Source organism: Microbacterium sp. F1-18 (genome assembly GCF_052921305.1).
In genome coordinates this window covers 111,839-298,625 of record NZ_JBREVD010000005.1, presented here as the reverse complement: position 1 = coordinate 298,625, position 186,787 = coordinate 111,839, and the positions used below count along the sequence as shown (strand labels likewise).

The 186,787-nt window shown below is 69.7% G+C and carries 192 protein-coding genes and 1 tRNA gene (1 of these 193 only partly in view); 62 read left to right on the top strand and 131 right to left on the bottom strand.

Annotation, left to right across the window (positions count from 1 at the left end):
- The coding region (locus ACU6RU_RS15070) for a class II aldolase/adducin family protein (RefSeq protein ID WP_446726948.1) at positions 1–255 on the bottom strand (255 nt) is incomplete at its 3' end.
- Between the two features lie 85 nt (positions 256–340).
- On the opposite strand from ACU6RU_RS15070, the gene ACU6RU_RS15065 reads away from it, so the two are divergent.
- Genes ACU6RU_RS15065 through ACU6RU_RS15050 form a run of 4 tightly spaced genes read left to right on the top strand, consistent with a single transcriptional unit; the run spans position 341 to position 3,142 of the window.
- Positions 341–1,477 (top strand): VanZ family protein, encoded by a 1,137-nt coding sequence (locus ACU6RU_RS15065; RefSeq protein WP_446726947.1) that lies wholly within the window; start codon positions 341–343, stop codon positions 1,475–1,477.
- A gap of 19 nt (positions 1,478–1,496) precedes the next feature.
- The gene (locus ACU6RU_RS15060; protein ID WP_183045356.1) at positions 1,497–1,673 is read left to right on the top strand and encodes a hypothetical protein; all 177 of its coding nucleotides are present in this window, start codon (positions 1,497–1,499) and stop codon (positions 1,671–1,673) included.
- Between the two features lie 60 nt (positions 1,674–1,733).
- Positions 1,734–2,270, top strand: coding sequence for a VOC family protein (locus ACU6RU_RS15055; protein WP_446726946.1), 537 nt, complete (start codon positions 1,734–1,736; stop codon positions 2,268–2,270).
- Positions 2,267–3,142, top strand: a complete 876-nt coding sequence (locus tag ACU6RU_RS15050; RefSeq protein WP_446726945.1) for a MerR family transcriptional regulator — start codon at positions 2,267–2,269, stop codon at positions 3,140–3,142. Before ACU6RU_RS15055 ends, ACU6RU_RS15050 begins: the two co-directional genes overlap by 4 nt.
- 18 nt (positions 3,143–3,160) lie before the next feature.
- Here ACU6RU_RS15050 and ACU6RU_RS15045 read toward each other — a convergent pair whose 3' ends face one another.
- Complete coding sequence (locus tag ACU6RU_RS15045) at positions 3,161–4,123, bottom strand: alpha/beta fold hydrolase (RefSeq protein ID WP_446726944.1); 963 nt, start codon at positions 4,121–4,123, stop codon at positions 3,161–3,163.
- Positions 4,124–4,200: 77 nt separating this feature from the next.
- Between ACU6RU_RS15045 and ACU6RU_RS15040 the strand changes: the two genes are divergently transcribed.
- From ACU6RU_RS15040 to ACU6RU_RS15010, 7 genes are all read left to right on the top strand, one after another.
- The gene (locus tag ACU6RU_RS15040; RefSeq protein WP_446726943.1) at positions 4,201–5,316 is read left to right on the top strand and encodes a Gfo/Idh/MocA family oxidoreductase; all 1,116 of its coding nucleotides are present in this window, start codon (positions 4,201–4,203) and stop codon (positions 5,314–5,316) included.
- A 9-nt stretch (positions 5,317–5,325) separates the two neighbouring features.
- Complete coding sequence (locus ACU6RU_RS15035) at positions 5,326–6,267, top strand: metal ABC transporter substrate-binding protein (RefSeq protein WP_446726942.1); 942 nt, start codon at positions 5,326–5,328, stop codon at positions 6,265–6,267.
- Positions 6,264–7,040, top strand: coding sequence for a metal ABC transporter ATP-binding protein (locus ACU6RU_RS15030; protein WP_446726941.1), 777 nt, complete (start codon positions 6,264–6,266; stop codon positions 7,038–7,040). The genes ACU6RU_RS15035 and ACU6RU_RS15030 overlap by 4 nt, the downstream gene beginning before the upstream one ends.
- Positions 7,041–7,045: 5 nt before the next feature.
- Positions 7,046–7,912, top strand: coding sequence for a metal ABC transporter permease (locus ACU6RU_RS15025; protein WP_446726951.1), 867 nt, complete (start codon positions 7,046–7,048; stop codon positions 7,910–7,912).
- Positions 7,913–7,921: 9 nt separating this feature from the next.
- A complete protein-coding gene (locus ACU6RU_RS15020) occupies positions 7,922–8,170 on the top strand; it encodes a hypothetical protein (protein ID WP_120264255.1) in 249 nt (82 codons plus the stop codon).
- Between the two features lie 14 nt (positions 8,171–8,184).
- Positions 8,185–9,258 (top strand): spore photoproduct lyase family protein, encoded by a 1,074-nt coding sequence (locus tag ACU6RU_RS15015; RefSeq protein WP_446726940.1) that lies wholly within the window; start codon positions 8,185–8,187, stop codon positions 9,256–9,258.
- Positions 9,259–9,321: 63 nt separating this feature from the next.
- Positions 9,322–9,714 (top strand): PLD nuclease N-terminal domain-containing protein, encoded by a 393-nt coding sequence (locus ACU6RU_RS15010; protein WP_446726939.1) that lies wholly within the window; start codon positions 9,322–9,324, stop codon positions 9,712–9,714.
- On the opposite strand, the gene ACU6RU_RS15005 is transcribed toward ACU6RU_RS15010, so the two are convergent.
- Complete coding sequence (locus ACU6RU_RS15005; RefSeq protein WP_446726938.1) at positions 9,693–10,112, bottom strand: VanZ family protein; 420 nt, start codon at positions 10,110–10,112, stop codon at positions 9,693–9,695. The two genes, ACU6RU_RS15010 and ACU6RU_RS15005, sit on opposite strands and share 22 nt — an antisense overlap.
- Positions 10,109–10,810: a universal stress protein gene (locus ACU6RU_RS15000; protein ID WP_120264254.1), complete on the bottom strand. Its 702-nt coding sequence runs from the start codon at positions 10,808–10,810 to the stop codon at positions 10,109–10,111. The genes ACU6RU_RS15005 and ACU6RU_RS15000 overlap by 4 nt, the downstream gene beginning before the upstream one ends.
- Before the next feature lie 72 nt (positions 10,811–10,882).
- On the opposite strand from ACU6RU_RS15000, the gene ACU6RU_RS14995 reads away from it, so the two are divergent.
- Together ACU6RU_RS14995 and ACU6RU_RS14990 are read left to right on the top strand one after the other, a co-directional pair.
- A complete protein-coding gene (locus ACU6RU_RS14995) occupies positions 10,883–12,037 on the top strand; it encodes a glycoside hydrolase family 6 protein (RefSeq protein WP_446726937.1) in 1,155 nt (384 codons plus the stop codon).
- Between the two features lie 79 nt (positions 12,038–12,116).
- Entirely contained in the window at positions 12,117–13,196 is a 1,080-nt protein-coding gene (locus tag ACU6RU_RS14990; protein ID WP_446726936.1) for a response regulator transcription factor, read from the top strand.
- A gap of 29 nt (positions 13,197–13,225) precedes the next feature.
- On the opposite strand, the gene ACU6RU_RS14985 is transcribed toward ACU6RU_RS14990, so the two are convergent.
- The 3 genes from ACU6RU_RS14985 to ACU6RU_RS14975 form a co-directional block, all read right to left on the bottom strand.
- Positions 13,226–14,722, bottom strand: coding sequence for a glycosyltransferase family 2 protein (locus tag ACU6RU_RS14985; RefSeq protein ID WP_120264253.1), 1,497 nt, complete (start codon positions 14,720–14,722; stop codon positions 13,226–13,228).
- 127 nt (positions 14,723–14,849) lie between these two features.
- Positions 14,850–15,596 (bottom strand): fructose 1,6-bisphosphatase, encoded by a 747-nt coding sequence (locus ACU6RU_RS14980; protein ID WP_446726935.1) that lies wholly within the window; start codon positions 15,594–15,596, stop codon positions 14,850–14,852.
- 128 nt (positions 15,597–15,724) lie between these two features.
- Complete coding sequence (locus ACU6RU_RS14975) at positions 15,725–16,351, bottom strand: hypothetical protein (RefSeq protein ID WP_120264251.1); 627 nt, start codon at positions 16,349–16,351, stop codon at positions 15,725–15,727.
- A gap of 58 nt (positions 16,352–16,409) precedes the next feature.
- On the opposite strand from ACU6RU_RS14975, the gene ACU6RU_RS14970 reads away from it, so the two are divergent.
- From ACU6RU_RS14970 to ACU6RU_RS14960, 3 genes are all read left to right on the top strand, one after another.
- On the top strand, positions 16,410–18,203 hold the full coding sequence (locus tag ACU6RU_RS14970; protein ID WP_289330263.1) for a DUF4012 domain-containing protein: 1,794 nt from the start codon (positions 16,410–16,412) through the stop codon (positions 18,201–18,203).
- An 11-nt stretch (positions 18,204–18,214) separates the two neighbouring features.
- Positions 18,215–18,766 (top strand): cell wall protein, encoded by a 552-nt coding sequence (locus tag ACU6RU_RS14965; protein ID WP_120264250.1) that lies wholly within the window; start codon positions 18,215–18,217, stop codon positions 18,764–18,766.
- A gap of 220 nt (positions 18,767–18,986) precedes the next feature.
- A complete protein-coding gene (locus ACU6RU_RS14960; protein ID WP_289330264.1) occupies positions 18,987–19,541 on the top strand; it encodes an LPXTG cell wall anchor domain-containing protein in 555 nt (184 codons plus the stop codon).
- Positions 19,542–19,600: 59 nt separating this feature from the next.
- Here ACU6RU_RS14960 and ACU6RU_RS14955 read toward each other — a convergent pair whose 3' ends face one another.
- Genes ACU6RU_RS14955 through ACU6RU_RS14945 form a run of 3 tightly spaced genes read right to left on the bottom strand, consistent with a single transcriptional unit; the run spans position 19,601 to position 22,024 of the window.
- Positions 19,601–20,269 carry an endonuclease/exonuclease/phosphatase family protein gene (locus ACU6RU_RS14955; protein WP_120264248.1) on the bottom strand — a complete coding sequence of 223 codons (669 nt, stop codon included), beginning with the start codon at positions 20,267–20,269 and terminating at the stop codon, positions 19,601–19,603.
- Positions 20,270–20,301: 32 nt separating this feature from the next.
- Positions 20,302–21,135: a tRNA pseudouridine(38-40) synthase TruA gene (gene truA, locus ACU6RU_RS14950; RefSeq protein ID WP_446726934.1), complete on the bottom strand. Its 834-nt coding sequence runs from the start codon at positions 21,133–21,135 to the stop codon at positions 20,302–20,304.
- A 4-nt stretch (positions 21,136–21,139) separates the two neighbouring features.
- Positions 21,140–22,024, bottom strand: a complete 885-nt coding sequence (locus tag ACU6RU_RS14945) for a PfkB family carbohydrate kinase (protein WP_446726933.1) — start codon at positions 22,022–22,024, stop codon at positions 21,140–21,142.
- A gap of 134 nt (positions 22,025–22,158) precedes the next feature.
- Here ACU6RU_RS14945 and ACU6RU_RS14940 point away from each other — a divergent pair, with 134 nt between their 5' ends.
- Positions 22,159–24,033, top strand: a complete 1,875-nt coding sequence (locus ACU6RU_RS14940; RefSeq protein WP_446726932.1) for an acyltransferase family protein — start codon at positions 22,159–22,161, stop codon at positions 24,031–24,033.
- Here the strand turns inward: ACU6RU_RS14940 and ACU6RU_RS14935 are convergent.
- The 41 genes from ACU6RU_RS14935 to ACU6RU_RS14735 all read right to left on the bottom strand — a co-directional run bounded on the left by ACU6RU_RS14935 (position 24,027) and on the right by ACU6RU_RS14735 (position 52,114).
- Positions 24,027–25,028 carry a GNAT family N-acetyltransferase gene (locus ACU6RU_RS14935; protein ID WP_446726931.1) on the bottom strand — a complete coding sequence of 334 codons (1,002 nt, stop codon included), beginning with the start codon at positions 25,026–25,028 and terminating at the stop codon, positions 24,027–24,029. The genes ACU6RU_RS14940 and ACU6RU_RS14935 overlap by 7 nt on opposite strands.
- 103 nt (positions 25,029–25,131) lie before the next feature.
- Positions 25,132–25,701: a 50S ribosomal protein L17 gene (gene rplQ, locus ACU6RU_RS14930; RefSeq protein WP_446726930.1), complete on the bottom strand. Its 570-nt coding sequence runs from the start codon at positions 25,699–25,701 to the stop codon at positions 25,132–25,134.
- Between the two features lie 29 nt (positions 25,702–25,730).
- Positions 25,731–26,720 carry a DNA-directed RNA polymerase subunit alpha gene (locus ACU6RU_RS14925; protein ID WP_023954080.1) on the bottom strand — a complete coding sequence of 330 codons (990 nt, stop codon included), beginning with the start codon at positions 26,718–26,720 and terminating at the stop codon, positions 25,731–25,733.
- Between the two features lie 122 nt (positions 26,721–26,842).
- Positions 26,843–27,241 (bottom strand): 30S ribosomal protein S11, encoded by a 399-nt coding sequence (gene rpsK, locus ACU6RU_RS14920; RefSeq protein WP_023954078.1) that lies wholly within the window; start codon positions 27,239–27,241, stop codon positions 26,843–26,845.
- 34 nt (positions 27,242–27,275) lie between these two features.
- Positions 27,276–27,650, bottom strand: a complete 375-nt coding sequence (rpsM, locus tag ACU6RU_RS14915) for a 30S ribosomal protein S13 (protein ID WP_056371363.1) — start codon at positions 27,648–27,650, stop codon at positions 27,276–27,278.
- A gap of 156 nt (positions 27,651–27,806) precedes the next feature.
- Positions 27,807–27,923, bottom strand: coding sequence for a 50S ribosomal protein L36 (rpmJ, locus tag ACU6RU_RS14910; RefSeq protein ID WP_005050492.1), 117 nt, complete (start codon positions 27,921–27,923; stop codon positions 27,807–27,809).
- Positions 27,924–27,999: 76 nt separating this feature from the next.
- The gene (infA, locus tag ACU6RU_RS14905; RefSeq protein WP_017201569.1) at positions 28,000–28,221 is read right to left on the bottom strand and encodes a translation initiation factor IF-1; all 222 of its coding nucleotides are present in this window, start codon (positions 28,219–28,221) and stop codon (positions 28,000–28,002) included.
- 156 nt (positions 28,222–28,377) lie between these two features.
- Entirely contained in the window at positions 28,378–29,064 is a 687-nt protein-coding gene (locus ACU6RU_RS14900) for a DsbA family protein (RefSeq protein WP_120264242.1), read from the bottom strand.
- Positions 29,065–29,075: 11 nt separating this feature from the next.
- Positions 29,076–29,909, bottom strand: coding sequence for a type I methionyl aminopeptidase (map, locus tag ACU6RU_RS14895; RefSeq protein WP_289330271.1), 834 nt, complete (start codon positions 29,907–29,909; stop codon positions 29,076–29,078).
- Positions 29,906–30,493 (bottom strand): adenylate kinase, encoded by a 588-nt coding sequence (locus ACU6RU_RS14890; RefSeq protein ID WP_446726929.1) that lies wholly within the window; start codon positions 30,491–30,493, stop codon positions 29,906–29,908. The genes map and ACU6RU_RS14890 overlap by 4 nt, the downstream gene beginning before the upstream one ends.
- Positions 30,490–31,815, bottom strand: coding sequence for a preprotein translocase subunit SecY (secY, locus tag ACU6RU_RS14885; protein WP_120264240.1), 1,326 nt, complete (start codon positions 31,813–31,815; stop codon positions 30,490–30,492). The genes ACU6RU_RS14890 and secY overlap by 4 nt, the downstream gene beginning before the upstream one ends.
- Positions 31,816–31,946: 131 nt before the next feature.
- Positions 31,947–32,438, bottom strand: a complete 492-nt coding sequence (rplO, locus tag ACU6RU_RS14880) for a 50S ribosomal protein L15 (RefSeq protein WP_183045353.1) — start codon at positions 32,436–32,438, stop codon at positions 31,947–31,949.
- Positions 32,438–32,623, bottom strand: coding sequence for a 50S ribosomal protein L30 (gene rpmD, locus ACU6RU_RS14875; protein WP_023954062.1), 186 nt, complete (start codon positions 32,621–32,623; stop codon positions 32,438–32,440). Before rpmD ends, rplO begins: the two co-directional genes overlap by 1 nt.
- Positions 32,623–33,321, bottom strand: a complete 699-nt coding sequence (gene rpsE / locus ACU6RU_RS14870) for a 30S ribosomal protein S5 (RefSeq protein ID WP_370877338.1) — start codon at positions 33,319–33,321, stop codon at positions 32,623–32,625. Before rpsE ends, rpmD begins: the two co-directional genes overlap by 1 nt.
- Positions 33,318–33,677, bottom strand: coding sequence for a 50S ribosomal protein L18 (rplR, locus tag ACU6RU_RS14865; protein WP_120264239.1), 360 nt, complete (start codon positions 33,675–33,677; stop codon positions 33,318–33,320). The genes rpsE and rplR overlap by 4 nt, the downstream gene beginning before the upstream one ends.
- A gap of 2 nt (positions 33,678–33,679) precedes the next feature.
- Complete coding sequence (gene rplF, locus ACU6RU_RS14860; RefSeq protein WP_064955469.1) at positions 33,680–34,216, bottom strand: 50S ribosomal protein L6; 537 nt, start codon at positions 34,214–34,216, stop codon at positions 33,680–33,682.
- A 4-nt stretch (positions 34,217–34,220) separates the two neighbouring features.
- Positions 34,221–34,619 carry a 30S ribosomal protein S8 gene (rpsH, locus tag ACU6RU_RS14855; RefSeq protein ID WP_120264238.1) on the bottom strand — a complete coding sequence of 133 codons (399 nt, stop codon included), beginning with the start codon at positions 34,617–34,619 and terminating at the stop codon, positions 34,221–34,223.
- Between the two features lie 133 nt (positions 34,620–34,752).
- Positions 34,753–35,343 carry a 50S ribosomal protein L5 gene (gene rplE / locus ACU6RU_RS14850; RefSeq protein WP_120264237.1) on the bottom strand — a complete coding sequence of 197 codons (591 nt, stop codon included), beginning with the start codon at positions 35,341–35,343 and terminating at the stop codon, positions 34,753–34,755.
- 2 nt (positions 35,344–35,345) lie between these two features.
- Complete coding sequence (gene rplX / locus ACU6RU_RS14845) at positions 35,346–35,705, bottom strand: 50S ribosomal protein L24 (RefSeq protein WP_120264236.1); 360 nt, start codon at positions 35,703–35,705, stop codon at positions 35,346–35,348.
- Positions 35,706–35,707: 2 nt separating this feature from the next.
- Positions 35,708–36,076, bottom strand: a complete 369-nt coding sequence (gene rplN / locus ACU6RU_RS14840; RefSeq protein ID WP_091500775.1) for a 50S ribosomal protein L14 — start codon at positions 36,074–36,076, stop codon at positions 35,708–35,710.
- Between the two features lie 4 nt (positions 36,077–36,080).
- A complete protein-coding gene (gene rpsQ / locus ACU6RU_RS14835; protein ID WP_120264235.1) occupies positions 36,081–36,413 on the bottom strand; it encodes a 30S ribosomal protein S17 in 333 nt (110 codons plus the stop codon).
- Positions 36,413–36,721 carry a 50S ribosomal protein L29 gene (rpmC, locus tag ACU6RU_RS14830; protein WP_023954048.1) on the bottom strand — a complete coding sequence of 103 codons (309 nt, stop codon included), beginning with the start codon at positions 36,719–36,721 and terminating at the stop codon, positions 36,413–36,415. The genes rpsQ and rpmC overlap by 1 nt, the downstream gene beginning before the upstream one ends.
- A complete protein-coding gene (rplP, locus tag ACU6RU_RS14825) occupies positions 36,721–37,140 on the bottom strand; it encodes a 50S ribosomal protein L16 (RefSeq protein ID WP_023954047.1) in 420 nt (139 codons plus the stop codon). Before rplP ends, rpmC begins: the two co-directional genes overlap by 1 nt.
- Positions 37,140–37,898 (bottom strand): 30S ribosomal protein S3, encoded by a 759-nt coding sequence (gene rpsC, locus ACU6RU_RS14820; RefSeq protein WP_023954045.1) that lies wholly within the window; start codon positions 37,896–37,898, stop codon positions 37,140–37,142. The genes rplP and rpsC overlap by 1 nt, the downstream gene beginning before the upstream one ends.
- A complete protein-coding gene (gene rplV, locus ACU6RU_RS14815; protein WP_036304774.1) occupies positions 37,898–38,296 on the bottom strand; it encodes a 50S ribosomal protein L22 in 399 nt (132 codons plus the stop codon). The genes rpsC and rplV overlap by 1 nt, the downstream gene beginning before the upstream one ends.
- A gap of 38 nt (positions 38,297–38,334) precedes the next feature.
- Positions 38,335–38,616, bottom strand: a complete 282-nt coding sequence (rpsS, locus tag ACU6RU_RS14810) for a 30S ribosomal protein S19 (protein ID WP_023954043.1) — start codon at positions 38,614–38,616, stop codon at positions 38,335–38,337.
- Positions 38,617–38,628: 12 nt separating this feature from the next.
- A complete protein-coding gene (gene rplB / locus ACU6RU_RS14805; RefSeq protein WP_023954042.1) occupies positions 38,629–39,468 on the bottom strand; it encodes a 50S ribosomal protein L2 in 840 nt (279 codons plus the stop codon).
- Between the two features lie 24 nt (positions 39,469–39,492).
- Positions 39,493–39,792, bottom strand: coding sequence for a 50S ribosomal protein L23 (gene rplW, locus ACU6RU_RS14800; RefSeq protein ID WP_023954040.1), 300 nt, complete (start codon positions 39,790–39,792; stop codon positions 39,493–39,495).
- Positions 39,789–40,451 (bottom strand): 50S ribosomal protein L4, encoded by a 663-nt coding sequence (gene rplD, locus ACU6RU_RS14795; RefSeq protein ID WP_120264234.1) that lies wholly within the window; start codon positions 40,449–40,451, stop codon positions 39,789–39,791. The genes rplW and rplD overlap by 4 nt, the downstream gene beginning before the upstream one ends.
- A 2-nt stretch (positions 40,452–40,453) precedes the next feature.
- Positions 40,454–41,113: a 50S ribosomal protein L3 gene (rplC, locus tag ACU6RU_RS14790; protein ID WP_023954036.1), complete on the bottom strand. Its 660-nt coding sequence runs from the start codon at positions 41,111–41,113 to the stop codon at positions 40,454–40,456.
- Positions 41,114–41,121: 8 nt separating this feature from the next.
- Entirely contained in the window at positions 41,122–41,430 is a 309-nt protein-coding gene (gene rpsJ / locus ACU6RU_RS14785; protein ID WP_017201594.1) for a 30S ribosomal protein S10, read from the bottom strand.
- 527 nt (positions 41,431–41,957) lie between these two features.
- Positions 41,958–42,914, bottom strand: a complete 957-nt coding sequence (locus tag ACU6RU_RS14780) for a hypothetical protein (RefSeq protein ID WP_446726928.1) — start codon at positions 42,912–42,914, stop codon at positions 41,958–41,960.
- 180 nt (positions 42,915–43,094) lie between these two features.
- Positions 43,095–43,310 carry an Rv0909 family putative TA system antitoxin gene (locus ACU6RU_RS14775; RefSeq protein ID WP_120264232.1) on the bottom strand — a complete coding sequence of 72 codons (216 nt, stop codon included), beginning with the start codon at positions 43,308–43,310 and terminating at the stop codon, positions 43,095–43,097.
- Positions 43,311–43,439: 129 nt separating this feature from the next.
- Positions 43,440–44,633 (bottom strand): elongation factor Tu, encoded by a 1,194-nt coding sequence (tuf, locus tag ACU6RU_RS14770; RefSeq protein ID WP_023954029.1) that lies wholly within the window; start codon positions 44,631–44,633, stop codon positions 43,440–43,442.
- A 144-nt stretch (positions 44,634–44,777) separates the two neighbouring features.
- Complete coding sequence (gene fusA, locus ACU6RU_RS14765) at positions 44,778–46,892, bottom strand: elongation factor G (RefSeq protein ID WP_412936650.1); 2,115 nt, start codon at positions 46,890–46,892, stop codon at positions 44,778–44,780.
- Between the two features lie 69 nt (positions 46,893–46,961).
- Positions 46,962–47,432 (bottom strand): 30S ribosomal protein S7, encoded by a 471-nt coding sequence (gene rpsG / locus ACU6RU_RS14760; RefSeq protein ID WP_023954027.1) that lies wholly within the window; start codon positions 47,430–47,432, stop codon positions 46,962–46,964.
- A gap of 5 nt (positions 47,433–47,437) precedes the next feature.
- Positions 47,438–47,806: a 30S ribosomal protein S12 gene (gene rpsL, locus ACU6RU_RS14755; protein WP_018187369.1), complete on the bottom strand. Its 369-nt coding sequence runs from the start codon at positions 47,804–47,806 to the stop codon at positions 47,438–47,440.
- A 261-nt stretch (positions 47,807–48,067) separates the two neighbouring features.
- A complete protein-coding gene (locus tag ACU6RU_RS14750; RefSeq protein WP_446726927.1) occupies positions 48,068–49,792 on the bottom strand; it encodes a DUF5684 domain-containing protein in 1,725 nt (574 codons plus the stop codon).
- A 40-nt stretch (positions 49,793–49,832) separates the two neighbouring features.
- On the bottom strand, positions 49,833–50,495 hold the full coding sequence (locus ACU6RU_RS14745) for a spermidine/putrescine ABC transporter substrate-binding protein (protein WP_446726926.1): 663 nt from the start codon (positions 50,493–50,495) through the stop codon (positions 49,833–49,835).
- 45 nt (positions 50,496–50,540) lie between these two features.
- Positions 50,541–51,014: a hypothetical protein gene (locus ACU6RU_RS14740; protein WP_289330276.1), complete on the bottom strand. Its 474-nt coding sequence runs from the start codon at positions 51,012–51,014 to the stop codon at positions 50,541–50,543.
- Complete coding sequence (locus tag ACU6RU_RS14735; protein ID WP_446726925.1) at positions 51,014–52,114, bottom strand: ABC transporter; 1,101 nt, start codon at positions 52,112–52,114, stop codon at positions 51,014–51,016. The genes ACU6RU_RS14740 and ACU6RU_RS14735 overlap by 1 nt, the downstream gene beginning before the upstream one ends.
- A 129-nt stretch (positions 52,115–52,243) precedes the next feature.
- On the opposite strand from ACU6RU_RS14735, the gene ACU6RU_RS14730 reads away from it, so the two are divergent.
- A complete protein-coding gene (locus ACU6RU_RS14730; protein WP_120264510.1) occupies positions 52,244–52,891 on the top strand; it encodes a hypothetical protein in 648 nt (215 codons plus the stop codon).
- On the opposite strand, the gene ACU6RU_RS14725 is transcribed toward ACU6RU_RS14730, so the two are convergent.
- From ACU6RU_RS14725 to pxpA, 7 genes are all read right to left on the bottom strand, one after another.
- Positions 52,892–53,476, bottom strand: a complete 585-nt coding sequence (locus ACU6RU_RS14725; protein WP_446726924.1) for a hypothetical protein — start codon at positions 53,474–53,476, stop codon at positions 52,892–52,894.
- 95 nt (positions 53,477–53,571) lie between these two features.
- Positions 53,572–57,444 carry a DNA-directed RNA polymerase subunit beta' gene (locus tag ACU6RU_RS14720; protein ID WP_120264225.1) on the bottom strand — a complete coding sequence of 1,291 codons (3,873 nt, stop codon included), beginning with the start codon at positions 57,442–57,444 and terminating at the stop codon, positions 53,572–53,574.
- Between the two features lie 41 nt (positions 57,445–57,485).
- Positions 57,486–60,980: a DNA-directed RNA polymerase subunit beta gene (gene rpoB, locus ACU6RU_RS14715; RefSeq protein WP_120264224.1), complete on the bottom strand. Its 3,495-nt coding sequence runs from the start codon at positions 60,978–60,980 to the stop codon at positions 57,486–57,488.
- Between the two features lie 248 nt (positions 60,981–61,228).
- Entirely contained in the window at positions 61,229–61,834 is a 606-nt protein-coding gene (locus ACU6RU_RS14710; RefSeq protein WP_446726923.1) for a hypothetical protein, read from the bottom strand.
- A gap of 100 nt (positions 61,835–61,934) precedes the next feature.
- On the bottom strand, positions 61,935–62,576 hold the full coding sequence (locus ACU6RU_RS14705; protein WP_289330279.1) for a hypothetical protein: 642 nt from the start codon (positions 62,574–62,576) through the stop codon (positions 61,935–61,937).
- A 70-nt stretch (positions 62,577–62,646) separates the two neighbouring features.
- Complete coding sequence (locus ACU6RU_RS14700) at positions 62,647–64,380, bottom strand: carboxyltransferase domain-containing protein (protein WP_446726922.1); 1,734 nt, start codon at positions 64,378–64,380, stop codon at positions 62,647–62,649.
- Positions 64,381–64,453: 73 nt separating this feature from the next.
- Positions 64,454–65,200, bottom strand: coding sequence for a 5-oxoprolinase subunit PxpA (pxpA, locus tag ACU6RU_RS14695; RefSeq protein ID WP_289330281.1), 747 nt, complete (start codon positions 65,198–65,200; stop codon positions 64,454–64,456).
- Between the two features lie 465 nt (positions 65,201–65,665).
- Between pxpA and ACU6RU_RS14690 the strand changes: the two genes are divergently transcribed.
- Positions 65,666–67,357 carry an ABC transporter ATP-binding protein gene (locus ACU6RU_RS14690; protein ID WP_446726921.1) on the top strand — a complete coding sequence of 564 codons (1,692 nt, stop codon included), beginning with the start codon at positions 65,666–65,668 and terminating at the stop codon, positions 67,355–67,357.
- A 16-nt stretch (positions 67,358–67,373) separates the two neighbouring features.
- On the opposite strand, the gene ACU6RU_RS14685 is transcribed toward ACU6RU_RS14690, so the two are convergent.
- The 3 genes from ACU6RU_RS14685 to ACU6RU_RS14675 all read right to left on the bottom strand — a co-directional run bounded on the left by ACU6RU_RS14685 (position 67,374) and on the right by ACU6RU_RS14675 (position 71,083).
- Entirely contained in the window at positions 67,374–68,327 is a 954-nt protein-coding gene (locus ACU6RU_RS14685) for an ABC transporter permease (protein ID WP_120264218.1), read from the bottom strand.
- A complete protein-coding gene (locus ACU6RU_RS14680) occupies positions 68,324–69,328 on the bottom strand; it encodes an ABC transporter permease (protein ID WP_289330283.1) in 1,005 nt (334 codons plus the stop codon). Before ACU6RU_RS14680 ends, ACU6RU_RS14685 begins: the two co-directional genes overlap by 4 nt.
- A gap of 81 nt (positions 69,329–69,409) precedes the next feature.
- Positions 69,410–71,083 carry an ABC transporter substrate-binding protein gene (locus tag ACU6RU_RS14675; protein ID WP_446726920.1) on the bottom strand — a complete coding sequence of 558 codons (1,674 nt, stop codon included), beginning with the start codon at positions 71,081–71,083 and terminating at the stop codon, positions 69,410–69,412.
- 173 nt (positions 71,084–71,256) lie between these two features.
- Between ACU6RU_RS14675 and ACU6RU_RS14670 the strand changes: the two genes are divergently transcribed.
- From ACU6RU_RS14670 to ACU6RU_RS14660, 3 genes are all read left to right on the top strand, one after another.
- The gene (locus ACU6RU_RS14670) at positions 71,257–72,120 is read left to right on the top strand and encodes a spermidine synthase (protein WP_446726919.1); all 864 of its coding nucleotides are present in this window, start codon (positions 71,257–71,259) and stop codon (positions 72,118–72,120) included.
- Between the two features lie 79 nt (positions 72,121–72,199).
- Positions 72,200–72,727, top strand: coding sequence for a hypothetical protein (locus ACU6RU_RS14665; RefSeq protein ID WP_120264509.1), 528 nt, complete (start codon positions 72,200–72,202; stop codon positions 72,725–72,727).
- 43 nt (positions 72,728–72,770) lie between these two features.
- Positions 72,771–73,259, top strand: coding sequence for a SprT-like domain-containing protein (locus ACU6RU_RS14660; RefSeq protein ID WP_120264214.1), 489 nt, complete (start codon positions 72,771–72,773; stop codon positions 73,257–73,259).
- A gap of 57 nt (positions 73,260–73,316) precedes the next feature.
- Here ACU6RU_RS14660 and ACU6RU_RS14655 read toward each other — a convergent pair whose 3' ends face one another.
- Complete coding sequence (locus ACU6RU_RS14655; protein WP_446726918.1) at positions 73,317–73,964, bottom strand: 2-phosphosulfolactate phosphatase; 648 nt, start codon at positions 73,962–73,964, stop codon at positions 73,317–73,319.
- A gap of 32 nt (positions 73,965–73,996) precedes the next feature.
- On the opposite strand from ACU6RU_RS14655, the gene ACU6RU_RS14650 reads away from it, so the two are divergent.
- Both ACU6RU_RS14650 and ACU6RU_RS14645 read left to right on the top strand, forming a co-directional pair.
- Positions 73,997–74,527: a hypothetical protein gene (locus tag ACU6RU_RS14650; protein WP_446726917.1), complete on the top strand. Its 531-nt coding sequence runs from the start codon at positions 73,997–73,999 to the stop codon at positions 74,525–74,527.
- Positions 74,524–75,069 carry a GNAT family N-acetyltransferase gene (locus tag ACU6RU_RS14645; protein ID WP_120264212.1) on the top strand — a complete coding sequence of 182 codons (546 nt, stop codon included), beginning with the start codon at positions 74,524–74,526 and terminating at the stop codon, positions 75,067–75,069. The genes ACU6RU_RS14650 and ACU6RU_RS14645 overlap by 4 nt, the downstream gene beginning before the upstream one ends.
- Positions 75,070–75,103: 34 nt before the next feature.
- Here the strand turns inward: ACU6RU_RS14645 and ACU6RU_RS14640 are convergent, their stop codons facing one another.
- From ACU6RU_RS14640 to ACU6RU_RS14620, 5 genes are all read right to left on the bottom strand, one after another.
- Positions 75,104–76,594: an ABC transporter permease gene (locus tag ACU6RU_RS14640; RefSeq protein WP_289330287.1), complete on the bottom strand. Its 1,491-nt coding sequence runs from the start codon at positions 76,592–76,594 to the stop codon at positions 75,104–75,106.
- Positions 76,591–77,352 carry an ABC transporter ATP-binding protein gene (locus tag ACU6RU_RS14635; protein WP_120264210.1) on the bottom strand — a complete coding sequence of 254 codons (762 nt, stop codon included), beginning with the start codon at positions 77,350–77,352 and terminating at the stop codon, positions 76,591–76,593. The genes ACU6RU_RS14640 and ACU6RU_RS14635 overlap by 4 nt, the downstream gene beginning before the upstream one ends.
- A 94-nt stretch (positions 77,353–77,446) precedes the next feature.
- Positions 77,447–78,103 (bottom strand): response regulator, encoded by a 657-nt coding sequence (locus ACU6RU_RS14630; RefSeq protein ID WP_120264209.1) that lies wholly within the window; start codon positions 78,101–78,103, stop codon positions 77,447–77,449.
- Positions 78,100–79,296 (bottom strand): sensor histidine kinase, encoded by a 1,197-nt coding sequence (locus tag ACU6RU_RS14625; protein WP_446726916.1) that lies wholly within the window; start codon positions 79,294–79,296, stop codon positions 78,100–78,102. The genes ACU6RU_RS14630 and ACU6RU_RS14625 overlap by 4 nt, the downstream gene beginning before the upstream one ends.
- Before the next feature lie 72 nt (positions 79,297–79,368).
- A complete protein-coding gene (locus ACU6RU_RS14620) occupies positions 79,369–80,370 on the bottom strand; it encodes a diacylglycerol/lipid kinase family protein (RefSeq protein WP_446726915.1) in 1,002 nt (333 codons plus the stop codon).
- 189 nt (positions 80,371–80,559) lie between these two features.
- Between ACU6RU_RS14620 and soxR the strand changes: the two genes are divergently transcribed.
- Positions 80,560–81,042, top strand: coding sequence for a redox-sensitive transcriptional activator SoxR (gene soxR, locus ACU6RU_RS14615; protein ID WP_120264206.1), 483 nt, complete (start codon positions 80,560–80,562; stop codon positions 81,040–81,042).
- On the opposite strand, the gene ACU6RU_RS14610 is transcribed toward soxR, so the two are convergent.
- Both ACU6RU_RS14610 and ACU6RU_RS14605 read right to left on the bottom strand, forming a co-directional pair.
- On the bottom strand, positions 81,037–81,909 hold the full coding sequence (locus ACU6RU_RS14610) for a transketolase family protein (RefSeq protein WP_446726914.1): 873 nt from the start codon (positions 81,907–81,909) through the stop codon (positions 81,037–81,039). The genes soxR and ACU6RU_RS14610 overlap by 6 nt on opposite strands.
- A complete protein-coding gene (locus tag ACU6RU_RS14605; protein ID WP_446726913.1) occupies positions 81,909–82,604 on the bottom strand; it encodes a transketolase in 696 nt (231 codons plus the stop codon). The genes ACU6RU_RS14610 and ACU6RU_RS14605 overlap by 1 nt, the downstream gene beginning before the upstream one ends.
- A 150-nt stretch (positions 82,605–82,754) precedes the next feature.
- Between ACU6RU_RS14605 and ACU6RU_RS14600 the strand changes: the two genes are divergently transcribed.
- Both ACU6RU_RS14600 and ACU6RU_RS14595 read left to right on the top strand, forming a co-directional pair.
- Positions 82,755–84,242 (top strand): DUF6421 family protein, encoded by a 1,488-nt coding sequence (locus ACU6RU_RS14600; protein ID WP_446726912.1) that lies wholly within the window; start codon positions 82,755–82,757, stop codon positions 84,240–84,242.
- Positions 84,243–84,323: 81 nt separating this feature from the next.
- Positions 84,324–85,391, top strand: coding sequence for a threonine aldolase family protein (locus tag ACU6RU_RS14595; RefSeq protein WP_446726911.1), 1,068 nt, complete (start codon positions 84,324–84,326; stop codon positions 85,389–85,391).
- Positions 85,392–85,465: 74 nt separating this feature from the next.
- On the opposite strand, the gene ACU6RU_RS14590 is transcribed toward ACU6RU_RS14595, so the two are convergent.
- Complete coding sequence (locus ACU6RU_RS14590) at positions 85,466–85,921, bottom strand: VOC family protein (RefSeq protein ID WP_289330293.1); 456 nt, start codon at positions 85,919–85,921, stop codon at positions 85,466–85,468.
- 99 nt (positions 85,922–86,020) lie between these two features.
- On the opposite strand from ACU6RU_RS14590, the gene ACU6RU_RS14585 reads away from it, so the two are divergent.
- Positions 86,021–86,995, top strand: a complete 975-nt coding sequence (locus tag ACU6RU_RS14585; RefSeq protein ID WP_446726910.1) for a helix-turn-helix transcriptional regulator — start codon at positions 86,021–86,023, stop codon at positions 86,993–86,995.
- Positions 86,996–87,012: 17 nt separating this feature from the next.
- On the opposite strand, the gene ACU6RU_RS14580 is transcribed toward ACU6RU_RS14585, so the two are convergent.
- Together ACU6RU_RS14580 and ACU6RU_RS14575 are read right to left on the bottom strand one after the other, a co-directional pair.
- On the bottom strand, positions 87,013–88,932 hold the full coding sequence (locus ACU6RU_RS14580) for a M3 family metallopeptidase (RefSeq protein WP_446726909.1): 1,920 nt from the start codon (positions 88,930–88,932) through the stop codon (positions 87,013–87,015).
- 26 nt (positions 88,933–88,958) lie between these two features.
- Positions 88,959–89,570: an NUDIX hydrolase family protein gene (locus tag ACU6RU_RS14575; protein ID WP_446726908.1), complete on the bottom strand. Its 612-nt coding sequence runs from the start codon at positions 89,568–89,570 to the stop codon at positions 88,959–88,961.
- Positions 89,571–89,627: 57 nt separating this feature from the next.
- Here ACU6RU_RS14575 and ACU6RU_RS14570 point away from each other — a divergent pair, with 57 nt between their 5' ends.
- From ACU6RU_RS14570 to ACU6RU_RS14555, 4 genes are all read left to right on the top strand, one after another.
- Positions 89,628–90,281 (top strand): alpha/beta hydrolase, encoded by a 654-nt coding sequence (locus ACU6RU_RS14570; protein WP_120264197.1) that lies wholly within the window; start codon positions 89,628–89,630, stop codon positions 90,279–90,281.
- A gap of 215 nt (positions 90,282–90,496) precedes the next feature.
- Positions 90,497–92,164: an ATP-binding cassette domain-containing protein gene (locus tag ACU6RU_RS14565; protein ID WP_446726907.1), complete on the top strand. Its 1,668-nt coding sequence runs from the start codon at positions 90,497–90,499 to the stop codon at positions 92,162–92,164.
- Between the two features lie 212 nt (positions 92,165–92,376).
- Entirely contained in the window at positions 92,377–97,188 is a 4,812-nt protein-coding gene (locus tag ACU6RU_RS14560; protein WP_446726906.1) for an Lhr family ATP-dependent helicase, read from the top strand.
- Positions 97,181–97,954, top strand: coding sequence for a DNA-formamidopyrimidine glycosylase family protein (locus tag ACU6RU_RS14555; protein ID WP_120264194.1), 774 nt, complete (start codon positions 97,181–97,183; stop codon positions 97,952–97,954). Before ACU6RU_RS14560 ends, ACU6RU_RS14555 begins: the two co-directional genes overlap by 8 nt.
- A gap of 34 nt (positions 97,955–97,988) precedes the next feature.
- Here the strand turns inward: ACU6RU_RS14555 and ACU6RU_RS14550 are convergent, their stop codons facing one another.
- Positions 97,989–98,636, bottom strand: coding sequence for a YitT family protein (locus ACU6RU_RS14550; protein WP_120264193.1), 648 nt, complete (start codon positions 98,634–98,636; stop codon positions 97,989–97,991).
- A 230-nt stretch (positions 98,637–98,866) separates the two neighbouring features.
- Between ACU6RU_RS14550 and ACU6RU_RS14545 the strand changes: the two genes are divergently transcribed.
- Positions 98,867–99,274, top strand: coding sequence for a transferase (locus ACU6RU_RS14545; protein ID WP_120264192.1), 408 nt, complete (start codon positions 98,867–98,869; stop codon positions 99,272–99,274).
- A 75-nt stretch (positions 99,275–99,349) separates the two neighbouring features.
- Positions 99,350–100,114, top strand: a complete 765-nt coding sequence (locus ACU6RU_RS14540; RefSeq protein WP_446726905.1) for a LysR substrate-binding domain-containing protein — start codon at positions 99,350–99,352, stop codon at positions 100,112–100,114.
- 52 nt (positions 100,115–100,166) lie between these two features.
- On the opposite strand, the gene ACU6RU_RS14535 is transcribed toward ACU6RU_RS14540, so the two are convergent.
- Positions 100,167–100,466, bottom strand: coding sequence for a hypothetical protein (locus ACU6RU_RS14535; protein ID WP_120264190.1), 300 nt, complete (start codon positions 100,464–100,466; stop codon positions 100,167–100,169).
- A gap of 75 nt (positions 100,467–100,541) precedes the next feature.
- Here ACU6RU_RS14535 and ACU6RU_RS14530 point away from each other — a divergent pair, with 75 nt between their 5' ends.
- A complete protein-coding gene (locus ACU6RU_RS14530) occupies positions 100,542–101,267 on the top strand; it encodes a glutamine amidotransferase-related protein (RefSeq protein WP_120264189.1) in 726 nt (241 codons plus the stop codon).
- A 179-nt stretch (positions 101,268–101,446) separates the two neighbouring features.
- The gene (locus tag ACU6RU_RS14525; RefSeq protein ID WP_446726904.1) at positions 101,447–102,058 is read left to right on the top strand and encodes a hypothetical protein; all 612 of its coding nucleotides are present in this window, start codon (positions 101,447–101,449) and stop codon (positions 102,056–102,058) included.
- 21 nt (positions 102,059–102,079) lie between these two features.
- On the opposite strand, the gene ACU6RU_RS14520 is transcribed toward ACU6RU_RS14525, so the two are convergent.
- From ACU6RU_RS14520 to ACU6RU_RS14465, 12 genes are all read right to left on the bottom strand, one after another.
- Positions 102,080–102,931 (bottom strand): tryptophan-rich sensory protein, encoded by an 852-nt coding sequence (locus ACU6RU_RS14520; RefSeq protein WP_120264187.1) that lies wholly within the window; start codon positions 102,929–102,931, stop codon positions 102,080–102,082.
- A gap of 31 nt (positions 102,932–102,962) precedes the next feature.
- Positions 102,963–104,699, bottom strand: coding sequence for a malto-oligosyltrehalose trehalohydrolase (gene treZ / locus ACU6RU_RS14515; protein WP_446726903.1), 1,737 nt, complete (start codon positions 104,697–104,699; stop codon positions 102,963–102,965).
- Positions 104,696–107,131, bottom strand: coding sequence for a malto-oligosyltrehalose synthase (gene treY / locus ACU6RU_RS14510; RefSeq protein ID WP_446726902.1), 2,436 nt, complete (start codon positions 107,129–107,131; stop codon positions 104,696–104,698). Before treY ends, treZ begins: the two co-directional genes overlap by 4 nt.
- Entirely contained in the window at positions 107,128–109,341 is a 2,214-nt protein-coding gene (glgX, locus tag ACU6RU_RS14505) for a glycogen debranching protein GlgX (protein WP_120264184.1), read from the bottom strand. Before glgX ends, treY begins: the two co-directional genes overlap by 4 nt.
- Before the next feature lie 157 nt (positions 109,342–109,498).
- Positions 109,499–110,065: a hypothetical protein gene (locus ACU6RU_RS14500; protein ID WP_446726901.1), complete on the bottom strand. Its 567-nt coding sequence runs from the start codon at positions 110,063–110,065 to the stop codon at positions 109,499–109,501.
- A gap of 162 nt (positions 110,066–110,227) precedes the next feature.
- On the bottom strand, positions 110,228–110,515 hold the full coding sequence (locus ACU6RU_RS14495; RefSeq protein ID WP_112617469.1) for a WXG100 family type VII secretion target: 288 nt from the start codon (positions 110,513–110,515) through the stop codon (positions 110,228–110,230).
- Between the two features lie 177 nt (positions 110,516–110,692).
- Positions 110,693–111,457, bottom strand: coding sequence for a hypothetical protein (locus ACU6RU_RS14490; protein WP_446726900.1), 765 nt, complete (start codon positions 111,455–111,457; stop codon positions 110,693–110,695).
- Positions 111,454–112,083, bottom strand: coding sequence for a hypothetical protein (locus ACU6RU_RS14485; RefSeq protein WP_289330305.1), 630 nt, complete (start codon positions 112,081–112,083; stop codon positions 111,454–111,456). The genes ACU6RU_RS14490 and ACU6RU_RS14485 overlap by 4 nt, the downstream gene beginning before the upstream one ends.
- Positions 112,080–112,697, bottom strand: a complete 618-nt coding sequence (locus ACU6RU_RS14480) for a hypothetical protein (protein WP_120264180.1) — start codon at positions 112,695–112,697, stop codon at positions 112,080–112,082. Before ACU6RU_RS14480 ends, ACU6RU_RS14485 begins: the two co-directional genes overlap by 4 nt.
- Before the next feature lie 43 nt (positions 112,698–112,740).
- On the bottom strand, positions 112,741–113,985 hold the full coding sequence (locus tag ACU6RU_RS14475; RefSeq protein ID WP_120264179.1) for a hypothetical protein: 1,245 nt from the start codon (positions 113,983–113,985) through the stop codon (positions 112,741–112,743).
- A gap of 9 nt (positions 113,986–113,994) precedes the next feature.
- On the bottom strand, positions 113,995–114,303 hold the full coding sequence (locus ACU6RU_RS14470) for a flagellar protein FlgN (RefSeq protein WP_120264178.1): 309 nt from the start codon (positions 114,301–114,303) through the stop codon (positions 113,995–113,997).
- Between the two features lie 7 nt (positions 114,304–114,310).
- The gene (locus ACU6RU_RS14465) at positions 114,311–114,598 is read right to left on the bottom strand and encodes a WXG100 family type VII secretion target (protein WP_112617469.1); all 288 of its coding nucleotides are present in this window, start codon (positions 114,596–114,598) and stop codon (positions 114,311–114,313) included.
- 215 nt (positions 114,599–114,813) lie between these two features.
- Between ACU6RU_RS14465 and ACU6RU_RS14460 the strand changes: the two genes are divergently transcribed.
- The 5 genes from ACU6RU_RS14460 (at position 114,814) to ACU6RU_RS14440 (ending at position 119,775) form a co-directional block, all read left to right on the top strand.
- Positions 114,814–116,319, top strand: a complete 1,506-nt coding sequence (locus ACU6RU_RS14460; RefSeq protein ID WP_446726899.1) for a DUF222 domain-containing protein — start codon at positions 114,814–114,816, stop codon at positions 116,317–116,319.
- 462 nt (positions 116,320–116,781) lie between these two features.
- A complete protein-coding gene (locus ACU6RU_RS14455; protein ID WP_446726898.1) occupies positions 116,782–117,615 on the top strand; it encodes a hypothetical protein in 834 nt (277 codons plus the stop codon).
- Entirely contained in the window at positions 117,605–118,021 is a 417-nt protein-coding gene (locus ACU6RU_RS14450; RefSeq protein WP_120264175.1) for a phage holin family protein, read from the top strand. Before ACU6RU_RS14455 ends, ACU6RU_RS14450 begins: the two co-directional genes overlap by 11 nt.
- Positions 118,018–118,593, top strand: a complete 576-nt coding sequence (locus tag ACU6RU_RS14445) for a DUF3618 domain-containing protein (RefSeq protein WP_446726897.1) — start codon at positions 118,018–118,020, stop codon at positions 118,591–118,593. The genes ACU6RU_RS14450 and ACU6RU_RS14445 overlap by 4 nt, the downstream gene beginning before the upstream one ends.
- A gap of 138 nt (positions 118,594–118,731) precedes the next feature.
- Positions 118,732–119,775 (top strand): YihY/virulence factor BrkB family protein, encoded by a 1,044-nt coding sequence (locus ACU6RU_RS14440; protein WP_446726896.1) that lies wholly within the window; start codon positions 118,732–118,734, stop codon positions 119,773–119,775.
- 34 nt (positions 119,776–119,809) lie between these two features.
- On the opposite strand, the gene ACU6RU_RS14435 is transcribed toward ACU6RU_RS14440, so the two are convergent.
- Genes ACU6RU_RS14435 through ACU6RU_RS14425 form a run of 3 tightly spaced genes read right to left on the bottom strand, consistent with a single transcriptional unit; the run spans position 119,810 to position 121,328 of the window.
- A complete protein-coding gene (locus tag ACU6RU_RS14435) occupies positions 119,810–120,283 on the bottom strand; it encodes a glutaminase (RefSeq protein WP_446726895.1) in 474 nt (157 codons plus the stop codon).
- Positions 120,284–120,292: 9 nt separating this feature from the next.
- On the bottom strand, positions 120,293–121,177 hold the full coding sequence (locus ACU6RU_RS14430; protein WP_446726894.1) for a transposase: 885 nt from the start codon (positions 121,175–121,177) through the stop codon (positions 120,293–120,295).
- Positions 121,178–121,187: 10 nt separating this feature from the next.
- Positions 121,188–121,328 (bottom strand): hypothetical protein, encoded by a 141-nt coding sequence (locus ACU6RU_RS14425; protein ID WP_183045352.1) that lies wholly within the window; start codon positions 121,326–121,328, stop codon positions 121,188–121,190.
- An 89-nt stretch (positions 121,329–121,417) separates the two neighbouring features.
- Between ACU6RU_RS14425 and ACU6RU_RS14420 the strand changes: the two genes are divergently transcribed.
- Complete coding sequence (locus ACU6RU_RS14420; protein WP_120264507.1) at positions 121,418–121,762, top strand: DUF7882 family protein; 345 nt, start codon at positions 121,418–121,420, stop codon at positions 121,760–121,762.
- 31 nt (positions 121,763–121,793) lie between these two features.
- Here the strand turns inward: ACU6RU_RS14420 and ACU6RU_RS14415 are convergent, their stop codons facing one another.
- The 6 genes from ACU6RU_RS14415 to ACU6RU_RS14390 form a co-directional block, all read right to left on the bottom strand.
- Positions 121,794–122,111 (bottom strand): DUF7882 family protein, encoded by a 318-nt coding sequence (locus ACU6RU_RS14415; RefSeq protein WP_120264170.1) that lies wholly within the window; start codon positions 122,109–122,111, stop codon positions 121,794–121,796.
- A 61-nt stretch (positions 122,112–122,172) separates the two neighbouring features.
- Complete coding sequence (locus tag ACU6RU_RS14410) at positions 122,173–122,424, bottom strand: hypothetical protein (RefSeq protein WP_147374392.1); 252 nt, start codon at positions 122,422–122,424, stop codon at positions 122,173–122,175.
- A 74-nt stretch (positions 122,425–122,498) separates the two neighbouring features.
- Positions 122,499–123,041, bottom strand: a complete 543-nt coding sequence (locus ACU6RU_RS14405; protein ID WP_289330313.1) for a MarR family winged helix-turn-helix transcriptional regulator — start codon at positions 123,039–123,041, stop codon at positions 122,499–122,501.
- 113 nt (positions 123,042–123,154) lie between these two features.
- Positions 123,155–124,423, bottom strand: a complete 1,269-nt coding sequence (gene nhaA, locus ACU6RU_RS14400) for a Na+/H+ antiporter NhaA (protein ID WP_446726893.1) — start codon at positions 124,421–124,423, stop codon at positions 123,155–123,157.
- Between the two features lie 78 nt (positions 124,424–124,501).
- Positions 124,502–125,812, bottom strand: coding sequence for a hemolysin family protein (locus ACU6RU_RS14395; protein WP_120264167.1), 1,311 nt, complete (start codon positions 125,810–125,812; stop codon positions 124,502–124,504).
- A gap of 190 nt (positions 125,813–126,002) precedes the next feature.
- Positions 126,003–128,519, bottom strand: a complete 2,517-nt coding sequence (locus ACU6RU_RS14390; protein ID WP_446726892.1) for a DUF7507 domain-containing protein — start codon at positions 128,517–128,519, stop codon at positions 126,003–126,005.
- A gap of 242 nt (positions 128,520–128,761) precedes the next feature.
- On the opposite strand from ACU6RU_RS14390, the gene ACU6RU_RS14385 reads away from it, so the two are divergent.
- Positions 128,762–129,946 carry an MFS transporter gene (locus ACU6RU_RS14385; RefSeq protein WP_446726891.1) on the top strand — a complete coding sequence of 395 codons (1,185 nt, stop codon included), beginning with the start codon at positions 128,762–128,764 and terminating at the stop codon, positions 129,944–129,946.
- Here ACU6RU_RS14385 and ACU6RU_RS14380 read toward each other — a convergent pair.
- On the bottom strand, positions 129,853–132,195 hold the full coding sequence (locus ACU6RU_RS14380; protein WP_446726890.1) for a response regulator transcription factor: 2,343 nt from the start codon (positions 132,193–132,195) through the stop codon (positions 129,853–129,855). The two genes, ACU6RU_RS14385 and ACU6RU_RS14380, sit on opposite strands and share 94 nt — an antisense overlap.
- Positions 132,196–132,288: 93 nt before the next feature.
- Here ACU6RU_RS14380 and ACU6RU_RS14375 point away from each other — a divergent pair, with 93 nt between their 5' ends.
- The gene (locus tag ACU6RU_RS14375) at positions 132,289–133,164 is read left to right on the top strand and encodes a hypothetical protein (RefSeq protein ID WP_446726889.1); all 876 of its coding nucleotides are present in this window, start codon (positions 132,289–132,291) and stop codon (positions 133,162–133,164) included.
- Here the strand turns inward: ACU6RU_RS14375 and ACU6RU_RS14370 are convergent.
- Entirely contained in the window at positions 133,149–133,688 is a 540-nt protein-coding gene (locus ACU6RU_RS14370) for a YaeQ family protein (protein ID WP_120264162.1), read from the bottom strand. The two genes, ACU6RU_RS14375 and ACU6RU_RS14370, sit on opposite strands and share 16 nt — an antisense overlap.
- Positions 133,689–133,741: 53 nt before the next feature.
- Here ACU6RU_RS14370 and ACU6RU_RS14365 point away from each other — a divergent pair, with 53 nt between their 5' ends.
- Positions 133,742–134,587: an NAD-dependent epimerase/dehydratase family protein gene (locus ACU6RU_RS14365; protein ID WP_446726888.1), complete on the top strand. Its 846-nt coding sequence runs from the start codon at positions 133,742–133,744 to the stop codon at positions 134,585–134,587.
- A 6-nt stretch (positions 134,588–134,593) separates the two neighbouring features.
- Here ACU6RU_RS14365 and xylB read toward each other — a convergent pair whose 3' ends face one another.
- Both xylB and xylA read right to left on the bottom strand, forming a co-directional pair.
- Positions 134,594–135,928, bottom strand: coding sequence for a xylulokinase (gene xylB / locus ACU6RU_RS14360; RefSeq protein ID WP_446726887.1), 1,335 nt, complete (start codon positions 135,926–135,928; stop codon positions 134,594–134,596).
- Between the two features lie 47 nt (positions 135,929–135,975).
- Positions 135,976–137,163 (bottom strand): xylose isomerase, encoded by a 1,188-nt coding sequence (gene xylA, locus ACU6RU_RS14355; RefSeq protein ID WP_120264161.1) that lies wholly within the window; start codon positions 137,161–137,163, stop codon positions 135,976–135,978.
- Between the two features lie 88 nt (positions 137,164–137,251).
- Here xylA and ACU6RU_RS14350 point away from each other — a divergent pair, with 88 nt between their 5' ends.
- The 4 genes from ACU6RU_RS14350 to ACU6RU_RS14335 are packed head-to-tail and all read left to right on the top strand — an operon-like array spanning position 137,252 to position 139,639.
- A complete protein-coding gene (locus ACU6RU_RS14350) occupies positions 137,252–138,481 on the top strand; it encodes an ROK family transcriptional regulator (RefSeq protein ID WP_446726886.1) in 1,230 nt (409 codons plus the stop codon).
- A 59-nt stretch (positions 138,482–138,540) separates the two neighbouring features.
- Positions 138,541–138,897, top strand: a complete 357-nt coding sequence (locus ACU6RU_RS14345) for a DUF6804 family protein (protein ID WP_446726885.1) — start codon at positions 138,541–138,543, stop codon at positions 138,895–138,897.
- Positions 138,894–139,160: a hypothetical protein gene (locus ACU6RU_RS14340; RefSeq protein WP_446726884.1), complete on the top strand. Its 267-nt coding sequence runs from the start codon at positions 138,894–138,896 to the stop codon at positions 139,158–139,160. Before ACU6RU_RS14345 ends, ACU6RU_RS14340 begins: the two co-directional genes overlap by 4 nt.
- Positions 139,157–139,639, top strand: a complete 483-nt coding sequence (locus ACU6RU_RS14335; protein ID WP_446726883.1) for a BLUF domain-containing protein — start codon at positions 139,157–139,159, stop codon at positions 139,637–139,639. Before ACU6RU_RS14340 ends, ACU6RU_RS14335 begins: the two co-directional genes overlap by 4 nt.
- On the opposite strand, the gene ACU6RU_RS14330 is transcribed toward ACU6RU_RS14335, so the two are convergent.
- From ACU6RU_RS14330 to ACU6RU_RS14320, 3 genes are all read right to left on the bottom strand, one after another.
- On the bottom strand, positions 139,640–139,849 hold the full coding sequence (locus ACU6RU_RS14330; RefSeq protein ID WP_259455361.1) for a DUF3072 domain-containing protein: 210 nt from the start codon (positions 139,847–139,849) through the stop codon (positions 139,640–139,642).
- A gap of 352 nt (positions 139,850–140,201) precedes the next feature.
- On the bottom strand, positions 140,202–141,098 hold the full coding sequence (locus ACU6RU_RS14325) for an NAD(P)-dependent oxidoreductase (protein WP_446726882.1): 897 nt from the start codon (positions 141,096–141,098) through the stop codon (positions 140,202–140,204).
- Positions 141,099–141,119: 21 nt separating this feature from the next.
- Positions 141,120–142,550: a four-carbon acid sugar kinase family protein gene (locus tag ACU6RU_RS14320; protein WP_446726881.1), complete on the bottom strand. Its 1,431-nt coding sequence runs from the start codon at positions 142,548–142,550 to the stop codon at positions 141,120–141,122.
- Positions 142,551–142,727: 177 nt separating this feature from the next.
- On the opposite strand from ACU6RU_RS14320, the gene ACU6RU_RS14315 reads away from it, so the two are divergent.
- Positions 142,728–142,919 carry a hypothetical protein gene (locus ACU6RU_RS14315; RefSeq protein ID WP_120264155.1) on the top strand — a complete coding sequence of 64 codons (192 nt, stop codon included), beginning with the start codon at positions 142,728–142,730 and terminating at the stop codon, positions 142,917–142,919.
- A gap of 7 nt (positions 142,920–142,926) precedes the next feature.
- On the opposite strand, the gene ACU6RU_RS14310 is transcribed toward ACU6RU_RS14315, so the two are convergent.
- On the bottom strand, positions 142,927–143,628 hold the full coding sequence (locus ACU6RU_RS14310; RefSeq protein ID WP_289330323.1) for a FadR/GntR family transcriptional regulator: 702 nt from the start codon (positions 143,626–143,628) through the stop codon (positions 142,927–142,929).
- Entirely contained in the window at positions 143,625–144,233 is a 609-nt protein-coding gene (locus tag ACU6RU_RS14305) for a TetR/AcrR family transcriptional regulator (protein ID WP_446726880.1), read from the bottom strand. Before ACU6RU_RS14305 ends, ACU6RU_RS14310 begins: the two co-directional genes overlap by 4 nt.
- Before the next feature lie 70 nt (positions 144,234–144,303).
- Here ACU6RU_RS14305 and ACU6RU_RS14300 point away from each other — a divergent pair, with 70 nt between their 5' ends.
- On the top strand, positions 144,304–145,602 hold the full coding sequence (locus ACU6RU_RS14300) for an MFS transporter (RefSeq protein WP_446726879.1): 1,299 nt from the start codon (positions 144,304–144,306) through the stop codon (positions 145,600–145,602).
- Here the strand turns inward: ACU6RU_RS14300 and ACU6RU_RS14295 are convergent.
- The gene (locus ACU6RU_RS14295) at positions 145,599–145,841 is read right to left on the bottom strand and encodes a hypothetical protein (protein ID WP_120264152.1); all 243 of its coding nucleotides are present in this window, start codon (positions 145,839–145,841) and stop codon (positions 145,599–145,601) included. The two genes, ACU6RU_RS14300 and ACU6RU_RS14295, sit on opposite strands and share 4 nt — an antisense overlap.
- Before the next feature lie 161 nt (positions 145,842–146,002).
- Between ACU6RU_RS14295 and ACU6RU_RS14290 the strand changes: the two genes are divergently transcribed.
- Positions 146,003–147,244: a maltokinase N-terminal cap-like domain-containing protein gene (locus ACU6RU_RS14290; RefSeq protein ID WP_446726878.1), complete on the top strand. Its 1,242-nt coding sequence runs from the start codon at positions 146,003–146,005 to the stop codon at positions 147,242–147,244.
- Between the two features lie 97 nt (positions 147,245–147,341).
- Here ACU6RU_RS14290 and treS read toward each other — a convergent pair whose 3' ends face one another.
- Entirely contained in the window at positions 147,342–149,639 is a 2,298-nt protein-coding gene (gene treS / locus ACU6RU_RS14285) for a maltose alpha-D-glucosyltransferase (RefSeq protein WP_446726877.1), read from the bottom strand.
- A 62-nt stretch (positions 149,640–149,701) separates the two neighbouring features.
- Positions 149,702–150,361: a YoaK family protein gene (locus ACU6RU_RS14280; protein WP_446726876.1), complete on the bottom strand. Its 660-nt coding sequence runs from the start codon at positions 150,359–150,361 to the stop codon at positions 149,702–149,704.
- 107 nt (positions 150,362–150,468) lie between these two features.
- Between ACU6RU_RS14280 and ACU6RU_RS14275 the strand changes: the two genes are divergently transcribed.
- The gene (locus tag ACU6RU_RS14275; protein WP_446726875.1) at positions 150,469–151,347 is read left to right on the top strand and encodes a hypothetical protein; all 879 of its coding nucleotides are present in this window, start codon (positions 150,469–150,471) and stop codon (positions 151,345–151,347) included.
- Positions 151,348–151,403: 56 nt separating this feature from the next.
- Positions 151,404–152,213 carry a hypothetical protein gene (locus tag ACU6RU_RS14270; protein WP_289330330.1) on the top strand — a complete coding sequence of 270 codons (810 nt, stop codon included), beginning with the start codon at positions 151,404–151,406 and terminating at the stop codon, positions 152,211–152,213.
- A 24-nt stretch (positions 152,214–152,237) separates the two neighbouring features.
- Here ACU6RU_RS14270 and ACU6RU_RS14265 read toward each other — a convergent pair whose 3' ends face one another.
- The 4 genes from ACU6RU_RS14265 to ACU6RU_RS14250 form a co-directional block, all read right to left on the bottom strand.
- Positions 152,238–152,414 carry a hypothetical protein gene (locus ACU6RU_RS14265; RefSeq protein WP_183045346.1) on the bottom strand — a complete coding sequence of 59 codons (177 nt, stop codon included), beginning with the start codon at positions 152,412–152,414 and terminating at the stop codon, positions 152,238–152,240.
- 84 nt (positions 152,415–152,498) lie between these two features.
- Positions 152,499–154,247: a sigma-70 family RNA polymerase sigma factor gene (locus tag ACU6RU_RS14260; RefSeq protein WP_446726874.1), complete on the bottom strand. Its 1,749-nt coding sequence runs from the start codon at positions 154,245–154,247 to the stop codon at positions 152,499–152,501.
- A 92-nt stretch (positions 154,248–154,339) separates the two neighbouring features.
- Positions 154,340–159,964 (bottom strand): DUF7927 domain-containing protein, encoded by a 5,625-nt coding sequence (locus tag ACU6RU_RS14255; protein WP_446726873.1) that lies wholly within the window; start codon positions 159,962–159,964, stop codon positions 154,340–154,342.
- 174 nt (positions 159,965–160,138) lie between these two features.
- The gene (locus tag ACU6RU_RS14250) at positions 160,139–161,065 is read right to left on the bottom strand and encodes a helix-turn-helix domain-containing protein (protein ID WP_289330333.1); all 927 of its coding nucleotides are present in this window, start codon (positions 161,063–161,065) and stop codon (positions 160,139–160,141) included.
- Between the two features lie 318 nt (positions 161,066–161,383).
- Between ACU6RU_RS14250 and ACU6RU_RS14245 the strand changes: the two genes are divergently transcribed.
- Complete coding sequence (locus tag ACU6RU_RS14245; RefSeq protein WP_289330334.1) at positions 161,384–162,220, top strand: helix-turn-helix domain-containing protein; 837 nt, start codon at positions 161,384–161,386, stop codon at positions 162,218–162,220.
- Positions 162,221–162,363: 143 nt separating this feature from the next.
- The gene (locus ACU6RU_RS14240; RefSeq protein ID WP_446726872.1) at positions 162,364–163,290 is read left to right on the top strand and encodes an SDR family oxidoreductase; all 927 of its coding nucleotides are present in this window, start codon (positions 162,364–162,366) and stop codon (positions 163,288–163,290) included.
- 50 nt (positions 163,291–163,340) lie between these two features.
- On the opposite strand, the gene ACU6RU_RS14235 is transcribed toward ACU6RU_RS14240, so the two are convergent.
- From ACU6RU_RS14235 to ACU6RU_RS14190, 10 genes are all read right to left on the bottom strand, one after another.
- Positions 163,341–164,237, bottom strand: coding sequence for an oxidoreductase (locus tag ACU6RU_RS14235; protein ID WP_446726871.1), 897 nt, complete (start codon positions 164,235–164,237; stop codon positions 163,341–163,343).
- A 9-nt stretch (positions 164,238–164,246) separates the two neighbouring features.
- Complete coding sequence (locus ACU6RU_RS14230; protein ID WP_446726870.1) at positions 164,247–164,705, bottom strand: hypothetical protein; 459 nt, start codon at positions 164,703–164,705, stop codon at positions 164,247–164,249.
- Positions 164,706–164,884: 179 nt separating this feature from the next.
- On the bottom strand, positions 164,885–165,064 hold the full coding sequence (locus tag ACU6RU_RS14225; RefSeq protein ID WP_289330338.1) for a hypothetical protein: 180 nt from the start codon (positions 165,062–165,064) through the stop codon (positions 164,885–164,887).
- Between the two features lie 38 nt (positions 165,065–165,102).
- Complete coding sequence (locus ACU6RU_RS14220; protein WP_446726869.1) at positions 165,103–165,627, bottom strand: hypothetical protein; 525 nt, start codon at positions 165,625–165,627, stop codon at positions 165,103–165,105.
- The gene (locus tag ACU6RU_RS14215; protein WP_289330340.1) at positions 165,624–166,103 is read right to left on the bottom strand and encodes a hypothetical protein; all 480 of its coding nucleotides are present in this window, start codon (positions 166,101–166,103) and stop codon (positions 165,624–165,626) included. The genes ACU6RU_RS14220 and ACU6RU_RS14215 overlap by 4 nt, the downstream gene beginning before the upstream one ends.
- 13 nt (positions 166,104–166,116) lie before the next feature.
- Positions 166,117–166,581, bottom strand: coding sequence for a hypothetical protein (locus tag ACU6RU_RS14210; protein WP_446726868.1), 465 nt, complete (start codon positions 166,579–166,581; stop codon positions 166,117–166,119).
- Positions 166,582–166,585: 4 nt separating this feature from the next.
- Positions 166,586–166,936 (bottom strand): hypothetical protein, encoded by a 351-nt coding sequence (locus ACU6RU_RS14205; protein WP_446726867.1) that lies wholly within the window; start codon positions 166,934–166,936, stop codon positions 166,586–166,588.
- A gap of 116 nt (positions 166,937–167,052) precedes the next feature.
- The gene (locus tag ACU6RU_RS14200) at positions 167,053–168,603 is read right to left on the bottom strand and encodes a hypothetical protein (RefSeq protein ID WP_446726866.1); all 1,551 of its coding nucleotides are present in this window, start codon (positions 168,601–168,603) and stop codon (positions 167,053–167,055) included.
- A 203-nt stretch (positions 168,604–168,806) separates the two neighbouring features.
- A complete protein-coding gene (locus ACU6RU_RS14195) occupies positions 168,807–169,076 on the bottom strand; it encodes a hypothetical protein (protein ID WP_446726865.1) in 270 nt (89 codons plus the stop codon).
- Between the two features lie 497 nt (positions 169,077–169,573).
- Positions 169,574–169,717, bottom strand: a complete 144-nt coding sequence (locus tag ACU6RU_RS14190) for a hypothetical protein (RefSeq protein WP_446726864.1) — start codon at positions 169,715–169,717, stop codon at positions 169,574–169,576.
- 485 nt (positions 169,718–170,202) lie between these two features.
- On the opposite strand from ACU6RU_RS14190, the gene ACU6RU_RS14185 reads away from it, so the two are divergent.
- Positions 170,203–171,135: a hypothetical protein gene (locus tag ACU6RU_RS14185; RefSeq protein ID WP_446726863.1), complete on the top strand. Its 933-nt coding sequence runs from the start codon at positions 170,203–170,205 to the stop codon at positions 171,133–171,135.
- Between the two features lie 459 nt (positions 171,136–171,594).
- Here the strand turns inward: ACU6RU_RS14185 and ACU6RU_RS14180 are convergent, their stop codons facing one another.
- The 3 genes from ACU6RU_RS14180 to ACU6RU_RS14170 all read right to left on the bottom strand — a co-directional run bounded on the left by ACU6RU_RS14180 (position 171,595) and on the right by ACU6RU_RS14170 (position 174,573).
- A complete protein-coding gene (locus tag ACU6RU_RS14180; RefSeq protein WP_446726862.1) occupies positions 171,595–173,103 on the bottom strand; it encodes a hypothetical protein in 1,509 nt (502 codons plus the stop codon).
- Positions 173,103–173,708, bottom strand: a complete 606-nt coding sequence (locus ACU6RU_RS14175; RefSeq protein WP_446726861.1) for a hypothetical protein — start codon at positions 173,706–173,708, stop codon at positions 173,103–173,105. Before ACU6RU_RS14175 ends, ACU6RU_RS14180 begins: the two co-directional genes overlap by 1 nt.
- A 244-nt stretch (positions 173,709–173,952) precedes the next feature.
- Positions 173,953–174,573 (bottom strand): hypothetical protein, encoded by a 621-nt coding sequence (locus tag ACU6RU_RS14170; protein ID WP_446726860.1) that lies wholly within the window; start codon positions 174,571–174,573, stop codon positions 173,953–173,955.
- Positions 174,574–174,610: 37 nt separating this feature from the next.
- On the opposite strand from ACU6RU_RS14170, the gene ACU6RU_RS14165 reads away from it, so the two are divergent.
- On the top strand, positions 174,611–175,153 hold the full coding sequence (locus ACU6RU_RS14165; RefSeq protein ID WP_446726859.1) for a hypothetical protein: 543 nt from the start codon (positions 174,611–174,613) through the stop codon (positions 175,151–175,153).
- 602 nt (positions 175,154–175,755) lie between these two features.
- On the opposite strand, the gene ACU6RU_RS14160 is transcribed toward ACU6RU_RS14165, so the two are convergent.
- The 4 genes from ACU6RU_RS14160 to ACU6RU_RS14145 form a co-directional block, all read right to left on the bottom strand.
- The gene (locus ACU6RU_RS14160) at positions 175,756–175,956 is read right to left on the bottom strand and encodes a hypothetical protein (protein ID WP_446726858.1); all 201 of its coding nucleotides are present in this window, start codon (positions 175,954–175,956) and stop codon (positions 175,756–175,758) included.
- A 464-nt stretch (positions 175,957–176,420) separates the two neighbouring features.
- On the bottom strand, positions 176,421–176,837 hold the full coding sequence (locus ACU6RU_RS14155) for a hypothetical protein (protein WP_446726950.1): 417 nt from the start codon (positions 176,835–176,837) through the stop codon (positions 176,421–176,423).
- A 225-nt stretch (positions 176,838–177,062) separates the two neighbouring features.
- Positions 177,063–178,541, bottom strand: coding sequence for a PIN-like domain-containing protein (locus ACU6RU_RS14150; protein ID WP_446726857.1), 1,479 nt, complete (start codon positions 178,539–178,541; stop codon positions 177,063–177,065).
- 764 nt (positions 178,542–179,305) lie between these two features.
- A tRNA-Ser gene (locus tag ACU6RU_RS14145) sits at positions 179,306–179,396 on the bottom strand.
- 71 nt (positions 179,397–179,467) lie between these two features.
- On the opposite strand from ACU6RU_RS14145, the gene ACU6RU_RS14140 reads away from it, so the two are divergent.
- Positions 179,468–180,853: an MFS transporter gene (locus ACU6RU_RS14140; protein WP_446726856.1), complete on the top strand. Its 1,386-nt coding sequence runs from the start codon at positions 179,468–179,470 to the stop codon at positions 180,851–180,853.
- A gap of 3 nt (positions 180,854–180,856) precedes the next feature.
- Here the strand turns inward: ACU6RU_RS14140 and ACU6RU_RS14135 are convergent, their stop codons facing one another.
- Positions 180,857–181,708: a helix-turn-helix transcriptional regulator gene (locus tag ACU6RU_RS14135; protein WP_289330350.1), complete on the bottom strand. Its 852-nt coding sequence runs from the start codon at positions 181,706–181,708 to the stop codon at positions 180,857–180,859.
- A 100-nt stretch (positions 181,709–181,808) separates the two neighbouring features.
- On the opposite strand from ACU6RU_RS14135, the gene ACU6RU_RS14130 reads away from it, so the two are divergent.
- The 3 genes from ACU6RU_RS14130 to radA all read left to right on the top strand — a co-directional run bounded on the left by ACU6RU_RS14130 (position 181,809) and on the right by radA (position 185,123).
- Complete coding sequence (locus tag ACU6RU_RS14130) at positions 181,809–182,588, top strand: SDR family oxidoreductase (RefSeq protein WP_446726855.1); 780 nt, start codon at positions 181,809–181,811, stop codon at positions 182,586–182,588.
- Positions 182,589–182,620: 32 nt separating this feature from the next.
- Positions 182,621–183,577, top strand: coding sequence for an L-lactate dehydrogenase (locus ACU6RU_RS14125; protein WP_289330352.1), 957 nt, complete (start codon positions 182,621–182,623; stop codon positions 183,575–183,577).
- A 181-nt stretch (positions 183,578–183,758) separates the two neighbouring features.
- A complete protein-coding gene (radA, locus tag ACU6RU_RS14120; protein WP_120264115.1) occupies positions 183,759–185,123 on the top strand; it encodes a DNA repair protein RadA in 1,365 nt (454 codons plus the stop codon).
- A gap of 414 nt (positions 185,124–185,537) precedes the next feature.
- On the opposite strand, the gene ACU6RU_RS14115 is transcribed toward radA, so the two are convergent.
- Both ACU6RU_RS14115 and ACU6RU_RS14110 read right to left on the bottom strand, forming a co-directional pair.
- Positions 185,538–185,945 carry a dehydrogenase gene (locus ACU6RU_RS14115; protein ID WP_120264114.1) on the bottom strand — a complete coding sequence of 136 codons (408 nt, stop codon included), beginning with the start codon at positions 185,943–185,945 and terminating at the stop codon, positions 185,538–185,540.
- A gap of 253 nt (positions 185,946–186,198) precedes the next feature.
- Positions 186,199–186,787, bottom strand: partial view of a hypothetical protein gene (locus ACU6RU_RS14110; RefSeq protein WP_446726854.1) — the 3' portion only. The gene runs 89 nt beyond the window's last position; the window shows 589 of its 678 coding nt (coding positions 90–678); the start codon falls outside the window, past its right edge; it ends in the stop codon at positions 186,199–186,201.

Below are 186,787 nucleotides of genomic sequence, written 5' to 3'. Positions count from 1 at the left end.
CGGCGACCGATCAGCACCCGGCGTACCCGGCACCACACGGCCATCCAGATCACACACGATCATGTTCTCCGGAGCCAACTCGTCATACGACACCCCCGACGGCTTGATCACCATGAGGTCATCGGCGGGATCTCCACCCAGGCGCACCCGGCCCGACACGTTCCCGCCGGTCCACACGACCAGCCCGTAACGCACCAGCTCCGCGTGCAACGACGCCACCTCGGCCCGAACCCGCACCACCGCTTCGTGTTCCATCGGACTCCTTCGACTCTCGGGATCATGTTACCGGTAACACCTGTCAGGTCCAGGAAACCGCGCCTCATCTGCGAGAGTTGTCCGAATGGGCGACAACGTGTTCCTCGGCGCGGTGGCGATCGGTACCGGCGCGCTCGTCGGCGTCGTGCTCTTCGTGCCGTTCGTCGCGATCCAGTACCGGCGCACGGGCCACCTCACCGCGGGACAGCTCCTGCTGTGGGGCGCGGCGCTGGTCTACTTCTTCGCGATCTGGACGTACACGCTCCTGCCGCTTCCCGACCCCGCAAGCATGCGCTGCGCGGGCGTCAACCTCAACCCGTTCGAGTTCGTCGACGACATCCGCGGGGCCGTCCGCCGCGCCGGGGGCAGCCCCCGCGCATTCCTCTCCGATTCCGTCTTCCTGCAGCTCGCCCTCAATGTGCTGCTCTTCCTGCCGCTCGGCTTCTTCGTCCGGGTGCTCGCCCGCCGCGGCATCCTCGTCGCCGTCGCCGCCGGCCTGGGCATCTCGCTCATCGTCGAGCTCACGCAGCTGACCGGGGTCTGGGGCGTCTACCCGTGCGCCTACCGCGTCTTCGACGTCGACGACCTGCTCACCAACACCGTCGGCGCGGTCGTCGGCTCGGTCCTCGCCCTCCTCGTGCCGCGCCGTCCGCTCTCGGATGAGCCCGACGCCCCACGGCCCGTGACCCGGGGCCGCCGGATCCTGGCGATGGTGTGCGACCTGCTGTCCTACTCGCTCGTCGGCATCGTCGTCAGCGTCGGCATCCAAGCGGCCCTGGTGTTCACGGGCAATCGTGACGTCGCGGTCGAGACCAACGTCGGCGGCGACATCGGCGCCCTCGCCGCACTCGTGGTGGTGGGCGGATGCGTCCTGCTGTCGGGCCGCACGATCGGCGACCTGACCGTTCGCCTCCGCTACGCCGGCGGCCCGGCCCCGGCCGCGGTGACACGGCTGACCCGTCTCATCGGCGGGATCGGCGGGTACGCCCTGATCGACCAGCTGCCGGGAGGCGGCGGCCTGTTCTCCTTCGCCTTCGTCGCGACGGCGGCCGTCCTGACGCTCACGACCCGCACCGGCCGCGGGCTTCCCGGACTCCTCGGCCGTCAGGAGCTGCGCGACAGCCGCGAGCCTGGCAGTGCACACAGCCGTGAACATCGCCGCCGGGGTGGTCCCGCAGGACGAGGCGATATCACCCGCACGGGGGACGCGCGCCCGCGCTGAGATCCGTACCGTCGAGAGCATGGACGTCGAAGCACTCGCCCACACCGCCACCGGCGCTCTCGTCGGCATCGCCCTCGGATTCGTCGTCGGGCTGCTCACCCTCAACCCCATGCTCGGTGTCGTCGTCGGAGGCGTCGCGATGATCGTCCTCGCGATCGCGGCCGCCATGCTGCTCCCCCGCGGAACCTATCGCTGACCCGAACCGGGCCAGCACCCCGCTTGACCCTCACGCGGCGTGAGGCGGGACAGTCGTCGTATGACCGACCACGACACCCCCTACTACGACGCTTTCGAGATCAGCCCCGTTCCCGCGCCCGGACCGGATGCCGTCGCCCCCGAGCCTTACCGCGGCATCTACGGGATGCCGGCGTTCGTCACGATCCCCACGCCCGACCTCGCGGCCTCGACGCGATTCTGGACTGCGGGCCTCGGATTCTTCGAGCTCTTCACGATCCCGGGGACTCTCGTTCACCTGCGCCGCTGGGCGTTCCAGGACGTCCTCCTCGTCGCCGCCGATCCGACGTCGCGGCGGGCATCCGAACCGCCCGCGCTGGCCTACAGCTACGCCTGCGTCCTCAGCGAGCTCGAGGGCATCGCCGACGATTGCCGAACCCTGGCGCCCGGCGCGGTCGGCGAGCTGCACGACACCGCGTGGAACAGCCGTGAGGTCGAGATCATCACCCCGGAGAACGCGCGTATCGTCGTCACCGCGGCGAAGCCCTACGAGGCCGACAGCGCGGCCGCGCGCTCCCTCGCCGCCATCGGCATCACGCCCCCGCAGGAGCAGCCATGAGCCACGGCATGAACAACACCCGCGACATCGACACCAGGACCGAGAACAACAACAACACAACCGACACCACCAACATCAAAGACCGCAAGAACGGTGTGACGGTGGGGCGTGCGGCATCCGATCTCGGGATCACGGTGCGCACCCTGCATCATTGGGACGAGACCGGCCTCGCGTCGCCGACGCTGCGCACCGATGCGGGTTACCGGCTGTACACCGCCGACGACATCGCTCGTCTGCAGCGGATCGTGGTGTACCGGGAGGTCGGGCTGGGTCTCGACCGGATCCGCGAGATCCTCGACGAGCCCGGACGCGACACATCCGCGTCGCTGCGCGAGCAACGCGAGGAGGTGTCGCGCTCGCTCGCGCGACTCGAGGTGCTCCGCTCCGGCCTCGACCGCATGATCGAAGCGCACGAGCGCGGCGTGCTGCTCACTGCCGACGAGCAGCTGTCGATCTTCGGCCCGGACTGGAATCCCGACTGGCCCGCCCTCGCCCGGCGCCGCTACGGCGATACACCGCAGTGGAAGCAGTACGCGGAGCGCGCCGCCACCCGCAGCCCCGATCAGTGGCGGGCGATCACCGCGACGATGACGGCGCTCGACGCCGACCTCGCGGCCGCGGCCGCCGCCGGCATCGAGCCCGGCAGCCCGGAGGCGGACGCACTGGTCGAACGCCACCGCGCGCTGGTCAGCGAGTACTTCCCGGTGAGCCGGTCGATGCAGGTCTGCCTCGGCCGGATGTACGAAGCGGATGCCGCGTTCGCCGCCCACTACGACCGTCTCCACCCGGGCCTCGCCTCGTGGCTGCGTCGCGGCATCGACGAGAGCGCCCGCGCGCACGGCCTCGATCCCGACACCGCGGTGTGGGAGTGACGCGCCGCGCGACCTCGTTCAGCGACGCCCGCCGGTGAACGCGCGCCACATGACGGCGGCGTGCGACTCCTTCGCGTGCTCGACGCCGACCTCGTCGCCCTCTCGCGCGCTGAACCACTCCTGCACGCGGTAGCGCGTCGCGCGCCACATCAGGGCGACGCCGCCGTAGGCGGGCCGAGGCACGCGCGCCTCCTCCTGCGACATCTGGCCGCGTCGGGGCAGGTCGCCCGCGACGAACGCGTCCATGAGCTTCGCCACCCCGATCGCGTTGCCGTTGATGACCGAGTGCGCGGCGCCGTGGATCTCCCACCGCCAGGCGTCGCGGGCCACCGCGACGAGCGACGAGTGGAAGGAGCGCGGAGACGAGAAATCTCGCGCCCCTCGGATCAGCAGCACCTGCGCCGACACATCCGCCAGCCGGTCCCGAAGCGGATAGCGCATCATGTGCGGCAGCACCCGCATGAAGTACGCGAACCCGCACAGCAGGTAGGCGCTGACCGCCAGCATCACCAGACGGAACGGCTCGAACAGCGACGACTGCGCGAAGCGGATCGCCTGCAGCACCACCGAACGCTCCCGGTCGTTCACGACGGGTCCGATGAGGACGGCGCGACGGATGCCGGGGCGCCGCGCGAGCACCTCGGTCACGATCTGCGTGCCGAACGAGTGCCCCAGCAGCACGGGGTCGTCGAGGTCGAAACGGTCGAGCACGGCCTCGACCTGGTCGGCGAAGAACGACACGGAGGGCTCGTCGCGCGGCGCGCGCTGGCCCGCGAAACCGGGGAGGTCGAGAGCGTAGACCCGCGCCTTCTGCGCGAGCGTCGGGGCGAGCAGGTCGAAGTACGTCGCGGCCACGCCGATGCCCGCGATCAGGACGAAGGCGCGCTCCGAATCGGCGGACGACGCCGTCTTCACCCGCGTGACTCGTGTACGGACCCCGTCGAACTCGACGGTCTCGACGTCGATGTCGGCCGGCTCCATATCATTCCCACCCCCGCGAGCGCGCCCCTCCACCATTCCCCTACCGTCTCACACGCCGCGGCATGCAGACTGTGCCGATGACCCTCACCTTCGCGATCATCGGCAGCGGATGGCGCAGCGACTTCTTCCTGCGCGTCGCCGCAGCCCTGCCCGAACGTTTCCGCGTGTCCGGGCTCGTCACCCGCAGCGCCACGACGGCCGCCGCGATCGAGAAGCGCTGGGGTGTGCGCGGCTACCCCGACCTCGACGCGCTGCTCGCCGACAGCACCCCCGACGTCGTCGTCGTCTCGGTTCCCCGCGATGTGGCGCCCGGGATCATCCTCGACCTCGTCGACCGGGGGATCCCCGTCCTGAGCGAGACCCCGCCCGCCGCAGGGATCGACGACCTCGTCGAGCTCTGGCACCGGGCCGCCCGTCCCGGCGCGCCGACGGTGCAGGTCGCCGAGCAGTACCACCTGTCGCCCCTGCTGTCGGCCCAGCTCGCGGTCGCCCGCTCCGGGCGACTCGGCACACCGTCGCAGGCGCTCGTGGCGCAGTGCCACGACTACCACGGCGTCAGCGTCATGCGCCGGGCGCTGGGGGTCGGCGCCGACGAGGTCGACATCACGGCATCCGTCTTCCGCTCCCCGCTCGTGGCGGGACCTGGACGCGCCGGCGATCCGACCGAGGAGCGCATCGTCACGGCGACGCAGACCACGGCACGTTTCATGTTCGACGGCCGCCTCGGCGTGTACGACTTCGCCGGTGAGCAGTACTTCTCGTGGATCCGCGGCAATCGCCTGCTTGTCCGCGGCGAGCGCGGCGAGATCGAGAACGGCGAGGTGCGATACCTGCGGCGGTTCGACGAACCCGTGTTCGGCTCACTTCGACGTGTCATGACGGGCGAGGGCGGCAACCTCGAGGGCATGTTCCTGCGCGGCATCCTGCTCGGCGACGAATGGGTCTTCCGCAATCCCTTCCTCCCGGCGCGCCTCAACGACGACGAGATCGCGATCGCGCGCATGCTCGACGCCATGCCGCGCGCCATCGACGGGCGCGCACCGGTGTATTCGCTGGCCGAGGCGAGCCAGGACCACTACCTCGCGCTGCTCATGCAGCAGGCGGCCGAGACCGGTGACACCGTGCGCTCGACACGTCAACCCTGGGCCGATGTCGTCGACGCGGAATTGCACGCCCGGGAGGTCAGCGGGTAATTTTTCGGTATGCCGAAAAATCGACGTCGCCGACGTGCCGCACTGATCGCCCTCGGGGCGGCGGCAGCCGTGCTCTCGGGCTGCGCGACGGGCTCGAACGCGGAGGTCGCCGGCGAACCCGCCGGTGACCGCCCCGTCGTGCTGACGACCTTCACGGTCCTCGCCGACATCGCCCACAACGTCGCGGGAGACCGGCTCGACGTGCGATCGATCACGAAGACCGGAGCCGAGATCCACGGCTACGAGCCGACCCCGCGAGACATCGCGGCGGCAGCCGACGCCGACCTGATCCTCGACAACGGGCTCGGCCTCGAGTCGTGGTTCGCGCGCTTCGTCGAGACCGCCGACGCACCCCACGTCGTCGTGTCCGAGGGCGTCGAGACGATCGACATCACCGGCGACGCCTATGCGGGCAAACCCAACCCCCACGCCTGGATGAGCCCCCTGAACGTGCAGCGGTACGTCGACAACATCGTCGCCGCGTTCAGCGAGCTCGATCCGGCGGGCGCGGGGACCTACGCTGCGAACGGCGCCGCCTACAACGACGAGCTCCAGCGCATCCACGACGATCTCATCGCCGACCTCCAAGCGGTTCCCGACGAGCAGCGCGCGCTCGTCACCTGCGAGGGTGCGTTCTCGTACCTCGCCCGCGACGCCGGACTCACCGAGGCCTACATCTGGCCCGTCAACGCCGAGCAGCAGGCGACGCCCCAGCAGATCCGGCAGACGATCGAGTTCGTCGACGACAACGACGTGCCCGCCGTCTTCTGCGAGTCGACCGTCTCGGACCGCCCCATGCAGCAGGTGGTCGAGGCGACGGATGCCGTCTTCGGCGGCACACTGTACGTCGATTCGCTCTCCGAGTCCGACGGCCCCGTGCCGACGTACCTCGACCTGCTCCGTCACGACGCCGAGACCATCGCCGCGGCGCTGACCCGGAGCGCGCCATGAGCGCCGGGAGCGCCGGGATCACCTCGACCCCGGGCATCGTGGTCTCCGGCGTCTCGGTGCGCTACCGCGACATCGTGGCGCTCGACGACGTCCACCTCACCGTCACGCCGGGCCGGGTGACCGCGCTGATCGGCATGAACGGCTCGGGCAAGTCCACGCTCTTCAAGTCGATCACGGGCCTCGTCCGCCCCGCGAGCGGTCGGGTGAGCGTCGGCGGGGAGCCCCCCGCAGCCGCACGGCGTCACGGCCTCATCGGGTACGTGCCGCAGAGCGAGGACGTCGACTGGACGTTTCCGGTGTCGGTTCGCGATGTCGTGATGATGGGCCGGTACGGACGCCTCGGCCCCACCCGCCGGCCGCGCCCCGACGATCACCGCGCCGTCGACGACGCGCTCGAGCGCGTCGAGCTGGCCGACCTCGCCGACCGCCAGATCGGCCAGCTGTCGGGCGGGCAGCGCAAGCGGGCATTCGTCGCCCGCGGCATCACCCAGGACGCCGGTGTCCTCCTGCTCGACGAGCCCTTCGCGGGGGTCGACAAGAAGTCCGAGGCGACCATCGTCCGCCTCCTCCGAGAGCTCGCCGCCGACGCCCGCACCGTGCTCGTCTCCACCCACGACCTCCACGCGCTCCCGTCTCTCGCCGACGAAGCGGTGCTCCTGCTGCGCCGCGTCGTGTTCCAGGGCACGGTCGACCAAGCGCTACGCCCCGAGCTGCTCGCACGGGCGTTCGGACTCACCGACGAGCGCCCGCTCACCACCGAGGAGCACTCGTGACCCTCATCGACATCCTGCTCGAGCCCCTCCGGTACGAGTTCATGCTCCGCGCCCTGTCGGCCACCGCCATCGCCGCGATCGTCTGCGCGGTGCTGTCGTGCTGGCTCGTCCTCATCGGCTGGTCGCTCATGGGCGACGCCGTCAGCCACGCCGTCCTGCCCGGGGTCGTGCTCGCCTATGTCCTGGGCGCGCCGTTCGCGATCGGAGCCCTGGTGTTCGGCTTCCTCGCGGTCGCCCTCATCGGCATCATCCGCGGCACGAGCCGGGTCAAGGAGGACGCCGCCATCGGCATCGTCTTCACGACGCTCTTCGCGCTCGGTCTCGTGCTCATCTCGGTCACGCCGAGCCAGACCGACCTCAACCACATCCTGTTCGGCAACGTCCTCGGGGTATCGGCGGGCGACCTCGTGCAGATCGCGGTCCTGGCCGCGGTCGCCTTCGCGGTGCTGTTCGTCAAGCGCCGCGATCTGACCCTGTTCGCGTTCGACCCGATCCACACCTTCGCCATCGGGCTCTCGCCCCGACTGCTGTCGGGGCTCCTGCTGGGGGTCCTCGCCCTGACCGCGGTCGTCGCCCTGCAGGTGGTGGGCGTCGTGCTGGTCGTGGCGATGCTCATCATCCCGGGCGCCACGGCGCACCTGCTCACCGACCGATTCGGCCGCATGCTCGTCATCGCCCCGGCCCTGTCGGCGGCGTCCTCCATCGTCGGCATCTACGTCAGCTACTGGGTCGACGCCTCGTCGGGCGGACTCGTCGTGCTCGTGCAGGGCATCGTGTTCGCCGCGGTGTACCTCTTCAGCCCGAAGCAGGGGATCATCGGGCGCCGGATCGCATCGCGCAAGCCCGTCGCCCGATCGGTTCAGGCTGGCTAGCGTGCCGCTATGAGAATCAGCGAGATCCACTGGAACGACGAAGCCCGCCAGAAGGTCCTCGACGACGCCGACCGTGTCCTGCAGGATGCCGTCGCCGCCGTCGCCGCGACCGACGATGCCAACGACGCCGACAAGGCGTACGCCGCTCTCGTCAGCCACATGAAGGACAAGTTCATCGACTGGGAGCCCGGTCCGGACGTCCGCACGTACGCCGATGCTCTCGCCGGCGGCGAGGTCGAGCTCGAGTCGACCGACTGACCGCCCGGGAACAGGTGACAGCTCGGGATCCGGCGCCGCTGCTGCAGATCAGCCGCATCTACGCCGAAGATGAGGCGCTCGCGCTGCCGCGGGGGCAGCAGATCGTGGCGCGGTGGCCGCAGGCCGACATCGTGCCGATCGACTCGCACTGGCTCGTCCCCGAGGTCCACGGCGACGAGGCCAATGTGCGGCGTTGGGTGCGGATCAAGACCGAGGCGCTCGTGCTGGGCGTGAAGAAGTCCGTCGCGACCCGGATCAACGGCCGGTCGGCCGATTTCATCGCACCGTCCACGGCCAACGGATGCGCGATGGCCTGCTCGTACTGTTACGTGCCGCGCCGCAAGGGATACAGCAACCCGGTGACCGTTTTCGCCAACATCGACGAGATCTCACGCCACCTCGCCCGTCACATCGCCCGCCGAGGGCCCAAGACCGAGCCGAACCAGTGCGATCCGGACGCATGGGTGTACGACATCGGCGAGAACAGCGACTGCTCGGTCGACGCGATGATCAGCGAGAACGTCCGCGACCTGTGCGAGCTGTTCCGGATGTCGCCGACGGCCAAGGCGTCGTTCGCGACGAAGTACGTCAACCGCGACCTGCTCGACTGGGACCCGCTCGGGCGCACCCGCATCCGCTTCTCCCTGATGCCCCACGAGACAGCGAAGGTGACCGACATCCGCACGTCGCCCGTCTCGGAGCGGATCGCCGCGATCAACGACTTCGTCGACGCCGGCTACGAGGTGCACCTGAGCTTCTCGCCCGTCATCCTCACTCCGACGTGGATCGCGGACTGGACGGCACTGCTGCGCGAGCTGAGCGACATGCTCTCCGACCGGGCGAAGGCTCAACTCGCGTGCGAGATCATCCTCCTCACCCACAATGAAGGACTCCACGAGGTGAACCTCGGATGGCACCCGCGCGGCGAGGAACTGCTGTGGACTCCGCGCATGCAGGAGACCAAGCGCTCGCAGAACGGCGCGATGAACGTGCGGTACCGCTCGCCATTCAAGGGCGAGGCCGTCGCGGCGCTGTGCGCGCTCATCGAACGTGAACTGCCGTCGTGCCGCATCCGTTACGCGTTCTGACCGTCATGCCTTCTGCTCTGCCCTCTCTTGCGCCGAGGCGCCGACCTGGGCCAGCCTGGCGGGGTGTATCTGCTGCTCCCCCTGATCGCCCTCGTCCTGATGGTCGCAGCCCTCGTCGATGCGATCACCCGTCGCGACGACCAGGTGAAGCACCTGCCGAAGTTCGCCTGGGTGCTGTTCATCGTCTTCCTGCCGTTCCTCGGCTCCGTGCTGTGGTTCGCGCTCGGACGCGAGTGGGACACGACTCCGCGCGAGTCGATGAGCTTCGGTGATCCTCGCCGGTGGTCGCGCGACGAACCCACCCCCGCCACGCCTGCGAGTCGTCCGCAGCCGCGTGATTACCGCACCACCGCGCAGCAGCTCGCCGACCTCGAACGGGAGATCGAGATCGCGGAGCTCGAGGCGGAGATCCGCCGCCGCCGCTCGCAGGGTCTTCAGCCGCCCGACGCGGGCTGATCCCTCTCGACGGTCTGATCGCTCCTGAGGGCCCACCGTCGCGCGATCAGCCAGCCCACCGCCGCTCCGAGGGTATTGGCCACGACGTCCCACACGCTCGCGGTCCGTTGCGAGAGCAGCACGCCCTGCGCCGCCTCGATGACGACGGAGATGACGAGCCCGGCGGGAATGACGTATGCCCGCCAGCGGGGCCAGCCGAGCGCCGCGCAGCAGCCGAACGGGATGAACAGAGCGATGTTCGCGCCGAACTCGATGCGGTCGTAGGTCAGCCACGGCACGGCCGAGGTGATCGCTCGCAGGATCGGTCCGGCGTCGCGGTCGACGGGCGTGGGCCAGAACGCGACGAACGCGAGGACGACCACGTAGCCGATCAGCAGGGCCCGCGCGACGCGGGTCACCGAACGATGACGGTGGGAGAACCGACGTGGGCCGCGACGCGTTCGCTGACCGATCCGAGCAGCAGCCGCGACAGTCCCGTGCGGCCGTGAGATCCGACGACGGTCAGCACGGCATGGCGCGAAGCGTCCTCGATCAGGCTGGAGGCGTCGCCGACATCGATGCGCGTGCGCACGTCGAGCTGCGGGTACGCCGCACGTACGGGCTCGAGCATGCGGTCGAGCATCCCGGCCGTCGCTTCCGTCAGGTCGACGGGCATCGGCCCCGTCCACAGGTCGAGGCCGGGCTCGGTGCCCACCGATACGGGTTCCCAGGCCGCGAGGGCGACGAGCGGCTCGCCCGTGCGGACGGCCTCACGAGCGGCGAAGTCGAGCGCCCGGGCCGAGACGTCCGAGGCGTCGACCCCCACGAGGACCCCGCGGCGCGCGTCGCCATCATGGTCCGCGTCGAGGCGCTCGGGAACGATCGCGACCGGGCAATGCGCGTGGGCGATGAGAGCGCGGTACGCGTGGCCGTGTTCCTCCGGCAGCACGAGGATCTCGGCATCCGCGGTCGCGGCGGCGACCCGCTCGGCATCGTCGCGCGTCGGAGCGATCAGCAGCTCGCGCAGTGTCAGACTCAACGCCTCGGCTCGGCGGAACGCCCATTCACGCGCACCCGCGCCGTCCGCGTCGGTCACTCCCAGGATCACGTCGCCCATGGCCCCAGGGTATCCGCCCCGATAACGGCGCACGACGGCCCCCGGTGCGAGGCCAACCGTTAGAGTCAGTCCGTGGCACAGCGACCCGGCTCCGACGCATCGCGTCACGGCGCGGGTGGCGGCGCCGGTCACGATGATGCCGGTGGCGATCCGGCCGGCTACATCATCAGCGGGCACTACGAGCCGCCACCGCCGCCCGAGCGGCCGGCTTCCCCGCGCCCGCCCCGGCGCCGACGCCGGCTGCCGCGCTGGGCGTGGCTCGCGATCATCGTCACCGCGGTCGCCGCCGTCATCGCTGCCGTCGCCCTGGTGGTGACGCTCGTGACGAACAGCGTGCAAGCGCTCACCGCGCGGCCGCCCGGCGTCGGCACGGCCTTCGTGGCACCGGCCGAGTCGAAGGCCGCGCGAGCACTGACGGAGGGCGGCACCGCCGACGAGGTCGCCGCAGCCGAGTATCTGTCGTCGCAGCCGACCGCCTATTGGCTCACCCCGGAACAGGACCCCATCGGCGAGGTCGGCGAGCGCGTCCTGAACATCGCCCACGAGGCGCGGGAGTCCGACACGGCGATGGCCGTCGTCGTCTACGGTCTGCCGGGGCGCGACTGCGGCAACCACTCCGCGGGCGGTCTCGACGAGGCGGACTACGAGACCTGGACGAGGCAGATCGGAACGGCGCTGCGTTCGGTCCCGGATGTCAAGAAGGTCGTCATCGTCGAGCCCGACAGTCTCGCGCTCGCCCCGCAGTGCGGCAACCTCGACGAGCGCGTCACGCAGCTGCGCGGGGCCCTCGAGCGCCTCACCGGCACCGACACGTGGGTGTACGTCGACGGTGGGCACTCGAACTGGCTGGGCGCCGACGCGATGGCCGAGCTCATCGAGAAGGTGACGGTCTCGGGCGTCCGCGGATTCGTGACGAACGTGTCGAACTTCAACGACACCTTCGACGAGTTCGCCTACGCCCACGCGCTCTCCGACCGCCTCGGCGGCATGCATGCGCTCGTCGACACGTCGCGCAACGGCTCGGGCGCTCCGGGCGACGGCGAGTGGTGCAACCCGCCGGGGCGTACCGTGGGCGACCCGAGCGGGACATTCGGCGACGACGTCGTCGACACGAACCTGTGGATCAAGCCTCCGGGCGAGAGCGATGGGCCATGCAACGGCGGGCCCGCAGCCGGCGTGTGGTGGCCCGCCGGCGCCGTCGAACTCACCCGCGACGTCGCGCCCTGACTCAGACCGCCGGGGAGGGACTGCCGGACCCTTTGCGTATGGCAAAATTACCCGAACCTGAGGGAGAAGAGTGACGCGCATGATGTCCGAGCAGATGAAGACGGCGGTCATCGTCGAGGACGATCCCGACATCCGTCATCTCCTGGTCGAGGTGCTCGAGGCCGCCGGGTTCTCCACCGTCTCGGTCGGCAACGGCATCGACGGCATCCAGGCGGTGCTGTCGTACCGACCACTGCTGACGACTCTCGACGTCAACATGCCCGGCATCGACGGCTTCGAGGCCGCCCGGCGCATCCGAGCTCAGAGCGACACGTACATCATCATGCTCACGGGGCTCTCCGAAGAGGCCGACGTCGTGCTCGGCCTGGGTTCCGGCGCCGACGAGTACATCGTCAAGCCGTTCCGCCCGCGCGAGTTCCGGGCGCGGGTCGACGCCTTGCTCCGACGCCCGCGCGCCGCTGCGGCGCAGCAGGCCCCCCAGCAGGATTCGGTCGGTCCGTCGTTCCCCGGCGCGCGCCCCGCGCTGGCACACCACGCCCCCGCTTCCCCCGCGGCCCCCGCCGCCGATGCTGCGCCGCTGTCGTACGAGGAGTACCTCGCACGCTTCGGCGGAGCCGCACAGCAGCAACAGCAGCCCGCGCCCCCTCAGCAGCCAATCCCCCAGCAGTCAGCGCCGCAGCAGTCTGCGCCGCCCCAGAGCCCCGCGCAGCAGCCCATCATCGTGCACCGCCCGAGCGACACGGCCACGCCGGCACCGGCGCCCGGCTCCGACGTCGTCGTGCACCAGTCCGGCGGCGACCTCGTCCCGGCCACGGGTGAGCACTGGCTCACGCACCGCGACCTGCAGGTCGACACCGACACGCGCCTGGCCTACATCGGTGGCCGCGAGCTCGACCTCACCCGCACCGAGTTCGATCTGCTCTCGACCCTGATGGCCTCGAAGCGCCGCGTCCGGTCGAAGGCCGACCTGACCCTCGTCCTACGCGGCGAGTCGTATGTCACGAGCTACTTCGTCGGCGAGGCCGACAAGCGGGCGATCGAGGCGCACATGACCAACCTCCGCCGCAAGCTGAGCGACAGCCCCACGACCCCGCGGTACATCGAGACCGTCCGCGGTGTCGGGTACCGCATGACATCGGAGACCGCCGCCGCGGTCTGAACCTCAGACTCTCCGGCAGTTCCGCCGATTCAGACCTTGTATCCGTTCTGGCGGCGGACCAGCTTCGAGAACATCAGCAGGGTCTGCAGCACGGTCACGACGCCGACGATCGGCCACCCGATCCACAGGATCGACGACTGCGCGACGGGACCGATGATGTTCCAGACGACGGCCATCGCCAGCAGCACGGCCGCGAGGATGAGCAGCGGCATCCAGTGACCGATGCTGCCGCCGCCGCTCTCGGCCTTGGCCTGCATCGCCCAGTTGTCGACCTTCTTCTTCGACAGGAAGCGCGACCACGAGCGCATGAAGTGGCCGAGCCTGATCCACATGAACGCCTCGGCCGGGAAGACCAGGAGGGCGAAGAGGATGTCGCGCTGATTGTGGTCCTTGATGCTGCGGGCCATGCGCAGGTTCAGCAGCACGGCCACCATCGGCGGGATGAGCCACAACGGCGAGAAGACGAAGGCGCTGATCGACAGCGAGCCCGCGAGCAGGATGAGGAACGCGACGCGCACGAACAGGTTCGTCAGCATCCCGAAGTTCTCGAACCAGCGCAGGCGCAGGTTCGGGTGGAACGGCTGCCCCTTCGTGTCGCCGCGCTGGCCCGGCCACATCAGCTCGATGGCGCCGTAGGTCCACTTGACCTGCTGCGCGTCGTACCCCTTGAGGGTCGTCATGCCGCCGACATTGGCCCGGGCGTATGGGCTGATCTTGGTGAGGTATCCGGCGCTCTTGATCTGCAAGGAGAGCAGCGAGTCCTCGACCTCGGAGTCCTTGACCCACGGGGTGGACTGGTGGTTCGCCTTCATCGCGTCGCGCAGGGCGTTCGTCGAGAAGATCGAGAACTGTCCGCCGAGGACGGCCATGTTGCGCCCGCGGAGCAGGTTCTGCATGTTGAAGGCCGCGAACTGGGTGCGCTGGCCGGCGATGAGGAACTTCGCGATCGTTCCCTTGATGGGCTTGTCGTCGATCGAGTAGATCGCCGAGATGCCGCCGATGCGCGAGTCGCCGACGGCCTCGGACTCGAGGAACTCCACAGCGCGCGAGTCGGCGATGGTGTCGCCGTCGACGCCGAGCAGGTAGTCGTAGCCCTCGACGAGCGAGTAGCCGTAGTTGAGCGCGCCGACCTTCTTGTCGGGGTTCTTGCCGATGTCGTGCACGAACACCTCGGTGAACTGCGTGCCGAGCTCTGTCGTCACCTCGTGGGGACCTGCATACCCCGCGGCGATCTTGACGGTGTTGTCGGAGGTGTTGTTCGCGATGACGTGGATGACGTCGGGGACGCGCGTCTGGGCGAGCAGCCCCTCGATCACGTCGGCGATCGACTCCTCCTCGTTGTACGCCGGGATGACGCAGCCGATCGTGGAGCGGTGGACCGTGGTCTGTTCGAGGACAGACTCGAAGTCGTCGGGGAACGCCGTCTCGAAGTGATCCGCCAGCTCGACCGGCGCCTGCGGGGCGGGGTACTGCGGCTGACCGAACGCCGGGTTGGGCGTGTACGGCGTGTACGGCGTCTGAGTCATGCGGTCACATCCTGTGCGAGGTGTCGGGCAGCTGTTGTCTGCCGAGGTCCATTCTGGAACGCGGCGTGTTCAGACCGGACGAAGTCAACCGCAATTTATGCGCAAGGAACGAGGCGCCTCGAACCGTTCACGGCGTCGTGCTGGGAGCGGGTGCGGGCGCCGCGTCCGCCGCCTGTTCGTCGCTGAAGATCGCGACCGGCAGGTACTGGTACACCGTCTGCTGCGTGAAGCTCGCGTCGTCGTTCGCGTTACCCTCGACCCACACCGTCATCGCGAACTCCAGCGTCATCCCGTAGGTATCGGCCGGCAGCCCGTGGACGATCGTCTCGGGCACGTAGAGGCCGCCTTGGAAGCTGTTGAGCAGCAGCCCACGATCGGAGCGGATCGTGTCGCTGGGAACGAGTGTCCGTGGGTCGGCGCTGAACTGGAACGGGTTCTGCACCTGCCCCGACGCCTGCGCCGTCTGCGAGGTGATCGAGATCGACGAGATGAACACGCGGCGCTTCTGCGACAGCACGGCCTTCTCGTCGACGCGCTTGTCGTGGACGTTGACCGCGAGGCCGAACGTCTTCTCGGCACCGGGGGTCCATTCCTGGGTGCGCTTGGGGTCCTGTGCCCACACGTCGAGACGCAGCTCGAGATCCTGCGCCACGTCCGAGGACAGCGACACCGAACCGTCATAGGTGAACTGCGAGTTGAATGCCATGCTCGGCGACTGCGAGGGCGCCGGAGCGGGCACGGCCGAGACCGGATCACCCTGGACGGCGTTGATCATGCCGGTCAGCTCCGAGCATCCCGTCAGCGCGACGAGCGAGAGAGCGAGCGCGCCCGCCGACACGGCGGTGCGGAGGGCGGGTGAGCGGCGCGAGAGCATGGCAGACCGGATTTCTGAGAGCGGGACCGGCGTCGGATGTCGCGGGCGTGGCCATACAAGCATCCGGCCGGCCACGATCCGGGCCGCTTTCCGATCTCTTCAGGTTGCCTTGCGGCGACCTTGAGGTTTCAGCCGGCCTCGGGCGCGGCCGCGATCGCGACGGTGATGCTGTCGGTCGCCGTCTGCTTGGCGAACTCGTCGGAGGTGGGGGTGGTCTGCACGAGGAAGTCGTACGTGAAGCGGATCGTGACGAACGTGGCCTCCGGAGGCACCTCGCCGACGTAGAAGGTCTGCGAGTAGCTGTACGGCGAGAGCACGAGATAGCCGGGGTTCGTCGCCGACTGGTCCGACGTCGGCGCGAGGGGGCTGAGATCGCCCTCCGCGTTGCCGGGCACGGCGATCATCGTCGCCTTCTGCAGGTAGACCTTCTGCCCGTCGTCGGGGCTGACGGTCGTCACGAGCGAGAGGCTGACGGGCTTGAGGGCCGTCGCCGACCACCGGTCCATCGACAGGTCTGACCAGTAGTTCAGCGCCCCCGTCACGGCGCCCGCGGTCACCTGACGCTCGGTCGAGCCGCTCGAGAGGTCGTTGGGGATCGGCGGCGGCACGGCGGAGCGCGAGATGCTCGGCGACGGCGCGGGGTCGCTCGCGTCGCCCCCGTCACCCGACGGCGCGTTCCACGGCGCAGGACCGCATCCCACGAGAGCCACAGCCATCACCGCAGTCGCGGCGGCCGTCCCCCAGCGTCGCTTCATCGAGTCCTCCGCTTCCTCTCGCAAGTGTACGCACGGGCCCGCCCCTTAGAGTGATCGGGTGCGCACCGCTGACCAGCCCCGCCCCCTGCGCCGGACGCAGCTCGCGTTGGCGGCCATCGCCGGGATCTTCCTGATCGCCCTCATCGCGGTCGCCGCCTGGGTCGGCGTCCGCGGGGCCCTCGCGTACGGCGAACTGCGCGAGGCCGAGGCCTCGGCCCGCAGCGCCGTCGACTCGCTCGCCGATCCGGCCGCGGCCGCCCCGCACATCACCGAGGTCGCCGACCACGCGGCCACGGCGCGCGAGCTCACCTCCGACCCGGTCTGGTCGCTCGCCGAGGGCACCCCGTGGATCGGCCCGCAGCTGCGCGCCGTCGGCACGATCGCCGCGGCGGCCGACGACATCGCCCGAGACGGGCTCCTCCCCCTCGCCGATGTGGCTTCGGCGTTCTCGCCGGACGCCTTCCGGCCCGTCGACGGGCGCATCGACACGGCGGTCTTCCGCGAGATCGCCGAGCCGGCTCGCGCGGGGGCAGACACGGTCGCCGCCGCAGCGGAATCCGTGCGCGCTCTCGACGACACCCCGCTCATGCGGCCCGTCCGGGCGGCCGTCGACGAGGTGTCCGAGCTCCTCGACACCGGAGCCTCGGCCACCGACGCCCTTGCCCGCGCCTCGACCCTCCTGCCCGCGATGCTGGGGTCGTCCGGCGAGCGCACGTACCTGCTGGCGTTCCAGAACAACGCCGAATGGCGATCGACGGGCGGCATCGTCGGGGCGATGGCGATCGTGAAGACCGCCGACGGGCGGATCGAGCTGGCCGGACAGGCCTCGTCGTCCGACTTCTCCAACTTCGGCGAGCCGGTGCTCCCCCTCGATCCCGAGATCGAGCGCATCTACGAGACGCGGCCCGGCCGCTACATCCAGAACGTCACCCAGATCCCCGACTTCTCCGTCGGCGGCCCGCTCGCCCGCGAGATGCTTCTGCGGCAGACCGGGCAGAGCGTCGACGGCGTGATCGCGACCGATCCCGTCGCCCTGTCGTACATCCTCGAGGCCACAGGCCCCGTCGAGCTGCCGACGGGCGACGTCGTCTCCGCGGACAACGCCGTGCCCCTCCTGCTCAACGACGTCTACTCGCGGTACGAGAGCCCGCGGGATCAGGACGCGTTCTTCGCGGCCGCGTCGGCGGCCGTGTTCGAGCGCCTCGCCTCCGGCGCCGCCGATCCCGCGAAGCTCATCGCCGCCCTGGGCCGCGCCGGCGACGAACGACGTCTGCTGCTGTGGAGTGCGATCCCCGAAGATCAGGCGGTGCTCGCCGACACGACGCTCGCGGGGCCACTGCCGGACACGGATGCCGACACGGCCGCCTTCGGCGTCTTCCTCAACGACGGCACCGGATCGAAGATGGACTACTACCTCACCGCAGACACCCGCCTGGCGTGGGAGACGTGCGCGGTCGGCGGCGATGGACGGACGTCCTCTCCGGTGACGCTGGAGGTCACCATCGCCAACAACGCACCGGCTGATGCCGCGACCTCTCTCCCGTCTTATGTCACCGGCGGCGGGGCGTTCGGTGTGCCGGCGGGCGTGGCACGCACGGTCGCCTACCTCTATCTGCCCGAGGGCTACGCGCTTTCGTCGGCGACCCGGTCCGACGGTGCGGGGTTCGGCGGCGGCTCGCATGCCGGGCGGCAGGTGATGGTGTTCTCGTCCGATCTCGCCCCCGGCGAGTCGGTCACCGCCACCGTGAGCGTCGTCGCCGAGAGCGGAGCGACCACGGCGACGGCCGCCGTGACACCCACCGTCGACGCAGACCGGCCCACCGTTGTTGTTGCGCGTTGCGGCGACGCATAGACTCACCGATCATGCGCCGCACCGCTTCTCTCGCCGCCGTCGCGACCCTCGTGGCCGCGATCATCGCCCTCCCGGCAGCGGCATCCGCGTCCACCGGCGCCACCATCTACCCGCCGACGAAGTCGTGCACGACGACCCCGAGCGCCTTCGTGGCGGGCGGGACGGTCGAGTTCGCGTGCGCCGACGGCACGTTCGGCTCGAACGAGGCGGTCACGATCACGGTCCGCGGCGAGAACGGCGCAGGAGTCGCATTCGCCCGGGCCGCGTTCGCCGTCACCACCGGCAGCACGATGCGCGAATCGTCCGATCAGGGCGCTCTCGCCCCCGTCGCCATCACCTTCCCCGCCGACGCCGTCGGCGTCTACAACATCGAGGCGATCTCGCCTTCGTCCGCCGGCGGCACCGCGAGCGCCTCGGTCGTCGACGCGGCCGGTCTGCCCGCGACCGGCGGCGATGCGCGCACCTCGCTGGGCCTGTGGGTCGGCGGCGGCGCGCTCGTGGCGGCGGGGGCCACCATCGCGCTGGCCTCGGCGGTACGCCGCGCGCGCGACGCGCGCATCTGACCCGCTCCCGAAGCCGTTCGACACCCGCATCCGCGTGTTTCCGCGTCCACGGCGCGCCGCCGGGCATCCGGATCGCGAAATGTTAACGCGACCGAAATGTTTCAGCTTGCATGTAGGGCCTTTGTGCCTGAATACTTGCTGTGACCACTCCTGACGTAATCCTTAGTATTACTTCTCCGTTGGGTGTGAGCCTCCGGATGACCCAAGGAAAGCAGGACACATGAAGAACCGTCTCATCAAGGCGGCGGCGGCCTCCGCCATCGCAGCAGCGGCTGTCTTTGCAGCCCCCGCCATCGCAAACGCTTACACCCCGGCACCGGTCGGCGGCTCGTCCGTCACCGTCACCGCGGGTGGCACCGCCACGATCGCGTTCAACAACTTCGAGCCGAACGAGAGCGTCACCGGCACGCTGACGGGCGAGAACGCGGCCGCCGGCAGTGTCGCGTTCGTGAAGTTCGCGGTCACCTCGACCAGCACCACCAAGGTCGCCAACGCAGCCGGTGAGGTCGCCTTCCAGGTGACTCTGCCCGCCAACGCGACCGGTGAGTACACCCTCACCGCCACGGGTACCGTCTCGGGTGCGAGCACGGTCACCATCGCCGTTCCGGCCGCGGCCGGCGGCGCCGGTGGCTCGGGCACCCTGCCCGCAACCGGTGGCGACAACGCCGCTCTCCTCGGCCTGTGGATCGGCGGTGGCGCTCTCGCCCTCGCCGGCGGCAGCATCGCCGTGGCCAGCACGGTCCGCCGCCACCGCAACGCGGAGGCTGCTGCCTGATCAGGCGCACAGCACGAAACGGATGCCCCGGAGCTTCGGCTCCGGGGCATCCGTCTTTCTCAGACCGGCTCGGCAGTGACGAGGATCGGCAGGTGGTCGCTCGCGCCCTGCGGCAGCGTCTGCACCCGTGCGATGTCGAACCCGACGCTCGTGGCGAAGTCGTAGTGTCCGCGGAAGAACTTGTAGCGCGTGTAGGTCCGGGCGTCGCTGAGCGTCAGCTCGTACCCCTGCTTGCGGACGACCTGTCCGAGGTTCTCCTTGAAGACCGGATAGTTGTAGTCGCCGACCATGAGGATCGGCAGTCCCGTCCCCAGCTCTGTCAGGGCGCCCAGGGCCGCCTGGATCTGGTTGCGCCGCAGTGAGTTGAGCGCCGTCAGCGGAGCGGCGTGGAAGCTCGCGACGATCAGGTCGCGACCGTCGTCGATGTCACGCAGCCGCACACCGAGCATGCGCTCCTCGGCCGGCTTGAGCACACGATCGTGGAGCGACTTCTTCAGCGCGAGTGAACGCACCTCGACCGCCCGGTAGGTGTTCTCCCGGTAGTACACGGCGAGCCCTAGCCGGTTGCGTGCGGTCGCGTCGGCCAGCCGCAGCCCGCTGATCTCGTCGGGGATGCCGCTCGTGTCGGCCTCCTGCAGGCACAGCACGTCCGCTCCGTGCTGCTGGACGAGGTCGGAGAGCTCGGATGCGGCGCGGTGCTTGCGCAAGTTGTACGAGATGACCTTCATGGTGCCGCCAGGCTACGCCCGCTTCCTTTCGGTCAGGTGTCTGTTGCGCGGCGAGCGCGGGTCTGCTCCGCGCGTGCCGCGAGCAGGTCGTCGGCGGGGTATCCCACCTCGGTGAGGATGAGCCCGCGCGCCGCCAGCACCGCGAAAGCGCTCGTACGTCGCCCGGCGTCGCGGAGTTCCGCGACATCCTCGACATCGAGCCTTCCCTCCCCGACCGCGACGCAGGCACCGACGAGGGCGCGCACCATGCTGTGGCAGAACGCGTCCGCCTTCACGTTGGCGACGAGCACGCCGGCGTCGTCCCGGCGCCAGTCGAACTCGAGCAGCGTGCGGATCGTCGTCGCCTCGGGTCGCGGCTTGCAGTACGCGGCGAAGTCGTGGAGCCCGGTGAGGCTGCGGGCCGCGGCATCCATCAGCGTCTCGTCGAGCACGGCGGGCACGAAGGTCGTGCGGAAGCGCTCGAGCGGGTCGTAGCCCGTCGTATGGTCGGCGACGCGGTAGGCGTATCGCCGCCACACCGCGGAGAATCGGGCGTCGAACCCCCCGGGGGCCTCGGATGTCGCCCGGATGTGCACATCGGTGTAGCGGCCGAGCACACCGTTCAGGCGTGCGGCGAGGGCGGTCGGCTCCGGTGAGCGCCCTCTCCGCAGTCTCGCCTCCTGCGCCTCGGTCAGGTCGAGGTGGGCCACCTGCCCCGAGGCGTGTACGCCCGCGTCGGTGCGTCCCGCGACCACGAGCTGCGCATCGCCGCCGAGGACGCGGCTGACGGCGGCCTCGATCGAGCCCTGCACGGTGCGCAGGCCGGGCTGGCGCGCCCAGCCCGAGAATCCCGATCCGTCGTAGGCGATGTCGAGTCTCAGGCGCACCCGATCAGTCTTCCAGTTCGGCGCGCGTGGGCGGGTTCGCGCCGGGGCGCGACACCGTGATCGCCGCGGCGCGCGCCGCGATCCGCAATGCGCGCACGAGTGCCTCACTGTCGGTCGGCACACCCCGGTCGACGAGGGTAGCGATCAGACTGGCCATGAACGAGTCGCCCGCGCCGATCGTGTCGGCCACCACCACGCGCACACCGGCCACCTCAACGACCGTGCCGTCCGGCGCCCGGCCGATCGCGCCGTCGCCGCCACGGGTCATGACGACCACCGCGGCACCCAGGCGAGCGATCGTCTCGAGCACCGTGGGCGCGTCGGCTCCGGGCCACAGCCATTCGGCGTCCTCGTCGCTGAGCTTGACGAGGTCGGCGGCCGCGGCGGCACGAGCGAACCGCGCGAGCGCGGTCTCGCGAGCGCCCACGAGCGCCGGACGGATGTTGGGGTCGACCGTGACGATCGCGTCGCCGCGGGCCGCCTCCAGCGCCGCGAGGCACGTCTCTCCGCCCGGGTCGAGGAACAGGGCGATCGATCCGGTGTGGACGAGCGCTGCACCGTCCAGCGCGACGGGAGGGACGACGCCCGCCACGTCGAACTCGTACTCCGCCGACCCGTCGGAGCGGATGCGGGCGCGCGCCGTGTCGGTCGAGGCATCGGTCCACGATGCTTCGGCGACCTCGGCTCCCGCGTCGCGCACGTGCCGGGCGATCCGCTCCCCGCGTTCGTCACGCCCCAGCCGGGTCACCAGCCGCACGGGCACACCGAGACGGGCGACGCCGACGGCGACGTTCGCGGGGCTGCCGCCGACGTGCTCGGTCACACCACCGGCGGTCTCGACGATGTCGACCAACGCCTCACCCAGCACCAGCACCTCGACGTCGCCCATGTTCCACCCGTTCTCGAAACTCGATCCACGCGGGATCCGCGCATCTCCTCCGGTCTACCACATCACCTCAGGCGCCCCCTCTACACTGGGAGGCTGCCGCCGCCCGTCCCCCCGACGACCCCGGACATCGCCGTATGACACCTCCCCCTCTCCCGCGCGCCCGCATCGCGGGTCTCGACGGCCTGCGTGCCGTCGCCGTCATCCTCGTCGTCGTCTACCACCTGTTCCCGGCCGGCTTCCTGCGCAGCGGATACGTGGGCGTCGACGTGTTCTTCGTGATCTCCGGGTTCCTCATCACGACGCTCCTGCTGCGCGAGCGATCCCGAGAGGGCCGCATCCGTCTGCGGAGGTTCTGGGTGCGGCGCGCGCGGCGGCTCCTGCCGGCGCTCGCCACCGTCGTCACCGTGAGCGCCTCCCTGGCGTGGCTCGTCGGCGGAGACGTGCTGGTCGACATGGGACTGCAGGTCCTGGGCGCCGCGACCTTCTCCTACAACTGGGTGTCGATGGCCGACGGCGGCACCTACTTCTCAGCCGCCGACCCCGAGATCTTCCGCAACCTGTGGTCGCTCGCTGTCGAGGAGCAGTTCTATCTGCTCTGGCCGTTGCTGCTCCCCCTCTTCCTCCTGCTTCCGGGCCGCCGCTCGCGCGCCGGCGTCGCCCTCGCACTCGCGGCGCTGTCTGCCGCGTGGGCGTTCACGAGCGTCGCCGCGGGCGCAGACCTCACCCGGGTGTACTTCGGCACCGACACGCACGCTTTCGGACTCCTCATCGGTGTCGCGGTCGCGTTCGCGCTGCACGGCCTCGTCGTGCGCCGCCCGTCGGTCGCCGGCGTCGGCCCCGTGTGGGGTGTCATCGTCGGGGCGCTCGCGACCGCGGGCATCGTCGGTGCGGCCGCCGTGGGCGGCGGTGAGGCGATCACGTTCCCGGGCTCCAGCCTCGCCGCGTCGCTCCTCACCGCCGTCGTGCTGGTGATCGCGGCGTGGCCGGGATCGTGGTTCGGCCGCGTGCTCGATGTCACGCCCCTGCGCTGGCTCGGTGAGCGGTCGTACGCGGTGTACCTCTGGCACTGGCCCCTCCTCGTCCTGCTGTCGTTCCAGCTCAGCGGCGCAGGCCCCGAGGCGGGCGTCCCGGTCATGGCGAGCGCCGGCGTCGCCGCGGCCTCGGTGGTGGCGGCGGCGCTGTCGTACCGCTGGATCGAGCAGCCCGTGCGGCGTCAAGGATTCCGCGGCGCGTTCGCACTCGCGCGCCACGGGCTCCGCTCGCGCCCGTCGCGGCGCGCGGCGACCCTCGCAGCGGCGGTCGCGGCCGCACTCGCCCTCGGCGGGACGACGGCCGCGGTCGCGGCCGCCCCGCGTGAGACGACGAGCCAGAACGCCGTCGATGCCGGGCGCGACGCGCTCGCGCAGGCGCAGCACCATCCCACCCCCGAGCCCGCGCCCGGCGCTCAAACGGTCGACGGCACCCGGGTGAGCGCCGTCGGCGACTCCGTCATGCTGGCCTCCGCACCGGGACTACTGCAGGCGATGCCGGGTATCGCGGTCGACGCGGAGGTCTCACGGTCGCTCTGGGCGGGGGCTCACATCGTCGAGGACCTCGCCGCGTCGGGCGAGCTGCGCGAGTACGTCGTGGTCGGGCTCGGCACGAACGGTCCGGTCTCGACCGAGGCGCTGCAGCGCATCGTCGATGCCGCGGGCCCCGAGAGATACGTCATCCTCGTCAACGCGTCCGCGCCGCGCGATTGGATCCCGGGAGTCAATCGCGACCTCACCGCGTTCGCCGCCACGCACCCCCGGGTGGCCGTGGCCGACTGGGCCGGGGCGATCGCCGGCCGCACCGACCTGCTCGCCGGCGATCAGATCCACCCCGATTCGGCAGGAGGCGAGCTCTACGCGAGCATGGTGAAGCGGGCGGTCGATGGCGCCGCGACCCAGCTCGCCACGGCTCAGTGGGCCGCGGAGCAGACCCGCACGACGCTTCTCGAGATGCTCGGGGCCGACGAGGATCAGTAGCGGCGGACCAGCACCCGGTCGCGTTCGTAGGCGGTGAAGCCCAACCCGCCGTAGAGCGCATTCGCCCCCGTCGGGCTCTCGGTGTCGACATCGAGCACGGCCATTCCGAGCCCCGCATCACGAATCGCCGCGAGCGATCGCGCGATGACGGCCGGAGCGAGGCCGCGGCGGCGGTGCGAGCGCACCACGCCGACGAGGTCGATGTAGGCGTTCGGACCGAGCACCTCGAAATCGCCCTCATTCACGGAGACCAGACAGAACGCGACGATGTTCCCCTCCTCGACCGCGAGCGTGCAGAGGTCGGGGCGGAGGAACGGACCGCCGATAAACTGCTGCCACCGCTCCGGCGGCGTCGGCAGGCTTCCCCAGTGATCGCGGAACGCATCGTTGCGCGCCAGCCGCGCATCCTCCGCCCGGTCGGGCGAGAACGGCACCAGCTCGACGCCGTCCGGAGCGGTGACGTCGGCGATCGACTGAGTCAGGTCACGGTGCATCGTGGAGAACCATCGCTCCGTGCGGTATCCGAGCGATTCGGCGATGCGCTCGAGGGCGGTGTTCTTCTCCGACGCGTACACCTGGATCTCGGAGGGAAGGGCAGCCGCGGCGGCATCCGCTTCCGCCGCCTCGCGCAGCTGTTGCTCCGCCCGTTCGTGCTGCCACCGGAACAGGGCCGTGCCGATGCCCCGCCCACGCTGGTCGGGACGGACCGCGCCGGTGAGGTAGATGTGCAGGTGCTCGTCGCGCGAGGGGTGCAGCATCACGCTGCCGACAGCGAGGGCGCGGCCATCGGCGTCGAAGGCGATCATCGTGTCGCGCGCATGATCCACGTGCGACACCTCGAACGTCTCGGCCACATCCTCGCGTGGCGTCGTCCACGTCGGGTGATCGACGCGATCGGCGGCGACCAGGACCCCGTGGATGACGTCGATGTCGTCGGGGGTAGCGGTGCGCCAGCGCGCGACGGCGGGGCAGGACGGTGCGTTCGGCTCGCTCACGCTTCCACCCTCCCACATGGGAGCCACCGGCCTCCCACGCGCACGACGACGGGCCCGCACCCTCCGGAGAGAGCACGGGCCCGTCGTGAGCGCGTGGCGCTGGTTACTTCTTGTCGTCCTCGGCGGGAGCCTCAGCGGCGTCCTCGGCCGCAACCTCAGCAGCTGCGCCCTCTTCCGGCGACTCGGCGCCGGCGTCGGCGGCCGTGTCATCGGCGGGAGCCTCGGTGGCCTCCTCGACGGGAGCCTCCTCGGCCGGGGCCTCGGCGGCAGGAGCGGCCGCAGCCGACTTCTTCGCCGACTTCGGCTTGGGGTTCACCGGCTCGAGCACGAGCTCGATGACGGCCATGGGGGCGTTGTCGCCCTTGCGGTTGCCGATCTTCGTGATGCGGGTGTAGCCGCCTTCACGGTCGGCGACCAGCGGGGCGATCTCGGCGAAGAGCTCGTGCACGACGCTCTTGTCGCCGATGACCGTCGCGACGCGGCGGCGGGCGTGCAGGTCGCCGCGCTTGGCGAACGTGACGAGACGCTCGGCGTACGGACGCAGGCGCTTGGCCTTCGTCTCGGTCGTGGTGATCGACTTGTGCGTGAACAGCGCCGCGGCGAGGTTCGCGAGAAGCAGGCGCTCGTGTGCGGGGCCGCCTCCGAGGCGGGGACCCTTGGTGGGCTTAGGCATTTTTGATTACTCCAGGAAGAAGAGGGGGCTCAGAGGTTCTCGTCGTCGTATCCGCCGTAGAAGTGCGCACCGTCGAACCCGGGAACCGAGTCCTTCAGCGACAGGCCGAGGGAGACGAGCTTGTCGCGCACCTCGTCGACCGACTTCTGACCGAAGTTGCGGATGTTCATGAGCTGGGTCTCCGAGAGGGCGACCAGCTCGGACACCGTGTTGATGCCCTCACGCTTGAGGCAGTTGTACGAGCGGACCGAGAGGTCGAGGTCTTCGATCGGCATCGACAGCTCGTTGGTGAGGACCTCGGCGACCGGCGCGGGGCCGATCTCGATGCCCTCGGCCTCGACGTTCAGCTCGCGGGCCAGACCGAACAGCTCGACGAGCGTGCGTCCGGCCGAAGCAACGGCGTCGCGCGGCGAGATGGACGCCTTCGACTCGACGTCGAGGACGAGCTTGTCGAAGTCGGTGCGCTCACCGGCACGAGTGGCCTCGACGCGGTAGCTGACCTTGAGCACGGGCGAGTAGATCGAGTCGATCGGGATCTGACCGGCCTCGGCGTACTCGTTGCGGTTCTGCGTCGCCGAGACGTAGCCGCGACCGCGCTCGATGACGAGCTCGAGCTCGAACTTCGCGCTGTCGTTGAGCGTCGCGATGACCAGGTCGGGGTTGTGCACCTCGACACCGGCGGGAGCCGAGATGTCGGCGGCCGTGACCTCACCGGCACCGGTCTTGCGCAGGTAAGCCGTGATGGGCTCGTCGCGCTCGGACGAGACGACGAGCTGCTTGATGTTGAGGATGATCTCGGTGACATCCTCCTTCACGCCCGGAATCGTGCTGAACTCGTGCAGCACACCGTCGAAACGGATGCTGGTGACGGCGGCACCCGGGATGGACGACAGCAGGCTGCGGCGCAGCGCGTTGCCGATGGTGTAGCCGAAGCCGGGCTCGAGCGGCTCGACGACGAACCGGCTGCGGAACTCGCCGATCTTCTCCTCGGTCAGAGTGGGACGCTGTGCGATGAGCACTATGTGTTCCTTTCGATCACGTGACCGCTATATGACACGTGCAATTCAGTGAGGTGTTGAGTTTTCAAGGAAACGACGGAAGTCCGGATGCCGCGCGATGCGGCATCCGGATCCGTGTCAGCTCAGACGCGGCGGCGCTTGGGGGGACGGCAGCCGTTGTGGGCCTGCGGGGTGACGTCCTGGATGGACCCCACCTCGAGGCCGGCGGCCGTCAGCGAGCGGATCGCGGTCTCACGGCCCGAACCGGGGCCCTTCACGAAGACGTCGACCTTCTTGACGCCGTGCTCCTGCGCCTGACGCGCAGCGGACTCGGCGGCCATGCCGGCGGCGTAGGGAGTCGACTTGCGCGAGCCCTTGAAGCCGACGCCACCCGAGGAGGCCCAGCTGATGACGGCGCCCGACGGGTCGGTGATCGAGACGATCGTGTTGTTGAACGTCGACTTGATGTGGGCGTGGCCCAGCGCGATGTTCTTCTTCTCCTTGCGGCGCGGCTTGCGCGCTGCGGACTTGGCCTGTGCCATGTGCGTGTTCTCCTAAACCTGTGGGGGCCGCGCCTTAGCGCGCCTTCTTCTTGCCGGCGACGGTGCGCTTGGGACCCTTACGCGTACGCGCGTTGGTCTTGGTGCGCTGACCGCGCACGGGCAGGCCACGGCGGTGGCGCAGACCCTCGTAGGAACCGATCTCGACCTTGCGGCGGATGTCGGCGGCGACCTCGCGGCGCAGGTCACCCTCCACCTTGTAGTTGCCCTCGATGTAGTCGCGGAGCGCGACGAGCTGGTCGTCGCTGAGGTCCTTGACGCGGATGTTCTCGTCGATCTCCGTCGCTGCGAGGATCTCGTTCGAGCGGGTACGGCCCACGCCGTAGATGTACGTGAGGGCGATCACCACGCGCTTGTCGCGCGGGATGTCAACGCCGGCAAGACGTGCCATGCGGTTCTCCTAGGAGTAGTCGAAGGTATGGAGCAGGATCTGTGCTCGGGCCTTCGTCCCGAGGTGTCCCCCGCCGGCGTCGCCGGGCGGGTTCTGATCTGCCTGAGGTGTATTGAGTTGTCGTCGTACCGAGCGCCGCGTGCACGCGGCATCCGATCAGCCCTGGCGCTGCTTGTGACGCGGGTTCGACTTGCAGATGACCATGACGCGACCGTGGCGACGGATGACCTTGCAGTGGTCGCAGATGGGCTTGACGGAGGGGTTGACCTTCATGATGTTCCTGATTCGCTGTCTTCGCCGACGGGGCAGGGGCTCCGGGGCGTTACTTCTCGACCGGCGTGCGCTGGGCTCAGCGGTAGCGGTAGACGATGCGGCCGCGCGTCAGATCGTAGGGGCTGAGCTCCACGACCACGCGGTCTTCGGGGATGATGCGGATGTAGTTCTGCCGCATCTTGCCCGAGATCGTTGCGAGGACCTTGTGTCCGTTGCTGAGCTCGACGCGGAACATCGCGTTCGGCAGAGCCTCGGAGATCACGCCCTCGATCTCGATGACACCGTCTTTCTTCGCCATACGCTCGCTTACAGTTGTGCAGGCCGGTCGGTCTGCGTTGGATGGGATTTTCGGTGACACGCCGAGAGAGGCGCAACGCACCAAAGAGCAAGCATACGCGCTACCGCACGCTCCGGCAACTCGCCGTATCTGCTTCGGCGCGTCGTGCCGCGGCGCTCAGTTGAACAGCGTCGCGAACGAGCCGCGTGCGGGGATCGTGCTGTTCGAGATCGTCTCGCCGTTGACCGCGATCGTCGGCGTGCCGATACCGTTCGAGCCGGGCTGGATCGGCGTCTCCTTCGTCTTCGCGGTCACGAACGACTCGTAGGTGCGATCGGTGACGCAGGAGTCGATGCCGGTGACGCCGGCGTCGGAGGCGATCTGCAGGATCTGCTCGTCGGTGAGACCCGTCGACTGCTCGGCGGGCTGCTGCTCGAACATCGCCTGCATGAAGGGGACGGCCGCGTCGGGGTCGGCCTCGGCCACGCAGTACATCGCGTTGGCCGAACGCGTGGAGTACTCGGCGCCCTGCGAGTAGCGATCGAGGATGGAGATGGGGTGGATGTTGAGAGTGATCGTGCCGTCGTTCACGAGGTCGAGGATCTCGGGCCCGTACGTGGTCTCGAACTGACCGCAGATCGGGCACATGAAGTCGATGTACGTGTCGAGCGTCTGCGACCCCTCGCCGACGACGACCGCACCGGTCTCCTGGTTGATGCCCGAGCCCGTGGGCGGGGTGCCCGGGTCGGTCGCGCTGTTGTTCATCCACACCACGAGCGCCACGATCAGCGCCACGACGACCACGACGGCCGTCGACACCCAGATCGCGAACCAGTTGGTCTTGCCCGTAGCCGCAGTAGCCATCACTTCTCTCCTCAGCCGATTTCCGTCGGCACGATTCCATACGGAGCGAGTCCCGCGGCGCCACCGTCCGGTGCCGTGAGAACCCAGATTCCCCCATCATGCACCGCGACGCTATGTTCCCAATGGGAGCCGTCCGAGCCGTCGATCGTCGAGACGGTCCAGTCGTCATCCTCGGTGAAGGTCTCTTCCGAGCCCGCCACGACCATCGGCTCGATCGCGAGGACGAGACCGGGCTTGACCTCGGGGCCGAGGTCGGGAACGCGGTAGTTGAACACCGACGGCGCCTCGTGCATCTTGCGGCCGATACCGTGCCCGACGTAGTCGCGCAGGATGCCGTAGCCCTCGCCCGAAGACTCGATCGACGTCTGGATCGCGTCGCCGATCTCACCGATGCGCTTCGCGTTCGCCATGGCGGCGATACCAGCCCACAGCGATTCCTCGGTCACCTCGGACAGCCGCTCACGCGCCGCGACGAGTTCCGGGCGGTCGGGATCGGGGATGACGATCGTGATCGCAGAATCACCGTTCCAGCCGCGGAACTGAGCGCCGGCGTCGATCGACAGGATGTCGCCGGGCTCGAGCGGGCGCGAGTTCGGGATGCCGTGCACGACCTGCTCGTTGACCGAGGCGCACACCGTGTGGCGGTAGCCGCGCACGAGCTGGAAGTTCGACTCGGCACCGCGCGAGCGGATCACGTCCGCCGCGATCGCGTCGAGCTCGAGCGTCGTCACGCCGGGGGCCACACGCTCGCGAACCGCTTGCAGCGCCGCCGCCGTGATGAGGCCGGGCTCGACCATCGCCTGCAGCTGTGCGGGCGACTTGTAGATGGAGCGGCGGCCGATCACGCCGTGATGCCGCGGGCGGTCAGGGCCGCGGTGATGCGCTCGGTGATCTCGTCGAGCGAGCCGACCCCGTCGATCTGGTCGACGATGCCGCGCTCGCGGAAGACGTCGAGGATCGGCGCCGTCTCGTTCTCGTAGATCGAGAGGCGCTTCGCGATCGACTCCTCGTTGTCGTCGTCGCGACCCTGCTCGGCCGCGCGCTTCGACAGCCGAGCGATCGACTCCTCGCGGGGGACGACCAGCTCGATGACGCCGGTCAGCTCCTCACCGCGACTGCGGAGGAAGGCGTCGAGGTCGGCGACCTGGGCGAGGTTGCGGGGGTATCCGTCGAGCAGGAACCCGCCGGCCGCGTCGTCCTGGGCGAGACGGTCGCGCACGATCGCGCTCGTCAGCTCGTCGGGAACCAGGTCGCCGCCGTCGATGATCGCCTTGACCTGCTGGCCGAGCGGAGTGCCTTCTTTGACGTTCGCCCGGAAGACATCGCCGGTCGACACGGCAGGAACGCCGAGGGCCTCGGCGATGCGGACACCCTGAGTGCCCTTGCCCGAACCCTGGGGCCCGACGATCAGCAGGCGTGCAGCCGTCATCGCAGCAACCCTTCGTAGTGGCGCTGCTGGAGCTGCGCGTCGATCTGCTTCACCGTCTCGAGTCCGACACCCACGATGATGAGGATCGATGCGCCGCCGAACGGGAAGTTCTGGTTCGCACCGACCGTCGCGAGCGCGATCAGCGGGAGCAGGGCGATGAGCCCCAGGTAGATCGAGCCGGGAGCGGTGATGCGGGTGAGCACGTAGTCGAGGTACTCCGCGGTGGGGCGACCGGCACGGATGCCGGGGATGAACCCGCCGTACTTCTTCATGTTGTCGGCGACGTCGACCGGGTTGAACGTGATCGCGACGTAGAAGTAGGTGAAGCCGATGATCAGCAGGAAGTACACCGCCATGTACAGCGGGCTGTCGCCGGTGGTGAAGTACTGCTGGATCCACGCCACCCAGCCGGGCACGTTGCCGTCGGCATCCGGGTTCTGGTTGAACTGCGCGATCAGCGCGGGGATATAGAGCAGCGACGAGGCGAAGATGACGGGCACCACGCCGGCCATGTTGACCTTGATCGGAATGTACGTGTTCGTCCCGCCGTAGGTGCGTCGGCCGACCATCCGCTTGGCGTACTGGACGGGGATGCGCCGCTGTGACTGCTCGACGAAGACGACGAGGGCGACGACGGCGATGCCGACCGCGAGCACGAGGAGGAAGATCTCGAAGCCGCGCGCGACGGCGATCGACCACAGGGCGGCCGGGAAGGTCGCCGCGATCGAGGTGAAGATGAGGATCGACATGCCGTTGCCGACGCCGCGCTCGGTGACGAGCTCGGCGAACCACATGATCAGGCCCGTGCCGGCGGTCATCGTGATGATCATCAGGAGCTGCGCGTACCAGGCCTCGGAGGTCAGCAGCTGCGCGCACTCGGGAACACCGGTCACGGGGATCAGCTGACCCGATCGCGCGACCGTCACGAGGGTCGTCGACTGCAGCAGCGCCAGCGCGATGGTGAGGTAGCGCGTGTACTGCGTGAGCTTCGCCTGGCCCGACTGGCCCTCCTTGTAGAGGGTCTCGAAGTGCGGGATGACCACACGCAGCAGCTGGACGATGATCGTCGCGGTGATGTAGGGCATGACGCCGAGCGCGAAGATCGACAGCTGCAGGAGCGCGCCGCCCGAGAACAGGTTCACGAGCGAGAGCAGGCCCTGCGCGGTTCCGCTCTGGTCGAGACAGCTCTGCACGTTCGGGAAGTTCACGAACGGCGTCGGGACGTGTGCGCCCAGGCGGTAGATGGCGATGATCGCCAGGGTGAAGCCGATCTTCCGCCGGAGATCCGGGGTGCGGAAGACCCGCGCAATGGCGCTGAACAAGTGGATTCCTCCCAAGGGATGGGCGGCGTCTCGGGAAGACACCGTCAACCAGGGTATCCCAGGCCGTTCGCTGGCGCGCCTCGGATACGACGAAGCGAGGGCCGGAGCGAACTCCGGCCCTCGCTGGCGAATTACTTGATGGACCCGCCGGCCGCGACGATCTTCTGCTCGGCAGAGCCCGAGACCTTGTCGACCGACACGTTCAGCGCCACCGAGATGTCGCCGGTGCCGAGCACCTTGACCTTCTCGTTCTTGCGGACGGCACCCTTGGCGACCAGGTCGCCGATGGTGACGTCGCCGCCCTGCGGGTACAGCTCCGCGAGCTTGTCCAGGTTCACGACCTGGTACTCGACGCGGAACGGGTTCTTGAACCCGCGCAGCTTGGGGGTGCGCATGTGGAGCGGCATCTGGCCACCCTCGAAGCCCACCTTGACCTGGTAGCGAGCCTTCGTACCCTTGGTACCGCGGCCCGCCGTCTTGCCCTTCGAGCCCTCACCGCGACCGACACGGGTCTTCGCGGTGTTGGATCCGGGGACCGGACGCAGGTGGTGCACCTTCAGCACACCGGGACGAGCGGCCGTGGTCTCGGCCTTCGCCTTCTTGTCGTCCTTCTTCTCAGCCATCAGTCGATCTCCTCAACCTTCACGAGGTGCGCGACGGTCTTGACGTAGCCGCGCGTCTGCGCGTCGTCGGGACGGACGACCGAGTCGCCGATCCGCTTGAGACCCAGCGAACGCAGCGTGTCGCGCTGGTTCTGCTTCTCGCTCACCTTGGACTTGACCTGGGTGACCTTCAGTCGAGCGGCCATCAGGCACCTACCTTCTGTGCGGCGTTCGCCTCGGCCTCAGCGCGCACGAGACGAGCCGGCGCGACCTGGTCGAAGTCCAGGCCACGGCGTGCGGCGACCGCACGGGGCTCCTCGAGCTGCTTCAGTGCCTCGACGGTCGCGTGCACGATGTTGATCGTGTTCGACGAGCCGAGCGACTTCGACAGGACGTCGTGGATACCGGCGCACTCGAGCACGGCGCGGACGGGACCACCGGCGATAACACCGGTACCGGCCGCGGCCGGACGCAGGAGCACCACGCCGGCGGCTGCCTCACCCTGCACGGGGTGCGGGATGGTCGAGCCGGTGCGGGGAACGCGGAAGAAGTTGCGCTTGGCCTCTTCGACACCCTTGGAGATGGCGAGGGGGACCTCACGCGCCTTGCCGTAGCCGACGCCCACCAGACCGTTGCCGTCGCCGACGACGACGAGAGCGGTGAAGCTGAAGCGACGACCACCCTTGACGACCTTCGACACGCGGTTGATCGTGACGACGCGCTCCAGGAACTGGCTCTTGTCGGCGTCGCGCGAACCGCGGTCACGGTTGTTGTTGCGCTCGCGGCTGCCGCGGCGGGGCTCGCGGGCCTCGCGCTCGACGGGAGCGGTGCCTGCGGCCTGCTCGGTCGTAGCCTGTTCGGTCACAGGGTTCTCTCCGTTGTTGTTGGTCACTGCATCGCTCACAGGTTCAGACCTCCCTCGCGAGCGCCGTCGGCGATCGCTGCGACACGGCCCGCGTAGCGGTTGCCACCGCGGTCGAACACGACGTCTGCGACGCCGGCGGCCTTGGCGCGCTCGGCGACGAGCTCGCCGACCTTGCGGGCCTTGGCGGTCTTGTCACCGTCGAACGTGCGCAGGTCGGCCTCGAGGGTCGACGCGGATGCCACGGTGTGGCCCTTCGCGTCGTCGACGAGCTGCACGAAGACGTGGCGGGCCGAGCGGGTCACGACCAGGCGCGGCCGGACCTCGGTGCCCACGATCTTCTTGCGAAGGCGGGCGTGACGACGCGCGCGCGCGTCGGACTTGCTCTTCACAGCCATGCTTACTTACCAGCCTTTCCGGCCTTGCGGCGGACGACCTCGCCCGCGTACCGCACACCCTTGCCCTTGTACGGCTCGGGCTTGCGGATCTTGCGGATGTTGGCCGCGGTCTCGCCGACCGCCTGCTTGTCGATGCCGCTGACCGTGAGCTTGTTGTTGCCCTCGACGGTCAGGGTGATGCCGGCGGGTGCCTCGACGGTGACGGGGTGCGAGAAGCCGAGAGCGAACTCGACGGACGAGCCCTTCTGAGCGACGCGGTAACCGGTGCCGACGACCTCGAGACCCTTGGTGTAGCCCTGGGTCACGCCGATGATGTTGTTGTTGATCAGGGTGCGGGTCAGGCCGTGCAGGGCACGCGACTCGCGCTCGTCATCCGGGCGGGTGACGAGAACCTGGTTCTCCTCGACCTTGGCCTCGATGGGCTTGGCGACGGTCAGTCGCAGCTCGCCCTTGGGGCCCTTGACGAGGACGTCCTGTCCGGCGACCTCGACGGTCACACCGGCAGGGATGTCAATGGGAAGACGTCCAATACGCGACATCAGATCACCACACGTAGGCGAGGACTTCCCCGCCGACGCCCTTCGACTCGGCCTGGCGGTCCGTGAGGAGGCCAGAGGAGGTGGACAGAATCGCGACGCCCAGGCCACCGAGGACCGTGGGCAGCTCGGTCGACTTCGCGTAAACGCGGAGACCGGGCTTGGAGACGCGCTTGATGCCGGCGATCGACCGCTCGCGGTTGGGGCCGTACTTCAGCGTCATGGTGAGGGTCTGGCCGACACGAGCATCGGAGACCTCCCAGCTGGAGATGTAGCCCTCCTGCTTGAGGATCTCGGCGATGTTGGTCTTGAGCTTCGAGCTCGGCAGCGACACGGAGTCGTGGTGCGCCGAGTTCGCGTTGCGCAGACGGGTCAGCATATCTGCGACCGGGTCTGTCATCGTCATAGGTATTTTCCTTTGATCATGAGGTTTCGACTGCCGTTACACGACAGGCGACCTTCGATGAATGTCCATATTCAGTTGTGCAGTCGTTCGGCCCCGGAGCATGCCCCGAGGCCGAACGATCGATTGTACCGGATTACGCCTGGGCGTTGTCCGCGGTGAACGGGAAGCCCAGCTGGCGAAGCAGCGAGCGTCCCTCGTCATCCGTCTTCGCCGTCGTGACGATCGTGATGTCGAAACCGCGGACGCGGTCGATGCGGTCCTGGTTGATCTCGTGGAAGACCGCCTGCTCCTGCAGACCGAAGGTGTAGTTGCCGTGACCGTCGAACTGCTTGGGCGACAGACCGCGGAAGTCGCGGATGCGGGGCAGCGCGAGGTTCACGAGGCGGTCGATGAACTCCCACGCACGGTCGCCACGGAGGGTGACGTGCGCGCCGATGGCCTGGCCCTCGCGCAGCTTGAACTGCGCGATGGACTTACGGGCCTTCGTGACGATCGGCTTCTGACCCGTGATCTTCGTCAGGTCGTCCACAGCGCCGTCGATCACCTTGCTGTCGCGAGCTGCCTCGCCGACACCGGTGTTCACGACGACCTTCACGAGACCGGGGATCTGCATGACGTTGGCGTAGCCGAACTCGTCCTGCAGAGCCTTCTTGATCTCGCTCTGGTACTTCTGCTTCAGGCGGGGCTGGATCTTGCCAGCCGCCGCGGCAGTGGTGCTGCTCATATTCAGAGGTCCTTGCCGCTCTTCTTCGCGTAACGCACGCGGACGGTGCGCTTCACGCCGTCCTTCGTCTTCTCCTCGACGCGGTGGCCGACGCGGGTCGGCTTCTTCGTCTCGGGGTCGACGATCTGGACGTTCGAGATGTGGATGGGGGCCTCGAAGGTCTCGATGCCGCCCGTCTTGGTGCCACGCTGCGTCTGACCGACGCGGCTGTGCTTGGTGACGTAGTTCACGCCCTCGACGATGACGCGGTTCTGCTCGACGAGGACCTCGAGGACCTTGCCCTGCTTGCCGCGGTCGCCGCCGCGCTCGGGCTTGGCGCCCGTGATGACCTGAACCAGGTCACCCTTCTTGATGTTCGCCATGATCAGATGACCTCCGGGGCGAGCGAGACGATCTTCATGAACTTCTTGTCGCGAAGCTCACGACCGACCGGTCCGAAGATGCGGGTGCCGCGGGGCTCCCCGTCGTTCTTCAGGATGACGGCGGCGTTCTCGTCGAACTTGATGTACGAGCCGTCGGAACGGCGCGTCTGCTTGACGGTGCGGACGATGACGGCCTTGACGACATCACCCTTCTTGACGTTGCCACCGGGGATCGCGTCCTTGACGGTGGCGACGATGATGTCGCCCAGTCCGGCGTACCGGCGGGCGGAGCCGCCGAGCACACGGATGGTGAGCAGCTCCTTGGCGCCGGTGTTGTCGGCGACCTTGAGGCGGGATTCGGTCTGAATCATGAGATCACTTCGCCTTCTCGAGGACCTCGACCAGACGCCAGCGCTTGGTGGCGCTCAGCGGGCGAGTCTCGTTGATGAGGACGAGGTCGCCGATGCCGGCGGTGTTGGCCTCGTCGTGGGCCTTGACCTTCGACGTGCGGCGGATGACCTTGCCGTAGAGCGGGTGCTTCACGCGGTCCTCGACCTCGACGACGATCGTCTTGTCCATCTTGTCGCTCACGACGTAGCCACGACGAGCCTTGCGGTAACCGCGGGCGTTCTCGTCGCGGACGTCGTGCGCGGCCGACTCGTGGCCGGCGGCCGCGGGTGCCGTTGCGGCATCCTTCTTCTCAGCCATCACTCGGTCTCTTCCTTCGCGGCCTCGGTGGCGTCATCCGCCTTCTTGGCCTTGGTCTTCTTCGCCTTCGGCGCCTCCGCGACGGGCGTGGCACGGATGCCGAGCTCGCGCTCGCGGATCACCGTGTAGAGCCGCGCGATGTCGCGCTTGACCGCACGGATGCGGCCGTGGCTCTCGAGCTGGCCGGTGGCCGACTGGAAGCGCAGGTTGAACAGCTCTTCCTTGGCCTTGCGCAGCTCCTCGACGAGGCGCTGGTCTTCGAACGTGTCGAGCTCGCTCGGGGCGAGCGTCTTGGTGCCGACAGCCATTACGCGTCGCCCTCCTCGCGCTTGATGATGCGTGCCTTAAGCGGCAGCTTGTGAATGGCACGGGTCAGGGCCTCGCGAGCGAGCTCCTCGTTGACTCCGGCGACCTCGAAGAGGACGCGACCCGGCTTGACGTTGGCGACCCACCACTCCGGCGAGCCCTTACCCGAACCCATGCGGGTCTCGGCGGGCTTCTTGGTGAGCGGACGGTCGGGGTAGACGTTGATCCACACCTTGCCGCCACGCTTGATGTGACGCGTCATGGCGATACGAGCGGACTCGATCTGACGGTTGGTCACGTAAGCGGGCGTGAGTGCCTGGATGCCGAACTCGCCGAAGGAGACCTTCGTGCCGCCGGTGGCCTGGCCATCGCGCTTGGGGTGGTGCTGCTTGCGGTACTTGACCTTACGGGGGATAAGCATCAGGCCGACGCTCCTTCTGCCACGGGGGCCTCGTTGCGGGGACCACGACGGCGGTCACCGCGGTCGTCGCGACCGCGCGAGGTCTTCGGCGCGTTGGCCTGCTCGCGAGCGAGCTCCTTGGCCGTCAGGTCGCCCTTGTAGATCCAGACCTTCACGCCGATGCGGCCGAAGGTGGTCTTGGCCTCGTAGAAGCCGTAGTCGATGTTCGCGCGGAGCGTGTGCAGGGGCACGCGGCCCTCGCGGTAGAACTCCGAGCGGCTCATCTCCGCACCGCCGAGGCGGCCCGAGACCTGGATCCGGATGCCCTTGGCGCCGGCGCGCTGAGCGCCCTGCAGACCCTTGCGCATCGCGCGGCGGAACGCCACACGAGCCGAGAGCTGCTCGGCGATGCCCTGCGCGACGAGCTGGGCGTCGGCCTCGGGGTTCTTGACCTCGAGGATGTTGAGCTGGATCTGCTTGCCGGTGAGCTTCTCGAGGTCGGCGCGGATGCGCTCGGCCTCGGCGCCACGGCGACCGATCACGATGCCCGGGCGGGCGGTGTGGATGTCGACGCGGACGCGGTCACGGGTGCGCTCGATCTCGATGTTGCTGACGCCGGCGCGGTCGAGCGACGTGGTCAGCAGACGACGGATCTTGATGTCCTCGGCGACGTAGTCGGCGTAACGCTGGCCCGGCTTGGTCGAGTCCGAGAACCAACGCGACACGTGGTCCGTGGTGATGCCGAGGCGGAAGCCGTACGGGTTGACTTTCTGTCCCATTACTTGCTCGCCTTCTTGCTCGTACCGGCGGCCGCGGCATCCGCGTTCTCCGGCGTCGACAGCACGACCGTGATGTGGCTCGTGCGCTTCTTGATCTGGAAGGCACGACCCTGGGCGCGGGGCTGGAAACGCTTGAGCGTCGTGCCCTCGTCGACGTACGCGTTCTTCACGTACAGGTCTGCATCGTCCAGGAACTCGTTGTCCTTGTCGGCCTTGACGCGAGCGTTCGCGACCGCCGAGGCGACGAGCTTGTAAATCGGCTCGCTGGCGCTCTGGGGGGCGAACTTCAGGATGGCGAGTGCCTCCTGAGCCTGCTTGCCCTTGATGAGCGCGACGACACGACGAGCCTTCTGAGGGGTCACGCGGATGTGCTTCACGCGCGCGGTGGATTCCACCATGTCTCTCCTCCTCTGTCCTCTCTGGAACTGCCCCCGCGTCAGCGGCGGCGGCCCTTCTTGTCGTCCTTCACGTGGCCGCGGAAGGTGCGGGTGGGCGCGAATTCGCCCAGCTTGTGGCCGACCATGGTCTCGGACACGAACACAGGGATGTGCTTGCGCCCGTCGTGCACGGCGATCGTGTGGCCGAGCATGGCCGGGATGATCATCGAACGGCGCGACCAGGTCTTGATGACGTTCTTGGAGCCGGCTTCGTTCTGCGCGACCACCTTGCGAAGCAGGTGCTCGTCGACGAAGGGGCCCTTCTTCAGGCTGCGAGGCATCTTCCTCTACTCCTACTTGCGCTTCTTGCCGGCGTTGCGACGGCGGACGATGTACTTGTCGCTCTCCTTGTTGGGGTGGCGGGTGCGACCCTCAGCCTGGCCCCAGGGAGTGACGGGGTGACGTCCACCGGACGTCTTGCCCTCACCACCACCGTGCGGGTGGTCGACCGGGTTCATGGCGACACCACGAACCGTCGGGCGAACGCCCTTCCAGCGCTTGCGGCCGGCCTTGCCCCAGTTGATGTTCGACTGCTCGGCGTTGCCGACCTCGCCGATGGTCGCGCGGCAGCGCGCATCGACGTTACGGATCTCGCCGGAGGGCAGACGCAGCTGGGCGTAGGGGCCGTCCTTAGCGACCAGACGCACGCTGGCGCCGGCCGAGCGAGCCATCTTCGCGCCGCCGCCGGGGCGGAGCTCGATGGCGTGGATGACCGTACCGGTCGGGATGTTGCGCAGCGGCAGGTTGTTGCCGGGCTTGATGTCAGCGCCGGCACCCGACTCGACGATGTCGCCCTGCTGGAGCTTGTTCGGGGCGATGATGTAACGCTTCTCGCCGTCGAAGTAGTGCAGCAGCGCGATGCGTGCGGTGCGGTTGGGGTCGTACTCGATGTGAGCGACCTTGGCGTTGACGCCGTCCTTGTCGTTGCGACGGAAGTCGATCACGCGGTACTGGCGCTTGTGGCCACCACCGATGTGACGGGTCGTGATGCGGCCCTGGTTGTTACGGCCACCGGTCTTGGCGATCGGGCGGAGGAGCGACTTCTCGGGCGTCGATCGGGTGATCTCGGCGAAGTCGGCCACCGACGAACCGCGGCGACCCGGGGTCGTGGGCTTGTACTTGCGAATAGCCATGTTCGTTGTCCTCTATCCCGACCGTCAGCCGACTGCCGTGAAGATGTCGATGGTGCCCGACTTCAGGGTGACGATGGCGCGCTTGGTGTCCTTGCGCTTGCCGGTGCCGAAGCGGGTGCGACGGGACTTGCCCGCGCGGTTGAGCGTGTTGACCGCGGCGACCTTGACACCGAAGATCTTCTCGATCGCGAGCTTGATCTCGGTCTTCGAAGCGCGGGGGTCCACGAGGAACGTGTACTTGCCCTCGTCGATGAGCCCGTAGCTCTTCTCGGAGACGACCGGCTTCAGGATGATGTCGCGCGGGTCCTTGTTGACGGCGGTCATGCCGAGACCTCCTCGGTGGCGCCGGCCTTGGACGCGACGAACGCGTCGTAGGCGGCCTTGGTGAAGACGAGGTCGTCCGAGACGAGCACGTCGTAGGCGTTGAGCTGGTCGAACGTCAGCACGTGGACGTACGCGAGGTTGCGCACGCTCTTGACGGTGATCTCGTCACCGCGCTCGATGACCACGAGGACGTTCTTCGTGGCGCCGAGACCGGTCAGCACGGCGGCTGCGGCCTTGGTCGAGGGCGCGCCCTCGACACCGAACGAGTCGATGATGTGCAGACGCTGGCCGCGAGCACGGTCGCTGAGCGCTCCGAGGAGTGCGGCGGCGACCATCTTCTTGGGGGTGCGCTGCGAGTAGTTGCGCGGCTTGGGGCCGTGCACGATGCCACCACCGGTCATGTGCGGCGCGCGGATCGAGCCCTGACGGGCGTTACCCGTGCCCTTCTGCTTGAAGGGCTTGCGGCCGGCGCCCGAGACCTCACCGCGACGCTTGGTCGAGTGGGTGCCCTGGCGAGCCGCCGCGAGCTGCGCGACGACGACCTGGTGGATGAGGGGAACGTTGGTCTTGACGTCGAAGAGCGCGGCGGGCAGCTCCACGGAGCCGGCCTTCTTGCCGGAAGCGCTCCGGACGTCGAGCGCGAGAGTCGAGTCAGCCATGATCAGGCACCCTTCACAGCGTTGCGGACGTAGACGATGCGGCCGCGTGCACCGGGGACGGCGCCCTTGACGAGCAGCAGACCCTTCTCGGCGTCGACGGCGTGCACCGTGAGGTTGAGGACGGTCACGCGCTCGCCACCCATGCGGCCGGCCATGCGCATGCCCTTGAAGACGCGGCTGGGCGTCGACGAGGCACCGATGGAACCGGGCTTGCGGTGGTTGCGGTGCGCACCGTGCGAGGCCGAGACGCCCTTGAAGTTGTGGCGCTTCATGACACCCGCGGTGCCCTTGCCCTTGCTGGTGCCGACGACGTCGACCAGCTGGCCGGCCTCGAACGTGTCACCGGCGGTGAGCTCCTGACCGAGTGAGTAGTCAGCGGCATCCGCCGTGCGCACCTCGGTGAGGTGGCGACGGGGGGTCACGCCGGCGGCCTCGAAGTGGGCCGTGAGGGGCTTGTTGACCTTGCGGGGGTCGATCTGGCCGGCAGCGATCTGAACGGCCGAGTAGCCGTCCTTCTCGGGCGTACGGACCTGGGTGACCACGTTCGGCGCGATCTCGATGACCGTGACGGGGACGAGCTTGCCCTGCTCGTTCCAGACCTGGGTCATGCCGAGCTTGGTGCCGAGGAGGCCCTTGGAAACCTTGGAGTTGATGTCAGCCATGTCGAACCTCAGAGCTTGATCTCGATGTTGACGTCGGCCGGGAGGTCGAGTCGCATGAGCGAGTCGACAGCCTTCGGCGTCGGGTCGACGATGTCGATCAGACGCTTGTGGGTGCGCATCTCGAAGTGCTCGCGGCTGTCCTTGTACTTGTGGGGCGACCGGATGACGCACACGACGTTCTTCTCGGTCGGCAGCGGCACGGGGCCGACGACAGTCGCGCCCGCACGGGTCACGGTGTCGACGATCTTGCGTGCCGAGGTGTCGATGACCTCGTGGTCGTACGACTTCAGGCGAATGCGGATCTTCTGTCCCGCCATTTGTCTGCTCACTCTCTTTATCGCGTCTTACGTCTCGCTGGTCGCGAGCGCATTGGACGCCCGGTGGCGCGGTCTGCGCCGGGCACTTCTCACCGCCGGGGCGGTGATGCTGCACCACTGTTCTGATGTCAAACCCGCGAGTCTCCCCGCGGTTCCGCACCGTGCGCGCAGGCGCGCATCCTGTCTCCAGGTCGGTGTGGGGTTCGATGTTCATCTGCCCGTGGCCTAGGACTCTGCGCTTCGCGCCGCCTATGCACTGTCGTGACAGTGATCCGGGATGCTGGGCACCCGTCGGAATGTGGAACCTGGATAGTCTACGTGCCGCCCGGGCGTGTCGCAAACCCGGGCGTGTCGCGATATCCGCGTGACGCCGGGCGCGGCCGCCGCGGGCCGCCGAACACGTACCGCCGCCGCGACCGCGCACCTTCTATGGTGCACCCTCGCGGCGATGGTGCGCGTTCGGCGGGATGGGTTGGGGGGGGTGGGTTGGGGAGTGGGTTGGGGGGGCGGGTTGGGGGGTGGGTGGGTCAGCGCAGGAGGGCGTGGGCGCGGAGGAATGCGGCGAACGTCGGGCGTGAGGCGAGTCGCTCCCACCCCCACCGGATCGGAGTCCAGCCGGTCGCCGCGACGATGCGACTCTCACGATCGCGTTGGGCTCGCAGCACGTCGCGGGGTGAGCGGCCCGCTGTGAACGCGGGATCGAGGTACTTGCCGTCGCCGTCGAACTCGCCGAACCTCCGCAGCCGGGGCCACGCGAAATCGAGGAACGCCCACCGCCCGCCGCCGAGAGCCACCGGATGCTGGAGCGTCGGCTCCGTGGCGCCGAGCTGCTGCATCCACAGCCGACTGATGCTCTCACCCGGCAGCTGCGCGCGGCCGTCGGCGATCGAGACCACGAAGCGCGCGCGACGGATGCCGCGGGCGCCGGGAGCCCGCTCGATGCGACCGGTCACGTCGGCGACCAGCGCCGCGGCGGCAGCCCGGTCGTAGACGCCCCGGCCCTGCCACGCCACCGCTCGCAGCGCCGCATCCATCGCCGCTGTCGCGGTCTCGGCCCTCTCGGCGCAGAGCACATCGAACAACGTGCGGGCGATGTTCGTCGCCTGCAGCGCATCGACGGACGTGATGTCGGAAGCGATGACCTCGTGCCGATGCCGCACGACGTCGCTGCGACTCGGAGCCGGCGCCGGGCCGAGCTCGAGAGTGTGCACGCGAGCGTCGTCGCCGCGGTGGACCGGCAGCCCATGCAGCGCGGCGGCTGTCGCGTGCGAGAAGACCGGCTCGCGAGTGGCGACCGCGGCGAAAGCGTGCGCTCGCAGCCGCATCCGCTCCTCCGGCCGTGCAGCCACCCACCGGGATGCCGCCACGTAGACCCCCCGCCGCACGCGCACGAGCTCTCCGTCGGCGACGGCACGATCGAGGGTGGACGCCTCGCCATGACGACGCGCATCGCGCCGGAGGATCAGGTCGTCGTGCTCGGTCACGCCCCCACGGTGCCCGCCCCCGCAGCCCCGCTCCTCCCCCGCCCGCGCTCCCCGCGCATAGCCCCGCGCCCTGCACCGCTGGGGAGGAACCCCCGCGGGAACGCGAAAACGCACCGTCGACGCGACCACGCACCATCTACGGTGCGCCCTCGCGGCGGCGGTGCGTTCTCGGCGCTTGGCCTACTGGTTGCCGATGTTTTTGTCGACGTTCTCGCGCACCTCGTCGATCTTCGCGTGCTGCTGCTCCGGCACGACCTTCTTCACGGCATCCGCCGCGCCCTGGAGGAACTTGTCGCTGACCTCTTCGGCCTTCTCGCTCTTGAGGGCCTCCTCGATCTTGTCGCGGTTCTGCTCGAACATCTGCTTGCCCTTGTTGATGATGTCGTCCACGCCCATGGCCCGGTCCTTTCGTCGAACGGTTGAAGCCATGACAGCGCGCCGCCGGGCCGGCGTCAACAGCTTGCGAAACGACGGAACCCCCCGGACCCGAAGGTCCGAGGGGTTCCGCGAAGGAAGTCGAGAGACTTACTTGATGATCTTGGTCACCGTGCCGGCGCCGACGGTGCGGCCACCCTCACGGATCGCGAAGCCGAGGCCCTCTTCCATGGCGATCGGCTGGATGAGCTCGACCGACATGTCGGTGGTGTCACCGGGCATGACCATCTCGGTGCCCTCGGGCAGCGAGATGACGCCGGTGACGTCCGTGGTGCGGAAGTAGAACTGCGGGCGGTAGTTCGTGTAGAAGGGGTTGTGACGGCCACCCTCCTCCTTCGAGAGGATGTAGGCAGTGCCCTCGAAGTTGGTGTGCGGGGTAACCGAACCCGGCTTCACGACGACCTGGCCACGCTCGACGTCGTCACGCTTGGTGCCGCGGAGGAGCAGACCACAGTTCTCGCCGGCCCAGGCCTCGTCGAGCTGCTTGTGGAACATCTCGATACCCGTGACCGTGGTCTTCTGCGTCGGGCGGATGCCGACGATCTCGACCTCGGAGTTGATGGCGAGGGTGCCACGCTCGGCGCGACCGGTGACGACGGTTCCACGACCGGTGATCGTGAAGACGTCCTCGACGGGCATGAGGAACGGCTTGTCCTTGTCACGCACCGGGTCGGGGATCGACTCGTCGACGGCGTCCATGAGCTCGACGATCGCGTTGACCCACTTCTCGTCGCCCTCGAGAGCCTTCAGGCCCGAGACGCGGACGACGGGAGCGTTGTCGCCGTCGAAGTCCTGCGACGACAGCAGCTCGCGAACCTCGAGCTCGACGAGCTCGAGGATCTCCTCGTCGTCGACCATGTCGGACTTGTTGAGCGCGACCAGCAGGTAGGGAACGCCGACCTGCTTGGCGAGCAGGACGTGCTCGCGGGTCTGAGCCATCGGGCCGTCGGTGGCGGCGACCACGAGGATCGCGCCGTCCATCTGAGCGGCACCGGTGATCATGTTCTTGATGTAGTCAGCGTGACCCGGGGCGTCGACGTGAGCGTAGTGACGCTTGGGGGTCTCGTACTCGACGTGCGAGATGTTGATCGTGATACCACGCTGACGCTCTTCGGGCGCCGAGTCGATGGACGCGAAGTCACGCTGCACGTTGGTGGCCGACGGGTACTTGTCAGCGAGCACCTTCGAGATCGCCGCGGTGAGCGTCGTCTTGCCGTGGTCGACGTGACCGATGGTTCCGATGTTGACGTGCGGCTTGGTCCGCTCGAACTTGGCCTTAGCCACTGGGTCCTCCTCAGGACTGTCGTTGTAGATCTCCGGGCGCTGGATTGCGACCGGTTCTCTACGGGGATGTTTTCACTCTAGTAGAGAGGTCGATATTCAGTTTGAGTGGATGCCGGGAGCGTGGGCCCCCGGCATCCCGAGGGCTTACTCGCCCTTGTTCTTCTGGACGATCTCGTCGGCCACCGCGCGGGGGACCTCGGAGTAGCTGTCGAACTCCATCGAGTAGACCGCGCGGCCCGAGGTCTTCGAGCGCAGGTCACCGATGTAGCCGAACATCTCCGACAGGGGGACGAGAGCGCGGACGATCTTGATGCCCGAGCCGTCCTCCATCGACTGGATCTGGCCACGACGGGAGTTCAGGTCGCCGATGACGTCGCCCATGTACTCCTCGGGCGTACGCACCTCGACGGCCATCAGGGGCTCGAGGATGACCGGGTTGGCCTTCCGCAGCGCCTCCTTGAAGCCCATCGAACCGGCGATCTTGAACGCCATCTCGGACGAGTCGACGTCGTGCGACGCGCCGTCGAGCAGGATCGCCTTGACACCCACGATGGGGTAGCCGGCGAGCACGCCGACGTTCATCGCGTCCTGGAAGCCCTGGTTGGTCGGCTCGATGTACTCGCGCGGGATGCGGCCACCGGTGACCTTGTTCTCGAACTCGTACGTCTTGTCGGCCGTGACCTCGAGGGGCTCGATCGCGAACTGGATCTTCGCGAACTGACCCGAACCACCGGTCTGCTTCTTGTGGGTGTAGTCGTGACGCTCGACGGCCTTCTTGATCGTCTCGCGGTACGCGACCTGCGGCTTGCCGACGTTCGCCTCGACGCGGAACTCGCGCTTCATGCGGTCGACGAGGATGTCGAGGTGCAGCTCGCCCATGCCCTTGATGACGGTCTGACCCGTCTCGGGGTTGAGCTCGGTGCGGAACGTCGGGTCCTCTTCGGCGAGCTTCTGGATGGCGACACCCAGCTTCTCCTGGTCGGCCTTGGTCTTCGGCTCGATCGCGACCTCGATGACGGGCTCGGGGAACGTCATCGACTCGAGGACGACGGGCTCCGCCGGGTCGGCCAGGGTGTCACCGGTCGTGGTGTCCTTCAGGCCGATGACGGCGTAGATGTTGCCCGCGGTGAGCGAGTCGACCGGGTTCTCCTTGTTGGCGTGCATCTGGAAGATCTTCCCGATGCGCTCCTTCTTGCCCTTGGTCGAGTTGATGACCTGCGCGCCCGAGTCGAGGTGACCCGAGTACACGCGGACGTAGGTGAGGCGACCGAAGAACGGGTGCACGGCGACCTTGAAGGCCAGCGCCGCGAACGGGTCGTTCGCGTCGGGGTGACGCTCGATGACCTTCTCTTCGTCCTTCGGGTCGTGCGCCTCAATGGCGGGCACGTCGAGGGGCGAGGGGAGGAAGTCGACGACCGCGTCGAGCATGGGCTGCACGCCGCGGTTCTTGAACGCCGAGCCGCAGAGCACGGGGTACAGCTCGCCTGCGACGGTGAGCTTGCGGATCGCGCCCTTGATCTCGGCGACGGTCAGCTCTTCGCCGCCGAAGAACTTCTCGAGCAGCGCGTCGTCGGACTCGGCGACGGTCTCGAGGAGGCGCTGACGGTACTCGGCGGCCTTGTCGGCGAGGTCGGCCGGGATCTCCTGGATCTCGTACTTCGCGCCCATGGTCACGTCACCCTTGGCGTCGCCGGGCCAGACCAGCGCGCGCATCTCGACGAGGTCGATGACGCCCACGAAGTCGTTCTCGGCGCCGATCGGGAGCTGCAGCACGAGCGGCTTGGCGCCCAGGCGGCTGACGATGGTGTCGACGGTGAAGTAGAAGTCGGCGCCCAGCTTGTCCATCTTGTTGACGAAGCAGATGCGCGGCACGTCGTACTTGTCGGCCTGACGCCAGACGGTCTCGGACTGGGGCTCGACGCCCTCCTTGCCGTCGAAGACCGCCACCGCGCCGTCGAGGACGCGCAGCGAACGCTCGACCTCGACCGTGAAGTCGACGTGGCCGGGGGTGTCGATGATGTTGATCTGGTTCTTGTTCCAGAAGCAGGTCACGGCGGCAGACGTGATCGTGATGCCGCGCTCCTTCTCCTGCTCCATCCAGTCGGTGGTCGAGGCGCCGTCGTGCGTCTCGCCGAGCTTGTGGTTGACGCCCGTGTAGAACAGGATGCGCTCGGTCGTCGTCGTCTTGCCGGCATCGATGTGCGCCATGATGCCGATATTGCGGACCTTGTTGAGGTCGGTGAGCACTTCTTGTGCCACGGGCTGTTCCTTACGTTTGGTCGGGAGCGCCGGCCGGGGAGGTTCCCCCGGCCGGCACCGAAAAGCTGTTTACCAGCGGTAGTGCGCGAAGGCGCGGTTCGACTCGGCCATCTTGTGGGTGTCTTCGCGGCGCTTGACCGCGGCACCGAGGCCGTTCGAGGCGTCGAGGATCTCGTTCTGCAGGCGCTCGGTCATCGTCTTCTCACGACGGCCCTTGGCGTACGAGACGAGCCAGCGCAGCGCGAGCGTGTTCGCGCGGTGCGGCTTGACCTCGACGGGCACCTGGTAGGTCGAGCCACCGACGCGGCGGCTCTTGACCTCGAGGGTCGGACGGACGTTGTCGAGCGCCTTCTTCAGCGTCGCGACGGCGTCCTGGCCGTTCTTGGCCTCGACACCCTTGAGGGCGGTGTAGACGATCGACTCGGCGATCGACTTCTTGCCGTCGACGAGGATCTTGTTGACGAGCTGCGTGACGATCGGAGCACCGTAGACCGGGTCGTTGACGACGACGCGGCGGGGTGCGGGTCCCTTACGAGGCATCTAACTCAACCCTTCTTCGCGCCGTAGCGGCTGCGAGCCTGCTTACGGTTCTTGACGGCCTGGGTGTCGAGCGCACCGCGGACGATCTTGTAACGGACACCGGGGAGGTCCTTCACACGACCACCGCGGACGAGCACGAGCGAGTGCTCCTGCAGGTTGTGGCCCTCGCCGGGGATGTAGGCGGTGACCTCGGTGCCGTTGCGGAGCTTGACACGTGCGACCTTGCGCATGGCCGAGTTCGGCTTCTTGGGCGTGGTCGTGTACACGCGGGTGCAGACACCCGCCTGCTGGGGGTTCGCCTTCAGAGCGGGCGCCTTGGTCTTGGTGACCTTCGGCGAGCGACCCTTGCGAACCAACTGCTGAATGGTTGGCACGTTCTCTCCTTGTAGTGCTGCACGGTGACAGCGTCGTGGTTTCACCACAGATCCACCGGCGCGTCACGAATGCTGCGTTTTCGAAGGGTGGATATGCCGTGGGGGCGTCCTGTTCGCAGGACGATCCCGATTCGCGTGCTCCGCCTCGACCTGACCATCGGACCGAGGCACGACGCAGGGCGCGCACGAGCGCACACCCGATCAATGATACGCCTCTGCGGCGAGGCGGGCAAACGCCGACGGATGCCGGTGGTATCGGTCTCAGGCTCCGGGCCGCTCGATACGCAGTTCTGCGTCGCCCAGGAGGAACCGCTCGCCCGCCGGAGCGTCGGATCCGGGCTCGAGCTCGATCTCGGTTCCGAGGAAGTTGGTGAGGACGACGCCGTTCGTCGAATGGAGGTCGGTGATGTGCCACAGCCCCGACCGCAGCTCCAGTCGCGCGTGCGTCTTGGACACCGTGCGCGTGCTGTCCTCGATGGCGACGAGCTGGGCACGGGGATATTCCGGGTCGGGCGCGGGCTGACGTCCGACGATGGCGACGTCGCCGGTCAGCGGCGCGATCTCGCCGTCGGGCAGCACCAGCTGCCAGTAGACCCGGCGGCGCGCCACGACGACGGTGTGGTCGATGTCGCCGTCGTCGGGCCCTTCTGCCCGGCGGAGCTGTGCGGGCACCGCCGCCTCCGCCGTCCGCGGTGCGCCGGCCGCGGGAGCGCTCGCGACAGCGGAGACCTCGTCGGACAGCTCGGGGAACTCATCGGGGGTCCGCGCGAATGCGCGGCGGGCGATCGGCGTGGCGGGAACGGCATCCCACGTCCGGCGTCCCGCGCCGAGACCGGAGGCGGCGTCGGGATCGGCGAACGAGGGCACCACCCCGGGGCGGTCGGATGCCGCGCGCGACGGGAACGGCGACGGCGAGATCGCCGAGACGTCGTCGATCTCCGACGGCCAGCGGGCGTCGTCCGAGCCGTCGTCGTCAGCGTCTGAGCTTTCCGACGCGACGTCGGCGGGCTCCGGGCGAGTCTCAGCCGCCGGCGCCGGCTCGCGGAGGATCGGCTCGCGCGCCTCCCGCGGTGCCGGCTCGGAGAACGCGGGCCTGCGGTCGGGCTGCGGCTCGTCGACCGGGGCGCCCTCGGTGGACGCGACCGGCGAATCGCGCTCGGCGGAAGCGGATGCCGCGGCCCGCGGCTCGACTGCCGGCGCGGGCTCCGACCCGGGCGCGAGCTGGGGCTCGCGCCCGGGCTCGGGCTCGGGCTCGGGCTCGACAGCAGCAGCATCGCCCGCGAACGGTACGACCGCGGCAGCCGGTGCGGTCGTAGGCGTCGAGAGGTCGGCGGCGGGCTCCGGAACGGCGGCGGGGGCGAAGGGCGACGGCGGCGCCCACGGCGAAGGTTGCAGGCCTGTCGGCGTCTCCTCGCGCTCGGCGACGGCTTCGCCACTGGCGGCCAGCGGCTCGGGGCTGAAGTGCCGCGCGGACAGCGTCGGGGTGGCGAGCGTCGGCGGCGCCGTGGGCTCCGGAGCGCGAGGCGACCGCATCTGCGGGTCGTCCTGCTCCGACTCGGACAGCGGCGGGGTGAAGACCCAGGGCGGCGGCGTGACCTCGGCGGTGCGCTCCTGGCGCCAACGGGCGGGCCCGAGTCCCAGGATGCTCGCCCACACGACGAAGAGCAGAGCGGCGAGCACCGTCATGCCGGGCCCGACGCCGAAGCCCCGTCCGATGCGGTTCGCGGAGATCACCAGCAGCACGTAGACCACGAGGGGACCGGCCACGGGGAAGAGGCCGATGAGCACGAGCCACGGGCTGAACTCGGCGATGCGCAGCACCACGGCGATGTTCAGCACGGGCACCCACCCCTGCCACGGCTCCTCGTCGGTCTTGCGGAACAGGCCGGCCAGCGCGAGCGCTGTCCAGACGTACAAGACCGCACCCAGCACCGTCGAGAGAACGACGAGGAGGATGAGGAGCGATTCGTTGGCGGAGGTGGTCATCGCATCCCACGATAGGGCCAGCGGCGCTCGACCACCGTCGTCACACCGCGCCGCCGCGATCGGGGCCCGGTTCGAAGGGAGCGTCGAGTGACCGGGTGAGCTCGGCGAGCATCGCCTCGATCTGCGGTTCCACATGCTGCGCCACGGCCGCCTGAACGCGGAGCCGGTGGTGCAGGAGCACCGCGCACACCTCGCGCCCGATCATGTTCGCGTAGTCGTCGGCGAGACCCACCTCTTGACGCAGGGCCGCCTTGGCCTCGCTGCTGAGCGGCGGGAGATCGGGCACCGCCTGGTCGGATTCCTGAGCCAGCCCCGAGATTGTGAAGAGGAACGGCGCTCCAGCCACCGGATCGGGGTCGAGCGGCAGACCTTCGAACTCGGGCTCGAGGCCCTCTGCCGGACGATAGCTGCGTGCCCGGTTGCGCGCGGCCTGCTGATCGAGCTCGGCCTGCAGCATCGGCAGGTTGCGCGAGGTGTACTCCGCGACGGCGGCATCCACGATGGACTTCATGCGCGTGGACAGACCGTGCTGCACCCCGTGGGGAACGTCGGCCCCGAGACCGACCGCCGACAGGACGGGCGAGCCGATGCACCGCCGACAGGGAGCGACCCGACCGCGGTGCGTTGCCGGCTGCCAGCGCGGCAGCCAACGCAGCCAGGCATCCACCGCCTGGCTGACCTGGGTCTCGAGCGACCGCTCCACGGGCCTATTGTCGCCGATCCGGGCCGATGACGCGGGGATTTCGCGTCATTCGTCCTCATCGCGTTCCCAGGCCCACCGCGGCGGCGTCGCCCGCGTGCGAACCAGGGCTACCGCCGACCACCCCGCTGTCGCCGCGGCGATGACGAGGAGCACGCCGAACCACGACACCGCGAAGCCGCCGGCCGCCGCGAGGGCGCGGGCCGCGTCGACCCCCACGAACAGGGCCGATCCGACGAGCCCGACGAGGTATCCCAACAGCGACACGACCCCCGTCAGGGCCGCGATCGCATACGACGGCCGTGCCGCGCGCAGCGTGCTGGCGAGGACCGCTGCGACCGCGACGACCGCACCGGCGAACCCGACAGCGCCGGGGACCGGTCCGAGGCCACGGACGGCGACGACATCCTGCCCCGTCGCGAGGCTCAGGATGCCGAGGCCGCAGATGGCGAGCGCCCCGAAGCCCACGACCGCGAAAGCGGTGGCGAGCCCGGGGCGCATTCCGCCGGAGGGGGTGGACATCAGTAGCGGTGCAGCTGCGGCCCCGCCTCGAGGGTGCGCTCGTACTCGCGCTGCGCCTCGGCGTTGATCTCGGTGACGCGGCGACCGCGGGCGGCGACCCAGGCGCCGAACCAGATCGTCAGCTCGCGACCGGCGACCAGAGCCACCAGCGCTAGGGGCGCGAATGCATGCTCGCCGACGATCGTGAGCGCCTGGCTGGGCGCGATCGTCCAGAACGGGGCCTGGAAGAGCTGTCCGGCGATGTGACCCGCGTAGGACGCGAGACCCACCAGCAGGCCGAGGAGGACCCAGAGACCCCACCGTCCGCGATTGATGAACGCGCCCAGGATCCAGAACGCCAGGAAGAACACCGCGACGGGTACCCAGAACCACCACGAGGTGGCGGCTGCCAGAGCCTGGTCGGCGATGTTGGCGGTCGTGACCTCACCGCGCACGGCATCGATCCCCAGCGCCGCACCCAGGTAGATCAGCGCGAAGGCGATGGCGGCCAGGAGACCGATGGCGCCGGCCGCACCGCGGTTGCCACGCGGGGTGGGCGCCTCGGGCGCCTGCACGAAGATGGGCTGCGGGCTCGGCGCGGCGGTCGCCGGGGTCTCGGCGACGGGCTCGCTCGCGCTCACCGTGCTCGCCCGATCGGCCTCGTCGGCACGGTAGGCGCGCGTCGCGGTATCGCTCGTGGCGGCTGCGCCGGCGGCGGCAGCGGTGCCGGAGGCAGCATCGGTGGTGGATGCCGCGGCATCCGGGTCTCCGGTGGTCGCGGTGTCCGCGTCGCGCGGGGAGTCCCACTCGCTGGGCGAGTTCCAGCTGTCGGAGGTCGCGGACGAGCCGACGGTGTCGGTGCGCTCGTCGTGCGAAGCGGCATCGATCCGGGCGGCATCCGCCGCAGCGGTCGTGCCGTCGGACGCGGGGCGCTCCGTGTCGTCAGCGGTCGCGGACCGCTCCGGGAGGTTGCCGGAGCCAGAGTATGCGGCGTCCCAGTCGTCGACCGAGACCGCACCGCGCGACGCCTCGGCGTCGGCGAGCCCTGCCCGGGCACTGCCCACGACGTCGTCCACCGGCTGCGGCTCGTCGACCGGCTCGCCGTACTTGGGGTCGCTCATGCGATGTGCTCCTCACGCGGTGGCCGGTGCCGCCGCAGAGGCGAGGATATCCCGGCGACGGGGGCGCGCCGCGCAGGCGTGCCGACGTGTCTGCGCACCCGTCCGCAGGTGCGGACGTATCGTCGTCCCATGACCTCGCGCGCCCTCCCCCGCCTCGCGCCCGCCGCGGTAGTCCTCGCGGTCGCGCTGCTCGCGGGCTGCGCGCCCGAACCCGGCACCGGCGCGGCCGCGACCCCGGGTGCGACCACGCCGGTCGACGCCGTCACCCCGACGCCCGCGATGACGGTATCGGCCGAGGCGGGCGGGCCGCCGCCGGCGGCATCCGGTTCGGTGGTGTCGACCACCGTGCTCCCCCGCGACTGCGCCGGCATCCTCGGCGCACCCGCCCGGACCGCGCTCGCATCCGTGCCGCTGAACGACCCGGCCTTCGGCGAGAGCGGACTCCGGGCCGACGGGTCGCTGCGCTGCGTCTGGGCTGACCCGGCCGCCGACACCGCCAAGATCGAGACGACCATCGGCTACGCCGAGCGCAATCCCGTGATCGACTTCTTCAACGAGCTCACCGGCATCGGCTTCACCTGCTACGAACCGGCCGGAGGCGTGCGCTGCGAGAAGACCTGGCAGAACGCGCGCTACCCCGTCACAGACGGACGGACGCTGTTCTTCCGCGACGGCGTGCTGATCGACACCCAGTTCTCGCACCTCGCGCCCGAGGGCTACACGACGGGCATCATCGCGTCGCTCTGGCCCGCCGGCGCCGCGACGCCCGCGCCCTGATCAGCGGGACGGGGCGAAGACCGCGTTGCCGACGCGGCTCGCGTACTGCTCGGGATGCCACACCGACTGAGACGTCGAGACCCAGTGCCCCTCTCCCGCCTCGATCGTCTCGACGAGGTCGCCGTCAGTGCGCGAGCAGAGCGTGCGCACGCCGCTCTCATCGCACGTGAAGCCCTGAGCGGGCAGCGCGGATGCCGCGATCGAACCGGCATCCGTTCCCACCGATCCGACCGTCGTCGAGATCGACCCGGCATCCGAGGTCCACGCGCACGTGAAACGGACCTCGGGAGCGAGCGCCTCGACGAGGGCTGCCGCGGTCGAGACGGGGGCGTCCTGCGTCTGCTCGAGCTCGGCGCCGGGCGAGTACTGGAGCGTCACCCACAGCGCCTCGGGGTACAGGTCACGGCACTGCTGCGGGCCGTCGGCGGCCGCGGCGGCGGCACCCTCGTCGGCGCCTGCGCCGAGCATCCCCATGCCCGTCGTGACGAGCGGGACGGTCAGGAACGCGAGCACCCCGATCACGCCGGCGCAGAAGACGCCGACGATCCAGGCGAAGACGACGTTCCGACCCCCGATGCGTGCCACCTCTCCACGCTAATCCGGAGGAGTGCGCTCACGCCGACCGACACGACGAAGGGCCCCGGGACATGCCCGGGGCCCTTCGCAGGATCAGCGATCGATCAGTTGTAGCTGGTGAAGTCGCCGTCGGTGGAGAAGCTGTCGAAGTCGACGTAGCTCAGGTCGGCGTCGCTGTACGCGCCGTCCGACGCGAAGATGCGGTTGGGGTACCGCTCGCTCTTCGCCTCCTCCGTCGCCTCGACGGCCACGTTGCGGTACTTCGCAAGGCCCGTTCCGGCGGGGATGAGCTTTCCGATGATGACGTTCTCCTTGAGGCCGACGAGCGGGTCGCTCTTGCCCTCCATGGCCGCCTGCGTCAGAACGCGGGTGGTCTCCTGGAACGACGCGGCCGAGAGCCACGACTCCGTCGCGAGCGACGCCTTCGTGATACCCATCAGCTCGGGGCGACCCGACGCGGGGCGCTTGCCCTCGCCGACCGTCTCGCGGTTGATCTGCTGGTACTTCTTGAAGTCGACCAGCTCACCCGGCAGCAGCGTGGTGTCGCCGTGGTCGACCACGGTGACCTTCCGCAGCATCTGACGGACGATGACCTCGATGTGCTTGTCGTGGATCGGCACACCCTGCGAGCGGTACACGCCCTGCACGCCGCCGACGAGGTACTTCTGCACCTCGCGGGCACCCTGCACGCGCATGATGTCCTTCGGGTCGAGCGTGCCGACCTGCAGCGGGTCGCCGACCTCGACGTGCTGGCCGTCCTCGACGAGGAGGGTCGCACGCTTCAGCACCGGGTAGACGAAGGGCTCGTCGCCGTTGTCGGGCGTGATGATGACCTTCTTGGCCTTCTCGGTCTCGTCGATCGTGATACGGCCGCTGGCCTCGGCGATCGGCGACGCACCCTTGGGGGTACGGGCCTCGAAGAGCTCCTGCACGCGGGGAAGACCCTGCGTGATGTCATCGGCCGATGCAGAACCACCGGTGTGGAAGGTACGCATCGTCAGCTGAGTACCGGGCTCACCGATCGACTGGGCGGCGATGATGCCGACCGCCTCGCCGATGTCGACGATCTTGCCGGTGGCCAGCGAACGGCCGTAGCACTTGGCGCAGACACCCACGGCCGAGTCGCAGGTCAGGACCGAGCGGACCTTGATGGAGGTCACCCCGCCCTCGACGAGCTTGTTGATCAGCACGTCGCCCACGTCGTCGCCGGCCGCGGCCAGCACCTCGCCCGAGGGCGAGACGGCGTCGGCGGCCAGGGTACGGGCGAACACCGAGTTCTCGACGTTGGCATCCTTGATGAGGGCGCCGTCGGCACCGGCTGCGGCGATCGGCAGCTCGAGACCCTTCGACGTGCCGCAGTCCTCCTCGCGGATGATGACGTCCTGCGAGACGTCGACCAGACGACGGGTCAGGTAACCTGAGTCGGCGGTACGCAGAGCGGTGTCGGCCAGACCCTTACGGGCACCGTGCGTCGCGGTGAAGTACTCCGCCACCGACAGCCCCTCGCGGTACGAGGAGATGATCGGACGCGGCATGATCTCACCCTTGGTGTTGTTGACCAGGCCTCGGATACCGGCGATGTTACGGATCTGCAGCCAGTTACCACGGGCGCCCGACGAGACCATGCGGTTGATGGTGTTCTCGGCGGGGAAGTTCGCCTTCATGGCGGCCTGGACCTCGTCGGTCGCCTCGGTCCAGATCTTGATCTGCTCCTGGCGACGCTCGGCGTCGGTCACGAGACCCTTCTCGAACTGGCCCTGGACCTTCGAGGCGAGCTTCTCGTACTTCGAGATGATCTCGGCCTTGTTCGGCGGCGTCAGGACGTCGCTGAGCGCCACGGTGACGCCCGAACGGGTCGCCCAGTGGAAGCCGGCGTCCTTGATCCGGTCGAGGGATGCCGCGACCTCGGTCTTGGGGTACTCCTCGGCCAGCTTGTTGACGATCTGCGACAGCTTGCCCTTGTCCGCCTGCTCGCGCACGAACGGGTAGCCCTTGGGCAGGGTGTCGTTGAAGATCGCCTGTCCGAGCGAAGCGTCGACCAGACCGTGACGCTCGTAGCCCTCGGGGGCGTCGCCCTCGAGGAACGCGAGGCCGGGGATGCGGATGCGGACCTTGGCCTGCAGGTCGAGGGTGCCCTCGTCCTTGGCCAGGATCGCCTCGCCGACCGAGCCGAACACGCGGCCCTCACCCTTGGCACCTTCGATGACCGTGGTCAGGTGGTGCAGACCGATGATCATGTCCTGCGAGGGCAGGGTGACCGGACGGCCGTCCGAGGGCTTGAGGATGTTGTTCGACGCGAGCATCAGGATGCGGGCCTCGGCCTGAGCCTCGACCGACAACGGCAGGTGGACGGCCATCTGGTCGCCGTCGAAGTCCGCGTTGAAGGCGGCGCAGACGAGCGGGTGCAGCTGGATGGCCTTGCCCTCGACGAGCTGGGGCTCGAAGGCCTGGATGCCCAGGCGGTGCAGGGTGGGTGCACGGTTGAGCAGCACGGGACGCTCGCGGATGATCTCCTCGAGCACGTCCCAGACCTCGGGACGCGTGCGCTCGACGGCGCGCTTGGCCGCCTTGATGTTCTGCGAGTGACCGAGGTCGATCAGGCGCTTGATGACGAACGGCTTGAAGAGCTCGAGGGCCATCTGCTTGGGCAGACCGCACTGGTGCAGCTTCAGCTGGGGTCCGACGATGATGACCGAACGGCCCGAGTAGTCGACGCGCTTTCCGAGCAGGTTCTGACGGAAACGTCCCTGCTTGCCCTTGAGCATGTCGGACAGCGACTTCAGCGCACGGTTGCCGGTTCCGGTGACGGGGCGACCGCGTCGACCGTTGTCGAACAGGGCGTCGACGGCCTCCTGCAGCATCCGCTTCTCGTTGTTCACGATGATCTCGGGAGCCCCGAGGTCGATCAGACGACGCAGACGGTTGTTGCGGTTGATGACACGGCGGTACAGGTCGTTGAGGTCGGAGGTCGCGAAGCGGCCACCGTCGAGCTGGACCATCGGACGCAGCTCCGGCGGGATGACCGGGACGACGTCGAGCACCATCGAGGCCGGCGACATGCCGGTCTGCAGGAACGAGTTGACGACCTTCAGGCGCTTGATCGCACGGATCTTGCGCTGGCCCTTGCCCTCGGAGATCTGCAGGTGCAGCGACTCGGCCTCGGCGGCCAGGTCGAACGCCGCGAGGCGACGCTGGATGCCCTCGGCACCCATGTAGGCCTCGAAGTACTGGCCGAAGCGGTCCTGCAGCTCGTGGAAGACGTCGTCCTCCTGCTTGAGCTGGCCGACCTCGAGGGAGCGGAACTCCTCCCACACCCGCTCGAGGCGCGAGATCTGCTCGTCGAAGTTCTTGCGGACGGTCGCCATGTCCTTCTCGGCGGAGTCCTTGGCCTTCTTCTTCTGGTCGGCCTTGGCACCGTCGGCCTCGAGGGTCGCGAGTTCCTCCTCCAGCTTCGCCAGACGCGTCGCCACGCGGGCGTCGCGGCGGTCGCCGAGGTTCTTGATCTCGAGGCGCAGGTTGTTCTCGTGCGTGGGGAGGTCGCGGTGACGCGCATCCTCATCGACCGAGATGACCATGTACGCGGCGAAGTAGATGACCTTCTCGAGGTCCTTCGGCGCCATGTCGAGCAGGTACCCGAGGCGCGAGGGCACGCCCTTGAAGTACCAGATGTGGGTCACGGGAGCGGCGAGCTCGATGTGGCCCATGCGCTCACGGCGGACCGAGGACTTGGTGACCTCGACGCCGCAGCGCTCGCAGACGATTCCCTTGAAGCGGACGCGCTTGTACTTTCCGCAGGCGCACTCCCAGTCGCGGGAGGGGCCGAAGATCTGCTCGCCGAAGAGGCCGTCCTTCTCGGGCTTGAGCGTGCGGTAGTTGATGGTTTCGGGCTTCTTGACCTCGCCGAAGGACCAACGACGGATGTCGTCAGCAGTGGCCAGGCCGATGCGAAGCTGATCGAAGGTGTGTGACTCGAGCACTGATTCTCCTGTGTCGGAATTCTGTTCGTTGCCTGGCCGGATCAGATCTCGTCGATCGACGAGGACTCGAAGCGGCTGGAGATGTTGATGCCGAGCTCTTCCGCTGCGCGGAAGGCTTCGTCATCGGTGTCGCGGAGGTTGACCTCGGTGCCGTCGGCCGAGAGGACCTCGACGTTCAGGCAGAGCGACTGCATCTCCTTCATGAGCACCTTGAACGACTCGGGGATGCCGGGCTCCTGGATGTTCTCGCCCTTGACGATGGCCTCGTAGACCTTCACGCGGCCGACGATGTCGTCGGACTTGATCGTCAGGAGCTCCTGGAGGGCGTACGCGGCGCCGTAGGCCTCGAGGGCCCACACCTCCATCTCACCGAAGCGCTGGCCACCAAACTGCGCCTTACCACCGAGCGGCTGCTGGGTGATCATCGAGTACGGGCCCGTCGAGCGCGCGTGGATCTTGTCGTCGACGAGGTGGTGGAGCTTCAGGATGTACATGTAGCCGACCGAGATCGGAGCCGGGAACGGCTCGCCGGAGCGACCGTCGAACAGCTTCGTCTTGCCCGACGAGTCGATGAGACGCTCGCCGTCGCGGGTGAGGTTCGTCGAGTCGAGCAGACCCGCGATCTCCGACTCGAACGCACCGTCGAACACGGGCGTCGCGACCTTGGTGCCGGGAGCGGCCTCGCGTGCGACCTCGGGCAGGCGCTCGGCCCACTCGGGGTTGCCCTCGACCTTCCAGCCCTGCGCGGCGATCCAGCCGAGGTGCAGCTCGAGGACCTGGCCGAAGTTCATTCGACCCGGGATGCCGAGCGGGTTCAGGACGACGTCGACGGGCGTGCCGTCGGCGAGGAAGGGCATGTCCTCGACGGGGAGGATCTTCGCGATGACACCCTTGTTGCCGTGGCGGCCGGCGAGCTTGTCACCCTCGGTGATCTTGCGCTTCTGGGCGATGTAGACCACGACGCGGCGGTTGACGCCCGAGCCGAGCTCGTCGTCGCCGTCCTCGGCGTTGAACTCCTTGACCGCGATGATGGTTCCCTGCTCACCGTGGGGCACCTTCAGCGACGTGTCGCGGACCTCGCGGCTCTTCTCGTTGAAGATCGCGCGGAGCAGACGCTCCTCGGCCGACAGCTCGGTCTCACCCTTGGGCGTGACCTTGCCGACGAGGATGTCGCCGGGACGCACCTCGGCGCCGATGCGGATGATGCCGCGCTCGTCGAGGTCCTTCAGCAGGTCGGGCGCGACGTTCGGGAGGTCACGGGTGATCTCCTCCTTGCCGAGCTTGGTGTCGCGCGCGTCGACCTCGTACTCCTCGATGTGGATCGAGGAGAGCGTGTCGTTCTTCACGAGCTCCTGGCTGAGGATGATCGCGTCCTCGAAGTTGTGGCCCTCCCACGTCATGAAGGCGACGAGGAGGTTCTTGCCGAGCGCGAGCTCGCCGTTCTCGGTGGCGGGACCGTCGGCGATGACCTCGCCGACCTCGACGCGCTCACCGGCCGAGACCACGACGCGCTGGTTGTACGACGTGCCCTGGTTCGAACGGTCGAACTTGCGGAGGAAGTAGTCCTGCGTGCCGCCCTCGTCGAGCTGCACCGTGACGACGTCGGCCGAGACCTCGGAGACGACACCGGCCTTCTGCGCGGTGATGACGTCACCGGCGTCGATCGCGGCGTAGCCCTCCATACCCGTTCCGACCAGCGGCGAGTCGCTGCGCAGCAGCGGCACGGCCTGACGCTGCATGTTCGCACCCATGAGGGCGCGGTTCGCGTCGTCGTGCTCGAGGAAGGGGATGAGCGAGGTCGCCACCGACACCATCTGGCGCGGCGAGACGTCCATGTAGCCGATCTCCTCGTTCGGGAAGAGGTCGACCTCGCCGCCCTTGCCGCGGCGGGCGAGGACGCGGTCGGCCACGAACGAGCCGTCCTTGTTCAGCTCGACACCGGCCTGCGCCACGACGTAGTCGTTCTCTTCGCTGGCGGTGAGGTAGTCGATCTCGTCGGTGACCTTGCCGTCGACGACGCGACGGTACGGGGTCTCGATGAAGCCGAACGCGTTGATGCGCGCGAACGAGGCGAGCGAACCGATCAGACCGATGTTCGGGCCTTCGGGCGTCTCGATCGGGCACATGCGGCCGTAGTGCGACGGGTGGACGTCGCGAACCTCGACGCCGGCGCGCTCACGCGACAGACCGCCGGGGCCCAGCGCCGAGAGGCGACGCTTGTGGGTCAGACCCGCGAGCGGGTTGTTCTGGTCCATGAACTGCGACAGCTGCGAGGTTCCGAAGAACTCCTTGATCGCGGCGACGACGGGGCGCACGTTGATCAGGGTCTGCGGCGTGATCGCCTCGATGTCCTGCGTGGTCATGCGCTCGCGAACGACGCGCTCCATGCGCGACAGACCGGTGCGGACCTGGTTCTGGATGAGCTCGCCGACGGCGCGGATACGACGGTTGCCGAAGTTGTCGATGTCGTCGGTGTCGAGGCGGATCTCGGCGGGCTTGCCGTCGCGGATGCCGTCGAACGTGGTGTCGCCGCGGTGGAGACGGACCAGGTACTTGATGGTCGCGACGATGTCGGCGACGGTGAGCACCGACTCCTCGATCGGGGTGTCGAGACCCAGCTTCTGGTTGATCTTGTAGCGACCGACCTTGGCGAGGTCGTAGCGCTTGGCGTTGAAGTAGAAGTTGTCGAGGAGCGCGCGCGCTGCCTCGGCGGCGACCTGCTCGCCCGGACGGAGCTTGCGGTAGATGTCGCGGAGCGCGTCCTCCTTGGTGAGGATCGTGTCCTTCGCGAGGGTCTCCTCGATCGAGTCGTACCCGGCGAACTCGGCCATGATGTCTTCGCTGGTCAGGCCGAGGGCCTTGAGGAAGACGGTGACCGACTGCTTGCGCTTGCGGTCGATGCGGACGCCGACCTGGTCGCGCTTGTCGATCTCGAACTCGAGCCATGCGCCGCGCGAGGGGATGACGCGTGCCGAGACGATGTCCTTGTCGGAGGTCTTGTCGGGCGTCTTGTCGAAGTAGACACCGGGCGAACGGACGAGCTGCGACACGACGACGCGCTCGGTGCCGTTGATGATGAAGGTGCCCTTGCCGGTCTGGAGCGGGAAGTCGCCCATGAAGACCGTCTGGGTCTTGATCTCACCGGTGAGGTGGTTCATGAACTCGGCCTCGACGTAGAGGGGCGCCGCGTAGGTCTTGCCGCGCTCCTTGCACTCCTCGATGGAGTACTTCTCGGGCTCGAGGTAGGGGTTGGTGAACGACAGCTGCATCGTCTCGCCGAGGTCCTCGATGGGCGAGATCTCCTCGAAGATCTCCTCGAGGCCGCTCTGGAGGGCGACGTCGGTGCGACCGGCGGCCTGCGCCTCGGCGAGGCGGGCCTTCCAGGCGTCGTTGCCGACGAGCCAGTCGAAAGACTCCGTCTGCAGCGCCAGCAGGTCGGGGACCGTCAGCTTGTCGGAGATCTTCGCGAACGAGAGGCGGGAAGCGCCGCGACCGTTCTTGGGGGTGGTGGTGGATGCGTTGCTCGCAGCAGCCAAGGGGATTACCTCCGTGGCCCGGGTGGGGCCGGTTCCTTGTCGTCAGGTGGAGTGCTCCCGGTCCGAGCTCGCGCGTCTCACGCCGTCGGACGGGCGGAATCGCGCAGAGCACAAGCCGACCACCATATGAGGGCAAGGGGGACGGGAGCGCAACTACCAACTATAGGCGGCGCGACGCGCCATGTCCAGCACAATCCTTGACGACCCCCGGATGCTGCGGTATAAATGCGCGCCACCCGGGACGATGGTCACTCCCAGGCCCAGCTGGACAGCACGATCTCGGCCAGTCGACGGCGGTCTTCCTCGGCGGTGTCGGCGGGCGAGGCGATGGTGATGACGAACGTCTGCTCGTCGCGCGTGGCGTAGTACTGATCGATGAGGGTCGGGGCGCCGTCCTGCTCGAGGGTCGCGACCAGATGCGCCGATTCGCTGCCGGCGATGTCGACGCGGTCCTCCAACGACACGTCGGTGGCACCCACCGCCTCGAGGCTCGCGGCGCCGTCGGCTTCGACGTCACCGGGGGTGATGACGCCAGGTGAGACGACGACCGTGATGTATCGGCCCTCGGCGTCGGCGGACTCCGAGACGAAGACGTCGACCTGCCCTCCCGTCGGGTCCTGGTCGGGCACGGCCCACCCGCGGGGCACGGTGAAGCTGTACCCGCTCCCCCGCACCGTCTCGCCGGGCTCGTCTTCGACCGATGAGGTCGCGGTGGGTACCGGTGTCGCGGGCGCCGAGCTGACCGGCGACGAACCGTCGGGTCGGTCAGCCCCCGGCTGCGCATCGCACGCCGCGAGCAGCAGCGTCGCCGACACGAGGGCGACGGCCATCGGGGCGATCCGGGAGCGCGTCATGCCTCACACGCTAGGCGAATCGGCAGCGCGAACACTCCCCTTGACACGAGAGCACGCCGCCCGCTGCAGAAGCGGGCGGCGTGCTGCCGAGGTGCGAGGATCAGGCCCACGCCCACGAAGCGAGGACCGAGTCGTAGACGGCCGCACGGTCGGCTTCCGAGACCTCGGGGCTGAACGAGAAGGTCACGACGTAGGTGCGGTCGCCGTCGGACGCGTAGAACTGGTCGACGTTGTACGTCGCGCCCTGCTGCGTGACCGACGCGGTGATGTGCGCGGACTCGCCGCCGGCGATCACCGTGCGGGGCGCGACGGCGACGTCGGTCGCGCCGGCCTGGGTCTCCAGCTGCTCGACGCCGTCCTTCTCGATCTGCTCCGGCGTCACGGTCTGACCCTCCGGCGAGAGGACGACGTTGACATTGTCGGCGAAGGCGGCCGTGGGGTCGGACAGATCGGCGACGAAGACGTCGAGCCTCTCGGTACCCGGCACCGCCTGCTCGGGGACTGCCCAGCCCTCCGGCACGGAGAAGCTGTAGCCCGTTCCGGTGATGGTCTCGCCCGACGCGGGCGCGACATCCGGGGCGCTCGCGGCGGGAGCGGACGACGAAGTCGAGGACGAGGGTGCGGGCGACGCGCCGGCGTCCCCCGACGCGGCGGTGTCGTCCGCCTGCCCGCCGCAACCGGCGAGGAGGAGCGCCGCGGAGACGAGCAGCGCGGCCGATGTGGTGGTCTTGGTGCGGATCATGGTCTCGACGCTAGGCGAACCGGCCCGAGTCCACCGGCTCTTGACAGGGGGAGTTCTCCCCCTTGACGGATCAGCGATCGTCGGCGGGGCCCTCGCCCCGCATCGTCGGGCGCAGTCGCACACGGTCTCCCGGACGGGCCTGTGCGAGACGAGCCAGACCGGCCGGTGTCACGACGCCCACGACGGGGTATCCGCCGGTCACCGGGGCATCCACACCGAACACGACCGGATGCCCCGCGGGCGGGACCTGGATCGCCCCCGGCACCATCCCCTCGCTGGGCAGCTCGTCGTCGCGCCGCCGGTCGAGACGCGCGCCCTCGAGGCGGATGCCCACCCGGTCCGCCGCCGCGGACACGATCCAGGTCTCGCCTGCGAGGCGGCGCCGAGACTCCGACGTGAGCCAGTCCGACCGCGGACCGGGCATGACGGGGATGTCGAGCGGAACCGCATCCGTTCCGGCGGGCGGCGGCCCCCACGGATGCAGCGGCAGAACGGGAACCGGCCCGGCGACGTCGTCGCCGACGGGAACGACATCCCCCTCTCGCAGCGGCGCCGGCCCGAGCCCGGCCAGCGTGTCGGTCGATCGCGAGCCCGCGACCGGCGCGACGTCCCACCCTCCGCGAACGGCGAGGTAGGCGCGGGAACCGGCGAGGAAACCGTCGAGCCTCAGCTCCGCTCCCGTCGGCCATCGGTGCACGACGAACGGGTCGCCCACGCGTCCGTCGATCACGACCGGCGCCCACGCTCCCGTCACGACCACGGTCAGATCGCGCTCCGCCACCGCTCGCAGCCCGCCGACGGCGACCTCGATGGCGGCGGCCCCCTCGCGGTTGCCCAGCAGCCGGTTCGCGAGCGCCCATGCGGCGGGGTCGGCGGCGCCTGCCGCGCCGATGCCGTCCGCAGCCCGTCCCGGACGGCCGCCATCCTGGAACGTGCTCTGCAGGCCCGGCGCGATGACGCGGACGCCGCGCGGAGCCGCGGGTGCTGTGCGTCCCGGCGGTTCTGGCACCGTCGCCGTTGCTGGTCCCTTCGCCGGCTCCGTCGCCGGAGGCCGGGCGGGGGCCGGCGGGGCCGCGGGGGCCGGGAACAGCCGCGTCACCACGTCGAGAGTCGGCCGCGTCGCGGCATCCGGAGTCGGCGAATCGGACTGCGCCGCATCCGAACCCGCGGCATCCGAACTCGCGACGCGGCTGCGCATCGGGTCGAAGCGCACGGCCGTGCCCGGGACGAGGAGTGCGGGGCGATCGGCATCCGCGTTGAACAGCGGCGCGTCCGTCGTGCCGATGAGCTGCCATCCGCCCGGCGTCTCGCGCGGATACGCTCCTGAGAACACACCGGCCAGACCGACCGAGCCGGCGGCGACGCGCGTGCGCGGCGACGGCCGACGCGGGATGTCGAGATCCCAGCCCGCGCCGACCAGATAGCCGAACCCGGGGGCGAAGCCCGTGAATGCGACCGTCCAGTCGGTCCCGGCATGGCGGGCGGCGAGCGCCTCGGTGCTGGATCCGAGCAGCGCGGCGAGATCGGCGAGGTCGGCCCCGTCGTAGCGGATCGGCAACGTCACGGACGCGGAGGCGGATGCCGGCGGCGCCGCCGACGTCACAGCCGACGAGACCCAGGCCCGGACCGCCGCCGGGCGCAGTACGGCCGGATCGACACGGACGAGAACCGTCGCGGCCGCGGGCACGATGTCGACCACCCCCGGCGGCGGCGCGGCCGTCAGCCGCGCGTGCAGCGCCATCGCCGCCGCCAGATCCGACACCTCGACGAGCACCGCGTCGTGGCCCATCGGCAGCATCCTCATCGCGGCATCCTCGATCCGGCGCCGTGTCGGGGACCTCGCCCCGGCAGGCAGGATGGCGGCTCGGACACGACCGTCACCACGGCGAGCGCACCACGATCCCGGCGGCGTCGAGCGCTGACCTCACCGCGCGAGCCATCGCAACGGCACCGGGGGAATCGCCGTGCACGCACAGTGACGCCGCCTCGCTGCGCACGACCTCTCCCGAGACCGCGACGACTTCCCCCTGCGTCGCCAAGCGGAGCGCACGTTCGGCGACGACGTCCGGATCGTCGAGCAGCGCGCCGGGAGCTCCGCGCGGCACGAGCGAGCCGTCGGCGCGATAGCCGCGGTCGAGGAAGGCCTCGAGATGGAACGGCAGCCCCGCATCCGACGCCGCCGACACGATCGCACCCCCGAGCCCCAGCAGCGGAACCGCGCGGCCGAGCTGTACCGACAGATCCGCGACCGCCGCGGCGACGGCTCGCGCGGTCGCCGCATCCTCGCTCGCCGCGTGGTAGAGCGCCCCGTGCGGCTTGACGTACCGCACGTCGGCACCGGCGGCGGCGAGGGCGTGCAACTGACCGAGCACCTGCGCGCGCAGCAGATCGGGCTCGACCGCGACCCGGACCCGCCCGAAACCCGCCCGGTCGAGATAGGAGGGGTGGGCACCGACCGCGACCCGGGCGGCGGCGGCCCCGGCCACGGCGGTGCGCATCGACGAGGCGTCGCCCGCGTGACCGCCGCAGGCGATCGACGCGCTCGACACGAGGGCGAACATCGCGGTGTCGTCGGCCGTCGGGACGCCGTCGACCGTCTCGCCCAGGTCCGCGTTGAGGTCCATGGGTCAACGCTAGCCCGCGGCCCGGGCGGGCACCGCGGCTCGCCGTGCCGTGCCGTGCCCGTGCCGCGCCGTGCCCGTGCCGTGCCCGTGCCCGTGCCGCGCACAGGCTGACCGACGCCCGAACCCGGCTCGAGGCCCGCTCCGGTACACCCAACCTGATCGCGGCACGCCCGCCGCAGGCCCGCCGGGCCTGCACCCGTCACGACGGCTGTGCCGTTAACAGGCTGAACAGCCGCACCGCCCCCGCGAACGGCGTCCCCGCGGCAGCCAGCCTGTCCGCGGCACGAGCGCGCGGTCCGCGGCACGAGCGCCCTGTCCGCGGCACGAGCGCCCGGTCCGCGGCACGAGCGCCCGGTCCGCGGCACGAGAGCGCCCGGTCCGCGAGACGACGGGCCAGCGTTACGTCGATGTAACGGGTGGGCCCGACACGGTGCGCTCGGGGCCGCGGGCGGGCAGGATGGGCCAATGGCAGACTCCTCCACTCCCCTGCTGCGGGTGAGCGACATGGCCGTCGACTTCCGCACGCTCGAGGGCCCGGTGCACGCGGTCGAGGGCGTCGACCTCGAGATCTCGGCGGGTGAGACCGTCGCGATCGTGGGCGAGTCCGGCTCGGGAAAGTCGACGACGGCGATGGCCGTGATCGGACTCCTCCCGGGCAACGGGCGCGTCGTGCGCGGCAGCATCCGCCTCGACGGCGAGGAGCTCGTGGGCGCGCCCGAGAGCACGCTTCGCCGCATCCGCGGCGGGTCGATCGGACTCGTGCCGCAGGACCCGATGTCCAACCTCAACCCGGTCTCGAAGATCGGCACCCAGGTCGCCGAGACGCTGCTCGCTCACGGCCTCGCCACGTCGAAGGACGTCGACGCCAAGGTCATCGAGACCCTCGCCGCGGCCGGGCTGCCGGATGCCGCCGAGCGCGCCAAGCAGTACCCGCACGAGTTCTCGGGCGGGATGCGGCAGCGCGCGCTCATCGCGATCGGGCTGGCCTGCAACCCGCGGCTGCTCATCGCCGACGAGCCCACGAGCGCCCTCGACGTCACGGTGCAGAAGACGATCCTCGATCAGCTCGGGCGGATGACGGGTGAGCTGGGCACCTCCGTCCTGCTCATCACCCACGACCTCGGCCTCGCCGCGGAGCGCGCCGCGCGCGTCGTCGTGATGCATCGCGGCCGGATCGTCGAGCAGGGTCCGGCCCGCCAGATCCTCGAGGATCCGCAGCAGCCCTACACGCAGGCCCTGGTGAAGGCGGCACCGTCGGTCGCGGCGGTGCGCCTGCGGCCGGAGGCCTACCGCGCGACGCCCCCACCGGCTGCCGTCACCGACCCCGCGGCATCCGGAGCATCGGCCCCGGCGGACACAGCAGCACGCCGCGATCACATCGTCGAGATCGAGAACCTCACGAAGCTCTACAAGATCCGCGGTCGCAAGGATGACTTCGCCGCGGTCAGCGACGTCTCACTCGCCATCCCGCGCGGTGAGACGGTTGCCATCGTCGGCGAATCCGGGTCGGGCAAGACGACGACGGCGCGGATGCTGCTGAAGGTGATCGAGCCGACATCGGGAACGATCCGTTTCGAGGGGCAGGATGTCGCGGGCCTGAAGGGCCCGCAGCTGCGCGAGTTCCGGCAGAAGGTGCAGCCGATCTTCCAGGACCCGTACTCGTCGCTGAACCCCATGTTCACGATCGAGCGGATCGTCGCCGAGCCACTGGAGTTCTACAAGCGCGGCACCGCGAGAGACCGCGCCGCGCGCGTGCGGAAGCTGCTCGACGACGTCGCCCTGCCGCAGACGATGCTGCGCCGATACCCCTCCGAGCTCTCGGGCGGGCAGCGTCAGCGCGTCGCGATCGCACGCGCCCTCGCGCTGAACCCCGAGCTGATCGTGTGCGACGAGCCGGTGTCGGCCCTCGACGTCCTCGTGCAGGACCAGATCCTCACGCTGCTGCGCGACCTGCAGGGCGAGTACGGGTTGAGCTACCTCTTCATCTCTCACGACCTCGCCGTCGTGCGTCTGATCTCGGACTACGTCTGCGTCATGAAGGACGGCGCCCTCGTCGAGGCCGCCTCGAGCGAAGAGATCTTCACCAATCCGCGCGACCCCTACACGCGGCGGCTGCTGTCGTCGATCCCGGGCAACGAGCTCGACATCGCCTCCTGAGCCACCGGCCAGCAGGTCAGCGGGCGCGGGTGCGCGGGTCCATGGCCTCGCGCAGCGATTCGCCGAGCAGCGTGAAGCCGAGCGCGGTGATCATGATGCACAGGCCCGGGAGGAATGCGAGCCACGGCGCGATCGCGAGCTCGTTCTGCGCGTAAGTGAGCATGCGGCCCCACTCGGCGGTGGCCGCTCCCCCGCCGCCGAGGCCGAGGAACGACAGCGCCGCGGCGTCGATGACGGCGGTTGCGAGGGTGAGCGTCCCCTGGACGATGACGGGCCCGAGGCTGTTGGGCAGCACGTGGCTCATCGTGATCTTGCCCCGGCCGAGGCCGAGGGTCTGCGCCGAGAGGATGTAGTCGGCGCTGCGCTGCTGCAGCATCGAGGCCCGCAGCAGGCGCGCGAAGATCGGCACCTGCGAGGCTCCGATCGCGATCATGATCGCGAGCTGCGACTGACCGAGGATCGCCGCGATCGAGACGGCCAGCAGCAGGTTGGGAACCGACAGGAGGATGTCGACGAAGCGCATGACGACGGTGTCGACCCAGCCCCCGAACATGCCGGCGATCAAGCCCAGGAGCATGCCGCCGGCGAGACCGAACGCGGTCGAGATCACTCCGATGAGCAGTGAGGCCCGCGCTCCCCAGATGAGCTTCGACAGCACGTCGCCGCCGAAGCGGTCGAGGCCGAGCGGGAAGCCCGCGATCTCGCCGGGACCGGGGATGCGGGTGGGGGTGACCTCCCGCGCGCCGGGGAGGGCCGTCTCGGGGTAGGGGGCGAGCCACGGCGCGAGGATCGCCACGAGGAGGAAGACCAGCACGATGGCGGCGCCGATCCAGGCCACGGGGTTTCGCCGGAGGCGGGCGAAGACGTCGCGCCAGAACCCGCCGCCGGCGCGGGCCTCGAGCACCTCGTGCTCGGCGACGGCCGTGGCGGGTCCGTCGCCGGGGGCGGGCGGGAGCGCGTTGGTGCTCATGAGACCCTCACTCTCGGATCGATCAGGCTGTACGAGACATCGACGATGAGGTTGATGAGCGCGTAGATGACGGCGATGAACAGGATGAACCCCTGCAGCACCGGGAAGTCGCGGGCGCTGATCGCCCGGGCGAGGAACGAGCCGATCCCGGGGAAGGCGAACACCGTCTCGGTGAGGATCGCTCCGGCCAGCAGCAATCCGACCTGCAGGCCGACGGTGGTGGCGACCGGCAGCATGGCGTTGCGCAGGATGAAGCGGCCGCGGAGCGTCCGGCGGGCGATGCCCTTGGCCCGGCCGGTGCGAACGTAGTCGGAGTTCTGCACCTCGAGCACCGAGGCGCGGGTGATGCGGACGATGATCGCGAGCGGGATCGTCCCCAGCGCCAGCGCCGGGAGGATGAGGTGGAGGACGGCGTCCCATGCGGCGTCGAACTCTCCCGTGAGGAGGCCGTCGAGCACATAGAAGTTCGTGTAGTGGGTCGCATCGATGCGCGGGTCCTGGCGGCCGTCGGACGGCAGCCAGCCGAGCTGAACGGCGAAGACGTACTTGAGGATGAAGGCCAGGAAGAACACCGGGATCGTGACGCCCACGAGACTCAGGACGACAGCGAGGTGGTCGCTGATCCTGCCGTGGTGTCGGGCCGCGAGATACCCGAGGGGGATGCCGATGCCGACGGCGAAGATGAGCGCCGCGATCGAGAGCTCGACGGTCGCCGGGAACCGCCGGAGGAACTCCTCGACGACGGGGCGCCCGGTCTCGATCGACGACCCGAAGTCGCCGGTGAGCAGCCGTCCCATATAGGTGGCGTACTGCTCGAGGATCGGCCGGTTGAAGCCGTACAGCTCGTTGATGCGGGCGATCGCGTCGGGGGTCGCCTTCTCGCCGAGGAGGGCGACGGCGGGGCCGCCGGGCAGGGCGCGCACCCAGAGGAAGAGGAGGATGCTGAGCCCGAGGAGCGTGGGGATCAGCAGAAGCAGCCGTTGGCCGATGGTTCGCAGCAACGCGGAATCTTTCGGTCGAGGAGTGCGGGGCGGGCTCGCGCCCGAGGCGGTCGCCCGCCCCGCGGGGTCAGCGGTTCGTCGTCACTCGGTCAGGACGATGTCCGTGAACACCTCGTCGTTGACCGGGCTGGCCGGGTAGCTCTCGACGCGCGGGTCGAATGCGAGCGTCGGGGCCGGGTGAGCCAGGGGCACGCCGGGGATGAACTCGGCGACCTGCTCGTTGATCTGCTCGTAGAGCGCGGTCTGCTCCTCGAGGTTCGGCACGCCGCGTGCGGCGTTCAGGGCCGCGAACAGCTCCGGGTTGTCGAAGCCCCACTCGGCCGAGGGCGCACCGAAGAACACGCCGACGAAGTTGTCGGTGTCGTTGTAGTCGCCCGTCCAGCCCAGGAGGTGGATGCCGTGGTCGGCGGTGCCCGTGATCTTGTCGAGGTAGTCGGGGCTCCAGGCATCCGTCTGCGGCGTCAGCTGCACACCGACGTCGGTCAGCTGCGTCGAGATGACGGTGGCGATCTGCTCGGGGTCGGGCATGTAGGGGCGCGAGACGTTGACCGGGTAGTTGAAGGTCAGCGTCAGCGGGTTGGCCTCGGTGTAGCCGGCCTCCGCGAGCAGGGCCTTGGCCTTCTCGGGGTCGTAGTCGTACGTCGTGACGTCGGGGTTGTAGCCGTTGACGGTGTCGGGCATGAACTGCGTCGCGACCTCGGTGCCCTCGGGGAGCACCTGCGAGATGAGCGCCTCCTTGTCGATCGCGTGAGAGAGCGCCTCGCGGACGCGCACGTCCTGCAGCTCGGGCTGCGCCTGGTTGAAGGCGAGGTAGAGGATCGTGAACGGGGGACGCGAGACCATCGTGAATCCGGCCTCTTCGAGCGCGCCGGTGTCGGCGGGGCCGACGAGGTCGTAGCCGTCGATCGATCCGGCTTCGAGGGCCTGACGGCGCGCGGTGGGGTCGTCGATGACGCGGAAGATGATCTTGTTCACCTGTCCCGAATCGCCCCAGTAGTCGTCGTAGGCCGAGAGCGTGAGCTCCTCGCCCGGCGACCACTCGTCGAACTTGTAGGGGCCGGTGCCCGTCGGGTGTCCGGCACCGTACTCCGACAGCGAGGGGGCCTCTTCGGTGCCGCCGATCTCGTCGGCACCGTACTCCTCGAGCGCGGTCGGGCTCTGCATCGCGAAGGCGGGGAGCGAGAGGGCGGGGATGAAGCCGGCGAAGGGCTGCTTCAGCTGCACCGTCGCCTCGAGGTCGGAGTCGGCGGTGCAGGAGTCGAACACGGCGGTGTCGGGGGTCTCGACGTAGCCGCGGAAGAGCTTGCCGTAGTAGTACGACAGAGCCTCGCTGGCTGCCAGGCCGGTCCAGTTGTACCAGCGGTCGAAGTTCGCGCACACCGCTTCGGCGTTGAACGGCGTGCCGTCGTGGAAGGTCACGCCCTCCTTCAGCTGGAAGGTGTGGGTCAGTCCGTCGTCGGACGACTCCCAGCTCTCGGCGAGCAGGGGCGCGGGGTCGGCGGTTCCGGGCTCGGTGCCGACGAGGCCCTCGAAGATCTGGCGTGAGACGCGGAAGGTCTCACCGTCCTGCGCGAAGGCGGGGTCGAGGCTGGCCGGGTCTGCGGAGGCGGCGAAGACGAAGGTGCCGTCGACGTCGGTCGCGGCATCCGTCTCACCGTCCCCTCCGCGCTGGCTGGTGCACGCCGAGAGGGCGAGGGCGCCGATGGCGACCGCTGCCAGTCCCGCGAGCGCGCGCTTGCGAGGAGTCGAGAGCATGGGGGTGTCCCTTTCTGAGGTCCGGAGCGGGCCCACCGCGGCGCGCTCCGAGGTAATTGGGTCCGAACCTATACGGGCAGGAGGGTCGAAGTCATTACATCGATGTCTCGATCGTGTTTCGACTGCGCAGACCGGCTCGCACCGGTGGCGACGCGTGCCGCTAGCGTTGAGGAATGGCACGAGCGCGCGTCGAGGAACCCGGTCCGCAGGCACGCCTGTCAGACGGCACGATCGCTCGTATCGTGCCCTCTTCGTTCACGTCCGGCTTCGAGCTCGACGTCGATGGAACGCCCCAGTCGCACGTCGACCTCGACGATCCGACACATCTGCACTTCGAGTACATCGCCCGGATGGCGGCTGTCATCGACCGTCTGCGGATGCCGGGACAGCCGCTCACCGCGGTCCATCTGGGCGCCGGTGCACTGACGCTTCCCCGATACATCGCCCACACCCGGCCGGGATCGCGCCAGCAGGTGATCGAGCTCGAACAGCCGCTGGTCGACCTCGTCCGCGAGGCTCTGCCCCTCCCCCGGGGCGCGCAGGTGCGCGTGCGCATCGGAGATGCCCGCACCGTCGCCGAGAAGCTCCCCCCGGGCCTGACCGGCGCCGCCGACCTCGTCGTCTCCGACGTCTTCGCGGGAGCGCAGACCCCCGCCCACCTGACGACGGTGGAGTACTACCGCTCGCTCGCAGGACTGCTCGCACCGGACGGTGTGCTGCTGGTCAACGTCGCCGACGGCGCGGGACTGGCGTTCGCCCGGCGCCAGGTGGCGACGGTGCGCGAGGTCCTCCCCGAGGTGCTGCTGCTCGCCGAGGTGCAGCTGCTGAAGGGGCGACGTTTCGGCAACATCGTGATCGCGGCGTCGGCTGCCCCGCTGCCCTCGGAGTGGTTGCCGCGCCTGATGGCGGCCGGGCCGTTCCCCGCGAAGGTCGCGCAGGGCGCGGAGATCGACGAGTTCGCCCGCGGAGCCCGGGTGGCGACGGACGCTGACGCGACCCCGTCGCCGAAGCCGTCGGCATCCGTGTTCGAACGCTGACCGGCGCGGCGGGCGGGCGCTTCGGCCCCTTTCGACGAGACTGGGATCCACCGTTCTCGAGTCGCGGAGGTGGATGACGGTGGGCTACATCCTCGGGTACGACCCGGACACGCTGCGGGAGATCGTCGACCCGGAGCAGTGCGCACAGCGCCTGGCTGAGATCGGCGAGCAGCGCAGCCTGCCCGCGCTCCTCGAGCGCGTCTGGCTGCTGAAGGTGCTCGATCGGCTCGACGAGGCTCTCGTCCTCGCCGAGCAGGCGGTGCGAGTGGCGCGCATGGCGGGGACCCGCAAAGACCTGCTGCGCGCCCGTGTGCTGCACGCGACGATCCTGCAGAATCGCGGGGCGTTCGCCGCGGCGATCCAGGAGCTGACGACGTGCGCGGAGGAAGCGGAGGGCCAGAACTGGCCCCTGCTCGCCGCCTTCGCCTACCAGCACCGCGGCAAGGTGTCGTACGACGCGGAGGAGTACTCCGACGCTCGCACCGACTTCAAGCGTGCCCTGTTCCTCCGCCAGGAGGGCGGCGCCCCCGAGGAGCAGCTCGAGTCGACCCTGCTCGCCGTCGACGCCGCTGAGCGGCGCCGTTCGCGCTCGATCGTCGCCAGCTGAGCGCCGCCGTCCGCTGTCTCACCCCGCGCGTAACGTCCACCGCATGAGTGATCTCGATCGGGTCCGGGTCTGGGCCGAGGCGCTGATCGCGGCGCACCTCGACGACTCCTGGACGTTCCGGTTCGACAACGCCAAGCGTCGCGCGGGCCAGTGCGACTACACGCGCCGGCGCATCAGCGTCTCGCGCTACCTCGCAGCCCGGTTCGACGACGACGAGAACCACCAGACACTGCTGCACGAGGTCGCCCACGCGATCGCCGGCCCGGCCGCCGGCCACGGTCGCGACTGGCTCCGTACGGCGCGCGAGCTCGGCTATGTCGGCGGCACGACCCATCGCGGTGAGACGGCCGTCGAGCTGGCGCCATGGGTGGGCCAGTGCCCCGCCGGCCATGTGGCCTACCGCCACCGCCGTCCCACGCGGGCGGCGTCATGCCGGATGTGCGCATCGTCATACGACGAGCGCCATCTGTTCCGGTGGGTTCGCCGCGAGATCTCCCCGGCGGACCGACGCGCAGCCGCGACCCCGCGCTGACGGCTGCACGAACTCCTCGATTCGGGCTCGTTTCGCGACGTTCTCGAGGAGTCGGCGTCAGGCGGCCGTGAAGACACCGCCGCGGAGCACCGGCGCCACCGCATCGGCCCCGATCTGCGCCGCCGCGAGCACGTCGGCGCGCAACCCGCGCTCGAGGAGCTCCTGCCCCGAGCCGCTCGCCGTGAGCAGGTGCCGCACCGCGCCGCCGAGGCCGCGGAACGACTCGCACGCCGCGGCCGCTTCCGGCGAGGTGTGGTCGATGCCGAGGCGCGAGAGGGCGTCGACGACCGCTCCCGCACCGAGCAGGTCTTCGACGGCGAAACGCAGCTCGGGCTCCTCGCCCGGCCCGGCGAGCTCGCACGCGGCGATCACGGCGATACTCGTGCGGGCTCCGCGGCGCTGCTGCTCCGCGAGCACGGCGGCCGCGACCGCGTCGGCGTTGCGCAGGCAGCCGAGCAGCACGAGCGCATCGGATGCCGCCCCGGCGATCATCGCGCCGTTGCGCGAGACGGCGCGCGCGGCGTCGTCGAGGACGACGCGCTCCCCCGCGGCGACGCGGGCCGAGACGGTCGACGAGAAGCGCAGCACATCGACGACGACCACGACATCCGCGGGGGCCACGCGGCGAAGGCCCGCGATGCCCCAGTCGAGACGCACCTGGTAGCGGGACTGGTCGAACGGCGAGGATGCTGCGGGCGACGGCATCCGATCAGCCTACGACGGGGCAGACTGGGCTCATGCGCATCCTCCAGAAGCTCGTGCTCGACTGCGACGCCGACGCCGCCTGGCGTGCCCTCCACTCGCCGCGCGCGCTCGCCGAGCTGTACGCACCGCTCATGGGGCTCGAGCCCCTCGCCGCCGAGGGGATGCCGACCTCGCTCGAACCGGGGGCGGACGTGCCGGTCCAGCTGTCGGCGCTGGGCATGCCGGTCGGGCGTCAGCTGATCCACGTGTCGGACCGTGCGGTCGAGGAGCGCCGCCCCGGAGAGACGGATGCCTCGACCGTGCGGATCCTGCGTGACAGCGGCATCCCCCTCACCGGCCCGCTCTCGGTGCTCGACGTCTGGGACCACCAGATGGCGGTCTCGCCGGCACCCGGCGACCCCACCCGCACGCTGTGGCGCGAGCGCCTCGTGATCGGGGGCCTCGCCGCGCCGGCGCTGTGGCCGATGCTCTGGGCGACCTGGCAGTGGCGATCGACGCGCCTGCGGCAGGTCGCGCCGACCTGGGCCCACGACCCCGAGCCCGAGCCCGATCCCGCGTCGTGACCGCCGTCGCCGTGCGGCGGGCCGTTCCCGCCGATGCTGCGGCGATCGCGCGCGTGCACGTCGTCGGCTGGCACGAGGCCTACACCGGCCGGATGCCGCAGAGCATCCTCGACCGCCTCGATCTCGATCGTCTGACGCGCGTACGGGGTGAACTGCTCGGCCACGAGCAGCGGCTCGACGAGCGACAGTCGGCCGTGCCGGCCGGCACGGAACGCACGCACGACCTCGGCCGCACATGGGTCGCCGTGATCTCCGGCACGATCGTCGGTTTCGCCGTCAGCGGCTCGTCCCGCGACGACCCTCCCGCTGCACCGCTCGAGCTGTATGCGATCTACGTCCTCGCCGCCCACTACGGCACCGGCGCGGGGCAGGCGCTGCTGGATGCCGCTCTGGGCGACGAGCCCGCGTCGCTCTGGGTGCTCGCCGACAACCCGCGCGCCCGCGCGTTCTACGCCCGCAACGGGTTCCGCCCCGACGGCGCCGTGAAGGACGACACCAGCTGGGGCGAGACCATCAGCGAGGTCCGGCTCGTCCGCCGATGAGGGACGAGCCGGACCTGCCGGAGACTGAGCCGCGTCACTCGGCGAGTGCCTCCACGGGCGAGACGCGGGTCGCGAGACGGGTGGGCACGACGGCGGCCACGAGGGTGAGCACGGCGGTGGCCACGACGATCCCGGCGACGGTGAGCCACGGGATGCCCGGAAGCACGAAGGTGGGGGCGAGCCACAGCGGCGGCACCCGCACCGACCCGAGCAGCGACTGCGCCGCCGCCCAGCCGTAGGCGATGCCGAGAAGCAGGCCGAACACGACCGAGGTGATCGTGATGTGCGCCGCCTCGAACAGCACCATCGAGCGGATCTGACGCCCGGTCAGGCCGAGGGCGCGCAGCAGCCCGAGCTCGCGGGTGCGCTGGACCACGCCGATCGTGAGCAGGTTGACGAGACCGACGGCCGCGATCACCGCCGACACCCCGACGAGAGCCATCATGACCGCGCTGAACGTGTCGAGCAGACGGGCCATCTCGCCCGACACCTCGCCACCGCCCGAGGCGGCCATGACGCCCTTGACCGACTCCGAGGCGACGGCGAACATCGTCACGAGCGTGACGCCCATGACGACGCCGATCGCCATGCGGCTCGATCGCTCGGGGTAGCGCAGCGCGTTCTCGGCCGCCAGCCGCGCCGACGCCGAACGGCCGAAGAGTCGCCCGGTCAGGCGCAGCAGCGGCGGCATGACGAGTGCGGCACCCAGGCTCAGTCCGGTGAACGAGGCGAGACCTCCGAAGAACGCGACGACCACGCCGAGGGGTGTGGTGAAGCCGGCGAGGATGCCGAGAGCGAGCAGCACCGCGCCGACGCCGAACAACGACACCGCGGCGACGCGGCGGCGCGTACGGCCCGCGGCCTCTTCCGCCGTGCGCGGCGCGGACCCTGCGAGGGCAGCGAGGGGCGTGACCTCGAGCACGCGACGCGACCCGGACCACGCGGCGATCCAGGTCGTCAGCGCTACGACGAATGCCGGCGCCAGCAGCACGGGCTGCACGACGTTGTAGTCGACGTCGAGCCCCCACGCCCGTGCGGCGATCTGCTGGAGACCGAGCGCTCCGGCGGTTCCGCCGACCAGCCCGAGCACGGCGCCGATCGCGCCGACGACGAGGCCCTGCCGCGCGATCCGCGACCGCTGCGACCGCGCCGACGCGCCGATGAGGCGCATCAGGGCGATCTGACGGGTGCGACCCGCCACGATCGTGGCGAACGTGTTGGCCGTGACGATCGCGGCGACGTACATCGCCACCGCGACCAGCAGCACGCTGAGGATCGCCACGACGATGACGATGGTCTCTCCGCCCGAGAGGAACGGGTCGGCCATGAGCCACGCGCCGATCAGCCCGGTGACGGCGACCAGCAGCACGCCGAATCCGCCCGAGATCGCGGCGACGAGCACCGAGGCGCCCATCCCCCGCTCGCGCAGCCACGCCCAACGTCCGGAGGCCGGGGCCGCGGAACCCGACCCGGGCCGCATCCGCGCCGACGAGGATGCCGCGCGCGCCGCGGTCACGGCGGTCATGCCGACACCTCGGCGGCGAGCATGTGGGCCGAGATCTGCTCGGCGCTCTGGCTGGGCTTGTCGGCCACGATGCGGCCGTCGCCGAGGAAGATCACCCGATCGGCGTGCGAAGCGGCGACGGGGTCGTGCGTCACCATCGCGATGGACTGACCGTGCTCGCGGCTCGCCGTCGCGAGCAGGGCGAGCACCTCACGACCCGACCGCGAGTCGAGGTTGCCGGTCGGCTCGTCGGCGAAGACGAGGTCGGGCGCCGTCGCGAGGGCACGGGCGATCGCGACGCGCTGCTGCTGGCCGCCCGACAGCTCATGCGGACGGTGCCGCAGCCGCGCGCCGAGCCCGAGGGAATCGACCAGCCCGTCGATGCGCGAACGTTCGAGGGCCGACGGCGACCGCCCGTCGAGCTCGAACGGCAGCGTGATGTTGCCGATGACGTCGAGGGTGGGCACGAGATTGAACGACTGGAACACGAAGCCGACGCGGCGCCGTCGCAGGATCGTCAGATCGAGGTCGGAGAGGCCCGAGATCTCGGTGTCGCCGATCCACGCGCGACCCGTTGTCGGGGCGTCGAGCCCGGCCATGATGTGCATCAGGGTCGATTTGCCCGAGCCGGATGGGCCCATGATGGCGGTGAACTCGCCACGGCGGATGCCCACCGAGACGCCGTCGAGCGCACGGACGCCCGATTCGCCGGCGCCGTAGGTCTTGGAGAGGTTCTGGACCCGGGCGGCGAGGCCGAGGTCGGTGGTCGAGATCTGCATGTCTCCGACGCTACGAAGCGCCGCGTCCGCCGACATCGGCCCGCCGTCGCGGACGCGTACATCTTGCGGATGATCCCTCATCCGCCCGCGGGGGTCAGGCGAGCCCGTGCTCGAACGCGAAGACGACCAGCTGCACGCGGTCGCGCAGGGAGAGCTTCGCCAGGATCCGGCTGATGTGGGTCTTCACGGTGGCCTCGGAGAGGAACTCGCGCTGTGCGATCTCGGCGTTGGAGAGCCCTCGGGCCGCCAGAGCGAAGATCTCCCGCTCACGGTCGGTCAGCTCGGCGAACGCGGCCGGCACGGCCTTCTGCGCGGGGGCCGAGAACGTCGCGAACAGTTCCCGCGTCGCCGCGGCCGCGATGACCGACGACCCCGAATGCACCGTGCGGATCGCGGCGAGGAGGAACTCGGGGTCGGCGTCCTTGAGCAAGAACCCGCTCGCGCCCTGACGGATCGCCCGCGCCGCCGCCTCGTCGAGGTCGAAGGTGGTCAGCATCACGATGCGCGGCGGAGCACCATCGAAGACCGGATCGTCGAGCAGCTGAGCGGTCGCGGTCAGGCCGTCCATCACCGGCATCCGGATATCCATGAGAACGACGTCGGGACGTGTCTCGCGGATGATGCCGATCGCCTCTGCGCCGTCCGACGCCTCGCCGACGACCTCGAGATCGGGCTGTGAGGCGACCACCATGCGGATGCCGGCGCGGAAGAGCGCCTGGTCGTCGACGAGGACGACCCGGATCGCACTCACGCGGTGCCGCCGATGGGCAGGGTCGCCGCCACGACGAATGCGCCGTCGCGGGGGCCCACTTCGATGGTGCCGCCGATGAGCTGAGCGCGTTCGCGCATGCCGATGAGGCCGTGACCGCCCGTGCGCACCGGGCCCGTGACCTCGCTCACCGGCGAGAGCGGGTTGCTCACACGGACCTCCACGCGGTCGGACAGCCAGGACAGGGACACCTCCACGGTACCGCCCGCGCCGTGCCGCATCGCGTTCGTCAAGGCTTCCTGCAGAATCCGGTACACCGCGATCTGCACCGCCGCGGGCGGCTCGCCCGGCGGTGCGGGGTCGACGTCGACGCGCAGGTCGAGACCGGCAGCGCGCACCTGCGCGTAGAGCACCTCCAGCTCCGCGACGGTCGGCTGGGGACCCTCGCCCTCACTGTGGCGCAGCTGGGTCAGCAGCATCCGCACGTCCGAGAGGGCGGAACGGGCCGTCGACGAGATCGTCTGAAGCGAGGTGGCAGCGGCATCCGGATCCGCCGCCGCGGCATAGCGAGCCCCGTCGGCCTGGGCGATGACGACCGCGAGCGAATGGGCGACGACGTCGTGCATGTCGCGCGCGATGCGGTTGCGCTCGAACTCCGCCGTCGCGCGCTCCTCGGCCTTCCGCTGGGCCTCGGCATTGCCGCGGGCACGCAGCCCGACGCGGACGAGTGCGCCCACGGTCCACGCCAGGAGCAGGCCGAAGACGGCCGCGACGAAGAGCATCGTGCCGGTGACGAGGAAGTACACCAGCTCATCACCCGCTGTCGTGACCGAGTACGCCGCAGTCGGGATGAGCAGGTAGACGGTGATGGCCAGCGCGCCCCCGATGGAGGACGCGAATCCGAGCCAGAAGATCCGGTTCGTGCCGTACGCCGCGCAGGTGTAGAGCACCGCGAAGATGGCGATGTCGACCGGCAGGGGAGGCAGCTGCGCCAGCATCTGCAGGATCGCACCGACCCACGCCAGCGTCAGCGCGAGCGGCGGCGAGAGGCGACGCAGCGCGACCGCAGCGCCGAACGGGACGACCAGAAGCATCGCGACGACCGCTGACACCCGGTCGTTGGGGATGCCGACACCCACGACGCCCACCCACGTGAACAGCAGCATGAGCGCCGCGAAGGCGACAGCCACCGAGATGTCGACGGAGAGCTGATAGCGGCGGAGCGGACGGAACACGCTACGACGGTACGCGAGCGCCGCGGGCGCGGCATCCCTCTGACGATGTATCCGCGGGCAACGCCATCCGCCTCAGCGCGCGTACACGCGCAGGCCGTCCGGGATCGCGCGCAGCCGGAGCCGGTAGTCGCCGGCGGGAGTCTCGGTGAGCTCGCCGTCGTGCGCGAACACCGGCGTCGCGCCGCCGGGCCGGACCGTCACCTCGATCTCCGCCACGACGGCTCGCTCGAGATCGGATGCCGGCGGCATGAGACGCAGTGCGCGCATCACCGCGAGGGTACGACGACCGAACGCCAGCGAGGTCACCGCCCGCAGCCGCGTGCCCCGGGCATGGTGGAGCCGGACATCGAGCACCGCCTCGTCGAGGCTCGCGCGCCGCATCATCGCGATGCGACGCGGGTCGTTGCGGCCGAGCCCCGCGAAGACCGACCAGACGACCGCCCGGCGGCCGTCGCGCACGATCGTGATGCGGTGGGCGCCGTGGATCTCGCGCCACGCCGCGACCGCGCCGCCCCACCATTTGCCGAGACTCGTGCGCTTCTCGCGTTCGGCGAGGAGCTCGGGGTAGGAGCCGAGCGACACCGCGTTGAGGACCGTCACGGGATCGCCGTCGTCGATGACCGCCTCGGCGACCACGACGCGGCGGACCGTCCCGGCCGCATAGGCGTCGAGGGCGGCATCGACCGTGTCGAGGCCCGCCGCGCGCGCGAAGTGATTGAAGGTGCCGCCGGGCAGCACGAGCAGCGTCAGGTCATGACGGCGCGCGAGGTGAGCGGCGCGCGAGACGGATCCGTCGCCGCCGAGGACGGCGAGCACCGTGGGCGCATCGGCGGCTGACACGGCCGATGCGACGATGTCGTCCATCGACGAGTCGCCCAGGCTCTCGATCCGCGCCTGCGGCAGTCGCCGCCGGATCTCGGGCAGGGGGTCGGTGCGGACCACCGACGTTCCCGCTCGCGCGTTCGTGATCAGCAGCACGCCGCGCCCGTCGGAAGCGTCGGCGGTGGAGCCGGACGCGGCGGGTGACGGTGCGGCGGGGGCGACGGGGTGGTCGGCGGGGTGGTCGGCGGGCATGGTGCGACGCTAACGCCGCGGGCGCACACCCGCGACAGCTTGACAGTCCCGGCCCGACCCGGCGGTGACGGCAGACGCCGATACAACCGTCGGGCGCTCGGTGCTGATGTGGCGCGGACGGCCGCCCGCGATGACACCAGCCCCACCGGTCCGACCGATGTATCGGCGCGTCGTAGAGTCGCAGGCGTGATGCGGTCCAATGATCTCCTGAGCATCGGCGAGGTGAGTGCTCGAACCGGTGTGTCCGTGTCGGCGCTGCACTTCTACGAGCGGCACGGGCTCATCACCTCGACCCGCTCGGCGGGCAATCAGCGCCGGTTCAGTCGCCACATGCTGCGGCGCATCTCCCTCATCCTCGTCGCGAAGCGCCTCGGCATCCCGCTCGCCGAGGTCGCCGACGCCTTCGCATCCCTCCCCGCCGAGGCCGAGCCCAGCAGTGATGACTGGAAACGGGTGTCGCGGGCGTGGAAGATCCGCCTCGAAGAACGGCGCGCGGCCATCGAGTCGCTCGAACGCGAGCTCGTGGGATGCATCGGATGCGGCTGTCTCTCGATGCGGTCGTGCGATCTGCTGAACCCCGGTGACGCGCTGAGCGCGGAGGGCAGCGGACCGCGTCGTGTCGCGCCCGCGCTCCGGCACGTGCTCGACGACGACGCGGCCGCTCCGTCATGAGAGCCGGTCGAGGCGCCGCCTGATCCCCGACGCATCGAGGCCGTGCAGCCGCGCGTGGTCGGCCGCAGTGCCGTATCGGCGCTGCTCTCCCACCCCGACACCGATGTGCTCGATGCGGATGCCGCTGCCGCCGACGGCCGCGCCGACCGCGGCGGCGGTCGTTCCCTCGAGGAAGGGTTCGAGCACCACGACCCGGTCGAACCCGGCGCTCAGCTCGCGCAGACCGTCACGGTCGAGCGGCACCGGCGTCGCGGTGTAGGCGACCGCGTGCCCCGTGCCGGCCGTCGCTTCGAGCGCGGCGTCGAGCAGTGGGCCGATGGCCAGCACGAGGACACCCGATCCCCCGCGCACGGGGTGGATCCGCCCGTCGGTCGGGAAGGCCGTCCGGTTCTCCTGCGTCGAGAGCCGGATGTACTGACGGTCGTCGGAGGTGGCCGCCGCCCGGATCAGCGCCTCGACCTCGTCGGGATGCCCCGGCGTGTGCAGCCGCCACCCCGGCAGAGTGCCGAGCAGGGCGATGTCGCCGGGGCACTGGTGCGTGCGCCCTTCGGCTGCGGCGTCGTAGCTCGCACCGATCGATACGAGCACCGCCCCGAGATCCTGGTGCGACAGATCGAGCTTGATCTGCTCGAAGGGCCGCTCGACGAGGAACGGGGCGTAGGTGTGCACGAACGGGCGGAGCCCGGCGAGCGAGAGCCCGGCCGCGACGCCGATCATCGCCTGCTCGCGGATCCCGACGTTGACGACGCGGTCGGCGGCGGCGGTGCCCGCGGCGAGACCGACCGGCCCGATGTCGGCGAGGACGAGAGCCGCACGTTCGTCGGTCGCCAGCAGATCGGACATCGTGGTGGAGAAGCGCGCGCGCATCAGGATCCCTTCGCAGCGGTACGGACGACGGTGACGCGCGGCATCGCGCCGCCCGCCTCGAGGGCCGCGGCGAGCGCGGCGTGATCGCGGGAGTCGACCTCGGCGGCATCCCACCCCTCCACCGCGAACCGCCGCGCGACCCCGCCGGGCCATCCGAGGGATGCCGAGGCGTTGTCGATGACGATGCAGTGCAGCCGCGCGAGAGCGAGGCGTCCGGCGACGGCGATCGCCTCGTGGTTGCTGCCCTCGTCGAGCTCGGCGTCGCCGATCAGGACGAACACGCGTCCGCCCGCACCCGCGATGTCGAGGCCGCGGGCGAGGCCGACCGCGATCGGCAGACCGTGCCCGAGCGAGCCGGACGAGATCTCCACGGCGGGAATGAGCACGCGGTCGGGATGGTGACCGAGGGGCGAGTCGACGCCCGCCAGGTCATCGAGCCATGCCTCGGGCATCAGGCCCCGGGCAGCGAGCACGGCGTAGTACGAGGCGGGACCGTGGCCTTTCGACAGCAGGAAGCGGTCGCCGGCCTCGGGGCGCAGCACCCGATCGTGCAGCACCCAGAGGGCGTCGAGGGTCGAGTGCGCCGCGGCGCTGTGCTTCTCGTCGCCGGTCACTCGTGCGAGGCGGTCGAGCACGGCGGCGGGCAGCCGCTCGGTGAAGGAGTCGACGTGGGGGTCGGGGTCGGTTCGGATCATGTCTCGAACGCTAAAACCTCAAGCTCGATTGAGGTCAAGCGGCCGCTGCCCGATACATCCGTCGCCGAAAGCCCGGCGGCCGGTTAGGCTGACGCCACCTGTCCACCGCTCCCGCGCGGGAGCCGTACCTCGTAGATCGGAGGTTCCCCCATGTCCATCGCACAGACGCACCCCACCCCCGGTGCCGCCAAGACGATCATCGGCGAGCCCGAGGTCGTCGAGGACGGCGGCGCGGTCGACGCCCTGAGCATCGCGCTCGCCGACGGCGTCGAGCACGACCCGGCGTGGATCGCGCTGCGCGACGCCGCGACGGCGCTGCACGAGCTGCAGGCCGCCGACGGCTCCGTGCCCGACGCGGACGACCACGAGACGGCACGCCGCCACGTCGCGGCGATCACCGACGCGATCGGCCGACTCGCCCCGAGGTTCCCTCACGATGCCGACTACCTGGCGGCGTCGATCCGGGACTTCGACAGATGGGCGGGGTCCGATCATCCGGACGGCGCGGCTTCGACGGAGGGGGCATTCGGCGTGCCCGATTTCCTCGACTCGCTCGTGGCCTTCCAGCCGCAGCTCCACCGCGTCGACGGCATCCGCCACCTCGTCGTCTTCCCGATGTACACGCAGAACGGATCGCGGAACCGTCACGTCGAGGCGCTCCTGGTCGAGACGATCTGGCCCGAGGCGATCGCGCGACTCGAGACGATGTACCCCAACCGGCTCTTCGTCTCGTTGCGACTGCTCGACTTCACGCCCGGATACGACACCGACTCGGCCGTGCTGTTCCCCGAGACCGTCGCCATGCGCGAGATCCCGCCGTTCACGTGGGGGGCGATCTTCCAGGACCGCGAGGCGGCCCGCTATCGCCGCGTCGTGCGTGCCGCGTCCGACATCACGAAGCTCGACCTGCCGGCCGAGGCGGCGGAGATGCTCGACGACCAGGCGCTCACCGAACGGGCGTTCGTGATGTGGGACCTCATCCACGACCGCACCCACATGCGCGGCGATCTGCCCTTCGACCCGTTCATGATCAAACAGCGGATGCCGTTCTTCCTGTACTCCCTCGAAGAGCTGAGATGCGATCTGACGGCGTTCCGCGAATGCGTCGCGCTCGACCGGCGGCTGAGCGCCGAGACGGATCTCGACCCGGTCGACGCCGAGCTGCTGCGTCTGTCGCGGCTCGTGCAGTACGCCGTGATCTTCGACCGGATCTTCCGGTTCGCGATCACCGGATCGCGCGTGCGCAACTACGACGGGCTCGGCGGTCAGCTGCTGTTCGCCTGGCTGCACCGTCGCGGCGTGCTGCACTGGACCGACACCGCACTCGCCTTCGAATGGAGTGAGGTGCCGGATGCCGTCGTCGCCCTGGGCGATGCGATCGACCGGCTCTACTGGGAGTCGATCGACCGGCCGAAGACCGCGCACTGGCTGGCGGCGTACGACCTCGTGCGCTCGGTGCTCGAACCGCATCCCGCGTCGGTGTGGGCGCGCGGCCTGCCCGACGACGTCCTCGCGGGCCCGCCGAAGGGCTACACCGATGCCGTACTGGACGACGAGTTCCCGCTGTCGATGTTCTACGAGGCGCTCGAGAAGAAGATGCGTGACGTGATCGCCTCCACCCGCGGCATCCGCGGCTGACCAGCACCTGCTCCGCGGCTCGCGGATCCACCGGACACCGGCGGATCCGCGGGCCGCGGACTCGTGAGAAAGGATGAGGTCATGACCTCCCTGCACGACACGTCGGTGCGCGGCTTCGCGTCCGACAACTACTCCGGCATCCACCCGGAGGTCCTCGCGGCCATCACCGCCGCCAACGACGGCCACCAGACCGCCTACGGGTCGGACGTGTACACCGCCCGCCTGCAGGAACTCGTCGGCGAGCACTTCGGCGACGGTGCAGAGGCCTTTCCGGTCTTCAACGGCACAGGCGCGAACGTCACGGCCCTGCAGTCGATGCTGCCGCGCTGGGGCGCTGTGATCGCCGCGTCGACCGCGCACATCAACGTCGACGAGGGCGGGGCGCCCGAGCGCGTCGGCGGGATCAAGATCCTGAACGTCCCCACCGACGACGGAAAGCTCACCCCCGAGCTCATCGACCGCGAGGCGTGGGGCTGGGGAGACGAGCACCGCGCGCAGCCGCTCGTGGTCTCGATCACCCAGTCGACCGAGCTCGGCACGCTGTACACGCCCGACGAGCTGCGGACGATCGCCGACCACGTGCACGAACGCGGGATGCGGCTGCATATGGATGGCGCGCGCATCGCCAACGCCGCCGCAGCCCTGGGCCTGCCGCTGCGCGCCATCACGCGCGATGTCGGCGTCGATGTGCTCAGCTTCGGCGGCACGAAGAACGGCGCGATGCTCGGTGAGGCGATCGTCGTGCTCGACTCCGCGGCATCCGAGGGGCTGACCTACCTGCGCAAGCTCAACATGCAGCTGTCGTCGAAGATGCGCTTCGTCTCGGCACAGCTCGTCGCGCTGCTCGAGAACGACCTCTGGCGTCGCAACGCCGAGCACGCGAACGGGATGGCGCAGCGCCTGCGCTCTGCCGTCGAGGCGGGGCTCGCCGATGGTTCGGTGCGGGGTGTGGAGTTCACGCAGCCGACGCAGGCCAACGGCGTGTTCGCGGTGCTGCCCGAGGGCGTCGCCGACCGGCTGCGCGAGTCGTTCCGCTTCTACGATTGGGACGAGGCCCGCCGGGAGGTGCGCTGGATGTGCTCGTTCGACACGTCGGCATCCGACGTCGACGCGTTCGTCGCCGAGCTGGCGCGCCTCACGACCGAGTGACCACCGACTGACACGCGGCGCGACGCGCGACAGAGAGCCGCGGCGGAATCGATCCGACCGCGGCTCTCGTGCGTTCACGCGGCGGTGACGCTGAAGCTCCACGTGACGCCGAACCGGTCGGTGAGCATGCCGAAGCCGGCGCTCCACGCGGATGCCGCGAGCGGCTCGACGATGACGGCATCCGCGGCGAGCGCGTCCCACGGGCCGCGGAGTTCGTCGAGGCTTTCGGAACCGACCGAGACGAAGAACGCCTGATCGGTGAGGGTGGCGTTGTCGCGGCGGTGCGTCGAGCCGCCGCCGGCGATGGACCCCTCAGCGCTGCCCGGGATGTCGTACGCCATGACGCGGAAGCCGTTGCTGCCGGCGACGAGCCCGAAGACGACGGCATCCGCGCCGGGCAGACCTGCGGGCATACCGACCTCGGCATAGGTGGTGATGGCGACGTGGCCGTCGAACGCGGCGCCGTAGAACTCGAGCGCCTGGCGGGCGTCGCCGCGGAAGTTGAGGTGGGGGGTGGTCTGAATGGTCATCGCTACTCCTGAGAACGGGCCGGCCCGATCGGCTCGGCGAGCTCACCCTGACAGCCGTTCCGGTCAGTTTTTGTCCGCAATGACGGATACGGTGAGGCGATGCCGACGACCTCACGACTGCTGACCCTGCTGTCGCTCCTGCAGGCCCGCCGCGACTGGCCGGGCGGAGTGCTGGCCTCGCGGCTGGGAGTGAGCGACCGCACGGTGCGTCGCGACGTCGAGCGACTACGCGAGATGGGCTACCGCATCCAGGCGACGACGGGCCTCGACGGCGGGTACCGGCTGGAGTCCGGCAGCGAGCTGCCGCCACTCCTGTTCGACGAGGACCAGACCATCGCCGTAGCCCTCGCCCTGCGGACGGCACCCGTGCTGGGCGCAGGGATCGGCGAGGCCGCCGCGCGGGCGCTCACGACGATCCGGCAGGTCATGCCCTCGAGACTCCGGCACCGCCTCGACGCCCTGACCCCGACCGTCGTGGCCCGCCCGGGGGATGCCGCCGTCGCAGACGTCTCGCTCGAGGTTCTGTCGACTCTCGCGAACGCCATCCGCGACGGACTGACCCTGCGGTTCGACTACGGCGAGGCGCGCGATGCGGATGCCGTCGGATCCACGCCGGCCCGACGCGCGGAGCCGCATCATCTCGTGGCGTCGGGCGGCCGCTGGTACCTGGTCGCGTGGGACCTCGACCGCGACGACTGGCGCCTGTACCGGGTGGAGCGCATCCGGCCGCGCACACCGCTCGGCGCCGGCTTCGCGCGGCGAACGGTGCCCGGCGGCGATGTCGACGCGTTCGTCTCCGCGCGCTTCCGCGGGTCGGACTCGGGCACGTGGCCCTGTCGCGGCTCCGTCATGCTGCACCTGCCGGCGTCCGCTGTCATGCCCTTCGCCGGTGACGGCACCGTCACGCCGCTCGACGACGGGCACTGTCGGCTCGAGGCCGGGTCGTGGTCGTGGACCGCGCTCGCGGCCTCGTTCGGGCGGTTCGACGCCGAGCTCGAGGTCGTGGGTCCCCCCGAGCTCGCCGACGCGTTCGCCCTCCTCGCCGCCCGCTACGCCCGCGCGTCCCCCGCCTGACCGCCGGGGCGCGGGGGTCAGGCGCCGGCGAGCCAGGCCCGGTAAGCGTCGAACGAGTACGGGCGACCGAGGAAGTCGGCGACGAGGTCGGCCGCGTCGCGGCTGCCGCCCGGCTCGAGGATGCGCTCGCGATAGCGGGTCGCGACGGCCGGATCCATCAGGTCGTCGCCGAACGCCGAGAGCAGGTCGCGGGCGATGACGAGGCTCCACTGGTACGTGTAGTAGCAGGCGCCGTATCCGGTGAGATGCCCGAAGCCGGCGTACGTGTGTCCGTTCGGCAGTGGGTGCACGGGCGACGACGCGCGGTACCAACCCTCGACCGCGGCCTGCAGGTCGCTCGGCCGTTCGACGTGCAGCCCGTACGAGACGTTGGCGTGGCCGAGCTGACGGGTCACCTCGAGGGCGCGGCCGAAGGCGTCGGCCACCCGCATCCGCTCGACCAGGTCGGCCGGGATCGCCTCGCCGTCGGCGTTGCGCGCGAACGTCGCCAGCACGCCGGCGTCCCAGGCCCACTCCTCGAGCAGCTGGCTCGGCGCCTCGACGAAGTCCCACTCCGTCTCGATGCCGCTGAAGTCGGCCCAGACCGCATCGGCGCCGCCGAGGATGCCGTGGACGAGGTGGCCGAACTCGTGGAAGAACGTCACGACCTGGTCGTGCTCGAGCAGTCCGCGCGAGAAGTTGCACAGCAGCACGCCCTCCGGGAGCGAACGTCCCGCGATGCCGGGCGCGAGGTTGAAGCACGCCGCGTGGTTGTACTTGCCTTCGCGCGGGTGGAGGTCGAGGTGGATCCGGCCGAGCCGGCGATCGCCGCGGACGACGTCGTAGCTGCGGACGTCCGCGTGCCAGGCTCCCGCATCGACGGGGACATAGGTGACGTCGAGCAGTCGCGCGGTGACGTCGAGCACACCCGCCAGCACGTTGTCGAAGGCGAAGTACGCGCGCACGGCTTGGGCGTCGACGGCGTACTCCTCACGCTTGAGCGCGCTGAGGAGGTACCAGAGGTCGGCCGAGGTGACCGCATCGGCGTCGGGCTCGTCGACGCGCAGCCGCGCGAGCAGGCGGTCGTACTCGGCCGCGGCGGCCTCGCGGGTCGCCGCATCGATGTCATCGAGGAACGAGCGGATGGCGGCGCTCGAGCCGATCATGCGCGTCTCGGTCTCGTAGTCGGCCCAGTCGCCGTAGCCCAGCAGCTCGGCGCGCTCGGCGCGAACCGCGAGCAGCTCCCCGAGCACGGGATCGTTGTCGGGCCAGGCCAGGTCGTTGTACACCGACAGCAGCGCCGTGCGCGTCGAGCGGCGCACCGCGAACTCGCGCACGGGCATGAGGTCGGTGTACTCGGTCGTGAGGGTGATGAGGCCCTCGTCGTCGACCGGGTGAGCGTCGATGAAGTCCTGCGGCAGCCCCTCCAGCGCCTCGGCGGGGAGCTTCAGCTCGCGCCGGCCGTCGCGGATGTTGCGCGAGAACTGGAGCGACAGCTCGGTGTCACGCTCGGCGAGCGCCCGCAGCCGGTCGCGTGTCGCCTCGTCGCGGTCGACGCCGCCCCGGCGGAAGTCGCGCTGGATGTGTGCCAGCAGACGGCGGGCGGTGGCGTCGAGCCCGTCGGTGGCCAGCCCGTCGAACACGGCGAACAGCGCGGGGTCGAGCGCCCGCTGCGAGAGGAGCGCGTCGATCGCCTGCACGCGCGCCTCGGCCGCGGCCCGAACATCGGCGTCGGGGTGCGACTCGCTCAGCAGCGACGCCTCGGATGCCGCCTCGGCGACGGCGATCGACGCCTCGTTCCACAGCTGCAGACGGGCCAGCGGCGACAGCTCGTGCCCCGCGATCAGCTGGGCATCGATCTCGCGGACGCGGGCGATGCGGGCATCCGGGCGCTCGGCGGCGAACGCGAGCCATCCGGCGTGGTCGGCGGGGAAGGCGAGGGGCTGCGGATCGGTCATGCCCCGAGCCTACGCAGGCTCGGTCCTCAGCGGAGCGCGCCCACCGAGGCGAGCGCGAGTCGGATGAGGGTGCCCCGACCGCCTTCCATCTCGGCGGCGAGGGCATCGGATGCCGCTTCGGCGGGGTCGAGCCAGGTGACCTCGAGCGCGTCCTGACGGGGCTCGCAGGTACCCGTGACCGGCACGACGAAGGCGAGCGACACGGCGTGCTGGCGGTCATCGTGGAACGGACTGACGCCGGGGATCGGGAAGTACTCGGCGACGGTGAAGGGCGTGGGCGATGCCGGCAGGAGCGGGAAGGCCATGGGCCCGAGGTCGTTCTCGACGTGACGGAACAGCGCGTCGCGGATCGTCTCGCCGTAGCGCACGCGACCCGAGACGATCGTGCGCGTCATCTCGCCGACCGGGGTGGCCCGCAGCAGGATGCCGACCTGGGTCACGGCGCCGAGACCGTCGGTGCGCACCGGCACCGCCTCGACGTAGAGCATCGGCAGACGGCGGCGCGCCTCGGTGAGCTCGACATCGCTGAGCCAGGCCGGGTTCGTGGCTCCGCCGCCCGCGGCTCCGCGCAGCGGGTCGGCCGGGAGCGACGACTCGCCGCGCTCGTCGGGATCGGGATCGGGGGTGCGCACGGCCATGCCTCATGTATACCAATGACCCCCGGCGGTGTCGGAGGAGGCTGGCAGGATGGTCGCATGTCGTCCGTTCCGGCTCTCGATTCCGCGGCCGTGCGCTGGTCGGCCGCTCCCGCCGAGCGTGCCGGGCGGCCCCTGCTGGTGATGATGCACGGCTATGGCTCAGACGAGAACGACCTGTTCGCCCTCGCACCCCATCTCCCCGCCGAGTACGTCGTGGCCGCGGTGCGCGCTCCGCTCACCCCGCCCTTCCCGACGCCGGGGTGGTCGTGGTATCCGATCGAGGGCCTGAACGGTCGCGATCCGCAGGCGGCGACGGCATCCGCCCGCGCACTGACCGAGTGGATCGACGCGGAGCGGGGCGACGCGGCATCCGTCGGACTGCTCGGGTTCTCGCAGGGCGGGCTCATGGCGCTCGAGGCGCTCCGGCTCCGTCCGCACGATTACGCCTTCGCGGTGAATCTGTCGGGCTACGCCAACCCCGGCGACCTCGACACCGACGCCGAGCTCGCCCAACGGCGCCCACCCGTGTTCTGGGGCCGCGGCGCCCTCGACGACGTCATCCCGCCTGCGCTCGTCGCCATCACCGCGCAGTGGCTGCCCGGCCGGGTCGACCTGAGCGGGCGCGTCTACCCCGACCTCGGGCATGCCGTCTCGGCCGAAGAGCTGCGAGATGTCGCGACCTTCCTGCACAAGCAGCTCCCGTCGGCGTAGACTTCCCGGGCCCCTGTCCCGAGTGTGAGGAACGACCGTTGATCGGTTTCGACGCGACCGCGCTGTGATCCCGCGCTGATCCGTCGACCCTTCGGGCGTCCGACCAGGCCAGCGCATTCTTCGATTTCCGCGCTGGCCGCCGTACCGTTCCGCCCCGGTCGGGGTGTCTTCGGTGTCGGTCGCGCCCGCGCCCGACGACATCCGAGGAGGCAGTCATGCCCCATCCCGCACCCGCGGTCGTCCTCGACCGCATCACCCTCATCCACCCCGACGGCACCCCTGCCGTGCTCGACGTATCGGGAACCTTCGGCGCCGCACGCACCGGCCTCGTCGGCCGCAACGGCTCGGGCAAGACCACGCTGCTGCGGCTGATCGCAGGCGAGCTCATACCGACATCGGGCTCGGTCACCACGTCGGGGCGGGTCGAGCTGCTGCCGCAGCGCCTGACACTCGACGTCGAGCGGCGGGTCGCCGACCTGCTCGGCGTCGCCGCCGTCGTCGATGCCGTACGCGCCGTCGAGTCGGGAGACGTCGACCCTCGCCATTTCGACACGATCGGCGACGACTGGGACGCCGAGGCTCGAGCCGTCGCCGCCCTGACGGCGGCCGGCCTGCCGCCCGGGGCTCTGGACCGCCGCATCGGCGAGCTCTCGGGAGGTGAGGCCGTGCTCGCCGCGCTCGTCGGAGTGCGACTGCGCGGCGCCGAGATCGCGCTGCTCGACGAACCCACGAACAACCTCGATCGCGACGCGCGCGAGCGGGTCGGCGAGCTCGTGCGTGGGTGGCGGGGTGCGCTCGTCGTCGTCAGCCACGACACGACCCTGCTCGAGCTGATGGACGACACCGCCGAGCTCTACGGCTCCGAGCTCGACGTGTTCGGGGGTCCGTACTCGCAGTGGCGGACGTGGCGCGACACCGAGCAGGCGGCTGCGCGGGCGGCCGAGACCACCGCGGCCGCGACTCTCCGACGCGAGCGCCGGGACCGGGTCGAGACCGAGACGAAGCTCGCCCAGCGGGCTGCGATGGGAGCCAAAGCGCAGCGCGAGAAGCGGGTGCCCGGGATCATCTCCGGCAACCGCGCATCGGCCGCGCAGGTGTCGGCGGGTCGCGCGCGTGGCGAGGCGTCTGATCGCGAGGCGGCGGCGCGGTCGGCCCTGGATGCGGCGGGCCGGCGGGTCCGCGACGACGACACCGTGCGGATCGACCTGCCCGACCCGGGTGTCGCGGCGGGCCGGCGCCTCGCGACGATCGGCGACGGTGAGCGCTCGTGGATCGTGCAGGGGCCCGAACGGGTGGCGCTCGTCGGACCCAACGGCGCGGGGAAGACGACCCTGCTCGAGGCGCTGGTGCGGTCGGCGAGCGCTAATTCCTCAGAATCCGACGCTCCTGCGCCCCCTCACCCCGGCGGCCCGCCGGATGGCCCGGAAATGAGGAGTTGCGGCACGGCCGCCGCGCACACCGATCGCGTCGGATACCTCTCGCAGCGGATCGACGGCCTGCGGGATGAGGCGACGGTGCTCGACAGCGTGCGGGAGGCTGCGCCCGCGGCCACCGACGTCGAGCTGCGCAATCGCCTGGCGCGGTTCCTGCTGCGCGGCGACACCGTGCTGCGGCCCGTTGCGGCGCTGTCGGGCGGTGAGCGGTTCCGGCTGGCGCTGGCGTGCGCGCTCCTGGCGGATCCCCCGCCGCAGCTGCTCGTCCTCGACGAGCCGACGAACAACCTCGACCTCGACACGGTCGATCAGCTGGTGCAGGCGCTGTCCGCGTACCGCGGGGCGGTGCTCGTCGTCAGCCACGACGACGGCTTCCTCTCGCGCTTCGCACCCGGCCTGACGCTCGAGCTGCGTGACGGCCGGCTCAGCGAGGTCTCGCCCTCGTCGTGAGCCGAGGTCCCCGGTGCCCGTGGGGGTCGAGGTCCCCGTTGGGCCGGGCCGACAACACCGAGGTCCCCGTTGGGCCGGGAATGCCCGTCCTGTTCCCGGCCCAAGTGGGACCTCGCGGGGCGGGGCGGGGCGGGGGCGGGGGCGGGCTGGCATGGCGGATGCCGCGGGCGCAAGACCGCGCCGATGTCGGAGGTCCGCGCGAAGATGAAGGCATGGCCGATGTGCTCGCCCGATTCTCCGCGCCCACCGCGGACTGGTTCCGTGGCGCGTTCTCGAAGCCGACCTCGGCACAGGCCGGCGCGTGGGATGCCATCTCCGCCGGCAAGCACGCCCTCGTGGTCGCCCCGACCGGCTCGGGCAAGACCCTGTCGGCGTTCCTCTGGGCGATCGACCGGATCTTCCGCGACAAGGCGGCGGCCGGCCCCGTCGACGACAAGCCGGCGAAACGCCGCAGAACGGATGCCGCGCCGGCCGACACCCGCGTGCTCTACATCTCGCCGTTGAAGGCGCTCGGCGTCGACGTCGAGCGCAACCTGCGCTCCCCTCTCGTCGGCATCGGCCAGTCGGCGCGTCGGCTCGGGCAAACGGTGCCGGAGGTGACCGTCGGAGTGCGTTCCGGCGACACCTCCTCGTCCGATCGGCGCGCGCTCGTCGCCCGGCCGCCCGACATCCTCATCACGACCCCCGAGTCGCTCTATCTGATGCTCACGTCGCAGGCCTCCGAGACACTGCGCGGCGTGCACACCGTCATCGTCGACGAAGTGCATGCGGTGGCGGCGACGAAGCGCGGCGCGCATCTGGCCGTGAGCCTCGAACGCCTCGACGCGCTCCTCGACAAGCCGGCTCAACGCATCGGCCTCTCGGCCACCGTGCGCCCGATCGACGAGGTGGCACGCTTCCTCGGCGGCGCGGCTCCCGTCGAGATCGTCGCTCCGCGGGCCACCAAGGCGTTCGACCTCAACGTCGTCGTGCCCATCCCCGACATGCTGCATCCCCCGGCTCCTCCGGGCGCCGAAGAGGCGGGCGCCCCACGCGGTCGCGATGACGATGACGGCGATGACGACGGTGACGACGGTGACGGCGCCTGGTACCGCGCGCCGCAGGCGACGGAGGTCACCGGATCGGTGTGGCCCCACGTCGAGGAGGCGATCGTCGACCGCATCCTGCAGCACCGCTCGACGATCGTGTTCTCGAACTCGCGGCGCCTCGCCGAACGCCTCACCGGACGCCTCAACGAGATCTACACCGAGCGTCTCGGAGGTGAGCTCCCCGAGCCCACCGTTCCCGCGGGCATGATGGCGCAGGCCGGCGCCTCCGCCGGCGCTGAGCCCGTGCTGGCGAAGGCCCACCACGGCTCGGTCTCGAAAGAGCAGCGCGCCCAGGTCGAGGACGAGCTGAAGTCGGGTGTGCTCCGCTGCGTCGTCGCGACCTCGAGCCTCGAGCTCGGCATCGACATGGGCGCCGTCGATCTCGTCATCCAGGTCGAGGCGCCGCCGTCCGCGGCATCCGGCCTGCAGCGCGTCGGTCGGGCCGGTCACCAGGTCGGCGAGGTCAGCCGGGCGGCCCTCTTCCCGAAGCACCGGGGCGACGTCCTGCACACGGCGGTCGTCACCGAGCGGATGCTGGCGGGCAAGATCGAGGCGATCGCGGTGCCGCAGAACCCCCTCGACATCCTCGCCCAGCAGACGATCGCCGCATGCGCGACCGGCACGATCGAGGTCGAGGCCTGGTTCGAGACGGTTCGGCGCAGCGCCCCGTTCCGCACCCTCCCCCGCTCGGCCTACGAGGCGACGCTCGACCTGCTGGCCGGCCGCTTCCCGTCCGACGAGTTCGCCGAGTTGCGGCCGCGACTGGTGTGGGATCGCGACCAGGGCACGCTCACCGGCCGCCCCGGCGCACAGCGCATCGCGGTCACGAGCGGCGGCACGATCCCCGATCGTGGCCTGTTCGGGGTCTTCGTCGCCGGCGAGAGCCGCAACGCCCGCGTCGGCGAGCTCGACGAGGAGATGGTCTACGAGTCACGAGTCAACGACGTCTTCACCCTCGGCACGACGAGCTGGCGCATCGTGGAGATCACCCACGACCGGGTCAACGTCGTGCCCGCGTTCGGCCAACCGGGCAAGCTCCCCTTCTGGCACGGCGACGGCCTGGGGCGTCCGGCCGAGCTCGGCGAGGCACTGGGGAAGTTCAGCCGAGAGGTGTCGGCTGCCGGCCCCGAGAAGGCAACCGAACGGCTGCGCGAATCGGGGCTCGACGACTACGCGATCGAGAACCTCCTCGCCCACCTCGCCGAGCAGCGCGAGGCGACCGGCAGCCTGCCGACGGACCGCACCCTCACGGTCGAGCGCTCGCGCGACGAGGTCGGCGACTGGCGCGTCATCCTCCATTCCCCGTACGGCATGCACGTCCACGCACCCTGGGCGCTGGCGGTCAACGCGCGCATCCGCGAGCGTCTGGGCGTCGAGGGTGCGGCCGTCGCGAGCGACGACGGCATCATCGCGCGGGTGCCGGATGCCGCGGCCGAGCCGCCCGGTGCCGACCTCTTCGTGTTCGACGCCGACGAGCTCGAGCAGATCGTCACCGACGAGGTCGGCGGTTCGGCTCTGTTCGCTTCGCGCTTCCGCGAATGCGCGGCGCGCGCCCTGCTGCTGCCGAGACTCAACCCGAACAAGCGCGCGCCGCTGTGGCAGCAGCGGCAGCGCTCGGCTCAGCTGCTCGAGGTGGCCCGCCGGCATCCGTCGTTCCCGATCATCCTCGAGACCCTTCGCGAGGTGCTGCAGGACGTGTACGACCTGCCGGCCCTGCTGCGCATCACCCGCAGCATCGCCGACCGCCGCATCCGCCTCGTCGAGACGACGACGTCGCAGCCCTCGCCCTACGCCCGCGATCTGCTCTTCGGCTACGTCGGCGCGTTCATGTACGAGGGCGATTCTCCGCTCGCCGAACGCCGCGCCGCTGCCCTCTCGGTCGACCCGGCGCTGCTGTCAGAACTGCTCGGCAAGGTCGAGATGCGCGAGCTGCTCGATCCCGACGTCATCGCCCAGTTCGAGCGTGAGGCGCAGCGCCTCGCCCCGGATCGTCGCGCGCGGGGGGTCGAGGGGGTCGCCGACCTGCTCCGCCTGCTGGGGCCACTCGACGCCGAAGAGATCGCAGCCCGGCTCGAAGAGTCCACCGGCGCAGCGGAGGCGATCGGGACAGCAGAGGACACGAAGGCCGCGCCCGCTCCTCCGGTCGGCGATGCTCCTCCCCCACGGCGGGTCGCCGAGGCGGCCGAGCTGCTCCAGCAGCTCGTGACCGCCCGTCGGGCGATACCCGTCACGATCGCGGGCGTGCAGCGCACCGCGGCGATCGAGGATGCCGGGCGCCTGCGCGACGCGCTGGGCGCCGCCCTCCCCGTGGGTATCCCCACCGCGTTCCTCGAGCCGGTCGTCGATCCCCTCGCCGACCTCGTCGCGCGCCACGCCCGCACTCACGGGCCGTTCCGCACCGCCGACGTCGCGATGCGGCTCGGCATCGGCAGCGCCGTCGCGCGTCAGACGCTGCAGCGCCTCGAGTCGCAGGGACGCATCGCGAGCGGCTACTTCCTGCCCGAGTCGACCGGTTCCGAGGCCGACGACCTCGAATGGTGCGACTCGGAGGTGCTGCGGCGACTCCGGATGCGGTCGCTGGCCGCGATCCGCGGCAGCGTCGAGCCGGTCTCTCCCGAGGCGTTCGCTCGATTCCTGCCCGTCTGGCAGCACGTCACCCGGCCTCTCGAGGGCGTCGACGGCGTCGCCGCCGTGATCGAGCAGCTCGCGGGCGTCCCGATCCCCGCGAGCGCCTGGGAGTCGCTCGTCCTCCCCTCTCGCGTGCGCGACTACGCCCCCGGGATGCTCGACGAGCTGACGGCGACGGGCGAGGTGGTGTGGTCGGGGCACGGCACCCTGCCGGGGCGAGACGGCTGGATCGCGCTCCACCCCGCCGACATGGCTCCGCTCACCCTCGCGCTGGCCGACGCAGATTCCGACATCGACGAGTCGGCGACCTCGGGCGACCTCGACGTGCGCATCCTCGAGGCTCTCGCCGTCGGCGGCGGCTGGTTCGCGGGACAGCTCGTCGCCGCCGTCGGCGCCCCCAACGAGCAGAGCGTGCTCGACGCGCTGTGGCGCCTCGCGTGGGCCGGTCGCCTGACCAACGACACGTTCACACCGGTCCGCTCGCTCCTGTCGGGCGGCTCGCAAGCGCATCGGAGCGCCCGTCGCACGCCCCGGTCCCGCCTGTACCGGGGCACGCCGCTGGCACGCCCCACGACGACGCCTGCGGCGCCGCGCCCGTCGACCCTCGGCGGCCGATGGTCGCTGCTCCCCGCGGTCGAGCCCGATCCGTCGCTCCGCGTCACGGCCTCCGCCGGACTGCTGCTCGACCGCTATGGCGTCGTCACACGAGGCAGCGTGCAGTCCGAGGGCGTGCCCGGCGGTTTCGCGCAGGTGTACCGTGTGCTCGCCGGCTTCGAAGAGGCGGGCCATTGCCGCCGCGGCTACGTCATCGAGACGCTCGGCGCCGCGCAGTTCGCGGCATCCGTGACCGTCGACCGGCTGCGCGAGTTCGCAGCCCTGCCCGACCCGCCGCCGCGCCGCGCCGTGACGCTCGCCGCCACCGACCCGGCGAATCCGTACGGGGCAGCCCTCGGCTGGCCGGCGCTCGAGGGCGTCTCGCACCGCCCCGGGCGGAAGGCGGGTGGCGTGGTCGTCCTCGTCGACGGTGCGCTCGTGCTCTACCTCGAACGCGGCGGGCGCTCTGCGCTCGCGTTCACCGACGACGAAGAGGTGCTCACCGCGGCCGCGGCAGACCTCGTGAGAACCGCTCAGGCGCGGCGACTCGACACCCTGACCGTCGAGCAGGTCAACGGCGAGTTCGTCTACAACACCCCGACGGGCCGGGCACTGCGCGCGGGAGGTTTCGTCGAGTCGTCTCGAGGGCTGACCCTGCGGCGGCTGACCGCGGGCTCGCGGACGGCGATGTCGGGGAGCACCGAGCGTGCCTGAGGGCGACACCGTCTTCCGCGCCGCGCGCAAGCTGGGCGAGGCCCTCGTCGGGCAGGAGGTCACCCGTTTCGACATCCGTGTTCCCGGCAGCGCGACGGCCGATCTGCGCGGTGAGACCGTCTCGTCGTCGATCGCGCGCGGCAAGCATCTGCTGCTGCGCCTGGGATCGTACAGCCTGCACTCGCATCTGAAGATGGAGGGACGCTGGCACGTCTACCGTCACGGTGAGCGCTGGCGGGCACCCGCGTTCCAGGCGCGTGCGATCGTCGGGACGCGCGACCGAGACGCCGTCGGCTTCGAGCTCGCGATGGTCGAAGTGCTGCCGACCGCCGACGAAGACCGTCTCGTCGGCCACCTCGGGCCCGACCTGCTCGGTCCCGACTGGGATCTCGACGAGGCCGTGCGGCGCGTGAGCTCGGACTCGCGAGCGGCTCACGTCGCCCTGCTCGATCAGCGCAACGTCGCCGGCTTCGGCAACGTCTACGCGAACGAGCTGCTGTTCGTGCGCGGCATCCTCCCCACGACCCCCGCCACCGAGATCGACGCCGCCAGCGTGCTCGAGACCGGCTACCGGATGATCCACGCGAACCGCGACCGCGCGGCACGCACCTTCACCGGCAACGACCGCCCCGGGCAGCGGATGTGGGTCTACGGGCGCGAGAACAAGCCGTGCCGGCGATGCGGGACACTCATCCGGGCCGACGAGATCGGGGCTCTGCCCACGAGCGAGCGCAACGTCTTCTGGTGCCCGCGCTGCCAGAGCTGAGCCCACCGGAGCCCGCCCCCGGCGGGACCAGCGCTCAGCGGCCGATGTAGCGGCCGGGCCGGTGGTTCAGCACGAGGACGACACTCAGCACGACCGCGCCGGCGGCGCTGAGCAGCACGGCCGGCCAGGCGAGCACCAGCAGCGCGGAGGCGATGATCACGACGTCGAAGATCATCTGCGTCCATCCCGCGCTGAAGCCGGCGCGCTCCTGCAGGACGAGGGCGATGATGTTGACCCCGCCGAGGCTCGATCGGTGCCGGAACAGGATCAGCAGACCGACGCCGGCGAGCAGGTTGCCACCCAGGGTGCCGTAGATCGGTTCGATGCTCGCGAACTGCAGCAGGTGCTGGTGGACGAAGGTGAACGCCGACACGAGACCGATCGACACGAAGGTGCGGATCGTGAACGACACCCCCTTCTTCCACAGCGCCAGCGCCGCGAACGGCGCGTTCACGACCGCGAACAGAACCGGGAACGACCATCCCGTCGCGTAACCGAGGAGGAGCGCGAGGCCGGCTGTGCCCCCGGTCACCGAGCCCGACGACTGCAGCAGGTACAGACCGAGGGATGCCACGAAAGTGCCCGTCACGATGCCGAGCAGGTCCTCCGCGCGGGTGTGACGTGTCAGCGCGGCCTCGAAGACGAGGGAGGGTCCGGTCGAGGGTGCGCGAGTAGGCTCCACCCGCCCATCCTCGCAAACGACAGGGGCGCGGTCATCATCCGGCGCGAGCCGGGCATGTTATCGCGCCGACGTCACCTCGCACACCCCTTCGACCTCGGCGGCGGAACGTCGCACGCTTGTTCCAGCAAACCGGTCGGGCCGCCGCTCCGAATGATTCTTGGGAATGAAAACGCGGATCGTGGGGTTGTTTCCAGTACTCAGTACCGGAACCGGAACTGTCGGAGGGGATCGTGGGCAAGAACTACATCGACATCGAGAACGACCGTGGAGAGACGCTGCGTTACCGCAAGCACGCGAACGGTCGAGGCTTGATCGCGAACGGGGCCAAGGTGCACCCGACAGCGCTCGTCGAAGCAGGCGCCTACGTCGAACCCGGTGTGCAGGTCGCGGCGGGCGCTCACATCGGCCGCGGCGTATGGATCGAGCGCGAAGCGGTCATCGGCCCCAACGCCGAGATCGCGCCGCACGCGCACGTCGGATCCGGCGCGGCCATCGGCCCGCGGGCGAAGATCGGCATCCGCGCCTTCATCGGGGCGCACGCGCACGTCGCGGGCGGGTCTCTCATCGGTGACGACGAGAACATCGCCGACGGCGAGCACGTGGCGACGGACCAGCGCGGGCTCCGCCTGGCGGCGTGATCTGACGACGTTCGCCTCCGCCGGCGCCGGACGCTCGACCGTTCGGCTGCCGCGAACCCGGGATACGCTTCACGCATGACACCCGGACGCCCCTCGGGCCGCCCCGCGCGCAGCGGCGGCCGCGGCACGGGCGCACCCGGACGCCGTGGCGCTCCCTCCCCCGGCCGGCGCGCCGGAAGCGGCAGCACGGGGGACCGGACGGTGCCGCCGCGCCGTGAACCGGGAACCGCACGCCCCGACACCGCTGCTCTCGGGTCGTTCCGCCTCGGGGCTGCCCCGGGCGCCACGCCGGGCAAGTGGATCGACGTGTGGAAACAGCGGATGCCGGGCAACCCGATCGACCTCGTCACGGTCGGATTCGACGACCAGGCCGCCGCTCTCGCGGACGGCGACGTCGACGCTGCCCTCGTCCGGCTTCCGATCGACCGCTCCGGGTTGAGCGTCATTCCGCTCTACGACGAGACGACGGTCGTCGTGTGCGGCGCCGACTCGTCGCTCACTGCCGCCGACGAACTGACCCTCGCCGATCTCGTCGGCGAGGTCGTGATCGTGCCCGCTGACAATCCCCTGGGACTCGAGGTGCCTGGCGCCGTCGCCCCCGCCTTCCCCGCCCTCGCGACGACGGAAGATGCGGTCGCCACGGCCGCCACGGGCGTCGGCATCGTGCTCGTGCCGATGTCACTCGCGCGGCTGCACCATCGCAAAGACACGGCCTTCCGCCCCGTCGTCGATGCGCCGACCTCGACGATTGCGCTCGCGTGGCAGACGGAAGCGACCACGCCTCTCGTCGAGACCTTCATCGGGATCGTCCGCGGCCGCACCGCGAACTCGTCGCGTTGAATCCGTCGCCCTGACGGACGCCGACGCGGTCCGGGTCGATCCACGCCGGGAGTCACGCTCCGTGCAGCCGCCGCTCGCCGTCGGGGATCGCCCCCGGCACCGGAGTGCGTGTCAGCAGAGTGACGGCGTCGATCGGATCGTCGGCCGCGACGGCATCCGGATCCGCCTCGAGCTCGACGACGACTGGGACCGGCAGCCGCATCGACGCCCGCGCCTCGCGTGCCCGCGCCTCGATGCCGGATGCGTCGGCGGGGCGGCGCACCCGCCAGCCCCGAGACGCCGCGGCCGCATCGAGCCGATCGAGCACCCCGCTGATCCCGGTCGGGTCGGTGACGATCACACGCGCTGTCATCGGGCCATTGTGCACCTCTCGTCACGGAAGGTCATCCCCGCCGGGCGGCGTCGACGCGGCCCCTAGACTTTCGGCATGGCCCCGCTCGTGTACGTCTGCGTGCGCCCGCAGCAGACGGCCGCCGAGGCCGAGTACGCCTCGTTCAGGACCGCCATGGGTCTCGACGAGTCCGCGCTCGAGCGCATCGACCTGACCCGCGACGCCCTGCCCGCTGACGCGTTCACGCGCTGGCGCGGCTTCGTCGTCGGCGGCAGCCCGTTCAACGCCACCGACGATCCCGGTGCGAAGCCGGAGGGACAGTTGCGGCTGGAGGCCGACCTCGCCCGGATCGCCGAGGCCGCGGCATCCGCTCAGACGGCTGCGCTGTTCACCTGCTTCGGCATCGGCGTGGCGACCACGCACCTCGGCGGCACGATCTCGCGCGACTTCCCGGAAGACACCGGGCCGACCGAGGTGACGCTGACGGATGCCGGACGGGCCGACCCGCTGCTCGGCTCGCTCTCCCCCACCTTCACGGCGCTCACGGCGCACAAGGAGGGCACCGAGACGCTTCCGGCCGGAGCGGTGCTGCTCGCGACGAACGACGAGTGCCCGGTGCAGGCCTACCGGGTGGGCGATCGCCTGTACGCGACGCAGTTCCACCCCGAGCCGACCCCGCGGGACTTCACGGAGCGCATGACGGTCTACCGCAACGACGGCTACTTCGATGCCGACGATTACGATCGCGTCGCGGCTCGGGTGCTCGCGGCCCCCGTGACCGAGCCGAGCCGCCTCCTCGCCGCCTTCGCCGCCACGTTCTGACGCCGAGCGCGATACATCCGTCGGATCGACGGTGCGTGTGTGGCCTTGCGACGCCGACGGTTGTATCACCATCGCGCAAACATCACGTTTCGGTAACGCTCTGAGCATCTCTCGTCAGATCGGACCGGCCACGAGGTCTCGCCATCGGGCGCGCATCCGGCCCGGACGAAGGAGACGTCGTGACCACGATCACCGCCGCGGTTCGCGGACCAGACATGACCGCTGTTCGATGCGACGGCGGGACGCTGTTCGTGTTCTCGGATGACGCGGCGTTCTGGCTCCTCGCACACCTGACCCCCGCGCTCGCCGACCTGGAGGACCGCTCGTCCCACCCGCCCGTCGCGACGGCCGCCGACCGGCTGGCGGATTTCGCGGTCGCGGTCCGGCAGCGCCTCGACAGCACGCCGCTGGGAGCACCCACCGCCGCGCGACTACGGGCAGCTCGCCGGTCGGTTCAGACGCAGACGGATCACCTGGGCGCGGAGCTCGCCCGCCGCAAGCCGCGCGGTCCACGTGGACCATTCGTCGAGCAGCACGGGTCGGTGAAGGAGTTCCTCGATGCGCAGTACCCCACCCTCGTCGACATCGCAGCACTGGCGCGCTCGCAATCGCGATGGAACGAGGCAGGCGTCGTCGACGAGGCCTACCGCCTGTGCGCGGCGATCATCTGCCGTTCGCACCTTCTCGCGCAGCTCAGCGTCCACCCACCGGCGCAGCTGAACCGGGCCTACGCACGAGCGCTGCGATCGTTGGGGCTGTGGGCGATACATTCGTCGCATCCGCGGGGCTGAAGCCGCCTGGCGCGCCGGCTGTCAGGCCGTGCGCGGTCGGCGCAGGATGCCGCGGTGCTCGCGGCCGTTCGAGCGCCAGGCCGTGACGGCTGCCGCAGCCACCACCACGACGATGACCGCGACGGCGGCGACGGCGACCGGGGTCGAGTGGGGCTGATCGGTCGTCCGGGCGATCGCGACCCATGCCAGACCCCACGACAGCGCGATGATGGGCGACGGCCGGCCACGCGAGAAGGCGGCGATGCCGACGCCGACCGCGGCGACGACCACGAGCACGGCCACACCCCACACGTCCGCCTGCGCTCCCCACGACTCGGGCACCGTCCGGCTGAGCCACGCGGTCACGTTGGCGACCGTGGCCAGCGACACCCACCCGAGGTGGAGGCCCACCGTGGCGTCCATCAGCAGCCGGTCGCCGGCCGACCGGGGCCGCGACAGCACGAGCAGCCGGAACGTCCATCCGAGAGCGGCGAGCAGCGCGACGATCGCGACGACCGTGAGCGGCAGCGTCGTGAACTGCGCCGCGAGCAGCCATCCCCCGTTGAGGACGGCCGTCAACGCGATCCACCACCCCACGAGCCGCTGCCGGTCGCGCGAGCGCTGCGCGGGCAACGCCTGCCAGACCGTGTAGCCGATCATGAAGAGGTAGATGACGGACCAGATGCTGAAGGCCTGCGTCCCCGGGGCGAGCACCGTCGAGTCGGCGTCGAGCGCACCGCCCTGCAGGTCGCGCACGTTCGTCCCGCCGAACAGGCCCGTGCCGACCATCGCCGCGATGATCATGAAGACGACGGCCGAGATGACCGCGATCTGCCGAACGAGGTCGGACGGCTGCCGCGGAGACCGTGCGGCGTGGTGGGCTGTGGTGCTCATCACCCCACGGTAGATCCGGCGCCGCCCTCGGTCATCCGCTTGACAGATCCGGCCCCACGATGGCGGCGGAGTTCGGCTCCACGACGAGCATCTCGTCGACGATCCGGCCCGGCCGCGTCTCGAGCCAGACCGTATCACCGCGCAGCTCGACCCGCCACGGCTCGCGCGAGAGGTTCGCCAGCACGCGTGCGCGGCCGCGCTGCAGGTCGTAGAGCCGGCCGCCCTCACCCTCCGACGCCCCGGCACCGCGCGCGGTGAAGCGGGGATCGGTCAGGTCGGGGACCGAACGACGCAGCCGGCCCAGCTCGCGGTACAGAGACAGCAGGCGCGCGTGATCGCCCTCGTGCGCCTCGGTCCAGTCGAGTTTCGACCGCAGGAAGGTGGCCGGGTCGTTGGGATCGGGCACGAGGTCTTCGTCCCAGCCCATCTCGGCGAATTCCTGCTTGCGACCGGCCGCGGTCGCTTCGGCGAGTTCGGGCTCGGGGTGCGATGTGAAGAACTGCCACGGCGTGGACGCTCCCCACTCCTCGCCCATGAACAGCATCGGAGTGCCCGGCGCCGTGAGCGTGAGGACGGCGGCGACCGCGAGCCGATCGGCATCCAGCGTCGCCGAGAGCCGGTCGCCCGCGGCGCGGTTGCCGATCTGGTCGTGATCCTGCGCGAACGTCACGAGCCGCCACGACGGCGATTCCGGCGGCAGCGGACGACCGTGATCGCGGCCCCGGAACGAAGAGTAGGTGCCGTCGTGGAAGAAGCCCGCGTTCCAGGTCTTCGGCAGGGCGTCGAGCGCGTCGAAGTCGGCGTAGTAGCCGACCGTCTCGCCCGTGAGCGCGACGTGCACGGAGTGGTGCCAGTCGTCCGACCACTGCGCCGTCATCCCGTGGCCGCCCGCCTCGCGCGGCAGGATCATGACGGGATCGTTCATGTCGCTCTCTGCGATGAGCGTCAGGGGGCGCCCGAGGTGAGTGCTGAGCGCGTCGACCCGGTCGGAGATCTCGCCGAGGACGTGCAGCGGGCTGTCGTCGTCGTGCAGGGCGTGCACGGCGTCGAGCCGCAGTCCGTCGACGTGGAAGTCGCGCAGCCACATCTCGGCGTTGCCGATGATGTACTCGCGAACGGCATCCTCATCGAGGTTGACGCTGTCGCCCCACGTGTTGCGACGGCCGTCGCGCAGGTACGGGCCGTACTCGGGCAGGTAGTTGCCGGAGGGACCGAGGTGGTTGTAGACGACATCCTGGATGACGGCGAGCCCGGCCGCGTGCGCGGCGTCGACGAACCGGCGGTAGGCCTCCGGCCCGCCGTAGCTCTCCTGCACCGCGTACCAGAGCACCCCGTCGTAGCCCCAGTTGTGGGTGCCGTTGAACGCGTTGACCGGCAGCAGCTCGACGTGGGTCACACCGAGCTCGACGAGATGGTCGAGCCGGCCGATGGCGGCGTCGAGCGTGCCGGAGCTGGTGAAGGTGCCGATGTGCAGCTCGTAGATGATGCCGCCGGCCAGCGGCCGACCGGTCCAGCCGTGGTCCGTCCACGCGAACGACGACGGATCGTCGACCGCGGAGAGGCCGTGCACACCGTCGGGCTGCCGCCGCGAGCGCGGGTCGGGGCGCGCGTCGTCACCGTCGCCGAGCACGAAGCCGTAGCGGTCGCCCGGCGCGAGCTCGACGTCGGCCGACCACCAGCCGTCGACCGAGCGCGAGAGCTCGACGTCCGCGGCATCCGGTCGTCGGAGCCTCACCCGGTCGGGGCGCGGGGCCCACACCTCGATCATGCGTTCTCCCCTTCGGCGGAATGACGGTCGGCGGTCGGATGCTGGGCGGTCGGATGCTCCGCGGCGAGGAGCGCGACGGGATAGGTGTCGAGAAGATCGGCCAGCCGCACGGCGCCGCCGTCCCATGCACGGCCGGTCAGCTGGTCGACGTGACGCCCGGGCGGAACCATCACGACCGTGTCGCCCCACCCTCCGCGCGCGGCGAGGCCCACGGGCAGGCGTGTGGCGACGCTGACGGCGCCGCCGCGGTCGAATGCGACGGCGTGATCGGCGGCGGGGCCGACGACGGGCAGCGGCGCGTAGCGCGTGAACAGCTCGGGGCGATCGCGGCGCAGACGCAGCGCGCGCGAGACGACGAGCAGCTTCACCGCTCCCGAGTCGTCGATCTCGGGATGCCATCCACCGTCGAGCTTCGCCAGCAGCGCGCGGCGCTCGGTGAAGTCGACGTCGCGACGGTTGTCGGGGTCGACCAGAGACAGGTCCCACAGCTCGGTGCCTTGATAGACGTCCGGCACCCCCGGTGCGGTCAGCTGCAGCAGCTTGGCGGCGAGCGAGTTCGATCGGCCGGGCATGGTCAGCTCGCCGACGACTTCTTCGACGGCCGCGCGGGCCTCGCCCGAGATCGCGGCGTCGACGAGCGAGGCGGTGCGCGCCTCGGCATCCTCGTCGGGGTCGGTCCAGGTCGTGACGATGCCGCCCTCGCGCGACGCCTTCTCCGCGTAGTCGCGCAGCCGGTCGGGCGATGCGGGCCAGGCGCCCACGATCGCCTGCCAGAGCAGGTCGTCCAGGCGCCCGTCGCCGGTGGACGCGATCGCCCGCAGACGTCCGAGCGCGTCGCGCCAGCGGTCGGGCACCTCGGCGATGACCGACAGCCGGGCCCGGACGTCCTCGCTGCGCTTGGTGTCGTGTGTGCTCAGCGCCGTCAGGGCCTGCGGCCACATCGCCTGCCGCTGCGCCTGTGCGCGGTGGAAGCCGGCGACGTCGAGCGCGAAGACGCCCGGATCGCCGCCCACCTCGGTGAGCGTGCCGACACGCGGGTACCGGTAGAACGCGCTGTCTTCGACGCCCTTGGCCATGACCGGGCCGGTGGTCTGCCCGAACCGGCGGCTCAGCTCGGTGTCGCCGGCGGTCACCAGCGGGGCGAGGACCGCGATGGCGTCGGCGAGATCGGGACGGGATGCGGATGCCGCGGCCACCGCCTCCGCGACGAGCTCGTCGCCGACCGGCGGGTACACGCGATACACCGAGAAGCTCGTCAGGAGCTCGGCGAACGCGTCGCGGGCGACATCCGCTCCGAGCTCGTTCCGCACGTCGTCGGGCAGGCAGCGGACGAGCCGGCCCACCTCGGCGGCCTGCAACGTGTCGGCGACCGCACGCTTGGCCTCGCGAACGATCTCGTCGTACGACGCCGGAGCATCCGCCGAGCGCAGTGACGCGTCGAGATCGTCGAGCCGGCTCTCCCCGGCGGGGTCGATGAGCACGCGGTCGATCTCGGCCATCGCGTCGTAGCCGGTCGTGCCGGCTGTCGCCCACCACGCCGGAAGCTGCTCAGGATGATCGGTCGCAGCGTGCTCGAGGATCTTCTCGACGACGACGTACGCGCCGCCGGTGGCCTCGGCGAGCTGCTCGAGATATCCGCCCGGGTCGGCGAGACCGTCGGGGTGGTCGATGCGCAGGCCGTCGGCCAGACCCTCGCGCAGCCAGCGGAGGATCTCGGCGTGGCTCGCCTCGAAGACCTCAGGCAATTCGACCCGCACACCCGCGAGCGTGTTCACGGCGAAGAAGCGCCGGTAGTTCAGCTCGCTCGCGTCATCGCGCCAGAACGCGGCGCGCCAGTGCTGGGCCGCCAGGACGGCATCCACCGTCGCGGGGTCGGTCGTCGCCGCCGCGGGGGCGGTGCCGTCTGCCAGCGGCAGCACGTGGTCGTAGTAGCGGGCGACGCCCTGGGCGCCGTGCGCCTCATCGGCCGTGACCGGCGCGACCTCGATCTCGCCCGCGGCGACGGCCTCGCGGAGCGTGGAGCCGAGGATCGGCAGACCGACCTTGCCCCCGCCGTGCTCCCAGTCGATGTCGAACGCGTCGGCGTGCGCCGACCCCCGGCCGTGCCGGAGGACGTCCCACCACCACGGGTTCTCGGCGGGCACCGCGACACCCTGATGGTTCGGCACGATGTCGACGAGCACGCCGAGTCCGGCATCCCGAGCAGCCGCCGAGAAGCGCGCCAGCCCCTCGGGGCCGCCGCGGCGCGGATCGACCGTCGTCGGGTCGACGACGTCGTACCCGTGGTCCGACCCCTCTGCCGCTGCGAGCAACGGCGAGAGGTAGGCCCAGTCGACGCCGAGGTCGCGAAGGTAGTCGGTGATGCCCGCCGCGGCTCCGAGGTCGAACGCCGGTCGGATCTGCAGCCGGTATGTCGAGATCGGGGCGGTCATCGGCCGGGCAGCTCCGGGGTCGGCGCCTCGGCGGGGATGATGTCGATCGGCGTCGTGTAGGCCGCGAGTGACGCGGCGACCGAGTGATCGGCCTCGGCCTCGGGCTCGACGTACTCGCCGAGCACGACGAGCGACTTGGCACGCACCTGCAGCGCGTTGCCGCCCGCGAGCGGGTCGGTCCCCACGAGTTCGCCGCTCGTGTCGATCAGCACTTCCCACCGGTCGGCGTACTGGTCGGAGGGGACGGTGAACTCCACTTCGTCGTCGCCGGCGTTGAACAGCACGAAGAAGTGGTCGTCGGAGATGTCCTCGCCACGACGATCGCGCTCGCGGATGCCGTCGCCGTTGAGGAAGACGCCGACCGCGCGCCCGAACCCGGAGTCCCAGTCCTCGGGCTGCATCGCGGTGCCGTCGGGTCGCAGCCACATGATGTCGGGCACCGGAGCGCCCTCTTCGCGCCGCACCGGACGCCCGTCGAAGAACCGGCTGCGCCGGAACGTCGGGTGCAGCCGGCGCAGACGCGCGAGGGCTGCGGTGAACTCGATGAGCGGCTGGTCGACCTGATCCCAATGGATCCACGTCAGCTCGTTGTCCTGCGCGTAACCGTTGTTGTTGCCCTGCTGCGTGCGACCGAGCTCATCACCGTGGCAGATCATCGGCACGCCCTGGCTGAGGAGCAGCGTCGCGAGGAAGTTGCGCTGCTGGCGGGCACGCATCGTCAGGACGTGCGGGTCGTCGGTGGGTCCTTCGACGCCCATGTTGTAGGAGCGGTTGTGCGACTCGCCGTCGTTGCCGTCCTCGCCGTTGGCGTCGTTGTGCTTCTCGTTGTACGACACGAGGTCGCGCAGGGTGAAGCCGTCGTGTGCCGTGACGAAGTTGATGGATGCCACGGGCCAGCGGCCGTCGTGCTCGTAGAGGTCGGCCGAGCCGGTGAGACGCGAGGCGAACTCGCCGAGCGTCGAGGCCTCGCCCCGCCAGAAGTCGCGGACCGTGTCGCGGTACTTGCCGTTCCACTCCGTCCACTGCGGCGGGAAGTTGCCGACCTGGTAGCCGCCGGGACCGATGTCCCACGGCTCGGCGATGAGCTTGACCTGCGACACGATCGGATCCTGCTGCACGAGCTCGAAGAAGGCCGACAGCCGGTCGACGTCATAGAACTCTCGCGCGAGGGTCGCGGCGAGGTCGAAGCGGAAGCCGTCGACATGCATCTCGGTCACCCAGTAGCGCAGCGAGTCCATGATCAGCTGCAGCGCGTGCGGGTTGCCGACGTTCAGGCTGTTGCCGGTGCCGGTGTAGTCGGTGTAGTAACGCTTGTCGTCGTCTTCCAGGCGGTAGTAGGCCTCGTTGTCGATGCCGCGCATCGACAGGGTCGGCCCCATGTGGTTGCCCTCGGCGGTGTGGTTGTAGACGACGTCGAGGATGACCTCGATACCGGCCGCATGCAGCGCCTTGACCATCGCCTTGAACTCCTGCACCTGCTGACCATGGTCACCCGTGGCCGAGTAGGTGTTCTGGGGCGCGAAGAACGCGATGGTGTTGTAGCCCCAGTAGTTCGACAGCCCCTTCTCCTGCAGCGTGGAGTCGTTGACGAACTGGTGCACCGGCATCAGCTCGATCGCCGTGATTCCGATCTTCTTGAGGTGCTCGATGACGGCAGGGTGCGCGAGCCCGGCGTACGTTCCGCGGATGTCCTCGGGGATGTCGGGATGCAGCTGGGTCAGGCCCTTGACGTGCGCCTCGTAGATCACGCTCTCGGCGTACGGGATCTTCGGCTGACGGTCGCCCGCCCAGTCGAAGAACGGGTTGACGACGACACCCTTCATCATGTGCGCGGCCGAGTCCTCGTCGTTGAACGAGTCGGGCTCGCCGAAGTTGTAGCCGAAGACCGGCTGCCCCCAATCGATCTGACCCTCGACGGCCTTGGCGTACGGGTCGAGCAGCAGCTTGCTCGGGTTGAACCGCTTGCCGTCGGCCGGGTCGTTCGGACCATGCACGCGATATCCGTAGCGCTGACCCGGCTGCACGTTGGGCAGATAGGCGTGCCAGACGAAGGCGTCGACGTCACGCAGCTCGACGCACGTCTCGGTGCCGTCCTCATCGAAGAGGCACAGCTCCACCTTGTCGGCTCCTTCGCTGAAGAGAGCGAAGTTCGTTCCGTTACCGTCGTACGTCGCTCCGAGCGGATACGCGGAACCCGGCCATGCCTGCATGTGTTCTCCCCTGTTCGTGAGGCTCACACTACTCAGCCGGAATCACACGACCCGGTGCCCTTGACAAGTGCGCTCATCCGGTCGACTCGCCCACAAGATGCGGATGCACGGGGCTTCGAATCCGCAGACCCTGGCGAGTGGAACGTCCCGCTGGGGGTCAGCGCTCGCCGCGGTCGGTGCCGAAGAACAAGGGGTCGGAGGGAGATTCCCGGTCGGGGAGATACCCCTCAGACAGGGGGCCCTTGCCGAACAGCATCCGGCTGAGCTCGAACTTGTCGCCGGGCTTGCACGGCGACGTGGCGGTGACGACGACGTTCCCGTTGTCGACCAGCGTCACCGTCAGCAGGGAGTAGACGCCCTGCTCGCGGACGATCACGTCCGTAGACGCGACCTCGCCCGACTCGAGATCCATGCCGTCGATCTCGAAGCCTTCGGACACCAGGTGCTGCGCGACGGCCTCGCGCTTGCCGGAGACCACTGCCGGGTCGATCGTGGTCGTGCGCGTCAGGTCGAACTTCCAGCCGTCGCCGCACCCGACACCGGATGGCGTCATCCCGTACGTCCGCACCTCCCACGGCCCGTCATTGATGACGGCCAGCACGCCGTTAGTCGTCTCGCGGAAATCGAAGTAGAGGCTCTCCGCCTCCTGGTACAGCTCGTCGCCCGTCGGTTGCGCCACCGTTGCTCCACATCCCGTCAGGACGATGGCCGCCGCGGCAACCATCGTCGCTCCGAACAGTTTTTTCCGCCAGATCACTGCAGCACCTCGCCATTGGCCACGATGTTGGCAATGTGTCGGCCGTGCTCGGACCTCCCCTATCGCCGATCACTCAGCGGTGCGGATCCGGGCACATCCGCACCCGCACCGCTGAAGGTCGAACCGGCGTCAGCTGCCGGCGAGCTGCTGGTCGAGGTCCTGGATCGCGCGCATCATGCCCAGCAGCGACTCGGACATGTCGTTGATGCCATCGACCGCGTTCTTCAGACCCGTCGTCAGCTCCGAGTAGCCCTCACCGAACTTGCCCGACGCGTGCTGCGTCTTGAAGTCGTCGCCCAGCAGCGTGTCCACCTGCGACTTCAGGGTGTCCAGCTGACCCTGAATGTCATCACGAGCCTGCGCCAGCGAACTCGCAACCTGCTCCATCTCGCCATAAGACGCACCGAAATCAGCCATGACGGCCCTCCTGAAAGTAGATGTCCCGACCCCCCTCCGGAGCCGACACCCAAAACCTATCGGCACCGATCACCCGAGGTCGATGGGGAGAACTCCCCACCCGGTTGAACCGACCGGACATCGGAGCACCGACTCGCAGACACCGTTCGGGTCTCGCGCAGGATGCCGCGCTGGCGATCAGGCTTTGCGCGGGGCGAAGCGCGCGCCGAGCATACCGGGCGGTGTCTGCCGGGCCTCGGCGGCCACGGACTCCGGGATGCGGCCGGCGGTCTCGAGCTCATCGATGGCGTCGCCGATGTCGGCCAGGATGCGGGCGCGGGTGTCGTCGTCGAGCGCCGACACGGCGGCTGCCAGCTGATCCACCGTTCGCTTCCAGCGCTCCGATCCGTCGGTCGGCTTCCGCCGGAAGACCGCGAAGTACAGCGCACCCACGACGAGATCGAGCATGATGAACCCCAACCCCCAGGCACCTGTCGCCTGGCTCTGGAGCACGGCAAGTATCGACACGACCGACGCGGCACCGGCAGCCAGCACATGAACCCATCCGATCGCGTGCGCGGACCCGGCGTCGACACGACCGGCATCACGACCGCTTGTCACGAGGCCGGCGCCGGCGACGACTGCGCCGGCCGCGAAGGCGATCCCCGCGGCGCCGACAGCCGCTGCATCCGCTCGTCCGAACACCCAGCCGAGCAACATCGCGGCGCCGACGACGGGCGCGCCGAGCCCGACGAGGTTCCAGACCAGCAGAAGCACCGTCACCACCGGGTTCCGCCCGGACTGGGCGGCGAGCTCGCGAAAGACCGTCGTCGGCGCGAACAGAGCGATGACCCGTCGCACCGCGGGCGCTTCCTGCCACGCACGCGCCTCGAGACGCCACCAGTCGATCGGCTCCCACGTGCGCCGCGTGGCCGCGTACCGCGCCGCCGGACCCGTCGTCACGATGCCCACTCCGGCCAGCTTCGCCCCTCGAGATCGGGGGGCGAAGCGAGTCTTTCCGGCTCGAACGCCGCAGACCGTGCGCCGTCGACACCCTCGATGCGCACAGTCGAGAGGAACACCTCGGTCAACGCGGCCGTCGCCGTCACCGCGGGAGCCGCGACCGGGGTGATGTCGACACGAATCCCGCGACCGGGCGGCACGAAGAGCCAGCGCACCGCCCCGAGTGCGGGGTCCGCGCTCACCAGAACGGTCGACGATGCTCCCCGCCCGATGGGAAGCTCGGGGGTCACGCGAACCTGGGGAGGCAGAAGGGCGGCGGGACGGACGAAGGCCTCGACCTCCTGCGGTGTCGGCTCGAGGTCGCTGACGGCAACGCGCACCGCGGTCCAGACCCGCCACGACGGTACGTACAGCAGCACGCCGGCCGCCCCCTCGCCCGAGATCTTCGCCTGTGCGCGCGCCGCGAACTCGACGGCGAGATCTGATCGCACGGCGTCGGCGCCGTGTCTGCTCGCGGTGTCGGCAACGGCCCCGCGAGCCCAGTCCCAGCGTGCGGCGTCATCCATCTCGTCGCTGGGCAACGCGACGACGAATTCCGGATCGTCGACGTGGCGGATGGCGATCATGAGCGAACCCACGCGAACGTGGCGACCGATGCGTCGATCATGTCGACCCAGTCTGCGATGCGCGCATCGGTCTCCGAGTCGCGTTCGACCGGCTGCACGATCGTGGCCGTCAGTTGAAGCGCACTCGATCTTCCGGTGCCCGGGATCGGCGTGATGTAGACGAGCGTCCGCGTATCGGCCTCATCGCCATCGATCCGTGCCCGCTTGCGGTGCTCCCACCGAAGAAAATGGCGGCTCCCGCCGAGAGGTCGCGCGCCGTGGTGCTCGATCGCCTCGGCCACGCGCGCATCGAGCGGAGCCGATGGTGAAGAGCGCTGCAACGAGCCGAGGATCGTGACAGGTGCCAGCAGACCGGTGGGAGTGTCGGATCCCGGCATGATCATGAACCGCGCCCCCTGCGCGCGGGCCGAGGAGAACGCCTCGGTGACGAGGGGGCCCAACCGAGCGAACAGAACGGGCTGGTGGGCGGCCATGAGTCGCTCGCGCGCGCGGGCGACGAGCTGCTGCTCGACCTCCGGCGCCATTTCATGCAACTCCCACCCCGGCGGCCCCATCATGCGGAACGCGGGGATAGACGCCACGCGGCCGAGCATCTCGTCGCGCAACGACATCATGAGATCACCCTGCCACAGCCGAGCGGCATCGTTCCGGCTGGACTCACCACCGAAGATCCGCGAGGTTCAGGAACGAGCCGGCGCCGACGTCGATGATGTTCTCGCCGTAGCTGAAGATGTTGGCGACGCTGCCGACGAAGGTCCCCGCCGCATCCGTCGCGTAGGCGGCCTGCTGCGGCATCGTGCCGAGCTCGCCGACGACCCGCCACATATCGTTGTCGAAACCGGTCACGAGGTCCGACATGAACTCGAAGCTGTTGCCGCCGAGCGACAGGAAGCCCGCACCGCTGCCCCCCAGTCCGCGCATGTTCGACACGAAGTCGGGGAGACCGCTGCTCAGACTCAGACTCCACCGCGCGGCGTCGTCGGCGACCGACAGGCCGCCACGTGACAGCCCCGTCCACGCGCGCATGCCCGACCCGATGCCACCGGATGCGAACTCGCCCAGGGCACCGAACGGGAAGACACCGAGGATCGCGAGGCCGACCTCGACCGGACCGGCGTCGCCACGGGTCGCCTGGTAGATGGTCAGCACGAGCGAGAGCACCCCGACAGCGAGGGCGAGCATGGCGACGATCGGTCCGCCCACGACGAGCGCCAGCACCGCGAGGACCATGCCTGCGATCGCGAGAACGTCGAGGACAAACGACACGAGACCGTCGAGGTTGTCCCAGAACGAGTCCTGCACGCCATCTTGCGTGGCACTGCGGATTCCCGACACGGCGGTCTCGAAGGCCGATTCCCACGCGTCGTAGTCGGAATCGAACGCCTCGCCCGCCGCCTCCCAGAGGTCGTATGCGGCGTTGCGGGCCGCAAGCGCGTCGGCGGCGTCTTCGTCGGCCCGCTGCTGCGCGGCGTCCGACTCGCCCGGGTCGAGGGAAGGCGTGGAGTTCGTCTGATTCACCCGCGCGTTCTCCGCCTCGACGGCTTGCTCGCGCCGCAATTGCAGGGTGGCCCACGCCTGGTCCGCCGCGGGCACGCTCGACTGCATCCGCCCCTGGACATCGCCCAGCGCTGTACCGTATTCGCGGATGTAGGGGCCCACCGCCACATACAGGTCGGCAGCACGTCCCAACTCGCGATAGACCTCTTCGCCGGCCTCGCGCAGCTTGTCGATCGCCGAGCCCTCCATGTCGGCACCGTCGGCCACGAGGCGATCGAGCAGCGCCGCCGCGTCCGCCATCGCGTTGCCCAGGTTCACGACCTGAGTGCCGCGGGAGCTGATCAACCCGGCGTTGCCGACGACGACCTCGACCGGTCGACCGCGTGGTGACTCATGCGTAGCCATCTGTCTGCCCTACCCGGTTTCCTGCATCTGCGCGGCCAACTGAGCGGCCGACTCGAGGTCGAAGTCCCCGAACCCTTCGAGGACCGTCTTCGCACGGTTGATCACCGACTCCAGCCCTTCGTTGAGCTTGCCGCGGCGATCGTCCCACTGGCTCTCGAACGTGTTCGCTTCGTCGCGGAGCTCTCCACGATCGTACGGACGACCGATATCGTCGGCGAGATCGCTCGCCCGCGCCGAAGCGTTGTCGAACTCCGTCTGAGTCGCCAGCAGGTTGGTGTAGAGCGCTCCGATCTCGTCGTACGACAGCCGAACGGACATCGTCGGGTCAGCTGCCCGCGAGCTGCTGGTCGAGGTCCTGGATCGCGCGCATCATGCCCAGCAGCGACTCGGACATGTCGTTGATGCCATCGACCGCGTTCTTCAGACCCGTCGTCAGCTCCGAGTAGCCCTCACCGAACTTGCCCGACGCGTGCTGCGTCTTGAAGTCGTCGCCCAGAAGCGTGTCCACCTGCGACTTCAGGGTGTCCAGCTGACCCTGAATGTCATCACGAGCCTGCGCCAGCGAACTCGCAACCTGCTCCATCTCGCCATAAGACGCACCGAAATCAGCCATGACGGCCCTCCTGAAAGTAGATGTCCCGACCCCCCTCCGGAGCCGACACCCAAAACCTACCGGCACCGATCACGCCAGGTCGATGGGGAGAACTCCCCACCCTGTCGCACCCGTCAGACACCGGCGACCCGACTCTCACACGCCGTCCGGGTCTTTGGATCGGGCGCGGTGGATGGTCGGGGCGCAATGTCGGAGGCCTGTGGCAACATTAGAACATGTATTCGAATGGCGGGCTCGGTCGGCGGGCGAGCAGCGGGATGGGCAGCGACGGCGATGTCGATGCGCTCGCGATGCTCGTCGCGGATGCCGAGGGCGCGGCGGATGATGCGCGGCTGGCGCAGATTCGTGAGGTTCGGGTGCTCGCCGCCGCCGGTGTGCTGGCCGAGCGGCAGGCTTTCGGCGCGTCGGAGCGCGTGAAGGCGCGGGAGATGGCGTTGCGAGGCATCGCCGCCGAGCTGGCCGGGGTGTTCGTTGCGACCGACCGCACCCTGCAACGCCGGATCGACGAGGCCCGCGACTTGGTGGACAACTACCCGCTGACGATGGCCGCGTGGGAGGCGGGCCGCATCGTCCGCGGGCATGTCCGGGTGATCCAAGAGGTCGGATGCATCGTGCCGGCGGAAGCGCGCGAGGAGTTCGAACGGATCGCGGTCGAGAAGTGCGAGGGCGAGACACCGAATCGGGTGCGGGATGCACTGCGGATGCTGGCGGAGCGCCTGCACCCGCGGAGCTTCACCGAACGACATCAGGAAGCCGTCACGAGGCGGTGCGTGCGAGTCCAGCCGGGGCCGGACGGGATGTCGGACCTGATCGCGACCCTGCCGACCGTCATCGCGGACGGGATCGTGGATCGGCTCACTCGGCAGGCGCGAGAGATCATCACCGCTCGGTCGGATCACGACGCTCCCAGCATCCCGGCCAATCGAGCCGACGCAAATGACGCCGCTTGCAACACCCCCTCCCCAGCTACCCCCGCCGCCCGAGCCGACGCAAACGGCGCTGCTCCCGACATCCCCGCCGCCCGAGCCGACGCAAACGGCACCGAAACCGATGCTGACACAGCCATCCACGTCGGGTCGTCGTTCGTCGACGACGCCCGCACCATCGACCAGGTCCGCGCAGACGTGTTCAGCGACCTCCTCCTCGCCGGAACACCCTCCCTCGACCCCACCGACGCAGGAGACGGCGACGGAACCCTCGGGGCGATCCGCGCACACGTCCAGGTCAGCGTCTCCGCCCTCACCCTGATGGGCCACGACGAAGGGCCAGCCGATCTCGCGGGACGCTCCCCCATCGACGCGGCCACCGCACGCGAACTCGCCGGCAACACCACCTCCTGGGACCGACTACTCACCCACCCCGTCACCGGAACCGTGCTCGAATGCGACACCTACCGGCCCACGAACGCGATGATCCGCCTCCTGCGGGCACGTGACCGGCACTGCCGGTTCCCCGGATGCCGACAACCCGCCATCCGCTGCGAACTCGACCACACCATCGCCGCCTCCCACGGCGGGCCGACGCACGTGCGCAACCTCGCGAACCTCTGCAAACGACACCACGACGTCAAACACCACACCCGATGGCACGTACGACAACTCACCGGCGGGAGACTCGTCTGGACCTCACCCACCGGACGGGTCTACCGCGAAGACGCACCCCCACCACTCGTCACCTTCACGACCACAGACCCACCCGACCCGGGTCCGCCACCGTTCTGATCCAGGGTCGCGGGGCGGAATGAGCGTGGGACGCGACGGCGTGCGGCGCAGCCCTCGATGCCGCCCGAGCCTCGGAGCGCGCTCCCGCCTGCCAGAGAGCGCTCCCGCCTGCTAGAGAGCGCTCCCGCGTGCCGGAGCGCACTCCCGCGTGCCGGAGCCCACTGTCGGATGCCAGAGCACGCTGCCGGATGCCAGAGCGCACTGCCGGGCGCCGGAGCGCGCTGCCGGGTGCCAGAGCGCACTGCCGAGGGCGTCGGGGCCCGGCCGGTGTCCGAACTCGCATCCGTTCGCGCTGAGTTCAGGCTGAGTTCGCGCCGAGACAGTGCCGAGACAGCGCCGAGCCGGCGCAGCGGACCCAGTCATCCACAGCATGTCGCCGACGTCAAGCCCCGGGGCAAGACGCGGGACTCAGGCGTTACATCGGCACCCCACGAACGCAAAGCGGTACCGAGAGGAGAACCGATGTCGCAGAACTACGGTGAGCCGGCGTCCGGCTCACAGGCAGGATCAGGGCCGGGAACGGCGGAGACGGCGAAGCACGAGGCCGGCGAGGTCGCCGGCACCGCGAAAGCCGAGGCCGGCCACGTCGTCGAGACGGCGAAGCACGAGGTGGCGGGTGTCGCGTCCGAGGCGAAGTCGCAAGCGAAGCAGGTCTATGCGCAGACGAAGCAGCAGCTCACCGAGCAGGCCGCGTCGCAGCAGCAGCGCGTCGCCGACGGGTTGCGCTCGATCGGTGACGAGCTGGACTCCCTGGCGCAGAACTCCGAGAACCCCGGCATCGCCACCGACCTGGTGCGTCAGGTGTCGAGCCGCGTGAGCGGCGCATCCGACTGGCTCTCGCAACGCGACCCGGGTTCGCTGGTCAGCGAGGTCAAGAGCTTCGCCCGGCGCAAGCCGGGGGTGTTCATCGCGGGTGCGTTGATCGCCGGTGTCGTCGCCGGTCGCCTCACCCGCGCGCTCACCGAGAGCGCGAGGGAGGAGCATGACTCCGCCCCTGCCTCCGCTCCCAGCTCCGGCACGACTGCCGACGGTGTGCCGTCGGCCCCCTCGGCTCCGTCCCCGGCGCCGGTGAACGCTCCACTCGACGACCCCATCGGCACGCCGGGCTCGGCGCCCACCGGCATCCCCGCCGCGCCGTCGGCGCCGTCGCACGCTCCCGTCGGCGCGCCGCTCGACGAGCCGATCGACGCAAGGGCGGATGCCGCAGAGCCCACTCCGCTCTACGACAGCTCGCTCGGCCGAACAGCCGACGAGCCGTACACCGAGGGCATCGGGGAGACCCGAGATGACCGATAACCCCACGCCTTCCGAGCAGCAGGCGGCGACCACGTCGCTCGGCGATCTGCTGGGCGAGGTGACACGCGACCTGTCGGAGCTGATGCGCCAGGAGATCAACCTGGCCAAGGCCGAGCTGAAGGAGTCGGGAACGCGGGCGGGCAAGGGAGCCGGGATGCTGGGCGGCGCGGGCTACGCAGCGCTCATGGCGATCTTCTTCCTGTCGATCGCACTCTGGTGGGCCCTCGGGCACCTCGTCGGGCTCGGCTGGTCCGCCGTCATCGTCGCCGTCATCTGGGGCGTCATCGCGGCCGTGCTGTACGCCCTCGGACGCAAGCAGCTCGCGAAGGTCCAGGGCGCCCCACAGACCGCCGAGACCCTGGGCAAAATCCCCGACGCACTGAAGAGAAATGAGGAGAACCGATGACCGATTCACCGGAAGCGATCCGCGCCGACATCGAGCGCAAGCGTCGCGAGCTGAGCCAAGACACCGACGCCCTCGTCGACAAGGTGACGCCCTCGAAGATCGCCCACCGTCAGACCGACAAGATCAAGGGCGCTTTCGGGTCCCTCCGCGACCGCGTGATGGGCGCGGCAGACGACGCCGGCTCATCGGTCCACGACGCGGGTTCCTCGGTCGCCGGTGGCGTATCCGACGCGGCGCACAGAGTGGGCGCGAAGGCCGAGGGCAACCCCCTCGCCGTCGGCCTGATGGCGTTCGCCGGCGGCCTGCTCGTCGCCTCGCTCATCCCGGCATCCACGAAGGAGAAGGGGATCGCGGCCGACGTGAAGGAACAGGCGCAGCCCCTCGTCGACGAGGCGAAGAGCGTCGCCCAGCAGGTCGGCTCCGACCTGAAGGAGCCGGTGCAGGATGCCGCCGCGGCCGTCAAGGACACCGCGACCGAGGCGGTCTCCCACGTCAAGAGCGATGCGCAGGACGGAGTCGAGACCGTCACCGACCGCGCCCAGGAGGCCCGGGGCAACGTCAGCGGCACCTGACATCCGTCGCAGCACGAGCACTGCATGAACCGTGCACCGGGACGGCATCCGCCGCCGGCCCGGTGCACGGTCACGTTTCCCGCGTCGCCGACCGACCCCGCCGCTGACACCCGCGGCGCGCACGATCCCAGGAGAGACATGAGCAACCAGAGAACCGCCGGACTCGACCCCGAGCACCCCGCGAAGCCCGACTCCATCACCGACGTCGAAAAGCCCTCGTGGAAGCACGTGCTGAAACGAACCGTCCGCGAGTTCAGCCGCGATCAGTGCCCCGACCTCGCCGCCGGGCTCACCTACTACGCCGTGCTGTCGGCGTTCCCCGGCCTTCTCGCGGTGTTCTCGCTCCTCGGCGTCATCGGGCAGGGGCAGCAGGCAGCCGACGCCGTGCTCGACATCGTCGGCCAGGTCGCCCCCGGCGGCGCCGCCGACACCTTGCGCGGACCGATCGAGGAGATCGCCACCTCCCCCGGGGCGGGCTTCGCCCTCGTCTCCGGCATCGTCCTCGCGCTGTGGTCGGCCTCCGGCTACGTCGGCGCGTTCAGCCGCGCCATGAACCGGATCTGGGAGATCGACGAGGGGCGCCCCTTCGTCAAGCTGAAGCCCCAGCAACTCGGCGTCACGCTGCTCGCGGTCGCGCTCGTCGTCGTCGCGCTGGTCCTTCTCGTCGTCTCCGGCCCCGTGGCGGAAGCCATCGGCGACGCGATCGGCCTCGGCAGCACCGCCGTGCTCATCTGGCAGATCGCCAAGTGGCCCGTGCTCGCGCTCATCGTCATCCTTCTCGTCGCCGTGCTCTACTACTTCGGCCCCAACGCGAAGCAGCCGCGTTTCCGCTGGATCAGCGCGGGAGCCGTCATCGCGATCGTCGTCCTCGCCCTTGCGACCGCGGGCTTCGGCATCTACGTCGCGAACTTCTCGAACTACGAGCGCACCTACGGGTCGTTCGCCGGCGTGATCGTCTTCCTGTTGTGGCTGTGGATCACGAACCTCGCCCTCTTGTTCGGCGCGGAGTTCGACGCCGAGCTCGAGCGCGGACGCGAACTGCAGGCCGGGATGCCCGCGGAGGAGACCATCCAGCTGCCGCCCCGCGACACCGCCCGCATCGAGAAGACCGCGAAGCAGGAGGCCGAGGAGCGCGCCGAGGCCCGGCGGCTGCGGGCGACGGGCGGCACATCGGACGACTGACGTCGTCACCGCGCTGCTGTCCGGGCCGGTCGCGTCAGGGCAGCAGCGCGATCCGATCGTCGAGGTAGGCGGCAAGCGGCATCCGAGCCCCCGCCGCGAACGCGACCGTCACCACACCGTCCTCGGCGCGCGCGAGCGGCCCCGAGGCACCGCCCGCGTCGACGACGTCGAGATCGATCGGCGACCAGTCCAGGTGCACGGGCTCACCCTCGGCGAAGCCGCCGCGGAACGCCGCCGCAGCACGCTCCGACCGGGCACGCTGTGCCTCGGCGGTGTAGCCGCGGATCGCCTCGGCGCGGGCTCGCAGCAGCTCACCTGTCGCGAAGACCTCCTCGTCGGCGATGAGAAGAACGCCGAGATGCCACGCATCCCCGACCGGCAGGATGCGGGTGGCGCGGCCGAAACCGAGAAGACGGCGTCCTTCGCTGCGGACACCGAGCCGCTCGCGGGCGACGCCGGTCAGCCGACGGCGCGCATCGGCGATGAGTTCGGTCGCAGCATCCGCCATCCCTCGATGCTATTGACCCTCGCCGCCGACCGACCGCACCTTGCGCTCCGCCGCCGCCAGCGTCTGCCGCGCCGATGCCACCGCGTCGTCGAGTTCGTCGACGGCGGCGTCGGCCCGCTCGGCATCCTCCGACACCCGTGCGAGGTCGCGTCGGAGCTCCTCCGCTCGCTCGTGCAGCCTGTCGGCGCGTTCCCGCACGCTCGCCCGGCGCTCCTCCACGCGCGCCAGCGCACGGCCGGCCTCACTCGCCTCGCGCTGCGCCTCGCGCCGTCGCTTCTCGGCTTCACGCCGCGACCGACGTTCGGCGAGATCGTCTCGTGACCCGCCGGGCGCGCCGGCCGAGTCGGGGGCGCCGGGAATCGAGCCGGCAACGCGATCCTGCAGGTTCTCGGGTTCGAGCGAGCCGGGCTCGAGGGTGCGGACGAGCCGCCCCGCTGCCACCACCGCTCCGGCCACGGCATCGACGATGGCCCCATTGACCGTGCGCTGCACCTCGTCGCGGGCCGCCGCCGATAGGGGAACGCCCGCATCCGCCGCCAGGTCCGCCGACCGACGCGCGAGCGCGGCGACCAGCGCACGCCGCTGTCGGCCGAGCCGGGCGAGCTCCGCGGCGTCGAGGTCGTCTTGCGCTTCCCGCAACGCCGAAGACAGCTCGAGCGCCTCGCGGAACGACGCGTCGCGGCTGAGCAGATTGACCGCCCACGCCGCAACCGTCGGCTTACGCAGGCCCCGGATGCTCGCGGCCAGCTCCGCATCCGCATCCGCCGCCGCGTCCGCGGCACGCGCATTGCGGGCCGAGACGAAGTCCGCGGGCGGCACCGCCAGCAGCTCGGCGGCGATCGCGTCGAAACCGGCGTCCCCGCCGTCGCCGTTGGGTGCGTCCTTCGCCGTCATCCCGCCATTGTCACCGACCGCGCTTCGGAGCGCGCGGCATCAGTTCGCCGTCGACGACATCGAAGGCCGGGAGATCCGCGAACACATCGTCGTCGAGCGAGCCGGCGGTCTTGGGCTCGAACTCGTCGTCGGGGCGTGAATCGATCGTCATCGACCTCCACTTTTCTCCGCGATCCGCGGAGCGTCGAGGCCTTGACAATGAGATTGGGCTTCGTCCCGCAGCGGTTTAATGTGGTGCTCGTGGGCACCATCTATTACGGAGACGGCGCATCGCCGATCCACATCGACGACCGCACGCTGGCGCACCTCAAGGTCGTCATCGCCACCAAGCTGCGGCGCGGAGAGAGCTTCACGCTCTCATGGCGTCACCCCGACGGCGAACCGACGGGACGCAGCACCATCTGGCTGCACCCCTCGATCCCGCTGAGGTTCGCCTTCGACGACCCCGAGCCGACCACTCTCAGCCGCGAATGGGTCGAGGAGATGGCGAACTCCGCGAACTCGTCCGGCGGCATCATGGTGGTCACCGAGCACATCGACGACCCCGACGCGGTAGCGAAGTCAGGCAACGACGCCACCGCCTGACCGACGCGGGTCCGAGCGGGCGCGTGCCCGTTCAGCCGAGTTCGGGCGCGCCGTCCTCGGCCGGCTCGGGGACGATCGTGAGACCGGCCGGACCGCTCGCGACCTGCATCAGCTCTTCGACCCAGTGCCGGTTGATCCGCGGCTGGCGGCTGCCCGAGAAATGGAACTGCAGCGGCACGGACGGGTGGATCCAGTAGCTGCGACGCTCACCTCCGCGGGGCAGATCGATGTCGAACATGAACGGCTCCGAACGGCGCAGCTTGTTCATGATGACGATGCGCAGGTGCGCCAGAGTCCGGTCGTCGATCTCGACGGAGTTCCCCAGCGTGTCGTAGATGAATCGGCCCACGCGATGAGCCTAACGCGCAACAGACGGTCCGATAAACGACGGACCGTACGAGGGCGACCGGCTAACCGTCGATCTGAGCCGAGGCCTCGACGGCCAGCATCTCAGCCGCCCCCTCTTCGACGCCGATCGGGACGACGACCGGTCTTCCTGCGCTGAACGCCTCCCACTCGCGCAGGACGACGCGCTCGACGTCGACGACGGCGAGGGAGGGATGCGCGGCGGACAGGCGCGCCACGACCCCCGAGAACGACGTCACCACCTGACCTTCGATGGCGAAGCGCTCCTCGGTCGGGGTCACCGGGTGGGAACACATGTTCCCATCGTGTCACCCGTCGCACCGCTTGACGAATGTCAATTCGCGGGCTTTCTCCGGAGACTAGCTACTTGTCAGACGGGGTCGCTGCGCGTCGGATCCGGGGCATGCGCGTCGACCTCGTCGACGGCCTGCTGAAGGCGGCCGAGACACGCGATGACGATGCGTGCTTCCTCGGCCGTCATCCCGTCGACAGCCGCGATCATGCGCTCATGCATGCGACCGAGGGTGTCGCGCACCTCGACGTCGGACTTCTCGGTGGCGACCACGTGCACGCTGCGCCGGTCGCTGGGATGCGCCTGACGCGTGACGTGACCGGACTTCTGCAGACGGTCGATCAGCGCCGTCGTCGACGCCGTCGAGATGCCGAGGTACCGGGAGAGCTCGGTCGGCCCGACGAGGCGGCCCTCGCCGTGCGCCTTGATGAGGTAGCGGAGCACGAGCAGCTCGTTCTCACCCATCGACATCGAGTCGCGCGTGCGGCGGCGCATCGCGGCCTCGGCGGCCCGATAGAGCCGGAACGCCTGGAGCACGGCGATGCCGCGCTCGCGCGGGGTCCCGGGGTCTTCCGAGTCCGACGGATACCAGTAATGGGTCGGTGTCGGAACATCGGGCACTTCGGCATCTTAAGACGCAGCGAGGCTGCGCGCACGTGGCGCGCGCGGGGATTGACTCTCCCGCCCATCCGTGCCGCGCCACGATCCGGAACGCGCACCGTGCCGGGAGCGCCTCACTCGTCGCGGTCGAACCCGAGCGCGGGCCCCTCGCCGTCGATGGTGCGGGCTGGCGGAGCGCCCACCGCCGCGGCAGCACGCGCACGTCGCGCGCTCCGGCTGAGGAGCAGTGCCGCGCCGGCAGCCGAGATCAGCGTCCCCAGGAGCACTCCCAGGCGCGCGCCGTCGGTGTGGACGCCGTCGGCGAAGGACAGGCCCGTGATCAGCAGCGACACGGTGAACCCGATCCCGCAGAGCAGCCCGATCGGCAGCAGGTCGCGCACCTGCACCCCCTCCGGCAGCCGCAGAGGCGTCGTGCGGGTGACGATCGCGGTGGTGCCGAGCACGCCGATCGCTTTTCCGACGACGAGGCCGACCACGATGGCCAGCACGACCGGCTGCGCGATGACCCCGAGCGGGTCGCTCGTTCCGACGACACTGACCCCGGCGGCGAAGAACGCGAACACCGGCAGCGCGATACCCGATGAGACGGGACGCACGAGGTCGTCGTACGTATCGGTGCGCGCCACGCTCTCGCCGTGCACCGGCCGCGCGGGAACGGCGAACCCGAGCAGGACGCCGGCGATCGTGGCGTGCACGCCGGACGCATGGAGGAAGCCCCACACCACGAGTCCGAGGGGCAACAGCACCCACCACCGCGCCCACCGCTGCCGGACGACGACCGCGAACACGGCCGCTGCCGCGAGCGCCACCACGAGCGCCACGATGTGGATCGTCGCGGTGTAGAAGATCGCGATGATCAGGATCGCGAGCAGGTCGTCGACGACGGCGAGCGTGAGCAGGAACGTGCGCAGCCCCGGCGGGAGGCCACGACCGAAGATCGCCAGGACGGCCAGCGCGAAGGCGATGTCGGTCGCGGTCGGGATCGCCCAGCCGCGCAGGGCCTCGGTGTCGCCCGTCGCGACGATCACGACGGTGAAGAGGACCGCGGGCAGCAGCATCCCGCCGACCGCTGCGAGCACCGGAACGGCGGCCTCGCGCGGCCGGCGGAGGCTGCCTGCGACGAACTCGTGCTTGAGCTCGACGCCCACGACGAAGAAGAACAGCGCGAGCAGTCCGTCCGCGGCCCACGTCGACAGCGAGAGGTCCAGGTGCAGGGCAGCGGGCCCGATCGTGAACTCGGACAATGCCGCGTAGGAGCCGGCCAGGGGCGAGTTCGCCCAGATCAGCGCGAGGGCCGCAGCCGCGAGGAGCAGCGCCCCGCCCGTCGTCTCACGCGACAGCCAGCGGCGCAACCGGGCCCGGCGGGGAAGAGCGTCGTACATGCGAGGAGCCTTTCGATCCTCCGCCGGCAGTCGCCGACGGACATGTCGACCAGACTTCCCGACGCACCGACCGACAGTTTACCCTTCGGCGGGCACCGCCGTCGGCCCGTCCTTCGACGCGCGCGCCACGTGGAGTTCCGCGATACGACGGCGGTCCAGCCGCGTGACCTCGATCGTCGCCCCGTCGACCTCGATGCGGTCGCCGACCCGGGCGAGACGTCCGAGCTGCTCGATCACGAAACCGGCCACGGTGTCGGACGTCCCGCGCGGGATCGAGATGCCGGTGGCCTCCTCGAAGTCCTGCAGGTTCAGCCGCCCGTCGACCGGTCCGCCGTCGCCCGCGAGTGGATGCGGCATCGCCTCGGTGTCGTACTCGTCGACGATCTCGCCCACGACCTCCTCGACGAGATCCTCGAGGGTGACGATTCCGTCGGTGCCGCCGTACTCGTCGACGACGACAGCGATCTGGCTGCCTTCCGCCCGCATCGACGTGAGGGTCGGCAGGAGCCGCGCAGTCGAGGGGAAGTACCGGATCGGCCGCACGATCGATTGGAGCGGCTGCGCGTCGTCCGTGCCCGCGGCATCCAGCACGTCGCGCACGTGCACGAACCCGGCGACGTCGTCGATCGTCTGATCGATGATCGGGTAGCGCGAGTAGGGCAGGTCGCGCACGAGCGCGGCGGCCGCCCCGACGGTCTCCCCGCCGGGCAACGACACCACCTCGGGACGCGGACGCATCACCTCGCTCAGCTGACGGTCGCGCAGCGACAGAACGTCGTCGAGGATGCGCCGCTCGTCCTCGGGAAGCCCCTCGTGACTCGACACGATGTCGCGGAGCTCTTCGTCGCTCAGCTCTTCGCCGGTCTTGTTCGGGTCTCCGCCCAGCATCCGCACGAGCAGGTTCGTCGAGATCGACAGCAGCCAGATCACCGGCCTCATGAGCTTCGCGAAACCGTTGAGCACCGGCGCGACGCCGTACGCGAAGGCGGCGTTGCGCTGAATGGCGAGGCGCTTGGGCACCAGCTCGCCGAGCACGAGCGAGAGGTAGGCGATGATCAGCGTCAGGACGATCGTCGCGACGGTCATCGCGGCGGCATCGGACAGCCCCCACGAGACCAGCACGGGTGCGAGCGAGGGGGCGATCGACGAGGCGCCGTACGCCGCCGAGGCGAAGCCCGCGACCGTGACGCCGATCTGAACGGCCGACAGGAACGTGTTGGGGTTCCGCGCGAGTTCCGCGACCTTCTCGCCGCGCTTGCCGCGGAGCGCGAGGGCGTTGACCTGGCTGTCACGAAGGGTGACGAGCGCCATCTCCGTGGCGGCGAAGACGCCACCGATGAGCACGAAGACGACGACGAGGACGATGTTGAGGAGCAGATCGCCGTTCACCGGCGGAACTCGCTCGCGAGACGGGGCGCACCCGGGGTCACCCGGGCGCCGGGACTATCGGAGTCGGAGGCCTGAGAGGCTCGATGCGTCATCGCACAAAACTAGCGGCACCCGCTCGGGATCCGCTGAATGCTTGACAAACACCGAGGCCCCCACGACGTCGGGTACGTCGCGGGGGCCTCAGTCGTGGTCAGGCGCGCGTCCGGCGGCGCAGCACCACGGCCGCCGCGCCGAGCGCGATCGTCAGTCCACCGAACAGCGCGAGCCGCATCAGCTGCTCGCTGCCCGCTCCGGTCGCGGCGAGCGCACCCACCGCGGTGCGGACGGTGTCGTCATCCGTCACCGGGTCTCCGGTCGGCGGCGTCGCCGTGACGGTCGCGGTGTTGGTCACGCCACCGGCGGCGCGATCGCTTGCGGTCACCGTGTACACGGCGGTCGCGGTCACCGACTCACCGGGCGCGAGCACGTGCTGCGCTCCCGGCCAGGCACCGAACACGATCTCGGAGAGTCCGCTCAGCCCGTCTCGCACAGCCACGTCACGGAGCGTGACGTCGCCGGTGTTCGTCACCGTGAAGGTGTAGCGGATGCGGTCGCCGTCGAGCTCACCGCTCTTCGTCAGCGCGATCGCGGGCCCCTGCGGCAGCGGCTGGTCGAACTCGTCCTCGTCGCTCACCGGGTCTCCGGTCGGCGGGGTGCCGGTGACGGATGCCGTGTTCTCGACGACTCCCGCGTCGCGGTCGGCCTGCGTCGGCGTGTAGGTCGCGGTGGCCGTCACCGACTCACCCGGGGCGAGCACGCCCGCCTCAGCGGGCCAGGCACCGTAGGAGAGGTCGGAGAGACCCGGCAGCTCGTCGGCGATCGCGACGTCCGTCAGCGTCACGTCGCCGGTGTTGGTCGCGGTGAAGGTGTAGGTCAGCTCGCCGCCCTCGAGGACGCCGGTCTTGACCAGCGCGATGCCGGGAGTCTGCGCGACCGGCAGCTCGACCTCGTCGTCGTGGGTGACCGGGTCGCCGACGGGCGGGGTGCCTGTCGCGGTCGCGGTGTTCTCGACGACACCCGCGTCGCGGTCGGCCTGCGTCAGCGTGTACGTCGCCGTCGCGGTGACCGACTGGCCCGGGGCCAGCACGCCCTCGGCCTCCGGCCACGCCCCGTAGACGACCGCCGACAGCCCCGGGAGGGCATCGGTGACGGACACGTCGCGAAGCGTGACGTCTCCGGCGTTGCGGACGACGAAGGTGTACGTCGCGACGTCTCCCTCGAGCGCGCCGGTCTTCTTGAGCAGGATGCCGGGTGCCTGCGGCACGGGAACGTCGACGTCGTCCTCGTCGGTCACGGGGTCACCGGTCGGCGGGGTGCCGACCACGGTGGCGGTGTTCTCGACGACACCCGCGTCGCGGTCGGCCTGCGTCAGGGCGTAGGTCGCCGTCGCGGTGACCGACTGACCCGGGGCCAGCACGCCCGACGCGCCGGGCCAGGCACCGTACGAGATCTCGGACAGACCCGGGAGGGCATCGGTGATCGACACGTTCGTCAGACTCACGTCGCCGGTGTTCGTCGCGGTGAACGTGTACGCGACCTCATCGCCGTCGAGGGCGCCGCTCTTCTCGAGCGAGATCGCCGGGACGGGATCGGGCAGCGACACCAGTGCGGGAGCCTCGTCGGACACGGGGTCACCGGCCGGCGGGGTCCCGGCCACGGACGCGACGTTCTCGATGCTGCCCGCCGCGACATCGGCGTCCGTCACGGTGTACGTCGCGGTCGCCGTCACCGACTGGCCGGGGGTGAGCACACCGGGGGCACCGGGCCATGCGCCGAACCGGATCGACGAGAGGCCGGGCTTGGGGTCGGCGAGCGTCACATCGGTGAGCGTCACGCCGCCGTCGTTCGTGATGGTGAAGGCGTAGTCGACGGTGTCTCCCGCGACGCCGCGGTCGCCGGTCGCCAGCACGCCGGTCTTCTCGAGAGAGATCGAGACGCAGTTGGCGTTGACGATGTCGATCAGCGTGCGCTGCAGGGCGGAGAACCCGGCGATGTAGTAGTCGGAGCCCTCCGTCGGCCCGGAGACCTGCCGGATGTGCTCACGGAAGTCGGCCAGCGCCTGGCCCGAGAGGTTGTCGCTCACGCCGATCGGGACGATACGGGTGCCGGTCGCCTTGAGCTCGTTGGCGCTGCGGACCGAAGCGTCCATGACGGCGCGGTCGGTGCTGTTTCCGGGTCCCCGTGCCGGGCTGCCGTACTGGGTCGGGTTGCCGTCGGTGAGGAAGATCAACGCGTCGTAGGTCTCCGGCGACGCGGCGACGGCGGCGACGCCGCGATCCCAGTTCGTGCCGCCCTGAGCGCTCGCCGGACGCTGGATGCCGTTGACGTAGGCGCCGACGGCGTCGACTCCGGCCTCGTCGGCGAGCGACGTCAGGGGCAGCGGGCTGTTCGAGGGGCCGCTGGTGGCGGGAGCGTTGGAAGCGAAGTTGTGTACGGCGAGCTGGAGCGGATAGCCCTCGAGCGCCTGCGCCAGTCCGGCCAGCTCGGAGCGGGTCTGCGCGAGCTGCGTGTCGGTCACCGAATTGGACAAGTCGACGCTGATGGCGATGTTCATCTGGCAGTGCTCGCTCAGCGCGGGGTTCGTCGACGGCGGCACGTCGGACTCGACGGCCTGCGCGCCGACCGCGCCGCCGAGAGCGAGGGCCGACGAGAGGGCTGCCGCGAGCACGCCTCTCGCAACGGTACGGGCGCGACGTCGTCGCGGCGGCGGTGAATCTGGGCGCAGGTATTTCACGGTCATCCTTCGGGTAAAGGGCACAGCGCTCGGGCAGCGACTGTGGGAGCGCAGCGAACGCGCATCCGCTCGACCCTGGCGGCGACCGCCCCTCTGTCACGCGTGAGGGCCGGGAACTTCACCTCGCATTTCATCCCGGCTTCGCGCGACCGGTCCTCGCCCACCAGAATGCTCTGGTGCACACCCGGCTCCTCTGGTCGCTGCTGATCGCTGCTCTGGCGTTGAACGCCGTCTACGGCGGCGTCGCGGGAGTACTCGTCCCCGCCCAGATCGCCCGCGCCGACCCCGCCCATAAGGACGCCGTCCTCGCTGTCGTGCTCACCGCGTCGTCATTGCTCACCCTCGTCGTCCATCCGCTGGCGGGTGCAGCGTCGGACCGGACGCGCTCGCGCTGGGGACGGCGGGCACCCTGGATCCTCGCGGGCGCTGCCGGCAGCGCCGCCGTGATGGTGGTGCTGGGCCACGCCGAGTCGGTCTGGGCCGTCGCCGTGGGGTGGCTGGTGCTGCAGCCGCTCCTGAACGTGTTGGAGGCTCCGCTCGACGCGGTGCTGGCCGACCGCGTCGGACCGTCGCGGCGGCCCCGGGCGGCGGCCTTCTTCGGCATGGGCGCCGCGGGCGGACTCGCCGCCGGCGCAGCGGGCGCCGGTCTCGGCGTCGCCCATGCGCCGCTGGTGTACATCGCGCTGGCGGCCGGGCTGATGATCGCCGCGGTCTTCTTCGTGGCCGCGAACCCCGACCGCTCCAACGCCCCGAGGGCCGCTCGACTGCCTGTCCGAGAGGCGTGGGCGTCGCGCGACCTCCGGCTCGTCTTCACCGCACGGTTCTTCCTCGTGCTGGGGCATCAGCTGGTGATGGGGTACCTGCTGTACATCGTGATGGACCTCACGGGCGCCTCCGTCGAGGAGGCCGGCCGCACCGCGAGCCTCGTCATCGGCCTGCACATCGTCAGCCTCGTCGGCGGGTCCGTAGCCGGCGCACTCTGGATCCGGCGCCGCGTGCCCTGGGTGGTCGCGGCGAGCGCGGTCCTGGCGGCATCCCTCCTGATCCCTCTCGCCGCGCCCAGCGTCGCCGGTCTCGTGGCGTTCGCCGTCATCGGCGGGGCCGCCCGTGGGGTGTACCTGGCGGCGGATCTGGCCCTCATGATCGACGTCCTGCCGTCGGCCGGCGATTCCGGGCGAGATCTCGGATTGCTGGGGCTCGCGACGATCGTGCCGCAGACGCTCGCGCCGGCGATCGCAGGGCTCGTGCTGTTCGTCGGCTCCGGGTCCTACGGCGTCCTGTTCGTCTTGGCCGCGTCGGCGGCGCTGGCATCGACCGCGGTGATCGCCCGCGTGGGGTCGACACCGGTGAGGAGACCGTAGGCGAGGGCGGCCGCGATCGCCTCCTCGCGCGACGATGCGCCGAGCTTGCGGTACAGCGAGCGACGCTGCGACTTCACGGTGTTGACCGAGACGTGTAAGCGCGCGGCGATCTCCTCGACGCTCGCGGTGTCGACGAGGTGACGGGCGACGACAGCCTCCCGCGCCGTGAGCTGCGGGGCGACCCCCGCGACCGTGATCGGCGCCGGCACGTCGTCGACCTCGCCCGCGAAGAGATCGTGCTCGTCGGCGGGGATGACGAGGAACGGGGTGCGCAGACCGTAGGTGCGAGCGAGCGTGCCCGCACGCTGGGCGAGGGTGCGGGCGTCGACGACCCGGCCCACCCGGTGGAGCAGGATCGCCTCGAGCGCCGCGGACTCGGTCCGCTGTCGTGGAGTGCGCGCCGCGACGGCGTTGAGGAGCTTCAGCGCACGTTCGTGCTGACGGTCGAAGACCGCGACGCGGGCGGCGGCGAGCATCACCTCGGGGACGTCGGACGAACGCGAGGTGAGCCGGCGCGCCGACGCCAGGTCGCCCGCGGCGAGCGCCAGGGCGCTCTCGGTGGCGTCGAGCACGCGCGCGGCCGGCGAACCGGACGCGATCCGTCGTCCACGACGACTGCGCAGCGCGCGCAGCCGCTCGAGACCCTCGTGGGGGCGACCGGCGGAGACGTCGGTCCATGCGCGCACCATGGCGATCGCCGACCAATGCTCGATGGTGTCGATGATCGGCCAGATCGGGGCGATCGCAGCCTCCGCGGCGCCGACGTCGCCGCGTTCGAGCGCGAGTTGACTCTCGGCGATCCACAGCATGCTGCCCTGATACTCGTTGAGGATGTCGTCCGGCCAGGGACGTCCGGTGGCCTGCGCCGCCCAGGTCTGCGCCGCCGGAAGATCGCCTATCTTGGCGTGGACGAGGGCCAGGCCGCCGTACGCGACGAGTTCGACGCTCGGTCGCACGGCCGTCGCGAGCGCCTGTTCGAACTGTTCGACCGCCGCCTCGTCGTCACCGCCGTACAGCAGGCTGATCGCCGCGTGGGCGTGCAGATCGCCGCGCAGCCCGCGCAGCTGCTCGAGATCGGCTGCCGGCAGCTCGTCGAGGATGCGCGCCGCCGCGCGGGCAGCGCGCAGACCGCGGTCGCCGACGCCGGTGAGCCGGCGCGCGACCGACTCGACGACGCGCAGCAGGGCACGGTCGGCCGGTTCGCTCTGGCCCGTCTGGACTCCGAGCAGCGCGACGCCCAGCAGCTCGGCCGCGCGGACCTTGTGTTCCCGGCGGGCGTTGAGGATGAGGGCCTGCGCGAGGGCGATGACGGGCCAGCGCCGCAGCTGCAGCAGCGGGATCGGACGCAGCGCCGCGGCGATGCGGGGGCCGTTGCCCCAGAGCAGCTTGAGCCCGTCGCGGCGCAGGGCCGCGTCGACGATGTCGAGGGCGTCCGCAGCGGCGCCCTCCACGAGCGCGCCGAGCCCCGAGCCTTCCCGGAGCAGCGCACGGGCGGCGCGGTGGCGGATCGCGCGCTGCTCGCCCTCGGGAATGGGCGTCGCCGCAAGCGTCGCGGCACGGATCGGCGCCGTGAGCGCGAAGATCAGCGTGCCGTCGTCGGTGCGCCATTCGCCGTGCCCCGCCCGCTCGGCCCGCTCGATGACGGCGTCGTCGCCGCCGAGCTGGGCGGCGAGCGCGGGTGTGAGGAACTCGGGCACCGCCAGGGCGGCGGCCGAGGCCGGCAGCGGATGCGGCGCGAGGCGCGCGAGCACGAGTCGAACCGCATCGGCGTCGACGACGTTCGCCTCGACGACCGCGACGACGGCCGCGGGGAGTCCGCCCGTCACCAGCTGCACGGTGCGGGGATTCAGGTGGGAGTCGCGCGCGGCGACGTAGGCGATCGTCTCGTCGAGCGTGAAGGCGAGATCGCGTACCCATTCCACGTCCCAGGCCAGCGGGACGGCGCGGGCGCTGCGTACGGCGAGCCGAACGACGAGATCGGGCCGGGTGATGCGCAGCTGCCGCACCCGCTCCCAGGCGTCGGGCGCGAGGGCGTCGCCGTCGTCGATGACGAGCGTGCGCGAGACCACGTCGGGGATGCGGCCGTCGCCGGCCCACGTGACGTCGTCACGCTCCTCTGCGAACTGGCGCAGCAGCGTGCTCGCGCCGGCGCCGTCCGGACCGAGCAGAGCGACCAGGGGCGCGGGCGACGCAAGCGCCGAGAGCAGACGTGGGCGGTCCAGGCGCACCGGCGCGCGCAGGGGTGCCATGGTTGGAATGCTAACGGAGCCGCCCCGCCGGAGTCGACGCCGCACGACCGGGCGACCGCCCCCGCGGGTGGCGGGATGTGCCACGATTCAAGGATGGACGAGGGAGTTGCCGCCGAGCTTCGAGCCCTCCGCAACCGCGCCTACGCGCCGGGCGGCGACATCGCCGACGACCCGGTGGCACTGGCACGACTGGCCGAGCTCGAGGAACGCGAACGCGTACGTCGGCTGCCGCACGCGCACACGCCCGCCCCGGAGCCGGAGCTGCCGCCGATCTTCGACACGGTGCCGAACACGTCAGCGGTCCGGTCCGACGAGACGCGGGACGACGAGTCCCAGGGGCACGGGTCCGGGGGTCACGAGTCCGGGAATGGCGCCGCGGACCCGACGGTCCCTCGCGCGCGACGGCCGCGACCCCTGCTCATGTGGGCCGGGTCGCTCGTCGCCGTGGCAGCCCTCGCGGTCGGCGTCACGGCGTTCGCGACGGCGCGCAGCGCCTCGACCGCGACGGCGCTGCCGCCGGACGCGCGCGTCTCGCACGTCACGACGCTGCTGCCGACGGGGGCCGAGTTGCCGGAGTTCTTCGGCGGCTACGACCGGAACCGCGAGGGCCGGTCGTTCGAGCCCTTCCTGGGACTCGCCGTGTTCGAGACCCCCAGCTTCTGGTCGCTCGACGAGAGCGAGTCCGAGTCCTGCGTCATCGTCACGCGGGTCGCCGACGTCGAGTCGTCGACGAGCGACTCCTGGTCGGGATTCATGGACCAGGGCTGCTCCGCCGGCGCGTTCCCCGCTGCCGTCTCCTTCGTCGTTCGCGATGATCAGCCCGAGGATCTCCTCGCCCGCTACCCCATCGGCACCGCGATGCAGCTGGTGCTGACGGATGCCGGCGTCGACGTGTTCGTGTCGGAGGCCCCGACGTCCTCCGCGGCCCCGGAGGCGCCCGACGGCGCCACGGGTCAGCCGGCCGGCTGAGTGATGACGTCGGACTCGGCGGTCACACCGTTGAGCTCGACGTAGAGGTGCCGCTCGGTGACCGAGACCGTCACGGTGTTGCGGCGGTCGAGGGCCGTGACGAGGGTGTCGATGAAGCCCGGCTCGAAGCTGTGCAGGGCGATGTCCGAGACACGGTGGATCTTCTTCCCCGCCCACGCCGCGACGATCGGTCCGGGGTTGCGCTGCGTGTACACCGCGACGCGGTCGGCCTGCTTGCTGCCGAGGTGCAGCCGTGAGGCATCCGGCGCCCCCACTTCGATCCAGGCGACGATCGATCCGGTCAGGTCGCGGACGAGCACGGCCGGCTCGTCCTTCGCGGCGATGCCCTCGGTGAAATCGATGCCCTCCTCGTACTCGAGGCAGTAGGCGAGCAACCGGGTGAGCATGAAGGCATCCGTCTCGGAGGGATGCCGCGCGAGGCGCAGCGCGAACGACTCGTACACGCCGCGGTCGACGTCTGCGAGCGTCGCATCGAACGTGTGGATCGTCGCCCCGGCAGCCATGAGGAACGAGCCTAGCCGCCCCCGGGTGCACCACCGTGTGCGACGCTGTTCTCATGCGGATCGCACTGACGGGATCATCGGGAAAACTCGGCACGGTCGTCGCTCGTGAGCTCACGGCGGCGGGCCACGAGGTCATCGGCTTCGACGTCGTCGGCACGCGCGGGCCCGCGTTCGTGCAGATCGACCTGACCGACTACGGCCAGGTCGTCGACGCTTTCGGCTCGGTGGGCGACCGCCACGACGGCGTCGACGCGATCGTGCACCTCGGCGCGGTCCCGGCCCCCGGTATCCGTCCCGACATCGCGACCTTCCACAACAACATGGCCGCGACCTTCAACGTCTTCCACGCCGCGACACGACTCGGCATCGACCGGATCGTGTACGCCTCGAGCGAGACGGTGCAGGGACTGCCGTTCGACGTTCCGCCGCCGTACATCCCCGTCGACGAGGAGTACCCCGCGCGCCCCGAGTCGGTGTACTCGCTCGTGAAGCACCTCGAGGAGCAGCTCGCGATCGAGCTCGTGCGCTGGCACCCGGGCCTGTCGATCACGGCGCTGCGGTTCTCGAACGTCATGGTTCCCGAGGACTACGCCGAGTTCCCCTCCTTCGACGCCGACCCGGTGCGCCGCAAGTGGAACGTGTGGAGCTACATCGACGCACGCGACGGCGCCCAGGCCGTGATGCGTGCACTCGAGAACGCGCCGGCGGGATTCGACCGGTTCCTGATCGCAGCCGCCGACACCGTCATGTCACGCCCGAACGCCGAGCTCGTGGCCGAGGTCTTCCCCGACGTCGAGGTCCGCGGCGAGCTCGGCACGAACCGGTCGCTCTTCTCGACGGAGAAGGCGCGGCGGCTCCTGGGGTACGAGCCGAAGCACTCCTGGCGCGACCACGTCTGAGGCGGTCTAGCCGGCATCCGCCGCGACGACGCGGCGGGCCTGCTCGGCCGCGCCGAGCGCGACGTATTCGCCGGGGGCGGGAACCTCGACGTCGAGGCCGAAGACCGCGGGAGCGATCTGCTGCACGGCCGCCGACCGCGCTCCCCCGCCGACCAGGAGCACCCGGCGCAGCGGTACCCCCTGATCGCGCAGGGCCCCCTGATCGCGCAGGGCGTCGAGCCCGGCGCCGAGCCCGGACAGCATCCCCTCCACCGCGGCGCGGGCGAGGTTCTCGCGGGTGGTGGAGGCCAGCGTCATCCCGCTCAGCACAGCCGTCGCGTCCGGCAGGTTCGGGGTGCGCTCACCCTCGAAGTACGGCACGAGGGTCAGCCCGCCCGCACCGGGATCGGCCGACAGCGCCAGCTGCGACAGCCCGTCGTGGTCGACCCCGAGCAACGCCGCGACCACGTCGAGCACGCGTGCCGCGTTGAGCGTGCACACGAGCGGCAGATGGTGACCGTCTGCCGAGGCGAAGCCCGCGACGGTTCCGGTCGCATCGATCGCGGGCGTGTCGCTCACTGCGAAGACGGTGCCGGACGTGCCGATCGAGACGACGACGTCGCCGAGGCCCGCGCCGACGCCGAGAGCGGATGCCGCATTGTCGCCGGCACCCGCGGCGACCCGCCGGCCAGCCCTGTCCTCGACCCATTCGTCGGCGGCGAGCACCCGCGGCACGACGACGTCGTGTCCGAGGGCCGACACGAGAAGCTCGCGGTCGTATTCACCCGTGACGGCGCTCCAGTACCCGGTTCCCGACGCGTCGGAACGGTCGGTGACGAGCTCGCCGAGAACCGCGGCCCCGGCTGAGCCGTCGGCGGCGGGGCCGAAACCGCGCAGCCGCCAGGTCAGCCAGTCGTGCGGCAGCGCCACCGCCGCCGTGCGCCCAGCGTTCTGCGGCTCGTGGTCGCGCAGCCATCGCAGCTTGCTGATCGTGAACGAGGCGACCGGGACGAGCCCGGTGCGTTCGGCGAGGCGCTCGGCGCCGAACTCGGCCACGAGATCGGATGCCGCCTGCGCCGACCTCGTGTCGTTCCACAGCAGGGCGTCGCGCACGACCGCCCCCTGCTCGTCGAGCGCGACGAGACCGTGCTGCTGACCGCCGATCGACCACGCCGCGACGTCGGACATCCCGCCCGCGAGCTCGACGGCAGCCTGCAGCGCAGCCCACCAGGCTTCGGGGTCGACGCTCGTGCCGTCCGGGTGGGGCGCACGCCCCTCCCGGACGACCCGACCGGTGTCGGCGTCGACGATCACGACCTTGCACGATTGGGTCGACGAGTCGACACCCATGACCAGCGTCATGCCGGCATCCTTCTCTCTCGCGTTGCGGGGCTCGTCGCGCTCAGGCGTCAGCGCGCACCGAGCAGGTGCTCGGTCGCGAGCTGCTGCAGACGGACGAACCCGAAGCCCTTGCCGCCGAGGTAGGCGTCGGTGTCGAAGTCCTCGTAGGCCGAGCGGTCGGCGACGAAGTCGTCGTAGCTCTCCCCCTCGCCGAACGTCGGCTGCGCCAGCTCGGGAACGCGGGCGGCCTCGAGCGCCTCCTGGACCTCGGGGTCGGCGCGGAACGCCGCGGCCCGCTCCTTGAGCAGCAGGTAGGTGCGCATGTTCGCGGCAGCGGAGTCCCAGACGCCGGTCTCGTCTTCGGTGCGGCTCGGCTTGTAGTCGAAGTGACGGGGTCCGTCGTACGCCGGGCCGCCGTTCGGGCCGCCGTTCTCGAGGAGGTCCACGAGGGCGAACGCGTTGTGCAGGTCACCGTGACCGAACACGAGGTCCTGGTCGTACTTGATGCCGCGCTGACCGTTGAGATCGATGTGGAAGAGCTTGCCGTGGTACAGGGCCTGCGCGATGCCTGCCGCGAAGTTCAGCCCCGCCATCTGCTCGTGCCCGACCTCGGGGTTCAGCCCGACGAGTTCAGGACGCTCGAGCGACTCGATGAAGGCGAGGGCGTGACCGACGGTCGGAAGCAGGATGTCGCCGCGCGGCTCGTTCGGCTTCGGCTCGATCGCGAAGCGCAGGTTGTAGCCCTTCTCGACGACGTAGTCGCCGAGGAAGTTCACCGCCTCGCGGTAGCGCTCCAGGGCCTGGCGGACGTCCTTCGCCGAGTCGTACTCGGCGCCCTCGCGGCCGCCCCACATGACGAAGGTCTCGGCGCCGAGCTCGGCGCCGAGGTCGATCTGCCGCAGCACCTTGCGGATGGCGAAGCGGCGGACCGCACGGTCGTTCGAGGTGAAGCCGCCGTCCTTGAAGACGGGAGCGCTGAAGAGGTTGGTGGTGACCATGGGAACGGTCAGACCGGTGTCGGCGAGCGCGCCCTTGAGGCGATCGATCTGCGTCTGCCGCTCGCTGTCGCTGGATCCGAACGCGAACAGGTCGTCGTCGTGGAACGTCAGTCCTGCGGCCCCGAGCTCGGCGAGCTTCTCGACCGCGTGGACGACGTCGAGGGGCGGACGGGTCGGGCCGCCGAACGGGTCGGTGCCGTTGTAGCCGATGGTCCAGAGGCCGAACGTGAACTTGTCGGCCGGGGTCGGGGTGCGCATGCGTGCTCCTTCGCTTCGATTGCTGCGGGCTCAGCGTAAGTCGATTTGTCTATTACGTCAACAAACTGGATTCTCGTAGGCTGATCCCGTGAGTGTCGCGCCGGGAACCGCCGAACTCGTCCGGCGCGTGAATCTCGCTCGGATGCTCGTCGTCGTGCACCGGGACGGGCCGATCTCGCGCGCCGCGCTGACTGCCGAACTCGGCCTCAACCGCTCGACCATCGGCGCGCTGACGGCAGAGCTCGCGCGCCTGGGGCTCGTCACCGAGACCGCCGGCGCCCCCGAGGGGCGCATCGGTCGCCCCTCCCCGGTCATCACCGCACGCGCCGATGTCGTCGCCGTCGCCGTGAACCCGGAGGTCGACGCCGTGACGCTCGCCGCCGTCGGCCTCGACCGCCGTGTGCACGCCCGCCGCCGCGCGCTCACGACGGCCCTCATCACGCCGCAGGAGCTCGCGTCGCTCATCGCGGAGACCATCGAGGACTGGCGAGCGGGCCCGCTCGCGGCGACGACGGCCATCGGTGTCGGCGTCGCCGTCCCGGGCTTGGTCGAGCCCGCAGCCGGTCTCGTCGTGCACGCCCCGCACCTGCGTTGGACGAACGCTCCGCTCGCCGAGCTCGTGACGGCAGCCACGGGCACGCCCACGACGGTCGGCAATGACGCGTCGTACGGCGCGCACGCCGAGTACCTCTTCGGCGCTGCCCGCGGCGTCGCCGATGTGATCTACCTCAACGGCGGGGCGAGCGGCATCGGCGGCGGGCTCGTCGTCGGGGGCGCACTCGTCGGCGGCGCGCGCGGCCTGGCCGGCGAGTTCGGGCACAACCCCGCGATATTCGAGGATGCCGCAGACCGCCGTTCCGGCGAGCACGCCGCCCTGGAGGACGAAGTGAGCCGGCACCGCCTGATCGCTTCGCTCGGACTTCCCGGCGCAGACGACGCCGAGCTGCGCGCCGCTGTCCACGGGGCCGCGAACCCCGCTGCTCGCGCCGAGCTGCGCCGGCAGCGCCGTATCCTGGCTTCGGCGGTCGCGAGCGCCGTCAACGTCCTCGACCCGGCGGTGGTGGTGCTCGGCGGTTTCCTCGCTCCCCTCGTCGAAAGCGACGTGGACGAGTTCGCCGAGGCCGTCGCTCGGCAGACCATCTCGGCCGCCTGCCCGCTCGTACGCACCGCCGAGCTGGGCGACGACCGGCTCCTCGTCGGCGCTGCCGAGACGGCGTTCGCCGACCTCCTCGCCGATCCGGTGCCCGTCATGACCGGGTCGGGCGCGCCGATGACCGATTCAGCGGCCGCGTCAAGCGCGACCTCTGCCACGCGCTGAACTCGTACGATCGAACAGGCGCGCAGCGTCGCGCCGTCCGCCCCGAGAGAAACGTCCGCATGGCATCCAGATCCACCCGACCTGCCGACCCGCCGCAGCGTCAGCGCAACGCGCTCGCACCCGGCATCCTCGGAGCCGCCGCCCTCATCGCCGGCATCCCGCTCATCGGCGGGGAGTTCGCGATCGTGATCTCGTTCGTCGTCGCGATCCTCGCGCTCATCATCGCGTGGTTCGCGATCCAGGCGCGGCAGTGGTGGTGGGCTCTTCCGATGGCGGCGGTCGCGGTGGTCTGGAACCCCGTGTACCCCTTCTCGCTCGACCAGCCGATCTGGCTGGCGGCGCATGTCGTCGGGGCCGCGACGTTCATCGCCGCCGGTGCCCTCGTGTGGGTGCCCCGCGCGCAGGCCGCCCGATGATCCCCGGTGGCGCGGCGGGTGCGCCCGGCAACGGTATCGTCTGGGCGCGCGTCGAGGACGGCTTCCACGTGGGCAGCCGCACCGGTGAGTTCGTGGGATACATCGACCGGCAGGCCGACGGCCGCTATCTTGCGTACGACTCCCGGTCGTCTCGCGTCGGGGCGTTCACCGATCTGACCACCGCCATGCGCACGCTCGCCCTCGGCTCGACCCCCGACATCCCCGACGAAGCGCCGCCGATCGAACTCCGGGAGATCCGATGACCTCGACGCCCGCCGACCTGCTCTCGGTCCTCTATACGAGCAACGCCCAGGCCCCGTTCGGCGACGACGAGCTGGCGGCTCTGCTCGAGCAGAGCCGCGCGTCGAACGCGGATCGAGACCTGACGGGGATGCTGCTGTACCGCGGCGGTCGATTCGTCCAGGTGCTCGAGGGCCCCGAGCAGACCGTGCGCGACCTCATCGCGACCATCCGCGAGGATTCGCGCCACTCCGGCATGCGTGTCCTCATCGAGCAGCCCATCGCCCACCGCGAGTTCCGCGAGTGGACGATGGGCTATCAGCCGATCGCCGAGACGACGGGCGACGCTCCGGCGGGGTTCCGCGACACCTTCGACGACCTCGAGAGCGCCGGCGACCCGAGCGCGACGCTGCGGGCGGCTCGTGAGCTGAGCCTGTGGTTCCGCGTGCGCTCGGCTCGGCCGCAGCACGGCACCGACGCCGCACCCGACGCAGGCGCCTGATTACTCGCCGCGCCCGGTCGCGTCCTGCAGACGGTCGATCTGCTCCGACGCCTCCGCCTTGGTGAGATTGCCGGGAAGCTCTTCGCCGGCCTCGCGTGCGAGGGTGTCGAGATAGCTCCGCTGCGGGCCGGTCATGGGCTCATCACCCGTGACCCAGTTCTCGGGGTCCTTGACCGGCGACCCCTGGCCCGCGCCCTCGGTCCCGCCCAGGGTGTCCGCCGCGGGCTCGGACGCTGCGGGCGGAGTCGGCGCGGAGGGCTCACCCGGCGCGGGCGTCGTCGGCTCCGTGGGCACGGGAACGGTGGGCTCGGCGGGTGCGGGGAAGGTGGGCTCGTCGGGTGTGGGGATGCTCTGATCGCTCATGGCTCGACGCTATGCCGACTGCGCCGATAAGCCGAGGCACTTGCGCGCCGCGCGAAAACCGCACAACGAGACACCCGGCCCGGGAGCGCCGTTCGGGCAGCGTCCCCGTGGCCGGGTGTTCTTCAATCGTCGGCGACGCACCGCAAGGAATCCGCAACGCGTGCACCGCGCAACCTCAAGGAATCCGCAAGATCGGTGCTCAGCTGCGGCGCGCGGGCGCCGAGATGCGGATGACGGCGGAATCGTCCTTCTCGCCGAGTCCCTGCGCCTGCGCCAGGAGGTAGCTCTGCTCGGCGGCGGCTGCCAGCGGCGCCGGAAGCCCCGCCCGCCGCGCCGCGGTGCCGACGATCCCCATGTCCTTGACGAAGATGTCGAGGCGACTGAGCACCTCGGCACCGTCGGAATCCCAGGCCTGCAGCATCCGAGGCCCGCGGTTGCCGAGCATGAACGATGCGGCGGCGCCGGCCTGCAACGCCTCGAGCGTGCGGTCGAGGTCGAGCCCGAGCCTGTCGGCGAGCGCGAGCGCTTCGGCCGCGGCGGCGATGTGCACGCCGCACAGCAGCTGGTTGACCGTTTTCAGCGCCTGACCATCGCCGGCCCGCTCCCCGACGACGGTCAGCGTCGAGGCCAGCTGGTCGAGCACGGGTCGGGCGACGGCGAGGGCGTCGGGGTGCGCACCGACGACGATCAGCAGGTCGCCCTCTCGCGCCCGGATCGGACCGCCGCTCAAGGGGGCGTCGACGAGCCCGATGCCGCGCTCGGCGAGCGAGGCCGCGACGTCGGCGACCCCGTCCGTGCCGACGGTGCTGGTGAGGACGACGACCGCCCCCTCCGCGAGGGCGTCGACGATGCCGGCATCCCCGAAGAGGACGTCGGCGAGTTGAGCGGAGTCACGCACTGCCACCAGGACGACCTGCGCACCCGCCGCGGCCTCGGCGGCGGAATCAGCCGGCGTCACGCTCGCTTCGGCGGCCAGCGCGAGCCGCGCGGGGGCGATGTCGAAGCCGCGGACAGGGAAAGTCTCCGCCAGGCGGGCGGCCATCGGCAGGCCCATCGCGCCGAGCCCCAGTACCGCAACCGTTGTGTTGTCGTTCATATCGAACCTTGCTCCTTCAGCTCAGGCGGATGGCGCGGGCGTCAGCGAGAGCCGCTCGACAGCGGCGGTGAGCGACCCGTCGTCGCCGACGTTGCCGGCGAACACGATGTAGGGGATCCCGGATGCCGGCCCGTCGGCCGCCTCCCAGACCGACACGATGCCGGGAAAGAGGGAACCGCGCACGCGCGCGCGGCGGATCTCGAGCCCGCGCGTCGCGACGTCGCTCGAGGTGATGCCGCCCTTGGCGATGACGAAGCGCGGCGTGACACGCGCGACGACCGTTCGGACGACCTGGACGACGGCTTCCGAGACCTGACGGGAGATGTCGAGGCTCTCGTCGGGGTCGTCGGTGCGAACGAGGGTGCGGCTGGTGTGCAGCACGACATCGCCGCGCAGCAGCGCGGTGGAGATGGTCGCGCAGGCGCGGTCGAGTTCGGCTTGCCGTTCGGAGGGATCGAGCAGTCGCGGGACGTCGAGCTCCATTACCGCCTCGAGCGGGCGGCGACGCACGAGGTCGGCGAGCTGGCGGCTGGTGAGACCGACGTGCGAGCCGACGACGACCAGTCCACCGCGGGTCGCACGATCAACGCTGAGGTCGGCGACGTCGACGGGCGGCCGACGCCGTTGTCCGATCCGCGCTCGCACGAAAGGAGGTCCCACCCGGTAGACGTACGAACGACCTTCCGCCTCGACCGCCTCGAGCCCCAACGCCAGCTCGACGAGGTCCTCTTCCACGACCGCGTCGACGACGATGGGCACACCCTCCGGGGCAGAACGCAGCACCGCGGCGACCGCAGCGGTGCCAGCGCGGAGGTCGTCGACGGTGACCTCGACGACATCGGCGGCGGCGACCGCCACGCCGGTCTTCTCCGCCACCCAGTCGGCGAGCCGCGACGAGCGGAAGCCGAAGGTCGAGTCACGGGCGAACTCCGTCTCGCCGATCGGTGTGAAGCCCTCGTCCGACAGGATGCCGTGCACCCCGCGCACCGTGACGCGCCCGGCATCCGGGAACGCGGGCACGACGACGACGTTCGTCGGCGCCGCGGCCCCCGACCGGGCGACCTCATCGGCGATCGTGTCGGGCTCGAGCGGGAAGTGCCCCCGGAGCGTCGAGTCGCTGCGGCTGACGAAGCCGACCCGGACGCCGACTGTCTCCGCCGCCGCGAGGGACGCGCGCACGACCTCGCGGTTGATGCGCTCGGCGTCGGCCGGTGCGAGGCTGCGCGAGTTGGTCAGTACATATACCGCGGGAGCCCCTGACGAGAACGCCCAGACCAGGTCGGCCACATCCCACGCCCCCAGCACAGGAAGGTCCGCAACGGACTGCGTCCCGGTGGGATCGTCGTCGAGGACGACGAACACGCGCCCGCTCTCGGCCATGCGCGCCGCGAGCACACCGACATCAGGACGCGTGGCATCGGGCAGGCCGGGCAGTGGTGCGGTCGGTGCCATGGGATCTCCTCGTCGTCGAGTGGCCAGCCGAGTGGCTATCAGCTGTATGACAGCATGCAGCAGGAGGGGAGGGACGTCAATCGGGCGACACATCGCGCTCGGGGGTTGCGTCGTCGCCCGCATGGGCCGCACGCTGGCATCAGACGATCGACCCGCAGGAGACGAGAGGAGTCAGACATGTCCGAGACCGCCCGCGAGCACGGCGCCGAGGTTCCCGTGGCCGACGCCGAGGAACAGCGGCATCCCGTCACACCCGACGACGGGACGGCTCCCGAGATCCCGGCCCCGACGACCGAGGCGGACGACGCCGACGTCTGGGAGCAGAGTCACGAGGTGCCGATCGACGACGACGAGCCCGAAACGACGTGAGGCCTCCTCAACCGGCCACGTAGCGGCGGAAGTCATCCAGGGTCTGCTGCAGATGGTGATCCATCGCTGCGCGGGCGGCCTCCGGATCGCGCGAGCCCAGCGCCGCGAGAATACGCCGATGCTCCTCGATCGCGTGCTCCTGGATCTCCGGCACCCGCGAGGTCTGCGCCCGGCGCTCGGCGAGCACCTCGGTCAGGGGTGCGAGCAACACCCCGAGGAACAGGTTGTCCGAGGCGCCGAGGATCACGGCATGGAAGCGCAGGTCGGCCTCGACGAAGCGATCGACGTCGCCCGCGGCCGCTCCCGCGACCATCTCGTCGACGCACGCCGCGCACTCCGCCAGGGCCGCGTCGTCGACGATCGACGCGGCGAGAGCCGCGGCCTCGCACTCGATGAGGCGGCGCGTCGAGATGAGCTGCTCCGCCACGAGGGCATCGTCACCGTGCGCGGCGCGGAACCGCAGGGCGTCGGACACCGACGACCATTCCTCCACCGGCGCGACGCGCGACCCGACCCCCGAGACCACCCGCACGATGCCGCGGGCGGACAGCGTCCGCAGCGCCTCGCGCACGGTCACCCGACTGACATCGAACTCGGCGCCGATCTCGGCCTCGGTCGGCAGCGCGTCACCCGGCGCGAACCGGCCGGCGATGATGCGATCGAGCAGATCGTCGGCCACGGTGTTCACGAGAGACTTGCGCCGGGTCATCGCTCCGCCTCCCGATTCTCGAAGGCCGACCAGCCGTTCTCGAGCACCGCGAACCCCGCGTCGAGCGTCGCTTCCGGGTCGTCGCTCTCATTCACCATGGTCTGGATCTGGAGCACGAACCTCGCGAAGACGCGGATGTGGGCGTCGGGCCGCTCCTCGCCGAGCTCGGCCGCCACGGCATCGGCGAGCGCGTCCTCGTGGCGCAGCCACATGCGCGCGGCGTAGTCGCGCAGGGCGGGTGTCGCGTTGAGGAAGTCCATGAACCGACGGGCGACATCGTCGCCGTGCTCGGCCGCGCCCGCACGGATCTCACGCTCGTAGTACTCGCGGATCGCCGTGGCGATCGATGCCCCGGCGGCGCGGTCGCGCACGGCCGCGACAAGGCGCTCGCGCTGCTCGTCGTCCTCGTCGAAGACCAGGGCCTCCTTCTGGCTGAAGTGCGCGAAGACGGTCGTCGGCGAGACATCGGCCGCATCGGCGATCTCACGGATGCTGACGTCGTCGAACCCGCGTTCGAGGAACATCGCCGTCGCGACATCCGAGATCCGCTTGCGCGTGGCCGCCTTCTTGCGCTCGCGGCGCCCCACGGGCGCGATCTCGGTCATGTGGTCGATCTTAGGGCTCTCGCGCGAATAACTGTATTGACACCAAAACTGGTATCGGTACAGTTGCGGTATGACTTCAGTTTTGTCGCGTCTCCGCCTCGCCGGCGCCGACCGCCGCTGGGTGATGCTGATCGTGCTCACCACACTCACGACGGCGGGTATGACCGTCGTCCTCCCTGTCCTCCCGTTCGTCGTGCTGCGCTATGTCTCGGGCGAGGGCGAGCTCGCCCTGTGGGTCGGCGCGCTCGAGGCCGTCAACGGACTGTGCGCCTTCATCGCTGCGCCCTTCCTCGGACGCCTGTCCGATCGGTTCGGCCGCCGCCCGGTGATCATCGTCGCCTCGTTCGGTGCGGCGCTGAGCATGCTCCTGTTCGGCATCGGCGGGGCGCTGTGGGTGCTGCTGCTCGCGCGCGTCGTCCAGGGCGCGACGGCGGGCGACCTCCCCGCCCTCTTCGCCTACCTCGCCGACATCACCCCGCCCGAGAAGCGCGCACAGCGATTCGGCCTGCTCGGGGCGCTCTCGGGCATCGGCACCATGGTCGGGCCGGCGCTCGGCGGCCTGCTGGCAGCGATCGACCTCGCCCTCCCGGTCTTCGTCACCGCCGGGATCTCGTTCCTCATCGCGACCCTCAGCATCTTCCTCCTGCCCGAGAGCCTCGAACGCACGAACCGCATCCCCGCGATCGCCGTGTCGGACCTGAACCCGTTCCTCGTGTTCCGCCGCGCCTTCGTACGCCCGGAGCTGCGCGCGCTGCTCATCGCCTTCGCGCTGCTCGCGCTCCCGTTCGGCTTCTTCGTCAACAACTTCAGCGTGCTCGCCCTCGACTCCATCGGCTGGGGACCCACCGCGATAGGACTGCTGATCGCCGTCGTCGGAGTGATCGACATCCTCGTCCAGGGCATCCTCCTCGGCCTGCTGCTGCCGCGGATGGGCGAGCGCGGCGTCATCGTGGCCGGCATCGCGGCTCAGACGGCCGGACTCGTCGCTCTCGCCGTGGTCGCCTCGCTCGTCGCCCAGCCCTGGCTGTTCATCCTCGGCGCGCTCGCGCTCGCGGCCGGACAGGGCGCTTCGCAGGCAACGCTCGACGGGGTGATGTCGAACGCCGTCGCGGCTGACGAGCAGGGCTGGCTCGGCGGAGTCACCCAGTCACTCACCGCCGCGATGGGCACGATCGCCCCGATCCTCGCCGGCGTGCTCTACGCCGGCGTCGCTCATGCGGCCCCGTACGCGCTCGGCGCCGCACTCATGGTCGTGGCCGCGATCACCGTGCTGCGCGCACGGATCGTCGACGCGGCGACGCACCACGAGTCGCCCGGCGGCGACCCGGCCGGCATCGAGGCCGGGGCTGCGTCGGGGGCCCGGGCCTAGGCGTCCTCGCCCTCGGACTGGCGGCGACCGTTGGCCACCGTCACCGCGACGAACGCCCCGAGCAGCACGATCACCACGAGGCCGGCGAAAGCGAGTACCCGCAGCTGCCGCAGATGCCATCCCGTCGCGACCTGGACGAGGACGAGGGCTGACACCACGACGATCAGCGCCACGCCGACGGCGACGCGGATGCCGCGGACGCGCCGCGCTCGCCTGTTCACCGCATCATGCCGCGACATGTCTCTCTCCGCGAGCGGCGTTCTCGGGTGCACCGCTCCACCGGTCACTATCGGTCGCTTCGGCGCGAATGTGCGTTCCGGTGCGGAACCGAGCATTACGCCTCTCCCCCGCGCGCGTCCAGCCCTTTTGCTCGGGAAGCCGGAACCGACAGTGTGGGACCGTGCGATTGACAGATGAGCTCGGCGCCTGGGCGGCGCGACAGCGGTGGTACGCCGGCAAGAGCCACCGACCGCGATTCCGCATCCTCGACGCGCAACCCGCGCCCGGCGCGACGCGCTACCTCCTCATGGACGACGCCGGCGCCCTGCCGACGCTCTACAACGTGCCGCTGGCGCGGGTGTCCGCGCCGGCCGACGGTGATGACGTCGTCGCCCGCGACGGCGACGAGTACCTCGTCGACGCGACGCGCAACACGGGGTTCACGATCGGCACGCTGGCCGAGATGGGCGTCGACGTGACACGGGTCACCGGCTCGCGCGTGCTGACGGGTGAGCAGTCGAACACATCGATCGTGTTCGACGTCGACGGTGAGCCCACGATCATCCTGAAGCTCTTCCGCGCCCTCCACCACGGCGAGAACCCCGACGTGACGGTACAGCGGGTGCTGAGCGATGCGGGGTCGCCGTTCGTTCCGAGGTTCTTCGGCAGCCTCGATGCCGAATGGCCCGACATCGGACGCGACTCCGGTTCGGCTCGCGGCACCCTCGGTTTCGCGCAGGAGTTCCTCCGCGGCGTCCGCGACGGCTGGGCAGTAGCCCTCGAGGCCGCGCGCGAGAACCGCGACTTCACCGACGCCGCCCGTGACCTCGGCATCGCCGTCGCCGGCGTGCACGGCGCGCTCGGCGCGGCGCTCGACACGACCGAGGCGGCAGCGAGGGAGGTCGGCGCGACGGGTGCGGCGTGGCGCCGACGGCTGTCGATCGCGGCCAACGAGGTGCCCGCCGTCGCCGATCGCGTCGATGCGATCGGCGCCGTGTACGACGAGGCCCTCGCCCGCCCGTGGCCGCGCCTCCAGCGCATCCACGGCGACCTGCACCTCGGGCAGGTGCTCGCCGTGCCGGCGGGAGGATGGCGCATCGTCGACTTCGAGGGCGAGCCGTTGCGGCCGATGGCCGAGCGCGCCATCCCCGATCTGCCGCCGCGTGACGTCGCCGGAATGCTGCGCTCGTTCGACTACGCCGGCGCCGTCGGCGAGGGACCCGATCCGATGGGGTGGGCTGCAGCCTGCCGCTCAGCTTTCGTCGAGACGTACGCCGCGGCCCCCGGCGCGATCGCCCTGGACCCGGTGCTCCTGCGGGCCCTGGTGCTCGACAAGGCCGTCTACGAGTCGATCTACGAAGCCCGCAATCGCCCGGACTGGCTGCCCGTGCCCCTCGCCGGCATCGACGCCGCACTGGCCTGAGGCGGCGATACATTCGTCGGATGGGCGGTGCCCGTGTCTACCGGACGCCTCGCCGAGGCGACACCAGCACCACCGGTCCGACGGATGTATCGCCGCGTCAATCCTCGAGAGGCTCCGGCGCGCGCAGCACCAGGAACTTCGCGCCGTAGCCGGGCAGCGACACGCTGAAGCTCTGCAGGTCGTCCACGCGGCCGATCGTCTCGCCCGAGGCGGCGTCGTACACCTCGCTGCGCGGCACGAGCTGCTCGGAGCGGACCGTGCCCTCCGTCGGCTCGGGCGAGAAGTTCAGCACGGTCACCTGCATCGCGGCATCCGCGTGGGGGTCGCCCTCGTCGAGCCGGTGCACGAGCACGAGCATCCCGGCATGCGCCACCTCGGGGATGTCGACCTGCGAAGCGGTCGCGATACCGTGCTCGCGACGCAGATCGAGGATGCCCGACAGCCGCGAGGCGAACGACTCCGGATCGTCGAGCTGCGTGGGCAGGGCGCCGTAGAGGGCGCGCCCGCGCGGCATCCCCGACGCCGAACGCGTCGCGGTCGGGTCGGCGTCGAGCAGATCGTGCGCACCCCGTTCGATCCAGCGCGTGTCGCCGGCGCCGAGCAGGTCGGCGACCTCATCGGCGGGCACCGTCAGCATTCCCACGAGGTCCCAGCCCGAGAGGGCGAAGACCCCCGGCTGCCACGCGTTGTACGCGCAGAGAAGCAGGTGTGCGTCGCGGATACCGGGGACATCGGCGTCGGCGATGTCGTCCAGGCGTGCGATGCCGCGGGATGCGGCGATGAGCGATGTCGTCGTGCAGGCGATGCCGTTCTGCGTGAAGACGCGGTTGTAGTCGGCCTTTCCGGTGAGATGCTCGGTCAGATCGGCGCGGATCTCCTCCGCGAGCTCACTGCCGGTGATGTCGCGCCCGCGGAAGCGGTACACGTCGTCGCCGTGCCGCGTCGCCCAATGCACGAGTTCGTAGGTCAGCTCGTCGTGGTTCTGCATCCCGTGCACGAGCTGCACCGGTGCGACGCCCAGCTCGAGCGACGAGGTGAGCGCGAGGCGCAGGAACTCCGTCTGCCCCGTCGCCAGGGCGTGGTGGTAGCCCGGGCGTCCGATGAAGTCGTACGAGAGGTCGGCCCCTACCGCGCCCGTGTCGCGGATGTCCTCGATCGTGAGGTTCAGCTCCTGGAAGGTGAAGCCGCCGACCTTCCGCACCATGCCCGCGATGATGTGGTTGGCGGCATGCGAGAGGGGGTGCCCCTCCGACCAGGCGGGCAGCCCCTCCGCGCTCTTCTCGACGCCCAGGAAGCCGTTGGCGTCGAGGCGCAGCGCGCTGGTGCCGAGCTCGCCGAGCGAGTGCAGGGCGTCGCCGATCACGAGGCGCATGCCCGCGAAGGTCGGGTCGAGCCAGTTGATCGACGGCTGCCCCTGCTTGAAGTAGTGCAGGTAGACCCAGCGCCGAGTCGCGCCGTCGGGTCCGATGACGGGGGCCGTGGCGCTCCAGTTCGTCTCCTTCACCCCGGGGGTGTAGAAGATCACGCGCTGCATCGCGCCGATGATGTAGCCGCGTTCGGCGAGCTCGTGCTCGTTCGCGGAGTCGAGGTTGACGCTGTCGTACCCCTCGGGGACGTCGGGGAGCAGATGCCAGTCCTCCGGCGGGATCTCGACCATGTGGTAGATCCCGGGGTAGTCCTTGAACCCCATCTCGGCCAGGCGGAAGTCGGCCCCCTTGCCGGTGTGACCCGGCACGATGTCGTCGATCACGCTGCCGCCGTGCGCGTCCGCGACGTCGCACAGGGTACGGAACTCCTCCTCGGTACCGAACGCCGGATCGATCGAGGTGCTGATGCGGTCGAAGTGGCCGTCGACGCTGGGAGTCTCGCGCCAGTCGGTGATGCCACCCGCGCGCTTCACGGGCCCCGTATGGATCGCGGTGATGCCGATGCGCTCGAACACCGACCACAGCCGGTCATCGCCGAGCGCGGCGAGGAAGGACTGGCCGGGGCGGGTGATGAGCGAGATGGGGTAGGCCGTGAACCAGACGTCGGTCGTCGAGATCGCACGGCGCGCATCGGGACGGGCGTACGGGTTGCGCCACATGGCGGGCTGCCCCGACAGCTGACGCGCGAGCACGTCGGCATCCTTCAGCATCGACTGCCGCACGAGCCACTCGACGTATGAGGGGTTGCTGCCGTTCGCCGTCCGCGGGTCGGTCATGTTGCGGCGAACGCTGCCGCCGCGGAACTGGTCGCGCGGTCGCAACCGGCGCGGGCGGGCCGGGTAGCGCTGCTCGTCGTAGCTGATCTCGGGCACCTCGAGGTCCGTGTCTTCGCCGTCGGTGCCCGCGGCCCCCGGGAGGGTGATCGGGGCGGTGTAGAGGTCCTCCGGCTGTTCGTCGTCGCGCGCCATGCCTCAACGCTAGGGGCGGGGCCGATCCGGCGAAAAGGGCTGGTGCCCGAACGAGCGAACCATTAAGGGGTCCGCGCGCGCGTGCGCTGCATCCGGCACACGGCCGCCGCCAGGGTGAGCGCGGCGGCGACACCGGTCCCGACCCACAGCGCGTTCGATGCAAGGGCCGACGAGGCGAGGCCGCCCGCGACCGCCCCCAGCGCGACGGCGGCCCACATCAGGAGGTGCCGCGACCAGCCCCAGCGGTCTCCGCCCCGCAGCGCGCGCACGACGCCCTGCCCCACTTTGACGAGGGCTCCCGTCATGTAGGTGACTCCGAATGCGACGTCCTGCCGCTGCGCGAGCACGGTGTTGGCCGCGCCCATGCCGAAAGCGAGCAGCGATCCGGCCGCAACCGGCGCGAACGGCCCAGCCACCAGGGCGGCGGCGGCGGTGACCACGGTGATCACGGCGAGGATGTGAACGGTGCGATCGGATGCCGGCGACGTGAGCGCGGTCCCCGCCATGACGCCCAGGACGAACGCGACGATGAGCGCAGCGGCGAGGCCCGCAGCCGACCAGTCGACGTTCGAGAGGTCGACCGCCAGGCGTGTGGTGTTGCCGGTCATGAACGAGACGAAATAGCCGCCGAGCAGGATGAAGCCGCAGCCGTCGAGGTACCCCGCCAGCGCGGCCAGCGCGACCGCGACGGCGAGACGACGGGCGCTGAGTTGACGCACCATGCTCCCAGTCTCCTCCTCGCCGGGCCCGGACTGCGGGCGCGCGGGTACCGTGGTGCGGCGAGGGCTCGATGTCAGGGGCTTCCGCCGAGGGGGGAGAATCGTCGGTGATGCCTCGTTCCGATCCGTCGCCCGACAGCCTCGCCGGCCTGGACTTCGGCGCACGTCCGCCCCGACGCCTCACCCGCGCGGACGTCGATGCCGCCGTTCTGCGTTCGGCGGGACTCGGCGACCTGGTCGACCGGCTCTGGCGCGAGGGCGCGGCGGCCAGCAACGCCGCACGGCGCAGCGTCACAGCGCATCTTCGTGAGCGCTTCGGCGCGCGCGACCCGCACAGTGGAGCGATCCTTCGCGTCGTGTTCGTCCTGCTGCTGCTTTCCGTGTTGCCGATCGGCATGCTCAACGGCATCCGCCTCGGGATCGAGAACACCGTGGTTCCCGGCGCGATCGTCAGCGTGGTCGTGGGAGCCGGGGTCGTCGCGGCGGTGGCATCTGCTGGGGGGCGACCGCTCGGACGACCGGTCGCCTTGCAGAGCGCGCTGCTCGCCATCTCGCTGATGGCCGCCGCGAGCGTGGCCGTGGTGGTCACCGACGGCTGGGTGCGAACGGCATATCTCGTCGGCGCGGTGCTGGGGGCAATCGCGGCGATTGTCGTCCGCGTGGTGCGGGCACGCGGACGACAGATGACCGAAGACATCGACACCGGGGTCGAATCGGCGCACCTCGACGTTGCGGCGGAGATCGCCACCCAGCGCGAGCGGATGACTGCCGAACTCACGCGCGAGCTCGAGAAGCGTCCCGACCTCGCCGAGCTGGTCCGGCGACGCAGCGCAGCAATCGTCGAGCTCCACTCACGAGGCGGAGCGATGCAGGCCGACGAACCGGACACTCCCCCGGGCGGGTTCATCATTCAGCAGCAGACGATGCTGTGGCTTCCGGCGGGCCGTCCGCATGATGCCACACGACTGCACCCATGTGAAGGTAGCTAGCTTTTCTAGTTAAATCGTCATAGGTTCTCGCGCAGAAGCGAGAAGGAGACACGACTATGACGACCACGAGCACGACACCCCAGGCATCGACCGCGTCATCCGGTGTGCGATGGGGACGTGTCGCGGTTCTGGCTCTGGCGATCGGACAGCCGGTCTCGTCTCTCGCGTTCGAGCTGTGGTCGCCGACGGAACTGCAAGGCGGCGCGGACTTCTCACCGATCGTTCCTCCCGGGCCGATGTTCAGCATCTGGGGCGTCATCATCTCCGCGAGCATCCTCTGGGCGCTGCTCCAGGCCCGGCGGTCGACAGCGGACTCACCCGTGCGCGACCGGCTGGTGGCGCCGAACGTGCTCCTCTACGCGGGTTTCTTCCTGTGGTTGACCGCCGCCGCGTTCGGACAGCAGTCGGCGATCACCCTGCTGCCCTTCCTGCTGATCGTGGGCGCGAACCTCGCCGCCTGGGCACGCATCTCTCACGGCCGCGACGAGATCGCGGGGTGGAAGCCCCTCGACCGGGTCACCCTCTATGCCTCGCAGGGCCTGTACGCCGGCTGGACCTCGATGGCGTTCTTCGTCAACGTCGCCACGGTCCTGCAGGGATCGGGCGCGCCGAATGACGGGGGGTGGGGCACCACCTGGCAGATCCTCGTGATCGCCGCGGCCGCTGGCCTCGCCGTCGTGTTCCTCGTGATCTCGCGGGGATCGATCTGGTACGCCGCGACCGCCGCATACGCGCTCGTAGGCGCGACGATCTCGAGCGTGGCGGCGGGCTATGCGTCGCTTCCGATCGCGCTGATCTCCGGCATCGCCCTCATCGCCGTGACCACCACCGTCATCCGTCGCCGCGTCCGCGCGCACGCCGGCTGAAGATCGGCGTCACCACCCGTCCGATCAGTCGGTCACGGCGAGCACCACCTGTGCGAAGGCGTAGGCGACGCCTGCCAGGCTGAGCCAGATCCCGAACGCGAGCACGCCGATGATGACGATGCCGCGCACGATGTCGCGGACCTCCCCGCGATCGTCCGCACGGTCGGGGTGCGGGGTGTCGATGGTGTCGAGCTGCGTCATGCGTGCGCCTGTTCGTCGGGGTGCGGCCTTCGCTCAAGAGACACCCGCACACGCGGATCGTGACGTGATCCGCGCTCGAACGATTCAGTTGGCGATGAACCGCGTCGAACTCCACGGGCCGAAATCACGGGCCTGCGGGTTCGCGTAGCGCAGGCGCATGACGTTCTCGCCGGGAGGCACGGCCAGGTACTCGTTCCATACGCCGCTTGCGGGCATCGTGAGGGTCTGGACGGTGTCGTCACCCGGCAGCATCCGCTGGATGACCGTGCCGCCCGGCGCGGTGAGCCGGAACGCGAATCGGTCGGCGTCGACCGTCGCGGATTCAGTGGGGCTCGCCGGCAGGGGCGGTTCATCGACCGTGTACGGCACCGCCCCGGAGGGCGTCGACGTGACACCCGCAACACTCTGAACAGCCTGAAGCCCACCCGTCCCGGGGGCGAGCCCCGTCGCCCGCGCCGTCCAGCGCCCGAAGGCGTCGGCGCGGGTCTCGCCGACGACCTGACCAGCCTCGTCGAGCAGTGAGATCACTGCCCCCGGCACAGCATCCGTTCCGCTGATCACCGGGAGCATCCGCGAATCGGCCTGCGAGACCGTTGCCGTCAGAGCGGCCGGCAGCTCGGAGCCGGGCTGAGGCCGCACCGGCACCGGGACGGTCGGATCGGCGGGCGCGTCGACGGAGGGCGCAGGACTCGGCCGTCCCGGGGCCACGGGAGAGACCGGCTGGTCATCGGCGTCACCTGTCGGCGTCGGAGACGGTATCGGGGCTTCGGTTTCCACCGTCGGCTCGCCCGGCACGGATTCGGGTTCGAGCCCCGGCACCGGACTCGCCGGAGCACCCGGAACCGAGCCCCGATCTGCGGACTCGACGCCGAGTTGGCTCGACCACGCCGTGATCCCCCAGACCGCGGCCGCGACCAGCAGGAGCAGAGCCGCCCCCACGCCGGCGATCACGAGCCGCCGCTTTCCCGGCCGGACGACGGGACGCGCCTCCCCCGGCCCGGGCGCCGGCGCGCCCCCCGCGCCGAGGGCGAGCGGCATGGAGGGCGCCGGCGCGCTGGAGAGGTAGGTCGCGGCGCCCGCCGTTCCCGCGACGACGGGCAGCAGCACCAGCGCGAGCGTCTGCGAGATGGACCTGGCCTCGGTGAGCGCAGCCGGGCACGACTCGCAGGTCAGCAGGTGCTGATCGATGCGCTTGCGGTCGCGGGCAGACAGCGCGTCGCGCGTGTAGGCGCCGAGCTCCGCAACGATCGGACGGCACTCCTCAGACCCGGAACGCGCCAGCTGCGCACTCACCCAGGCATCGCGGAACCCGCGCTTGGCGCGAACCACCAGTGCCGAGACCCCATTCGGCGAAACCCCGAGTACGTCGCTGAGCTGTCGCGGAGGCAGGCCGTCGACCTCGCTGTACCAGAGGGCCTCGCGCCACCGCTCCGGCAGCGACTGGAACGCCTGCGCAGCAGCGTCATGGGCCTGCGACCTCGTCGCCGCGTCCTCGCCGCTCAGCGCCCGTTCGTCGACGATGAGCTCGAGGTCGTCGTCGGCTGACTCCCGGCGCGATCGGTAGTGGTCCCGGGCGACATTTCGCACGGATGCGATGAGGTACGGACGGAAGGCTCCGGTCGGCCCTTTTCCCTTGCGGAGCGCTCGCAGAAGCTTCTCGAACGTCTCGGCGACGAGGTCGTCGGGATCGAGACCGCGGAACCCGCGGGCCACAGACAGCGCCGACCCGGCGTGATGACGCCAAAGCTCGCCGAACGCGGCCATGTCGCCCATGCGCACTCTGTCGAGAAGCACGTCGTCGCGCGACTGCGCCGGCTCATCGAGGATCGTCATCGCCACACACGCCTTTCTCGCTCCACGTCCACCGGCGACGCGAGCGGCGGCCGCGGGCAACCCGCGACCGCCGCTGCGTCGACCTCAGACCATCAGGCGGATGCTGCCTCCTGACGGCGTCGCACGACCAGCCAGACACCGAGCATCACGAGAGCCATGCCGGCGAGTCCGCCGCCCATCCAAAGCGCACCGCCGGTGACGGCGAGGCCCGGCGGGACCACGACGGTCCGCGTGGCGCAATCGGCGCCCGTCGCGTTCTCGGCGCAATTCGCACCCGACCCGTCGGGGGTCACCACGACATTCCGGATCTCACCGACCGAGCGGAGCGTCACCGAGTACGTCACCGTGACGCTCTCGCCCACTCCTACGGCACCCGACCACGACAGCACCGGCTGCTGATACTCGGCGCCGTTGCTCGCGTCGCCGTTGTACGAGGCCACGCGCAGCGCGGAGCTGAGGTCGTCGGTGAACGACGCGGGACGCTCATCGGTGTAGGCGACCTGGCCGGTGTTGGTCACGGTCACCGTGAAGGTGAGCCGGTCACCCACGGTGGCCCGCTCCGACGAGACGTCCTTCGTCACGCGGTAGCTCGCGATCGGGGTATCGGTCTCGCACGCGCCCTCGCAACGGCCGCCCGGGGCGTCGCCCACGACCGCGTTGCGCAGGCGTCCGTCGCCGGTCGACGGCTGGTTGACCGTCACCGAGTACGTGATGGTCACGCTTTCGCCGATCGCGAGCGGGCCCGACCATGCGAGCGTCGTCCCGTCGACCTCAGCTCCCGAGGTCGCGTCGTCGTTGTACGTCGCGTCATCCAGAACGCCCGACAGGTCGTCGCTGATGGATGCCGGCGCATCGTCGGTGTACGCGACCTGACCGAGGTTCTCGACGACGACCGTGTAGGTCACGGCGCCACCGAGGACGACGTCCTGCACATCCGACGTCTTGGTGACGCCGTAGGTTGCGACCGGCGTTTCCGTGGCGCACTGACCCTCGAGGCACTCGCCGCCCGGGCTGGACGGAGCCACCACGTTGCGCATGTCGAAGTCCCCCGACACCGGGTCGTCGACGGTCACCGAGTACGTGACCTGGATCGACTCGCCGACCGCGAGGGGACCCGCCCACGTCAGGGTGTCGTCGGCGACCTGCCCACCGAGCGACACGTCACCGTTGTAGGTCGCGTCGTCGAGAACGCGCGAGAGGTCGTCCGTGAACGACGCCGGGTTCTCGTCGGTGTAGGGCAGTGCTCCCGTGTTGGTGACGGTGACCGTGTAAGTCACCGTGTCACCCGGCAGCGCCGTACCCGACGAAACCGACTTGGCGATGGAGTACGAGGACGCGGGGACATTGGCCACACAGGCCGGGTCCGTCGATCCCTCGACGCAGTTGCCGCCCGAGCCCGGAGGCGTCACCACGGTGTTGTCCAGTCGCCGATCACCCGTCGCCGGGTCGTTGACCGTCACGGAGTACGTGACGGTGACCGTCTCGCCGACGGCGAGCGCACCCGACCAGCTGAGCTCCGGCGCGGTGTACGACACCCCTGCCCCCGACGTGCTCGTCGCATCGCCGTTGTAGGTGGCATCGTCGAGCACGCTCGAGAGGTCATCGGTGAACGACGCGGGGTCGTCTGCCGTGTACGCGACCTGGCCGGTGTTGGTGACCTGGATGCTGTACTCGACCGTGTCGCCCGCGACGACCTCGGTGGTCTCGGTCGACTTCACGACCCGGTAGGCACCCACCGGAGTGGTGGTCTCGCACACGCCGTCGCAGCTTCCGCCCGGCCCCGAGGGGGTCACGGCGTTGCGGAGATCGAAGTCGCCGGTCACGGGGTCGTCGACGGTCACGGAGTACGTGACCTCGATCGACTCGCCGACCCCCAGCGGGCCGGACCACGTCAGGGTGTTGCCCGACACGGTCGCCCCGTTCGTGGCGTCGTCGTTGTACTTCGCGTCATCCAGAACTCCGGACAGGTCATCAGCGAACGACGCGGGGTCGCCGGCCGTGTAGGCGACGTCGCCGGTGTTAGTGACGGTCACCGTGTAGGTGACGACACCGCCGGGACGCACGGTCGCGGAGTCCGACGACTTCGACACCGTGTACGAGGCGACAGGCGTCCGCGTGGTGCACGTGCCATCCGAGTCGCAGCTGCCGCCCGGGGTCGTCGGAACGACGGCGTTGACGAGCTCACGGTCGCCCGACAGCGGGTCGTTGACGGTGACCGAGTACGTGACGGTGGCCGACTGCCCGATGGCGACCGGGCCGGACCACGTCAGGGTGTTCTCCGCAACGGCACCTCCCTCGGAGACGTCGCCGTTGTAGGTCGCGTCGTCGAGGACGCCGCTGAGGTCGTCATCGAAGGATGCCGGGTTCTCGGCGGTGTAGTCGACCTGCCCGGTGTTCGTGACGACAACCGAGTAGGTGATGACACCACCGGCCATGACCGACTCGGCGCTGGCCGTCTTGTCCACGGTGTAGGACGCGACAGGCGTCGTCGTCTCGCAGGCGTCCGGCAGGCACTCGCCCGTCGGGTCGCCGGGGACGACCACGTTGCCCAGCACCGAGTCGCCCTGGGTCGGGTCGTCGACCGTGACCGAGTATGTGACGTCCACGGTGGCGCCGACCTCGAGCGGGCCGGACCACGACAGGGTGTTCCCGCTCACCGACCCGCCCGCCGACACGTCGTCGTTGTAGGTCGCGTCGTCGAGAACGGCAGAGAGATCATCGGAGAACGACACCGGGTTGTCGGCGGTGTACGCCACCCCGCCGACGTTAGTCACCGTGACGGTGTAGGTGACGACGGATCCGGGCGTCGCGTTCTCGACGTCGGCCGACTTCGAGATGGTGTATCCGGCGATCGGCGTGTCGGTGCACTTCTCCGCGGCCGGGTCACACGGCCCGGCAGGGGGCGTTCCGGGCGGAACCAGGAAGTTGGAGGCCTGGTTGTTGCCGCGATCGCCGAACGCATTGACCGTGACGGTGTAGGTGACCTCGGCGGTCGCTCCCACCGCGAGGGTTCCGCGGATGGCGAGGATGTCGTCGGTCGGGCCGGCTACGGTGACCGAGGGCGTGTCGGAGGCCGCGGCACCGGTGAGGGTCGCGTCATCCAGGACGTCGCTGAGGTCGTCGTCCTGCGCGACGTCGACGGTGGTGGCTCCGGTGTTGGTCACTCGAACGGTGTAGGTGAGCTCCGTGCCCGTGCGTACCGGCGACTCGGAAGCCGTGACCGTCTTGGTGTAAGCGACGCCGGTGATCGGCGTGCTCGTGCAGTTCGGCTGCTCGTCATCCGTCGGCACGCATTCGCCGCCGGAAGGAGGCGTCTCGCCCGGCGCCAGCAGGAAGTTCGACGCGACACTGTCGCCCCTCTCGCCGTCCGGACGCACCGTTACGGTGTAGGTCACCGTGTAGGTCTCGCCGACCGGGACGGAGCCGGTGACCGAGATCCGCGCGCCGTCGCGAACTGCGGTGAGGCCGTTCGGGCTCGTCGGTTCGGAGGTGACATCGGCGTCGTCGAGGACGTAGGTGAGGTCGTCGACGGCGTCGATCGTTGCAGCAGATTCGCCGTCGTTGTCGAAGTAGAGCGTGTAGGTGATCGTCGACCCGGCCACGACCGGATCGGATGAGGCCTGCGCGCTCTTCCACTGGGTGAGCAGCGCGCCGGGGATCTGCACGCGGTCGCAGCTCTGAGCACCGGGGGCCGTCTGGTCCGTCGGCACGCACGCCGAGTTTCGGAGGATCTGATCGCCCTCGCCCGTGTAGGTCACGGAGTAGGTGATCGTCGCCTGAGCGCCGGCCGCGAGGGGCCCGCTCCACGACAGCGTGTTGCCCGAACGCGTGACGGTGCCGGTCGACGCCGTCAGCGACGCGTCGTCGAAGGTGGCGTCGTCGAGGACGTCGCTCAGGTCGTCCGTGGCGGTCGCCGGCTCAGCGGCGGTGTAGGCCCCGGGCCCGGGATTACGCACGACGATCGTGTAGGTCGCCTGCTCGCCGACCGCGGGGAGTTCGGTCGTGTTCGCAGACTTGTCGATCGTCAGACGGGGCAGATTGACCGTCACGACCGCGCACGGTTGGCCGGTCGCGTTGTCGATGCCGCCGGTCGCCGGGTTGCAGCTCGGAGGTGTCGTCACGGACGGATCGTTCGGAACCCACGCGACGTTGCGGGCCGCGCCATCACCGCCGGCCTTGAGCCTGACACTGTAGGTGATGTCGACGGACTGTCCGACCGCGAGCGCACCGGACCACGAGACGCGCGGCTGCTGGTACGACAGGGCGCCGGCGCGGGATGCCGCAGCGTCGTTGTTGTAGGTCGCGTCGTCCAGCACGCCCGACAGGTTGTCGAACACCACCGCCGGGTTCGCAGTGGTGTAGTTGCCTGCTCCGGTGTTGGTTGCGCGGACGGTGTACGTGATGACGTCGCCCGGTCGCGAGTTCGCCGTCGCGTTGGACGTCTTGGTGACCGAGAGCGCCAGGGCGCACGACTGCGCGCTGTCCTGGTTGTTCGCGGAGTTCGGGTCTTGCTCGTTGCCGACGACGCTCGCCGTGTTCGTGATGCACGCGGGCGGGGAGACGTTGGTGGCCGCCGAGATCGTGAAGGTCTCGCGTTCTCCGACAGCAAGCCGCCCGCCCGTGACGGTGACAGTCGACCCGTTGATGCTCGAGGCGACGTCGCCGGTGACCTGGGGGCTACTCAGACCCGCGGGCAGCGTGTCGGTGACGGTCCAGCCGCTCGAGACGCCCTGGCCGTTGTTCACGACCGTGACCTGGTAGCTGATGCGCTCGCCGGACGTGAACGTGGCCGGTCCGGTCTTATCGATCGAGAGGTCGGCAGGCAGGCCGGGGATCGAGGTGCCATCGTTGCGGCTCGAGGGCGGTCCGGAAATCTGACTCACCAGGCGGAACGTCGGCTGCGCGGAGGCACCGTTGACGATGCTCACCTGGTACACGACGCCAGAGCTGTTGGACGAGAAACCCAGGTTGCCGTTACCGAAATTCCACGCCGCGCCGTATCCGCCACCGGTAGCAGGCAGCACGGCACCGAAAGTCGTGATCGCGCCGGTGGTGACATTGATCCGCCGGATCTGGCCCGAGGTGTTCACACCCCACGCGAAGCCGTCCTTGAAGGCGAAATCCTGAACGTTGGGCACGTCGTTCAGAGCCACACGCCGGGCGATGGCGCCGGTTGCGACGTTGATCGCGAGCATGGACGTCTGCGGAGCGAAGTCGGAGACGTAGAAGAGTCCATCGGCGGGATTGAAAGCACCCGAGAACCACCGGGTGGTCGTGTTCCCCGTGTGCGTGTAGACGGTCGTACCCACCCGGGTAACCGTTCCACCCTGCCCGATGCGGATGAGCGACCCGGCAGGGATGCTGCTGTTGCCGATGTTGACCATGCCGTACATGTAATTGTCGGCGGGGTTGAAGCCGATCGCGTTGTACGTCACGGGGGCCGGACCGCCCTCGTCGGAGAACGTGAAGGAGCCCCCGCTGCCGTTCGTGATGGCGCGCTGGAGCTGTGTCGGGTCCTCCTGCGCGATGTAGACGACGGGTTCAGCCGGGCTGAACGGATCTCCCGCGGCCGCGCTCGCGGGAAGCGGCGACGCCAGGTTCACGGCGACCAGCGTGGCCGCAGCGAGACTCCCCACGGCGATCGAGGCGAGCGCTCGGCGGAAACGACCGCGTACCGGCGGCCTCCCGTTGCGCGTGGATCCCATGGTGCTGTTCATCTTTTCCCCGTCCATGCATCGTCTCGGGCGCGGCGCGCCCCTGGGCGTGCCTCCCAGCCGGAGCATAGGGAGGCCATCACCTTCTCCACGGTTCGCTTCACGAAACGTGACGCGGGTTTCTGAAATTTGCGCGATTCAGTACACGGACAGCGCGCGGGGAGCCCGACCGGAGCGTCAGGTGGACGACTCGTCGACCTTGCGCATGGCCCGATGCAGAGACTGGCGCGTGCCGAATCCGGTCGCCCGGGCAACGAGGTCCAGCGTCATCGTCGGGTTGTGCCGCCGAAGCTCGGTCGCCGCCCTGAGCCGGATCTCGAGGAGCGATTCCGAGAACGTACGCCCCTGCGCACTCAGGGCGCTCTGCACCGTGCGGGTCGAAACGCCCAGCCGATTCGCGACGGAAGACAGCGACAGAGTCGGCGACGCATACTCGCGGACCAGGATGTCCATCACCGCGTTCGGCAACGACAGCTCCGGGGGCGTGTCGCCGATCAGCGATGCGACGAGCGCGACGGAGACTTCGGCCGCAGCGTCGCCCAGCGGGGAACCGCCCATCTCGACAACATCCGACTCGATGGCGCACAGCGCCTTCACGAACGTCACCAACGGCCGTATCACCGCTTCGTCGGCTCCTGATCGGCTGATGCGGTCGAACCCCATCCGCCGCCGGGAGGCGAAGTCACCGGCATCCAGGCTGATGAACACGAGCTCGGTCGGCTCGGCCGCCTCGATCGTGACCGGCGCCGTACCGGGCGGGATCAGGAACGACGAGCTCCGCCGGGCCACGACCGGGGCGTCCGAGCGCACCTGTAATGCGCGCCCCTCCGCGACGATCGCCACGACGCGATTTCGGGAGCGCTCGTCTCGCGGCCACACGACCGTCGCCGCCGGCATTCGCGCATGAGTGAAGAGATACGCGCCGACGCGGACGACGTTGGCGCGAAGCAGCGCGTTGTCATCGCGCACGGCCGTGAATCCGATGTTCGCCGACGACATGTAGGTCGTCAGCGGCATCAGGCTCAGCAGCTTTTCGCGCCCGTCGGCGCGGAACTTGTTCAGCTCGAACTCACCTCGAGCGATGAGCGGACGGTCCGGTCGCATCCATGCCCCCTTCTTGGAGACCGACGGCAGTGGGTTACGGACCATTCTGTAATACGCCGTCAACATGGTCCCCCCGGCGCCATGAGGCCCGACATGATTCAATTCGGAGCGCCTCGCCGATCAGATTGGCTTGTTCTCCTCGGCTCGACCGCCAGCTGAGGAGAAGTGGGCGATCTGCGGCCCGAAGGCGACTCTCAGAAGGAGTCGTCGTCTGTGGTGTCGAGGCCCGACGAAGGGATGACCGGCAGGTCCTGGCTGCATTCGCCGCCGACCGGTAGAACGGATGCCGCACCGCTCGACCCGGAAGGCGAACGCCACATGATCGATCGAGACACGCTCGCCGCGTTCCTCCGGACGCGGCGAGAGACGCTGCAGCCCTCGGATGTCGGGCTCCTGCGCGGCCAGCGTCGCCGGACTCCCGGGCTGCGCCGCGAGGAGGTCGCCGCTCTCTGCAACATGTCGACGGACTACTACGCCCGTCTCGAGCGCGGCACCGGTCCCCGCCCGTCGGTGCAGATGCTCGCCGCGATCGCGCAGGGGCTGCACCTGACACTCGGCGAGCGCGACCACCTCTTCCGTCTCGCCGGACACGCGCCGCCCGCTCGCGGGCCTGCGAGCGATCATGTCAGCCCGGGGCTGCTGCGCATCCTCGACCGCCTGCACGACACCCCCGCCGAGATCGTCACGGAGCTCGGTGAGACTCTGAGGCAGACACCGCTGAGCGTGGCGCTCGTCGGTGACGCGACCCGGCACACCGGGGACGCGCGCAGCCTCGGCTACCGCTGGTTCACCGACCCGTCCGCACGCGCGTCGTACGACGAGGCCGAGCACGCGGTGCTGTCCCGGGTGTACGCGGGCGGTCTTCGCGAGATCGTAGCCCTGCGGGGCCCATCGTCGCGCGCGGCCGGGCTGGCGGCGTCGCTCCGAGAACGCAGCGCGGAGTTCCGCTCTCTGTGGGACGCCCAGCAGGTCGGCATCGCTCCGCCCGAGGTCAAACGGTTCCGGCATCCGGAGGTCGGCGCGCTCGAACTGCAATGCCAGACCCTCCTCGACCCGGATCAGTCGCACCGCCTGCTCGTCTACACGGCGGCGCCGGGGAGCGAGAGCCACGACAAGCTGCAGTTACTGGCCGTCATCGGCGCCGCCGCTACCTGACCCCCGGTACCCGGCCGAGGGGGCTGACCCGGCCGAGGGGTGACCCGGCGATCAGTGGATGAACCGGCGCTGGATGCCGCCGGGCACCGCGATCAGCATGGAGCGAGCGGACCGTCCCGGTTCGTGTCGACGATGGAGGAACCATGACCCGCGACACTGCTCCCCTCTCCGACCTGCGTGGACGCCTCGCCGTCGTCACCGGGGCGACCGACGGCATCGGCCGGGTGATCGCAACGCGACTGGCGGCCGCCGGTGCGACCGTCGTCCTGCCGGCACGGTCGCCCGCGAAAGCCGAGGCCGCCCTCGACGGCATCCGCCGCACCGTGCCCGGTGCCGACGTCACCACACGTCCGCTCGATCTCGCCTCGCTCGACTCGGTCGCCGCGTTCACCCGCGGCCTCGAGACGGCGGGCCGCCCCGTCAATCTGCTCGTCAACAACGCCGGCGTCATGACCCCCGGGTCACGGCAGCCGACCGCGGACGGCTTCGAACTGCAATGGGGCGTCAACCACCTCGGCCACGTGGCCCTCACTCTGGGCCTGATGCCGTTGCTCCGCGCCGGCGAGGCACGCGTGACGCACCAGACGAGCGTGGCGGCCCGCTCGGGCAGACTGAACTGGGACGACCTCGACTGGCGGCGCAGCTACGACGACATGGCCGCGTACCGGCAGTCGAAGATCGCCGTCGCCCTCTTCGCCCGCGAGCTCGACGCGCGCAGCCGCGCCGGCGGATGGGGCGTGTCGAGCAACATCGCGCATCCCGGCGTCAGCCCGACGAACCTGCTCGCGGCGCAGCCCGGAATGGGCCGGGCGAAGGCGTCGCCGGGCCGGGCGCTGATCGTCGCGCTCTCGCACGTCGGCCTCGCCGGAACCGTGCCGAGCGCGGCCGAACCCGCCCTGCTCGCGGCCGCGGGACCCGACTCCCTCGGCGACGAGTTCTACGGCCCCCGTCGCGTCATCGCGGGCGCACCGCGTCGCCAGGAGTTCTGGGCGCCGTTCCGCGACCTCACCGATGGACCGCGCCTCTGGGATGCCTCGATCGAGATGATCGGCGAGCGCTTCGCGGTCTGAGCGGAGCCCAGCACCGAGGCGGGTCGCGGAAGGCGCGGTGACGCGCTGAATCAGCCCGGACCGTCGCTCGCCGCGGCGAGGAGGGGCACGATCACGTCGGTCACGGGCGTAGGGATGCCGTGCTCCCGGCCGCGACGCCGGATCACCGCGTTGCGCGCATCCCATTCGAGAGGCCGCCCGGCCTCGCGGTCGGCGAGGATCGACGTGCCCATATCGTCGGGGAACGCTCGGAACCGCTCCAGCATCCGATCCGGCTCGTCGTCGGGAAGGGCGGCGCCGCAGGCGCGGGCCACCGCGAGGCCTTCCTGGAGGTACGCGAGCGCGAGGTCGCCGACATCTTGCCGCCGGAACATCCCGGCCCGGCGCCCCGTCAGCGCCATGAGGCCCGCGACGGCGTTCTGGAGGAGTTTGCGCCACGCGAGCGTGGTGAAGTCGTCGGAGACGGCGAACTCGCACGCGGTCGCGTCGAGGGCATCACCGACCCGCTCCGCGCCGTCGCTCTGCGGGACGGTGAACCGGGGCTCACCGCGCGAGCGCACGCTGCCGTCGGGGCGGCGCTCCGCGGGTGACCAGACGATCGCCGGCAACACGGTCGACTCGGGCACCAGCGGACCTACCCTCTCGACCTGCTCGATGCCGTTCTGCAGCACGCAGACGATGGTCGACGGCCCGCACAGCGCAGCGAGCCACGCCGCGGCAGCATCCGTCTGCGTCGCCTTCACCGCGAGGAAGACGAGATCCATCGCACCGGGCGAGTGCGCGGGGTCGGTCAGTACCGGGCCGGGAACGACGATCGAGCCATGTGCCGTGTCGAGGCGCAGATCGCGACGGGGCGAGCGGCCGGCGACGAGCACAGGTCTCCCGGCGTCGTGGAGCAGCGCCGCGATCACCGTGCCGATGGCGCCAGGACCGATCACCGCGATCCTCGGTGCTGCGGATCCAGTCATGCCGGCACGCTATCGCGCCGGCGGCTGCGGCGGAATCTCGCGGTTCACAAGCACCTGCTCGCTATCCTCGCCGGCCTTGGGTTGATACCCAACGGGTGATGGAGTAGCCACCCGGACTCGGGCAACCCCGACCGTACGGCAGTCCATATCGATCACCTGGACGTCGAGGAGCATGCCGCTGGAGTGCTGCAATGCGATGGCGGGCACCGATACCTTGACCGCCTCGATCTCGCGGAACCCGTCGCCCAGACGATCCGGGAGCGCTTCGATGAAGGCCGATCCGTCGAATCCCTCCTCAGGGGCAACTGTCCAGCGCGTCGAGTAGTAGAACGAGTTTTCGGCGCACTCCAGGTAGGGCGAGTTGGACGGCAGGACCTCAGGAACCCCGCCGGGAACCTCATCCGCGACGCGCTGCATCATCGCGTCCGTATCAGCACGCACCTCATCGATCGTCGGCTGACCTGCCATGACACAACCAGTGATCGTCGTCGCTGCCAACGCGAGTATCGCTGAAAGCGCGATGCCTTTCGCGCGCCTCGCGGGAGGCGTCTCGGAAGCGGCGTCTGCGCCGTGCGGTGGTCTCGTCAAGGTGGGGCTCATCTCGCCGGAGGCTGTCCTGTCCCGCAGGGAGTCAGACCGAGCACGGGTCAGGGGGTGACGACCTCCACAACCCCACCCGGAACCTCGTCCGCGATCGGCTGCAGGACAGCCTCGGTTTCAGCCTTCACCTGCTCGAGCGTCGGTTGCTCCGCTGCACAACCCAACAGGGCCAAGGCTGCCAGCGCGCCGATAAAGGTCACCGGCCGGGCGGGAGCAATGCGAGGCATCGTCTCACCTGGACAACCGTCACGTCGGGCGGCTTCGGCTACTCCGCAGGCGGTTCCCCTTCACCGCACGCAGAGATGCCCAGCAGGGAGACGACCGTACGGCCGTCCAGATCGATCACCTGGACGTCGAGGAGCATGCCGCTGGAGTGCTGCAATGCGATGGCGGGCACCGATACCTCGACCGCCTCGATCTCGCGGAACCCGTCGCCCAGACGATCCGGGAGCGCTTCGATGAAGGCCGATCCGTTGAACCCCGCTTCCGGGGCAACTGTCCAGCGCGTCGAGTAGTAGAAGGAGTTTTCGGCGCACTCCAGGTAGGGCGAGTTGGACGGCAGGACCTCCGGAACCCCGCCGGGAACCTCATCCGCGACGCGCTGCATCATCGCGTCCGTATCAGCACGCACCTCATCGATCGTCGGCCGACCTGCCATCACGCACCCCGTCATCGTCGTTGCAACCAACGCGAGGAGCAGGCAAAGCGCGACGCCTTTCGCGCGCCTCGAGGGAGACATGTCGGAAGCGGCGTCTGCGCTGCACGCGCGTCTCGCCAAGGTGGGGATCATCTCGCCGCAGGCTCCCCTGCCCCACAGGGAGTCAGACCGAGCAGGTCGACAACGATACTTCCGTCGATCTCGAGAACCTGAACGTCGAGGACAGTGCCGCCCGAGTGGTCCAAAGCGACAGCAGGCGACGTGATGTCAACCGTCTCAGCGACCACGAAGTCCTCGCCCAAACGTCCCGGAAGCGCATCGACGAACGCTTCTCCGTCGAATCCCGGCCCCGGCGTGACTCCCCACTGGATGGTCGCGTAGTACGTGCCGTCGCCACAATTCCGGTAGGACGGGTTGGGGGTGTCGACCGTCACGACACCGCCTGGCACTTCATCCGCAATCCGCTGCAGTAGCGCCTCGGTCTCAGCCCGCGCCTCTTCGAGCGTCGGTCGCTCCACCACTGCACAGCCCGCCATAGCGGTGGCTGTCAGCGCCACAATGAGGAGGGTCGACAGAGTACGCGTGGGGGTCATCAGATATCCGCTCATCGGCGGCATCCCCTCACTCTGCCTCAGGCTCGCCATCGCCGCATGGCGCGAGCCCAAGAACGTCCACGACGATGTCGTCTTCGGTCCCGAGTACCTTGACGTCGAGGACAGCCCCGCTGGCGTGATTGAAGGCCACCGCTGGGGACCTGATGTCCACCGTCTCGGCGACCACGTGATCGGAACCCAGGCGGCCGGGGAGTGCGTCGACGAATGCTTCGCCGTCGAAACCAGGCTGCGGGGTGACCGCCCAGCGGTTGATGGAGTAGTACCCACCGCCATCGCAAGCGAGGTAGGCCGAGTCGGGAGTTCGCACCTCAACGCGGCCCTGCGGGACCTCGTCCGCAATTCGTTGCATCGCGGCCTCAGTATCAGCCCGCGCCTGTTCGAGCGTCGGCCGCCCTGCCGTCGCACACCCCACCATCGTCATTCCTGCCAGCGTCAGAACTGCAGTGACCGACACTGCATGGGAACGCTTCATCGGTTCACTGCCCTTCGGCCGGTGGCTCGCCATCGCCGCATGGGGCGAGACCAAGAAGATCGACGACAACACCGCCGTCCGACCCAAGGACCACGACGTCGAGGACCGCGCCGCTGACGTGGTTGAGGGCCACAGCTGGGGACTTGATGTCCACCGTCTCGGCCACGACGAAGTCATCACCCAGGCGCGCCGGCAGCGCGTCGACGAACGCTTCACCGTCGAACTCGGGCCCCGGCGTTACGACCCAATGATTGATCGAGTAATACCCGCCACCGTCACAGGCCAGGTAGGCCGAATCAGGGGTACGGACCTCGACAACACCATCGGGAACCTCGTCCGCAATCTGCTGCAACACGGCCTGAGTCTCAGCCCGCGCTGCTTCGAGCGTCGGCCGTCCTGCCATCGCACACCCCGCCATTGTCATACCCGCCAAAGCCAGAACCACTCCCGCAGCGACTCCTCGCGCTAGCCTCACCGGTCGACCACCTCCAGGAAGATGCGTCGCAGATGACGATGCGTCTGGAGATTCACGGACGGATCCGGTGAGATGACGTCTCCGTGTTGTCCGAAGGGACGAAAGCCCGCGAACCCGGAGTTGAGCTCGGTGAAGCCGTTCTCTTCACTGGCGGTCACGGCGTATCCGAACGGGTCGACTTGCATCCCGTCGAGCGCCCGGTTGATGTCGGTGGGGCCTTGGATGGCGTAGTAGGCGGTGCCGTCTTGCGGTTCCCACCCGTCCAGCATCCCGATGCCCGCCAGGACCACTCGAGCTTGGAAGTCAGCGCCCAGCCGCTCGGCTTGACCGCCAGGGCTCGACCCGAATGAGTGCTCAACAGAGAGGAGAGGTGTCGAGTCGGTGATGACATCCAGTTCCTCCTCGAACGCCGCGTAACGGCTGCCGAGCGGCAGAGCCCACAGGTTCACCTGCGGCCCCAATACCGCCACTTCCGGCGGAGCGAGGTTAGGGAAGAACCCTTGCTTGAGGACGAAGCCCGCCACCTCCACACCATCAGGGGGATACTCGACCATCCGCCGCGTCAGGGCTGTCAGCCCCTCGCCGGCGGTGGAGGAGTAGAAGCTCTCCATCGACGTGTTGGTGCCGGGCATGAAACTCATGATGACATCCGCTTTCGCGACGTCACCGAACATCTCGATGATCTGCTGCCGGTCCCGGTCGTAGTGATAGAGCGACACGTCTCCTACGACCACGCGCTCGAGGTACGCGATCTCGGAGTCAAGAGCCGCAAGCCGGTCAACGTACTGCTGCTCGTTGAACTGGTGGATGATCTGCCTCAACAGCCACGGGTTGGCCAGCCTGGAAGGAGGGCCAAGGGTCGGCGGACCCTCACCGGTGAGCAGGCTTCGCTCCCGCAGGAGGCCCTCCAGATTCGCCGCGGCCACGAGACGATTCGCCGCTTCGCGAACGACAGCCGGGATGCCGCCGAGGGTTCCGATCAGCTCGGGGATACCGTTCACCAGCAGAGCCCGAGTTCCATCGACGAGCGCTCCCCACCAGGTGGCGACCTCCGCCGCCGGAGCGCTGCGGATCTGGTCGAGGACCTCAGGATGCACCGCGACAAATGCCCGAAGGTCAGCCTCCGACATCGATGCGACCAGCGTCAGCAGCCCGCCCCGTGGAATAGCCGCAGCACCTCCGCGAGCGAACACTCCCAGCGCGCCTCGGACGTCCCGGGATGACAGCGCTGAGATCAGTGCGTCGTCGGCTGCGGCGCGCCTCTCGCACAGCGCATCCCATTCCGCCTCCACGGCGTCGAGAGCATCCCGGGTGTCGCCGAGCTCGATCTCCAACGCGCGAGCGCGAGCGACCGGCTCGGGAAACGAGACGTAGTTGTTCGACGACTCTGCACGCGCAACCCGCAGCTGCCCACGGAGCTCCTCGCGCTCATCCTCGACAACAGCGCGGCGCCGGGCGAGCGAGTCCCGCTCGTCCTTGATCGCACGAACCACCTCCGCGTATCCCCTCAGCGCGCCAGCCGCCGCGCTCATGCCCGTCGCGAGCACCAGCAGATCGGGCTCCGCCGCTGCTATCTGGCGTTGGAACGCATCGTGAGCTTCGCCCGACCACGACGAACCGGATGCAGCCTCCGCTGCGGAACGAACGCTCGTCTGCGACGAACGGATACTCTCCGCCCGCTCTCCCCAGTCGTCGGCCATGGCCGCCATCGCGGAAGGGTCGCCGGCGCCAGGGTCATTCCGATCGACCATCAGTACGCCATGACCCCGTCGAGATGAGTGAACTCGTTCGCCGACGCCTCCGGACGCCGACCAACGGTCACCAACGTCTCGCTCGCGACCTCCGCGCGGATGCTGTGCTCGGTCGCGACATCCTGCAGAACAGACGCGACCTCGTTCGACCCGATCACGCTCTCGCTGACATGCCCCAGCTCGCCGCAGTTCCTCACAGCGCGGCCCGCCGCACCGATCGTGGTTGCCGACGAGCGAAGCGTGTCGAAATCCACGGAAACGTCGGTCATGCCACCCCCCTCAAGGCATCACCAGCCTACGAACGCAGTCGGAGAAGTGAATCGCCCAAACGGATGAGAAATCTTCAATCAGGGCGTCAGCCCGAAAGAAGAAGCCCCCGGTCGCAGCTGGTGCTGCGCCGGGGGCGATTCGAAGGAGTCAGGGTGTTCAGCTCTGCGGCGCGTCGGGGCGGGCCCAGGCGGTCATCTCGGTCTCATGGATGACGTCCTCCCGCCCGTCGCTGTACCTGACCCATGCGCGCCGCCGACCCCGCCAGCCGGTGGTCGCGAGGATCAGCACCCCTTCGTGCTCGGGTGGGTCGAGCTCATCCTGGCCTCTGAGTCGTAGATCAACCGTGCGCCCCGTGGCTGAGGCGAGGGACCGATAGGGACGATGTCGAGGCATGTGCTCTTCCTATCGGGCACCACCGGCATCTCGCGTCGCGCTCGACAGCGCAAAGCAAGAACCCCCGCCACCCGAGGGTGACGAGGGTTCGAGTGTGGGAGCCTCAGTAGCCGCGATCGGCGGCGTCCATGAGCGCCCGGGTAAGGAGCCAGGGGTCGGATGCGTACAGCCCCGAGTTGGGCAAGCCGTTGAGCTCGATGACGACGGGGCGTTGCCGGTCTGCATCGAGGGCGACGTCGATCACCACGGTGCCGCCGTGCTCCTCCGCTGCTCGTCGGCCGAGCTCGACGTGACTCTCCGCGCGAGCTACCGGGCTGAGCGGGCGACGCCCGCCTCCGCGAACGGTGCACGATCAGCCTCCCCCGGGGCGCGCGACTTTGAGCCTCGACCGTGCAATCATGCGCAAGTTCCTATTCCTCACGGCGACGAGCGCGCGTACGGCGCGACGCCTCGGTTGCGTCAGGTCGCCACGCATGGCTGGGGGAACTTTCGAAGGCACTACCCGCACCGCACACGGGGAAGACACCTCGAGCGCCGTCAGGCCTTTGACCCAATCGATACGAAGCTGTGACCGATGCGGTTTCTGCTCGTTCTTGAGGTCAATCGGCAACTTACGGCGCATCAACACCGCCGAACTAATGAAGCAACGAGACGCGAGGCGGTACGACTAGACCTGGCCCCGATTGCGGCGGCGACCGCCGCAATCGCATGGCGCCATGACTTGGAGTCGCAATGACACGCACGCAAACACTCACCATCACACCCGCTCAGCTACGCAGCTTGGCCCTCCTCGAGCCCTTGCGGGAAGCGCAGGCGTACGTCCAATTTCATCCTGACAGCTCACTCGTGCCAACACCGACGCTCGAACAGCAGGCACTCGAAGGACGCATTTTGAAAGAAATGCGTTACCTCCTCCGTATCGATCAGCCCGAGTACCCGAGCGAGGGCCGCATGGTTCCACTGGAGATTGAGGCCGGACGCAATTACCTCACCCTCGTCGTTGGCCAACGCCAGCTAGCCAACGAACTGTGTGAGCTCCTACCAGCCTGGAACTTCGACGAGGGGCTCGCCCTAGGCATCCCGTTTCTTCGCGCTCGTGAGAATGCCGGCCGCACTGGTGTCACGCTGTTTCGGCTCGGCGTCGATGCGGAAGTGACCTTCGTTGGCGTCTCGATGTCAGCACTGGAGGCGGAACGCGAGACCTTCCTGCGTTGCGGAGACCTCGTGGGCGTCCGCCCCGGGGACCCGGTGCTCGGCCGCGAATTTGATGTCCAGCTCCGGGATAACGCGGAGTTCATCGCACTCAGCGCGGTGGTACGCAGACTCGGCCTCTTCCTCTCAGCCAACCCCTTCGTGATCGAGACATGGACAACCCCCGGCATACTGCACGTGGAACTGGCTGTCCCCTCAAACGAGCCCACGCCGCTCGCAAGGCTCCTCGAGCATCTCCAGTCGCCGCACTTTGCGCCGCGGTTCGAGCTCACCCGAGAATTCGATCACCACCACCTCTTCAGTATCGAAGGCTCGACAGTGAAAGTGAATGTGCGGACTCTCCCTAGATTGGCCCAACCAGAACGGACTACCCCGCCTAAGGCTCCGTATCACCGCGACAGCTCAAATCGGCCACATCTAAAGAGCCTTGACCGCGAAGCATGGTCACCGTGACCGAGCTCGCGACGGCCCAACCAATGACCGAACCGGCGGATCCTCGCGCTTTCCGGCACGCGGGCGGAGGTACCGAATATGAGCGCCCCGTTCGCGGCCTAGCTTATTGCGGAATTCCGGCGACGCTTGACCTTGACCCGCTCCGAGCCGACGTGCGGGCCGCAAGTATCAGCCGATGGCGAGGCATCGGCTGAACGGCTGAGGACCGCAGAGAGGGTCACGAGCGATGAGCATTCACGTCACGGTGTATGGGGCGGCCAAGGGCTGCTCGAAGCGCGAGCAACGGTATCGCTAACCTTGTCGAAGGTCTACATAACCGAGGCCGCCGATCCCATTCAGGACCGGGGGCCCCGCGAACGTCTTGCCGGGGCTACGACCTCGCGGGGGCCGGATACACAGGGATGTTTTGCCGTTTGACCAAGGATTCTGACCAGTAACCACGCGCGGCTCAGGACGTACCTAGTTGGCCGTCTCGCCGGGGAAAGCTGCGATCTCGCCTGTGTCCGGGTCGATGATTCCGTAGTCCTCGTTGTCGCCGTCCTCGTCCTCATCGTCGAGCTCGCTCATATCAAGAGGCGTCTGACCATCGTCCTTCTCGTACGCCAAGAACTCCGCGAGCGCATCGCGGTATTCCTCGGGAAGGTCATAGACCAGCGGGATCGTGGTCGCCACGAGATCAGCCATGAGGATCTTGCTCCGGGTTACCCCAGTCCCGGTGCGCTCGGCGAGATCGACGTTCACGCGTCCGGATCGCGTGGACACGATCGATTGCGCCACCTCGCCAGCACCCTCGAAGGTCGCCGACAGCCCACGCAGACGCTCGGTGCTGATCGCACCCTCGTCGATCTTCGCACTGATGTGCTCGGGGCCTGAGTGCACGCTCACCTCGATCAGGTCGAAGCCGTCCGACCGCTCGATGAACCGTTCGACCGACACCGCCTGCGCCGCATCCTTCTCCACGTCGTCCAGGTCCTTCTTCGCTCCCCCGAGGACCGCGAAGAGGTTCGGCGCTTCGAAGCTGATGTGGCGTCCCCGGCGGGCCCACCGGAACAACTCGCCCTCCGCCGGGGAGTCCAGCCCGAGCGGGTCGCTCTTCACCACGGCGGCACGCGCCGCGATCACGTCCAGGTTGGCCTTCATGAGCCACTGGATGTTGTCGGAGTCGGTATCGAAGTCGAGCGTCTCCAGGTCGGACAGGCGAAGCCCTCGACCGACCCGCTTCCAGAATCTCTCGTCGTCCGTCCGCATGTACTTGACGAGATAACGCAGAGATTCGGGGTTGAGCCGGCCCGACGTGTCCGCGCCGCCAGGGAACTGAGTGAGTGAACCTTCGCTCCCCTCCCAGACCGCCTGCAGCACACGGTTCATACGCCATGCCTGCGGGCCACCGAGGCGGTCCTCAATCGCCGTGACGGCTTCGGCTGTCGGCCCAAACTCGACCTGCGCCGCTGCGTCGAAGCCGCGCGACACCACGTCCGCGAGGTCCACCGCCTGGTCGGCCACGAACGTGCCGCGACCACCCTGGGCTAGTGCATTGCTCAGCATGTTGGCCGTCGAGTCGGACTGTTTACGGTCGATCAGCCGCTCCAGCGCCGACGGCTCAGTGAACATGGCGTCGGTGTCGGCGATCACCTGATCGATCGCCGGCTGCGCCTCCACCGATTCGGGACTGGTAAGTCCGAAAATGAGCGGGTCGGTGGAGTCGATGAGGGCCACGTCGTCGACAAGCGCGTCGAGATCGTACGTCAGGCGGAGGTACACCCGACGGCTACTCTCATCCGGCCAGGTCATCACGAAGTCGGGTGCGAACGTGTGGTTGAAGTAGTTGGTGGACCGCACCTTCGCAGTCGCGTCGAGCGCTAAAAGCTCCTTGGCGACTGCGTCTTTGACACGGAAGATCGACTCGCGTGGGGATGGGTCGAAGAGCCCGTCGAGGATCTGCGCGGCGAAGCCGGACACGTCAGCCATTAGTCCCCCTTCCTCGCCTCGTAGTCCTCGATGACCCCTCGATGCTCTTTCGAGATCACGAGGTTCTCTTGCTTCTCGGACAGGACAATGAGCCAGAGCCTGCTCGCCACCGCCGACACCGCGTCGGGGTCGATCATGGCCTCCGCCTTGTCCTTCTCCTTGACCCCGAACACCCGCACGCGGTGCTCGATGACGTGTTCGCGCACGTACTCGGCGCTCATGAGCTCCGGCCACTTCGTGATGGAGTGGGGGCTCCAGGCGAGCCACATGAAGTTGTCGCACATCCCTGGCTTGTCGAGGTAGGCAACATAGCACTGTGCGAGGAACTGCGAGTAGTGGTCTGCGAGGTCACTCGGCTTTGCGTAGTTCTTGGACTCAGCGAAGAACATCTGCCCGTCGTACTCGCCGTACCGGAGCAGCCCACCGAGGTCGAAGGAGAAGTTCTGGCCTCCGTGAGGCCACGCGAAGCGCAGCTTGGATACGGCTGGCGGGTCGGGGTTAACCCACTGGGCGTTGACGCGGGTGGTCGATTCAAGCCATCGCTTCGCGCGCCGCGCGCCGTCCGCCCCCTTGGCCTGAGCCGACTCCCCCTCGATTCGGGTCATGCTCGGTACATTAGCGAACGCTACCTCTGTCCCCGCGCATTGGCTTCACGGAGCCAACGCCGGGATGTCGGTCCCGGCTGACAACTCAGTCTTGAACTCGCGGCTTGTTGTCGCGCAGGTCTTCGTGAACCTGCTTTAGATCAGGCGTCACGTCGGGCCGAGACGTACTCGGCTTCTCGTCGTCAGTCATTTGGTCCTCGGCGACTCTCCGCTACCGGTCAGGGTCTGCAGGGCGTCGTCGACATTAGGGCGCGACGGTGGCTTCGGGGCTGGTTGGGGCTTCGACTCGTTGTTGTTCGGCATTCTCACTCCAGATAGGGGCTAGGGCATTGGTACCAGCGACGAGTAGCGCCGCGACGAGACTCGCCAGAAGGTAGGCGAATGCCCGCTTCGACCATTTCACTCGCTGTTCGTTCTGAGCATCGCGGCGAGCGATCTCGACCGCCTTCACTTCAAGAAGGTAGTCCTCAAGGTCAGCGGCAGACTTCTCTGACTCAACCCAGTTATCGACTAGGTTCCGGGCGGATGCGACGTCTAATTTGCGGGGCCAAAGTGCGACCGTCGCCAAGGCCACCGTCGCAACCGTGAGGCCGAACGGAACGACGCCAATAAGCCAGGTATCGATCGTGATCAACCCGACTCCGGTGGCCGACGCGAGCACCCCGGCAGCGACGACGATGAAAGAAGCCTTGGTTTCCGCCTGTCGCGTGCGCTCGACCGCCGCAGACCTGAGCACTTCAAGGTCCGCGTTCAGGAGCCGAATCCGTTTCAACTTCTCTTCCGCGGCGGGAGAGACGCCCCACTCGGGGTCGCGCGGACGCCGCCCGATGCCCCACTCCCCAGTCGCCCACATGGAACTCATCATAGAAGCGGCCTGCGACACCGCCGGATACCCTGAGCGCGTGGACTTCTGGAGCACCTTCTGGGCGACGATGTGGGGCGCGCTTGCTGGCGCAGGGTTCGGAGCCCTCGCCGCATGGCTGTTCTCCTTAAACCTGCGCCGTCGCCAGGAGACGTATGAGGCGGCAGTTCGAAAATCCGACCTGGATCGGGCGCACAAGCAGGAGCTCGATACCGCCGTCGCCAAGGTGGTGCAGCTATTCGGCGAGTACAGCGCGGCCGCGCAAGCATTCAAGTTCGCCTTCGCTCCGAACGCCAAGCTCTCAGTGGAGACGCCACACGCCGCCGGGGCGCGGCTTCTTGCGTCAATCCGTGTGGCACAGATGACCGCCGCGCCTGAGGAACAAGCACCGCTTGAGGCAGCTTTCGCGGTAGCGACCAATCGGGAGCAGGAGACCTCGAACGAGCGCGACTTGAGTCTGAGCAACGCCGCGGACATGCTTGCCCTGTGGCGCCGCGGCAAGTTGTCCACGGACGACGCTGCGACAGCTGTGCGACACCCTCGTAAGACGACGTCTCCGCCTGACGAGCCGAACCAGAGATAAAGCCCGCGCGGCGTTCCGTGACATCTTCCTGAACACGAAGAACCCGCGGAGCCCTAGGAGTGGGCTCCGGGGACCTTAACCGCCGGAGAGGCGCGCAGCGTCAGTCGTGGATCAGCCCCGCACGCGGGGTCGGCGCGGCCGCAACGAACGAATCCACATTCGCGTTGAACCGATCGTAGACCGACAGCACCACCTGCATGTCCGGAGCCGCTTTCGCGTCCAACGCCGTCAGATCCGCATACGCCGCGGTGTGGTTGCGGAGCGTCTGCGATAGGAACTGCCGCTCACGCGGGGCCGAACAACCTGCCAGTAGATCGAGCGTCTTTCCATTGCGTCCAGGATCCGCTCAGACAACGCTGCACGCCGATTCCGCGCGTACTGGCTCTGCCCTCCCCTGGCCTTCGCCATGGCCTCCGAGGCGCCAGACGAGCCCGTGACGTTCATCGCGAATGTGACGCCGGGGCGTCACGAACGATGCAGCTCACCACACGCTCGGACACCCACGTCGCCTCTGAGACCTGGCGACGGGTCGGACCTGCCCGGACCAGCTCGATGACTTGCGCCTCGACCGCCGGGGCCGTACGCTGACCCGCCTTAACAGGTCAGCGACCCTGGGACGCGGACTGCGCGATCTTGTCGAGGCGAGCCACTTCGTCGTCGATCTTGTAGCTGTCCACGAACTCATCCGAGAGTGTGATGGACGACGCCCCGTCCGGGTCCACCTGCTCCAGCCGGCTATAAGCGCAGAGGTGATAGCGAGAACCGCCATGATCACCACGACGCCGGCAGTCAGCAGAATCCATCCCGGAAGCTGAGAGCGCCGCCTGAGGGCACCAGAGGTGGTCTCGTTACCGAGGGCCGCGCGCAGTTCGGCACGCTCCATGTCGATCTCCTCCTGCCTCAAGTGGTTTGAGTGAGCCAGGAACGCCAGCGGAGTCGCGTCCTCCACATGGAGGTCGCGCTCTTCGGTGTCGAGCTGCTCAAGCCGCCTGCGAATGCCGCATTTATCGGGGTCGCTCACGGGAGAAGCAGTTCGATTAGTGATGCGGCACGACGGGACATCCCCCATCCTGCCGGGCGACCCGCACATTCGTCGAGGGACCGCTTGCGTCGGCGGACGGCGACCCGCTGCTCAGCCCCATCTCACTCCAAAGGGTCTGTACTTGATCCGCGATATTTGCACTTAGCCGCGCTATCCGAACGCATGCGCTCGGAGGCAGTGCTTCGGCGAGGCGTCAGCGCACGGTCACGCTCGCGCAGCGCGCGGTCACTCGTCGATGTCGCCGGTGATGAAGACCGCGACAGCACGCGCTACAGCATCGTGACGATCTTCACGAATCGCTGTGATCGGCGTCGCCTCCTTCAACAGAGGGTTGCCTCCAATGAACCATTGGCGGGCAACCCGGTCGCCATCGGCTGCGGCGAGTAGCGCCCACTGGCGGTGAGCGAACTGCAGTCGGTTCGCGAACTGATCTCGGGGCTCGGGGCCATCCGGCTTGGCCCAGCGACTCGGGAGCTCGCGATCCTTCGAGCCGGAAAGAGCGGCTACGAGCGTCGAGCCGAGCGCAGCGTTGAGCTCGCGAACGATGGCGTGGATGTCCATCCCGGTGGTGCGCCCGTGTTGCGCGGTCACTGTAGATGCCGTCACGGCATCAGCGTACGCTTTCTGCTTCAACTCCCCCATGATCACTCAGAAATGGTTCAGATGATCGACCACATGTCAGCTATCTGACACGGAGCAGCCCGATGATGCAAATGCCGCGCCGCCCGCGGCGGACGACGACGTCGGTTATCGGCAGACGAACCGTCGTCGAACGCAGCTTCGTCCAAATCAGACGGTGGTGTGCTCTGGCCACCCGCTACAACAAGCTCGCCATGCCCTACCGAGCCGCCGCCTTCCTCGATGCCGTCATCGCATGGACCCGCCATTTGGCGTGTCGTTGGCGGCACCGGTCTCAGACGACCCGAGTGTGGGACGCCCGCCGACATTCCCATGGCGCTTCAGATCCGCTCCAAGGATTCGGGCAACCGCGTTCATTACCTGCTTGCTCGGCGTACCTCGCCCTGAAAACAGATGTTGCTCAAGCACCGTCTTCATCCCGGCAGGAAAGACAAACGGGGACTCGTACGAGTCATCAGAATGCTTGAGGCTCGCCTCACGCAGGAAGACCATAGTCTTCTCGAAGGAGACAAATTCCGAGGGAACTTCATACCCGATTGTCTTACCAGAACCCTCATAGAGAGCGCTCAGTGGGCTCGACAAGCTCCGCTCAGCATCGTCGGACACTTCGATCCGACGCGCGTGCCGGAGGGCAGGAGTAGCAAAATGGCGAAGTGAACGATCCTCCTCCGTCATATCCGCAAGTTGATACACCGCCTCGCGGAGGATACTCCCGCCGGTTTGAGCTGCAGTTCTGATGACCTCGACTCGGTCACCATATCCGTCGCGCTCTAGTCCGGCGATAAGGGACAGGTAGTCCTCGAAGCGCCAGGGCGATGCGTCACGCTGTCCCACTTGCTCCGACTCCGCGATCGTTGACTCGGAAACCACAGCCTGCCCTCGGCCTTCGATCACCTTCAGGAAGTCCACTGTGGTCAGGAGAGTCAATGTTTGAGCGCCAGCGTTCCGGGCGTCGTCTATCAAAACCTGGTGCGCACCAGCAGCGATGCCGCGCTGTTCGAAGCGCCAATCACCTTTTGCCGCGTCGTCGCTAACGATGAACAGATGCTTGCCGACAATTTGCGGCCATCGCAACGTTTCGGCCCACCAAAGATAGTCGCCCATCGCATCGTCCTTGAAGCCCGGAGCAAGCCGTTCAGCCTTCCGCCTCTCGGCTTCCTCTTTATCCTTCTCGAGGTCCCCAGATGACGGAGCCGCGGCGACCCTGCCAGCGAGCGCTTCGTCCAAGCGCCTCGTCCAATCGTCGACCACGCCCACGAGAGAATCGGGCTCAAGATCGTACTTGTCGAGCGCTTCCTGCGAAGTGTTATTCAACACCGCGAGGAACGCCTGCGAGGCCTGTTCAAGAGTCTCTATATCGGGGTCGCCGACGATCCGACGTCTGCGAAGTAGATTTGTGAGTCCCGATACGGACTGCCGGATCTCATCGCTCTTGTTTCCTACCTCGTCCAACTCGGCCCGCCTATCGGACACGACCTTGACGCGGTTCCGGTTGTACTCGACTGCGACCTGATGTGGGACGAACGTTCGATCTGCGACCGAAGCGATGGCATCGATAAGTTCTTGGCGAGCCGACTCCGAATAACGCAATACATTGAGGAGCACGTTCGTGTCGAACACGATCACGCTCTGCTCGAACAGTCTCGCCTGATCTTCTCCGGAGGTTCTGTAGTACTGGTCGAATCCGGCGAGTAAGTTCGTATCCACGCGGCTCCTCGTGCGCTGAGGCCAACTATCAGGTGATCAGCTCACCCTCTCACATCCCAAGTTCCGCCCTCGAGAACTCTGCCTAGAGCGTGTCCCCCCGATACAGAGCGAGGGCGTGACCCGTTGAGCAGGTCGGATCCGTGGGTTGGGGTGAAAACCGCATCGGAGCGGCAGATCGCGAGGAGAATCCGACCGTGCTGGCCAAGCTTGCTGGCGGCTTCGCGGTCATCGGGGACGTGCAGTTCCTGCCTGGCTACTGCGTGCCACCCGTTGCGGCATCCCAGGCATCAGGCTTCGCGGCGATCGCCAGCGTCGCGTCCCGCCCAGGTTTCATGTGGTGCCTCGTGTACCCAGGCAATCGTCCTGGGATAGAGAGCGGCAAAGCCCACCGCCGCGACCGTGCAGGCCAGCAGTGACCACCCGGAGAAGCGTTATGCACCGACCCTGCTCTTGCGACGCCAACGGTCGCGCCCTTGTTGACAATGAGGATGGCGTAGTGACCGGGTCGGCTGTGTTCGATGTCGCGAGGCGGTGGTTGTCGATAATGAGACCGGCAACCTCGGTGTTTTGAGATACGTCGATGTCGACGGCCTTCCGGGGCGCGCCAGAGTACTGAAACCCCTGATTCCGTCCTTGACTGACGGCTTCGAGGGCGCCATCCCCCACCGGCTTCGGAACCGCAGCCGTCGACATGATATGCACCAAAAGTGCACCACGCACGCCCACCACATGCAGAAAACCCCCGGATAACCGGGGGTTTTCTATGGCGGTGACGGTGGGATTTGAACCCACGGTAGGGGGTTACCCTACACAACTTTTCGAGAGTTGCACCTTCGGCCGCTCGGACACGTCACCGCCGACCAGCTTACGACATCTCGGGCGATGCCGCGAACCACGGTGTCCGTGGTCAGGCGTAGCGTGTGTCCGTGACGCGTTCATCGGCCCCGCAGACGGCACTCATCGTGGCGATCGCGTCACTCGCGTCATCCGTCGCGTTCCTCGACAGCACGATCGTGAACGTCGCCCTGCCCGCGATCGAGCGCGAGCTCGGCGGCGGACTCGCGACGCAGCAATGGGCGGTCGACGCGTACCTGCTGACGCTCTCGTCGCTCATCCTCCTGGCGGGCTCGGTCAGCGACGCCTACGGACGCCTCCTCGTGCTGCGCATCGGGCTGATCGGCTTCGGCCTCGCCTCGGTGGCGGTGGGTCTTGCACCGGACCCGGTCTTCCTCATCGCCGCACGTGCCGTCCAGGGCGCGGCGGGCGCGTTCCTCGTGCCGAGCTCGCTCGCCCTCATCACCTCCCTCCTCCAGGGCCACGAGCGCTCGCGCGCCATCGGCCTCTGGACGGCCTTCACCACTGGGGCCTCGCTCATCGGCCCGCTCCTCGGCGGCCTCTTCGTCGATCTGCTCTCGTGGCGCTACGCGTTCCTCATCAACGTCATCCCCGTCGCCGTCACTCTGTGGCTCGTCACGCGTCTCCCCGTTCACGACGAGCGCCGAGCCGACGCGGGTATCGACTGGCTCGGCGCCGCCCTGTGTACCGCGGGCCTGGGTGGCATGGTCTTCGCGCTGATCGAGCAGCCGAACCTCGGCTGGACCTCCCCCGCGATCTGGATGCCGCTGGCCGTCGGAGCCGTGATGTTCGCGGCCTTCCTGCTGCGGCAGCGCACGTCGCGGCATCCGATCCTTCCGCTCGGACTCTTCCGGGTGCGCAACTACTGGACCGGCAACCTCGCGACCCTGTTCGTGTACGCCGCCCTCTCGCTCAACGGCTTCGTCGTCGGTGTCTACCTGCAGGAAGGCGCGGGCCTCAGCGCGACGCTGGCGGGGCTCGCGAGCCTCCCGACCACGGTCCTGCTGATCGCGCTGAGTCCATGGGCCGGCTCGCTCGCGGAACGCCTCGGCGGACGGCTCTTCATGACGCTCGGCCCGCTCGTCATGGCCGGCGGCGCACTGATGCTGCTCCTGGTCGGCGAGTCCTTCGACTACTGGTGGCAGGTGCTCCCCGGCCTCGTCGTGTTCGGGCTCGGACTCGGCGCGACGGTCTCGCCCCTCACCTCGACGATCCTCGGCGCCATCGACCCCGAACGATCGGGCATCGCCTCGGCCGTGAACAACGCCGTCGCGCGGGTGGCGGGCCTCGTGGTGATCGCGTTCCTGGCTCCGATCGTGGGCGGCGCACTCGACCTCGACGGATTCCACCGGGCAGCGATCGTCACCGCGGCACTCATGGCCGCGGGCGGGCTCATCGCCTTCGCCGGCATCCGGAACAGCGCACCCTCAGTTGCGGGCCCGGGCGCGACGAGCTGAAACTCAGACCGGCGAGCGCTCCGAGGCGAGAGGCCCCAACACCGCCAGCATCCGCAACTTCTCCGCCGCCTCCGACCCGGGCTCGGGGGTGAGCGTGAGGAGCGCCTGCGAACGGTCCTCCGTGAAGAGCACCTGGCAGTCGACCTCGATCTCGCCGACGGCTGGATGCACCACGACCTTGTGATCGGCGAACCGCTCGGCGACCTCCTCGAGATCCCAGAGGTGAGCGAACTCGACGCTGCGCTCCCGGAGGTCGTCGACGAGACGCGCTGCGCGCGATCCGGCGCCACCGCGGCCCGCGACGGCACGCAGATTCGCCACGATCGCCCGGCTCTGCCGATCGTGATCGGATGCCGGATACACCGCCCGCTCGCTGTCGGGATGCACGAACCAGCACCACGCGCCGCTGCGTTCCGGTCCGGTGCGCCGTTCGCGCGGGCCGAAGAGAGCCCGCGCGAGATCGTTCTGCGCGAGCGTCTCATCGAGCTCGGTGATCACGAGCGCCGGGATGTCGTCGAGCCGATCGAGCACCCGCTGCAGGGCCGGCGCCACATGATCGGCCGCACCGGAACGTTCAGGCGGCGTGTGCCCCGCCAGACGGTGGAGGTGATCGCGCTCCGAGCGCGAGAGCCGCAGCGCCCGCGTGAGCGACGCGAGCATCTGGAGACTCGGCTGCGGCCCGCGCTCCTGCTCGAGCCGCGTGTAGTAGTCGACGCTCATCATGGCGAGCTGCGCGACCTCTTCGCGTCGGAGTCCCGTCACCCGCCGGCGCTCCCCGGATGGCAGCCCGACATCCTCCGGACGCAGTCGCTCGCGACGGGCGCGGAGGAATCGGGCAAGAGCAGCGCGGTCCACGCATCCATTCTGACCAGCGCGGCCCGTCCGAACCAGGGACCGCCGCTCCCCCGTTCGGATGTGCCTGGATAGCCGCGCATGCCGCGACGAGAGTCGGGGCATGGACATCACCGGACGCACCATCTTCATCCCCGGCGCAACGAGCGGCATCGGCCGCGCGTTCGCCATCGCCCTCGCCGAGCGCGGCAACACGATCATCGTCGGCGGACGCCGGCGCGAGCTCATCGACGACCTGCGCTCTTCGCACCCCGGCATCGACGGCGTCGAGATCGACACATCGGATGCCGCATCCATCGCCCGCGCGGCCGGAGAGGTGCTCGAGCGGCATCCCGATCTCGACGTGCTCGTCACGATGGCGGGCATCATGAACGCCGAAGACTGGACCTCGCCCGCAGGCTTCGTCGCCAGCGCCGAACGCACCGTCATCACGAATCTGCTGGGTCCCATCCGGCTGATCGGCGCGTTCATCGAGCACCTGCTGGCGCGCCCCGCCGCGACGATCATGACCGTCTCGTCGGGCCTGGCGTTCGCTCCGCTCGCCGCGACGCCGAGCTACAACGCGACGAAGGCCGCGATCCACATGCTGAGCGAATCGCTCCGGCTGCAGTACGCCGACTCGCCGGTGTCGATCGTCGAGCTGGTGCCGCCCGCCGTGCAGACCGATCTCATGCCCGGCCACGCCGAGAACCCGCAGGCTCAGCCGCTCGACGCGTTCGTCGACGAGGTCATGTCGATCCTCGAGCGGGATGCGGACGTGCGCGAGGTGCTCGTCGAGCGCGTCGGGTTCCTGCGCCACGGCGAGGCACGCGGCGACTACCCCGACGTCGTGCGCGCACTCAACGCGAGCGACCCGCACGCCGGGCGGCGAGGGGCCCGGTAGCGACTCTCATTCCCCCCTGCCAGACTGAGGTCATGAGCGCGATCGAGAACTCCAAACTCACCGTCGTCGGCGCGGGCGCCGTCGGTTCGAGCGTCGCCTACGCGGCCCTCATCCGGGGATCCGCCCGCCACGTGGCGCTGTACGACATCGCCACCGAGAAGACCGAGGCCGAGGTGCTCGACCTCGCCCACGGCGCGCAGTTCACCGGATCGAGCGACATCATCGGCGGCTCCGACATCTCGGTCGCCGAGGGCTCGCACGTCGTCGTCATCACCGCGGGAGCGAAGCAGAAGCCGGGTCAGACCCGTACCGAGCTCGCCGGTGTCAATGCGGGAATCATCGCCTCGATGATGCCGAAGCTGCTCGAGGTCGCCCCCAACGCGACCTTCGTGATCGTCACGAACCCGTGCGACGTGCTGACCGTGCTCGCGCAGGAAGCGACCGACCTGCCGCCCGAGCGCATCTTCGCCTCGGGCACGGTGCTCGACACCTCGCGCCTGCGGTGGAAGATCGCCCGCCGCGCCGGCGTCTCGATCTCGAGCGTGCACGCGTACATCGTCGGCGAGCACGGCGACACCGAGTTCCCGCTGTGGTCTCACGCCACGATCGGAACGGTGCCGATCCTCGACTGGGTGCCGCTCGACGGCCAGCCCAAGTTCACGAGAGAGGAGATCGATCAGATCGCCATCGATGTCCGCGATGCCGCGTACAAGGTGATCCAGGGCAAGGGCGCGACGAACTACGCCATCGGCCTCTCCAGCGCGCGGGTCGTCGAGGCGATCCTGCGCGACGAGGATGCCGTGCTGCCCGTCTCCACGGTGCTGCGCGACTTCCACGGCGTCGACGGGATGGCCCTGTCGGTGCCCTCGGTCGTCAACCGTCGGGGTGCGTTCCCCGTGCGCGAGATCGCCTTCTCCGACCGTGAGCTCGAACTGTTCCAGCACTCGGCAGCATCCCTCCAGGAAGTCGCGGCCTCCTTGCGCGGCTGACCTCGCCCCGGCGTGCGATGTCACGCCAGATGCTGATACATCCGTCGGACCGGCGGTGCTGGTGTCGTCCCCGAGCCTCGGGAACGCGACATCCGCACCACCGGTCCGACGTTCGTATCGCGTGAGCACCCTCGAGGCGTTGGTCGGCGGGGATGTCGGAGGTCGCGCCTACCCTGGATCCATGGCCTCTCGACGTCCCGCTCCCACGACGGCCTTCAAGTGCACCGAGTGCGGGTGGACGACCGCGAAGTGGGTCGGTCGCTGCGGTGAGTGTCAGCAGTGGGGCACCGTCGTCGAGGCGGCGACGCAGACCGGCATCACCTCGACCGTGACCGCGGTCAGCCCCGGTGCGGCGCGCGCCGCTCGTCCGATCACCGAGATCGACACCACCGACGCCCCTCGACGATCGAGCGGGGTCGGCGAGTTCGACCGTGTGCTCGGCGGCGGAGTGGTCCCCGGGGCCGCGATCCTGCTCTCGGGCGAGCCCGGCGTCGGCAAGTCGACGCTCCTGCTCGAGGTCGCCGCGCAGTCCGCACGTTCAGGCCGCCGGGTCCTGTACGTGAGCGCGGAGGAATCGCTCGGCCAGGTACGGATCCGCGCAGAGCGGACCGGCGCGCTGCACGACGCGCTCTATCTCGCCAGCGAGACCGACCTCGCCACCGTGCTCGGTCACGTCGACGAGGTGCGCCCCGACCTGCTCATCGTCGACTCGGTACAGACCGTGTCGTCGTCGCTCTCCGACGGGGTCGCCGGTCAGCCGAGCCAGGTACGCGAAGTGGCGTCCACCCTCATCCGCGTCGCGAAAGAGCGCGACCTCCCCGTCCTCATCGTCGGCCACGTCACGAAAGACGGCTCGATCGCCGGCCCGCGGGTGCTCGAGCATCTCGTCGACGTTGTCTGCCAGTTCGAAGGCGACCGCCAAACCTCGTTGCGGTTCGTCCGGGCGTTGAAGAACCGCTTCGGCCCGACCGACGAGGTCGGATGCTTCGACATGACGGGCGACGGCATCGCCGAGGTGCCCGATCCGAGCGCGCTGTTCCTCGGGCACGGCGACCCGGTGCCCGGAACCTGCGTGACGATCGCGCTCGAGGGGCGACGAGCACTGCCGGTCGAGGTCCAAGCGCTGACCCTCAAGACCGGGGCGCCCAATCCCCGCCGGGTCGTGAGCGGCGTCGACAGCGCACGCGTTGCGATGATCCTCGCCGTCCTCGAGAAGCGCGGCGTCGCCGTGACGAGCGACCAGGACGTCTACGTCTCGACCGTGGGCGGCGTGCGCCTCGTCGAGCCAGCTGCAGACCTCGCCATCGCCATCGCTATCGCTGGTGCCGTCGGCGGCAAGGCCGTGTCGCGACAGGTGGCGGCCTTCGGTGAGCTCAGTCTCGCGGGCGAGATCCGCCCGGTCACGCAGTCGAGCCAGCGCCAGTCCGAAGCGAAGCGCATGGGTTACACCGCCGTGGTGGATGCCTCGTCGCGCACGATCGGCGGAGCGATGCGCGATCTGCAGGTGCGTCAGCCCGCGGCATCCGCCGCCGACGTCGGCTTCTGACCCCCCGCCTCGAGCTGCCGAGCCCGGGCCGCCGGGGTCTCACCTGGCAGAACACGCCCCATCGCGCGCGCCGAAGCGGCGCGAACTGCCAACCCAAACCTCGAGCCTTCGGCGTCGAGTTCTCACCCGGCAGAACACGCCCCAACGCGGACGCTGAAGCGGCGCGAAGCGCCAACCCAAACCCTGATGCGCCGAGCCAACGCCACTCACTTGGCAGAACACGCCCTAATGCGAGCGCCGAAGCGGCGCGAACTGCCAATCCAGAGCACGAGAGCCAGAGCCCGGTCTTGGGCTACTCACCTGGCAGAACACGCCCCATCGCGAGCGCCGAAGCGGCGCCAACTGCCAACCCAACCCAAACCCAAACCCAAACCCAACCCCAACCCCAAACCCCCGGCCCCACCAACCCGGCGATCAGGCGTCGAGCGCGGCGATCACGTCCTGCGGGGTGGCCTGCATGGGGTGGGGGCCTGCGATGTCGAAGAACACCGTGGTGATCTCCGCTTCGTGAACCCCGAGGAATGCGCGCAGACCGCCGGGCGACTGCAACGCCACATGCGCGGGCAGCGCTTCGGGCTTGTGCGCCGCATCGCTGAACAGCAGCAGCGCGACGTCACCGGTGTTGGGGTCGCGGTACGTCCAGATCTCACCGACGTCACGCGGGTCATCGCGATCGCCGGGACGCATGAGCGGCACGACGGTCGGGCCGTGCCGCAGCGCGAACGCGAGAGCAGCCATGTCCTGGGTCTGCAGGGCGTCCGCGAGCTGCGGATTGCGGAACTCGGGCAGCGGCTTCTTCACGCCACGCTTCTTTCCAGCCATCACCTCAGCCTAGAGAGAGAGAAGGGGCCCTCTCGAACTCTTCATTGGGGACTGAGGAAATCGAGAGGGCCCATCGCCCATCCGAGGTGGGGATCCGTCGTCGCGATTCTGGGGGGTTGCGCGACTACTCGCCGCTGGGGACAGCGAGGGTGTTCCTCGAAGAGCTGACTCCAGGTTACGTCCGCACCCCGGCGTCTGTCTCGTCCCGTCGAGTGAGAAAAGTCTCACTCTCCTGCGGGGCCGCGAACGCCGGTCAGCGCAGGACGAACTGGCGCTCCTGCTGCGCCGCCAACCCGCCGATCTCCACGGCGAGATTGAAGTAGCCCGCGGGCGCGGCCGGGCGCTCTCCGTCACAGCTGTCCACCGACGAGCGCGTGCGATCCCACGTGATGGGGGTCACGCTCGACACCGTCTGCCCCGGATCGATCTGCACCACCTGGTCGCTCGACTCGCTCTGGCAGTCGGTCGAGCGCCACCAGACGTCGGGACCGCTCGACACCGTGAGCTTCTGCGTCGCCGTTCCGACGTTGAGCAGGCAGGCCTCCGCCCCCGCGTTCGTCAGCGAGATCGACAGCTGCGGCAACTCCCCTGCGCCATAGGAATCCTTGTCCGTGACCGCTGAGACCTGCACCGAGCGCGCCGAGCACGCTTCGACCTCCTCCGCCGTGGCATCCTGCGACGGCGACGGCTCACTCGCGGATGTCGACGGCTCGGGCGCGTCGTCCCCGGCATCGGACGGCGACGACGAGGGCGAGGCCGCGGCATCCGACGACGCGGGCTGAGCCGGACCATCGGATGCGGCGCCCTCCCACGGCCGCCAGAAGGCCAGCACGACGGCGGCG

Coding starts and splice junctions, on each gene's coding strand:
- rplW (WP_023954040.1), bottom strand. CDS start 39,792: ATGACCGCCGTCAACAAGGACCCGCGCGACATCATCCTGAAGCCGGTC.
- rpmC (WP_023954048.1), bottom strand. CDS start 36,721: ATGGCTGTCGGCACCAAGACGCTCGCCCCGAGCGAGCTCGACACGTTC.
- treY (WP_446726902.1), bottom strand. CDS start 107,131: ATGACCGCCCCGATCTCGACATACCGGCTGCAGATCCGACCGGCGTTC.
- ACU6RU_RS14475 (WP_120264179.1), bottom strand. CDS start 113,985: ATGGCTACGCATGAGTCACCACGCGGTCGACCGGTCGAGGTCGTCGTC.
- radA (WP_120264115.1), top strand. CDS start 183,759: ATGGCCTCTCGACGTCCCGCTCCCACGACGGCCTTCAAGTGCACCGAG.
- ACU6RU_RS14890 (WP_446726929.1), bottom strand. CDS start 30,493: ATGACGGCTGCACGCCTGCTGATCGTCGGGCCCCAGGGTTCGGGCAAG.
- ACU6RU_RS14245 (WP_289330334.1), top strand. CDS start 161,384: ATGATCGATCGAGACACGCTCGCCGCGTTCCTCCGGACGCGGCGAGAG.
- ACU6RU_RS14685 (WP_120264218.1), bottom strand. CDS start 68,327: ATGAGCACCAACGCGCTCCCGCCCGCCCCCGGCGACGGACCCGCCACG.
- rplP (WP_023954047.1), bottom strand. CDS start 37,140: ATGCTTATCCCCCGTAAGGTCAAGTACCGCAAGCAGCACCACCCCAAG.
- ACU6RU_RS14240 (WP_446726872.1), top strand. CDS start 162,364: ATGACCCGCGACACTGCTCCCCTCTCCGACCTGCGTGGACGCCTCGCC.
- ACU6RU_RS14280 (WP_446726876.1), bottom strand. CDS start 150,361: ATGGTGCGTCAACTCAGCGCCCGTCGTCTCGCCGTCGCGGTCGCGCTG.
- rplC (WP_023954036.1), bottom strand. CDS start 41,113: ATGGCTGACATCAACTCCAAGGTTTCCAAGGGCCTCCTCGGCACCAAG.
- ACU6RU_RS14430 (WP_446726894.1), bottom strand. CDS start 121,177: ATGACGGCGAAGGACGCACCCAACGGCGACGGCGGGGACGCCGGTTTC.
- ACU6RU_RS14220 (WP_446726869.1), bottom strand. CDS start 165,627: ATGATCCCCACCTTGGCGAGACGCGCGTGCAGCGCAGACGCCGCTTCC.
- ACU6RU_RS14530 (WP_120264189.1), top strand. CDS start 100,542: ATGGCCCCGCTCGTGTACGTCTGCGTGCGCCCGCAGCAGACGGCCGCC.
- ACU6RU_RS14690 (WP_446726921.1), top strand. CDS start 65,666: ATGGCAGACTCCTCCACTCCCCTGCTGCGGGTGAGCGACATGGCCGTC.
- rplB (WP_023954042.1), bottom strand. CDS start 39,468: ATGGCTATTCGCAAGTACAAGCCCACGACCCCGGGTCGCCGCGGTTCG.
- rplD (WP_120264234.1), bottom strand. CDS start 40,451: ATGGCTGACTCGACTCTCGCGCTCGACGTCCGGAGCGCTTCCGGCAAG.
- ACU6RU_RS14425 (WP_183045352.1), bottom strand. CDS start 121,328: ATGACGATCGATTCACGCCCCGACGACGAGTTCGAGCCCAAGACCGCC.
- ACU6RU_RS14575 (WP_446726908.1), bottom strand. CDS start 89,570: ATGGCCGTGCGCACCCCCGATCCCGATCCCGACGAGCGCGGCGAGTCG.
- ACU6RU_RS14410 (WP_147374392.1), bottom strand. CDS start 122,424: ATGTGTTCCCACCCGGTGACCCCGACCGAGGAGCGCTTCGCCATCGAA.
- rplN (WP_091500775.1), bottom strand. CDS start 36,076: ATGATTCAGACCGAATCCCGCCTCAAGGTCGCCGACAACACCGGCGCC.
- ACU6RU_RS14540 (WP_446726905.1), top strand. CDS start 99,350: ATGACACCCGGACGCCCCTCGGGCCGCCCCGCGCGCAGCGGCGGCCGC.
- ACU6RU_RS14565 (WP_446726907.1), top strand. CDS start 90,497: ATGCCCCATCCCGCACCCGCGGTCGTCCTCGACCGCATCACCCTCATC.
- ACU6RU_RS15050 (WP_446726945.1), top strand. CDS start 2,267: ATGAGCCACGGCATGAACAACACCCGCGACATCGACACCAGGACCGAG.
- ACU6RU_RS14250 (WP_289330333.1), bottom strand. CDS start 161,065: ATGCGACCGGACCGTCCGCTCATCGCTCGAGGTGAGTTCGAGCTGAAC.
- ACU6RU_RS14580 (WP_446726909.1), bottom strand. CDS start 88,932: ATGACCGATCCGCAGCCCCTCGCCTTCCCCGCCGACCACGCCGGATGG.
- ACU6RU_RS14450 (WP_120264175.1), top strand. CDS start 117,605: ATGACCGATAACCCCACGCCTTCCGAGCAGCAGGCGGCGACCACGTCG.
- ACU6RU_RS15060 (WP_183045356.1), top strand. CDS start 1,497: ATGGACGTCGAAGCACTCGCCCACACCGCCACCGGCGCTCTCGTCGGC.
- treS (WP_446726877.1), bottom strand. CDS start 149,639: ATGGCGCGCGACGACGAACAGCCGGAGGACCTCTACACCGCCCCGATC.
- ACU6RU_RS14180 (WP_446726862.1), bottom strand. CDS start 173,103: ATGGCTGACGTGTCCGGCTTCGCCGCGCAGATCCTCGACGGGCTCTTC.
- ACU6RU_RS14340 (WP_446726884.1), top strand. CDS start 138,894: ATGATCCCCGGTGGCGCGGCGGGTGCGCCCGGCAACGGTATCGTCTGG.
- ACU6RU_RS14310 (WP_289330323.1), bottom strand. CDS start 143,628: ATGACCCGGCGCAAGTCTCTCGTGAACACCGTGGCCGACGATCTGCTC.
- ACU6RU_RS14455 (WP_446726898.1), top strand. CDS start 116,782: ATGTCGCAGAACTACGGTGAGCCGGCGTCCGGCTCACAGGCAGGATCA.
- rpmJ (WP_005050492.1), bottom strand. CDS start 27,923: ATGAAGGTCAACCCCTCCGTCAAGCCCATCTGCGACCACTGCAAGGTC.
- ACU6RU_RS14345 (WP_446726885.1), top strand. CDS start 138,541: ATGGCATCCAGATCCACCCGACCTGCCGACCCGCCGCAGCGTCAGCGC.
- ACU6RU_RS15020 (WP_120264255.1), top strand. CDS start 7,922: ATGAGAATCAGCGAGATCCACTGGAACGACGAAGCCCGCCAGAAGGTC.
- ACU6RU_RS14595 (WP_446726911.1), top strand. CDS start 84,324: ATGACCTCCCTGCACGACACGTCGGTGCGCGGCTTCGCGTCCGACAAC.
- ACU6RU_RS14130 (WP_446726855.1), top strand. CDS start 181,809: ATGGACATCACCGGACGCACCATCTTCATCCCCGGCGCAACGAGCGGC.
- ACU6RU_RS15000 (WP_120264254.1), bottom strand. CDS start 10,810: ATGGGCGACGTGATCCTGGGAGTGACCGACGCGGACGGCGCGGGTGCG.
- ACU6RU_RS14185 (WP_446726863.1), top strand. CDS start 170,203: ATGACACGCACGCAAACACTCACCATCACACCCGCTCAGCTACGCAGC.
- ACU6RU_RS14955 (WP_120264248.1), bottom strand. CDS start 20,269: ATGAAGGTCATCTCGTACAACTTGCGCAAGCACCGCGCCGCATCCGAG.
- ACU6RU_RS14195 (WP_446726865.1), bottom strand. CDS start 169,076: ATGACCGACGTTTCCGTGGATTTCGACACGCTTCGCTCGTCGGCAACC.
- pxpA (WP_289330281.1), bottom strand. CDS start 65,200: ATGGACCTCAACGCGGACCTGGGCGAGACGGTCGACGGCGTCCCGACG.
- ACU6RU_RS14175 (WP_446726861.1), bottom strand. CDS start 173,708: ATGACCCGAATCGAGGGGGAGTCGGCTCAGGCCAAGGGGGCGGACGGC.
- ACU6RU_RS14590 (WP_289330293.1), bottom strand. CDS start 85,921: ATGACCATTCAGACCACCCCCCACCTCAACTTCCGCGGCGACGCCCGC.
- ACU6RU_RS14160 (WP_446726858.1), bottom strand. CDS start 175,956: ATGGATTCTGCTGACTGCCGGCGTCGTGGTGATCATGGCGGTTCTCGC.
- soxR (WP_120264206.1), top strand. CDS start 80,560: ATGCGGTCCAATGATCTCCTGAGCATCGGCGAGGTGAGTGCTCGAACC.
- rpmD (WP_023954062.1), bottom strand. CDS start 32,623: ATGGCCGCTCGACTGAAGGTCACCCAGGTCAAGTCCAAGGTGAGCGAG.
- ACU6RU_RS14775 (WP_120264232.1), bottom strand. CDS start 43,310: ATGGGCGTGGACGACATCATCAACAAGGGCAAGCAGATGTTCGAGCAG.
- ACU6RU_RS14375 (WP_446726889.1), top strand. CDS start 132,289: ATGGACGAGGGAGTTGCCGCCGAGCTTCGAGCCCTCCGCAACCGCGCC.
- ACU6RU_RS14300 (WP_446726879.1), top strand. CDS start 144,304: ATGACTTCAGTTTTGTCGCGTCTCCGCCTCGCCGGCGCCGACCGCCGC.
- ACU6RU_RS14225 (WP_289330338.1), bottom strand. CDS start 165,064: ATGCCTCGCATTGCTCCCGCCCGGCCGGTGACCTTTATCGGCGCGCTG.
- treZ (WP_446726903.1), bottom strand. CDS start 104,699: ATGATCGAGGTGTGGGCCCCGCGCCCCGACCGGGTGAGGCTCCGACGA.
- rplX (WP_120264236.1), bottom strand. CDS start 35,705: ATGGCGAACATCAAGAAGGGTGACCTGGTTCAGGTCATCACGGGCGCC.
- ACU6RU_RS14620 (WP_446726915.1), bottom strand. CDS start 80,370: ATGCCCGCCGACCACCCCGCCGACCACCCCGTCGCCCCCGCCGCACCG.
- rplO (WP_183045353.1), bottom strand. CDS start 32,438: ATGGCTGAGAAGAAGGACGACAAGAAGGCGAAGGCCGAGACCACGGCC.
- rplQ (WP_446726930.1), bottom strand. CDS start 25,701: ATGCCTAAGCCCACCAAGGGTCCCCGCCTCGGAGGCGGCCCCGCACAC.
- glgX (WP_120264184.1), bottom strand. CDS start 109,341: ATGCAGGCATGGCCGGGTTCCGCGTATCCGCTCGGAGCGACGTACGAC.
- ACU6RU_RS14945 (WP_446726933.1), bottom strand. CDS start 22,024: ATGGGCGACGTCGAGGTGCTGGTGCTGGGTGAGGCGTTGGTCGACATC.
- ACU6RU_RS14600 (WP_446726912.1), top strand. CDS start 82,755: ATGTCCATCGCACAGACGCACCCCACCCCCGGTGCCGCCAAGACGATC.
- ACU6RU_RS14270 (WP_289330330.1), top strand. CDS start 151,404: ATGACGACCACGAGCACGACACCCCAGGCATCGACCGCGTCATCCGGT.
- ACU6RU_RS14115 (WP_120264114.1), bottom strand. CDS start 185,945: ATGGCTGGAAAGAAGCGTGGCGTGAAGAAGCCGCTGCCCGAGTTCCGC.
- ACU6RU_RS14605 (WP_446726913.1), bottom strand. CDS start 82,604: ATGATCCGAACCGACCCCGACCCCCACGTCGACTCCTTCACCGAGCGG.
- ACU6RU_RS14650 (WP_446726917.1), top strand. CDS start 73,997: ATGCGCATCCTCCAGAAGCTCGTGCTCGACTGCGACGCCGACGCCGCC.
- rplR (WP_120264239.1), bottom strand. CDS start 33,677: ATGGCTGTGAAGAGCAAGTCCGACGCGCGCGCGCGTCGTCACGCCCGC.
- ACU6RU_RS14495 (WP_112617469.1), bottom strand. CDS start 110,515: ATGGCTGATTTCGGTGCGTCTTATGGCGAGATGGAGCAGGTTGCGAGT.
- xylB (WP_446726887.1), bottom strand. CDS start 135,928: ATGACGCTGGTCATGGGTGTCGACTCGTCGACCCAATCGTGCAAGGTC.
- rplV (WP_036304774.1), bottom strand. CDS start 38,296: ATGGTGGAATCCACCGCGCGCGTGAAGCACATCCGCGTGACCCCTCAG.
- ACU6RU_RS14235 (WP_446726871.1), bottom strand. CDS start 164,237: ATGACTGGATCCGCAGCACCGAGGATCGCGGTGATCGGTCCTGGCGCC.
- ACU6RU_RS15040 (WP_446726943.1), top strand. CDS start 4,201: ATGACCCTCACCTTCGCGATCATCGGCAGCGGATGGCGCAGCGACTTC.
- ACU6RU_RS14560 (WP_446726906.1), top strand. CDS start 92,377: ATGGCCGATGTGCTCGCCCGATTCTCCGCGCCCACCGCGGACTGGTTC.
- ACU6RU_RS14975 (WP_120264251.1), bottom strand. CDS start 16,351: ATGAAGCGACGCTGGGGGACGGCCGCCGCGACTGCGGTGATGGCTGTG.
- infA (WP_017201569.1), bottom strand. CDS start 28,221: ATGGCGAAGAAAGACGGTGTCATCGAGATCGAGGGCGTGATCTCCGAG.
- ACU6RU_RS15055 (WP_446726946.1), top strand. CDS start 1,734: ATGACCGACCACGACACCCCCTACTACGACGCTTTCGAGATCAGCCCC.
- ACU6RU_RS14315 (WP_120264155.1), top strand. CDS start 142,728: ATGTCCGAGACCGCCCGCGAGCACGGCGCCGAGGTTCCCGTGGCCGAC.
- ACU6RU_RS15045 (WP_446726944.1), bottom strand. CDS start 4,123: ATGGAGCCGGCCGACATCGACGTCGAGACCGTCGAGTTCGACGGGGTC.
- ACU6RU_RS14740 (WP_289330276.1), bottom strand. CDS start 51,014: ATGTCCACCCCCTCCGGCGGAATGCGCCCCGGGCTCGCCACCGCTTTC.
- ACU6RU_RS14900 (WP_120264242.1), bottom strand. CDS start 29,064: ATGGCTACTGCGGCTACGGGCAAGACCAACTGGTTCGCGATCTGGGTG.
- ACU6RU_RS14295 (WP_120264152.1), bottom strand. CDS start 145,841: ATGTCGCGGCATGATGCGGTGAACAGGCGAGCGCGGCGCGTCCGCGGC.
- ACU6RU_RS14155 (WP_446726950.1), bottom strand. CDS start 176,837: ATGGGGGAGTTGAAGCAGAAAGCGTACGCTGATGCCGTGACGGCATCT.
- ACU6RU_RS14985 (WP_120264253.1), bottom strand. CDS start 14,722: ATGACTCAGACGCCGTACACGCCGTACACGCCCAACCCGGCGTTCGGT.
- ACU6RU_RS14265 (WP_183045346.1), bottom strand. CDS start 152,414: ATGACGCAGCTCGACACCATCGACACCCCGCACCCCGACCGTGCGGAC.
- rpsG (WP_023954027.1), bottom strand. CDS start 47,432: ATGCCTCGTAAGGGACCCGCACCCCGCCGCGTCGTCGTCAACGACCCG.
- xylA (WP_120264161.1), bottom strand. CDS start 137,163: ATGCGCACCCCGACCCCGGCCGACAAGTTCACGTTCGGCCTCTGGACC.
- ACU6RU_RS14480 (WP_120264180.1), bottom strand. CDS start 112,697: ATGATGTCGTTGCGCGACGAGATGCTCGGCCGCGTGGCGTCTATCCCC.
- ACU6RU_RS14215 (WP_289330340.1), bottom strand. CDS start 166,103: ATGAGCGGATATCTGATGACCCCCACGCGTACTCTGTCGACCCTCCTC.
- ACU6RU_RS14325 (WP_446726882.1), bottom strand. CDS start 141,098: ATGAACGACAACACAACGGTTGCGGTACTGGGGCTCGGCGCGATGGGC.
- ACU6RU_RS14635 (WP_120264210.1), bottom strand. CDS start 77,352: ATGCAGATCTCGACCACCGACCTCGGCCTCGCCGCCCGGGTCCAGAAC.
- ACU6RU_RS14230 (WP_446726870.1), bottom strand. CDS start 164,705: ATGGCAGGTCAGCCGACGATCGATGAGGTGCGTGCTGATACGGACGCG.
- ACU6RU_RS14730 (WP_120264510.1), top strand. CDS start 52,244: ATGACCTCGCGCGCCCTCCCCCGCCTCGCGCCCGCCGCGGTAGTCCTC.
- ACU6RU_RS14940 (WP_446726932.1), top strand. CDS start 22,159: ATGACACCTCCCCCTCTCCCGCGCGCCCGCATCGCGGGTCTCGACGGC.
- rpsJ (WP_017201594.1), bottom strand. CDS start 41,430: ATGGCGGGACAGAAGATCCGCATTCGCCTGAAGTCGTACGACCACGAG.
- ACU6RU_RS14700 (WP_446726922.1), bottom strand. CDS start 64,380: ATGAGGATGCTGCCGATGGGCCACGACGCGGTGCTCGTCGAGGTGTCG.
- ACU6RU_RS14990 (WP_446726936.1), top strand. CDS start 12,117: ATGATGTCCGAGCAGATGAAGACGGCGGTCATCGTCGAGGACGATCCC.
- ACU6RU_RS14640 (WP_289330287.1), bottom strand. CDS start 76,594: ATGACCGCCGTGACCGCGGCGCGCGCGGCATCCTCGTCGGCGCGGATG.
- rpsH (WP_120264238.1), bottom strand. CDS start 34,619: ATGACGATGACAGACCCGGTCGCAGATATGCTGACCCGTCTGCGCAAC.
- ACU6RU_RS14320 (WP_446726881.1), bottom strand. CDS start 142,550: ATGGCACCGACCGCACCACTGCCCGGCCTGCCCGATGCCACGCGTCCT.
- ACU6RU_RS14260 (WP_446726874.1), bottom strand. CDS start 154,247: ATGACGATCCTCGATGAGCCGGCGCAGTCGCGCGACGACGTGCTTCTC.
- rpsQ (WP_120264235.1), bottom strand. CDS start 36,413: ATGGCTGAGAAGAAGGATGCCGCAACGGCACCCGCGGCCGCCGGCCAC.
- ACU6RU_RS14500 (WP_446726901.1), bottom strand. CDS start 110,065: ATGGTTGCCGCGGCGGCCATCGTCCTGACGGGATGTGGAGCAACGGTG.
- ACU6RU_RS14735 (WP_446726925.1), bottom strand. CDS start 52,114: ATGAGCGACCCCAAGTACGGCGAGCCGGTCGACGAGCCGCAGCCGGTG.
- ACU6RU_RS14170 (WP_446726860.1), bottom strand. CDS start 174,573: ATGATGAGTTCCATGTGGGCGACTGGGGAGTGGGGCATCGGGCGGCGT.
- ACU6RU_RS14965 (WP_120264250.1), top strand. CDS start 18,215: ATGCGCCGCACCGCTTCTCTCGCCGCCGTCGCGACCCTCGTGGCCGCG.
- ACU6RU_RS14705 (WP_289330279.1), bottom strand. CDS start 62,576: ATGATCCGCACCAAGACCACCACATCGGCCGCGCTGCTCGTCTCCGCG.
- ACU6RU_RS14365 (WP_446726888.1), top strand. CDS start 133,742: ATGCGGATCGCACTGACGGGATCATCGGGAAAACTCGGCACGGTCGTC.
- ACU6RU_RS14275 (WP_446726875.1), top strand. CDS start 150,469: ATGCCTCGTTCCGATCCGTCGCCCGACAGCCTCGCCGGCCTGGACTTC.
- ACU6RU_RS14380 (WP_446726890.1), bottom strand. CDS start 132,195: ATGGCACCCCTGCGCGCGCCGGTGCGCCTGGACCGCCCACGTCTGCTC.
- rplE (WP_120264237.1), bottom strand. CDS start 35,343: ATGAGCAGCACCACTGCCGCGGCGGCTGGCAAGATCCAGCCCCGCCTG.
- rpsS (WP_023954043.1), bottom strand. CDS start 38,616: ATGCCTCGCAGCCTGAAGAAGGGCCCCTTCGTCGACGAGCACCTGCTT.
- rpsM (WP_056371363.1), bottom strand. CDS start 27,650: ATGGCACGTCTTGCCGGCGTTGACATCCCGCGCGACAAGCGCGTGGTG.
- ACU6RU_RS14520 (WP_120264187.1), bottom strand. CDS start 102,931: ATGAGCACCACAGCCCACCACGCCGCACGGTCTCCGCGGCAGCCGTCC.
- ACU6RU_RS15030 (WP_446726941.1), top strand. CDS start 6,264: ATGAGCGCCGGGAGCGCCGGGATCACCTCGACCCCGGGCATCGTGGTC.
- ACU6RU_RS15065 (WP_446726947.1), top strand. CDS start 341: ATGGGCGACAACGTGTTCCTCGGCGCGGTGGCGATCGGTACCGGCGCG.
- ACU6RU_RS14655 (WP_446726918.1), bottom strand. CDS start 73,964: ATGCCGTCGCCCGCAGCATCCTCGCCGTTCGACCAGTCCCGCTACCAG.
- ACU6RU_RS14485 (WP_289330305.1), bottom strand. CDS start 112,083: ATGATCGCCATCCGCCACGTCGACGATCCGGAATTCGTCGTCGCGTTG.
- ACU6RU_RS14670 (WP_446726919.1), top strand. CDS start 71,257: ATGGCACGAGCGCGCGTCGAGGAACCCGGTCCGCAGGCACGCCTGTCA.
- ACU6RU_RS14255 (WP_446726873.1), bottom strand. CDS start 159,964: ATGAACAGCACCATGGGATCCACGCGCAACGGGAGGCCGCCGGTACGC.
- ACU6RU_RS14440 (WP_446726896.1), top strand. CDS start 118,732: ATGAGCAACCAGAGAACCGCCGGACTCGACCCCGAGCACCCCGCGAAG.
- ACU6RU_RS14470 (WP_120264178.1), bottom strand. CDS start 114,303: ATGTCCGTTCGGCTGTCGTACGACGAGATCGGAGCGCTCTACACCAAC.
- nhaA (WP_446726893.1), bottom strand. CDS start 124,423: ATGTACGACGCTCTTCCCCGCCGGGCCCGGTTGCGCCGCTGGCTGTCG.
- ACU6RU_RS14305 (WP_446726880.1), bottom strand. CDS start 144,233: ATGACCGAGATCGCGCCCGTGGGGCGCCGCGAGCGCAAGAAGGCGGCC.
- rplF (WP_064955469.1), bottom strand. CDS start 34,216: ATGTCGCGTATTGGACGTCTTCCCATTGACATCCCTGCCGGTGTGACC.
- ACU6RU_RS14445 (WP_446726897.1), top strand. CDS start 118,018: ATGACCGATTCACCGGAAGCGATCCGCGCCGACATCGAGCGCAAGCGT.
- ACU6RU_RS14210 (WP_446726868.1), bottom strand. CDS start 166,581: ATGAAGCGTTCCCATGCAGTGTCGGTCACTGCAGTTCTGACGCTGGCA.
- ACU6RU_RS14710 (WP_446726923.1), bottom strand. CDS start 61,834: ATGACGCGCTCCCGGATCGCCCCGATGGCCGTCGCCCTCGTGTCGGCG.
- ACU6RU_RS14125 (WP_289330352.1), top strand. CDS start 182,621: ATGAGCGCGATCGAGAACTCCAAACTCACCGTCGTCGGCGCGGGCGCC.
- ACU6RU_RS14960 (WP_289330264.1), top strand. CDS start 18,987: ATGAAGAACCGTCTCATCAAGGCGGCGGCGGCCTCCGCCATCGCAGCA.
- ACU6RU_RS14535 (WP_120264190.1), bottom strand. CDS start 100,466: ATGACAGCGCGTGTGATCGTCACCGACCCGACCGGGATCAGCGGGGTG.
- ACU6RU_RS14610 (WP_446726914.1), bottom strand. CDS start 81,909: ATGCGCGCGCGCTTCTCCACCACGATGTCCGATCTGCTGGCGACCGAC.
- ACU6RU_RS14570 (WP_120264197.1), top strand. CDS start 89,628: ATGTCGTCCGTTCCGGCTCTCGATTCCGCGGCCGTGCGCTGGTCGGCC.
- rpsC (WP_023954045.1), bottom strand. CDS start 37,898: ATGGGACAGAAAGTCAACCCGTACGGCTTCCGCCTCGGCATCACCACG.
- ACU6RU_RS14750 (WP_446726927.1), bottom strand. CDS start 49,792: ATGACCACCTCCGCCAACGAATCGCTCCTCATCCTCCTCGTCGTTCTC.
- ACU6RU_RS14335 (WP_446726883.1), top strand. CDS start 139,157: ATGACCTCGACGCCCGCCGACCTGCTCTCGGTCCTCTATACGAGCAAC.
- rpsK (WP_023954078.1), bottom strand. CDS start 27,241: ATGGCACAGGCCAAGTCCGCAGCGCGCAAGCCGCGCCGCAAGGAGAAG.
- ACU6RU_RS14370 (WP_120264162.1), bottom strand. CDS start 133,688: ATGGCTGCCGGGGCGACGATCCACACGTTCGATGCGACGCTCGCAGAC.
- ACU6RU_RS14980 (WP_446726935.1), bottom strand. CDS start 15,596: ATGCTCTCGCGCCGCTCACCCGCCCTCCGCACCGCCGTGTCGGCGGGC.
- ACU6RU_RS14660 (WP_120264214.1), top strand. CDS start 72,771: ATGAGTGATCTCGATCGGGTCCGGGTCTGGGCCGAGGCGCTGATCGCG.
- ACU6RU_RS14585 (WP_446726910.1), top strand. CDS start 86,021: ATGCCGACGACCTCACGACTGCTGACCCTGCTGTCGCTCCTGCAGGCC.
- ACU6RU_RS15035 (WP_446726942.1), top strand. CDS start 5,326: ATGCCGAAAAATCGACGTCGCCGACGTGCCGCACTGATCGCCCTCGGG.
- ACU6RU_RS14460 (WP_446726899.1), top strand. CDS start 114,814: ATGTATTCGAATGGCGGGCTCGGTCGGCGGGCGAGCAGCGGGATGGGC.
- ACU6RU_RS14465 (WP_112617469.1), bottom strand. CDS start 114,598: ATGGCTGATTTCGGTGCGTCTTATGGCGAGATGGAGCAGGTTGCGAGT.
- ACU6RU_RS14675 (WP_446726920.1), bottom strand. CDS start 71,083: ATGCTCTCGACTCCTCGCAAGCGCGCGCTCGCGGGACTGGCAGCGGTC.
- ACU6RU_RS14435 (WP_446726895.1), bottom strand. CDS start 120,283: ATGGCGGATGCTGCGACCGAACTCATCGCCGATGCGCGCCGTCGGCTG.